This is a genomic window from Streptomyces sp. NPDC091281, assembly GCF_044757425.1.
Taxonomy (GTDB): domain Bacteria; phylum Actinomycetota; class Actinomycetes; order Streptomycetales; family Streptomycetaceae; genus Streptomyces.
Map to the genome: position 1 here is coordinate 1 of NZ_JBIVUY010000011.1, position 227,848 is coordinate 227,848.

The window sequence follows — 227,848 nt, forward strand, 5'->3', positions numbered from 1 at the left end:
TCACTCGACGTCACCACCTCTCCGTCCAGAACAGCAAAGACACGTGACACCCAAACGAGAACTGTCAGTGACACCGAAGTGAGAAGTCGCAGGGATCCAGCGCGAGCCGTTCCGCGAGCTGATCGCCGCCCTGGAGGCGGCCCTCGACCTCACCGCGCACCGGCCGGGCAGCCTGCCCAGGCTGGCGCCCTACCTGCACGAGCGGACCGCCGGACGCATCGGCAGCCTCTCTCGCCTGATCCGCCAGGCCGCCATCGAAGCCATCTGCGACGGCACCGAGCGCATCACCAAGACCCTGCTGGACACCATCGCACTGGACCACCTCGCCGAAGAGCACTACCGGCCCCGCGCCCCCGGCCGCCGTACCCGCCCCGGCCGGTGACCACCCCCACCCGGCCCCGCCCCGCGACCGCGGCGCGGCCCGGCACGATGTGGCCCAGCCCGCCCGGCGCGCTGCGCGTGAGGCCGCTGCCCCGTGAAACGGCAGCCTCCTACCTCACCCGCCTCGCCGCCGCCTACCACCTCTCCCCCGCCCACCTCCTCGACGGGCTGCACATCACCGCCACCGGCACCCCCGCCGCCCACGACCTGCTCTGGCAACGCCTCACCACCCGCTGAACCACCCCCACCCCCCAGCCCTCGCACAACCGACCAGCACCGCTACCTACAGACGCACCAACCACACTGAGCAAAAACCACCACCCCGCCCAGCACACTGAGCAACACCAAACAACCAGCTCAACCCACACACCCCCAGCACCGGACACTCGATTCCGCATGAGCCTCACCGACTGACCAGAACTACCACCCAGTACAACTGAACAACAGCAAGCCACAATCAAGATCAATAAGCACACCAACAGCTACGCCATACCGGCCCCCCGACCTCCCGCCGGGGCAGTGGTCGCGGGAGGCCGTCGAGGCGCTGGACGCCGACGCCGTACGGGCCGCGATGAGCGAGGAGCCGATCTCGGGCCGGGAGGCGGCGGACCGGATCGCCGCCGCGCTCGGCACGCCGAACAAGATGAGCGAGAAGGCGTCGGTCACCTCCTTCGTGGTCCGCCGGTTCATCACCCGCGGCCTGCTGGCCGACCTGTCCAGCAACCCGAAGGGCACCCTGCACCACCCCGGCCAGGTCGCCGAGTTCTGCGCGCGAGGGGACCTGGCCGGGCTCGCCGCCGCGGACACCCCGCTCGGCCCCGACCAGGCCGCCGACCGTCTGCGGGTGAGGAGGGTGGAGTTCGACTGGATGGTCAAGCTGACGTGGCTCCGGCCTGCGGAGTGGGCCGAGGTGGAATACGGCACCTCTCGGGCCGGAGCGGTCCAGGTCCCGCTCTACCGCACCGCCGACGTCGGCGCCCTCTCCGGCGCGCACCCCGAGGTCGACTGGGAGGAGCTCCGCCAGGTCGAGAAGGGCCGGCGCTCGCCGCTCGCCGCACTGCGCCCGAAGGAGAAGTCGGCGTCGGTGTAAAGGCAGATAAAGTAAAGCCCGGATTGCCGGGGTATTGTCGGCGCCGTCAAGCAGGACGTCGGTTACCGACGGCGGGACACGACAATTAGAACCGCCACGACAAAGACCCCGAAGACCAGGGCGATGCCCCAAGTCGGGAGTTCGGCAGCAAAGGATGGCATGATCACTGAGAGTGTCATCGCGTGGACCCTTTACGCAGGAAGTAGAGGCCGCCAACAGCCAGAACTGCACCGATGGCAATGGGCAGCACCGCCCGCGCCTCCCCGTCGCCTGCATCCTTCACGCCGAAATAGAGCAGAGCGACGCCGCAAAGCAGCGCTATAAACGCTGAGCCAATCATGAGGGAAATACGCATTGATAACTCCTGTCCTCCGGGGGGCGGGATACGCATCCCGCCCCCCGGCTTTTGGATCAGCTGTAAGCGGCGGTCGTCGCTCCGGCGGCTCCTGCGGCCACGACGGAGCATCCGGTGAACCCGGCGCCGAGTGAGACGCCAAGGGTGGCGAAGGTTCCTGCCGCGGCCCCAGCCATGCAGAGCCCCTCCACACCGATGCCCGCCAGAATGCCCATCTTGGTGGCGTTGGCACCTTCTGTATCGCCCGTCAAGGTGTCATAAGCGAGACCCGCCCAGTCCCCGATGCCGGTGACGTCTCCGACACTGAAGAGTCCGGTGGGGTCGATGCGGTTGACGGGGTCGCCTTCGGCATACAGGTAGGGGTTGGTTTCCTGGCCGGAGGGGTCGGGCTGGGTGAAGCGGCCGATGTTGGCGTCGTAGTAGCGGGCGGCGAGGTGGTAGAGGCCGGTGGGGTCCTGGTAGCCGCCGGCGAACCGGTAGGGCTGGGCGACCGGTTCGCTGGAACGCGCGAGCAGGCGCACGCCGCGGGGGCTGTAGGTGTAGGTGTTGACTTTGTTGCCGTCGCCGTCGGCCAGGGCGACGACGCTGCCGAGCGCGTCGGTCAGGTAGTAGTAGGACTTGCCCCCGGCCGTCATGGAGTTGAGGGTGCCCCCGGGTTCCCGGTTGAATCCCATGTCGGTGCCGGCGGTCGTCTTCGCCGACAGGCCCAGCGGCCCGTGGTGGAAGAGGGTGTCGCCGAGCTTGATGCGCTCGCTCTGGTCGGTCGAGGCGTACTGACCCGCGTAGGTCTTGCCGCCCACGGTGATCGACTTCAGCTGGGAGTAGTCCGTGTACGACTCCCCCGTGCGGATGTAGTCGTCGGTGGAGGCGCCGGCGGTCTCGTTGCCGGCCTGGTCGTAGGACCAGGTGCCGGTGGTGGAGGACTTGGCGGTGAGTTGCTGGGCGTCGTTGTAGGTGTAGGTGGTGCCGCGGGGGCAGCCGGGATCGGTGCCCTGGCTGGTGAGGTTGCCTGCCTGGTCGTAGCAGTACTGCCAGGAGTCCGCGATCGTGCCGTTCTTCTCGTCCTTGGCGTAGGAGAAGCGGCCGGCGCTGTTGTAGGTGTAGCTGGTCTTGTAGCCGCCGACCGCGTCGGTCTTGGTGCGGATCTTGCCGCCGTCCTTGGTGCCGTTGGCGTAGGAGTAGGTCAGGTCGACCAGGGTGCCTTGCGGCGAGGTCGTCTTGATCTTCTCGGGACGGCTGGACTTGTCCGGGGTGACGCTCTGCACCGTGCCGCCGGGGTAGGTGGTCTTGGTGCGGGTGTCGTTGTTGTCGTACGCGTACTTCGTGACCTTGCCCGCGGGGTCCTTCAGCTCGGTGAGCTTGTTGACCTCGTTGTAGGTGTAGTCGGTGGTGCCGGCCGGGTCGGTGTAGGTGTCGACGTTGCCCGCGGGGGTGTAGGTGAGCTGGGTCTGCGAGCCGTCCTGCAGGGTGCGGACGGTTTCGCGGGAGAGCGGATCGAAAGCGTAGGAGGTGATCCCGGAGCCGTCGGTGCGCCGGACGAGGTTGCCGTCGCCGTCATAGACGTAGACGACCGTGGTGGTGGGGGTGGAGACCTGTACGACGCGGTCGCGGGCGTCGTAGGTGTAGGTGGTCTTGATGCCGCGGCCGTCGGTGACGGTCTCGGGGCGACCGAGCTGGTCGTAGGTGTAGGTGGTGGTGCCCAGCGGGGCGGGCGGGGTGACCTTCGTCAGGTTGCCCTTGGCGTCGTAGGTGAACGAAGTGGACACCGACTTGCTGTCGGACAGTTTGGTCGTGGCCTTGCAGCGCTGGCCCTCGAAGCCGCCGCAGGTGGGGGTGGCCTTGTTGTGCTCGAAGGTCTGCTTGCCACCTCCGGTGCCGGTGATCGCGACGGAGGTGGTGTTGCCGGCCGCGTCGTAGGTGTAGTCGGTCTTCTCGTCGTCCGCCGTCGTCATCGAACCGGGCAGGTCCGCGCCGGCGATGGTCTGATAGCCGGTCATGGCGGCCGTCGCCCCGGTGGGCAGCTTGGTCGAAGTGGGGTTGTTACGCCCGTCCCAGCCATACGCCGTCACGTTCCCGCCGGTGCCGCCCGTACCGGTGCCCATCGCGTCGGTCGCCGTCTGGATGTTGTGGTTGGCGTCGAACGTCTTGGAGCGGGAGTGGGTCAGGGCGTCGGTGGTCTTGGTGACCCGGCCGTCCTTGTCGTGCTCGTACTTGGTGGCGTGGTTCTCCGGGTCCGTGACCGTCGTAGTGCCTGCCGCCTGGGGGTCGGTATTGGAGTAGGCGTAGGTGTAGGTCGGGCCCGTGTGACCGGAGGCGTTGAACCCGGTGGCCCGCAGCATGGAGCGGACCCGGTTGTGGGCGTCGTAGGTGAAGACCGTCACCCGCCCGTCGGGGGTGGTGATCTTCGCGATGCGGCCGTCGGCGTCGTGGGCGTAAAGCGTGGTCTTGCCGGCGGTGTCGGTGGTGCGCGAGAGGTTGCCGTCGCCGTCGAGTTCGTAGGAGGCGGTGCGGCCGGTGTGGTCCTTGGCCGTCAGGTGGTTCTCGTCGGTGTGGGTGAGGTCGATCCAGCGCCCGGAGCGGGTCTCGGTGAGTTTGAAGCCGCCTTCGCGGTGCTCGACGGTGATCGTGCCCTTGTTCCGGTCGGTGACCTTGGTCAGCACGCCGTTGGCGTCGTAGGTGTCCTGGGTCCCGGACTTGCGGTCGGTCAGCGTGAAGGTGTAGTCGGCGTTCTCTTTCAGGTCCTTCGCATAGCCCTTGGGCGTGGTGAAGGAGCCGTCGGACGCCTTGGTGAAGCGCAGGGTGGCGCCGGTGGAGTCGGTGAGGACGACCTCGTTCTCCGAGCGCCAGAAGGAGCGCTCGTACTCCTGCCACCAGCGCGGCGAGACCAGGCCGCCGGCGCCGTCGAAGGAGTTGTAGGTACGAGCCAGTCGCAGCTTCTGCCCCACACCGGCGACCTCGAAGTCCGTCGCAGCCAGCATCAGATTGCCGGTCGACAGATTGATCCGGCCCACCAGCGAGTCGGTGATGCGGAAGTTGGTGATCTGGTGCCACGGAACCGCACCCTGACCCCCGGGCACAGTGACCGGCTCGCCACTGTCGCTCTGCGCGGCAGATGCCGGAGTCGAACGAGCCGACTTCTCGGCGGCCGAAGGGCGGACGCGGCTCTTCCGAGCTTCTTCCCAGGCCCTCTCCCCGGGCGTGTCGGGGGCTTCCGCCTCGTTGGGCACCGGCCGGTTGGAGCCGACCTTGACCGGCGGCACCCCGAGGCGCGGCCCGTCCGTCTTCCCCCACACCGAAACCGGCCCCGGATCGGCAGCACCCGGATCAACGGTGCCCGGATCGGCCAGGGCCGGTACTACCGACGCGGCCAGCGACAGGGCCGCCACCGCGGCAACCAGGCCGTATCGGGACGACCTGCGGGCACGCCGAAGAGACGTGCCCGAAGCACGTGAACGCATGAATTCCCCCCACGGGAAACAACCACCGCGGCCCCAGCGGTCACGTGGCGTGCACACGCTGCCACGAAACCTCCACGCCGGCGGCCGCGCTGCCCTCGAACGCATGATCCACACGGCGCGGAACCAGCCAGACCGTTTCCCGCTTCCACCACTCCGCAAATCTCCCCGCATGGGGCATCTATGGACAAGGGAGATCGTTGCCGGGTGACAAGGTTTCGCATGACGAAAGAACCACACACGTAGGTTGACCTGATCACGCCGGTGCTATTGACCGGCCCGTCCGGGCGTAGTTCGTCGATACAGTCGGATTCGAGCCTCTGCCAGAGAAGGTGCTGCCAGAGCTCGTCGGTGAGACTTCGCCCTACACCAGGTGCGCACCGGATGGTGCACCGCCTTCTGCGCGGCCTGACCGCTGCTTCTCCCGGCGGCGGGTCTCCTTCCCATCGAGTCGACCTTCTCCACCGTCCGCCTCCGCACGAAGGTCATCCGGGGCGCGGGCTCGCGGGCCGCCGCTCTCGCGGTGCTGTTCAAGCTCGTCGAATCGGCCCAGGCCCGCCGGCGCGCGGTCAACGGCGCCCACCTCGTCCCGCTCGTCCGCGCCGAAGCCCGGTTCGAACGCGGTCAGCTGGTCGAGCGTCCCAAGGCGGTGGCCGCGTGAACCGTCCGGCGCACGGTGCCCTGCACCACGTCGAGATCTGGGTGCCCGACCTCGACCGCGCACTCACCTCGCTCGGCTGGCTGATGGAGACCCTCGGCTACACCGTGTCCCAGAGCTGGGACGCCGGCCGCAGCTGGCTGCTCGGGCCGACCTACCTCGTCCTCGAGCAGTCCCCGGACCTCACCGCCAACCGGCACGACCGCCGCCACCCTGGGCTGAACCACCTGGCGTTCCACGTCGAAGACGTCGCTGCCGTCGAGGAGCTCACCGCCCAGGCGACGCAACACGGCTGGCGCCTGATGTTCCCCGATCGGCACCCGCACTCGTATAGGGCGCGGCCGCCGGGCCATCGGCCGAGCTCGGTGGCCAGGGCGGCGCCGTCGTCGACCTCCTCGGTGCGCCAGCCCTGGATGTCCAGCAGGAGACCGTCCAGCGGGTGGGTCTTGCGGGCGGCGATCCGGTTCAGCTTGGTGCGGGCCTGTTCGGAGACGACGGGCCCGCACTTGAGGTTGCCGTCCTCGTCGACGGCGGTGACGTACTCGTGCTCCATGTCCTGGCGACACAGGTCGATCTCCTGGCCGCGCTTCGACATCCAGCCGATCAGCCCGTGCGGCACCCCCGCGATCTCCATGACGGGACGGCGCCCCGGCGTCACCTCGCGCGGCTCCCACGCCCACCCGAGCCGGATGGACACCTCCTCCATGAAGTAGAGGAGGTAGAGGGTGTCGGCCGCGACGATGTGGGCGAGCAGCGAGTCCGCCGACACGTTGCCCCACGTCCCGTCCGGGCGCCGGGCCCGGATCGACACCACGGCGTGATTGTGGAGCAGCGGCTTCGATTCGGCGGCCCAGGACTCGTAGTGCCGGAACACCGCGACGATCAGCCCGTCCTTCACCGTGGCGCGCTGCTTCCCGCCGGCCTTCCAGCGGATCTGCGCGACCGACTCCCCCAGCCACTTCAGCGTCTTGCCCACGGCGGTGTCCTGGCACGACTCCAGCACCAGACGGTGCTCGTCATCCATCAGCGCCCACGCGATGTGGGCCGTCGGCGGCGGCCGGAAGGTGAGGTCCATGCCCAACCAGGGAGTGCGCTCCTTGGCCTTCTCCGTCTTCGCCGACCGGTTGTGCTCGATGGGCCTGCCCAGCACGCTCGCCCGCCGGGCCGTCGCCGGATCGTCGCCCGCCTCCAGGCGCTCCCGCTCGATCCGGTCGGCGTCCGGGTGCCCGGCCTTCCCCCAGGAGCAGCTCGGCCTGCCGCTCGCTCACCATCTCCCCGTCCGTGAGGCCGACCGCGGCCAGGCCCTGACCCCTCCAGATCCCGGGCGGGACACCGGCTTCGTCCTGGGCGGCGCGCAGCGGCGTGCCCGCGGGGCGGTGGCCATCACCGACCATCACGCCGCGGAAGTAGTACCGCCACCCGTCACCGGGACGGACCTCCGATTTGCTGATCACCGGGCCATGGAACACCGGCTTTGACCTGCACAGAAGGCCGATCCGGGGCCGGTCCCGCCGGGCGAGAGGCCATCACCAGATCTTTACCGTGGCGCCCGCCAGGCGGGCCGCCACACCAGCCCGAGACGGTAAGCCGTCAGCCTGTGCACAGTGCGCCGCATGAACCGCGAACTGCTCCACGGAGACCTCTGCCCGCTGTGCGGCCGGCCCCTCACGCTGCGCCCGTCCGTTGTCGTCCGCTCGAACGTGCCTTACTCCCCCAGGACCGACTACCGGCCCCACTGCAACGCCTGCGCCAACGACCTGCCCAACGCGCAGAGGTGGAACGACCTCATGAACGACCGCTACGGCCTCTGACCCCGGCCGTGCGATTACTGCGCCCCGACCACACCGGCATCCGACCCGAGACGACTCCAACGACAACCAGCGCACTCCCCCGCACCACCCTGACCGTCCACCACCGCTGAGCGCATGGCGTCACCGACGCCCTTCACACGACCAACCACCACCGCCCCCGGCCGACTCCGGCCGGGGGCTTCGTGCGTCCTGGAGATCCACCGTGCCCACGTACGAGGCCCTGCCGCGCTTCACCACCGACCACCACCGCCTCACCCCCGAACAGCGCCGCGCCTTCCGCCAGGCGGTCACCGCCTTCGTCGACGACCTCCGCGCCGGACACCCCTTCCGCGCCAGCCTCCGCAGTAAGGGCGTACGCCTCGCACCCGGCGTCTTCGAACTCACCTGGGACGGCAACGGCCGCGCAACCTGGCAGCACGGCCCGGAGATAGTCCACGGCACACCACACGTCATCGGGCGCCGCATCGGCACCCACAGCATCCTCACCGGCCCGTATGTGGCTCAAGCGCGGGGGAAAGTATCTCCGCTACCGCATCCGTTTGGATGGAGTGCGCGCGATCTACAGCACGTGATCTGGCGCTGAATCCGAGCGCGCTGTTCTTGATCACCTCGCTGTGTACCGGCTCCACCTACTGCGGCGAAGACCACGGTTGCCGGGGGCACCCGCGCATGCGGCTACTGTGGCAGCGCTGCGAGAGCGGCATAACCAGGATGCCCGTGCTCTACCGCGCTCAGCCCGTGTTCTCCGCAGCCAGCTGCCGCGCCTTACGGATCGTCTCCTCCGGCGTCATGCCCGTCAGGTTCACGACGGTGGCGAGCAGCCCCAACCCGATCCGCGCGTTCGCCTGAAGCAGCTCCGCCGATTCCTTCAGCGTGGCGTCCCGCGCGGTGACCATCCCCTGGGTGTTGCCGCTGGCCGCCGCAGCCCCAAAGTCGGCATCAGAGCTCTCGAACAAGTCAGCGTAGGCGTCGCGGATTGCAGCGCCCGAATGCCCGCCTCCGCTGCTCACGAGCGGTACATGTTCAGCAGGGCCTGTCCAGCCCGTTCGTTGTAGCCTTGCGTACTCGTCATAAGCCGAGGGTAGTTGGCGGCACTGACAGCAGAGCGCCCCGAACGTGGGGTAAGCATCACGGAAACAGGTGTCGCCGGGGCCGGCCACCTCGATCTCGCCGGAGAAGCGGTGCTCTTTGGTTCAAGGGCTCCTGCTGGGCGGAGATGCTGCCGCCGATCGTCTGCAGAGTGCGAGTTGAGCGCTCCTACGCCTTAGAGTTCCTAACAAAGGCGTTGGACGTGGCGGTGGGTGATCAGGCAGGTGGCGAGGCCGAGGAAGGCTTCGTGGATGTCGTCGCGTCGTTCCCAGCGGATGCGCAGTCGGCGGAAGCCGTGCAGCCAGGCGATCGTCCGCTCGATCACGTAACGGAAGATGCCCAGGCCGGAGCCGTGCGGCTGGCCTCGTTCGGCGATGACGGGGCGGATGCCGCGTTGCCACAGCAGGCGCCGGTACTTGTCGTAGTCGTAGCCGCGGTCTGCGAGGAGCGCGTCGGGCCGGCGTCCGGGCCGACCGACGACGCCGGCCACGGCCGGAACCTTGTCCAGCAAGGACAGCAACTGCGTGACGCCGTTACGGTTCCCGCCGGTCAGCGACACTGCGAGCGGGATGCCCTGTGCGTCGGTGAGGCCGTGGTGCTTGCTGCCCGGCCGTGCGCGGTCGACCGGGCTGGGCCCGCTTCTGGGCCGCGCCGTGCCGCCCGGACGCGGGAGGAGTCGATCACCGCCCGCGACCGGTCCAGCTTCTTCGCCGCCCGCAGCTTCTTCAGCAGCACCACGTGCAGCTTCTCCCAGACCCCGGCCCCGTTCCACGCGGCCGGACGCCGCCAGCACGTCATCCCCGAGCCGAAACCCAGTTCCTGGGGCAGGTACTCCCACTGGATGCCGGTACGCGGGACGAACAGAATCCCGCACGACACCTGTCGGTCCGGCACACACGGCCGGCCCTCCACCAACTTCGATCCCGGCTCCGGCAGCAACGGCCCGATGAGCAACCACAGTTCATCCGACACGATCCACGGCCGCGACCGACGTTTCCCCACGGCCAGGCCAAAGACCACCCACACCGAAAATCACACTGTCTCTCAGCCCACTGTCACAAAACTGAGGGATCGTACCGGCGAAGCAGCCGTCACTCTCGCCTCGCTCCTGACACGGGCACGACATTTCACGACAGAACCTAGACGCCGACCGTGTGGGTGCCTCTCTTCACATCGCCGGTCTCGTCGACCACCAACACCGCATCTTCGTCACCCAGGCACTCCAGCACGTACTCACACATGTCATCACGCACCCGGTCGGCATCGCACTGGGCCCGGCCAAGCAAGTACTGCATGCCGTCTGGACCCGGCCCACCCGGCGGTGCTCCAGCAGTTCTTGCGCGGCAGATCCGACAGCAGCCCGAGCACCAAGTCCCTCACCCGGCGACGGGGTTCAACCCGGCGCAAGCGGCCCGCCATCCGGCTCATCAGTGCCGCGAAGACCTCGTGCCAGCGGGCAGGGTCTGCTCTGTGACCCGCGGCCACCGCACCATTTGCCGTCCTCACACACCGATGATCAGCGACGGCCGCAGCCCACCCGCAGCCGGTCCACACACAAGATCACGGACTACGGCTCGTGCACCAGATCGCGCTGATACCAGATGCCTGGTTCACCGCCGACGTCGGCCGGGTCTGCCGGGCCGACCGGGACGAACCCGGCCTTGGCCAGCACCTTCTGGGACGCGGCGTTGGCATGGGCGGTGGCTGCCCGAAGTGTGCGCAGCCCGTGCCGTGCGGGGGCCAGTCGGCACTGCTTCCGCACCGTCGCGGTCGCTACGCCGCGGCCGGCGACGTGTTGCGCGACCCGGTAACCGAGGTCGGCAGTGCCGTTCTCGAAGTCGTACAGGTTGAACCGGCCCAGCACCGAGCCGTCCTCGGCGACCAGCACGTAGAAGGCGCAGATGCCGGCCGCTTGCTCAGCCAGCAAGGCGCTATGCCGGTCGGAGAACTGATCGAAGAACTCGTCACCCCGGTCGGAGACCGAGGCAGCGAAGTAGGCACGGTTCGCCAGCTCGAAGGCCAGGACCGCCGGGGCATGGCAAGCATCCAACTGCTCCAGCTCGGGCACCGCCCGACTCTACCCAGATGACAAGTTGATGCCACCTGAGTTTCCCCAGCGGCAGACAACCACAAGACCAGAACCCATGACGATCTACGGCTGGAGCACTAGGACCTGTTCGAGGTTCGGATCGTCGTGACGCTCGCTGATGGGTTCGGTTCGGTGGGGCTGGTGGAACTCAGGTGTGGCGCGTTTCGATGTGACGGATGCCGAGTGGGAGTTGGTCGAGGAGTTTCTGCCGGTGGCGGCGACGGGTCCGCTGCCCCGGCGGGTGCGGGACCAGTTCAACGGGGTGTTGTGGCGGTTTCGTACCGGCTGCGGCTGGCGTGACGTCCCGGAGCGTTACGGCTCCTGGTCGACGGTGTACTCGCAGTTCAACGCCTGTTCGAAAGCCGGGGTGTTCCAGGCGCTGATGGATGGCCTGATCGTCGAGGCGGCGATGCGTGGACGGGTCGGCCTGGAACTGGTCAGTGTGGATTCCACGATCGTGCGGGCCCATCACGAGTCGGCCGCACTGGCGGTCGCCGGAGAGACCCTGAATGCCCTCGAACAGGCTGTGACCGAGGAAGGGGGGTTCCGCTCTCGGAGCAGGGACCGGTCTGGAGGGTGCTGCACCGCGGTCCGCATCCGGTGCGGGCACCGAGGAGGAGGCGGGCGGTGACCGTGCTGCGACTCGGCGGCGTCGGCGGGCACGGGCGAAGGCCGCCGGACTGGGCCGGTCCAGAGGCGGGCTGAGCAGCAAGGTCCACACCGCGGTCGATGCGGCGGGGCTGCCGCTGGTGTTTGTCCGGCCCCCGGGCCTGGCGGCGGACTGCCCGCAGTTCCAGGCGGTCCTCGAACGGATCCGGGTCCCCGGCCCCCGCTGCCGTCCGCGCACCCGGCCCGGTGCGGTGGCCGCCGACCGGGCCTACTCCTCCAGGCCAACCGCGCCTACCTGCGCGGACGCGGGATCACCGCAGTCATCCCGGAGAAGACCGACCGGGCCGCGAACCGGCGGAGGCAGGGCTCGGCATGCGGCCGCCCCGTGGCCTTCGACCCGCAGCGGTACCGGCAGCGCAACACCGTCGAGCGCTGCTTCCAGAAGATCAAGATCCGGCGCGGACTCGCCACTCGTTACGACAAATCTCCCGAGAGCTTCGAGGCAGGACTTCACCTCCGAGAATCAATCATGTGGCTGAAGCACATCGCCTCAGCCACATGATCCGAACTTCCAACACGTCCTAGGCGTATTGACCCGCGGCGTTGTTGACGCGGGTGATGACGGCTGCTGCCGCCTATCGTCGAGATGGGCCACTGGATGCGGGTCTACGACGTCGTGCCGGGCTGAACAGGGAGGTGTCGGCGCGGTCGAGGTGGTCGCGTCGAGCGGTCAGCTCCCAACGGCGCAGCGCCGGCGGACGTTTCCCTCCTGCCCAGGCGGCGGTGGAGGTCCCTGAGGTCGACGTCGCTCGGCAAGTGCGCGATCAACTCGTTTATCTGCGACTTCCCGACGTGGTGGCTGAGCGCCCGGCCGGGGTTGCCCGCGTAGAACACCGCCTCCTCCCAGGCGGTCCGGCGGTCCATCAGCACCAGAGGCCGTTCAGAGCCGGGTTGGCCCGTCGCGAGACCTATGTCGACCTCCGCCCGCACAACTCGCAGGCGGAGGAACTCGACGATCGTCAACGCGCTGTGCGGGGCGTCGTCAAACAGCCCTACCGAGATCAGCAAGTCCTCTTGTTGGAAGGCGCAGCCCTCGTTGAGGGCGAGTCCTTTAAGCGAGAGGGCGGTCAGATCGTCGCACACACCGTGCCACGTCAACGGCGCCAGCTGGGCAAGCATCGGGAGACGCACCGGTAGCGCCCCAGGTCCTGTGGATCCCGGAGCCGCCTCCGCTCGGCCAGGAAGCCCCGCATCTCCCGTTCGGCGGCGTCCTGTCGGGCCACCTGTTCAACTGCGTCACCGGAGAGACGGCCGGCGGGAGGTCGCGGTGCCGTGCGCGCAGCACCTTCCCCAGGGTGCCCGTGCGGTCCCACTCCTGGCGTGCCATGTTCCGGATGCGTTCCGGCGGATAGGCGGATAGGCGGATAGGCGGATACGGGAGCAACGGCCACGCGGTGCAGGAGCAGTCCCCAAGTTGTCGGCGTGGGGGTTCTCCTCGAAATCATTCAAAGTGGTGGTGAGCCATCCCCGGTAGGCGGTCAGCGCCCCGGGGCGCGACCTCGGTCGCCTCGGGCAGGCCTCGCAGCCGGGGGCTGAAGGTCGGGGCGAGCGCCCACACGCTTTTGGCCAAATGGTCCTCGACACGGATGCGTCTGCGGACAGCGGACAGCGGACAGCGCGAACGGCTGCGTCTCTTCCCGCCCGCCCTCAAGGTGTCGTGGGCGTCCTACTGCTCCAGGCTCGTCCATGTCCGCCATCACAGCTTCACAGGTTCCGCGCACGGGGGTGTGAGGGACCGCGTGAACCATGCTGCTGCGGCCGGTGGTCGGCGACACTGAGAGGCCACCGCCCAGTGGGGACGATCTCCCGGGGGTGGGGGCGGGGCCACGGGCTCGCCGTCGGCAGCCCGCGCGCCCGCCACTCCCTCTTTCCGCCCTCTTGTCGCAGCGCAGAGCGCCGGTGCCGGAAGTCGGAATCGGCATCGGCGTGCCCGGGCAGCGGCCGGTGCGGGCGGGCGGGGAGCGGGCCTCAGAAGGCCGCGGGTCCGCTGTTGGCGTGGACGGCGTCGCGGGCGGCGTCGGCGAAGGCCCGGACGCGGGCGGTGTACGCCGCGGTGCGCCACACCAATGCCACCTCGGTCAGGGGCGCGTCCTCGATCGGGACGTAGGTGATGCCCGGTCGGCCGTGGTAACGGGTGACGTGCGCGGCCATCGGGGAGACGCCCTGGCCCTGGGCGATCAGGGCGAGGAGTTCTTGGAAGGTGGTGACGTCGCGGCCTCGGGGGACGGGAGTGCCAGAGGGGGTGGAGCGGGGGACGTGGAAGTCCCACCAGTAGTCCGGTGCGACGCCCGCGACGCCGAACACGGTCGTGTGCGCCAGGTCCTCCAGACGTACGGTCTCGCGACGGGCGAGGGCGTGACCGGTGGGAACGGCGAGGACGAAGGGCTCCGACAGCACCACGGGGCCCACCGTCAGGTCGGGTTCCGCCACGGGCAGCCGGTGCAGCAGGACGTCCACCTCGCCGGAGCGCAGCGGCCCCAGCGGGTCCGCGAAATGGATCTCGCGCAGGTCGACCTCGCAGCCGGGGCAGCGGATGCGGAAGGCGTCGACCAACGCCGTGTTGAGCACACCCGCGCCGATGCCGAGGAACCCGACGCGCAGCACGCCTGCCATACCCCGGGCCGTGTCGCTCGCCCTGGCCACGGCTTCGGCGAGGGCCACGCACAGGGGCTCGAGGTCGGCGCGCAGTGCCGCACCGAGGGGCGTGAGGGCCACGCGGCGGCTGGTCCGCTCGAACAGGGGGGCGCCGATGCGCCGCTCCAGCTTCTTGACCGTCTGACTGACCCGGGCCTGGGAGACCAGCAGGCGTTCGGCCGTCCGGCCGAAGTGGAGTTCCTCGGCCAGTACGAGGAACGTCTCCAGTTCGTGCCGCTCGGGCAGACGCATCCCGTCCATAAGTCCAGCTTATCGTTCGTTGCGCCGATCGGCGTTGTTGCAGGTCACTCCCGGCACAAGCATGAAGGAGTCCCCTGAAGAGAACGATCTGGAGTTGAAATACCGATGACGGATGTCATGGACTCCGCGGCAGGCACCGTGCCGCGCGCGTCGGAGCACCACCCGGCGGGGCGGGCCCGGCACCCGTGGTGGACGCTGCTCGTGGTGATGGCCGGCACCTTCATGGCGATCATGGACTCGTTCATCGTCAACGTCGCCGTCCCCTCGATCCGCCAAGAGCTGGCGGCCACCTACGCGCAGACGGAACTCGCGGTCAGCGGCTACGTCCTCGTGTACGGACTGCTGCTGGTCACGGGCGGCCGGCTGGGTGACCTGTTCGGAGTGCGACGCCTGTTCCTGACCGGTACGACGGTCTTCCTGGCCGGTTCGCTCGCGGCCGGGCTCGCGGCCGACCCGGTGACGCTGGTCCTTTTCCGCGCCGTTCAGGCGGCGGGTGCCGCCCTGTTCTACCCGCAAGTCCTCGCCGTCCTGCAGACCGTGTTCACCGGCCGCGCCAGGGCAAGGGCCTTCGCCGTCTTCGGAGCGACCATCGGCCTCGCCTCCATCGCCGGACAGGTGCTGGGCGGGCTGCTCATCCACATGGACCTCTTCGGTCTCGGGTGGCGCAACGTGTTCCTCGTGAATATTCTCGTCGGTCTCGTCACCCTGGCGGGCGCGGCACGACTGCTCCCCCGCTCGGTCGCGCGCACGGCGGACCGGGCCACGCTCGACGTCGTGGGCATCGGCCTGCTCAGCACCGCTCTGCTGCTCCTGCTCGTACCGCTCGTCGAAGGCCCGCAGACCGGATGGCACGCCTGGACCTGGATCGCGCTCGCCGCGTCCGCCCCCGCGCTCACGGCTTTCACGCGCTGGGAGCGGCGTCTGGCCGCGCGCGGCGGCAGCCCGCTGGTGGACCCCGGCCTGTTCCGCCTGCCCGCCTTCGCCTCGGGCAGCGCACTCGCCCTCGCCTTCTTCGCGGGCAACGCTGGACTCTTCTTCGTCCTCACTCTCCAATTGCAGAACGGGATGGGTTACACGCCGTTGGCCGCGGGCCTCACCTTCGTCCCGCTGGCCGTGACCTTCTCGGCGGCGTCCCTCCTGGGGCCGGCGCTGGAGAAGCGGCTCGGCCACCACACCCTCACCGTGGGCTACACGATCAACGTCCTGGGCACCCTGGCCCTCCTCGGTACGGTCTGGGCCACCGGCTCCGCCACCACCGGACCGAGCCTGCTGCCCTCCCTCGCCGTCATCGGCTTCGGCCAGGGACTCGGGGTCAGCCCGCTCATGGGCGCCGTGCTGGGGCGTGTGCGCGCCCAGGACGCGGGCGCGGCCAGCGGCGTCCTGGAGACGGCCATCCAGATCGGCATGTCGCTCGGGATCGTCGTCCTAGGGCTCGTCTTCTCCACCGCCCTGGGCGGCTCCTCGTCCGGACCGGCGTACACCCACGCCTTCACGGTGACCCTGGTCGGCAACCTGGCGCTCGCCGTCCTCACCCTGCTCCTGCTGCCTCCCATGGTGCGGCGTCGGTGAGCGACTCATCCACCCGGCTGCTCCGCCGGGACCACCGCGACGGCCGCGGAGCGGCGGTGTCAGGGGGCGGTCCTGTCAGCGGGGCGGCCGCACAGGCGGGTGGTTGCCCCGGTGTCGGCACCGTCAGGGTCTCTGACTCGACCGCTGATGGAACGTCACGCTCGCGGAGCCGTCAGGACAGGGACGGTCTACGGCCCGCCTGCACGCCCACGTGAGTGACAAATCGGCGGAAAGACGATGCTGCGGACCCCGCCAGTATCCATCAACGATCGCTTATTAATTCCAACGATCGTTGACAGGCGTGTGCCGGGCGGACCAGTATCGCCGGAGAGCGGCTCGCGAACGTCCGTCACGGACGGTCGCGTTGCCGCCCCCAGCCCCCACGCCGAGGAGAGACGCGTATGCAGGCGCCGGTCCTGTTCCAAGCCCACCGCCTGACCGCCGAGGACTTCACCGAGGAGGACATGGCCGAACTGCACCTGCTGATGAGCCGATTACTGACCACGTGCAGCTCGCTGGGCCAGCGCCACGCGCCCGACGGCGAGTGGGCGCCGGCCGGTTCGGGCGCGTGCGATCACATGGCGCAGTCAATGGAACTGTTCGCCGACGTGTCCCGGATTCTCAACAAGACGCGCGCCGGTGTCCGCCGGATCGGCGGCAGGGCACGGATGCGGATGTACCGTCGTACGCACGGCAGGACCACCGCCCCTGTCACACCCGGTTCGCCGGGTGGCCGCGCCGCCCAGGACTGACGGACCGTCCGGACGCGTCTGCCGCCCTCGACGACCGCGCGCACGCTCCCGCACCGCAGGGGTGCTGGACCAGGACCGGTGAGCCGCACGGGCGACGCCGGACCGGTCGCCTACAGCGTGCCGGTGACCTGGGTCAAGGAGCGGTCCAGGATGTCGAGGCCGAGGGCGAGTTCGTCCTCGGTGGCCGTCAGGGGCGGGGCGATGCGCAGGGTGCCGCCCATGCCCGGGAGTTGCACGATGTTCATGTGCAGGCCGAGTTCGAGGCAGCGGCGGGTGACGCGGGCGCCCAGGGCGTCCCCCGCGACGCCGCCCGGGGCCTCCGGGACGAACTCGACGCCCAGGAGCAGTCCCCGGCCGCGTACTTCGCCGATCACGGGGTGGCGGGCGGCGAGGTCGTCCAGGCCCTTGCGCAGGAACTCCCCTCGTACGCGGGCCTGTTCGTCCATGCGGTTCTCTTCGAGGACATCGAGGACGGTGGTGCCGACGGCGGCGACCAGGGGGTCGGAGACGTGGGTGGTGAAGAACAGGAAGCCGCGTTCGTGGGCGCGTTCCTCGATCTGCGCGCTGGTGACCACGGCGGCCAGCGGGAGGCCCGCGCCGAGTGTCTTGGACAGGGTGAGGATGTCGGGGACGACGCCGTCGCGTTCGAAGGCGTACCAGGTGCCCGTGCGGCAGAGCCCCGTCTGCGCCTCGTCGAGGATCAGCAGCATGCCGCGTTCACGGCACTTGGCGTGCAGCGCGGCGAAGTATCCGGCCGGGGGCTCGACGACGCCGCCGGAGCTGAGGATCGGTTCCACCAGGCAGGCGGCGAGGCTGCCGGTGGACTGGGCGTCGATCAGGTCGAAGGCGTCGTCCAACTGCCGCTGCCAGTCGAAGGGTTCGCCGCGACGGCCGAGGCCGGGGTGGGGCACGGGGAGGGCGAAGTTGCCGGGCGCGCCGGGGCCGTAGCCCTTGCGTCCCGCGCTGTACGTCGCCGAGGCGGCGGCCTGGGTCATGCCGTGCCAGGAGCGGGCGAACGAGACGATCTCGTGGCGGCCGGTGACGAGCTTCGCCAGCCGCAGCGCGGCCTCGTTCGACTCGGCGCCCGTGGTCAGCAGCAGCACTTTGTCGAGCGGGTCGGGCAGGGTGGCGGCCAGCCGTCGCGCCAGTTCGACGACCGGGCGGCTGAGCATGCCGCTGTAGAGGTGGTCCAGGCGCGAGATCTGCCGCTGGACGCATTCGACGATGCGGGGGTGGGAGTGGCCGAGGATCGCGCTCATCTGGCCGGAGGTGAAGTCGAGGACGGAGCGGCCGTCGGCGGTGGTGACGAAGCTGCCGCCGGCGCGTTCGATGATCTCGGGGGTGAAGGCGACGCCGTAGCGGAGCAGGTGGCGCCGTGCGTCGTGCCAGAACTGTGCGTCGCGGTCCGTGCCGATCGTGTCGTCTGCCATGGAGAACGACGGTAGGGACCCGGGTCGGTCCGCGTCCATCACATGATTCCGGCTTTCCTGTGCGGCAGAACCGTACAAGAATCGTCGGGGTGATGAACCCGTGGAGGCTGAGGCTGCTCAGCCAGCTGGACACGCTGGGCACCGTGCGCGCCGTGGCGCAGGCCGCCCGTCTCAGCCCGTCGAGCGTGTCCCAGCAGCTCGCCGTTCTGGAGGCCGAGACCGGCACCCGGCTGCTGGAGCGCAGCGGGCGGCGGGTGCGGCTGACGTCCGCAGGACTGATCCTGGCCCGGCGGGCCCGCGCGATCCTCGACCACATGGACAGCGTCGAGAACGAACTGCGCGGCTTCGGCGAGGAACCGTCGGGGCTGGTCCGCCTCGGCGCGTTCCAGAGCGCCGTCCACACCCTGGCGCTCCCGGCGGTCGCCCGGCTCGCCGCGGCCCACCCGCACCTGGACGTGGAGATCCTGGAACTCGAACCCCACGCCAGCATGCCCGCGCTGCGGATGGCCGACGTGGACGTCATCATCACCACGACCGACTTCGACGAGCTTCCCCTCGGTCCCGATCTCGACCTGGTGCCGCTGGCCGAGGACCCGGTCCTGCTGGTCCTGTCCCCCGGGCACCGCGCCGGTCGCGGGCCCGCCGACCTGGCCGCCTTCGCCGACGAGCCCTGGACCTTCGACATGCCGGGGTCCTACATGGCGGGCCTCGCGCTGCGCCTGTGCCGTCAGGCCCGGTTCGAACCCCGTGTCGTGGGCCGGTTCAGCAACTACACGCTCGCGCTCCAGCACGTCGAGGCCGGACACTCGGTCACCCTCCTGCCCGCGCTCGCCGTCGCCCACAGCCGCTACGACGTCACCACCCGCGAACTCACCACGCCTGTCACCCGCACCATCACCGCCGCCGTCCGTCGCGCCGTCCCCACCGCCGGCCCGGCGCGTGCCGCGGTCCGGGCCGTCCTCGACGCCCTGCGGCAGCAGCCCGCGCCACCGCCCCTCACCCCGCCCGGCCGAGCGGTGTAGCCTTGTCCGTGCGACAGGAGATCGCCGCCGGACGGCGGTAGATCCTGATGTACGCCCCCTCTCGCGGGGCGGCAAGAGAAAGTGGTACCGGCGTCGGTGTGCCAGCCCAGGCACCCCCTCAGACGCGTGGGCAGACCCAGTCGAGCAATCCTGGGTTCCCGGTGCTATGGATCTTTCTCCGCAGAATGACGGTTTCCGGGAGCCCCCTCCTCCAGAAACGGAAACCTCATGTCCGACATCGAGCGCAACAAGCAGGTCGTCGTCGACTACTACGAGACCGCCTTCGCCGGGAACCCGCAGAAGGCGGTGGACGATCACTTCGGCGACCGCTACATCCAGCACAACCCCGACGCGGCCGACGGCCCCGAGGCCTTCATCGGCTTCGTGACCTGGCTGCGCGGCGAGTTCCCCGACCTGCGGCTGGACATCAAGCGCGTCATCGCCGAGGGCGACATGGTCGTCACCCACTCCCACCTGGTCCTCAAGCCCGGCGACCCCGGTCGCGCGCTCGCCGACTACTTCCGCCTGGAGAACGGCAAGGTCGTGGAGCACTGGGACGTCATCCAGGACGTGCCGACGCAGTCGGCCAACCCCAACGGGATGTTCTGACGACCGCCCGTCCGAGCGTGTCCGACACGGCCCGGCCGGCCGCCTCGGCGCGCGGATCTGCGGCGTCCGGCACGTCGCGGGCATCCGGTCTGTCGCAGGCACCGGCCGACGTCGTGCGCCGCCAGTACCTGGCCTCCGCGTCCGGGGACCTGGGTCTGTGGCGTACCGCGGTCTCCCCCGACGTGGAGTGGACCGAGGCGGCGGGCTTCCCGCCGGCCGGGATCCACCGCACGCCCGATGGCGTCATCAGCGGCGTGTTCGAGCAGTTGGCGGCCGCCTGGGACGACTGGATCACGCATGACGACACCTACGTCGTCGACGGCGAGCGGGTCGTCGTGCTCGGCCGCTACACCGCCCGGAACAAGGCCACCGGGAAGACGATGAGCGTCCGGGTCGCGCACTGCTTCGTCGTGCGCGGCGGGAAGATCGTGCGCTTCGAGCAGATCGTCGACTCCGCGGTCGTCCGCGCTGCGATGACCGTCTGAGTCCCCCTTCCCGCCGAGGGTGCCGCCGTCGACGACAGTGCGACGGCGGCACCCTCGGCACGCCGGGCGAGGCCGCCGCGGGTCAGGTCCTGGTTCCGGGGGCCCGCGTGCGCAGGCGGTGCAGGAGGTCCTGTTCGGCCTGGCCGGTGGGGGCGGTGTGCCAGTCGTCGATCACGGGGACGGCCCGCAGCACGCGGCCGTCGGGGTCGAGGATCTTCCCGGCGTGCTTGAGCTGCCACAGCGTCAGCGAGCGGTCGTGGACGACGAGTTCGGGGAGGCGGTGGGTGAGGGCCGACTCGAAGGTGCGGAGGTCGCCGACCGTGCGGAGTCCGACCGTGGCCAACAGGTTCTGCGGGCCGGACAGCGAGAGGCACATCCGCGTCTCGCGCATCCCGGCGAGGCGGGCCACGACCCGTGCGGTGTCCTTCGCGGGGGCCGACGCCCACAGTGTGGCGTACACCGGCCAGCCGGACACCGACCGCACCGCCTCGCACCGGTAGGTGATGGCCCGCCCCGCCTCCAGCCGGGCCAGGCGGCGGCGTACGGTCGTCGGGCTCAGCCCGGCGCCGCGGGCGAGTTGCTGCACGCTCTGCCGTACGTCGCGGGCCAGCAGGAAGACCAGGTCGCGGTCGGCCTCGGAGAGTTCGCGCAGCGGGGCGGCCTCCGGCACCGGGAGCTGCTTCGGCGGTGTACGGACCCGGCCGATCCGCCACCGGCTGCCCTCGATGTGCAGCCCGGTCACGACGTGCGTACGGACGGTCGCGACGCCGTCCATGGCCTCCAGCCGGAACGCGACGTAGCGGGCGAGGCGGGCGGGGCTGTGCAGGACCGCCGTGAGGAGCAGTTGGCGTGGGCCGGTCACGTACTCGATCGTGAACAGCGGGCTCTCGTCGACGAGTCGGGCGCACACGTCGTGCAGGCGGCCGGGCACGCAGTCGATCTCGATGACGGCGGTGACGACGTCCCCGGCGACGGAGGGGGCCGGGTGGCAGGAGAGCCACGCCAGGCCCTCCCCGGTGAGCCGGGCCCAGCGGCGCGCGGCGGTCGTCGCGTCCACCCCGACCATGGCGCCCACCTCGCGCCAGTGGGCGCGCGGCGCGTGCTGAAGTGCCGCGATCAGCAGGTAGTCCACCTCGTCGAGTGCGGTGTCCGCGCTCACTTCGTCCTCCTCGTGCGGGGGTGCGCGCCGGGTACGGGCAGGTCGGAGCCCCGGCGGCGCGTGCCGGGCACCACTATCGACGGCCCCGCCGCGATCCGTGCCGTCCGGTGGCGGATCTCTGCGTGCGGCGGTCGTGAAGTGCGTGATCGCGGCAGCGTGGCCGGGATGGGACCGGGACGCCCCCACGATGACCGGCATGTTCCCGCACTCCAGCCCCACCCGTCCCGTCGGCACCGCCTCGCACGCCGGGGAGGTGGCATGAGGACGAGTCCGTTCGCGCCCCGGCACCGGCACGCGCCGTCCGGGGACGCCGACCTGCTGCGCGCGGTCCGCGACGGCGACGGCGCCGCGTTCCGCACGCTCCGGCAGCGCCACCGTGTCGCCGTGCACGCCTACGCCCTGTCCTGCACCCCGCGGCCCGACCTGGCGGTGGCGCTCGTGGAGGGTGCGTTCGGCGGGCTGCACGACCGGATCGTGTCGGCGGGTCCGCTGTACGAGGGGCGGCACGCGGCGTGCGTGCGGCTGCAACTCCTGGAGTCCGTACGGATCGACGCCGTCGCGCGGGCGGTGCGCGCCCCGGCTGCGTTCGGTCCGGGCTTCGTCCGGTGGCTCGACGGGGGCGCCACCTGGCCCCTGACCGCCGAGGGGCACGGACTGGCGGTCGCGTTCGAGCGGCTGCCCCCCGGCTTGCGGTGCCTGGTGTGGCACGGGGTGGTGGAGGGGGACGGACCGGACGTGCTCGGCGGGATCAGCGGGCTGTCGCGCGCCGACGCGCAGACGGCGCTGGCTCTCGCGCAGGCGTCCTTCCGCCGGACGCGGGCCGCAATCGGGGCGGAGCGGGCGGCCGGCCGGGACTGCGCGGCCCTGCGCGAGCAGCTCCTCGCCCCGCAGGGGCCGCTCCGGCCGCGTGTCCCACGGCACCTGTACACGTGCGCGCGCTGCTGGTCCCTGTACGAGGATCTGGGTGACCTGGACCGCCGGACCCGGTTCTCCCTGCCCGCCCGGCTGCTGGGCTGGTGGCCCGCCCCGGAGTACCACCGTCTGAAGGAGCGGGCCGCGCCCCGGCCGGTCGTGCCGCGCCGGGGCGGGGGTGCGGTGGAGCGGGGGGCGTCTTCCCGGCACCGGACTCAGCGCCCGTCCCCGCACTCGCCTCGCCTCCCGTCCCGCTCCGGCGGCTCCCGTCGCAGCCCTGTGGCGCCCCCCGCGGTGTGTTCCGGGGGCGCGGAGCGGGTCGTCGGACCGGTACGGCGCCACGGGGCGCGGCCTGGCGCGCCCGTGCGGAGGTCGCGGGGGCGGGCGGGTGCCGTCTGGCGGCGGACGTACGTCGTCAGGGCGGTGATCGTCGGGCTGCTGGTCGGGGGCGCGCTCGCCGCGGCGCTGGTGGGGCTGCTGGTGGACGAGCGGGACATCGGGTTGCGCGGGGGCGGGTGGGAGACGCTTCTGCCGTAGCGGGCCGGGGTGGCGGCGGGGGCGGGGCGGGTGAGGCCCCCGCTCCCGCCTCGTCGGGCCGCGCGTCGGGCCGCCGCCGCTACTCCGGTGTGGCGGGCGCCGGTTCGGGGGGCGGCTGGTCCGCGGGGGACGCGGAGAGGGTGTTGAGGGCGACCATCAGGCCGACGGTGGGGCTGAGGGCCAGGTGGAAGGAGGTCCGCGGGCCGGTCAGCGCGAGTCGTACGGACTCCAGGACGGGGTGCGGCACGACGAGGCGCTGCGCGTGTCCGGGGAGGGTGAACGCCTCCGCCGTGGCGGCGCGGGCCTTGCCGGGGCCTCGTGCGGCGACGGCGGCGGGGCGCAGGGGGCGGCGCGTGGTGGGGTACAGCGCCGCGTAGAGGCCGTGGAAGGAGACGACGTGGTTGGCGCCCTGGGCGGTCAGTCGGCAGACCGGTACGTCGCCGACGTCGCAGTGCTCGACGAAGTGGGGCGGGAGGACGTCGGCGGGCCGGCCGAGGAGCGCCGTCGGCACCCAGGTGCCCGCGTCGGCGCGGACGGTCGCGTCGACGGTGTAGAGGTCCGCGAGGATCTGCCAGAGGTCCGAGGGCTGCGCGGTGCGGTGGAAGCGCTCCAGGCGCTGGGGTATGAGGCCGAGGTCGCGTTCGTAGACCTCGCTCCAACGGTCCACGGCGTACTGGGCGTTGGCCTGGCGGTCGCGGTCGGGGTCGTAGTCGGCGATGACCCGTTCGCGCAGGGCGCGCACCTGGCTCTGGCGCAGTTCGCCGAGTTCGTGGGTGAGGACGCGTTGCAGGCGTTGCACGGGGCGGCCGTAGGCGGCGGCCAGTTCGGTCAGGTGGGGGTCGTCGGGTGCGGGGCCGCGCCACGGTCCGCGCCGGGGTACGTACAGTTCGGCCAGCGCCACGACCAACTCGTAGGCGCGGGCCTGCCGTCGGCGGACCGCCGGGGTGCGGTCCATGGCCGCCTCGACGGCCGGGCGGCGCATCGCGAGGGCACGGGCGACCTCGTCGACGAACTGGGGGCGCCTGCTGGGGACGATGCCCTCGGTCTCGAAGCGGCGGTAGTTCTTGACGGAGATCCCGAGGATCGCCACGACGTCCTGGGCGCGCAGGCCTTGGGCGCGCCGCCAGTCGGCCAGGGTCCACGCGCGGCCGTCGGTCAGGTCCATGAGCTGCCGGGGCTGGACCTTCAGGGCGTGGGCGAGGGCGCTGATCCGAGGCGGATCCGGCACCCGGTGCCCGTTCTCGTAGGCGAGGATGTGTGACTTCGCGGCGCCGACCAGGCGGGCCAACTCCTCGGCGGTGAGGGACGTCCGGTCGGGGCGTCCGTCGGTGTTCAGCCGTTGGGCCTGGAGCGCGGAGGGGCTGAAGCGGGCTGTTCCCCTTGCCATGTCGCGTGCTCTTTCCGGTCTCCGGGACCACTTCGGTGCACCCTTGAGCGGCCGGGCATCCTGTCGTCGTCGGCGGCGGTGAGCCAACCACCTGGGCTACGATGCCGTTTAGCGGCAGAACCGGTGGATGCTTCACACGAAATGCGCGAAGTTGAATGCCGTGGGCCGCTCGGGTCAGGCTGCGCGGTCCGCGTGTACTGGTGGAAGAGGCCCTGCACCTCCACGGTTCATGAAGCCGTCGTCGGGGGCACAGGGCCTGCGTCTGGGAGCTAGTTCCCGGGAGGCCTCCTGTTGCAGCAGGGGGCCTCTTTCGTTCAGAAGGCCTTGTCGATCAGGTGGCGCAGCAGGGCACCCAGTCCCTGGAGCGTCAGCCAGCCGAGCACCTTCCTCACGGTCTTCCGGTCCTTGCGCTCCCCGCCCTCGGGCGGGTTCTCCATCCGCGGCAACTCCTCTCGTGCTGGGAGCCGATCGGCCCCGCGGGTGTCACCGATCGACACGGTTGCGCACGGGAGAAGCTGCTGTGGCGAGCTTACCGGCTCGGGCCCTCACGATCGGCCCGCGACGGCCTCACGCAGGTCAACTCCCTTGTTAACTGCGACTTTCACGGTCAGTTAACTGGTCCCCCCTGCGAACGGCGGCTGCAATTCCGCTTGTTGGCGCGACCCCCGGAGAGGACATCAGGGGTGGTCACGCTGCGTATGGGCTCAGGGGGGAGCATGGAACCTCGCGGCGGAGCGCGAACGCGCGATCCCCGAAGAGCGGCCACAGATTCCCGGCTGTGACCTGCATCACCTCTCGCACCCCTCAGACGGCGTCAGGCGCATACACGCCCGACACTCCTGACAAATGTCAAGAGGTGTGGCCAAAGGTCTGGGTTCCGGCCGCCTTGGCATCGCTGGGTGGCGTGAGCGGCCCGTCCGACGACCGCCGGTGGAAGGGGTGGCGGAGAGCTGTCGGCGGCGCGTCCGAGGGCCGGGGCCACGGCGGTACCGGTCCCGGCACGGCTCCAGCGGGACGCCGGACCGTCGCTGTACGTAGTTCCGGAGCCGTACGCGCGGGCCGGGTGGGTGGCTGTGCCGCGACCCGGCGGGGCACTCGGTGCCAGGTCTCCCTGTCCGGCTCGATTCCGATTTGCTCATGTCAACGAAAGCGGGGTCGGTCACCGCGCCCCGGCGGAGGTCCGGCGGGGCACGGCGCGTTCGGGGTGGGGAGCGGCGTCAGGGGGTGCAGTCGAGGGTGCCCGTGCGCAGGGCGTGGCCGCCGTCGTTCGCGTCGTCGGACCACAGCACCGGCTTGCGCCCGGAGACGCAGGCGGAGTGCGGGGCTATGGCGAAGCCCTCGTTGTTGTAGTCGGGCATGCCGGTGGGCCGGTCGTGGACGGCGGTGGCCGTGAACGCGCCCTGGGCGTCGATGTCGAGGACCGCGGTCCTGCCCTGGCACGTGTCGTCGCAGGCGGCCCAGAGGTGTCCGCTCGCGGGCTCGAACTCCAGGTCCATCACCGCGGGGAAGCCGCTCGCGAAGGAGGCGACGCGGGTGACGCCGCTGCCGGACAGGGTGAGGGCGTAGACGTGGACGGAGCCGTCCGCCTCGACGCCGGTAAAGAAGAGGCCGCTGCCGTGGCCGGGGTAGGAGGCCGGGTCGTAGGCGGCGCCCGTGCGCTGGTCGCGGAAGCCGTGTGCGGTGAGGAAGGAGTCGGGGACCCAGGAAAGGGCCTCGGGGCCCGCGTTGGCCGGGAGGGAGGGCAGGTCGGGGGTGAGGTTCCACTCGCCGGTGGCGTTGAGGGCGGCGGCGGTGGAGGAGGTGTCGAAGCGGAGGATCTTCGGGGCGCTGGTCGAGCCCTTGGCGTTGTCCCGCTCGGTGACGGCGAACAGCCCGTCCGGGGTGTGGACGACGCCCTCGGCGTCGGGGTCGCCGCCGCCGTTCGCGTAGCGCAAGGTCTTGCCGGAGGCCCAGCCGCCCGCCGGGTCGGGGCGCCAGCCCGTGCCGTCCGGGACCAGCCGGTAGAGCTTGCCGGGACCGTTGTTCACCGCCCAGACGACGCCCGCGCTCTCGTAGGAGAGGCCGCTGAGGTTCTCCCCGAAGACGTCGGCGGCGTCGGCGGTGGTGACGGCGGAGCCGCCGGGCCACGGGCCCTGGGTCGGCCCGCCGCCCCCGCCGGGTGTGCCGCAGGGGTTGGCGGCGCCCTTGGTGGGAGCGGTCGTGGTGGTGAACGGGCCGGTACCGTTCGGGCAGCGGCCGTAGGTGGTGGCCGCGTGGTCGGTCCAGCTGTAGGAGTCGACCAGGGTGGAGCCGTCCGCCTTGAACAGGCGCGCGGAGTCGGCGCCGCCGAGGCCGAACGACGACTCGACGTCCAGGGCGAGGAAGGCGCCCGGCGCCAGCGACGTGTTCTTGGCGATCTTGTACGTGTGGGAGTTCTCGTTGTCCCTGACGACCCACTTGGAGACGTCGACCGCGGTGGTGCCGGTGTTGACGAGTTCGATCCAGTCGCCGGGGCTGCCGCCGCTGGACTCGATCTCGTTGATCCGTACCGTCGGCTGGTCCTGCGCGGAGGCCGGGGCCCCCGACAGGCCGACGGCCAGGACGGTCAGCGCGGCGGAGATGACGATGGCTGGTCTGTGCCGGTTCGTGGGCAACGGCCGGTCCTCGATTCGTACGGTGCCGGGCGAGCGCGCTCGCGCTCCCGGCGCAGCGTGCGGCAGCACGGCGACGGGGGGTTGAACGGGTCACGAACGGGGCGGGTGCGGGACCGGACAAGATCACGGGGCACCGGAGGGCGCCGGACAGGACACGCGTTGCGGACGGGAGTCAGATCCGGGTGCCTCCGGCCGCCGGGCCGCCGGTCGGGCGCAGTGCGCGGGGCGAGAGGTAGACGGCCCAGGTGACGGCCGAGCACACGGCGTACACGGCGAGGAAGGCGGCGTAGGCGGCGTCGCCGCTGGCGGTGATCAGGAAGGACTGGCGGAAGGCGAGGTTGACGAGGACGCCGCCGAACGCGCCGACGGCGCCCGCGAGTCCGATCAGCGCGGAGGAGCGGCGGCGCGCGTCCCTCTCGGCCTGCTCGGGGTCGGTCCCGGCCTCGACGGCGGCCCGTGCCCTGGCCTGGAAGACGGCGGGGATCATCTTGTACGTCGAGCCGTTGCCGACGCCGCTGAGGACGAACAGGGCGGTGAAGCCGAGCAGGAACAGCGGCAGGGAGTGCACGCGCGAGGCGTACAGGACGGTTCCGGTGCCCGCGGCCATCGCGGCGAACGTGGCCAGTGTGACGCGGGCGCCGCCCCAGCGGTCCGCCATCCGGCCCCCGACCGGCCGGACCAGCGAGCCCAGCAGCGGGCCGAGGAAGGTCAGGCCCGCCGCCTTCACCGGGGTGTCGAACTGGTCGTGGAACTGGACCTGGAGGACCTGTCCGAAGGCGAAGCCGAAGCCGATGAAGGAGCCGAAGGTGCCGATGTAGAGGAGGGACATGACCCAGCTGTGGGGTTCGCGGACCACGTCCCGCAGCGCGCCGCGGTCGCCGCGGTGCGCGGGCAGGTTGTCCATCCGCAGGGCGGCTCCGAGCGCGGCCAGCACGATCAGCGGCAGGTAGACGAGGGGCACGAGCCGGGGGTGGGCGGCCCCGGCGGTGGCCAGCACCAGCAGACCGATCAGCTGGACGACGGGGACGCCGAGGTTGCCGCCGCCCGCGTTGACGCCGAGAGCCCAGCCCTTGAGGCGCTGCGGGTAGAAGGCGTTGATGTTGGCCATGGAGGAGGCGAAGTTGCCGCCGCCGACCCCGGCGACGCAGGCCACGGCGAGGAGGGTGCCGTAGGAGACACCGGGGGTGAGGACGATTCCGGCCAGTACGGTCGGCACGAGGAGCAACAGGGCGCTGAACACGGTCCAGTTGCGGCCGCCGAAGCGGGCCACGGCGAACGTGTAGGGCAGCCGCAGGAAGGCGCCGAGCGCCGTGGGCAGCGCGGTCAGGGTGAACTTGCCGGCCGCGTCGATGCCGTACTCGGGGCCGAGGAAGAGGACGAGGACGGACCACAGGCTCCACACGGAGAAGCCGATGTGTTCGGAGAGGACGGAGTGGACCAGGTTGCGGCGGGCGATGCGGGCGCCGCCCGCCGCCCAGAACGCGTCGTCGTCCGGGCGCCAGTCGGCGAGCAGCCGGGCATCGGCGGACGGGTCGGAGGGGGCCGATGCGGAGGGGGCCGGGTGCGGGGCGGCCGGGGTGCCCGCTTCACCGGTGGTGGGGTCGGAGTTGACGGCTGTGCTCATGGTTGTCACCCGCTCGTTCCTGGGGTCGGGTCAGGGGTTCGTGCTGGTCGGTGACGCTACGGACGGCGGGTTTCCGGGGGCGTCCGGGCACCGCTCCGGCGTGCTACGGCTCGCGCACGCCCGCCGGAACGGAGTGTGAGAACACGGGGTCCGTGCGGTCGGCGCGGCCGGTCGCGTGATCGGCGGCGCTGTCCGGGACGGGGGTGGCGGGGCCGCGGCGTACGGGCCAGGTCCGCAGGGTCGCCGGGGTGCCGTCGGGGGCGGTCGGCTCGTCCAGGCAGCGGCCGTCGCGGAGGTCGAAGACCTGCTTGTACATGGGCGAGGCCACGGTGGGGGCGCCGCCGCGGCTGCCGACGATGCCGCGCGCCATGACCTGGGCGCCGCTGAACGGGTCGCGGTTGTCGACGGCGTAGAGCGTGCCCGCGCGGTCGCGGAAGAGGGCGACCTGCGCGCCGTCGGGTGCGAGCACCACCACCCCGCGTCCCGGCGTCAACGCGTCGTAGGGGCAGGCGCGGAGCCAGCGCGTGCCGTCGAACACCTCGACGTGCGCGGCGGGTTGGGCGGCGATCAGGCTGTGGGCGGGGCCGGTGGTGCGGTGCCTGGTCATACGGTGCGTACCTCCAGTCGGTCGCCCGCGATGAGGGCGGGGGCCGGGGTGAGGAGGCGGCCGGGCTCGCCGGGGCGGGCGGGGCGGACCTGGCCGCGCTCGGGGGTGAACGTGACGGTGGGGTCGGGGGTGCCGGGGGCGTTGACGAAGGAGGCGAACCGGCGCAGGCGGTCGGGGTCGTCGAGGACGGCCGCCCATTCGTCGCGGTAGGCGCCGACATGACGCTCCATCAGGGCGTCCAGTTCGGCGCAGATGCCGAGCGCGTCGTCGACGACGACGGCGCGGACGTGGTCGAGGCCTCCCTCGATCCGCTCCAGCCAGACGGAGGTGCGCTCCAGGCGGTCGGCCGTGCGGATGTAGAACATGAGGAACCGGTCGATGGTGCGGACGAGGGTCGCGCGGTCGAGTCCCGCGGCGAGCAGGTCGCCGTGGCGGGGCGTCATGCCGCCGTTGCCGCCGATGTGCAGGTTCCAGCCGTCGGAGGTGGCGATGACGCCGAAGTCCTTGCTCTGGGCCTCCGCGCACTCGCGGGCGCAGCCGGAGACAGCCGACTTGAGCTTGTGCGGGGAGCGCAGGCCCCGGTAGCGCAGCTCCAGTTCGATGGCGAGGCCGACGGAGTCCTGGACGCCGTAGCGGCACCAGGTCTCCCCCACACAGGACTTCACCGTGCGCAGCGACTTGCCGTAGGCGTGACCGGACTCGAAGCCCGCGGCGACCAGGCGCCGCCACACGGCGGGGAGTTGCTCGACGCGGGCGCCGAAGAGGTCGATCCGCTGACCACCGGTGATCTTGGTGTAGAGGCCGAAGTCGCGGGCGATCTCGCCGATGACGATGAGCCCTTCGGGGGTGATCTCGCCGCCCGGGATGCGGGGGACGACCGAATAGGAGCCGTTGCGCTGGATGTTGGCGAGGAAGTGGTCGTTGGTGTCCTGGAGGGAGGCCCGTTCGCCGTCGAGGACGTGGGTGCCGGCGAGGCCGTCGAGGAGGGAGGCCACCACGGGCTTGCAGACGTCGCAGCCCTCGCCGGTGCCGTGCGCGTCGACGAGGTCGGCGAAGGTGGTGAGACCGGTGACGCGGACGATCTCGTACAGCTCGGCGCGGGTGTGGGTGAAGTGTTCGCACAGTCCGCGCTCCACGCCGACGCCGTTCGCCTCCAGTTCCTCGGTGACCAGGCCGGTCAGCAGGCGGACGCAACTGCCGCAGCCGGTACCGGCCTTGGTGCACTTCTTCACCTCGGCGACGGAGGCGCAGCCCTGGTCGCGGACGGCGGCGCGGACGGCGGCGCCGCTGACGTGGTGGCAGGAGCAGGCGATCGCGTCGTCGGGGAGGGCGACGGGGGCGGCGTCGGTGAACCCGGCGGGCAGCACGAGCTGTTCGGGCGCGGTCTCCAGGGGCCGTCCGGCCAGGGCGAGGGGGCGCAGCAGTCCGTAGGCCTCGGTGTCGCCGACGAGGACGCCGCCGAGGAGTTGTCCGTCGCCGCCGATGACGAGTTTCTTGTAGACGCCGGAGCGGCTGTCGCTGTAGAGGACGTCGAGGGCGCCTTCGGTGGCTCCGTGGGCGTCGCCGAAGCTGGCCACGTCGACGCCGAGCAGTTTGAGCTTGGTGGAGGTGTCGGCGCCGGTGAAGCGGGCGGCGGGGTCGGGGTCGGCGGTCAGGGCGCGGGCGGCGGTCTCGGCCATGGCGTAGCCGGGGGCGACGAGTCCGTAGACGCGGCCGTCGGCGGCGAGGGCGCATTCGCCGACGGCCCAGACGTGGGGGTCGGCGGTGCGGCAGCGGTCGTCGACGACGATGCCGCCGCGTTCGCCGACCGCCAGGCCGCAGTCGCGGGCCAGTTGGTCGCGGGGGCGCACTCCGGCGGAGAACACGACGAGGTCGGCGGGGAGTTCGCGGCCGTCGGAGAGACCCATGGCGCGGACCCGGCCGTCCTCGCCGGTCAGCACGGAACGTGTCCCGGCGCCGGTGTGGACGTGGACGCCCAGGTCCTCGATCTTGCGGCGCAGGAGGCGTCCGCCGCCGTCGTCGACCTGGAGGGCCATCAGGCGGGGCGCGAACTCGACGACGTGGGTGTCGAGTCCGAGGGCGGTGAGGGCGCCCGCGGCCTCCAGGCCGAGGAGTCCGCCGCCGACGACGACGCCGGTGCGGGTGCCGGTCCGTGCGGCGTGCGCCCGGATGCCTTCCAGGTCCTCGATGGTGCGGTAGACGTGGCAGCCGTCGGCGTCGTGTCCGGGGACGGGCGGGACGAAGGGGAAGGAGCCGGTGGCGAGGACGAGGGCGTCGTAGCGCAGGGTCCGGCCGGAGGCGGTGGTGACGGTGCGGGCGGGCCGGTCGACGGTGACGGCCGGGTCGCCGAGGAGGAGTTCGATGCCGTGCTCGGCGAGGAACCCGTCGGGGGTGAGGGAGAGGTCCTCGGCGCGGGTGCCGGAGAACCAGGAGGTGAGGTGGACGCGGTCGTAGGCGGGGCGCGGTTCCTCGGCGAGGACGGTGATCCGCCACTCGGCCGCCGCGGGCCGCTCGGTCAGCGCCTCCAGGAAGCGCTGACCGACCATGCCGTGGCCGACCAGCACCAGGTCCTTGACCGGCGGGGTGGAGGGGGTGGTCAGTGGCTGCATCAGGGGGCTCCGTGGGGTGCGGGCGGGACGGTGGACAGCGGTGCGGGCCGAGGGGGTGGAGGCGGTGGGGCCGGAGCGGCGGGCGGGTGAGGCGGGGCGGACCGTGCGGGCGGGACGGACGGCGGCGCGGTGGCCGGGAGGTGCGGCGCGGGCGGGGCGGGCGACGGGCAGGTGGTGGTGCGCGGGACCGGGGAGGCGTACGGGGTGAGGAGGTGGAGGGGCGGGTCGGCGGCGCGGTCGTCACGTGCGCAGGCGAGGGCGAGTTCACCGACGGTGGCGAGGTCGCCGACGAGGAGGGCGCCGACGAGCCGGTCGCCGCGCAGGACGAGCTTCTTGTACGTGCCGCGGGTGGCGTCGGTGAGGCGTACCACGTCGACGCCGGGGCCCTCCTCGGCGTGGGCCTCGCCGAACGCCGCGTACTCCAGCGGCCCGGCGGTGAGCCGGTCCAGGGGGCGCGACCCCCGGTAGCGGGCGTGCGGGTCGGCGCCGGAGAGGCGGGCGGCGAGGACGTCGGCCTGGTCCCAGGCGGGTCCGGCGAGTCCGTGGACGGTGCCGTTGTGCTCGGCGCAGTCGCCGATGGCGTGGACGCCGGGGGCTGAGGCGGCGAGGCGGTCGTCGACGACGACGCCGGTACGGACGCGCACTCCGGCGGTGTGGGCGAGTGCGGTGCGCGGCCGGACCCCGCAGGCCAGGACGGTGAGGTCGGTGGTGAGGTGGTAGCCGCTCGCGAGTTCGACCCGCATGGGGGCGGGGTCGCCGGGGGCGGTGTCGGTGACGCGGCGGGCGCGGTTGCCGAGGTAGGTCTCCACGCCGAGTCGGCGCAGGCCGGTGCGCAGGGCGGTCGCGGCGTGCTCGTCGAGGCGGCGTTCCACGAGGTGCGGGCCCTGGTGGACGATCTCCACGGCGAGTCCGAGGGCGGCGAGCGCGCGGGCGGTGCTGACGCCGAGCACTCCCCCGCCGACGACGACCGCCCGGCGGGCGGCGGCTGCCTCCTCGGCGAGGCGTGCGCAGTCGGCGAGGGTGCGCAGGGCGTGGACGCCGTCGCGCAGGCCGCTGCCGTCCGGGAGCCGCAGGCCTCGGATCGGCGGCAGGACCGGGCTCGCTCCGGTGGCGAGGACCAGGTCGTCCCAGGGTTCGGTGCGTCCGTCGGCCAGGGTCAGGGTGCGGGCGGCCGGGTCGACACCGGTCACCTCGCATCCGGGGCGCGCGGTGGCCGCACCGACCGGCAGGGCGATCGCCGCGCCGTCCAGGCGCCCGGTGAGGACGTCGGCGAGGAGGACCCGGTTGTACGGGGCGCGCGGCTCGGCGCCGTAGAGGGTGACGTCGGCGGTCCCGCCGAGGGCGTGGAACCGCTCGGCGAAACGGGCGGCGGCCATCCCGGCGCCGACGACGGCGATACGGCGGCGGCGCGCCGGGAGCACGGCGGGGGCCGTCGTGGGGGTCGCGGCGGGGCGTGGGGTCATGTGCGCCGCCCCGCGCGGGTGTCGGCGGACGCCGGGGCGGCGGGCCCGGGGGCGACGGCCTCGGGGGCGGCGGGCTTCGGAGCGGAGGACTCCGGGGCGGAGGACTCGGGGGTGGAGGGCCCGAGGGCGACGGCCTCGGGGGCGGCGGGCTTCGGAGCAGCGGGCTTCGGAGCGGAGGACTCGGGGGCGGCGGGCTCGGAGGCAGAGGACTTCGGGGTGGAGGTGTCCGCCGTCGTGGCGGTCTCCGGGTCCTCGGCGGTGCGGGCCGCCGGTTCGACGCGGACCGCGCACACCTTGAACTCCGGCATCCGGGAGACGGGGTCGAGCGCGGGGTTGGTGAGCGTGTTGGCGCGGCCGACGCCGGGCCAGTGGAAGGGCATGAAGACGGTGTCGGCGCGGACGGTGTCGGTGATCCGGGCGGGGGCGACGGCGCGCCCGCGGCGCGAGGTGACCGCGAGCAGGTCGCCCTCGGTGACGCCGAGGCGGTGGGCCAGGAGGGGGTGGAGTTCGACGAAGGGGCCGGGCGCGGCCGTGGTGAGGGCGTCGACCCGGCGGGTCTGGGCGCCGCTCTGGTACTGGGACAGCACCCGGCCGGTGGTGAGGCGGTAGGGGTGGTCGGCGTCCGGTTCCTCGGCGGCGGGCCGGTGCCCGGCCGGGGTGAAACGCGCCCGGCCGTCGGGGGTGGCGAAGGCGTCCAGGAAGAGGCGCGGGGTGCCGGGGTGGTCCGCGGCGGGGCAGGGCCAGAAGACGCCGTCCTCGGCGCGGATGCGGTCGTAGTCGATGCCCGCGTAGTCGGCCTGGCCGCCGGCCGAGGCGCGGCGCAGTTCGTCGAACACCGTCCGCGGGTCGTCGGGGAAGAGGTCCGCCAGGCCGGGGCGGCCGGTCGGGGGGCCGAGGCGGCGGGCGAGTTCGCGCAGCAGCCAGAGGTCGCTGCGGGCGCCCGGGGGCGCGTCGACCGCTTGTTCGCGGAGGATGACCCTGCCTTCCAGGTTGGTGAGGGTGCCGGTCTCCTCGGCCCACTGGAGGCTCGGCAGGACGACGTCGGCGAGGGCGGCGGTCTCGGAGAGGACGAGGTCGCTGGCGACCAGCAGGTCGAGGGCGCGCAGCCGCTCGGTGACGTGGGCGGCGCGCGGTGCGGACACCACGGGGTTGGAGCCCATGAGGAGCAGCCCGCGCACCCCGTCGGGTCCGGGGCGGCCGAGGCTGTCGAGCAGTTCGTAGGCGGAACGGCCCGCGCGGGGCAGGGAGTCGGGGTCCACGCCCCAGACGCCCGCGACGTGGGCGCGGGCGGCCGGGTCCTCGATCGAGCGGTAGCCGGGGAGCTGGTCGGCCTTCTGGCCGTGCTCGCGGCCGCCCTGTCCGTTGCCCTGGCCGGTCAGGCAGCCGTAGCCGGAGTACGGGCGGCCCGCTTTGCCGGACGCGAGACAGAGGTTGATCCAGGCGCCGACGGTGTCCGTGCCCTTGCTCTGCTGTTCGGGGCCGCGGGCCGTCAGCACCATGCCGGTGGCGGCCTGCCCGAACAGCCGTGCCGCCTGGCGCAGTTGCGGGACGGGGACGCCGGTGATGCCCTCGACGCGTTCGGGCCAGTGGGCCGTCGCGGCGGCCCGCGCCGCCTCCCAGCCCGTGGTGCGTGCCTCGACGAACGCGGTGTCGACGGCGCCGTCGGCGATCAGCAGGTGGAGCAGGCCGAGCGCGAGCGCCAGGTCGCCGCCGGGGACGGGCTGGAGGTGGAGGTCGGCGAGGTCGGCGGTGCGGGTGCGCCGCGGGTCGACGACGATCAACGTACCGCCGTTCTCGCGCAGTTCGCGGAAGTAGCGCAGGGCGGGCGGCATGGTCTCGGCGGGGTTGCCGCCGACGAGGATCAGGCAGCCGGTGTGCGGGATGTCGGCGAGCGGGAAGGGCAGGCCGCGGTCGAGGCCGAAGGCGATCCGGTTCGCGGCGGCGGCCGACGACATGCAGAAGCGGCCGTTGTAGTCGATGGTGGCGGTGCCGAGGGCCACGCGGGCGAACTTGCCGAGCTGGTAGGCCTTCTCGTTGGTGAGTCCGCCGCCGCCGAACACGCCGACGGCGTCGGCTCCGTGCGCGGCGCGGATCGCCGTGAAGCCGTCCGCGATCCGGTCGAGGGCTTCAGGCCAGTCGGCCTCGCGCAGGGTTCCGCGGTCCCGCACCAGGGGCACGGTCAGCCGGTGCGGCGAGCCGAGGAGGGCGGCGGCGGAGGCGCCCTTCCCGCACAGCGCACCCCGGTTGACCGGGAACGCGGGCCGTTCCGTCACCACGACCGCGGCGGACGCGGCGCCCGCCTCGGCGGGGACCAGGCGCATGCCGCACTGCAGCGAGCAGTACGGGCAGTGGGTGTCGGTGGCGGTGGTGGTCATGGCCCTCACCGTCGGCGAGGGGCGTTACGCGGCGCGGTCGGTCGCGTTGCGGAGGCGGTACGCGTCCTTCACGGCAGGGGGGCGGTGGTGTGCGGCGGCGGGTACTCCAGCCGTAACACGCGGGACCGGTTGTCTCATCCGCGCGTGACGCGGGGGCAACGCCGTGGAAACGCCGCGGCCCCAGCCTCTCGTCCATGGGCACCTCCTCCGACATGACCACGGCCGCGCCGGGCGGTGCGGCGAACGGGCCGCCGGACGGTCCGCTGACGGGTTTCACCGTCGGCGTGACGGCCGCGCGCCGCCGCGACGAGCTGGTCGCGCTGCTGACCCGGCGGGGCGCCCGGGTCGTCCAGGGCGCGGCGCTGCGCATCGTGCCGCTGGAGGACGACCTCGCCCTGGACCGGGCGACCGAACGCTGTCTCGCGGGGCCGCTGGACTATGTGGTGGCCACCACCGGGATCGGCTGGCGCGGGTGGATGAGCGCGGCCGACGGCTGGGGGCGCGGGGCGGCACTGGCGGCGGCCTGCCGCGGGGCCGAGGTGCTGTCGCGGGGGCCGAAGGCGACCGGGGCGGTGCGCGCCAGCGGGCTGAAGGAGGTGTACTCGCCCGACAGCGAGGCCACCGACGAACTGCTGGCCTGGCTGCTGGCCCGGCCGCTCGCCGGGCGGCGGATCGCGGTGCAGGAGCACGGGCTGCCGCTGACCTCGTTCGCCGCGGCGCTGCGGGAGCGGGGCGCCGAGGTGGTCGCGGTACCGGTGTACCGGTGGGCGCCGCCGGAGGACACCGCCCCGGTGCGCCGTCTGGTCGAGCAGACCGCGCGCCGGGAGGTGCACGCGCTGACGTTCACCAGCGCGCCCGCCATCACGGCGTTCCTGGAGACGGCCGCCGCGGACGGACTGCGCGAACGGGTGCTGGACGCCATGGCGGAGGACGTGCTGCCGGTGTGCGTGGGTCCGCTGTGCGCCCGGCCGCTGCTGGACGCCGGGCTGCCCGCCGTCTGGCCCGCGCGGGGCCGCCTCGGCGCGCTGGTGCGCACGCTCACCGACACGTTGCCGCCGCGGGGGCGCCGGAGGCTGGAGGCGGGCGGCCGGTCCCTGGTGCTCCAGGGCAACGCGCTGCTGGTGGACGGGGTGAGCCACTGGCTGTCCCCGAAGGGCGCGGCCCTGCTGCGGGCGCTCGCCGAGAAGCCCGGCTGGGTGCTGAGCCGGGCGGAACTCCTGCGGCGCGCCTGGCCGGACACGCCCGCCGACGAGCACGCCGTGGAGACGGCGGTCGCCCGGCTGCGCACCGCGCTGGGCCCGCACAGCGGGCTGATCCGTACGGTACCCAAGCGCGGCTACCGGCTGGAGGTGGCGTGACGGCGGCCCCGCGCGTCCCCGCCACCGGCCGACCGTCCGCCGGTCTCCTGCCCGCAGGTGTCCTGCCCGGCGGTGTCCTGCCCGCGGGTGTCCGGTCCGGTGGGCGGTCGGCCGGTGCGTCCGGCGGTTCGGCGCCGCCGCTGGTCGCGGTGGCGCACGGCACCCGGAACGCGGCGGGGGTGGCGGTGACGCGGGCGCTCGCCGCGCGGGTACGGGCCCTGCGTCCCGGCCTGCGGGTGGAGTTGGCCCATCTCGACCTGGTCGAGCCGTCCCTGCCGACGGTGCTGGCAGGGCTGCGGGGGCGGGTGGTCGTGGTGCCGTTGCTGCTGGGCGCGGGGTATCACGTCCGGGCCGACATTCCCGCCGTGCTGGCCGCCGCGCCCCGGGTGACGGCCCGTGTGGCCCGCGCGCTGGGCCCGGACCCGCTGCTCGCCGACGCCCTCGGCGACCATCTCGCGGCGGCGGGGCGGCGGCCCGGCGACGGGCCGGTGGTCCTCGCGGCGGCCGGTTCCACCGACCCGCGCGCCAACGCCGACGCCGCCGCCATGGCCGTACTGCTGCGGGAGCGGCTGCCCGACGGGCCCGAGGTCGTCCCGGCCTATCTCTGCGCCGCCGGGCCCACCCCGGCGGAGGCGGTCGCGGCGCTGCGCGCCGAGGGGCACGCGCGGGTGTCCGTGGCCGGATATCTGCTGAGCCCCGGCTTCTTCGCCGACCGGGCCGCCCGCTCCGGCGGGTCCCTCCTCTCCGCTCCGCTCGGCACCCACGAGGCGGTGGCCCGCCTCGTGCTGCGCCGGTACGACGAGGCGCGGGCGGCCGGCGCCGGGGGTTCCGCCGCCGTACGGGGTGACGCGGATCGGAGCGGGCGGGTGCGGGACGAAGCGGATCGCGGTGGCACCGTACGGGACGCTGTGGCCGTCGATCCGGTGGCCTGACCCGGTCTGCTGCGGGACAGGGCCTGTGCGGCGCGGTGTCAGGGGCCGGCCGCACAGGCGGTCAGGGATGCCGGGGGCGGGTGGGGACCACGGCGGCCGTCAGGCCGGTGCCGGAGTGCGGTGCCGACCAGGTGCTGACCGCGGCGGCAGTCGGTACCGGTGCCGTGGACGCGACGGCTACCGCGGCTGTTCGGCCGGTTCGCGGGGACGCTCGGGCGCGGTCCGCAGGACGCCTGCGGCTGCCGCCGTGACCAGGCAGAAGAGGGCCGGGAGCAGGAACGTGCGGTCGAGCGGGACGAGGTGGGTCAGCCAGCCGATGACGGCGGGGCCCGCGAGCATGCCGAGGTAGCCGAGACCGGCGACGCGGGAGACGTTCGTCCCGGCGGCGGCGGGGTCGGCGTGTCCGGCGGCGCTGAAGAGCTGCGGCACGCAGCCGGAGAGGCCGAGGCCGAACAGCGCCCAGCCGACGAGCGCGGCGCCGACCGACGGGGCGAACGCGACGAGGGTGATGCCGACGGCGGCGACGGCCGAGCCCTGACGCAGCACGGCGACCGGTCCGAACCGCGCGGACACCCGGTCCGCCAGCAGGCGGCCGACGGTCATCGTCGCGGCGAAGGTGCCGTAGGCGAACGCGGCCGTGCTCCCGGAGGCGTCGAGGACGGTCCTGAGGTGCAGGGCGCTCCAGTCGTTGGCGGCGCCCTCGCAGAGCATGATCATGAAGGCGAGGGCGGCGAGGAGCCAGATACGGGCGGGCGCGGCGGCACGCCGGTCCGGAGCCTCCTCTGCCTCGCTGCCGCTGCCGGGGCCGGTCTCGGCGGTCGTCGCCGGGCCGGCCGGGAGCAGACCGCGCGCGGCGGCCAGCGCGATGACCGTGCCGACGGCGGCGGCGACCGCGAGGGTGGCGGGCGGGGAGAACCCGGCCCGCACCGCGCCCGCTCCGGCGAGGGCGGCCAGGACGCCGCCGACGGAGAAGGTGGCGTGGAAGGCGGACATGACGGGGCGGCCGTAGGCCTTCTCGACCTGTACGGCGTGGGCGTTCATGCTCACGTCGAGGCAGCCGTTGCCGAAGCCGAACACCAGCAGGGCGGCGCCCAGGGCCCAGGGGTCGCGGGGCAGGCCGGGCAGGACCAGGGTGGCGGCGCAGAGCGCCCCCGCGGCCGGGACGACGGTCCGGGTGCCGACCCGGTCGACGAGCCGCCCGGCCGCCTGCATCCCGGCGAAGGAGCCCGCGCCCAGCAGGACCAGCAGGCCGCCCAGGGTGGCGTGGCTGATGCCCGTGCGGTCCTCGATCGCCGGGATCTGGACGACCCACATGCCGAGCAGGGTCCCGTTGAGGACGAAGTAGACGAAGGTCACGAGGCGGGCTGACCGCAGCGAACGATCCATGCGCACCACCGTAACGAACATTTTGAATGTTTGAAAGAAGGCCGTACACACAGTTTGAATGTTCGTTGTGGGGAGTGTTTCAATCACGGCATGAGCAACGCAGACCGGCACCGGCTGATCGCCCGCACCGTCGAGGAGTCGGGCAGCGCCACGGTCCCGGAACTCGCCCGGCTGACCGGCGTCACGGAGATGACGGTCCGCAGGGACCTCGACGCGCTCGCCGCGCAGGGTCTCCTCGAACGCGTCCACGGCGGCGCCCGCACCCTCCTGCTCCGCGGTGAGGAGCCGCCGTTCGCCCTGCGGGTCCACGAGGCCTCCGCCGCCAAGCGCCGGATCGCGGAGGAGACGGCCTCGCTGATCGCCGACGGGGAGACCGTCCTCCTCGACAGCGGCACCACCTGCCTGGAGGTGGCCCGGCGGCTGCGCGGCCGGCGGGTGACGGTGATGCCGCTGTCCCTCCAGGCGATCCACCTGCTCGGCGACTCCCCCGGTCCGACCGCGCTGATCGTGCCGGGCGGGCGGCCGCGCGCCACCGAGGGCGCCCTGATCGGGCCGCTGACCCTCGCCTCGCTCGCGGCGCTGCGCTTCGACACCGCCGTGGTCGGCTGCTGCGGGCTCGGCGCGGCCGAGGGGCTCACCGCCTACGACCTCGACGAGGCCGCCGTGAAGCAGGCGGTCGTCGCCTCCTCGCGGCGGGTCGTGGCCGCGACCGACGGCAGCAAGCTCGGGCGGACCGCCCACGCGTACGTGGGTCCCGCCGGTCTGGTGCACACCCTCGTGACGGACACGTCGGCGCCCGAGGCGGAGGTCGCCGCTCTCCGGGACGGCGGCACGCTCGTCCGGACGGTCTGACCGGGCCGGACGACGCTCCGGCCCGGCCGCGCCGGAGCCATGGGGAGCGCGCGGCCGTAGGGAGCGCCGGGCGGCGGGCCGTGCCCGTGCCGGTGTCAGCCCCGGCGCGGCTCGACGGTGATCGCGCCCACCGGGCAGGCGCGGGCGGCCTCGCGGGTCATCGGGTCGGCCGCCACGGCCCCGCCGGGCAGGAGCGTGCTCACCCCGTCGTCGTCCTGGGTGAACACCTTGGGCGCCGCCAGAGCGCACTGGCCCGCTCCGATGCAGCGGTCGGTGTCGATGCCGATGCCGATGTCGTCGACATCGGAGTCGCGGTCGGGGGCGGCGTTGGCGTCGGCGCTTGCGTCTACGCCGGTTGCGTCCACATCGGGATGCCCATCGGGAGTCATCGGATGGCCGCCCGCTACCAGGTGACGGGGAGTTCGAGCATCCCCTGGATGGTGTCGCCCGGTTTGAAGGGGATCTCGTCCGGCGGGGCGGCCAGGCGGAGGGTGGGGAGCCGGGTGAAGAGGGCGCCGAGGGCGATCTCCAGTTCGGCGCGGGCGAGGTTCTGTCCCAGGCACTGGTGGACGCCGAAGCCGAACGCGATGTGGTGGCGGGCGGGCCGGTGCAGGTCGAGGGTGTCCGGGGCCTCGTAGACGTCCTGGTCGCGGTTGATGACCGAGGTGCAGAAGGCGACGCCGTCACCGGCCCGGATGGTGCGCCCGGCGACCTCGATGTCCTCGACGGCCCTGCGCAGCAGGCCGTCGGCGATGGACAGCAGCCGCATCAGTTCCTCGACGGCCGTCGGCAGCAGCGTGGGATCGGCGCGCAGTTCGGCCAGCCGGTCGGGGTCGCGGAGCAGGGTGTAGGTGCCCAGGGAGATCATGTTCGCGGTGGTCTCGTGTCCCGCGACCAGCAGGACGAGCGCGAGGCTCACCAACTCCGCCCGGTCCGGGCGGCCTTCGGCCGCCTGCCGGCGCACCAGGTCGTCGAGCACGCCCTCGCCCGGTGCCTCGCGTTTGCGGTCGACGAGGCCGCCCAGGTACTCCTCCAGTCGTTCGCGCGCGTCCTGGGTGTCGGCGGCGGTCGGACCGCGCAGCAGGCGGCGCGACTGCTCCTCGAAGAACTCGTGGTCGGCGTAGGGGACGCCGAGCAGCGCGCAGATCACCGTGGAGGGGACGGGGAGCGCGAAGGCGGTGACCAGGTCGGCGGACGGGCCCCGCGCGATCATCGCGTCGAGCAGGCCGTCGACGGTGCGCCGGATGCCCGGCCGCAGTTCCGCCACGCGGCGGACGGTGAAGCCGGGGATCACCATGCGGCGCTGGACCTGGTGTTCGGGGTCGTCGACGCCGAGGAGGGCGGCGGTGCGGCCGCGGTCGGCGAAGCGGGGGGTGGTCACGGGGAAGTCGTCGTGGGTGCGGTCGGAGGACAGGCGCCGGTCGGCGAGCAGGGTGCGGGCGAGGGCGTGCCCGGTGACGAGCCAGACCGGGCGGCCGTCGTAGAGCGTGACGCGGGACAGCGGGTGGTCGGCGCGCAGGCTGTCGTAGCCGGGGGGCGGCTGGTGCGGGCAGGCGCGGTCCTGGGGGAAGGCGACGAGGGCGGACGGATCGGTGGTCAGGTCCGGCATGGAGACCTCGCAGACGCGACGGGCGGAGCGGCGGTGGGGCGCCGCTGGACGGTCGGACGGGCGTACCGATCTTCATTAGATGCCTGGGGCACCTATATGGCGACGTGGAGTTCGGCCACTTCCGCCGTTCGGGGAATCTGGCCGGGACGGGGCGGTCGGTTCCGGTCACGGGGAACGCGCGCAGGACGGGTGGTACGCCCTGCGTGCGTCACGCGGGCCCAGGTCGGTCGGTTCCTCCCCGCCTCAGCCGCCGTCCGCGCCGGAAGCGGTCGCGCCGTAGCCCGTGAGCAGGGCGGTGAGGATGTCGGCGAGGCGGGGGGCGACGTCGACCACCGCGTGGGCGAGGTCGGGCTCCGTCTCGTAGAAGGCCCGCAGGCGGGTGCCCGGTGCCGCCATCTGCCAGAGCGCCCCGGCCATGGCCGTGGCGGTGGCGACCACGCTCGTGGCCCGGTCGCCGTCCAGCGCGAGGACCGCGCCGAGGGCCGCGCCGATCGCCGTCACCTCGGCGATCGTGCTCAGTTTGAAGGAGCGGACGGCCTCGAACGAGACGTTGCGTTCGAGGTTGAGCGGGGTGTGGGCGAGGAGGTCGCAGAAGAGCGGGCGGGCCACGAGGGAGTCGGCGAGCAGCACCGCGACGCCCCGGGCCGTGGAGTCGACCGGGATCTCCACAGCGGCGTCGGCGTCGGCGGCCGGTTCGGGGCGCAGCGCGGCCAGCTCCGCGCGGACCGCGCCCGACCACTCCACCCACGCGGCGGCGGAGAGGCGCAGAAAGATCTCCTCGCGTGTCTCGAAGTAGCGCAGCATCGCCGACTTGTGCATCCCGACCTCGGTGGCGATGTCGGTCAGTGTCACGTCGCGTACGCCGTGGGCGCGCGCCAGGCGGGCCGCCGCGTCGAGGATCGCGGCTTCCCGGGCCTTCTTGGCCTGCGGGCTGCGGGCCCGCTCGAACTCAGGTCTGCTCACGCACCCAGGCTAGCGCAACGACGTTGCACTATTAGCACAACAGTGTTTCACTAAATGTATGAGTGAGATCGAGAACGAGAACACCGGCGGCCGACAGGACGGGACGAGCGGGCGGACGTGGTTCGTCACGGGGTCCTCCCGGGGACTGGGGCGTGCCGTCACCGTCGCCGCCCTGCGCGCCGGGGACCGGGTCGCGGCCACGGCCCGCAGGCCGGAGCAACTGGCCGACCTGGCCGAGGAGTACGGGGAGCGGATCCTCCCCCTGACGCTGGACGTGACCGACGGCGCGGCGGCGGAGGCGGCGCTGCGGGCGGCCCGTGAGCGCTTCGGCCGGGTGGACGTGGTCGTGAACAACGCGGGGTACGCCAACCTCTCCCCCGTCGAGACCACCCCCGAGGAAGACTTCCGCCGCCAGTTCGAGACCAACTTCTGGGGTGTCTACCACGTGTCCAGGGCGGCGCTGCCGCTGCTGCGGGAGCAGGGTGGCGGCACCGTCGTGCAGATCTCGTCGATCGGCGGACGGGTGGGCGGCACACCGGGCCTGGGGTCGTACCAGGCGGCGAAGTTCGCCGTCGACGGCCTGACCCGGGTCCTGGCGACCGAGGCGGCGCCGTTCGGCGTCCGCCATGTCGTGGTCGAGCCCAGCGGGTTCGCCACCGACTGGGCGGGCGCGTCGATGGAGATCCCGGACGTCCCCGAGGCCTACGCGCCGACCGTGGGCGCGATGGTGGCGCTGCTGCGGGGCCCCGGGTCACCGGCGGGCGACCCCGAGTGCGCGGCCGAGATCCTTGTGCGCGTCATCGGGAGCGACACCCCGCCGACCCACCTCCTCCTCGGCAAGGACGCGGCCGACATGGCGCTCCACCACGCCCACGGGCAGATCGCGGAGGCGGAGGCGTGGCGGGAGGTCTCCGTCTCGGCGGACTTCGGGACGGACGGCCCGGTCGCACTGCCCGGGAACACCGCCTGACCGACCGGCGCCCGACAGCAGCCCCTCGCGGGTGATGCTGGTCACATTTACCGCGGCAGGCCAGGGCCGCGACACGCGACCGGCCCATCGATCGCCCCGTCAACTCAAGCCGCACAGAACACTTCTGACACTCCCTCGCACATACGGCGCCCGCCGACCGCCACCTCCGGCCGGTCGACGGGCGCCGTCACGCATGTATCTTCCTCACATGAAAACCATTTCCATTAGAGCGCTCTTCGGGGCGCTCCTCCTCGTCCCCGGGCTCGCGGCCTGCGGGACGGGTGGCGCGGACGCCCCGCGGAGCGGCGCCGACGGCGCACGGGCGACCGGGGCCGTCGTGACGAGCTGCGGCACGAAGGTCGAGGTCGCCGCGCCGCCCCGGCACGCCGTCGCCCTGGAGCAGAACGCGACGGAGATCATGCTCAGCCTGGGGCTGGCGGACCGGATGGCGGGCACCTCGTACCAGACCGACCCCGTCCTGCCCTCCCTGGCGTCGGCGTACGCGAAGGTCCCCGTGCTGGCGAAGCAGTACCCGAGCCACGAGGCCACCCTCGCCGTCGAGCCCGACTTCCTCTACTCCACCCTCGCCTCCGCGTACGCCGACGAGGCCGCGGGTCCCCGCGCGGGCTGGAAGAAGCTCGGCGTACCGGCCTACCTCTCCGCGCACGACTGCGAGGACCCGGGCAAGACCCCCGACGAGGTGCGCTTCGACGCCGTCTTCGACGAGATCGAGGACATCGCGGCCGTCTTCGGCGTCCAGGAGCGCGGCGAGAAGGTCGTCCAGGGGCTGCGGACCCGGCTGGACCGGGCCGTGGCGAAGACGCCGAAGGACCTCGCCGCCGGTACGGACGTCATGTGGTACTACTCCGGCACCTCCACGCCCTACATCGCAGGTCACGGCGGCCTGCCCTCCACGGTGAGCGCGCTGACCGGGGTCGACAACGCGTTCGACGACATCGACCAGAAGTGGCCCGAGGGCAACTGGGAGGAGATCGCCAAGCGCGACCCGGACGTCATCGTCCTGGCCGACCTCACCCGCGGCGGGGACGGCGACAGCGCCGAGGCGAAGAAGAAGTTCCTGCGCGCCAACCCCGTCACCTCGAAGCTCGCCGCGGTGCGCGCCGACCGCTTCGTCGTGGTGCCCGGCTCCGCCATGGACCCCTCCGTACGCGCCGTCGGCCTCGTGGAGGACTTCAGCGCGGGCCTGGCCCGCGTCTACGGCTGATCCACGGAGCCAGGTCCTCGGCCGATCCCTGGGACCGGCCCCCCTGCCTGGTCCACGGACCCTTCTCACCCGTCTCCGCTCCCCGAAGGACCCTCCATGCCCGACACATCGACCACCGCGCTGCCTCCGCAGGCCCTTCTCGACCGCTGGGACGCGCAGCAGTCCGCCTACATCGCCCACCGGGAGTCGCGGTTCGAGGTGATGCTGGACGTGCTCCGTCTGCACCTGCCCGAGCGGTTCCACGCGCTCGACCTGGCCTGCGGGCCGGGCTCCCTGGCCGCCCGCGTGCTGCGCGCCTTCCCCGGGGCGCGGGTCACGGCCGTCGACCACGACCCCCTCCTGCTGCGCATAGCCGACGGCGTGCTCGGCGCGTACGGAGAGCGGGCCGCCGTACGCGACACCGACCTGGTGCGCGCCGACTGGGCGGCGCCGCTGGCCGGGGAGCGGATCGACGCGGTCGTCTCCTCGACGGCGCTGCACTGGCTCTCCCCCGCCCAACTCCTCGCCGTCTACACGGAACTCGCCGCACTCCTGCCGCCCGGGGCGGTGTTCCTCAACGCCGACCACCTGCGGTTCGCGCCGGCCGAGGAGACGCTGACGGCGCTGTCGGAGCGGCACGACGCCGAGGTGCAGCGGACGGCGTTCGCCGCCGGGGCGGACACCTGGGACGAGTGGTTCGCGCTCGCGGCGGCCCAGCCCGGCATGGCGCCCCTCGCGGACGAGCGGGAGCGCCGATTCGCCGACCGGCCCCCGCAGCCGCTCGCCCCGCTGCACTTCCACCTGTCGGCGCTGCGCACCGCGGGGTTCAGCGAGGTCGGGACGGTGTGGCAGTACCTCGACGACTACGTGGTCCTCGCCCGGCGATGACCCCGACCGCTCTCCGAACGGCAGGGTCCGCCCGCGGCACACTCGTCCTGGCGTGCTGCGGCGTGCTGCTCCCGCTGTCGGTGCTGCTCGCCGTCGGTACGGGCAGTGCCGACATCCCGCCGCTGGAGGTGGCCCGGACGCTGGGCGCCCATCTCGGGCTGCCGTGGGCGCCGCTGCCGCCGCTGCGCGACAGCATCGTGTGGGACCTGCGGCTGCCGCGCGTCCTGCTGGCCGCCCTGGTGGGAGCGGGCCTGGCGGTGTGCGGGACGGTGCTCCAGGCCCTGACCCGCAACCCCCTCGCCGACCCCTACCTGCTCGGTGTCTCCGCCGGGGCGTCCACCGGGGCGGTGTCGGTGCTGGTGCTCGGCCTGGGGACGCTCGGGCTGCCCGCCGGGGCGTTCGCGGGCGCGATGGCGGCCTTCGGCTGCGTCCTGCTCCTGCTGGGCCGCACCCCGGGCACCGCGACGCGGGTCGTGCTGTCCGGTGTGGTCGCCTCCCAGTTGTTCAGCGCGCTGACCAGCCTCGTCGTCGTGTACTCGGGCGACGCCGAGCGCACCCGGGCGGTGACCTTCTGGCTGCTCGGCTCCCTCGCGGCGGCCGACTGGACCTCGGTGGGGATCTGCGCGGCGACCGTGGCGGCCGGTCTGCCGCTCTGCCTGCTGTACGCCACGCATCTCGACGCGCTGGCCTTCGGCCGGGAGACCGCCGCGACGCTGGGCTTCTCCCCGCGCCGCGTCGAGACGACCCTGTTCGCCGTGACCGCCGTCGTCACCGGCGCCCTCGTCGCGGCGAGCGGCGCCATCGGCTTCGTGGGCCTGCTGGTCCCGCACGCCGCGCGCATCCTCACGCGGGCCTCGCACCGTCTGCTGCTGCCGTGCGCGGCCGCCCTCGGGGCGCTCTTCCTCGTGTGGGCGGACACGGCCGCCCGGACCCTGTTCGGGCCGCGTGACCTGCCGGTCGGTGTCCTCACCGCGCTGCTCGGCGTACCGGCGTTCGCGCTGCTGCTGCGCCGCCGGACCGGTGCGCCGTGACCGGGCCGGGCGCCGCCCACGCGGCGAGCGGACTGTGCTGGACGGCGGGGGGCCGGGTGGTCGTCGACGGTGTCTCCTTCACCGTGCCGCCGGGCTCGTTCACCGGTCTCGTCGGGCCGAACGGCTCCGGCAAGTCCACCGTGCTGCGCCTCCTCGCCGGACTGCGCCGGCCCGCGTCGGGGAGCGCGCTGCTGGACGGGCGGACGATCAGCGCGACGAAGCGGCGCGAGGTCGCGCGGCGGCTGGCGTTCGTCGCCCAGGAGACGTCCGCCGACGTCGAGGCGAGCGTGCGCGACGTCGTCCTCCTCGGCCGCGCCCCGCACCGGGGCCGCTCCGCCACGACCGGCGAGGACGCCCGCGCGGTGCAGCGGGCCATGGCGGCGATGGACGTGTCGGCGCTCGCCGACCGCTCCTGGAGCAGCCTCTCCGGCGGTGAGCGGCAGCGCGTGAACATCGCGCGGGCGCTCGCCCAGGACACCGCCTCGCTGCTGCTCGACGAACCGACGAACCACCTCGACATCAGCCATCGCCTCGACCTGATGGAGCTGCTGGCGGGGTCGGCGGTCACGGTCGTCGCCGCGCTCCACGAGCTGGACCTGGCGGCCCGCTACTGCGACCACCTCGTGCTGCTGGACGCGGGCCGGGTGGCGGCCTCGGGGCCGCCCGCCGAGGTGCTCACGCCGGAGCTGCTGCGGCGGGTCTACCGGGTCCGCGCCACCGTGCGCGACGGCCCGGACGGCAGGCCCGACCTCCGCCTGGAGCCCCTGCGCGGGCGGGGAGCCGCCGGGGCGGCCTCGGGAAGGGGGACGGAGCCGACCGGCGTGTGACACCGCGCGGGATACTGGCGGTGCCGGGTCGCCGTGCCCCGCCCCGGCACCGCCACGGGGCGGCGCGACGCCCCGGGACCTGCATGGGAGCGGGAGACCCGATGATCCGTATCCATCTGGACGAGGTCACCCTGTCGCGCACCCGGATGGCCGTCAGCCCGGCCGCCGAGGTGATCGCGGCGGTGGAGATCCTGCACCGCGGCGCCGGGCGCGCCCCCTGGCCGTACACGGCCTGGGCCGAGCGGGCGGCGACGGTGCTGGCGTCGGTGCCGGAGACCGCACCGCTGCGCCTCTACCGGCAGCTGTACGGCGTGGGCCACCCCCGGCGCACCCCGGACCTGTTCGAACCGTGCGTGCCGGAGCCCGCCCCCGCTCTCGACGCCGAACTGGCGGTGCTGCGGGCCACCTCGGCGGAGCTGGTGGAGCACCAGTTCACCCGGAACTACCCGGAGGGCGTCCCCGACTTCCTGGTGCCCTACCGGGACGACCGGGAGCGGGCGTTCGGGCGGCTCGCCGACGCCTTCGCCGCGTTCTGGCGGGAGGCGATCGCACCGTACTGGCCGCTGATGCGCACGGTGCTGGAGGAGGAGATCCTGCTGCGGGCGCGCTCGCTGGCCGGGGACGGCCCGGACGCCGTGCTGGCCGGGCTCGGCGGACCCGGCCGGTGGGAGCCGCCGGTGCTGTCGCTGCCCAAGGCCAAGGAGTCGCGGCTGGAGGCGAGCGGGCAGCGGCTGCTGCTGGTGCCGCTGGTGTTCGCCCAGGGCCGGATGGGCTGCTCGACCGACCACCCGGACCTGCTGCGGGTGACGTACCAGGCGCGGGGCGCGGCCGTGCTGGCGGGCGGCGCGGCGGCGGGCCCGGTGCTCGGGGACCGGCTCGTCGCGCTGCTGGGGGCGCGCCGGGCCGCCGTCCTGCGGGCCCTCACGCTCCCGGCGACGACCTCGGCGCTCGCACGGCTGCTGGGGCTCGCGCCGAGCACCGTGTCGGAGCAGCTGACCGCGCTGCGGGCGGCGGGCGTGGTGCACCGGCGGCGGGCCGGGCGACGCGTGTACTACGGGCTGGAACCGGCCGGGGAGGAACTGCTCGGTCTGTTCGGGGCGGCCGCGCAGGGGGTGCTCGGGGACGGGGGCCCGCCTGCCGTGACCGGCGCCTCCGGGGCCGACGGCGGGCTTGCGGCCGGGCTCGATCGCGGGAACGACGAGGGGCCCAGGGAGTCGTGAGCGGGCTCGGAGGGTCGTAAGGGGCCCGGCCGCCGGGTGCCCGGCACGGGTAGGTCGGGGCTGGCGGGTGGGGCGGGCGGGCGAGGCCGACGGACGGGGTGGTCATTCGGGGCGGTCGTTCGGGGTGGTCGTTCGGGTGGTCGGGCACGATTCGCCGTTGCCGAATCCTTGGTGCGGGTCGCGGGCGTCGGCCTAGCGTCGCGTCGTCTCCGGCAGGGGACGTCGACCGCGACGAAAGGCTCCCCGCATGTCAGGCAAGGTCGGACGCGTGCCGCGTCCGCTCCGGCGTCCGCGCGACCGCGCGCCGCGCGCCGTTCTCACCGGGGTGCTGCGGCGGCGCCGTCGCGCACTCGCCGTCGGTTGTGTGGCGTCGACGGTGCACCAGGTGTGCGAAGCGCTCGTGCCGCTGGCGATCGGTCTCACGGTGGAGCGGGCGGTGGCGGGCGGCGGCACGGGCGACGTGGGCGTCGCGGTCGGGCTGATCCTGGTGCTGTTCGCCGTCCTCGCCACCGGCGGCGGAGTCTCGTACTGGGTGCTCACCAGGGCGGTGCAGGAGGAGGCGCACCGGATGCGGGTCGCGGCCGTGGGGCGGGTCCTGGCCGAGCCGGGAGCGGCGGCGGGGCGCACACCGGGTGAGCTGCTGTCGGTGGTGACCTCGGACGCGGCGGCCACCGCGCGGGTGCTGTCGCTGCTGACGCGCGTGCTGTCGTCGGTGGCCGGGCTGGCGGTGACCGCGGTCGTGCTGCTGCGTATCGACGTCGTGCTGGGGCTGTGCGTCGTGCTGGCGGTGCCGCCGCTCGTCGTGGGCATCGACGCGGTGGGTCCCCGGTTGGAGGTCCGGCTGCGGGAGCGGCAGCGGGCGGCGGGGCTCACCGCGGCGCTGGCCGCCGAACTGGTGCGTGCCCTGCGGGTGTTGCGGGGCTTCGGCGGTCAGTCGGAGGCGGCCCGGCGCTACCGGGCGCTCAGCCACGACTCCCTGGGCGCGGACGTCGCCGCCGCGCGGGCCTCCGCGCTCGTGCTGGGCGGGACGCTGGCGGCGACGGCGGCCGTGACGACGGCGGTGGCCGCGCTGGCGGGCGTCATGGCGTTCTCCGGCCGGATCGGGGTTGCCGAGTTCGTGACGGTCGCGGCGACGGCGCCGTTCGTCGCCGATCCGGTCGCCGGGGCGACGGCGGCGGTGCAGCAGTGGGCCGCGGCCCGCGCGAGCGCGTCCCGCATCGGGCCGCTGCTGCACGACGCGCCGCGTCTGCCCCACCAGGCGGGGGCCCCGGCGCCGGACGGCGGGCTGCGGCTGCGCGCGGTGGGCGTGGGCGGTCTCGCGCCGTTCAGCGTGGACCTGGCGCCGGGTGACGCGCTCGGGGTGGTGGCCGTGGACGCGGCGGTGGCGTCGGCCTTCGTCGAAGTGCTGGCAGGGGACCGGCCGCCCCGGACGGGCGCGGTGCACACGGGCACGGGCGCGGTCCACACGGCCACCGGCCCGGTGCGCGCGGCCGGTGCGCCGTCCGCCGAGGCGCACCCCCGGCGGCTCCGCCGCCACGTGCTGGCCGCGCCGCATGCCGTGCACCTGTTCGGCCGCACCCCGCGTGAGATGCTGGACAGCGGGCGGGGCCACGACCCGGAACGGGAGCAACGCGCGCTGGACGTGGCCGGGTTGGGTGACGTGACCGCCGTACGGGGCGGCGCGGTCGCCGAACTCGCGGACGGGGCCGCCGATCTGTCCGGTGGGCAGCGTCAACGGCTCGCGCTGGCGCGGGCCGTGGCGGCCGCCGCGCCCGTCCTGGTCCTGCACGATCCGCTCACCGCGGTGGACGCCGTCACCGAGGACGAGGTCGCCGGACGGCTCTTCGCGACGCGGCGCGCGGAGGGCGGGGTGACGGTGGTCGTGACCTCCTCGCCGCCGCTGCTGGCGCGCTGCGACCGGGTCGTGTTCGTCGGCCGCGACGGCGTCCCCGTCCTCGCCGCGCACCCCGCCCTGCTCGACTCCCCCGACTACGCCGAGGCGGTGCTCCGATGACGACAGCCATGACGGCGACGGCCCTCCCCGTGGCCTCCGGCCGCGCCACGCTCGCCCACCTGGCCCGCACCGCGCGCCGACACCCGCGGGACTGCGCCGCCGCCCTCGGGTGGACGGTGGCGGCCGGGGTGTGCGGGGTGCTGGTGCCGCTGCTGCTGGGCCGTCTCGTGGACGCCGTACGCGACGGCCGGCACGCGGATCTGGCCGGGCTGCTGGTCCTCACCGCGCTCGCCGCGCTCGTGGGGGCGGGGTGCACGGCCGCGGCGCAGCGGGCCACGGTGGTGCTCGGCGCGCGGATCGCGGCCCTGCTCCGCGAGGACGTCGTCGCGCGGGTGCTGGCCCTCGACCCGCGGACGGCGGAGGCGGCCGGGGGCGGCGAGGTGACCTCCCGCGTCACCGAGGACATGGAGAACTTCACCACCGCCGTGCCGCTGCTCGCCGAGGTCGTCACCGCGGGCGGCACGGTCGCCGTGTCGCTCGCCGCGTTCGGCTCCCTCGACTGGCGGCTCGCCCTGGCCTTCCTGACGGTCGTGCCGGTGTACGTCCTCGGCCTGCACGCCCATCTGCCGCGGGCGGCCCGGCGGTACGCCGAGGAGCGGGCCGCGGCGGCGGAGCGCGGGCGGGTGGTGCTGGAGTCCCTGCACGGGGCGCGCACCGTCGACGCGTACGACATGGCCGCGCTCCAGACCGGCCGGGTCGACGCCGCCTCCGGGCGGGCGCTGACGGCGGGGCTGCGCGCGACCTGGCTGTCGCTGTGGCTGGCGAAGTCGATGAACGCGGCCGAGGCCGTCGGCCTGTGCGCGATCCTGCTGACCGGGTCGCTGCTGGTGGACGGCGGGGAGGTGACCGTGGGCGCGGTCGCGGCGGCCGGGCTGCTCTTCCACCGGCTGTTCGACCCGCTGGGCACCCTGCTGACCTCGTTCGACCAGGTCCAGCGGGCCGGTGCGGCCCTCGCCCGGATCGTCGGCGTCGCCGCGCTGCCCGCCCCGGCGCCCGTCCCGGTCCGGCGGCCCTCCGGCCCGGTCGCCGTCGAGGCGCGCGGCCTGCGCTTCTCGTACGGCCCCGGGCACGGTGACGTGCTGCACGGCGTCGACCTCGTCGTGCCGCCCGGCACCTCGCTGGCCGTGGTCGGTGCGAGCGGCGCCGGGAAGACCACCCTCGCGCACCTCGTCGCCGGGCTGCTCGCCCCGTCCCGGGGGCGCGCGGTGTTCACGGACCGGGTCGGCCCGGTGGACGTGCGGGAGGTGGGCGACGAGGACCGTCCGGCCTGGACCGGGGTCATCGCGCAGGAGCCGCACGTCTTCACCGGCACCCTCCGCGACGACCTCACCCTCGCCGCGCCCGGCGCCGACGACGCGGCCGTCCACGCCGCGCTGGACGCGGTGGGCGCCCGCTGGGCGGCGGCCCTGCCCGACGGTCTGGACACCCGGATCGGTGTCGGCGGCCATCCGCTGGACGCCGCGCAGGCGCAGCAACTGGCCCTCGCGCGGATCGCGTTGGCCGATCCGCCGGTCGTCGTCCTCGACGAGGCGACGGCCGAGGCGGGGAGCGCGCACGCCCGCGTCCTGGAGGACGCCGCCCACGCCCTCGTCCGCGGCAGGACGGCGCTCGTCGTCGCCCACCGCCTCTCGCAGGCCCGCCGCTGCGACCGGATCGCCGTCCTCGCCGACGGCCGCGTCGCGGAACTCGGCACGCACACCGGCCTCCTGGCCCTGCGCGGACGGTACGCGGCCCTGTGGTCGGCGTGGACGGAGCACGGCGCCCCGGAGCGGGGGCCCGTCGGAGCGTCCGAAGGGTGACCGCGGCGCGCTGCGCGGTGCCGGGCGGAACGGGGTGGAACGGGGCGGACGTTCCCGCGACACCGACCTCGGCGCAGGGCCGGAACCGGACTCCGCCATGGCCGGTGGGCGGGTGCGGCGAGTGGACGGAACGGGGCTGTCCCGGACGTCACGAGATCGCAACGACCTCGCCACGTGTTCCTCCGGGGCTGGCCGGAAATCGGCCCCGCCCGCCACCATCGTGCGGACACGATCACTCCGCGCCCCGGGGCACCCGCCGGGGGCGGATCGGCAAAGGGGGGCCCGGCATGACACGGACGAGAACGACGGACCGGCACAGACCGCGCGCGCTGCGGACGGCTGTCACGACCGTGTGCGCCGTGGGCGCGCTGGTGCTCGGCCTGACGGCCTGCAACGGTGACGACGGAGCGGCGGCGGGTACGCCGGGCGCGGGCCAGCCCGCGGCGACCGCCTCCGCGAGCGGCGCGGGCGCCTCGCCCTCGGCGGGCAAGGGCACGGATGCGGGCGGCGGACAGGACGGGAACGGCTCCGGCGGGGGCGGGAAGTCCTCGGGGGCTCCGGCGAAGCCCGCCGCGTCGGTGTCCGCGTCGTCGGGTGCTTCGGCCTCCTCCGGCGGGAAGGGCGGCGGGGGCGGTGTCGCCGGGGAGGGCGACGACTGCGACCACAAGATGCCCATCTCCCCCGACGAGTTCGCCGTCTACGGCTACACGCCCGAGGGCGGCCAGCTCGGGCTCATCGTCAAGTACGGCAACTGGGGCTGCCCGACACCGGATTCGGACGGCCCGCCCTTCGAGCCGGTCGGCAAGGAGATCTACCAGCAGCTCGACCAGGCGGCCGACATCACGGTCACCGACCCGATCGTGGCGAGCACCGACAACCAGCCCATCGGCGTCCAGGAGTTCATCGACTGGCTGGACGCCCACCCCGACAGCGGGCTGGTGTTCAAGTACCACCTGGGCGCCGACGGCGTGATCGACCGGCTGGACCAGATCTTCGTCCCGTGAGACGAGCGGAGGCGGGCGGCTCCGAGGGCTTCCCGCCTCCGCCCCGGCTCTTCCTTCCTCTCCGCCCCTCCTTGGGCCCGGTGGAGCCCTCGGGGTTGCGCCCGTCCCGCGACAACCCGCGACGACTGTCGATCTCGCATCTCCGCACCGGCACCTGACGCGCGAAGAAGGGGCGCGGCAGCGTTATGCCTGTGCCGACCAGGGCACTGGGAGGGGGCCGGAACGTGCACAAAATGCCCCACGCGTGATGCGCAGTCCCCGGTCCTGCTCCACCCCGCCGCGGCCTGACCGAGGCCGCGGCGCCACCCCACGCGGGGCGGAGGGGCGGAGGCGCGAAGAGCACGGAGCAGGACGGGCCGCCCGGCGCGGTCACGGCCCCCGTGGCGGCCACGCTCTGCCTCTGGCCGGCTTCGCCTTCTCCCAGGACGTGAACGACGCAGGTGTCCCTGGATGTGCTCGGGGAAAAGGGAGGCATGGACGACTTCGAGGTGGACGAGGTGGTGCAGCGGGCGCTGGACCGGCTGACCCTGCTCGCGGAGGCCACGACGGCCCTGTCCAGCACCCTCGACACACGCAAGGGGCTGGAGCGGGTGTGCCGTACGGTCGTGCCCCAGCTCGCCGACTGGTGCGCGGTGGAACTGCTGGACGACGAGGGCCGGGCCCACCGCGTCCACGCGCGTCACCGCGATCCGGGTCTGCTGCCCGTGGGCGGGCCCACCGGACCGCTGCCGCCGCTGCCCGAGGACTCCCGCAGCCCGCTCGCCCGCGTGCTGCGGGGCGCCGGCCCCCTCCTGCTGACCCACGCGGACATCTCCGGGCCCGGCTGGAGCGACGACCCGTGGCACACCCGGGAAGGGAGCCTGTTCGACCAGTTCGACGCCGGGACCGCCGTCGTCGCCCCGCTGCGCTCGCGGCGGCAGGTTCTCGGCGCGCTGACGATGGCACGCGGCGCCGACCGGCCGCCGCTGACCGACGGGGACCTCGCCCTGGTGGAGGATCTGGCGCACCGGATCGCCCTGGCGATGGACAACGCCCGACTGCACCGGGAGACCCAGCGCATCGCCGAACGCCTCCAGCGCTCCCTGCTGCCCACCCTGCCCGAGACCGGCCCCCTCCAGTTGGCGGCCCGCTACACGCCCGCCGCCGCCAACGCCGAGGTCGGCGGGGACTGGTACGACAGCTTCGTCCTCCCCACCGGCGACACCACGATGATCATCGGTGATGTCACCGGCCACGACCTGCGCGCCGCGGTCACCATGAGCCAGCTGCGCAACATGCTCCGCGGCATCGGCGTCGACCGGACGGAACCTCCGGGCAGGATTCTGCACCGCCTCGACCTGGCGCATCACACCCTCTACCCGTACTCCACGGCCACCTGTGTCTACGCCCTCGTCAGCCAGAGCGAGGACGGCGCGTACGTGCTGAAGTACGCCAGCGCCGGACACGTGCCCCCACTTCTGGTGACCCGTGAAGGAGACACCCACTTCCTCGACGGCGGTCGGGGCATGCTCCTGGGCGTCGTCCCGGACGTGCCGCGCACCCACGCCGACCGGACCCTGCCCCCTCACTCCACCCTCCTGCTCTACACCGACGGGCTCGTCGAACGGCGCGGGGAACCGATCGACGTCGGACTGACCCGGCTGCGCCAGCACGCGGCGGCCCTGTCCCGTGAACCACTCGACGTCTTCTGCGACGAACTCCTCTCAGGTATGGCCACCGACCACGAGGACGACATCGCCGTCCTCGCCGCCCGCCTCCCCGCCACCTGACCCCCGACGGCGGCCGTGACCTGGGACACGCGGGCGACCCGGTAGGCACGCTCCTGTCCGGTGGGGGTACCCGGCGCGCTGACGGAGTCCTTCCCGCCGTCGGCCCCCACACGCAGCGGAGCACCCCATGTCGCTCACCGACCTTCAGCTGTCCACCACTGAACGCTCCGGCGGCCGCGTCGTGGTCGCCGCGGCGGGCGCCCTGGACCTGCACACCGCAGGCGGCCTCTACACGCGGGCCGAGCGGCTGCTCGCCGGGCATCCTCTCGTCGTCGTGGACCTGTCCGGGATCGAATTCTGCGACTCGACCGGCTACAACGCGCTTTTGCGGCTGCGCCGTCGGGCGCTGGAGGCGGACGCGCGGTTCGTCCTGGCGGCGGCCCCGCCCGTGGTGGGGCGTCTCCTGGCCCTGACGGGCGCGGACATGGTGTTCGAGGTCCACGAGACGCTCGCCGCCGCCCTCGCCGCGCATCCGGCCGGCGGCGAAGGCTGAGTCGCTCCGTCGGCAGGCCGGGGGTGCGTCAAGGGCGCGCGGGCCTGCGGGCACGTTTCAGTGGCGGGGGCGCTCGGTCGACGGCGACGGGTCCGGCTCGGCCAGGGCCTCGGCGCGTATGTCGGCGCAACTGCGGCTGATGAGGCGGGAGACGTGCATCTGCGAGAGACCGAGTTCCTCGGCGATACTGCTCTGGGTGCGGTGCTCGAAGAAGCGCATGTACAGGATGGTGCGTTCCCGCTCGGGCAGCCTGCGCAGCCCCTCCCTGGCGGCCTCCCGGTCGACCACGGTCGCGTACGACGGGTCGTCGGCGCCGAGGGTCTCGGCGAGGCTGTGCCTGCCGTCGGCCCGGGTCAGGTCGGCGTCGAGGGAGAGGGTGCTGAAGCTGTCCAGCGCCTCGATGCCCGTCGCGACCTCGCGGACGGTGAGGCCGGTGACAGCGGAGACGGCTTCCGGAGTGGGCTCGGGGCTGCCCGGCCGCTGGGTCAGCTCGCGCCGGGCCACTCGGACCTGGTTGCGCAGGTCCTGCACCCGGCGCGGCACGTGCAGCGCCCAGGTCCGGTCACGGAAATGGCGTTTGACCTCGCCGGTGACGGTGGGCACGGCGTAGCTCTCGAAGGCGCCGCGGGACGGGTCGAAGCGGTCGACGGCCTTGACCAGGCCGAGAGCGGCGACCTGGCGCAGGTCGTCGACGGCTTCGCCGCGGTCGCGGAACCGCCCGGCTATGCGGTGGGCCATGGGCAGCCAGGCGACGACGATCTCGTCGCGCAGACGGTCCCGTTCCGGGCCGGGATCCATGCGGGCCAGACGGTGGAAGAGAGCGACCGTGTCGGGGGCGTCTTCGTGGGTGTGTCGCAGCGCTCCACGCGCGGCGGGCGGCACGCCGGGGCGTACGGCAGTCGGGTCGGTCGGCATGGGAGTCGCTCCTGAGCTGGGACTCCGGGTCACGCGCGGTAGAAACCGCCCGGACCTGGAGGGGGCGTTCAGAGTCGCCGCAGCGGGAGCGTTCACCGACTGTGCGCCGAGGGGACGGACGTCGCCGGCCGCGGGAAACCGCTGGGCCTGCGCCTCCGGTCCGAAGCACCGTTGTTCGAGTGCCCCCTGATGCCACCGGTAAACCCGGCCCGTCCGGTAACGCGTCCTGGGGCGTGGCCTCGCCGTGCGTGCAGCGTGGACACCGCACGGGGCGTTCCGCGGCGGCGACAGCGCAACGGGCCGCGCGAGTCGTCGTTCAGCGGTGCCGACCGGCTGCGCGGTCCGGCCCTCGGCTCGGTCCTCGCGGCCGTGAGCGCGCCGCACGTCGACGTCTTCCGCGCGGTGGGGAGGGTTCCTCACGGCGGGCCGACCTGACGGCGCCGCCCGTACTCCTCGCCTGCACCCTTCACCGCGGGGACCGGAGGCGCGTCCACCCATCCGACCTGATCGTCCGTCACCCGGCGCGCCTGCGCGACGGCCCGGCCCGGCGCGCCCCTCTGTGTGTAGCAGCCCGAGGAGGGGGGGACCCACCCTGACAAGCCGGACCGGCGGCGGTCCTCATGAGGGCCGGTTCGGCCCAGGTTCCCCTGGTCCGAACCGTGTGCCAGGGGGGCCGCCCGGTCCGGGTCGTCCCCAGGTGGACCCCGTCGGCCGGGGCGCCGTGGAGCCGCAGGTCAGGTGAGGCCGCCTTTCTCGCACACCTGCCGGGCGACCTCGCGCAGCTTGATGTTCTTGTCCTGGGAGTACCGTCGAAGGACGTCGAAGGCCTGTGCCTCGGTGAGCTTGTGGCCGCCCATGAGGATGCCCATGGCCTCGCCGATGATGTGCCGGGTGGCGACGGCCTCCTCCATCTGGGCGTGGGAGCGGGCGCTGGCGAGGGCGACCGCCGCGTGGGAGGCGAGCAGCCAGCCCGCGGTCTCACTGGTGTCGTTGAAGGCGCCGGTGCGGCGGGAGTAGAGGTTGAGCGCGCCGAAGTCCTCGTCGTCGGTGAAGAGCAGGAAGCCCATCATGCTGCCGAGCCCGAGGGCGCGGGCCGGGGGTGCGTAGCCGGGCCAGCGCTGTTCCTCGGCGGTGAAGTCGGCCAGCCGGAAGACGCGTTCGCCGCTCTTGGTGCGCGCGGCGTCGAAGCAGGGGCCCTCCTGGAGACGTTCCTGAAGCCGGTCGCTCTCGATGACGACGTGACTGGTGGGGGCCAGGCTCTGCACCCGTCGCCCGCGCAGGATCAGCACGCCCGCGTCGTCACACCCTTCGACCAGTTCGGTCGCGGACGCGGTGATCCGCTCCAGGGTCGCGTCCACCGAGTCCTGGGCCAGCAGGTCGCGGGCCATGCCCGCCATCTGCCGGGCGAACTCCTGCCAGTCCATGCCGCCTCCGCCGTCTCGTGCGCTCCAGCGGTCGCCTACCCGTTTTCCCGCCGGGGTGAGCACCCGGAGCGGTGAACCGTCCGCCCGGGGGACCGCTTCGGCGCCGGTCGCGCGAACGGCCCGCGCACGTCCGCGCACCGTCGCTGTGCCGGGGTGGCTTCGAGTCGCCCGCCGGGTCCACCCGTCCCATACTGACCGCATGGCGCAGAAAACGGCGGGTACGCACGAGCCGTCCACGCTCACGGTCAAGGGGCGGGACGTGCGGCTGCGGACGATCGGCTTCCTCGTGCTGGCGGCGCTGGCCGTCTGGTTCATCGCCGCCAACACCGGCTCGGTCACCATCCGCCTCTGGGTCTCCGACGTCACGCTGCCGCTGTGGACCGTCCTCACGCTGACCCTGCTGGTCGGCCTCGTCCTCGGTCTGCTCATCGCCCGTCGGCGCGCCCGCCGCTGAGCCCGCCGTCCCGGACCCGGCCGTGAGGTGCCCGGGTCAGAGTCGCCGGGCGCGGAAGACGACCAGTTCCTCCTTGTCCTGGTCCGCGCTCATCAGGCCGCGTTCGCGCAGCCACGGCAGGCGCGAGCGCAGCACCGGCCCAAGGGGGACGAGTTCCCGGTCGACGACCTCCGTGTCGTATCCCGCGCGGATCAGTGTGCCGAGGGTGGCGTCGACGCGTGCCAGGTCGCGTCGACGCACCGTGACGCGGCGGGCGTGAAGGGCGGAGTTGAGGCGGGCGCAGAGGACGGCTCTGCGGGACACGTCGACGGCGGTGACCCTGGCTCCGGCTCCGGCGGCGTGGACGGCGAGGCGCCGCTGCCGGTCTCCCGTTCGAGCACGCGGGTGCCCGGCGCGACGCCTTCGCGGTCCGGCGTCCGCATCAGGAGGTACGTGTCGTGCTGAATCAGGAGGTACGTGTCGTGCTGAGGGGCGTAGACGCCCGGCAGGGTGAGGGTCCGCACCGAACCGGCCGGAACGGGTCCGCACGGGTCACGGGGGTGTTGGCGGTGACCGTGGCCTCGGCTTCTCCAGCCCTTGGTCGGCTCCCCCGGCTCGTCGTCCGCTCCCGCCGGGGTGCGGGCGGTGGGGGCGGTCACGCGGGCGCTCCCGTGGGGGCGAGCACACGGGTCGCGGCGGCCAGGCGCAGCCGCTCCAGTACGTCGGCCTGCCGGTCGGCGCGTTCCAGGAGGGTGTCGAGGGTCTCCGCGGAGAGCCTCGGGTCGGTGTCGGCCAGGGCGCGCAGGGTGCGCCAGCACGCCGCCTTGCCGCGGACGCCGACGAGCATGGCTTCCAGTTCGAGCACGTCGCTGAGGGGCGAGCGGGAGACGAGGCGACCGTTGGTCTTGAGGCGGCCGACGCGTTCGGCGAGGCGGCCGAGGGTGACCCTGGCGCGGTGGACGGTGATGTCGAGGCCGGTCATGATCCGGGCGAGCGCGTCGCGGTCCCGGCCCACCTGACGGGCGAGGTCGGCCAGCGCCGCCCCGTCGTCGCGGCCCTCGTGGGCCCGTGCCGCCCGGCGGAAGAGGTCGAGGCCCCCCGCCGCGCCCGTCAGGTGGTCGTTGAGGTAGATCGCGAGCAGGCGGTCCGCCTCCTCGTCGGCGCCCGCGCGCATCTCCTGTTCCACCGCATCGCCGAGTTCGGACCAGCTCGCCTCGAACTTGGCCAGGCCCTCACGTTCGAGGGTGTCGGTGACGTCGGCGAAGTCGACGCCGGCCCGCTCGAGCGCGGCGAAGTGCTCGGTGGCCTCGGCGGCGGTGTCGCGGGCGGCGTCGGGTTCGGGCAGTCGGCCGTGGTCGGCGTAGGCGGCCAGGGTGGTGCCGGGCATGGTGTCGACGGTGCCGGGGAGGGCGAGTTCCGCCACGTAGAGCGTGTCGGGGCAGGCCGGGTCCTTGACGCCGGTGGAGGCCCACAGGGGCCGCTGGGGGCGGGCGCCCGCCGACGCGAGGGCCTGCCAGCGGGGGCTCGCCAGAAGCTCCTGGTGGGCCCGGTAGGCGAGGCGGGCGTTGGCGATCGCGGTCCTGCCCTTGAGCGCCAGGGCTTCCGGGGTGCCCAGGGCGTCCAGGCGGGCGTCGGTCTCGGTGTCGACGCGGGAGACGAAGAACGAGGCGACCGAGTGGATGCCGGTGAGGTCGCGGCCCGCGTCCCGGGCCTGCTCCAGGCCGTCGAGGTAGGCGTCCATGACGGCGCGGTAGCGGTCCAGGGAGAAGATCAGGGTGACGTTGACGCTGATGCCGCGGGCGACGAGGGCGGTGATCGCGGTCAGTCCTTCGCGGGTGGCGGGGACCTTGACGAGGAGGTTCGGGCGGTCGACCGCCGTCCAGAGCCTGCGGGCGTGGGCGATCGTGGCGTCCGCGTCGCGGGCGAGCCGGGGATCGACCTCGATGGAGACCCGCCCGTCGGCCCCTCCGGTCCGCCGGTGCACGGGGCGCAGGACGTCACAGCCGTCGCGTACGTCGTCGGTGGTGAGGGCGAGGACGGCGTCGTCCACGGAGGTGCGGTCGACGCCGAGCCGTCGCAGTTGCCCGGTGTAGCGGTCCCCCTGGGTGAGGGCGGAGGCGAAGATCGTGGGGTTGGTGGTCACGCCGACGACGTGGCGGTCCGCGATGAGCCGCTTCAGCTCTCCGCTCCCGAGCAGTTCGCGGGAGAGGTCGTCCAGCCAGACGGACACGCCCGCGGCGGAGAGGTCGGCGAGCGGATCGGATGCGACGGGGAGTGACATCGGGACCTCCGGTGGGGGTGCGTCGCCCGCGGGGGCGCGGGCGTGCGCACGGCGTGTTTCCAGAGACGGGCGACCCATGCACCCCGGTCCCGACGCACCGGCTCCACTTCGCGAAAAGCGGCGAAAAAGCAGTGAGTAGCAATGAAACTGATCAAAGGGGTACTTCGGAAAGAGAGGGCGTACGGAGCACGGACCCGCGAACAGGAGAGCGGCATGGCGAAGCACAGGAAAATCGGCCGGGGTGACCGCGTGAGCTGGCGCAGCCACGGGAGCACGGCGATCGGCACCGTGAAGCGGAAGCTCACCCGGCGTGGGCGCGCCGCCGGGCGGACGGTCGACGCCTCGCCAGAGGAACCGCAGTACGAGGTGCGGAGCGAGAAGTCCGGCGGGACGGCCGTCCACAAGCCCGAGGCGCTCCGCAAGGAACCGAAGGGTAAGAGCGGGGACCGGTGAACAGGTGGGGCAGTGCGAGGACGGGGGCGGAGCGGACGGGCCGCCGCGCCTGCGGGCGGCGCCGATGAACCGGGGAACCACGGCCCGCCGACCCCGGGGCGCGGCGGCCGGGGTCAGCGGGTGAGGTGGCGTTCCAGCCAGTCCGCCGCGGTACGGCGGAACAGGCGGCGGCTGTCCGCGCGGAGGAAGTCGTGGCCCTCGTCGCGCAGGGTGAGCAGTTCGGCGGGGACGCCGCGCTCGCGGGCCGCGCGGACGAACTGCTCCGACTCCCCCGGCGGCACGTTGGTGTCGTGTTCGCCGTGGACGGCCAGCACGGGCACGCGCAGGGCGTCGATCCGGGTCATCGGGGACAGCGCGCGCAGCAGGTCCCGGTCGCGGTCGGGGTGGCCGTACTTGTGGGCCGCCGACTCCGCGAGCCAGGGCTCCGTACCGGCGAAGAACGTCAGCAGGTCGGACATGCCGCACACGGCGACCCCGGTGCGGAACAGGTCCGGGTGCCACACCACGGACGCGAAGGTGAGGTAGCCGCCGTAGGAGTGGCCCATGACCGCGAGGCGGGTGGGGTCGGCGGGGCCCGCGGCGACGGCCTGCGCGGCGCAGTCGGCGACGTCGTTCAGGGCGCCGAAGCGTCCAGCGCCGAGGTCGGCGTCGACGAAGGAGCGGCCGTGTCCGCCGGAGCCGCGCACGTCGGGGGCGAAGACGTCCAGGCCGCGCGCGGTCAGCTCGTGGTAGAGGGAGTTGTGGACGGGGCGTTCCTGTTCCTCGGGGCCGCCGTGGAGGTGCACGACGCAGGGCGCGGGGTCGCGCGGCCCCCGGCCGGGGGCGCGGTGGTACCAGCCGGTGAGGGGCAGGCCGTCGCGGGCCGTGAACCGTACGGGGACGGGGCGGACCGGGGGGCGGCCGGGGACGGTGTCCTCGGCGCGGGCGGTCCACGGGGTGCGCAGGAGGGAGACGCCCTGGTGGAGCCACCACACGCCGGGGCGGCGGCGGGAGCCGGACAGGGCGAGCAGGAGCCGGCCGGGTCCGGCGGGGGCGACGCGGGTGACGACCTCGTGCGGGAGGTCGACGGCGCGCCGTACGTCGTCGGCGGGGGCGGTGAGGACGGTCGCGGGCCGGGGGGCGTAGCCGGCCGGGTCGGCGGGGTGGAGGTCGGCGAGTTCGAGGGCGCTGGCGCCCTGTTCGTTCCAGACCAGGGCGGCCGTGCGGTCGTCGTGGGCGAGGGTGAGGAGGTCGAGGGCGGAGCCGGGGCGTTCGGCGGCCACCGAGACGCCCGTCAGGGTGCCGTCGGGGGCGAGGGCCGCGGCGAGGAGGGCGGCGTGTTCGCGGCCCGCGTCGCTGCGCAGCCACAGGGTGCGCGCGTCCGGTGCGAAGCGGCCGATCCAGGGGTCGCCGTCGGCGACCGGGACGACGCAGGCCTCCGTGCCGTCGGCGGTGCGCCGGACGACGGCCTCGCGGCGTCCGCGCGGGCCCCGGCGGAGTAGGACGAGCCGCCCGTCGCGGCTGAGGTCGCACACGCGCAAGGTCGCCGCGTGCGTCTCGGTGGCGAGCAGGGCGGGCGAGGCGAGCCCGTCGGGGTCGAGGAGGTACGCGGAGAGGGTGCCGCCGTCGGCCGTGCCCGCACTGTCGGCGGGGCCGCCGCCGGGGGCGAGGAGGCCGCCGGGGCGGACGCCGCCGGGGGGCGCGGCGACGGTGACGGCGAGGGCCGCGCCGTCGTGCGTCCAGCAGCCGAGGTGGGCGGAGCTGCCCCGGTCGGTCCCGGCGAGGACGCGCCGCCCGGTGCCGTCGGGGCGGACGCACAGCACGCGCGTGAGGCCCCGGCCGCCGGGGGCGGTGGTGTACGCGATCCAGCGGCCGTCGGGCGACCAGGAGACCTCCTTGACCGGGTCGTCGGTGGCGTCCAGCAGGTGGGTGCCGTCGCGGTCGACGGGTCCGGCCCACAGTTGCGGCACGCCGCCCCGGTCGCACAAGTACGCGGCCTCGGTGCCGTCCGGTGCGGCGGAGGGGTACCAGCAGCCGTGCGCGCGCAGCGGGGTGGTCGCGTCGCGAGGGCCGCTCGCGTCGGGGAGCGCGCGCAGGGAGGGCGCGGCGGCCGGGAGCGGGCGGGGGGCGGGGGCGGCGACCGGGACCGGCGGCGTCCGGCGCCGCGGTCCGTCGGGCGACGTGCCGCTCGGCGCCGCGCGGTGGGGTGCGGGGGCGCCGGGCGGGTCGGGGGCGGGCCGGTCGCCGGTCGTGGTGCCCGTGCCGCCGCTCACGCGACCCCGTGGGTCTGGAGCCAGATCTCCAGCAGCGCCACCTGCCAGAGCGCGTTCGCGCCGCGCCGCGTGCGGTGCCCGTCGGGGTCCGCGAGCAGCGTGTCGACGTAGTCCTGGCGGAACAGGCCGCGGCGCTTCGCCTCGGGGGCTCGGAGCGCGTCACGGACGCGGTGCAGGACGGGGCCCGCCATGTGGGTGATCGCGGGCACGGGGAAGTAGCCCTTGGGGCGGTCGACGACCTCGCGGGGCAGGATCCGGCGTCCGGCGGCCTTGAGGACGCCCTTGCCGCCGTCGGCGAGTTTGAGGTCGGGCGGGCAGGCCGCGGCCAGTTCGACCAGTTCGTGGTCGAGGAACGGCACCCGCGCCTCCAGCCCCCAGGCCATGGTCATGTTGTCGACGCGCTTGACCGGGTCGTCGGGCAGCATCACGTGCGTGTCGAGGCGGAGCGCCGCGTCGAGGGCGGTCTCGGCGCCGGGGACCGCCATGTGGTCGGCGACGAAGCGGGACGACACGTCGTGGTCGGCCAGCATGCCGGGCTGGAGGACGGCGGCGAGGTCGGCGTGCGAGCGGTCGAAATAGACGCGGGCGTACTGCTCGGGTTCCCGGTCGCGGGGGACGTCGGCGAGCGCCGGGTACCAGTGGTAGCCCGCGAGGACCTCGTCGGCGCCCTGACCGCTCTGGACGACCTTGACCTCCTTGGAAACCTGCTCCGACAGCAGGTGGAAGGCGACAGTGTCGTGGCTGATCATGGGTTCGCTCATCGCCTCGACGGCGCCCTCCAGCGCGGTCGACACCCGGTCGGAGGGGACGAGCAGGCGGCGGTGGACGGTGTCGTACTCACGGGCCACCAGGTCGGAGTAGTGGAACTCGTCGCCGTCCTGACCGCCCTCGGCCTCGAAGCCGACGCTGAACGTCATCAGGTCGCGCTGCCCCTGCTCGGCGAGGAGCGCCACGATCAGGCTGGAGTCGAGCCCCCCGGAGAGCAGGACGCCGACCTGCACGTCGGACACCATGCGCCGACGGACCGCGGTGCGCAGCGCGTCCAGCAGCGCGTCCCGCCAGTCGTCGGCGTCCATCCCGGCGTGCTCGGGGCGGCGGGTGTACGACGGCTGCCAGTAGACGTGGTCGCGGTGGGTGCCGTCGGGTTCGACGACCCGGACGGTGGCGGGCGGGAGCTTGCGGACGCCGGTGAGGACGGTGCGCGGGGCGGCGACGGTGGCGTGCCAGCTCAGGTACTGGTGGACGGCGACCGGGTCGAGCGAGGTGTCGACGTCGCCCGCGGCGAGGAGGGCGGGCAGCGTGGACGCGAACCGCAGGCGGCCCGGCGCGGACGCGAGGTAGAGCGGCTTGACGCCGAGGCGGTCGCGGCCCAGGACGAGGCGGCCGGTGCGGTGTTCGACGAGGGCGAAGGCGAACATGCCGTAGAAGTGGTCGACGCAGTCGGTGCCCCACTGCCGGTACGCCTTGAGCACGACCTCGGTGTCGGAGGTGGACGTGAAGCGGTGGCCGAGGCGGGTCAGCTCCGCGCGCAGTTCGCGGTAGTTGTAGACGCAGCCGTTGAACACGCCGGTGAGTCCGCCCTGTTCGTCGGTCATCGGCTGGGCGCCGTGGTCCGACAGGTCGATGATCTTCAGCCGCCGGTGGGCGAGCGCGGCCGCGCCGCGGGTCCAGGTGCCGCGCCCGTCGGGCCCGCGGTCGGCGAGCCGGTCGGCCATCCGCTCCACGGCCGCGAGGTCGGGACGGCGGCCGTCGAACCGTATCTCTCCGCTCAGACCGCACATGGGGCGACGGCTCCCTCCGGTCCGGTGCCGACGCGGGGCCGCGCCGGTTCGAGGGGCCCGCGTTCAGGTTCGGGTTCGGCGCCCGGTCCGCGCCGGTGCGTGGGCGCGGAGTCGGTGGGGACCGTGGTGCTGAGCATGACGAGCTGTCCTTTCGGGGACGTGCGGGGGGGCGTGCCGCTGGGCGCCGTCGGCGGGGACGGGCGGCGTGGCTCAGTGCGGGAGGGCCTGCCGTGCCGCGACGGGAACGCCGGGCGTCGGGGCGCCCGCGCCGGGGGCGGCGGCCGTACGGGCGGACAGGGCCGGTCGGGAGGCGGTGCGGTGACCGGGCCCGGCGGGCGCACGGCGACGTGGCGGCCGTCGTTCGCCGCGGGTCTCGGCGATCAGGGTGTCGACGCACGCGAGGAGGTCCTCCTCCTCGGCGACCCGGCGCAGCCGCCGTGCCGCGCTGCCCTCGGCGAGGGTCGCGGCGAGGAGGGCGCGAGTGGTGTCCCAGTCGCCGTGGGCCTCCAGCGCGGGACGCAGCCGCTCCAGCAGCCGGGTGAGGACCTCGGCGGCGGGCCTCTCGCGGCGGGTGTCCGGGTCGACGAGGGTGCCTTCGAGACCGGCGCGGGCCGCCCGCCAGGTCGCGCCGCGCAGCCACTCGTGCCGTCCCGGGCAGGCGCTGCCGCCCGCGGTGCGCAGCCGCTCCTGGGCGTCGGTCACCAGGGCGCGGAAGAGCGCGGCGGTCAGCACGACCGTCTCGGCGCGGGGGCAGGCGTCGCTGATGCGCAGTTCCAGGGTGCCCTGGTGGGCGGAGGGACGGACGTCGTGGTAGATCATCCCGGCGTCGCTGATGACCCCGGCCCGGACCAGGTCGCGGACGGCGGTGTCGTACTCGTCGGCGGAGGCGTAGCACCCGGCGGGGCCGGAGGTGGGCCAGCGCTGCCAGAGCAGGGTGCGCCAGCTGGCGTAGCCGGTGTCGGCGCCCTGCCAGAAGGGGGAGCTGGCGGAGAGGGCCAGGAGGGCGGGCAGCCAGGGCGAGACGACGCACATGACGCGGACCGCGGTGTCGCGGTCGGGCACGTCCACGTGGACCTGGGCGCCGCAGATGAGCTGTTCCTCGGCGACCTGGCGGTACTCCTCGACCATGCGGTGGTAGCGGGCGCCGTCGGAGGGGCGGCCGGAGACCGGCGGGGCGAGCGGCGCGGTGCCCGCGGCGAGCACCGCGAGCCCGAGGGAGGAGGCGGCGGAGTCCAGCTGCCGCCGGGTGTGCGCGAGGTCGGCGTGCAGGTCGTCGAGGGTGCTGTGCACGGCGCTGTTGGACTCGACGGTGGAGCGGTGCAGTTCGGACGTGAAGGTGTCCGGGGGGAGCCGTCGCAGGAGCGGGGCGGCGCGCGGGACGAGCAGCCCGCTCTCCACCTCCACGATGTGGAATTCCTCTTCCACTCCGATGCGGACGTTCACTGTGTCTCCTGGTGGACGTGGCCTTCACCGCCCGGGGAATCGGTTCCCCCGGGCGCGCGGGGCGCCGGATGGTGCCCACCGAGTTGCCGAAAATCTTCGGAATAAGCGCGGGAACCGGCGCCGGTACCGGTTGCGGGCGGGCCGCGGCTGTGGCAGCGCGAGGGCTGCGGCCGGGCGGCGGGAGGCGGGAGCGGGGCGGCGGAACCGGCACGGCGGGCCGGGGCGGTGTCCGGGGTGACGGTCCGGGGCGGTGTCCGGGGTGGCGGTCCGGTCCGGCCGGGTGAACGGGATGGCCGCGGCGGTGAAGGCCGCCCGGCCGTGCCGCTCCTAGGCTCGGTCGCACCGTTCTGGAGGACCGCATGCCTGTGATCTCGCGTATCGAGCTGTACCACGTCGCCGTTCCGCTGCCGACGCCGTTCCGGCCCGCCTGGATACCCGGCTATCCGCAGACCCACAACCGGTTCGACCTGCTGCGGCTGGTCACCGACGACGGGGTCGAGGGCTGGTCGGCGGGGCCCGCCATGGGGCGGGAGCGGGCCGGGATCGGCGACCTCCTCGGGCCCTATCTGCTGGGCACCGACCCGACCGACATCGAGACGGTGCAGCAGCGGCTGCGGGAGATGGCGTACCTGGGGCTGCGGAACGCGTGGATCGAACCGGCGTTCTGGGACATCAAGGCCAAGCTCGCGGGCGTCCCCCTGTACCGGCTGCTCGGCGGGGAGGAGCGGCCCGTGCGGCTCTACGCCTCCACGGGGGAGCTGCGCGGGCCCGCCGAGCGGGTCGAGGAGGTGGCGCGGCACGTCGACGCGGGCTTCGAGAGCGTCAAGCTCCGGGTCCACGCGGCCACCGTGGAGGAGGACGTCGCGCAGGTGGCGGCGGTGGCGGAGGCGTTCGGGGACCGGATCAGGATCGGCGTGGACGCCAACCAGGGGTGGCGGGTGTCCGCGATGGCCGAGGCCCCGCTGTGGGACCTCGCGCGGGCCCGGCGCTTCGCGGACGCCTGCGCGGACCTGGGCCTCGCCTGGCTGGAGGAGCCGCTCCCGATGGACGACTACGACGCCCTCGCCGAGCTGACCGCGAAGGCGCGGCTGCCCGTCGCGGGCGGCGAGCTGCACACCGGGGGCTGGCCGGAGCTGCGCATGATGATCCACCGGCGCTGCTACGACGTCCTCCAGCCCGACGCCATGTTCACCGGCGGCGTGGCCCAGACCCTCAAGGTCGCCGAGGAGTGCCGCGCGCGGGGGCTCGGCTACACACCGCACACCTGGACCAACGGCATCGGTTTCGCCGTGAACCTGCACCTCATGGCGGCGGCCGGGGACGCCGACGCGTTCCTGGAGTACCCGATCGACCGGGCGTGGACTCCCCCGCTGCGCGACGCCGTCCTCACCCGGCCCTTCACGCATCGGCGCGGCACCCTCGACCTGCCCACCGCGCCCGGTCTCGGCTTCGAGGTCGACCGGGCGGCGCTGCGTCGGTGGGGCCGCCGCTTCAGCACCGTGACGGGCGGGCGGCTCGCCCTGCGGACCTTGCGCGACAAGGGGCTGCGCGGCACGGTGACCCTGGCGCGCGCCCGGCGCGACCGTACTCCGGCGAGGAGCCACCCGTGATCCTGTTCCTGCTGCCCACGCACGACTACGACCCCACGGAGGCGGCCGTACCGTGGGCGGCGCTCACCGCCGCCGGGCACGAGGTGCGCTTCGCGACGCCCGAGGGGCACGTCGCGCCCGCCGACGAGCGGCTGACCGACACCGGTTTCTCGTGGCTGTCGCCGTGGCTGATGACCCGCCGGGCCGATCTCGCGACGTACCGGCGGCTCACCGAGGACCCGCGTTTCCGGGCCCCGCTCCCCTACCGGGAGGTGGACCCCGCCGCGGTGTCCGCGCTGTTCGTGCCCGGGGGTCACGCGCCGGGGGTGCGGTCGCTGCTGGAGGACGCGACCGCGCAGGGGATCGTGGCGGACGCGTTCGCCCGCGGGATTCCGGTCGGGGCGGTCTGCCACGGGGTCCTCCTCCTGGCGCGGACGAAGGACCCGCTCACCGGGCGTTCGATGCTGCACGGGCGGCGCACCACCGCCCTCACCTCACTGCTGGAACTGACCGCCTGGAACCTCACCCGGCGCACCCTCGGCCGCTACTACCGGACCTATCCGACGACCGTGCAGCAGGAGGTCACCGCCGCTCTGGCGGACCCCCGGCACTTCGCCGCCGGGCCCGTCCTGCCCGTGCGGGACACGGCAGCGAGGCCGGGCCGGGGGTTCACCGTCACCGACGGCTCCTACGTCTCCGCCCGCTGGCCCGGCGACTGCCACCGGCTGGCGGCCGACTACCTCGCTCTCGTGGAGGCCCGCGTCCCGCCGTCGCGGGACACCGGCAGGTGACTGCCGTGGAGCACGTCTTCCTCCAGGACGGCCGGAGACGGTCGGCCCGGGTGGTCGCTGCTGAGCACGGCGGCGGGAACGGGCCCTCGCCGGTCGCGGTGCTGGTCCTGCACGGGCCGTACCAGACCGGCGCCAAGGTCCGTGCGGCGTGCGGCCGTTGCTTCGAGCGGTGCGGCACCGGCGGCGCGCCGCCCGTCGTGGCGTACCCGGACGCCTACCGGGGCCTGTGGAACGACGGCCGCGCCGGGACGCGGTCACCGGCCCGCACCGGGGGCGTCGACGACGTCGCCTTCCTGGAGCGGGTGTGCGGGCGGCTGCGCGACGGAGGGGCCCGGTACGTCGCCGTCGTGGGGTACGCCAGCGGCGGGCACATGGCGGTGCGCCTCGCCCACGAGGCGCCGTCCGCGCTCGACGGTCTGGTGCTGATCGGCACCGGCACGGGTCAGCCCGCTCCGGGCGCCTTCCGCGCGTTCCTCGCGGCGGACCGCTGCCGTCCCCTGCCGGTGGTCACCGTGCACGGCACGGCGGACCCCGTCGCGCCCTACGAAGGCGGCGTCACGAGCCTGTCCGGGTTCCGGCCGCGCGGCCACACCCTGTCGGCGCGGGCGACCGCGGCCTCCTACGCCCGGCGCAACGGCATCACCGCCCCGCCGGGCGTGCGGCGGCTGCCCGGCCGGGCGGGCTCCGGCCGGACGCGGGTGACGGTCACCTGGTACGAGCAGGGCGGACGGCACTCGGTCACCCTCTACACCGTCCACGGCGGCGGCCACGTCATCCCCCACGCGACCCGGCCCGCCCGGCGCCTCCCCGACCGCACCACCCGCGACAGCGACGCGGGCGACCTGGTCGCACGGCTGGCGGCGGCGCTCGCCGGCGGCCCGTCCGGGCCGGGGTGACGTGGCGCACGAGCTGCTCTGCCTACGGAACCGCGGGCATCTCAAGGTGGGCCGCGGCTACGGGATGTCCGGCTCGGGGTGCTCCCCCGGGCCGTCCGTGCGGGCGGTGAGCGGGGTCGGCGACAGGGCCGTGTCCTCCTCGCCCGGCTCCAGCAGGGTCGCGGCGGCGCCGACGATCAGGGGATCGGGGGTGCCGACGACCTCCGGGTCCTTGGCCGCGTAGTCGACGCGGTGCAGCAGGCTGCGCATGGCCTCCAGGCGGGCGCGGCGCTTGTCGTTGCTCTTCACCACCGTCCACGGGGCGTGCTCGGTGTCCGTCGCGCGGAACATCTCGACCTTGGCCTCGGTGTAGTCGTCCCAGCGGTCCAGGGAGTGCAGGTCGGTCGGCGAGAGCTTCCACTGGCGGACCGGGTCGACCTGCCGGATCGCGAAGCGCGTGCGCTGCTCCGACCGGGAGACGGAGAACCAGAACTTGACCAGGAGGATGCCGTCCTCGACGAGCATCTCCTCGAACACCGGGCACTGCTTCAGGAACAGCCGGTGCTCCTGCGGGGTGCAGAAGCCCATCACCCGCTCGACACCGGCCCGGTTGTACCAGGAGCGGTCGAAGAAGGTGATCTCCCCGGGGCCGGGGAGGTGGTCGACGTAGCGCTGGAAGTACCACTGGCCGCGCTCGCGTTCCGTGGGCTTGTCGAGGGCGACCGTGGCGGCGCCGCGGGGGTTGAGGCGTTCGGTGAAACGCTGGATGGTGCCGCCCTTGCCCGCGGCGTCGCGGCCCTCGCAGACCACGACCAGCCGTCCGCCGGTCTCCTTGATCCAGCGCTGGAGCTTGAGCAGTTCGATCTGGAGGAGCCGTTTGCGCCGGTCGTACTCTCTTCGGCGCACTTTGCGGTCGTAGGGGTGGTTCTCGCGCCAGGTGGTGATCGGTTCGCGGGTGCCGTCGAGAAGGATCGGCTGCTCGGGACGGCGGTCGTCGACCGTCAGCCCCTTCAGCAGGCGGGCCTCGGCCTCGTTCGGGTCCATGGGGCGTCTCCGGGGGATGCGGCGGGCTGCACGGGGCGGGTTCCGTGACGGCGCCTTCCCGAAACCCGGCCTCTCACCCCCGGCGAACGGCATCCCGTGGCGCCGAGCCGCGCCGCTCTACTTGCGTGCCACGCCCACGTACACGGCGACGTCGTCCCGGTCGTCCGGCCCGGCGGCGCTGTCGGGGGTCTCGGGGTGCCAGCGGGTGGCGACCTGGACGCCCGGCGCGACGAGGTCGAGGCCGTCGAAGAAGGTGGCGAACTCGGCGCGGGAGCGGACCTGCGCGGGGACGTTGCTGCGGCGGTATATCTCGACGGCCTTGGCCCAGCCCTCGGGGTCGAAGTCTCCGGTCACGTGGGACAGCATCAGATGGCTGCCCGCGGGCAGCGGGTCGAGCAACTGCCGTACGAGGTCGTGGGGTCGGTACTCGTCGGAGATGAAGTGCAGGAGCGCCACGAGGGAGAGGCCGACCGGCCGGGTGAAGTCCAGGACGGCGGAGGCCTCCTGGAGGATCTTCTCCGGCTCGCGGACGTCGGCCTGGATGTAGTGGGTACGGCCCTGCGGGGTGCTCCGCAGGAGGGCTTCCGCGTGCCGCAGCACGATCGGGTCGTAGTCGACGTAGACGACGCGGGCGGCCGGGTTCACGGCCTGGACGACCTGGTGGAGGTTGGGTTCGGTGGGGATGCCGGTGCCGATGTCGAGGAACTGGTCGACACCGCGCTCCGCGAGGAGCCGGGAGGCCCGGTGCATGAAGTCACGGTTGGCGCGGGCCACGCCGACGATGTCCGGGACGAGGGTGATGACGTGCTTCGCCGCGTCCTCGTCGACGGGGTAGTGGTCCTTCCCGCCGAGGTAGTAGTCGTACATGCGTGCCGGGTGGGGACGGCCGGTGTCGAATTCGCGGGTCATGCTGTCCTCTCCGATCGGTCCCGTCGTTCCCGGCGGTCCGATCACGCCGATCGGCGGCCGGGCCGGTGCGGGCACCGTGCCTGACACATCACCAGAATGCACCACTCATTCTGCACGTTACAGAGTGCCGCCCACCAACTACCGCGCACGGAGCGAACGTTGCCGAGTGATCATGATCACGCGGACGACCGGGACCGGCCGGGTGGGGAGCCGTGGGCGGCCGGATGTCCCGCCGCGTTCCGCAGGGCGGCACATGTGGCCCGTATGCTGCGGAATCCGATGCACCATGAGCACGGCAGAGCGGACGGCAGAGAGCGGGTGACATGGCGCAGGACGCCCATCGAGGCGGCGAGGGCGACGACGGCGGACGGGTGGTCGATCCGGAACGCCACATCGCGTACACGCTGGCCCGGGTCGCCCACGTGATGGACCGGATGACCGACGCGGCGCTGGCGGGCGAGGGGCTGTCGCTGCGGATGTTCGGCGCGCTGTCCCACCTGTCGGGGCATCCCGGCCGGTCCTCGGCCGAACTGGCGCGGCTGCTGCTGGTCACGCCGCAGAGCATGGGGGTGCTCGTGCGGCGGCTGGAGGCGATGACGTACGTACGGCGCGCGGAGCCCGCGGTGAAGGGGTTCGCGGTGCGGCTGGAGATCACCCCGGAGGGCGAGGCGGCGCTGGCCAGGGCGGCCGAGCTGGCCATCGGGGCCGAGGGGCGGGGGCTGCGGTCGCTCAGCGAGGCGGAGCGGACGACCCTGCACGCGCTGCTGCGGCGGCTGCTGACGGACCTGGCCGGGCAGGACGGCTGCTGAGCCCCAGGGAGGCGGCGGGGTCGGTCAGCGCTGGAGGCGGGCCCCGGTGAGGGTGGCCGCCTCGTGGAGGGGGCCGCTCAGGGCGGCCGGGGAGAAGCGTTCGGCGGGCACGCTCACCGACATGGCGCCGATGACCTTGCGGGTGGAGCGCTGGAAGACCGGGCGGGCCAGACAGCACAGGCCCCGGCGGGCCTCCTCCCGGTCGAAGGCGAACCAGCCGCCGTGCCGGACGGAGTCCAGTTCGGCCCGCAGCCGGCGCGGTTCGCGGATGGTGGCGGGCGTGAAGCCGGGCAGGACGGAGCCGAGGAGTTCCCGGACGACCTCGTCGTCGGCCCCGGCAAGCAGGACCTTGCCCAGCGCCGAGGCGTGCGCCGACTGGGTGCCGCCGACGCTGGTGACGACGGCGGCCCCGCTCTCGGCGCGCACCTTGGCCAGATAGAGGACCTGATGCCGGTCGAGGACGGCCAGGTGGACCGTCTCGCCCGTCATCGCGTGCAGCCGGGCGAGGTGCGGCATGGCCGTCTCGCGCAGCTGGTTGGGGGCACAGTCAGGGACGCGGTTGCCGACCTGGAAGACCGGTCGGCCGAGCGTCCAGCGGTTGCCGGTCCGCACCACCCAGCCGCTGCGCCCCAGGTCCGTGAGGAGCCGTTGCGCGGTGGACTTGGGGAGGCCGACGCGTTCGGCGAGTTCCGAGACGCCCCAGCTCTCCTGTGTCGCCTCGAAGGCTTCGAGGAGACGGGTGGTGCGGCTGACCACGCTCTCCTTGTGCCGTTCCTCGGTGTCGAGGGAAGCAACGGGTTCGAATCCGGCCATGGCAGCCTCCAAACCAGTGGTATAAGTCAACTTATACCCCGGTGATCAGCGGCTGTCCATGGAACGGCAACTTCCGTTGTCCCCGGACGACGGGGTCCGGGCGCGGATCACGAGCTGAGGAACAGGCCGACCAGGGTCGAGGCGGCGATGGCGCCGACGCCGCGGCAGGTCTGCATCAGACCGCCCGCCGTGCCCGCCCGGTCGGGTGTCACGACCTCCAGGACGCGCGCCTGGGACACCAGGACCACCAGGCCGCTGGAGAGCCCGAGCATCGTCGTGCCGGTGAGCAGCAGGACCAGGCCGCCGCCCCCGGTGTTCCAGACGAGCAGCAGGGCGGCGCCCGCCGCGGTGGAGCCGAGGACGGCCGCCATCGCCGTGCGGTAGCCCCAGCGGCGCACCAGCGCGGTTCCCCCGGACACGCCGATCACACTGGCGAGGCTGAGGGGCAGCATCAGGACGGCCAGTTCGCCGGGCGAGCGCGAACCGTCCTCCTCCAGCCACAGCGGCGTCCCGTAGAAGGCCACGTAGAAGACGACGTGGACCAGGGTGAACACGCCGTACCAGAGGCGGAGCACCGGACCGACGAGCAGGACCGGGTCGAAGAAGGGGTCGGCGCGCCGTCTGCTCCACCACCAGAGGAGACCGGCGCCCACGGCGACGCCGCACAGGGCGAGGTAGGGCGGGTTGTCGCGGGCGTTCTGGAGGGCGCCGACCAGAGCCACCAGGGTGCCGGTGTAGATCAGCCCGCCGGTCAGGTCCAGGGAGCGGACGACGGCGAGGACGCCCCGCATGCCGCCGGGGTGCGGCGGCCCGTCCTTCGAGGCGTCCGGCAGCGGGGCGGCGCGGCCGTGGGCGAGCCCGCGGGCCAGCCACAGGGCGACCGCCACGAACGGCAGGTTGACCAGCATGACGACCTGCCAGCCATACAGGGCGACCAGCACCCCGCCGAGCAGCGGACCCGCCGCCGAGCTGACGTTGGCGGCCACCCCCAGGATGGCGAGGGAGCGCACGGGGGGCTCGGTGGCGGACTGCTTGAGGTGGGCGATGGCGGCCGGATAGGCCACCGACGCCCCCGCCGCCATGGCCGCGCGCAGCGCGACCAGGACGCCGATGTTCCCGGCGAAGGGTCCGGCCGCGCCGCAGATCCCGACGACCGCGATGCCGCCGACGAACACCGACCGCGGGCCGAAGACGTCCACGAGCCGGCCGGCCAGCGGCTGGGCCACGATGCCGGCGAGGTAATAGAGCGACACGACGAGCAGCGCGTCGGCCACGGACACGTCGAAGTGGTTCTCGATCGCGGGCAGCGCGACCGCGATCGTCGAGGAGTTGAGCGGATTGAGGATGACACCCAGGGAGAGTGCCGTCAGTTCGGCCCGGCCGCGCGTTCCCGCGGACCGGCCCTGCTGCGGAGAGCGCCTGTGCGTACGGGAGCCCGGAGCCTCGTCCCCGGGTCCCGCGACAGGACGCCCTACGCCATCCAGAACTGCTCCGTAGCGATCCGGTCCCCTTCGAGACCGGCGCGCAGCAGCACCCGGCGGACGAGGTCCACGCTGGTGGGGTTGCCGCACAGATGGGCGCTGGCCCCGGCGCCGCGGACGAAGTCCCCGGCGTCGGTGTGCTTGCGCAGGATGTCCTCGACCCGGCCGAACTCGCCGGGCCAGCCCGCGTCCTCGGCCCGGCGGCTGACCACCGGGACGTACGTCAGCCACTCGTGCCGCCGGTCCAGCGCGGCGAGTTCCTCGGCGTAGCCGAGGCGGGCGGAGCGGCGGGCGCCGTGCAGGAGCAGCACGCGCCCGGTGGGGCCGACCGGGATGTCGCCGCGGGCGGCGGCCCGGACGAAGCTGACGAAGGGCGCGATGCCCGTCGCCGTCGCCACGAAGGTCCGGGGCGCGCCGAGGTCGCAGCCGTTGAGCAGCAGCCCCTTGCACCGTTCGCGCAGCGCGACGGTGCCGCCGGGCCGCAGGTCGCACAGCGGCTCGCTGGCCTGTCCGCCCGCCACCCGTTCGACGAAGAGTTCGAGGATCGGGGAGGAGGGCGAGGAGACGAGGGAGTAGGGGCGTTCGACGGACGTGCCGTCGGCGGTGGTGACGCCGACGGTCACGTACTGGCCGGGTGAGAAGGACAGGGGCCGTTCCGGGGCGAGCCGGAGGATGCACAGGTCGTCGTCGATCGGGCTGTGGTCGACGACGACCGCGCGACTGCGCGGGACGGTCCGTCCGCGGTCCGCGAGGCGCCGCGCGCCCCCCGCGGTCCCGGTGGGTCCACCGGTCACGGTGCCTCCCCCACGTGGGACGCCACTTCCGCTCGCGCGGCGTCCGGGTCTTCGTACCAGAGGTCGTTGATGGCGGCGAACGGCTCCTCGCCGCCTTCCAGGGTCCCCCGGCTCTTCGGGGCGTCGACCGGGCAGGACACCAGGCAGGAGCCGCAGTCGATGCACAGCTCCGCGTCGATGTAGACCATCCGGTCGCCGTCGGTGGTGTCGATGCAGTCCACCGGGCAGGCCGCGATGCAGGACCGGTCCTTTCGGTCCACGCAACTGGCGGTGATCACGTACGACATGGCGTCACCCGCCTTCCGTCGCGTGGGCGGGGCCGGGCAGCAGGGCCAGGATCTCGGCGGGGCCGGAGACGAGGCGCCGGTGGCCCCAGAGGCTGGACCGGTCGTGGCGGACGACGTCGCAGTCGTCGGGATCGACGGCCAGGCCGCCCCAGCCGTACTCGATCTCGAACCCGTCGGGCGCCTTCAGGTAGAAGGACACCATGTGGTCGTTGGCGTGCCGGCCGAGCGACAGCGACACGGGCACGTCGTGGCTGTCGCACAGGTCGAGCGCGGCGCCCACGTCGTCGAGTTCGTCGACCTCCAGCATCAGGTGCTGGAGCCCGTAGGTGGGATCGGGCAACTCCATGACGGCCAGGCTGTGCTGACGGGAGTTCAGGTAGAGGAAGCGGGCCCGGATGTCGAGCGGGCCGCCCGGGGTGGGCAGGCGCAGCTCCAGGACGTCGCTGAGCCGGGCGCCGAGGGTGCGGCCGTAGAAGGCGGCGGCCTCGGCGGCGTCGGGCACGGCGAGGACGACGTGGCCGAGGCCCTGCTCGCCGGTGCGGAAGCCGGACATCGGGCGGCCCGGCTCGAAGCTGCCGCGGGAGACGGTCGGGCCGTAGAAGATCTCGTGCCGCAGGCCCAGCGGGTCGGTGAAGTGGCTCATGCCGATCACCGCGCGGTCGTGGAGTTCGTCGGGTTTCGCCGGGGTGACGGTCAGTCCGGCGGACTCCAGCCGGTCGGTGGTCTCCTGGAGCTGCTCCGCTCCGCGCACCTGCCAGCCGAGGTACTCCAGACCGCTCTGGGGTCCGGAGCGGACCGAGAGGCGGTGGTGCCAGCTGTCGGCGCGCAGCAGCAGCCGCTCCGCCTGCGGGTCCCGCACGTCCTCCCGCGTGTGGAGGCCGAGGACCAGCGGCGCGAAGGCGCGCCACTGGTCGATCCGGTCCGTGACGAGGCCGAGGTAGCCGAGACCGTTGACGGTCATCGCGCGGCCTCGTCGTGCAGGAGGAACTCGCGGATGGCGGTGTCGTGCTCCTCCGGCTTCTCCCACATGGGCCAGTGCCCGGCGCCCTTCATGCAGTAGAACCGGGCGCCCGGGATGAGGGAGGCGAGGTGCTCGCCGACCTCGGGGCCGTGGCCGGGGTTGTTCTCCGTCCAGAAGACGAGGGTGGGGACCGTGACGTCGGCGACGGCGCTCTCCGGGAAGCGGTGGTTGGCGCCTTCCCCGAGGCCCAAGCCGTGGCGGACTACCTTCTGGAGGCTCTCGCGGGTCTGGGGCCGCTGGAGGATGTCGTAGCGGGTGCGGACCAGTTCGTCGGTGACGTGCTCGGCGGCCATCAGCCACTCCAGCCGGGCCCGGACGGACTCCAGGGTGGCCTCGGCGACGGAGGCGGTACTGCGCTGCACGAACAGCTTCATGTCCTCGGGGGACATGTCGAGGTCGGTGCGGTAGGCGACGCCCGCCGTGGTGTTGAGGATGATCTTGTTGACGCGGTCGGGGTGGCGCAGGGCGGTGGCCAGCGCGACCCAGCCGCCGAGCGACTCGCCCTCGATGGAGGCCTTCTCGACGCCGAGGACGTCCATCAGGTCGATCATCTGGTCGACGAAGCGCAGCGGGTAGTCCTGCGGGTCGAACTCGGGGCAGCTGGAGAAGCCGTGCCAGAGCAGGTCGGGCGCGATGACCCGGAAGTGCTCGGACAGGCGCAGGATGTTGCGGGCGTAGGTCTCCGCGTGCCCGGTGCCGCCGTGCAGGAGGATCAGCAGGTCCCCGGTGCCGGCCTCCAGCACGCGGGTGCGGTACTTGCCCTCGTAGTACTTGGTCTCCGCGCCGAGCAGGTCGAGCCATATGGTCATGTGGTGCTCCTTGAGGGTTTTCGCGTTCGCTGGTGATGCGGGAGGTGGGGGGGAGGGGCTGTTCAGAGGGGGGAGGTGTGCGGGGGGGGGTGAGTCAGAGCAGGTCGGTGAAGTCGCCCGGCAGGACGTCGTTCTGGACGACGACGTGGTGGCGCCGCAGCCGCAGCGCGCCGTTCTCGGCGCGGACGAGGTCGTCGGTGAACCGGCCGCAGGTGTGCACGGAGGTGACGCCGTTGTCGTCGGTGCGGAAGACGACGAACTTCCCGGTGCAGCGCACCGTGGCGGCCCCGGCCTCCTCGACGACGAGGTTGGTGAGCAGCCGCAGGGTGCGGGCGCGGGGGGCCTGCCAGTAGCCGAGGACGAACGCGATCCGCTCGCGCAGCGCGTCGAGGCCCTCGTCGTACAGCAGGTACAGGCCCTCGCCCGCCTCGTTCTCGGCGGTGATGACGGCGTACTCGCCGTCCTGGGTGAACAGTTCGGTCCAGTCGTGGAAGAGCTGGTCGTCCAGGACCTGCTGGTAGCGGTGGTAGAACTCCTGGACCTCCACGCGGACGGCGCGCAGGTCCTCCTGGGACTCGGGGAGGGTGGTCATGATCCTTTTCCTGTTCCTGGTCGGCCCTCGGTCAGTCGGTGAGCAGGTAGCGGCGCCAGGCGTCGTAGAAGCCGCGGACGCCGTGGTCCTCGATGGCGAGGCCGTCCTGGGCGCCGACCGGGCCGCGCGCCATGTCGTTGTAGGGGACCGCGTCGGCCCCGATGCCGGTCCAGCAGCGCTCGATGGCCTCGTTGTCGTCGGCCGCGACCTTCCCGGAGGAGCTCTGGGTGCCGCCGGAGCGGGCCAGCCGCCACTGCCGCTTCTCCGCGGACTCGCCGATCTCGCCGAAGAAGACGGCCTCGACGATCGTCCGGTCCGGGGCGATGGGGTGCAGCACCTCGATCTCGGGGGTGACGAGGGCGGCGATCTGGACGTCCATCGTGGGGAAGATGGCGTAGATGCGGTTCCAGTCGCCGGGCTGGATCGGCGGGAAGCCGTGCTCGGGGTTGCGCTGGGACTGGGTCTCCAGGCCGGTGGTGGCGGCCAGGCCGGTGTTGTAGCGGTCGAAGGCGGGCGCCCCGAACCCCCAGTCGAGGAAGGAGTGGCCCTCGGAGATGTGCCGGCCGACGCCCTGCTTGGGCTGGGTCAGTTCGCGGATCCAGCGGTGTGTGAACAGGGGGTGGTAGCCGTCGGAGAAGTTCTCGTGCCACTGCTTCCAGTTGCCGCGGTAGACGTTGCGGATACGGCCGATCACCTCCATCCCGGTGAAGTCCTTGACGAGGAAGTCCCCGATCTCGCCCAGGAATTCGGTCAGGGTCGGCACCAGCGGGTCGAGGGCGACGAACACCATCCCGGCGTGCGCGTCGACCCGCACCTGCGGGATGTCGAAGGTCGCGCGGTCGAAGTCCTCGCCGTACGACTCGGCGTAGGGGATGCCGACGCACTTGCCGACGAGGTCGAACGACCAGCCGTGGTACATGCACTTGAAGGAGTTGCCCGCGGAGCCCCGTTCGGTGGGGGCGAGCAAAGCCCCTCGGTGGGTGCAGGAGTTGTAGAACGCGGACAGTGAACCGTCCTTCGTCCGCGTCACGATGATCGGCTTTCCGGCGACGAGACGGGCCCGGTAGTCGCCCGGCCGGGCGAGTTCCGACTCGTGGGCGACGTACTGCCAGGCGCGGCCGAACAGGCGCTTCTGTTCCAGCGCGAAGACCTCCGGGTCCGTGTAGATCCTGCGATCGATGCGTGTTCCGGCGGTGGCCCGGACGGCGTCGAACTCCGCCCCTTCCGGCCCCGCCGACTGTGCTGAGGTGGTCATGGCCGCAGTGAAGCCGGGCGCCGAGGGGCGGATCAAAGGCTGTGCCGCAGAGCGGCACGCGGGTCCGGCGGCCCCTCGGGAGGCGCGGAACGTGTGCCGCAGAGCGGCACGGGAGCGGTGCGGCGCGGGGGTGCAGGGTCACCCTCCCGACCAGGAGAGCGGCCGGGGGGCCGGTCGGTCGCCGGTCGGGACGGCCGGGGACCGGGCGTGGACGGCCGCTCTCCGGACGCCGGCCCCCGGACTCTGGCCTCCGGGGGCCGGCGGCACAGGTCACGGCTGCGGGCGGCGCGCCTCGCGCGGCCCGGCGGCGGACGCACACCTCGCGGAAGGCACCGCACCATGAAAAGACTCAACGGCAAGGTCGCGCTCATCACCGGTACGGCCGGTGCCCAGGGCCGGGCCGCGGCCCGGCTCTTCGCGGCGGAGGGCGCGCACGTCTTCGGCGTCGACCTCGACGGCCCGGCCGACAAGGAGACCGCGGCGCTCGTCACGGCGGACGGCGGCACCATGACGTCGCTGTCCCCCGTCGAACTCACCGACGAGGCGCAGGTCCGGGACGTCGTGGAGCAGGTCGTCCGGCTCGGCGGGCGGCTCGACATCCTCTACAACAACGCGAGCGCGGCCAGGATGGCGCCGTTCGCGGACATGACCGGCGAGGACTGGCACTTCACCCTGCGCAACGAACTCGACCTGGTGTACTACGCCTGTCGCAGCGCCTGGCCGCATCTGGCACGGGCACGGGCCGGGTCGGTGGTCAACACCGGTTCCACGCTGGGCTCGACGGGCATGGTGGGGCTCGGCGCGAGCGCGCACTGCGCGGCGAAGGCGGCCGTCATCGGCCTGACCCGTCAACTGGCCGTCGAAGGGGGCCCGTTGGGTATCCGGGCCAACACGGTCTCGCCCTCGCTGCTGCCGTCGCGGGGCACCGCCGACCTGTTCACGGTGCCCGGGTCGATGGCGGCGGTCGGCGGGATGTCGCTGCTCGGCACGGTCGCCTCCCCGGACGACGTGGCGCGGGCGGCCCTGTATCTCGCCTCCGACGAAGCCCGGTTCGTGACCGGGATCGACCTGCTCGTCGACGGCGGCACGACCGCCCACCTCAAGAGCCCGCTCGCCGGACGGCCCGCAGGGGACGCGCGATGACCGGCGGCGCGGCGGCGAACGGCGCGGGCGGGAGCGGCGCGGCGGCGGGCGATGCGGGCGGCCCCGCGGCGGGCGATTCTCGCGCGGGCGCGGGCCGGGTGGCGCTGGTGACCGGGGGCGACCGCGGGATCGGTTTCGAGGTGGCGCGCAGGATGGTGGAGCGCGGCGACCAGGTGATCATCGCCGCGCCGGACGCGGTACGGCTGTGCCGGGCCGCGACCGAACTGGGGCCGCTGGCCCACGCGGTGGTCCTGGACGTGACCGACGACGACTCCGTGGCGGCGATGTGGGCGGAGGTCACCGGGCACTGGCCCCGCGTGGACGTCCTGGTCAGTTGCGCGGGCGTCAACGTGGAGCAGGGCGGCAGCGAGCTGGAGGGACGGCTGGCGCCGCTCCAGTCGACGGTGCCGCGCACTCCCCCGGGCGCGGGCGTGAGTGTGCTGTCGGTGCCCCCGGCGCTGGTCGCGGCGACCGTCGACACCAACACGCTGGGCACGTTGCGGCTGGCCCGGCTGATGGTGCCGCCGATGCTGGAGCGCGGCTACGGGCGGGTCGTCACGGTGTCGTCGGAGCGCGGCTCGTTCGCTCTCATGACGGTGACCGGGGACGCGGGCGCGCCCGGCTACCAGCTCTCCAAGGCGGCCCTCAACGCGCTCACGGTGATGCTGGCGGGCGCGGTCTCCGGGGATGTGCTGGTCAACGCCGTCTGTCCCGGCTGGGTCCGTACCGACATGGGCGGCCCGCACGCGGACCGGGACGTCGCGCAGGCCGCCGAGGGCATCCTGTGGGCGGTCGACCTGCCTGAGGGCGGGCCGAACGGCGGGTTCTTCCGGGACGGGGCGGCACTGAGCTGGTGAGATGCCGCGCCGCCGGGTCTCACGGGCTCCGGCGGCGCGGGCCGGCGGGAAGGGCAGGGAGGAAAGGGGCGGGGCGGAAAGGGGCGGGGCGCTTCCGGGATCGGAGGCGCCCCGATGCCGTTGAGGCCCTCGCCCGTCCAGCCCGTGGCGCGCCTCATCGGCGGTGGCGGCGGAGTCGGTGGCGATGGCTGCGGCGGCGGTGGTTGCGGCGGCGGAGTCGGACCCGTACGACGTATCTGTGGCCGACCGGGCTCTCCCTCTCTGCGCGGCCGAGGGGCCGCCGGTGTGCTGGGTCATGGGGTGGGCTCATGGGCTCATGGGCTCATGGCGTTATGTGCGGCTCCTCAGGCACGTCACGCGTGGGCTCTCGTGCCGGTCGCGTGAGGCGCGCGCGGGGCGGCCGTCGGGGCGCGGCGCGGCGGGGTCGGTGAGCCGATGAAGCTCTGGATGGCGGTGGCGGCGGCGCCGCGCGCCCACTCCTCGAAGGGCAGCGGGCGGGTCAGGACGTCGCAGCGCGCGGCGGAGCCGAAGGCGTAGCGAGCGAAGGTGTCGCGGATCTGTTCGGCGAACAGGTCGTAGGCGGCCAGGCCCTCCCCGGAGATGATCACCCGCTGGGGGCCGAACAGGTTGGCGACGGTGGCGATGCCGCGGCCAATGGCCGTCCCGGCGTCGGCGTAGACCTGCCGGGCGCCGGGGTGGCCGCCGTGGGCGAGGGCAAGGGCCTCGGCGGTGTCGGCGACGGGGGTGCCCGTCGCGGCGCGGACGCGGTCGAGGACGGCGCTCTCCCCGGCGATGGCCTCGACGCAGCCGCGGTTGCCGCAGCGGCAGAGCGGCCCGGCCGGGTCGATGGCGACGTGCCCGATCTCACCGGCCACGCCGTGCGCGCCCGCGACGACCCGGCCGTGCACGACGAGTCCGCAGCCGATGCCCGCGCCGACGGTGACCAGGGCGAAGTCGGAGAGTCCGGCCCCGGCGCCGAACCATTGCTCGGCGACGGTGAGGGCGCGGACGTCGTTGTCGACGGTGACGGGCAGGCCGGTCGTCGTCGCGGCGAGTTCGGCCAGGGCGACGTCCCGCCAGCGGAGGAAGGGCGAGTAGCGGACGACGCCCTCGGCGCGGTCGACGTCGCCGGAGACGGCGAGGCCCACGCCCAGCACGGGCGCGCCGAACTCCGTGGCCTCGGTGAGCAGTTCGCCGACCAGTTCGGCGAGGGCGGCGAGGACCGCGCCGGGTGCGGGGTCGGTGAGCGGCAGGTGGCGGGCGACCCGGATGCGGCAGCACAGGTCGGTGAGGACGCCGATGAGTTCGTCGCCGGTGGCCTTGACGCCGATGAAGAAGGCGCGCCCGGCGTCGACCCGCACCGGGTTGGCCGGCCGGCCCAGGGCGCGGGGAGCGTCGTCGGTGTCCTCCACGAGGTACCCGGCCTCGATGAGCGGCCGGACCGCCTTCGTCACCGCGGCGGCGGACAGGCCCGTGCGGTCGGCGACGTCGGAGCGGGTGAGCGGGCCGTGCGAGAGCACCGTGGTGAAGATCTGCGCGACGGCCGGGGTCTGGGCCGGGAACGCCTCGGGAGGGGAGGTCGATTGCATGGCCGGGAACCTAGGGTGGTTATTTTCCGCTGTCAATGAAAGAACCAGGATTCGCCGAAACCATGACGGCAAACCGCTCTCGACCAGCAATGCACTGCCCTGTCCGGCCCGTTGACAGGTGATCGAAGGTCGCGTTCCCTAGGGGCAGCATCTGCCCCGTCCGGATCGTGAGGCCCCATGCCGCTGATCACCCACTCCCCCGACACCGGGGTCTGGCTGCTCACCACCCCGCGCACCTCGTACGCGCTACGCGTCGACGCCACCGGCGCGCCGGTGCACGTCGCGTGGGGGCCCCGGCTGTCCCCGGCGGCGGCCGCGGACCTCGCCGTGCCGCCCGGCGAGCCGCACAGCAGCTTCGAGGGCGCGCGGGCGGTGGGCGAGGAGCTGCCCGCCGACGACGGCGTGCACTACGGGCCGCCGTCGCTCCAGGTCCGGTTCGCGGACGGCACCCGCGGCTTCACCTGGCGGGCCACCGGCCACGAGGTGCTGCGTCCCGCGCCGGGCGCGGAGGAACTGGTGCTGCGCTTCCGCGACACCCGCTCTCCGCTGGAGGTGGAGCTGCGCTACCGGGTACGGGAGGACACCGACGTCGTCGAGCGCCGGACGGTGCTGCGCAACGCCGGGGGCGAACGGCTGGAGGTGCTGCGCGCGGACGCCGCCGCCTGGACGCTGCCGCCGCTGCCCGCGTACCGGCTGAGCCATGTCACGGGCCAGTGGTCGGCCGAGACCCAACTGCGCCGTGAGCCGCTGCCGTTCGGCGAGACCACGCTGACCAGCCGCCGCGGGCTGACGAGCCATCACGCCAACCCGTGGCTGATGGTCGACGCGGGCGACGCGGGCGAGGAGCACGGACGGGTGTGGAGCGCGGTGCTGGCGTGGAGCGGGAGTTGGCGGATCACCGCGCAGCGGACCCCCGACGGCCTCGCCGGGTTCACCGGCGGCGCCGGTCACGAGGGCGTCCGTGTCCTGCTGGCGCCGGGTGAGGAGTTCACCACGCCGGTGTTCGCGGGGCTGTTCACCGAGGGCGGCTTCGGCGCGGCCAGCCGCGCCTGGCACGCCTACGTCCGCACCCACGTCCTGCCCCGCGCCGACGAGACCGCGCCCGTGCTGTACAACTCGTGGGAGGCGACCGGCTGGGACGTCGACGAGACCGGCCAGAAGGCCCTGGCCCAGCGGGCCGCGGACCTCGGCGCGGAGCTGTACGTGGTGGACGACGGCTGGTTCGGCGCGCGCCGCGACGACCGCGCCGGACTGGGCGACTGGTCGCCCTCCCCGGACGGTTTCCCCAACGGCCTCGGCCCGCTCGCCGACACGGTGCACGGTCTCGGCATGCGGTTCGGGATCTGGGTGGAGCCGGAGAACGTCAACCCCGACAGCGACCTCTACCGGGCCCACCCCGACTGGGTGTTGCACGTGCCGGGCCGCGCGCGCACGGAGATGCGCCACCAACTGGTCCTGAATTTCGCCCGCGACGACGTGGCCGAGTGGGCGTACGGCTGGCTGACCCGGCTGGTCGGTGACCACGGCGTGGACTTCCTGAAGTGGGACATGAACCGTGCCTTCGGCGAGGCCGGTTGGCCCGGCGAACCGGACGGCGCGGACCGGCTGTGGACGCGGTACGTGACGAACCTGTACGCCGTGCTGGACCGGCTGCGCGCCGACCACCCGGCGCTGCGCGTGGAGGCGTGCGCGGGCGGCGGCGGCCGGGTGGACCTCGGGGTGCTGGCCCGCACGGACCAGGCCTGGACGTCGGACAACACGGACGCGGAGGACCGGCTGTCGATCCAGCACGGTTTCACCCAGGTCTATCCGGCGCGGGTGATGTCGGCGTGGGTGACGGACGTGCCGAACCAGCTCACCGGCCGCTCGGTGCCGCTGTCGTTCCGCTTCCACACGGCGATGGCCGGTCTGCTCTCGCTCGGTGGCGACCTCACCCGGTGGTCGGAGCCCGAACTCGCCGAGGCCGCGGCCCTGGTGGCGTTCTACAAGGAGGTCCGCCACCTGGTGCAGCGCGGCGACCTGTACCGGCTGAGCGGTCCGGCCGCGGAGGGCCCCACCGCGGTGCAGTACGTCTCCGGGGACGCCGCCGAGACGCTGGTGCTGGCCTGGCGGCGCGGCCCGCGGCACGGCGCCCCGCGCACCCCGGTACGGCTGCGGGCCCTCACCCCGGGCGCCCGCTACCGCGACGCGGTGACCGGCCGGGTCCATCACGCGACGGTCCTCACCGAGTACGGCCTCGACCTGGACCTGTCCCCCGGCGACTGGGCGAGCACGGCCCTGCGGCTGCGGCGGACGGAGTGAACCGGCGGGGCAACGAGTCCGTTGCGGCGCGCGGCCCGGAGCCGGTCCCGCGGACGGGAGTGAACGGAGAGCCGTCGCGGGCGCCTGCGGGCCTGCGGCGGCTCTCCGGCCGGACGCTAGTTCCAGGGGTCGAACGGGATGCCCGACGGCTTGGAGGCGTTCAGGAGGTTCCTGAACCGGTCGTCCTTGTCGGTGGTCTTGATGGTGGCCGAGCCGAAGTCGGCGTTGTTGAGGCGGTCGCGGAGCGCGATGCTCGGCCAGCCGTTCCAGTCCACGATGGGGGGCTGGCGCCAGTTGTGGTAGTGGTTCTCCGGCGGCTCGTCGTTGTTGTTGGCGAGGCGGTAGAAGTGCGTGCTGAGACCGTCCTTGTGGTAGACGATCTTGGGGTGGGCGCCTTCGAAGCGCACCTGCGAGCGCGGGTACGTCTTCTGGCTGGAGTGCTGGGTGGTGGTGACGAACTCGACCTGGTTGGAGCCCTGATTGATCCAGGAGATGACGTGCTCGAAGTCGTGGCGGTGGCCGCCGAGCCCGCTGCCCGCGACGGCCTGGTCCTTCTCGAAGTATCCGGCGTACACCACCGCGCACCAGCCGTTGTTGCACTTCGAGCGGGCGTACGTCTGGGTCCGGTCGAGGTCGGACTGGTCGCGGCAGCTGCCGTTGACGGCGCCCGACGTCTTCAGTCCGGGGTTGAGCGTGCCGTCGGGGGCGATGGCGGCGACCTGGTAGCAGCCGTCCCCGTCGTAGTCGAACACCGGGGAGAAGCTCAGCTCGTAACCGCCCGCGTTCTGGGGGAGGTTGGGGAGGTTGTCGGCATGCGCGGTCGAGGAGGAGACCGCGAGCGTGAGCAGGGTCGCCCCGAGGAGGACCCCGGCGCGGGACCGCTTGCGCCCCGGCTGTCCGTGAGCCGTCTCACCGGCTGCCGGCGATGGCAGGTTTCTCATGTGCGCTCTCTTCCCTGTCGGTTGGCCGCGGCCGGTGTCCTGGCACGACGCGTCCGCGGCCTTCAGCAAAGGCCGCGCTCATGTCCTCCAGGTGACGTGAATCTGTAATGTACAGACCAAAGATCGGAAGGGGTAGCCACCTGCGTTCCCCGCCTCAACTCCCCTTGCGGGCAAGGGTTTCGGCGGACTTTGAACTGATGGCTGACAAAGTATGGACGCGTACGGCAGAAGCGCCCTAGCGTGACGACGCATCTCTAGGCGTACTGCCAGTGCAGCGCCTCGCGCACCCGCTTGTGAACCCGCGCCGCTCGACCGGAGTGCAATCCGGCGGCCTCCGGTCCCGTCCTGGAGGACCGATGCCCCTACGGCTGTTCCCGCGCGCCCGCCGACACCTCACCGCCCTGCTCGCCGGAGGATTTCTGGCCGGGGGTGTGTGGGCCGCGCCCCCGTCCGTCGCCGTCCCCGACGACATCCCCCCGCAGGAACCGGGGGTGACCCTGCGCGTCTTCGACATCCAGACCCCGCTGAGCAGGCTCTGCACCCTGAAGCCGGGCCAGACCCCCAACCACGACAAGCTGATGTCCACCGTCGACTGGTCGACCGTCGCCGACTTCGGCGGCTTCGCCGACAACTTCGCCGTCGAGGCGTCCGGTTATCTGGTGGCGCCCGCCGACGGGACGTACACCTTCCGTCTGACCAGTGACGACGGCTCCCGGCTGTCCGTGGACGGCCGTGAGGTCATCGACCACGACGGTCTGCACGGCGCCGAACCGAAGGACGGCACCGTCGACCTCACCGCCGGTTCGCACCCGTTCCGCATCGACCACTTCGAGCGCGGCGGGGAACAGCGGCTCACCCTGGCCTGGAAGCCGCCGGGCGCGGACGGTTTCACCGTCGTGCCGCGCGAGTCGCTCAGCACCGACGCCGGGGTGGTCCGGGTCACCGCGCCCGGCCGCAAGGAGTGCGAGGAGGGCGGCGACAGTCCGGGCGACGGACTGCCGCTCACCTCCGTACGGCCCGACCTGGACCTCACCGACCTGCGCCCGGACGGCTTCGAACCGCAGGTCACCGGCATGGCGTGGCTCCCCGACGGGCGGCTCGCGCTGTCGACCTGGGGCGGCTCGCAGAGCAGCGCCGGGGAGGTGTACCTCCTGGACCACGTCACGGGTGACACCCGCCGCGAGGACGTCACCGTCCGGCGGGTCGCGGGCGGGCTGCGCGAGCCGATGGGCATCGCGTACGTCGACGGTTCGCTCTACGTGTCGCAGAAGCACGAGCTGACCCGGCTCGTCGACTCCGACGGCGACGACGTCACCGACATGTACCGGACCGTCGCGACCTGGCCGTACGGCGGCAACTTCCACGAGTTCGCCTTCGGGCTGCTCTACCGCGACGGCTCCTTCTACGTGAACCTGTCCGTGGCGATCGACTACGGCGGGGCGACGACCACACCGCAGCCGGCGCCCGGCCGCGGCACCACGTACCGGATCGACAAGGACACCGGGCGGGTCCAGCCCGTGGCGGGCGGTCTGCGCACCCCGAACGGGATCGGCTGGGGGCCGGACGGCAGCGTCTTCACCACCGACAACCAGGGCGGCTGGCTGCCCGCGTCGAAGCTCGTGCAGATCGCCCCGGACCGCTTCTTCAACCACTACACGCAGCCCGCGGGCCCCTTCGACGACCGCCCGGTGACCCGGCCGGTGCTGTGGCTGCCGCAGAACGAGATCGCCAACTCCCCCAGTACGCCGCTGCTTCTGGACCGGGGCGTCTTCGCGGGGCAGATGCTCATCGGCGACGTCACCTACGGCGGGCTCCAGCGCGCCTACCTGGAGAAGGTGAAGGGCCAGTACCAGGGCGCCGTGTTCCGCTACACGCAGGGGCTGGAGGCCGGGGTCAACCGGATCAGCCAGGGCCCCGACGGCGCGCTCTACGCGGGCGGGCTCGGCGCCGACGGCAACTGGGGCCAGCCGGGCAAACTCCGTTTCGGGCTCCAGAAGCTGACCCCGAACGGCGGCAACACCTTCGACGTCAAGGAGATGCGGGCCGTCCCCGGCGGCTTCGACCTGGAGTACACCCAGCCGCTCTCCCCCGCCACGGCCGAGCAGCTCGCGACGCGCTACCGGGCCGAGCAGTGGCGGTACACGCCGACCGCCGACTACGGCGGTCCGAAGATCGCCGAGGAGACCCTCGCCGTACGGTCGGCGACGCTCGCCGACGACGGGCGGACGGTCCGGCTGCGCCTCGACGGGCTGAAGGCGGACCGGGTGGTCCACGTCCGCTCGCCGCGCCCCTTCGCCGCCGCGTCCGGTGAGACGCTGTGGAGCGCGGAGGCCTGGTACACGCTGAACGCGCTGCCGGGCGAGGAGCCGCCGCCCGCCGCCCTGTACGAGGCGGAGGACGCGCAGCTCACCGGCACCGCCGGGGTCAACACCGACCACCCCGGCTACTCCGGCAGCGGGTTCGTCGACCGCTACCACACCGAGGGCCGGGCGGCGACGACCTTCGACGTGACCGTGCCCGAGGCGGGCGACTACGCCGTCAACCTCCGCTACTCCAACGGCCCGAACCCCTACCAGGGCACCAAGTCCCTCTCCCTGTACGCCAACGGGGAGCGGCTGCGGCAGACGAGCCTTCCCTCGACCGGCACATGGGACGCCTGGTCGACGAAGACCGAGCGGGTCACCCTGCGCGCCGGGCACAACACCGTCGCCTACCGCTTCGACGCGGGCGACGCGGGCCACGTCAACCTCGACCTGATCACCGTCCGTCCGCACGGCGCCGAGGTCGCGCTCTTCGACGGCACCGCCGCCTCCCAGGCTGCCTGGCAGCACCCGGACGGGCGGCGCGCCCAGTGGCCGCTGACCGCCGAGGAGTCCATGGAGGTCTGCTGCGGCGACCTCCGCACCCTCGACTCCTATCAGGACTTCCGGCTGCACCTGGAGTTCCGGGTGCCCCTCCTCCCCGACGACGTGACGGGCCAGGACCGGGGCAACAGCGGCGTCTACCTCCAGGACCGCTACGAGGTGCAGATCCTCGACTCGTACGGTGACACGACCCCGGCGACGAACGAGGCCGGGGCGATCTACCTCCAGAAGGCGCCCGACGTCAACGCGGCTACGGCGCCCGAGAGTTGGCAGACGTACGACATCACGTTCCGCGCGGCCCGGTACGACGACGCGGGGCGCCGCACCGCCGCCGCGCGGGTGTCGGTGGTGTGGAACGGCCGTACCGTCCACGACGACGTGGCGCTCACCGGTCCGACGGGCGGCGGCGCCGCCGAGGGGCCGTCGGCGGGGCCGGTCCGGCTCCAGGACCACGGGAACAAGGTGCGGTTCCGGAACGTGCGGGTGACGCCGCTGGGCTGACCCCGGGGGCGGGAGGGCGGTTCAGCCCTCCCGCCGTACCGCTTCCGCGATCCGCTCCACCAGGTCGGCCGTGGCCGGGGTGGCGATGCCGCGGGCGGCGCCCGCGCGGAGCACGGCGCCGCCGATCGCGTCGAGTTCCAGGGGCCGCCCGGCCTCGGCGTCGCGCTGCATGGAGGACCGCATGCCCACGGGCGCCCCGTCGAGGAACGCCAGCACGGAGGCGGTGGTCACCCCGGCTCCGGCGGACCGGGCGACGGCGGTGACCTCGTCGAGGACGGCGGTCAGTTCGGCGCGCCGCTCGGTGCGCAGGGTCGCCGCGTCGGTGCGGTGGCGGGTGGTGAGGAGGGCGAACGGGGCGAGGAACGCGAGCTTGTCCCAGAGCATCGCCGCCTCGTCGTCGCGGACGGTCACCGCGAGCCCGGCCCGCTCCAGCAGATCGGTGAACCCCGCGGGCGGGGAGGCGAGTTCGAGTGCGGCGAAGGGGCTCGTGTGGGCGATGCGGCCGGGGGCGGTCCTGGTCGTCTCGACCCGGACGGTCCCGGCGACGACGCGGCCCGCCGGGTGGTGCGCGCGCAGCGCGGCCAGGTGCTCGACGCCGTTGAGCAGCGGGACGACGACGGCGTCCCCGAGGACGTCGGCCGGTGTCCGCTCCAGGGCGGCGCCGAGCGAGGTCTGCTTCACCGTCACGAACAGGGCGTCCACGGGCTCACCGAGCCGGGTCCGCGCCTCGACGGCGACCGTGAAGTCGCCGTACCGCGCGCTCTCGACGCGGAGCCCGTCCCGGCGCAGCACGGCCGCGGTGTCGTCCCCGGCCAGGCAGATCACGCGGTGCCCGTCGCGGGCGAGCAGGCCGCCGAGCAGTCCGCCGACCCCACCGGGCCCGAGGACGGCCACGGTGCGAGGGGTGCTGGTCATGGGGGGCTCCTGTCCGCCGAACGCTCCCGCGATGATCATCCACGGCGGGAACCCCGTCAATCCCCGGGTCTCCCCGCACGGGCTGGGCCGCCGGGGTCGCGGGCGACAACTCGACATAGTTGTGAGGGTGTTCCCGACACCGCGCGCTAGTGTCCATCTCGTTGTCCCCGGCCGGACTCTCCCGCACTGATCAGGGATTGAGGACGGCCGCCCTTCCCACGGGACATCGTCTGCCATGACCCCGCACATGGAACGAGGAAGACAATGGGCGATCGACGCCTCCCCCGGAAGAAACTCACCTCGGGCATAGCCCTGCTCGGTCTGCTGGGCGGGCTGGGCATCGCGCTCCAGTCCGTCGGGACCGCCTCCGCCGCCGGCACGTCGTTCTACGTCAACCCCGACACCCAGGCCGCGCGTTGGGTGGCGCAGAACCCCGGCGACCCGAAGACCGCGACCATCAGGACGAAGGTGGCGGAGGTCCCGGCGGCGACCTGGTTCGCCACGTACGACGCGAACACCTCGGCGGTGACCGCGTCGGTCCGGGCGGTGACCGGTCCGGCGGCGACCCAGAACCGGACGGCCGTGGTCGTGCCGTACATGATCCCCAACCGGGACTGCGGTTCCCACTCGGCGGGCGGCGCACCGGACTTCACGGCCTACGACACCTGGATGAAGGCGTTCGCCGCCGGACTCGGCGACCGCGAGGTGTACGTGATGCTGGAGCCGGACTCGATCGCCCAGGCGGCCAGCTGCAACTCCACCGACAAGACGGCGCGGTTGACCGCCCTGTCCAAGGCGGGCGCCACCATCCACGCGGCCAACCCCAAGGCCCGTGTGTACTACGACGCGGGACACAGCGGCTGGAAGGTCGCGGCCGCCGACCTGCGCAACGCGGGCGTGCTCACCAACGGCGACGGCATCGTCAGCAACGTCTCCAACTACCGCACCACCGAGGACGAAGTCGCCTACGGCAAGGCTCTGTTGACCGAGCTGGGCGCGCCCGCCGATCTGGGCGTCGTGGTCGACACCAGCAGGAACGGCAACGGGCCGACGGCCGACGCCGCCTGGTGCGACCCGGCGGGCCGGGCGCTGGGCAGGACGCCGACGACCGAGACCGGGGACCCGAGGGTGGACGCCTTCCTGTGGGTGAAGCTGCCGGGCGAGGCGGACGGCTGCCTCGCGGGCGCCGGTCAGTTCGTCGCGCAGCGTGCCTACGACCTGGCCGTCGCCGCGCCCGGCGGGCCCGGCACACCGACGACGCCGGCACCGTCGCCGTCCACGTCGGCCCCCGGCACCCCCACGCCCCAGCCCAGCACCGGTGCCTGCACGGTGACCTACCGGGTGACGGACTCCTGGACCGGCGGCTACCGCGCCGACGTCGTCCTGAAGAACGGGCCGACCGCGCTCACGTCCTGGACCCTCGGCTGGACGCTGTCCGGCGGCCAGCGCCTGTCCAGCGCTTGGAACGTGGTCGCCACGCAGGACGGGACGGCGGTCCGGGCCGCCAACGCCGCCTACAACGGGGCGCTCGCCGCGAACGGTTCGGTGAGTCTCGGCTTCGTGGCCGAGGGCCAGCCGGGCTCGGCACCGGCGTTCACCCTGAACGGCACGGCCTGCTCGGCGGGCTGACCTCCACACCGTGGGGCCGGTGGGGACGGGTGGCGACGCCCGTCCCCACCGGCATGCCCGGCACCGGGCGCACGACGACCGGTCCGGATCAATGGCCCGCAACTCCCCTCCTCACCAGCGCACATGCGGACCCGTGACCTCCGCCCCCTCCCGTATCCGCGCCCCACCCCCTACCTTTACGGGAGGGCCGCTCCCGAACTGTGGGAGCGCTCCCACAGTGGTTTCGGGCGGTGCGGCCCGTCGCCGGGCCGTGCCCGGACGTCCGGTCCGTCACCGCGTCCGGCCGCACCGCACGGCCCGCCGCCTCGTCCGAGTGTTGGGAAAGCCATGGAGAACCTACGGAGCGACATCCTCGTGACGTCCGCGTGCCCGCCGGACGCCTGCGTCCTGGCGGCCGGGATCGACGCGGCCTTCTGCCACGCCGTGCGCGGCGGCGACCGGATCACCGTCGAGTCGCTGCACGTGCTGACCGGGGACGGGCGCGTGGCGACCTGGCCGGGAGGCCGGGGCGACGGGCTGGACTGTCTGCGGGCGTGGTTCGGGCAGTGGCTGCGCGGCCCGGAGCGGTGGCGGACCGGGACGACGCTGACCGTGCGGGCGCCCTGCGCGCCGGGGTCCGTCCTGCGCCTGACCCTGGAGCGGTCCGCCCCGGACCGGGTGACCGCGGTCCTGGCCCGCCGGACACCGGACGCCGTGCCCCCGGCGCCGGTCCCCGGCGCCGTGCCGGTCACCGGGGCGGTGCCGGTCCCCGACCCTGATACGGCCGCCGCCTCCGCTCCTGCCCCCGCCGACGCGGGTGCCCGTGCGGTGCTCGGCGCGGACCCCTGCCGGGATCTCACACCACGGGCGCGGGCGCTCGTCCAGGCCCTGGCGGTGCTCGGCGGGGACGTGGCGCTGCCCCGGCTCGGCACGCTCGTGGGAGGCGTGGACTCGCTGATGACGCCGCTTCAGAGCGCCGTCGACGCGGGGCTGGTCTCCTGGCGGGCCGATCGCGGCTGCGCCCGCGTCACGGACGGCGTGCGCGCGGCGGTGACCGCCGGGATGACCCCGTCGGAGACCCGCGCCGCGCACGCGTGGGCGGCCGAATGGTCCCAGGGGCCCACCTCGCTGCTGCACCGCGCCGCCGCCGCGGAGGCACCGGACGACGGTCTCGCCGGGCGGCTGGAGAGCGAGGCGGAACGGCTCGGCGCGGCCGGGCACAGCGCCCGCGCCGTGGAGCTGTTCCAGCGGGCCGCGTCCTTGTCGTCCCAGGTGGAGGACTCCGTACGACGGCATGTGCGGGCCGCGGAGTTCGCCACCCGCGCGCACCTCACCGGCCCGGCCCGCCGGTCGCTGGACGCCGTACGGCAGCACCCGCCGTCCCCCGTCGACCTGATGCTCTCCGGCCGGATCAGTGTCCTGGAGGGCGATCTGCGCACCGGGCTGGCCCAGCTCGGCGAGGCTTACGGGGCGCTGCGGCGGGACGCGGCCGACGGGCGTCGCCCGGAGCGGGACACCGCGGCCACCTGGCTCGCCCACGCGACCTGGCTGGCGGGCGGGCCCAGCCGGGAGGTGCGGCGGCTGCTGGGCGGCAGCGCGGTCCCCTCGGCCGACCCGTACTGGTCCGCGGCGCGCCGCCAGTTGGAGGGGCTGCTGCTCGCGCGGGTGGAGGGCCCGCGGGCGGCGCTCGGGCAGTTGCGGCGCAGCGACGCCGTAGTCCGTTCGGCGCCCCCGTCGGTGCGGCGGCAGGCGGAGGTGCTGAGCGCGTGGCTGAGTCTGGAGTCGGGCCTGCTCGGTCCCGCGGAGGAGGCGGTCCGCTCGGCGCTGGAGCTGGACCACCTGGCGGAGGGCGACTTCGCCGGGGTCACCGCGCTCGTGCTGCGGAGTCATCTGCTGTGGTTGCGGGGCGACTGGGAGGGCGCGGAGCGGGGCGCGCGGGCGGTGGCGGTCTGCGGACTGCCGCTCTGGGAGCCGGTGGGGGCGTGGCTGCTGCGCCTGGTCCACGTGGCGCGCGGCACGCCCCCGACGGCCGACGTGCCGCCGCCGTTGAGCGACTCGGTGCTGGAGAGCTGGCCGTACCTGTTCTGCCGGGTGGTGGCGGGCGTCGAGTCGGGCGACCGGCGCGCCGTACGAGAGCTGCTCGCCGCGCCGGAGTGCGCGCGGGGGCTGGAGCTGCTGCACAGCGCCCTGCTGCCGTGGCGCAAGCTGGAGATCGTCCGGGCCGCGTTGCTGGCCGGTGAGCCGGAGCTGGCCGGGCGGTTCCGGGCGGCGCTGCGGGACAACGCCCGGTCGGGGACGGTGTGGGTGCGGAGTTTCGCGTCCTGGGCGGACGCCTGTGTCGCGGCGCACGAGGGCCGCCGCGGGGACGCGGAGCGCCATTACGCCGAGGCGGAGCAGGGGATGGCGGGGCTGCGGCGGTCGGCGCCCTGGTACCACGCCCGTTTCCTCGCCGACCACGCCGAGTTCGCCGCGGCGGCCGGGCGCCGCCGGGACGCGCTCGACCGGTTCCACGCCGCCCGGGAGACCGCCCGCGAGCTGGGCGCGGCCCCGCTGGTGAAGCGCTGCTCGGAGGGTCTGAACCGGCTGCGCCTGCCCCGGCCGCGCGGCGGGTTCGGGCTGACCGAACGGGAGCGTGACGTCGCCCAGTTGGTGAGCACCGGCCTGACCAACAAGGAGGCCGCGGCGCGGCTGTTCGTCACCCCGGCCTCCATCGCGTTCCACCTCAGCAACATCTACGTGAAGATCGGCGTCCGCACACGCTACGAGCTGCGGCAGTGGTGGACCCAGGAGGCCGGGGCGGGCGGGGCAGGCGGGACGGCCGGTCCTGACGGGCCCAACGGGCCCAACGGGCAGCGCGGGCCGTACGGGCCGTACGGCTTCGGCGCGGTCCCTGGGTGACCACCGGGAAGCCGGTGCGGTCCCCGGGGCCCCCGGAAGCCGGTGCGGTCCGGGGGCCGGTGTCTATGAGGTCGATGTCCCGGTGCGGTAGGTGGCCTCGACGGCGGTGGTGGGGCAGCCGGCGCGGCACTGGGCGGGCAGGTCGAAGGTGTAGGTGCGTCCCCCGGCGAGGAGACGGTCCGCGGCGTCGACGACCCGGAGGGTGAAGGTGGTGCCGCTGGGCGTGGTCGGCTGGGGGATGAACGACTGGCCCATGTCGCTGTTCATGGGGGCGTCCTTCCACGTCCCGGCGCTCAGGTACTGCACGCCGTGGATGCCGTTGGGCAGGCGGGAGACGGACAGGGCGGGCCAGTAGGGCTGGGCGTCCTTCATGAAGGTGATGCGGATGTCGCCGGAGTAGCCCGGCGCCTCGACGTACCGCCACTCGATCTTGCGGTTGCCCCAGTGGGCGGGGTACAGGTCGGCGACCGGCGCACCGCCCTTGACGAAGCTGTTCAGCGAGCCGGTGGAGAGGTCGAGGTGGTGGGGGTCGTTGCGGCACCAGCCGTTGGGGTCGCCGCAGCTGTCCGCGACGAGCAGGTTGAGGGTGGCGCCGTTGTAGCGGTCCGTCACCCAGCGCCCGCCCTGGCAGAAGGCGCGGTCGATCGCGCCGTCGTTCACCCCTTCGCAGAAGTCGCCGATCTTCACCTCGACCCAGCGGCCGCAGTTGTGTCCGTTGTTCCACTCGCCGATCCGCGCGCTCTGACCGGCCGGGGCGGGCCGGGGAGTCGGTTCGGGGGTGGCGTCGCCGGGGGTGTTCCACACGTTCAGGGCGACGAAGTGCGCGCTCTCCAGCCGCTCCTGGGGGATGCCGCACCCTCCGTAAGGGGCGCCCATGGAGTCGAAGTGGGTGCCCTGACCGGTGCGCGTGCCGTCGGCGGCGGCGGCCTTCTCGGCGGCGGCTCGCACGGTGGTGGCGTCGGTGCCCATGAGCGGACCGGTGCGGGGTGCGGTCTCAGCGCCGAGAGCGAGGCGGTCGACGCTCATGGCGAGCAGGAGGGCCGCGGTGGTCGTGAGGGCCAGGGTCCAGCGCCGTCGTCGACGGGGGTGCCGCCGGTCGCCTCGCTCCGGTCGTCGGCTGTACGCGCTCATGGTGGGGGCCTTCCGGTCGTGGGGGGGCGCGAGCCTCGTCACGGCGCGCGGCACACCCATGATCCGGTTCAGGGAGGCGGAACGGACCGTTCCCACTTGCCAGTTACCAGCCGGTAGTCGCGGCGGGGCTCCCGGCGGTGAGGCAGGCCGCGAGGGGGAAGGGCGGCCTCCGGGCGCGGGCGCGCCGTCGCCGCGGGCGGCTCAGCCGCGTGGCCCCGCACCGTGCAGGAGGGTGTCGATCACGAGGGTGGACAGCACGTCCGGATCACGGTCGGCCTCGTCCCCGTCGGCCTCGGCCCGGTCGAGCGCCTGGCCGACCAAGGCGTAGTACACCTGCCGCGCCCAGTCGAGATCCGCGTCCGCGGCGAGCAGCCCCTCCCCCTGCGCCCGCTTGAGCATCGCGAGGCTGCGGGCGTCGATCTCGACCCAGAGGGCGGTCGCCGCGTCGGAGCGTCGCGTGGCGTGTGTGATGGCGAAGCGCCAGGTGCTCTTGACCCGCAGCACGCTCCCGGTGACCCGGTAGAAGGCGACGAGCGCGGGACCGATGTCGGGGCGGGCCTCCTCGATGGCGTCGAGGAGTTGCCGGGCGGCCGAGACGGCGAGCGCGTCGAGGAGTGCCTGCCGGTTGGCGAAGCGCCGGTGGACGGTGATCCGCGTCAGCCCCGCCGCCTCCGCGATCTGTTCCATCGACGCGCTCGGGTCCCGGCCGAGGACCCGCTCCGCCGCCTCCAGAATCGCGCGCACACTGCGCTCGGCATCGGCACGCAGCGCTCGGGCCATGTCCGTCTCCTGTCTCACCGTCGAGGCTCGATCTTTCTAGAGGATACGCGAGCGCTACGGGTCAGCATTTAATTGATGCTCGCATGTTGCATATATGACTGGATCGGATACGGTGATGAAGCTATTGGGGAAGGGAGAGCCACTAGTGACCCTCTTGGGCGTCACTGTCCCTCGCGGCACGGAACGTGACCGCCCCCGCTTCCTCCCCCTCCCTCTCCCCGCCCCGCCCCTGTCCGCCTCCCTCGCCCCCGTGATCGAGAGGTGTCCCGTGAACGGCGCAGACCAGTTCCTCGGCGAGTTCCTGCGCGCCCGAAGGGCGGGTGTCACGCCCACCCGGGCCGGGCTTCCCGACACGGGACCGCGCCGTTCCCCGGGGCTGCGGCGCGAAGAAGTCGCCGGGCTGGCGGGCCTGAGCAAGGGCTACTACGCGCGCCTCGAACAAGGCCGCGAGAAGTACCCCTCGGACCGCGTGCTCAACGCCCTCACCCGTGTCCTGGGCCTCGACCGGGACGCCGAGGAACACCTGCACCGCCTGGCACGGCCCACGTCCCTGCCCCGGGTCGGGCCCTGCGACGAGGTGCGCCCGCCTCTGCGGCGCATGCTCGACGGCTGCGGGGACACACCGGCCGTGGTGTACAACTCCCGGCTCGACCTGCTGGCCGGCAACGCCATGGGCAGAGCGCTCCTCGCCGAGACGACGCGGGACCGGAACCTGGTGAGGTTCGTCTTCGTCCGTCCCGAGGCGCGCAGCTTCTTCCGGGACTGGGAGGACATCGCGCGCGTCGGCGTCGCACAGCTCCGGGCGACCGCCGGTGCGGATCAGGACGACGCGGCGTTGGCGGCCCTCGTCGACGGCCTGTCCCGGGCGAGCCCGGAGTTCCGCCGTCTGTGGGAGCGGTACGACCTTCGGGGCACGGCGAAGGAGGTCCTGCGTCTGCGGCACGCGGAGGTCGGTGACCTCACGTTGATCCACCAGTCCTTCGACATCACCGGCACCCGCGGGCAGCAGTTGGCCGCGTTCACGGCGGAACCCGGTTCCGCCGACGAGGAAGGCCTCGCCCGCCTGCGTTCGCTTCTCGCCGACCGGGAGGGCTCTTCGGCAGGCCGGGAATGAGCGGCGTGGCCGTCACCATGGTGCCGGGGCGGTCCGGGGGCCGCGACGGGCGTCACCGCGGGGGTGCGGTCAGCCGTCGCAGCACTCTCACCGGCAGCAACGGCCCGCGCGGGGACCAGACCTCGCGATCCGCGTACTCCCAGACGTACACCGGGTTGCCCTCACGCACCAGATCCACGAGCCGGGGGATGCCGATCTCCCGCGCGGACCATTCGTAGAGCGGCTGGAGCCTCGGCCGGATGACGCCGTAGTCGATCACCCGGGCGATGCGGTGTTCGTCGGCGAGGTGGAATTCGAGGTCCTTCCCGGAGGGGTAGCGGTCGGGCAGGACCCGGCCGAGGGACAGGAAGACACCGGTCATGCCGAGGCGCGGATCGCCGAGCGGTCCGCCGAGGAAGGAGAACCTGCCGAGGGCGAGCCGGGGAGCGGCGACGAGCGCGTGCGCGTACAGCACGCGGAGCAGGGTGACGTTGAGGAAGAACCGTTCCGTTCGCGATTCCTCCGCCGCGAGATCGCGGTGTTCCAGGTATCCGGAGACGATGCTCGCGTTGTGCGCGCGGTACCAGGTGCGGGACGTGGGGTTCCGGACGAATTCGGACCAGAGCGCGGCGGAAGGTGAGGACGGCGCGCCGGGCAGCCCGCCGGAACGGGCCACGGCCTCACAGCCGTCGAGCAGGAGCCGGTCGTTGACGGCCCGCCACCACGGGCTGCCGGGAGAACCCGACTCCAGGGGGTTGAGCACCCCGCGACCGGCCTGCCAGCGCATGAACGACATGGCCGCCCGCCGGAACGGCAGGTGTCGCGGAGCCCGCCCGAGCGGACCGCCGTACGTCCGCGACAGCAGCGCGATGCGCCCCAGCGGGTCGTCGTGCACCGCGGCGAGCTGAGCCGCGGCCCACGCCGCAGAAGTCTGTTCCACCGGCCGTCTCTCCCTTGTGCCTTTTTCGCAGGGTATCGCCGGTTTCCGTGACCCGGGAGCGGCGGTGGGCACGCCCTGGGCACCCCACCACCGGCGTTCGCCGCCCCCGTCGATCGCCACACGATGACGAACGATCAGGCCCGTCACAAGGGGTTCCCGGTGCAAGCGTGTACGGGTGTACGTGCCACGTCCTGGCACGGTGCGCGTCACGGCGCGATACTGCGAGGGTGTGACCGCCCCCGCGGCACTCCGCGAGACGCTCGAGGGGAACGCATCCCGATGACGCCGACCAGGACGTCGCTCCGCACCGCGGCACCTCGTCCCGCCGCCCCGGACCCGTGCCGGCGGTCGCCTTCCTGAGGCGGGTCATGAAGGCTCGGCGGGGACCCCTCGGGCCGCGACCGGGGCTGATGAGGCTCACGATCGCGGCGAGTGTCCTGCTCGGGCTGCTGATCGGGCTCGCGTTCGCGGTCCTGCTGTGGGCAGTCGCCGACGCCAACAGCGCCACCTCGGCGCGGCGCGCGTCCCGGACCGCCCTGGTCGAGGCGGGGACCATGCAGCAGCTGGTGAGTGACCTCGAAACGGGTGAGCGCGGATTCCTGATCACCGGGCGTGAGGAGTTTCTCCGCCCCTGGCAGACGGCACGCGCGGCGTTCCCCGCGGAGGCACGACGGTTCACCGACACCGCCACCTCGCCCGGACAGCGGCGCAGTGCCCGGCAGATCACTCAGGACATCCGCGCCCTGCTCACCGACTACTCGATTCCCCTGGTCGAGGCGGCCCGGCGCGGTGATCCCAGCGCGTCGAGCCTGGCGACGGCCGCGGAGGGGGAACGACGCGTCGACGCCCTGCGAGACCGGTTCGAGCGGTACACGGTGACGGAACGCGCCAAGCTCGCGGCGCGCGAGGACGCCGCGGGGACCAACGGGCGGCGCGCGGTGATCGCGGCGGGAGTGGGCGTGGCCGCGTCCACCGTGCTGGTGGCGGCGTTCACGCTGTTCCAGCACCGTGCCGTCGTACGGCCGGTGCGGGAGGCGGCGACGGCGGCGGGACGGCTCGCGGACGGAGACCTGGGGGTGCGGATCACCCCCAGCAGGGTGGCGGAGATCGGCACGCTCGGCACGTCCTTCAACACCATGGCCGCCTCGCTGCGCGACAGCCGCCGACGCGTCCTGGAGAGCGTGGAGGCGGTCCACCGGCGGACGGCCCGCGACCTGCACGACGGGGCGCAGCAGCGGCTGGTAGGCCTGATGATCGGGCTCCGCCTCGCACGGGAGGAGATCTCCGACGAAGAGTCGTGCGTGGCCGAACTGCTGGACCGGTCCATCGCCGAGGCGCAGACCGCGATCGACGAACTGAGGGAACTGGCCTCGGGGATCTACCCGTTCGTGCTGACGTCGAAGGGGCTGACGGCCGCGGTACGGGACCTGGCGGACCGGTGTCCGGTACCCGCCGCCGTCACGGGGAGCTGCGAGCGGAGGATTCCCTCCGCGGTGGAGTCGAACGCGTACTTCATCGTGGCCGAGGCCGTGACGAACGCCGTCAAGCACGCCCGGGCGACCCGGATCGACATCTCCCTGGACCTCGACGAGGACCTGCGCATCAGCGTCGTCGACGACGGAGTCGGCGGCGTCGGGGAGCACGCGCCCGGCCATGGTCTGACCGGACTGGCCGACCGGGTCGCCGCTTTCGGCGGCAGCCTGGTCATCGAGTCCCCGCCCGGCCGCGGCACGACGGTACTGGTCCGCATCCCGATACCGGCCTGACCGGCACAGGCGTCGTACGCGGCACGGGCAGCGGCGGCGGACGCGGCGCCCGTTCCGTGGGGTCAGCCCCACATCCTTCCCTGGAGCGGGCACCATGCCGGGCGCTGGAGGCTGCTCGACAGATTCCCCGAGGCCTCTCGGCAAGGATGGCCAGCACACAGGGCCGGAGCTCGCGCGGGGGCCGCAGTACCCCCGGCGGAGGCGGGTCGTGGATTCGAGAAGGCGCCGCCCCCGCACGCTGTCCGGATCAGCCACGCAAGAATGCGAGTGCGGATATGTCCCACCACCTCGACTCCCCCATCGCCCGCCAGGACCCCCGCCTGGACATCACCGACTTCTATCTCTTCCGCGGCGAACGCGGGACGGTGTTCGTCCTGAACGTCTCCCACTCGCTCGCCGGCGAGGAGATCCCCCGGGGCTTCCATCCCGAGGGGCGCTACGAATTCAAGATCGACACCGACGGTGACGCCGTGGAGGAGGTGACCTACCGCTTCTCCTTCGGCGACGCGCGGCCGGACGGGGCCCAGCCGTACGCGCTGCGCCGTCTGACGGGCGCCCGCGCCGAGGACCCGTACGCGACCGGCGAGGTGCTCGCGCAGGGGGTCACCGGCGTCACCACCGTCCTGGAGGGCGGGGCACGGGCCTGGGCGGGCCGGGCGGGTGACCCGTTCTGGATCGAGCCGGACGTCCTGCACGCGGTCGGCAGGGCGGTCAAGGAGGGGACCCGGCTGGACCTCGGCGCGTGGAGCCCGTCGCGGGCCGTCAACCTGTTCGCCGGTCACACGGTGTTCTCGCTCGTCCTGGAGGTGCCCGACAACGAGCTGGTGGAGGTCTCGGGCAGCCGGAGCATCGGGGCGTGGGCGCTGTCCAGCCTGGCCACCGACGCCGGTGGCTGGCGGCAGATCAACCGGGCGGGCCTGCCCATGATCCACCCGCTGTTCGCCCAGCTCGACGAGGACCTGGGCGACCGTCTCAACACCGGCCGCCCCGCCGACGACCCCGCCGTGTTCGGCGCCGCGGCGGCCGGGATGATCGCGGGAACCGTCCGCGCCCACGGTACGGCGGAGGACCCCGAGGCCTACGGGCGCACGGTCGCGGCGCGGCTCTTCCCCAACGTGCTGCCGTACACCGTCGGCACCCCGGCCGTGTACGGCTTCGCGGAGTGGAACGGGCGCTCCCTCACGGACAACGCCCCGGACGTGATGTTCTCCCTCGCGACGAACACTCCTGTCGCGCTCGGCATCACCAAGGACTCGATCACGTCCAAGCCGTCCCAGGACTTCCCGTACGTTCCGACGGACTGACGCCCTGACGCCCTGACGTGCGCACCGGCGCCTCCCCCGCGCCGGTGCGCACAGCCCTGCCCTGCCGCATCTCGCCACCTTCAAACAGATACTACAAAGTAACCATTTGCAGTCCAATTGCTTCTTTACTGTTTCTGTTAATGTGTGATCTGATACTCCAATGAAACCAATCAAGGGTGTGGGGTGGCCCGTCCGACCTCCCCGCCCGGGGAGCGGGACACCATGACCGAGGCGGGCGTCCTGATCTGCGACGACCAGGAACTGACGCGGGCCGGACTGCGCGGGGTGGTCGACAGCCAGACGGACCTCACGGTCCTCGGCGAGGCGGAGGACGGCGAGACCGCCGTGGCGCAGGCCCGCGCACTGAGCCCCGACCTCGTCCTGATGGAGGCTCGACTCCCCTGCCTGGACGGCATATCGGCGACCGCGCGGCTGCGTACCGAACTCCCCGGGACACCGGTAGTGGTCCTCACCTCCTGCGACCGCGACGAGTACGCCTACGCCGCACTGCGTGCCGGTGCGAGGGGCTTTCTCGTCAAGGACGCGTCGGCCGCCGAGATCCTGGTCGCCGTGCGCGGCGTCCTGCGCGGCGACACCGTGATCGCCCCGTCGGTGGCACGGCGGCTCGTCGACCGGTACGTCACGGGAACCGCCGCCCCCCTCCCCGACACCCGCCTCGACCTCCTGACCGACCGCGAGCGGGAGGTGCTGGAACTGGTCGGCCGCGGACTGACCAACGCGGAGATCGCCGGGAGGCTGTTCCTCGGCGAGACCACGGTCAAGACCCACGTGAGCCGCATCCGCACCAAACTCGACATCCGCGACCGCATACAGGCCGTCGTCATGGCCTACGAGAGCGGACTCGTTCGTCCTGGCGGATGAACCGGCCGGGCGCCCGGGAGGACGCCCGGCCACCCGGCCGGACCCTAGCGTCGGGACATGTCGATCATGCGGGAATTCCTGCGCCGCCCCCGGCTCACCGGCGCCGTCGCCCCCAGCTCCCCCACACTCGCGCGGGCGATGACCGCCGGCCTGGACCTGGACCGCGCCGAGGTCGTGGTGGAACTCGGCCCCGGCACCGGCGCGATCACCGGGGAGATCCTGCGCCACCTGGCCCCGGGCGCGCGGCTGATCACGGTCGAGCTCAACCCGGTGCTCGCCCGTCGGCTCGCGGAACGCCACGCGAGCAGCACCGTCGAGGTGGTCCAGGGTTCCGCGGAGGACCTGGCGGCCCTCGTCCCGCGGCCGGTCGACGTGATCGTGTCCGGGCTGCCGTGGACCGTCATGCCGCACCGGCGGCAGCGCCGCATCCTCGACGCGGCCGTCGACGTGCTCGGCGCCGACGGCCGGTTCAGCACCTTCGCCTACGTGCACGCGGCATGGACACCGCCGGCCCGCCGCTTCACCGCCGAACTGGCCGCGCGCTTCGGCGTCGTGGAGCGCGGCGGGGTGGTGTGGCCCAACGTCCCGCCCGCCCACGTGCACCGCGCGGCCCGGCCCGTCCACGGGGCACCGCCGAGGACGACCCCGGCCGCCGGACCGGCGACGGGCCCCGATCCAGGGTCCCGCCCGGTGACCGCGCCGTCCTCCTCCCCTACCGGCCGCCCCGTCGAGGAGGCTCGATGACCACGGACCCCGCCCGCACAGGGCGCCCGGTCGCGACCGCCGCGTCCGGGCCGACGTCGGTCGCCCGGAGCGTCGAGACGCTGACGCTAGTGGCGATGTGCCTGGGCGTGATGATGACGTTCCTGCTCGTCACCGCCAACATCTCGGCTCTGTCGGCGATCCGGGACGACCTGGACATCGGCCCGGGCACCCTCCTCTGGATACCCAGCGCGTACACGCTGGCCGTCGCCGCCCTGGTGCTGCCGGCCGGCACGCTGGGCAACCTGTACGGCCGCAAGCGGATGTTCTGCGTGGGCGCCGTCGTCATGATCGGGGGCGGTCTGCTGGCCGCGTCCGCCACCACCACCGCCGCGCTCATCTCCGCCCAGCTGGTCTCGGGCGCCGGCGGTGCGCTGATCCTGCCCAACAGCCTGGCGATCCTGGGCGCGACCTACGCCGATCCGCACCGGCGGACCGAAGTGATCACCGTGTGGGCGGCGTCCTCCGGCATCGGTCTGGCCGTCGGGCCCCTCCTCGCCGGTGTCCTGCTCGAACACGTGGGCTGGCACACGGTGTTCGTGCCGAACGCCGTCCTCGGCGTGCTCACCCTGCTGGTCGTGGTCCCGTTCGCCGCGGAGTCACTGCTCCCCGGCGAACGCCTCGACCTGCCCGGCGCGTTGCTGGGCACCGTCACGATCGCGAGCCTCGTCTACGCGCTCATCCAGGGCGGGGAGGACGGCTACACCGCCGCGCCCGTCCTCGCCGCCTGGGCGGCGTCCTCCGTCGCCGCGGTCGCGTTCGTGGCCGTCGAGCTGCGCGCGGCGGCGCCGATGCTCGACGTGCGGTTGTTCCGGTCGCGGTCGTTCAGCGCCGTCATGGTCGTCGCCGCGGTGGCGCTGTTCGGCTTCACGGGGGTGGCCATCCTCGCCGTGATGTTCTACGACCATGTGCAGCACCGGGACGCGCTGGACACGAGTCGGCGCATGCTGCCCCTGTTCGCCGCCTACGTCGTCTCGGCGTACTTCGCCGGCCGGCTGATCCGCCGTACGGGCTTCAAGGGACCGCTGACGGTCGGCCTCCTGCTCGGCGCGCTCGCCGTGCTGGGGCTCACCACGGTCGGACCGGCCACCTCCTACGACCGGGTGTGGCCCCTGTTCGTCCTGTTCGGCGCCGCCTGCGGCCTGGTCGTCGCCCCCAGTACGGCCGCCGCGCTGGCCGGCGTGGCACCCGAGCGGGCGGGCATGGCCTCCGGCGCCGTCAACACCGCCCGGCAGGTCGGAGCGGTCCTGGGCACCGCGCTGCTCGGCTCGCTGCTGACCGGCCGGGTCGCCGCGGACCTGCCCCACCAGCTCGCCGCGCACGGCGTCCCCCTCGCCGCCCGGACGTCCGTCGAGGCGGCCGTGGCCTCCGGGAGCGCCGGGGGCCGGGCCCTGTCCGCGGGAGGACGGGCCGCCGTCGAGGGCGCCTTCGTCTCCGGGATAGACGCCGGACTGGCCGCCACCGCCTGCGTGTTCCTCGCCACCGCCCTCATGGCCCTCACCGCCGTCCGCAACCGCCCCCGGGAACCCCTCCGACCGGACGGGGGAAGGTGAGCGGCCCGCCCCGCCCGCCGGACGGGTGCGGGAACAACCCCGCAGGCACCCTCCGCCTCGGGTACACCCAATACGTACACCTAAGGAGAGCGCTTTCTGTGCGGCTTCTTCTTCCAGTAGCGTGACGCGTATGCACAGCGTCAATCCGCTCGGCGATTTCATTCGCGCCCGCAGGGCGGCCACGAAACCGGACCAGGTCGGCCTGCCGGACGGTCGGCCCCGGCGGACGGCGGGACTCCGTCGCGAAGAAGTCGCGCTATTGGCGGGAGTCAGTGAGGGCTATTACGCCCGCCTTGAACAGGGCCGTGAGAAACGGCCCTCCGATCAGGTGCTGAACGCGCTCATCCGGGTATTCCGGCTCGACACGGACGACGCGGAGTACCTGCACCGGCTCGCCCGGCGCGGCACGCGCACCCACGGCCGGAGCTTCCCCGACACGGTCGACGAGGCCTCCCCGGACGTGCTGCGCCTCATCGCGGGCTGGAGCGTACCGGCCCTGGTCCTGGGGCCGCGCCTCGACGTCCTCGGAGCCAACCGACCCGGCCACGCCCTGTTTCCCGCACTGCCGCCGCGGACCAACGCGGCCCGATATCTCTTCCTCGATCCCGCGTCACGGACCTTTTGTCTCGACTGGGAGGAGATGGCGGAAAGCGCGGTCGCCGCATTGCGTTCCCACGCCGACCAGGTTCCCGACGACCGGCGCCTCACCCACCTCATCGGCGAATTGTCCGAGAAAAGCGAAGAATTCCGCGCACTGTGGGACCGCTACATAGTTTCCCCAAGGGCGTACCAGTGCCGACGATTCCACCACCCCGAAGCGGGGGAACTGAGACTGGCATTCCAGAATTTCACCGTCAACGACGCACCGGGCCAGCAATTGGTCACGTTCCAGGCGGAGGCGGGCTCCGCGAGCGAGAAGGCGCTCGCACGTCTCCTGGCGGCCGCCGGGCGGTACGATCCGTCGGGTGGGACCCCGTCGCGGAGCGTTCCGGAGGACGAGGCATGAAGGCTGCGATCCGGGTCGTCCTGGGCGACGACCAACCCATCATCCGCGAGGGTGTGACGACGATCCTCACCCGGGCCGGAATCGACGTCGTCCGCGTCGTCGACAACGCCGTCGACCTGGTGCGGGCCGCCGCGGAGGACCGTCCGGACGTGGTGATCACGGACATCGTGATGCCGCCCGGCGACACGGACGCCGGTCTGCGGGCCGCCCTGGCCGTCCGGGCCGCCCACCCCGGGACCGGCGTCATCGTGCTGTCGCAGTTCCTGGAGGCGGGCTACGCCCTCGACCTCGTCGGCGACGACCCGCGCGGCGTCGGGTACCTCCTCAAGGAGAAGGTCGCCGAGCCAGAGACCCTCAGTGACGCGGTGCACCGTGTGGCCGAAGGCGGTTCGGCGCTCGACTCGGACGTGATCGCCAGCCTGGTGGGCCGCAAACGCGCGGCGGGCCCGTTCGACCGGCTGACGCCCAAGGAACGCGAGGTCCTCGCGCTCATGGCGGAGGGCCACTCGAACTCCGGCATCGCGGCGAGACTCGTCGTGACCGTGCCCGCGATCGAACGGCACGTCACCGGCATCTTCCTCAAACTCGGGCTGCACCCCACGGAGTCGACACAGCACCGACGCGTGGTCGCGGTCCTGGAGTACCTCAAGAGCTGAGCAGCGCGGCCAGGTCGGTGTCGTAGAGCAGGTCCTTCGTCACGAAGGCCACGACCCCCGCAGCGGCCAGCTCCTCCGCCGACCACGGTGACCTGTCCGTCGACGTCAGCACCACCCGCGGCGGACACTGGCCCGCCCCGAGCGCTCTGGCGACGGACATCCCGTCCTGGTCCGGCAGATGGACGTCGAGCAGCACACCGTCCGGCCGGTGCGCCCGCGCCGCGGCGATCGCGGAGGCGCCGTCGGCGGACTCGGCGACGACCCGCATGCCCCGCGCCCTCAGAAGCGCCTCGGCCATGCGCCGGAAGCCGGGATCGTCGTCGACGAGCAGAACGTTCACCGCCACATACGCCAGGTTGAGGCACTCGCGGCCACAAAGCCATGGGGACAACCCCACGCCGGACGGGGCAGGGCCGGGTGTACGTGACACGTCCTGGCGGGCCGGGTGGCGGCGCGCGACACTGGACGGGCGTGACGCCCCCGGCACATCGAACCCCGCCGGGACGCGTCATCGGGGCAGCGGACCCACCGGCACCGGCCGGAACCGCTCCGCGGATCCCCGACCGAGTGTCGCATTCCCGCCGATCGGACGGGATGCCGTTCCTGGCCCCGGACGTGCCGCGAGCGCGGCACCGCGGGACCCGCGGTGACGGCCGCGCACCGGAGCCGGGGCCGGAGCCACGGACGACCGTCGCTCACGTCGGCCGTACCCCGGCGGAGGTTCCGACACCCGGAGCGCCTGTCGCCACAGGCGGACGGCGGCCCCGACAGCACGCACCCTCGAACGAGCCACGCGCGAACCGGAGGAACGACACGGTGGAGATCGAGCTGAGGATCAACGGGTCCGCCCGGCGGCTGGACGTCCCACCGCAGGTGAGCCTGCTCGACGCGCTGCGCGAGTACCTGGGGCTGACCGGGACGAAGAAGGGATGCGACCAGGGCGCGTGCGGCGCCTGCACCGTGCTCGCCGACGGGCGGCGGATCAACGCGTGCCTCGCGCTGGCCGTGCAGTACGAGGGCCGTGAGATCACGACCATCGAGGGCGTCGACCACCCGCTCCAGCGGGCGTTCGTGCGGACCGACGGGTTCCAGTGCGGCTACTGCACACCGGGGCAGATCTGCTCGGCGATCGGCATGCTCGCCGAGCACAAGGAGGGCGCGCCCAGCGCGGCCACCGAACACCTCGGCGTCACGGGCGGAGAACTCGACGACGCCGAGATCCGGGAACGGATGAGCGGCAACCTGTGCCGCTGCGGCGCCTACAACGGCATCGTCTCGGCGATCAAGGAGGTCGCGGAATGAAGACGTTCTCCTACGTCAGCGCGCCGGACACGGACACGGCACTGCGCGCGCTCGCGGACGGCGCCGACGTCAAGCTCCTCGCCGGGGGGACGAACCTCGTCGACCTCATGCGGGAGGGCGTCGAACGTCCCGCGACGGTCGTGGACATCACCCGCCTGCCGCTGGACGGGATCGACGAACTGCCCGGTGGCGGACTCCGCGTCGGCGCCCTGGTGACCAACAGCCGGCTCGCCGCGCACCCCCTCGTCAGGACCCGCTGTCCCGTCCTGGCGCAGGCGATCCTGCTCGGCGCCTCGGCGCAGCTGCGGAACATGGCGACCGTCGGCGGGAACCTCCTCCAGCGCACCCGCTGCATGTACTTCTACGACGAGGTGTCCGCGTGCAACAAGCGCGCTCCGGGAAGCGGCTGTGACGCGCTGGGCGGGTTCTCCCGCTGCGCCGCCGTGCTCGGGGTGAGCGATCACTGCGTCGCGACCCATCCCTCGGACATGGCGGTGGCGTTGGTGGCGCTCGACGCGGTCGTCGAGGTGGAGAGCGTGCGCGGCGTCCGGCGCGTACCGGTCACCGAGTTCCATCGCCCGCCCGGCGACACCCCGCACATCGACACGGTCCTGGCCGCCGACGAGCTGATCACGGCCGTCGAGATCCCGTGGACCGCGGTCGCGGCGCACTCGCGCTACCGGAAGGTGCGCGACCGCGCCTCCTACGCCTTCGCCCTGGTCTCGGTCGCGGCGGCGCTCGCCGTCGAGGACGGGCGGGTCACCGAGGCGCGGCTCGCGCTCGGCGGGGTCGGCACCAGGCCCTGGCGGGCCGCCGCGGCCGAACGGGTGCTGGTCGGTGGACCGGCGACCGAGGAGGCCTTCCGGCGGGCGGCGGAGGCCGAACTCGCGGCCGCTCGGAGCGGACCGCAGAACGCCTTCAAGGTCGAACTCGCGTGCCGCACGGTCGTCGCGACCCTCAGGCAGCTGGTGACCGAAGGAGGCGCCGTCTGATGCCTAGGGCGAAGGCGGGAGCAGGGGCGGGGAGCAGCGCTCCCGACCGGTCGGCGGGGTCCGCGCGCGACGGGCGCGCGGGCGGTACGGAGAAGGGCAGGACGGCATGAGGACGATCGGACAGCCACGCGACCGTGTCGACGGCGGGGTGAAGACGACCGGTGCGGCCAGGTTCGCGGCAGAGCACTTCCCGCCCGGCCTCGCGCACGCCGTCCTCGTGCACGCCACGATCGCCCGGGGCCGGATCACCGCGCTGCACACCGGCGAGGCGAGCGCGGTGCCGGGTGTGGTCGCCGTCCTCACCCACCGCAACGCGCCCCCGCTCAGACCGCCGTCCAGGCCGAACCTGTTCAACGTGGCGATGCTGTACTCCGGGACCCTGGTGAACTACCTCCAGAGCGACGAGGTGCACTGGGAGGGGCAGCCGATCGCGGTGGTCGTCGCGGAGAGTTCCGCCGTCGCCCGGGAGGCCGCGGCGCTGGTCCGGGCCGAGTACAGCGCGGCGGAGTCCGTCGTGGACTTCGAGGCCGCCGAGAAGGACGCGCGGCCGCAGCCGAACAACCCGTTCTTCCCCCGAGGGGCCACGAGCGGTGACGCGGAGGCCGCGCTCGCCGCGGCGCCGGTCGCCCTGGACCTGCGCTACACGACCCCCCAGCAGAACCACAACGCGCTGGAGCTGCACGCCGCCACAGCGGTCTGGGACGGTGACCGGCTCACGATCCACGACACCGCCCAGTCCATCGACTGGGTCCGCACCCACCTCGCGAGGCGCTTCGGGGTGCCCATGACGAACGTGCGCGTGCTGGCACCGTTCGTCGGCGGCGGCTTCGGCGGCAAGTCCGCGCTCTGGCCCGGCACCGTTCTGGCGGCCCTGGCGGCCAGGGCGACGCGCCGCCCCATACGGCTGGTGCTCTCGCGGGAGTCGGTCTACCGCACGGTGGGCGGCCGTACCCCGTCGATCCAGCGGCTCGCCCTCGGCGCCGAGCGCGACGGCCGGCTGACCGCGCTGGTGCACACGAGTGTGACCCGCTCCAGCCGTATCGGCGGGCCGTTCGAGCAGGTCACGTCCGTCTCCCAGCACCTGTACGCCGCCGGGAACATCCTGGCCCGGCACGACCTCACCCGCGTCGACCTGCTGCCGAACACCTTCATGCGGGCCCCGGGCGAGGCGATCGGCTCGTTCGCCCTGGAGTCCGCCATGGACGAACTGGCGTACGAGCTGGGGATCGATCCGATCGAGCTGCGTCTGCGCAACGAGACGGACGCCGATCCGCTCGACGCCAAGCGGAAGTGGTCGCACCGGAGGCTGCCGGAGCTGTACGCGCTCGGCGCGGAGCGGTTCGGCTGGTACGACCGCGATCCCGCACCCCGCTCGACGCGCGACGGCCGGTGGCTGGTCGGGACTGGCATGGCCACCGCGTTCCATCCGGCGCTGACGCTGCCCGCCCATGTCACGGTCCGGCTGTCGGACGACGGCGGGGTGCTGGTGCGCTGCGGCTTCCAGGAGATGGGCATGGGCGGCGCCACCGCCCAGGCGCAGATCACGGCCGACGCGCTGGGGGTGCCGTTCGAGGCCGTCCGCGTGGAGTACGGCGACTCGGCCCTGCCGGTGTCGCCGCCCGCGGGCGGTTCCCCGCAGACCGCGAGCATCGCGGCCGCTGTGGTGCGGGCGTGCGAGGAGCTGAAGGGCAGGCTCGACGCCATGGCGCGCAGGACGGGCGGCGGTACCGAGGCGGAGATCCTCCGGCGGGCGGGGAAGCCATACATCGAGGCCGCCGTGGGATCGAACACCCGGCTCGGCAAGATCGCCGGGCGGGCCCGCTTCCTTCCGTCCTTCCTGCTGGGGCACCAGCGGCTGATCAAGGCCGCGACGGGCGCGCAGTTCTGCGAGGTGCGGGTCGACGCCGAGACGGGCGAGACCCGGGTCACCCGCTGGGTCGGCGTGTTCGACATCGGCACGGTGGTCAACGCGAAGACCGCGGCCAGCCAGGTGCGCGGGGGCATCGTGATGGGCCTGGGACTGGCGACGGCCGAGGAGACGCTGACCGACCCGCGCACGGGGCGGATCATGAACCCGAGCCTGTCCGAGTACCACGTGCCCGTGCACGCCGACGTCCCGCCGATCGACGTGTCCTTTCTCGACGAGCCGGACCCCCACACCCCGCTCGGCATCCTCGGCGCGGGCGAGGTCGGGATCACCGGCGTCGGCGCGGCCGTCGCCAACGCCGTGCACCACGCCACCGGCAAGCGGGTGCGGGACCTGCCGATCACGCTGGACAAGCTGCTGTGAGACCGCGGACAACGGGGCGCCGTCGTCGTGGGCGGTCGCTCCGGAGCGGGCCGTGCGACGCCGCCCCGAGGCGCTGCACCCATGGAGAACCGACCCGAAGGACCTACGCATGTTCGACATCGCCGACGAGCTGAACCCGTGGCTGGAGGAGGGCAGGAGCTTCGCCGCCGGCACGGTCGTGGCCGTCGGCGGCAGCGCGCCGCGCGGTCCGGGCGCCACCCTCGCCGTCGACGCCGGCGGCACGGCCGTCGGCTCGGTGTCGGGGGGCTGTGTGGAGGGCGCGGTCTACGAGCTGTGCGCGCAGGCCCTCCGGCACGGCGAGGCGGTGCGTGAACGGTTCGCCCACAGCGACGAGGACGCCTTCGCCGCCGGCCTGACGTGCGGTGGTGTCCTCGACGTGCTGGTCGCGCCGGTCCCCGAGCACGGGCCGGGCCGGAGGGCGTTCCGGACGGCCATGTCGGCCGCCGCCCGCGGTGAGGCGGTGGCACTCGCCCGTGTGGTGCGGGGCCCGGGAGGGCTGCTCGGGCGGGCGCTGGCCGTGCACGCCGACGGATCGACCGAAGGCGGGCTGGGCGCGGGCCCCGGCCTGGAGCGTGCGGCCGTGCGCGAGATCCGATCGCTGCTGGGCGCGGGCCGGACGGGCTGCTTCGACATCGCCGAGGACGGGACCCGCTGCGCGCCGGGCCTCACCCTGTTCGTCGAGTCGAGTCTGCCGCCGCCCCGCATGCTCGTCTTCGGTGCCATCGACTTCGCGGCGGCGCTGGTGCGCATGGGCAGGATTCTCGGCTACCGGGTCACGGTGTGCGACGCCCGGCCGGTCTTCGCGAACCGGACGCGCTTCCCCGACGCCGACGAGGTCGTGGTCGACTGGCCGCACCGCTATCTGAGCCGCACCGAGACCGACGCGCGCACGGTGGTGTGCGTGCTCACGCACGACGCCAAGTTCGACGTGCCCCTGCTGGACGTGGCCCTGCGGCTGCCGCTCGCCTACGTGGGCGCGATGGGCTCGCGGCGCACCCACGAGGACCGCCGTCGCAGGCTCCTGGAGACCGACCTCACCGAGGCCCAGCTCGCCCGGCTCCGTTCGCCCATCGGCCTGGATCTCGGCGCCCGGACACCCCAGGAGACGGCCCTGTCCATCGCGGCCGAGATCGTCGCCACCCGCGAGGGCGGCCTGGGCCTGCCGCTGAGCGCGACGCGGACGCCGATCCACCACGACACCGGGACGGGCCGCTCCGGCGGCGCCTCGGCTCCGTCCCGCATGGCCGATTTCCTCCGGGGCGGGGATCCTGCCTATAGGGCCGGACACCGCGACGCCTCGCACAGGTGATCATCGTCGGAGGGGAATCGGCGGGGACGCGGAGGGCGAGGGGCGCGGTGCCGTGGCCGCTGCCCGCCGGGGACGCCGCGCTTCCGCAGCCGACGGCACCGCCGAGCCTGACGGGCGCGACCCCCAGACGAAGGAGCGGCGGATGCCACCGGAACAAGCCCTGGACACCCAGCGGCGAATTCTCACCGCGGCGGGCGCCCTGTTCGCGCAGTACGGCTACGAAGGCGTCTCCCTGTCGGACGTGCTGCACAGCGCGTGCGTCTCTCGCCGTGTGCTGCACCACCACTACCCCGACAAGGCGGCCCTGGCGCGTGCGGTGCTCAGCCACCAGCACACCGCGCTGGTGGCGCCGGACTACCCCGTCCGGCTCCAGGCGCTGATCACGCTCACCCACAGTTATGCCTCGGCGCTGCGGCACGATCCGATCCTGCGGGGCGCCGTGGGCCTGTCGACGGAACCGGGCCCCTACCTGACGCAGGCGCCCTACCAGGGGCCGATCAACTCCGTGGCGGCGCTGCTCAGCGAGGCGAGCGTGCGGGGCGAGCTGCTGCCCGGCGTGGACCCGGCGCGTTCCGCGCGGTTCATCGTGGCCTCGTACACCGGCACCCAGCTGCTCTCCCAGGCGGCGACCGGCCGGGACGACCTGCACGAGCAGATCTCCGTCATGTGGCAGCACCTGCTGCCCGCGCTGGCCGACCCCGGACTGCTGCCCACGCTCCACACCGGGCCCCCGTCCGAGGCGGGCCGCCAGGCCGCCTGAGCCGGATCACCCGCGGCGGCCGGTTCGGTTTGCGTGAAAGCTTTCAATCGCGCCGACGGCCATGAAGCTAGGCCTCTCCCACAGCCCGGGTCAAGGGGTCGGACGCGGCGCGACGGGGCACGGCAGGTTTTCCCTCTTCTCCGCCACAGGTGAGGAGACGGGCGTGCCCGCACCCCTTGACACCCCTCCCTCCCCCTCCTACCTTCCTCCGCAATGAAACGATTCACACTCTCACCCTCGCCGCCTTGACAGTCTCCCGACCACCCACCCCCTGATCGCCCACCTGTCACCCCCTGCGACGCATTACGGAGCCGCGAGTGATCAGCAGAAGACGACTGCTCGGCACCACCGCCACCACGTTGGGCACCGGTCTCGCCGTCGGCGGCCTGCCGTCCGCCGCACAGGCCGCCGGGCCGGCGCGGGCCGCCGCCGCGCGGGTCCTGGAGCCCACCGTCGAGTACGTGCGCAACCCCCTCGGGCTGGACGTCGCCCGCCCCCGCCTGAGCTGGCCGCTCGCCCCGACCGGCGGGGAGCTGCGGCAGACCGCCTATCAGGTCCGGGTGGCGACCCGCGCGGACCTGCTGGCGTCCGCGCCCGACGTGTGGGACAGCGGCCGGGTCGTGTCGGAGCGGTCCACGCTCGTCCCGTACGGCGGGCCCCGGCTCCGGCCGCGGACCCGGTACTTCTGGACGGTGCGGGTCTGGGACGGCGCAGGGCAGGCGTCCGCGTGGAGCGCCGCGTCCTGGTGGGAGACCGGGCTGGTGGAGGCCGCCGCGTGGCAGGCGCGGTGGATCAGCGCCCCGGCCGCGCTCACCGCCGCGCCGAAGCCGGACGGCGCCTCCTGGATCTGGTTCCCGGAGGGCGATCCGGCGTCGAACGCGCCCGCCGCCACCCGCTGGTTCCGGGGCCGGACCGCGCTCCCGCAGGGCCTCACGCGGGCCCGGCTGCTCCTCACGGCGGACGACGGCTACACGGCGTACGTCAACGGGGTGCGGGTCGGTCACGCCGACGCGGTCACCCCCGCCGACAGCTGGCGCCGCCCGGCCGTCATCGACGTGACGCCCCACCTCACCGCCGGGGGCGCGGCCGTGGTCGCCGTGTCCGCGACCAACGCCTCCCCCGGCCCGACCGGACTGCTCGCGGTGCTGGAGCTGACCACCGCCGACGGGGTCCGCACCGTCGTCAGCGACGGGAGCTGGAAGGCCGTCGACCGGGAACCCGCGGGCGACTGGACCGCTCCCGGCCATGACGACGGCGCCTGGCAGCGGGCGAAGGTGCTCGCGGCGTGGGGCGGCGGGCCGTGGGGACGGGTCCAGCCGTTCCACGTGCCCGCGACCCAACTCCGCCGCGAGTTCCGGGTGCCGGGCAAGCGGGTGGCCCGCGCCCGGCTCTACGCGACGGCGCTCGGCCTGTACGAGGCGCGCCTCAACGGCCGCCGGATCGGCACCGACCGGCTCGCACCCGGCTGGACGGACTACCGAAAACGCGTCCAGTACCAGACCTACGACGTCACCGAGCACGTCCGGTCCGGCGCCAACGCGCTCGCCGTCACCCTGGCGCCCGGCTGGTACGCGGGCACGATCGCCTGGTTCGGCACCCGCCAGTACGGCGAACAGCCCGCCCTCCTGGCCCAGTTGGAGATCACGTACACCGACGGCACGACCGAGACGGTCGCCTCGGGTGCCGACTGGCGGGCCGCCGCGAGCCCGGTCACCACGGCCGACCTGGTGCACGGCGAGGAGTACGACGCCCGCCGGGAGACGGCGGGTTGGGACCGCGCCGGGTTCGACGACGCGACCTGGCCGACGTGCGAGCCGACCGCCGGGGTCACCGCCGAGGTCGTCGCCCAGGTCGACGGCGCGATCCGCGTCGCCCAGGAACTCACGGCCCGTACGGTCACGGAGCCGAAGCCGGGCGTGTACGTGTACGACCTGGGGCAGAACATGGTCGGCACGGTCCGCCTGCGGGTGCGCGGCCCGGCCGGGACCACGGTCACCCTGCGGCACGCCGAGGTGCTCAACCCCGACGGGACGCTCTACACCGCCAACCTGCGGACCGCGCGGGCCACCGACCGGTACACGCTCAAGGGCGGCGGCACCGAGACCTACGAACCCCGGTTCACCTTCCACGGGTTCCGCTACGTCGAGGTCACCGGCCATCCCGGCGTGCCCGCCAGGGACGCGGTGACGGGGCTGGTGCAGCACACGGACGCCCCGTTCACCCTGGAGTTCGCCACCGGCGTCGGCATGCTCGACCAACTGCACTCCAACATCACGTGGGGGCAGCGGGGGAACTTCCTGTCGGTGCCCACCGACACCCCGGCCCGCGACGAACGGCTCGGCTGGACCGGCGACATCAACGTCTTCGCGCCCACCGCCGCCTACGTCATGGAGTCGGCCCGCTTCCTGTCCAAGTGGCTGCGCGACCTGCGCGACGACCAGTCCGCCGACGGCGCGTTCCCCGACGTGGCGCCGTTCATCGGGGTCGGCCGGGGCGTCGCGGGCTGGGGCGACGCGGGCGTCACGGTGCCGTGGGCGCTGTACCAGGCGTACGGCGACACGCGGGTCCTGGAGGAGTCCTGGGACTCGATGGTCAAGTGGCTCGGCTACCTGGAGGCGCACAGCAGCGGGCACCTGCGTCCGGCCGAGGGGTACGGCGACTGGCTCAACGTCGGCGACGAGACCCCCAAGGACGTGATCGGCACGGCCTACTACGCGCACGCCGCCGACCTCGTCGCGCGGACCGCGACCGCCCTCGGCAAGGACCCGGCGCCCTACCGGCGCCTGTTCGCGGCCGTGCGGGACGCGTTCCGGGCCGCGTACGTGACCGGCGGCGGCCGGGTGAAGGGCGACACGCAGACCGCGTACGTGCTGGCCCTCTCCATGGACCTGCTCGCCGACGCCGACCGGGCGCCCGCCGCGAACCGGCTCGTGGAGCTGATCCGGGCGCGGGACTGGCACCTGTCGACCGGCTTCCTCGGCACCCCCCGGTTGCTGCCGGTGCTGACCGCGACCGGGCACACCGACATCGCCTACCGGCTGCTGCACCAGCGGACGTTCCCCGGCTGGGGGTACCAGATCGACCGGGGCGCGACGACGATGTGGGAGCGCTGGGACTCGATCCGGCCGGACGGGAGCTTCCAGGACGCCGGGATGAACTCGTTCAATCACTACGCCTACGGTTCGGTCGGGCAGTGGATGTACGAGAACGTCGCCGGGATCGCCGCGGGCGCGCCGGGCTTCCGGCATGTCGTGATCCGGCCCCGGCCGGGCGGCGAGGTGACCTCGTGCCGGGCGCGGCTGCGGACCCTGTACGGGCCCGTCGCCACCCGGTGGACGTCCGCGGGCGGCTTCCGGCTCACCACCGAGATCCCCCCGAACACGACCGCCGAGGTGTGGATACCGGCGGCGAAGGCGTCCGACGTCCGGCACGACGGCGCCCGGTTCGCGCGGATGGAGGACGGCTGCGCGGTGTTCACGGTGGGCGCGGGCACCCACCGATTCACCTGACCGGGAGGCGTGCGGGGGCCGGGCGTCGGCGGTGGGTCAGCCGGCGCCCGGCGTGTCGTCGTCGGGGTCCTCGGTGGCGTAGAAGGAGGGGCCGAGGCGTCTCGACAGGACGTCACCGGGGGCGATGGTCTCGGTGACGGAGCCGTCGGAGGCCACCGTCAGCACGGCGTAGTAGCCGATCGCCCGCCAGTCGCTGGGTTCGTGGTACCAGAACTCCGGTTCCTCGCCGGGAAGTTCGGTGCGCAACTGGGGGATCAGCCGCTCCAGGGTGGCGCCGCCCACCAGTCCGCTGAGCACGACGACCACGGGCGCGGGGGCGGCGGTGCCGGTCGTGCGCCACACACGGACGTGGGCCCAGCCCACCCGTCCGTCGACGTCGTGCCGGTACTGCTCGTCACGGACCAGTTCGGGGTATACGCGGTCTGCGGTCACGGGGGTCCCTTCCCACTCGGGTCTCGCTCCGGTTCTCGCTCCGGGCCCGAACACGCGCTCGCGTGACGGGACTTCACGGTACTCGCCCGGCCCCGGAGGCCGGGGTGTGCTCGCCGCGGTCGGGGCGGACGAGTCCGCTCTCGTAGGCGAAGACGACGGCCTGGACCCGGTCGCGGAGGTCGAGTTTGCGCAGGATGCGGCCGAGGTGGGACTTGACCGTGGCCTCCGCGAGCGAGAGGGCGGACGCGACCTCGGTGTTGGTGAGGCCGCCCGCGATCCGGGTGAGGACCTGGCGTTCGCGTGCGGTGAGGCGGTCCAGCAGCGCGGCGTGCGGGGCCTTTTCGGTGGTGGGCAGGTGGGTGGCGAGGTGGTCCAGGAGGCGGCGGGTGAAGCGGGGCGAGACCGCCGCGTCGCCCGCGGCGACCGCGCGGACGGCGGAGAGCAGGTCGCCGGGGCGGGTGTTCTTCGCGAGGAAGCCGGAGGCCCCGGCACGCAGCGCGGCGAAGGCGTGGGCGTCGAGGTCGAAGGTGGTGAGGATGAGGACCCGGCTGCCGGGGACGTCGCGTACGACGTCCCGGGTGGCCTCGATGCCGTCGGTGCCCGGCATCCGGACGTCCATGAGGACCACGTCGGGGCGCAGGGCGCGGGTGAGGCGCACGGCCTCGGCGCCGTCGGCGGCCTCGCCGACGGTCCGGATGTCGGGCTGGGAGTCGAGGACGGTGGCGAAGGCCGCGCGCAGCAGCGCCTCGTCGTCGGCGATCAGGACCCGGATCGTCATCCGGCCCGCCCGGTGGCGGGGGCGACACGACCGCGGGCGGTGCCGACGGTCCCGGTGCCGCGGGTGGCGGGGGTCTCGCGCTCCTCGGCGGAGCCCAGGTCGAGGCGGGTGCGGACGCGCCAGCCGCCGCCCTCGCGGGGCCCGGCGGTCAGGGTGCCGCCGTACGCGGCGGCGCGTTCCCGCAGGCCGGGCAGTCCGTGGCCGGTGGACGCGGGGGCGGACGGGCGGGCGGCGGGGCCGTCGTCGGTGACGTCCACGGTGACGGTGCGGGCCGTGCAGTGGACGGTGACGCGGGCCTCGGTGCCGGGCGGGGCGTGCTTGAGGGTGTTGGTGAGGGCTTCCTGGACGATCCGGTGGACGGTGAGCTGCGCGGTGGCGGGGACGTGGGCGTGGTCGCCGCGCACGTCGAGCGTCACGGGCAGTCCGGCGGCGCGGGTGCGGTCGGCGAGCGGGGCCAGGCCCGTGATGCCGGGCGGCGGGCGACGGTCCTCGCCGGTTTTCGCGTCGTGCTGTGCGCCGTCGGGCTGGAGCACGTCGAGGACGCGCCGCATGTCGGTGAGGGCCTGGCGTCCGGTCTCGGCGATCCGGCTCATCGTGACCGTCGCGGGGTCGGCGGGCCGGGGCGCGGTGAAGGCGGCGGCGTCGGCGAGGGCGACCATGACGGAGAGGTTGTGGGTGACGATGTCGTGCATCTCGCGGGTGATGTGGGCGCGTTCCTCGGCCGCCGCGAGCCGCGCCCGCTGGTCCCGCTCGCGCTCCATCCGTACCGCGCGCTCGCGTTGGGCGCGCACGTTCAGGCCGACGGCGGCGGCGGTGGCGGCGAGCGCGGTGAGGGCGACGGTGGTGCCGAGGAGGCGGCCGTCGGTGGCCCAGCGCAGCGCGGCGAGGACGATGCCGCCTTCGAGGACGGCCGCCGCGACCACCAGGGCGCGCGGGGAGGCGTACACGGCGACCGAGTACAGCGCGACCAACAAGGCGACGTCGGCCGGTAGTTGAAGGTCCAGGAGCCACTGGGCGAACGCGGCGGCGGCGACCGCGCCGAACACCGCCAGCGGGGCCCGGCGGCGGGCTGCCAGGGGCAGCAGCAGGGCGGCGCTCGACGCTACGGCGACCGTGCGGCCCGCCACCGCGGCTGTCGTCAGCGGCAGGAGGACCGCCACCAGGAGCGCGTCCGCCGCCGCGGGCGGCAACCCGGCACGGACGCGGGGCGCCCACTCCGCCGCGCGCGCCGTCCACGTCGCCTGGGGAGAACTCATCGCACACGTTCCTCGCCGACCGGGGCCTTTTCAGGGGGGTTTCACGGTACGTCGCGCGCCGCGGCGGGGGCATGCGTCCCTCGGCGGAGCCCCGGCCGCCCGGCTGCGACCCCAGAAGGACCCGGTCTCCTCCCCCGGTTGCAACGGCGCGTCCGCGGCGACGGTGCGCCGTCCGACCGGAGTGGGGTACGGGTGGCGCCGGATGCCGACCGGGAGGCGATGTGCGGGCGGGCAGCGGCGGCCTACGGTGCGGCGACCGGCGGCAAAGTCCCGTCGACCCCAAGGCATTTCAGCAAGGAGATCTCGTGATGCGTGCACGTACCGTGACGGCCACCGCCGCCGCGCTGACGGCGGTGGTCCTCGCGGGCCCGGCCTGCTCGCCCCCGGTGCCCCCGCCGGGCAGCCGGGCGGCGGCCCACGCCCCGGAGCGGTTCGCGGGGCAGGCCATCGCCTGGCACGCCTGCCGCACCGGCCCCGACGACACCGAGGGGGAGGAACTCGACGCGGCGGGCGCGCGCTGCGGGGAGGTCACCGTGCCGCTCGACCACCGGCACCCCGAGGGCGCGACCCTGGACGTGGCGGTGTCGCGCCTCCCCGCGACCGACCCCGCCCGGCGGCGCGGCGCGCTCCTCTACAACCCGGGCGGTCCCGGTGTCCCCGCCCGGTATCTCAGCCTGCTGCTGCGCCGGGCCGAACCGGAGGTCGCCGCCCGCTACGACCTGATCGGCATGGACCCCCGGTTCGTGGGCCGCAGCGCGCCCCTGGACTGCGGCTGGCCCACCGTGTCCGTCGGCGCCGCCGGGCCGGACCGCGCGGGCTTCGAGAAGAACGTCCGGCTGGCCCGTGAGCTGGCGTCGCTCTGTGCCGGGCGGCGGTCGGTGCTGCCGCACGCCTCGACGCGCAACACCGCGCGCGACATGGACGTGGTGCGGTCCGCGCTCGGCGAGCGCCGCGTGTCGTACCTGGGCTCCTCCTACGGCACCTACCTGGGGGAGGTCTACCTCCAGCTCTTCCCCGGCCGGGTCGACCGGGCGGTCCTCGACAGCCCGCTGGACCCGGACCTGTTCGGCCCGGACCTCACCCGGACCGCCGGACCGGCCGTCGAGCGGGCGCTGCGGCGGTGGGCGGGGTGGGCGGCGCGCCACGACGACCGCTACCACCTCGGCGCGACCGGCGCGCGGGTGCGGGAGACGGTGGGGCGGCTGACGGCGGCCGTGGAGCGGCGGCCGGTCCGGATCGGCGGCCACGCCGTCGACAGCCGCGTCCTGCCGCAGCTGCTGTGGGGCGTCACCGCGGGCGACGACGCGGAGGCGTACGGGGGGTTCGCCGCCGACGTGGGGGCGCTGGTCGCCGCCGCGCGCGGGGACGACGGGGTGGAGGTCCCGTCCGGGCTCGCGGCCACGCTGGAGGGGCTGGCCTCGGCGGACGGGGACGGCACGTTCAGCGCGCAGACCGCGATCCAGTGCGCGGACCGGGCCGTCTCGCGCGACCCGGAGACCTCCTACCGCGACATCGAGGCGCACCGCGCGGACGAGCCCGTGTTCGGGCCGCTCACCCGGACGGTGACCCCGTGCTCGTTCTGGCCCGTCGCCCCGGCGGAGCCGCCCACGCGGGTGCGCAACGACGTGCCCGTGCTGCTGGTGGGGGCCTCCGGCGACCCGGCGGCCGTCCGCGCGGGACAGCTCTCGGCGCACCGGGCGCTGACCGGCTCCCGGCTGGTCACCCTGCCCGGCGCCTTCCGGCACACCGTCTACGCCGGGCTCTTCGCGGCCCGCGACGCCTGCGTGGAACGCGCGGTGAACACCTACCTGGTGGACGGCGTGCTGCCCGACCGGGACGTCACCTGCCCCCGGCCCGCGCCCGTACCGTGAACCGCGGCCCGTCGCAAGGGAGTTCGGTCCACGCCCCGTCGCAGGGGAGTTCAGTCCACCGGGAAGGTCGCTCCGATGCCCATGCCGGTGATCCACTCGGGGACCCGCTCGTAGTGCGTCCAGAGCAGGGGCAGTCCGACGGCCGCGTGCCCGATCAGCCAGCAGCGGATCTCGTGGCCGCCGCTGCCCGCCCCGGCCTCCAGCCCGTCGTGCCCGAGGGCGAGGACGGGGTCGAGGTCGGGGACGGCGAGCTGCTTGAGGAACCAGTCGTCCCACTCGGCGTTCACCCGTGCCGTCGGGTCGCCGCCCATGGCCCGTACGCGCGGCTCGCGGGCGGCGGCGAAGGCGCGGGTGTCGCCGCGGCCGTGGATGAGCGCGGCGCGCTTCTCGCCCACCACGGTGGGGTCGCGCGGGTCGTTGGAGGGCAGCCAGTGCGACAGTCCGCCGCTGGCCAGCACGAGGACCCGGCCGGGGAACGCCGAGGCGCGGATCGCCGCCCCGAGGGCGCGTCCGAGCGCGGCGCAGCGCTCCAGGCCGGGCAGCGGCGGCGCCGCCGTGTTGACGACGACGGGCACGAGCGGGATCTCGGTGCCGCCGGTGGCCATCTCGTAGCTCTGCACGATGCCGTGGTCGACGGTGAGGGCGTACGACAGGGAGAGGTCGAAGCCCGCCGCGTCCAGGCCCTCGCGGAGGTCCCAGGCGAGGTCGGCGCGGACCGGGAGGGGGCCGGGGGTGCTGCCGTAGTCGCCGAAGCCCTCGGCGGCGTCGACGCCGATCACGAACGGGGGCATGACGTCGTAGAAGTTGGCGTGGAAGTGGTCCGGTCCGACGACCACGACCGCGTCGGGGGCGAGGTCGGCGACGGCGCGCCGGACGCGGGCCACGCCGGTGAGGAACGACGCGCCGGGGTCGTCGGGGCCGACGGGCGGGAGGAGGGTGGCGAACGGCGAGTGGGACATGCCCAGGAAGCCGATGATCTCGCTCATGCCGGGTCCTTCCGGGCGAGCAGGAACGTGTGGTGGGCGGCGAGGAACTCGGCGGGCTTCTCCCACTGCGGCCAGTGCCCGGCGTCGGTGACGACGTGCAGCCGGGCGTCGGGCAGCCAGCCCAGCAGGAGGGCGGCCTCGTCGAGTCCGCCGGTCGGGTCGTGGTCGGTCCACAGCAGCAGGGTGGGCGCGGCGATCCGGCCGACCCACACGGGGTCCCAGGCGAAGTCCTTGCGGATCTCGGGGTCCTGGAGGACGAGGATGCGTTCGACGGCCTCGGTGAAGCCGGGCCGGGTGTACACCGCGCGGCGCAGGCCGACGAGTTCGTCGGTGACCATGTCCTTGTGGTGGAAGAGGAACGCGACCCGGCGACGGACGGTCTCCTCGTCGGGGCTGCGGACCGCGGCGAGGGTGCTCGCGCGCAGTTTCTCCATCACCTCGGGCTTGTTGGCGATGTTCCCCGGCGTGTTGAGGACCAGCCGGTTCACGCGGTCGGGGTGGTGGGCGGCGGTCCAGGCGGCGACCCAGCCGCCGAGCGACTCCCCCGACAGATGGGCCCGTCCGATGCCGAGCGCGTCCATCAGCCCGAGCAGGTGCGCGGTGAGCACGTCGATGGTGTACGGCGTGTCGGGCAGCCCGGACCAGCCGTGGCCGACCATGTCGTAGGCGGTGACGCGGAAGTCGGCGGCCAGCCCGGCCAGGTCGCGGGCGTAGGCCTCCAGGTGGCCGCCGGTGCCGTGCAGGAGGACGAGGTCGGGTCCGGTCCCGGCGCGCAGGACACGGGTGCGGACGGTGTGGCCGCCCACGGGCACGTCGATGTGGCTCAGTTCGTGGTCGAGGTCGGCCAACTCGTCCCAGATGCTCAGGTGTTCGCGTCCGGCCGGGGGCGCGGGAGGGGCGGGCGGGGCGTGGGTCTCGGATGTCACTGGTCCTCCTCCTGGGAGAAACGGGCGCGCGCCTCGTCGACGGTGACCAGGCCCGCGCTCTGGCGGCGGCCGACCCCGAGCAGGTTGAGCAGCCGGGAGTTCTCGATGGTCAGGAACTCCACCGGGGCGTCGGCGGAGTCGTTGTAGTGGCGGTGCCAGGTCCACGGCGGGGTGTAGACGAAGTCGCCGGTGGACCAGGCGACGGTCTCGTCCTCGACCTCGCTGTGCCCGGTGCCGGAGATGACGTAGTGGACGGTCTCGTGGTGGTGGCGCTGCATGTCGGAACTCGCCCCGGCCGGGATGGTCTGGCGGAACAGTTCGAAGGTGGCGGTGGGCAGCCGTCCGGCGACGGACAGCAGGGTGGGGTTGTGGATCTGGTCCGTGGGAAGTTCCTCCAGCTCGTCCGCGCGCACCACGATCGGGCGCAGCGGGCTCGCGGGCACCGTGGCGGACACGGTGCCGAGGAAGTCCTTCATGGTGAAGTCCGGGCCGGAACTGCTCATCAGATGGTCTCCGTTCGTCCGCCGTCGACAGTCAGGACGGTCCCGTTGATGTAACTCGCCGCGGGCGAGGCGAGGAAGGTCACCGCGGCCGCGATCTCGGCGGGGCGGGCCGGGCGGGCGGCGGGCACGGCGGCGGTGTCCTCGGCGACCAGGTCCTCGTAGGGCCGTCCCGCGGCCAGGGCGCGCGAGGTGAGGACCTGGGTGCGGCGCTCGGTGGCGGTGGCGCCGGGGGCGACGCAGTTGACGGTGACGCCGTCGGCGGCGTACTCGCGGGACAGCAGTTTCGCGGCGGCCGTGACCGCCGAGCGCAGTACGACGGAGGCGGCGAGGTCGGGCTGGGGCTGGCGTACGGCGGTGGAGGTCACGACGACGACCCGGCCGAAGCCGCGCTGCGCCATGGCGGGCAGCGCCAGCCGGGCCAGCCGCAGCGGGCCGAGGAGGAGCAGTTCGAACGCGGACCGCCACTGGTCGTCGCCGAGGTCGAACACCGACCCCGGCGGCGGGCCGCCCGCGTTCAGCACCAGCACGTCCAGCGGGCCGTGCTCCTCCCCGATCCGCGCGAGCAGGCCGGCCGCCGCCCCCGTGTCGGCCATGTCGCCGACCATCGGATGCACGGGGGCGCCGGTCTCCGCGCTCAGCTCGCGCGCGGCCTGCTCCAGGGCGGCGGGGCGGCGGCCGGTGACGACGACGCGGTGCCCGGCCCGCGCCAGGTCCTCCGCGACCGCCCGGCCGATCCCGGCGGCTCCCCCTCCGACCAGCGCGGTGCGTCTCACGGTGACTGCCTTTCCGTAGTCCGGGCGGGTGCCTGCGCCCCGGTGGCACGGGGCGGGCGTCTGCGGGCGGTCCCGGCGGCGGGACGGGCCGCGCGGTTGACCGGGTCCCACGGGGTGGGTCTAGCGTGGGCCACGTGAAGGCGAGGAACCAGGGATGAGTCCCACCAGGCAGGACACCCGGCCCGACGACACGCCGGACGAGCGACCGGACGGCGGACCGGGCGGACCGGACGACGGCGCACCGGGCGGCGCTGTGGACGCGCCCTCGGCCGTGACGGCGTCGCGGTCGGGCGCGCTGGACCGGGCCGCCGCGATCCTGGGCGCGTTCGACGCCGCCCACCGGGAGCTGACGCTCGGCGCGCTGGTGCGCCGCTGCGGGCTGCCCCGGTCGACCACCCACCGCACCGCCGAGACGATGATCAGACTGGGCTGGCTGGACAAGCCGGGCGAGCGCTACCGCATCGGCAACCGGCTGTTCGAACTGTCCGGCCTGGCGCCCGTCCGGCACGAGCTGCGCGAGGCGGTGCTGCCCTTCCTCCAGGACCTGTACGGCGCCACCCGGACGACGGTGCAGCTCGGCGTCCTGGACGGCACCCGCGTGCTGATCGTCGAGAAGATCACCGGGCACCGTCCGATGCCGATGCTCTCGCAGGTCGGCGGGTTCATCCCGGCGTACTGCTCGGGGCTGGGGCGCGCGATCCTCGCCTATTCGGCGCCCGAGGTGATCGACGCCGTCGTCGCGGCCGGGCTGGAGCCGCGCACGTCCCGCACGGTGACCACGCCGACGGGACTGCGGCGGGAGCTGGCGGCCATCCCGCACCGGGGCTGGGCGGCCGACCGGGAGGAAGGCAACATCGGCGTCAGCTGCGTCGCCGCCCCGATCTTCGGACCGGAAGGGCAGGTCGTGGCCGCGCTGTCGGTCACCGGCCCCACGGCGCTGGTACGCGCGGACCGGGCCGGGCCCGCCGTACGGCTCGCCGCCGCGGCCGCGACGCGCGCCTACTCCACCCGGCGCTGACCACCGCCGCCCCGACCCCACCGACCTGCACGGCCCGACCCACCTGCACGGCCTCCCCCACCTTGCCCGCCCCGCCCGGCCCCGCCCTGCGCCGACGGAGCGCCCGCCGGCCTGAATCCGGGTCCCGGCCAGTGGGACGACGTCCTGCCGGGGCGGCCCGCCCGGCCCCATACTGACGCCACGTCGGGCCGATGCGCGGACCGGACGGTCCGGCGCAGGCCGGGCACGGTGCCCCGCCCCACCCGGCGGCGGGACCGCGCGGACGCACCCTCGGGTACGCGGCCCGGGGCACCGCGCGCATCGGCCGGGAGCAGCAGCCGCGAACCGCAGGCCGCCAGGCGGCCGGTGAAGGAGTGTCGGTCATGGACCTCGAACAGCAGCAGGCCCCCGCACCATCCCCGTCCCCCCGGCACACCGTCCTCGCCCCCGGCGACGGCGACGACGTGGGCGCGATCGGCCTGGGCATCTTCGTCAAGCTCACGGGTGAGGACACCAAGGGCGCGTACTCGCTGTTCGAGTACGTCGTCCCGCCGGGCCTCGGCGGCCCGCCCACCCACATCCACAGCCGCGAGGACGAGCTGTTCGTCTGTACGGCCGGGGTGGCCACCGTCGAGCTGGGCGGCGAGGTGCACCGCCTCCGGCCGGGGGCGGCGCTGCTGATGCCGCGCGGGGTGCCGCACATGTTCTACAACGAGGGCGAGACCGAGACCCGGATCGTCGCCGTGGTCTCCCCGCCCGGCCTGGAGAACTACTACCGGGACCTGAGCGCGCTCCCGCCCGGCCCGCGCGACATGACCAAGGTCGCCGAGATCATGGACCGCCACGGCCTGTCCCTCGTGAAGAAGAGCGGGGAGCAGCGGTGACCGGCACGGCCGCCGCGGGCCTGGAGGCGGACGCCCAGGAGGCCGCGGAGCGGATGGTGCGCGACCTGTGCGAGGCGGTCGACGCCCATGACTTCGACCGCTTCGGCGCGTACTTCACCGACACGGCATCCTACCGCTTCGGCAACGCCGAGCCGCTGCGGGGCCGCGCCGCGATCGTCGCGGCCACCGCGGGGGCCGTCGCGGCCATCCCGCCCGTACGGCACCGGGTCGACCAGGTGGTGCGCCACGGGGACCAGCTGTTCTGCCGCTTCACCATCGAGGTGGCGGCCCCCGCCGGGACGGTCGCGATGCCGTGCGTGACAGTGGTCGAGCTGGCGCCGGGCCGCCCCGCCGGGGAGGACGCCGTGATCGTCGACTACCGGGTGCACATGGACATCGCACCGGCCCTGGAAGCCGCCGAGGCCGCACGAGTCTGACGGGCCCGCACCGTGCCGGGTCCCCGGACGCCCGGGGACCCGTGTCCCGCCGATCCCCCCTGTTTCCCTGATCACCCGCTGTCCCCCCGTCCCGCAGAGCCGCAGAGCCGCAGGAACCGCAGAACCTCAGAGCCGCCAGAGGAGAGTCACGTGAGAATCGGGATCATCGGCGCGGGAGTCGCCGGGCTGAGCACGGCCAAGGTGCTGAAACAGGCCGGTCACGACGTGGTCGTGTTCGACCGGACCCCGGACGTGGGCGGGGTGTGGAGCCGCACCCGCCGCTACCCGGGCGTCTCCACCCAGAGCCCGAAGGCGCAGTACTCCCTCTCGGACTTCCCGATGCCGTCGGACTACCCGGAGTGGCCGAGCGGCGAGCAGGTGCAGCGCTACTTCGCCGCCTACGCCACGGCCTTCGGCCTCGACCCCCATCTGCGGCTCGACACCGAAGTGATCACGGCCGAGGCCGCGGACGGCGGGTGGGCCCTCACCGCCCGCGCGGCCGGGGCGGGACCGGAGGCCGGGACGGTCACCGAGGTGTTCGACCGGCTGGTGGTCGCCAACGGCGTCTTCTGCGAACCGGCGATGCCCGCCTTCCCGGGGGTGGACGAGTTCACGGCCGCGGGCGGCCGGCTCTGCGCGGGGTCGGAGTTCCACGACGTGGAGGAGGCCCGTGACCGGCACGTCCTGGTGGTCGGCTACGGCAAGTCCGCCTGCGACGTCGCGGTGGCGATCAGCCGGGTGGCGGCGGGAACCGACGTCATCGCCCGGCAGATGCTGTGGAAAGTGCCGCGCAGGATCGCCGGGGTCGTCAACTTCAAGCTGCTGCTGCTCACCCGGATGGGCGAGGCCCTGTTCCGCTACCGCGTGCTGCGGGGCGTGGAGAAGTTCCTGCACGGCCCCGCGAACGGTCTGCGCCGCCGCATGCTCAACTCCATCGGTTCGGTGTCGGTCCGCCAGTACGGGCTCAAGCAGGCCGGGCTCGTACCGCGCGGCGGCATGGAGGACATCGTCAAGGGCGCCATCGGCCTGGGCACGGAGGGCTTCTACGAGGGGGTCGCCGACGGGTCGATCACCGTCCACCGCGACGTGACGATCGCGCGGCTGTCCGCCGAGGACGGCCGTCCGCACGCCGAACTCAGGGACGGCACGGTCCTCCCCGCCGACCTGGTCGTCTGTGCCACCGGATTCACCCAGGGGGTGCCGTTCCTCGGGCCCGACGTGGAGCGGCGGCTGCTGGACGAGCGCGGCAACTTCATGCTCTACCGGCAGATCCTCCCGCTCGGCGTGCCCGGCCTGTACTTCAACGGCTACAACTCGTCCTTCTTCAGCCCGCTCAACGCGGAGATGGCGGCGCTGTGGATCGCGGCGGACCTCGCCGGGGCGGTCACGCTGCCGCCGGCGAGGGAGCGCAGGGAGGCCGTGGTCGCGCAGCTCGCCTTCATGGACACCGCGACGGACACCCACCACTGCCGGGGAACGAAGATCATCCCGTTCTCGATGCACAACGTGGACGAGGTCCTCTCCGACCTGGACCTCAACGTCTCCGCCGCCGTCCGGGCGTCCCACTGGCTCAACCCGGTCGACCCGGCCGCGTACCGCCGCATCACGCCCCGTCTCCTCGCCCGCCTGCCCGGAGTCCCCGGCACGTCGGCCACGGCTCCCCCGTCGGCAGCGGCTCCTGCGCCGTCGGCTCCTGCGTCGGCGACGGCCCAGCCGCCGGTCACGGCCACGGCGGCGGAACGGGCTCCTGAGGCGAGCTGACGACCGGCCGACGCCGTAGTGCGCGGGGCCGTGCCGCGCGGGCGGCCGAGAAGGGGTCGTCGGGTCAGAGCCGGACCACGACCAGGGCGGTGTCGTCGGTGGTGCCGGACGGGGGGAGAAGTTCATCCAGGAGCAGGTCGGCCAGGTCCTCGGGGGCGCTGTCCCGGTGGCGGGTGAGGGAGTCGGCGAGGCGGGCGAGGCCGGTGTCGATGTCCTCGGTGCGGCGCTCGATGAGGCCGTCGGTGTAGAGGACGAGGGTGGCGCCCTCGGTGAACCCGACGTGGGCCTGCGGGCGCGGCACGTGGGCCGGGCGGGCGGCGAGCGGCGGGTCGGTGGCCTGGTCGAGGAAGGTGACGGTGCCGTCCGGGTGGAGCAGCGCGGGCGGCGGGTGACCGGCGCAGCTGTAGGAGACGGTGTGCCGGTCCCGGTCGACGAAGGCGGTCACGACGGTGGTCGACTCGGCGCCGTCGACGGACCGGGCGTACAGCCCGAGGACCTCCAGTGCGCGGGCGGGTCCTTCCGCGACGCGGCAGGCGGCGCTCAGCGCGCTGCGCAGCTGGCCCATGACGCCCGCCGCCGCCAGACCGTGACCGACGACGTCCCCCACGGTGATCGCGAGGTTCCCGCCGGGGAGGTCGACGAGGTCGTACCAGTCGCCGCACACGTTGAGGGCGCCGACGGCGGGCTGGTAGCGAACGGCGGCGCCGTGCAGCCCGGCGGGCGTCGGGGCGGGCAGCATGGCCGCCTGGAGGGCAAGGGCGATCTCGCGCTCCCTGGCGTGCGCCTGCCGCAGCCGGTCGTTGATCTCCTGCAGCTCACGGGCGCGTGTGTACAGCTCCGCCTCCAGCGCGCTCGACGAGGGGTCGCCGCCGGGGCCGCCGCGGGCGCGGATGAGCTGGGTGACCTCCTCCACGCGGTGCGCGATGAGGCGGACGTGGCCGTCCGGGTCGAGGACGGGGGCGTTGACGGGGCTCCAGTAGTGCTCCCGCCAGCGTCCGTTGCGGGACGGGTCCTGGATGTCGTAGCGCAGCAGGGCCATGGTGTCGCGCTCGCCCGTCTCGACCACGCGGATCATCGAGGCCTGCGTCTCCGCCCGTCCGGCGGCGGCCGGGTCGTGGGGGTTCTCGGGGAAGACGTCGAAGATGTACCGGCCGAGGAGTTCTTCGCGGCTGCGGCCCGCCAGCCGGAGGAAGTCCTCGTTGGCGTCGGCGTACACGAGGTCCGGGGTGAGCAGCGCCACCATTCCGGGCAGGGCGCGGAAGACCGCCTCGTAGTCGATCCGCGGTTCCGTCATGTGCTGCCTGCCTCGGCGCCGAGCGTGTCTGTGCCGCACCAGGATAGGAGGGGAACCGCTCCGCCGCCGGACACCGCACCGGACGGAGCAACGGGGCGGGACGGGGGGACGGTGGGGGCGGGCCGACGGGGGCGGGCTCAGATCTCGACGGCCGGGTAGACCTCCGTGTAGTTGTCGCCGTCGGCGCCGTGGTAGGTGCAGGTGCGGGCGGCGAGGTCGACGTCGTAGCTGACGACGCCCGCCTCCCAGCAGCCGCGGACGAACTCCGGGTAGGTGGTCCCGCCCGCCTGGCTGGCCCGCAGGGACGCGACGAAGCGCGCCTCGTCGTACGGCGGGACGTCGGCGGTGCCGGTGATCAGCGGGTCGCCGAGGACGGTGACCGCGCCGTCGGGGGACGCGTAGACGGTGGTCATCGACGGGACGGTCACCCGGTAGCCCGTGACGCGTGCCTGGCGGAGCGCCTCGGCGAGGTAGGGGAAGCCGCCGACGGGCGGGCGGACGGCGGCGGCGCGCTCGTAGGCGGCGCGCAGGTTCAGGATCGCGGTGCTCATGGTCGTGCTCCGGGAGGGAAGAGGCTGCGTCGGGGCGCCCGGACGGGACGCCCCGACGGTAGGATGACAACACATTCACAGACTGACAACGTGTTGTCAATCGCGGATCTCCGGAGGACCTGGCATGGAGGACACGGCATGGCCGACGAACTCGCCCTGCTGATCGCCGACGTCTACGAGGCGGCGGGGGCGCTGCGCCGGTCCGGCGAGGCGATCGCCTCGTCGCGGGGGCAGACCCAGGCGCGGTGGCAGGTGCTCAGTGTCGTCTCGGACACCCCGCAGACCGTGGCGGGCGCGGCACGGCGGCTCGGGGTGGCCCGGCAGGGGGTGCAGCGTCTCGCGAACGACCTGGTCGGCGAGGGGCTTGCCGCCTTCCGCACCAACCCGGACCACCGGGGGTCACCGCTGCTGGCGCTGACGCCGGACGGGGAGCGCGTCCTGCGGGAGATCACCGCGCTGGCCGCCGAGGCGCACCGGTCGCTGGCGGTCGGTCTCCCGGAGGCGGACATCGCGGCGGCGCGCACCCTCCTGCGGCGCCTCGTCGAGGAGGTGCGCCGACGGGAGGCGGAGACACCCGGGGGGTGAGGCCCGCACGGGAGTGGGGCCCGCTCTCGGGTGCGGCGCCCCCCGGTCGCCGGTCACAGCAGGCGGCGGATGTCACCGCGGACGCGGTAGAAGCCGCCCGCGGCCGGGTGCAGGGCGTCCACGACGTAGCGTGCTCCGGGTTCGCGGATGGCGCGGGGGAACTGGACCTTCCAGGACCGCTCGTAGCCCTCGCTGACCACGTGGACGCGGACGCGGCCGGCCTCCTGGACGCACTCGACGACGATGGTGCCCGCGGGGGCCTGGGCGATGGTGGTGACGGCCTCGACGGCGGTCGCGGGCTGGTGCACGGGCAGGGCGGCGGCGAGCTTGATGTCGCGGGCCACCGGGACCGTGCCCTGCTGGGCCGCGGCCACGGCCGCCTCGCTCGCGTCCACGCAGACCAGCGAGCCGTCCGTGGTCACCAGGTACAGCCGCTCGTCGTGGTACTGCATCGACAGGGCCGATCCGCCGCCCGTGCCGAGCTTCCACAGCCGGGTGCCGTCCCGGTCGAAGCAGTAGACGGAGGAGGAGGCGTCCCCGGCGAAGACGTAGCGGCCGCCGGGCGAGGTGGCGCAGGAGTAGACCGCGCTGTCGCAGCCGTAGGTGGCCTCGATGGCGCCGGTCGCCTTCGCGAGGCGCTGCACGACGCGGTGCGCGGTGCCCGCGTACACGGCGTCGGCCTCCTGCCAGCCGAAGAGGACGCCGCCGCGGGTGGCGGTGTGCCACAGTTCGGCGCCGCCGTCGGGGGCGTAGGCGGTGACGCCCTTGTGGTGGCCGTGGTAGACGGCGCGGTCGTCGGCGCGGACCATCCAGGCGTGGTCGCCCTGGCTGCGGCGGGCCCACTGGTGCTCGTCCTCGTGGTCGATGACGGTGAGGCGGCCGCCCGCGTCGGACACGTCGAGGACGCCCTCGTGGATGTCCAGCCAGAAGATGTCGACGTCGGCGGCGATGTCGTAGGCGGCGAAGGGGAGCTTGGAGGAGAGGTCGTAGACCTTGCCGTCGTCGCAGCCCGCGTAGATCCAGAAGTCGTCGGCGACGAGGCACTTCACGCCGTCGGGGAGGCTGAACTGGGCGAGGGCGGTGCCCTCGTGGTCGAGGGTGTAGACGTCGCCCGCCTGGTTGCCCACCCAGCAGTGGCGGTCGTCGACGTGGATGCCGAAGGCGGAGGAGCCGGTGCGGAACCGCCACAGCACCGGGGCGACGGCCTTCGCGGTGGACGGGGCCGAGGTCACCTGACGGCGGGTCACGGGGCGCGGGGCGCGCCCGCCGCGCACGGCCGGGGCGTATCCCTTGCGGACCTTCTCCCCCACCTTCTTCGCGGCGGCGGCCTGGGCCTTCTGCGGAGTGGCGAACGAGGAGACCTGCGTCTGCCCGTCGGCGCCTATCCGGCCGTAACGGACCGTCACGACGAGGCCGTCGACGGTCACCTCGTAGAACTTGTGCGCCCCACCGGTCTCCTGGGACAGCTCCAGATACGTCGTCGACACAGCGGTTCCCTCGGCACCCGCGGACATGGCGCACCCCTCCTCACGGACGGACCCGCGGCCGTTCCGGCGGGTCCAACTGTCTGAACCGTAGAGGAGGCCACTGACAACGCACCCGGTGGTCCGGTCGCGGACGTCCGAGGTCAGGGCCGGATGTCGGGCGCACTCGGGGGCCCGCCGTTCGTTGATGATGTCGGTGGCGGCCGGACGGGCGCGTCACCCGGTCCCCGAGCCGGCACCAGAGAGGCAGTTCCGCGATGAACCACCAGTCCGTGCGCGACGTCATGAGCAACGCGGTCGTCACCGTCCAGGCGGGCACGCCGTTCAAGGAGATCGCGCATCTGCTGCTGGAGTACGACATCACGGCGGTGCCTGTCGTGGACGCCGCGAACCGGCCGGTGGGCGTGGTGTCGGAGGCGGACCTCCTCCAGAAGATGTGGGGCCGTCAGGAGAGCGAGACCGGGGAGACGGGCACGGGCGGGACGGGCACGGGCGGGACGGGCGGGGAAGGCCCGGGTGCGGACTCCCCCGGTCCGGGCCCGGTGGCGCGCCCCGCGAAGACCTGGGCGACCGACGCGGCGGGGCTGATGACGTCCCCCGCGGTGTCGGCGCGCGAGGACTGGAGCGTGGTGGACGCCGCCCGGGTGATGGCCCGGCACGGGGTGAAGCGGCTGCTCGTCGTGGACGAGGCGGAACGGCTGATCGGCGTGGTGAGCCGGAGCGACCTGCTGCGCATCTTCGTCCGCTCGGACCAGGCGATCCGTACCGAGATCGTGGAGGAGGTGCTGGTGCGGACGCTGGGCGAGGCGCCCTCAGCACTTCAGGTCGACGTGACGCACGGCCAGGTCGTCCTCAGCGGACGCCTGTCGTCAGGCGCGTCGGTCGAGGCGCTGGAGGAGCTGTGCCGGAGCGTCGACGGGGTGGTGGCCGTGGAGTTCCGTCCGGTGCGGGAGGCGGGGGCGGACGTGACCGGGGTGGACGTGTCACGGGCGGACGGGCCGCAGGCGCCCGCGCCGAGAGCGGTCGACGAGCCCGAGCGCGACTGACCGGGCCGTCGTACGTCGTTCACGCGTCCTCGGTGGGCAGCGTGCGCTGCGCCTCGGCCGCCGACTCGCCGACCTTCGCGGCGAGTTGCTTGACCTTCGGGCCGGTTCCGGTGCCGGCGACGGCGGTCGCCATGTTCTGTGCCTGGACGAGGTGTTCGCGCATCGCGGCGCGCAGGAGGGTGTCGAAGGCCTTGCCGCGGGCCTTCTCCAGGTCCTGGAGTTCGGTCGTGCTGACCATGCCGGGCATGTCGTGGCCCTTGTGCGGGTTGTCGTCGCGGACGCCCGCGTCGGCGAGCATGCCGCGCAGCGCGGTGAGGTCGGTGCGGTGCCGGGCGGCCAGGCCGGTCGCCCAGGTGCCGAGCCGGGCGTCGGCGCCCTGGGCGGGGGCCAGTTCGAGCAGGTGCCGGGCCTGGTCGTCCATGGCGATCATCAGCTGGAGCCAGCCGATCGCGGTGGTGTCGAGACCGCCCTGGACGGCCGCGCCCGCGCCGCCCGCGCTCCCGGCCGGGGCGGCGGCGGGCGGTGCGGCCGCCCGGCCGGTGTCCTGCGGTGACGCCGAGCACCCCGACACGGCGAGGGCGCAGAGCGTGGCCGCCACGACGAGTGCCGACCGTGCGGTGTACGCCGTCGCTGCCATGTCGTTCCCTCTTCTCGCGGTGGTGTCACGGGGTGCTGTGCGGGGTGCCCGGCGTGTCTCACGGGGCGTCGGTCAGGACGGGTTGCCGTCCGCGCCGCACTTGACGATCACGTTGATGCAGTTGGTGACGCGGCGGGCCAGTTCGTTCTCCGGCCAGGCGTTGAAGAAGTCGCCGTGCATCGTGTAGCCGGGTCCGGACGCCAGCCGCAGGGCACCGGTGGCACCGGAGACCGGGTAGCGCAGGACCTGGCGGAGCTTGGGCACCGGCACCGGGTGGCTGGCCGGGCAGCCGCCGTTGACCGGGTAGGACATGTGGCTCTTGTGGTCGGCGGAGTCGAGGTCGCGTCCGTTCCAGCACTGCGGGAAGTCGAGGTACGACTCCAGCATCGAACCGGCCGGGCAGGACACGAAGTCCTTGGAGGGGTTGACCTCCCCGTGGTGCAGGCAGGACCAGCGGGCCACGGAGCTGGGGTCGTTGACCCCGGTGGCCTTGGCGTTGCCGGCCACGATCCGCAGGCCCTGCGGGAACGGCCGGATGCGCTGGATGACGTCGTCGCGGACGCCCTCGCCCAGGTAGTAGAAGGTGGTCCCGGTCGGTTCGACGGGCTGGTCGTTGCGGTACAGCGTCGGCACCCAGTACGACGAGGTGTCGACGGCCGGGCTGCACGTCGAGGACGAGCCGAGCAGGTCGGTGACGTTCGTACGGGCGTTGGTCACCCGGCTCCCGAAGAAGCTGTGCATGTGGGAGGCGCCGGGCAGGCCCGGGAAGACGATCGGGTCGTCGGGCAGGCGGTGGCTGTAGGGACACTCGGCGAGGAACTCCGCGACCCGGACCACCTGGGCGGCCTGGGGGGCGGCGTCGATCGTGGTGCCCGCGCGGTCCGTGCCGGAGGGGACGGAACCCGCGTACAGGGTGGCGAGCAGGAGCCCCAGGGCCGCGAGCGCGGTGGCCCAGGGGCGGCGGACGCGCGAGCGCGCCGGGGGTGGAGTCGGGGGGGTGTTCGGCACGGCACTCCTTCAGGGGAAGTGGTGGGGGCTGCCTCTCCGGAGCCGGTCCCCCGCGACCACGGGTGCCGCGGGGGCCGGGACCGGAACCGCTTCGGTGGAAACCACGTGCTGGAACCGCTTTCCGCAACCGGTACCGGAACCGGTTCCGGCTGTGCCCCGGAGTGAACCCACATGTCATGCCATCGTCAATACCTCTCGTAAGGATTGGTACCGTCCGGGCCCGTTCCGCCTTCAAGAGGTGACGTCGGCCGGCGCCCGCGGGACCGGCCGCCGGGTGCTGTTGACGACGTCCTGACCGGGCTGTTTGACTCGGTCGTCGCCCCGGAGGCGGCGCCGGGACCCGGCCGGGGCGCCGGGGCGGTTCCTGATCCCGGCCGAGGCGCCGGTTCTCGCGAGTCGGAGGGTGCGATGCCTGTCACCATCGCGGACGTGGCCCGAGCGGCCGGGGTCAGCAAGACGACGGTGTCCCGGGTGCTCAACACCCGGGCCGAGGTGGACCGTTCGACCGCCGAACGGGTGCGGGACGTCATCGACCGGCTGGGCTACGTGCCGAGTTCGGGCGCGGTGGGGCTGGCGCGCGGGCAGAGCCGCACCGTCGGCATGCTGGTCCCGTCGCTGACCTGGCCGTGGATGGGCGAGGTGATGCAGGGCGTCGTCGACACCGTCGAGGCCGCCGGGTTCGGGCTGCTGCTCTTCACCTGCAACCGGGGCGCCGACTCGGTCGAGCGGTTCACCAGCCAGGTGTCGGCCCGCGCCTTCGACGGCCTGCTCGTGGTGGAGCCGGAGAACACCCTCGGCATGCTGACCGCCCTGCACCGCAAGGGACTTCCGGTGGTCCTGATCGACGACCGGGGCCATCACCCGGAATTCCCCTACGTCACCGCCACCAACCGGGACGGCGGCGCCGAGGCGGCCCGGCATCTGCTGGCGGCCGGACGGCACCGGCCGCTGGTGCTCACCGGTCCGGCGCGGTTCGGCTGTGTCCGCGACCGGCACGCCGGTTTCCGGGACGCCTACGCCGAGGCCGGGCATCCGCTCGGTCCCGGGCAGGTCGTCGAGAGCGACTTCACCGAGGCGCACGGCCGCGCCGTGGTGGGCGAACGGCTCGCGGCCGGGCGGGACTTCGACGCGGTGTTCGCCCACAACGACCTGGGCGCGGTGGGCGCGATGGCCGCCGTCCACGCGGCGGGGCTGCGGGTGCCGCAGGACGTCGCCGTGGTGGGCTTCGACGACATCCCGATGGCGGCCCTGACCCGGCCGCCGCTCACCACCGTCCGCCAGCCGATGCGGCGGATGGGTGAGACGGCGGCCGGGCTGCTGCTCGCCCGGCTCACGGGCGAGGCACTGCCCGCCTCGCCCGTGGTGCTGCCGACCTCGCTCGTGGCCCGCGGGTCCACGCCCGAGCCCTGACCGGGGCCGGTCCGGGCTCCGGCCGGGGTCAGCCGGTGTACTGGGCGAACACCCGCGTGTAGTCCCAGTTCCCCTGGCTCACGCCGGAGCAGCTGTCGGCCACGCCGCCGGTGCAGGGCCGGTCGCGGTTCACGGACCAGAACGTGAGCCGGGCGAGGTGGTGCTGCTGGGCGTAGGCGAGGATGGTGCGGAAGTCAGCCACGGTGACGGTCTCGTTGACGTCGGTGATGCCGTTCATCGAGGAGATGCCCATGCCGCGGTAGGCCTGGTCGTCGCTGTAGCCGTAGGCGTTGCGCAGCGCCGTCTTGAGGCCCTCCGCCGCGCGCACGGTGAGCGTGCCCATGTTCTGCCCGGCGCCGCCGAAGTCGAACGGCATGATGGTCCAGCTGTCCACGCTCAGACCGGAGTTGGCGGCCCGGTTGATGAGGCTGGTGTCGGGGCCGGACTGGCCGGTGCCGATCGTGACGTAGATCTTCAGGCCCGGGTTGTTGGCCTTGACCGTCTTGAGGGCGTCCACCGTGCGCTGCTGGACGGTGCCGCTGCTGTAGGCGGCGGCTTCGAGGTCGATGTCGATCGCCTTGAGGCCGTAGGCGTTGATCACCTTCTGGTAGGCGCCGGCGAGTTCGCCCGCGCTGGAGCAGGAACTCTCCAGCTTGTTGCCGCTGTAGCCGCCGAAGGACGGGATGACGTCGCCGCCGTTGGCGCGGACGGTGTTGATGGTCTGCTGGTCGACACCGCCGGTGAGCGGCCGTCCGCCGTCCCACTGCGGGTTGCAGTAGCCGTTGCTGAGCACGAAGGCCAGGGTGAACCACTTCACGCCGGTGGCGTTCATGACGGTGACCGGGTTGGGCGGGCTGCCCCAGCCGTTGTAGAGGTACGGCGCCACGGCCATCGGGGAGGAGGGCGCGGGGCCGCCCGAACCCGGCGCGGTCCACTTCTGGTTGGCGGCCCCGGTGCAGCTCCACAGCTGGATCGGGGTGGCGTCGGCGGAGGTGTTGCCGGTGACGTCGGCGCACTTGTTCGCCTGCGGGTTGACCAGGTCGCGGGCGGCGGTGACCGTCCACTTCTGGTTGGCCGCGCCGGTGCAGTCCCACAGCTGGAGCCGGGCGCCGTTGGCGGTGGAGCCGCCGACCACGTCGAGGCACTTGCCGAGGGCGCGGACGGTGCCGTCGGTGCCGACCGTCCACTGCTGGGCGGCGGTGCCGTTGCAGGAGTAGAGCTGGACGGCCGTGCCGTTGGCGGAACTCGCCCCGGCGACGTCGAGACACTTGCCCGCCAGCCCCGTCACGGTGCCGGTGGCGGCGGAGGCGGTGACGGGCGCGGCGAGGGAGGCGGTGAAGAGGGCGGCCGTCAGGGACAGGGTGTACGCCAGGGAGGTGCGCAGAGGCCTGGTCACGGGGTGGGGCCTTTCGTGGGGGGCCGGGGAGACGGAGCGGTGGTCCGCGTCCGAGGGCGGTGGCGGGACACGGTGCTCTCGGACAGCGTTCGGGGAGGCGGTCGGGGACGGTGCAGAGCGGACGCCGCCGTTCATGGGTGTGAACGGCGGTCGCATGTGTGGGGTGCGTCTGACCGATGAAGCTAAAGGTATGGACCACATCCGTCAAGGCGTGAAGTAAGAGGTGGGGAAAGCGCGTTCATCGCCTCCCCGGCCACGGGGCCGCGCCCGCGGTCAGACGAAGGCGCTCTCCCCGGTGATCGCCTTGCCGACGATCAGGGTGTTCATCTCGCGGGTGCCCTCGAAGGAGTAGATGGCCTCCGCGTCCGCGAAGAAGCGGGCGACGTCGTACTCCAGGACGATGCCGTTGCCCCCGAAGATCTCCCGCGCCCAGGCGACGACCTCACGCATCCGGGCGGTGACATGGGCCTTGGCGAGGGAGGAGTGCTCGTCGCGGAAGACTCCCGCGTCCTGGAGCCGCGCGAGCTGGAGCAGCATGCCCCAGCTCGACGTGATGTTGCCCAGGCTCTTCACCAGCAGGTCCTGCACGAGCTGGAAGCCCGCCAGGGGGCGCCCGAACTGCTGCCGCTCGGCGGCGTACTCCAGGGCGAGTTCGTAGGCGCCGGTCATCACGCCGAGGGCCTGCCAGGCGACCCCGCTGCGGGTGGCGCGCAGCACCTCCGCCACGTCCCGGAACGACGACACGTTCTGGAGCCGGTCGGCCTCCGGCACCCGCACGCCCTCCAGGGTGAGGTCGGCGTTCTCGACGATGCGCAGCGACGTCTTGTGGACGATCTTCTCGGCCTTGAAGCCCGGCGCGTCCTGGCCCACGACGAACCCCTTCACCTGGTCGTCCTCGACGTCGCGGGCCCAGACGACGATGTGGTCGGCGAAGGTGGCGTTGCCGATCCAGCGCTTGGCGCCGTCGAGTATCCAGGTGTCGCCGTCCCGGCGCGCCGTGGTGCGCATGCCGGCCGCGATGTCGGAGCCGTCGAGCGGCTCGGTCAGCGCGAACGCGCCGATGGTGTCCATCCGGGCCATGGCGGGCAGCCAGCGGTCGCGCTGCTCCTGGTCGCCGCCCGCGTGGATCGAGTACATCGCGAGGCCGTTGTGGACGCCGAAGAAGGTGGCGACGGACGCGTCGACGCGGCTCATCTCCATCGCCATCATCCCGGTCAGCAGATGACTCGCGCCCGGACCGTCCTCGCCGTAGCCGGGGTACGCCAGCCCGGACAGGCCGCTCGCGCGGAAGCGGGCGATCAGCTCCCTCGGGAAGGTGCCCTCGGCCCACTGGTCGGCGACCAGGGGCCGCACCTCCTCCCGCATGAAGGTCCGGGTCCGGTGCAGCACCTCGCGTTCCTCGTCGGTGAGGGTGGACTCGACGTCGTAGAAGTCGGCGGGGTTCTGCTGGTGCGTGTGAGTCGTCATGGGGCCCTTCTTCCACGCCTGCGCGCGGCGATGCCCACCGACTTCGCCCGGAACGGCCGCGTTCGTGAACGTCCCGGCTCCGCCCGGGGCTCCGGCTCCCCCTACGGCTGCGGCTTCGCCTTCCGTTCCGCCTTCCGTTCCGCCTTCGGCTCCGGTTCCGGCTCCGGCATCGCCGCCTCGGCCACGGCGCTCGCCCGGCCGACCATCGCCCGGTCCTCCAGGCCGTCCTCGTCGGTCCGCAGGGCGTGGGCACAGCCGTGGCCGGTGTGCTGGAGGGAGACGCCGGCCCAGGGGAACGGCGACCACCAGGGGGACGCGTCGCCGCCCGCCGGGTCGGACAGGACCCAGAAGGTGACCACTTCGCGGTCACTCTCGGTCAGCCGGTCGAAGACACCGGTGTGGGCCAGGGGCCTGCGGTTCTCGGCCATCAGGACGTCCCCGTCCTCACATGTGAACAGGCGGCGGCCCGACGGCCGGTGGCCCTCCTCGGTCTCGACCCGGTCGGCGCGGGCGACGATCACGTCGACGGTCGCCCTCAGCAGGTCGAACCCGTCCCGCGGGCCCTGCACCCTGAGTGTCGTCCGGTAGGTCTCGTCGGGGCCGATCCACGCGTTGTCATCGCCGACCGATCCGACCTGGATCTGCTGCGGGGTGCCGTAGGCGGCGTAGGAGTTCACCCGGCCCGCGGCGCCGTAGTCGCCGCCGAAGATCCCGTCGTACGACTGTGCCGGGTCCCCGGCGGGCAGCGGCCGGTCGGCGACCCGGACGGGGGTGGCGGTGACCTCGTAGAGCGAGGTGAGCATGCGGACGGCCGTGCTCCCCTTGTTCTCGATCTCGACCTCCAGTGTGAGTTCCATGTGGTCGTCGACCACTTCGATGTCGTCGAGGGTGGTGCCGACCGACACGATCGGCGGTGCGGTGGAGGGGGCGTAGCGCGCCGTGTACCAGAACTGCGGGAGTGCCAGGGCGGCGGCGAGCAGGGTGGCCGCGGCGCCGACGGCGGCGGCGAGCACCCCCGCCCTCGCGGAGGGGCCCTCGGCCGTGGCGGCGTCCAGGACCGGCGGGCGGGGACCGGGGACCGGACCGGCCGCGGGCGCGGTCGCCGCCGGAGCCGGTCCGGCGGCGACCCACGGGGGCGACCGGTGGTCCTCCCACGCCAGGAACACGGCGAGGGCGAGCAGCACCAGCACGAAGGCGGACGTGGCGGCCAGCACCGGCTGGAGGACGATGTTCGACAGCAGTCGGTTCCCCGTCCAGGCGCCCACCCCGAAGGCGGTGACGTCCGCGCCGAGTCGCGCCCACCACCGCAGCGCCCTTCCCGTGGCGCGGTGCAGGTCCGTCGCGTGGCAACCGGCCAGGATCAGGGCCGCGACCAGGAGCAGGGCGCCGTCCGAGCGGGCTTCCATGCCGACGCCGCCGTAGACGTCCAGGAAGCCGACGAAGCCGAAGACGCCACCGCAGCACAGGAGGGCGACACGGGCCCGCCCGCGCCATCTCCGCGACGGACGCGGGGTGTTCACCGACGGGGAGGGCGGTGGGGACGGCGGCCCGGACGCAGGTGCGGCGCCCGGCCGTGGGCCCCCGTCTGCGGCTCCGGCGCGCGTGCCGTCGTCCGTGTCACCCATGGTTCCCCCTCGTTCCCCGGTGGCCGGTCGCCGTTGCCTACCCAGGCGGACGCCCCGTCAAAGGGCCCCGCCACGGGGTGTGGCGTCCGGCGTAGGCTGTGGCCCGCACGGACACGGCGGGGGGAGTACGGATGAGTACCGAGGACGTGCCGCGTTGGGGGTCCGCCCTCGACTCGGTGGTGGTGTACGCGCGCGGCGCGGTCTGCCGTCGGCTGGCCCGGGGCAGCGTGCCGCCGGACGGCCGGGTCCGCGTGACCGGTCTGCCCCGGTCGCTGGGGCCGGGGTCGCTGCGCGCCCGCGTCGTCGGCACGCCGGGGCTGCGGGTGGTCGAGGCGCGGACGGAGGTCGACGCCGCGCCCGTCGGCTCCGGGCCGGTCGACGAACTCCGGGCCGAGGCGCGGCGGCTGGCCGACGCGCTCGACGCGGTCCGCGCCCGCCGCGACCGCCAGGTGGAGCGGATCGGTGAGGTGGGCGCGCTGCGGCCGACGCCGCCCTCCCGCAAGCGTGACGACCCGCACCGCCGTACCCCGGTGGCCGCCTGGCTGGAACTCGCGGACTTCGCCGAACAGCGCCTCACCGCCCTGCACTCCCGGCTCGGCGAGCTGGAACAGGACGTGCGTGAGGCGGAGCACGCGCTGGACGTCGCCGAGGACCGGCTTCGGCGTGCCTCCACCGACGCGCCGTCCGCGCACGTCGAGACGTCGGTCGTCGCGGTCCTCACCCTGGACGGCACGGACGGGCCCGGCATGGAGCGCCACGACCGGTCCGCCGACGTCGAGGTGGAGTTGGAGTACGGCGTGCCCGGCGCCGTATGGGTGCCCGCGTACCGGCTGCTGTACCGGCAGGGCGACGACGGCGGGCGGCTGGTGCTGCGGGCCTCGGTCGCGCAGCGCACCGGGGAGGACTGGACCGGCGTACGGGTCGCGCTGTCCACCGCCGACCTCCGGCGCCGTACGGATCTGCCGAAGCTGCGGTCCGTCCGGGTCGGACGCCGTCAGGAGGCGCCCGCGCCCTCCGGCTGGCGCGAGCCGCCGTCGGGACTCGCCGACCTGTTCGGCGGGTACGACGCGGCGGCCGCCCCCGCGCCGCGAGGGGCCGCGGCCCGGTCGGGCGCCGCCGTGGGCGGCGCCCCCCGGCCCGTCCCGCCGCCGCCTCCCGCCCCGGTCGTGGCCGGGTACGGCGGCGCCGCCCCGGACGCGGACGCCTTCTACGGCGGCGCCCGGGAGGCCGGTCCCGGCGCCGACCTGTCCGCGCCGCCGCCGTTCCCCGTGACGCCCCCCATGGCCGCCCCGCCGCCACCGGGGGCGCGGCCGGGTGCCGCTCCCCGCGCCCGCCGCGGCGCCCCCGCCCCCGGTGGCGCGGGGTTCACGGCGCCCGCGTTCTCCGCCGCGCCGCCCCCGCCGCCCGCCGCGCCGCAGGCGCCCCCGCCGGGGCCGCCGCGGCCGAGCGAAGCGGACCTGGACTACGCGGGACTGGTGCTCAGCGGCCCCGAAGAGCCCGCCGGACGCCGGGGTCTGCTCTTCCCCGAGGCCGCCTCCGACGCGGTGGCGAGCGAGTACCGGCGGCGCGCCGAGTCCGTGGCCGCGCTGCCGCTGCCCGGACACGCCGTACGCCCGAGGGAGTCGGCCGGGTCGTTCGACCACCGCTACGACGCGGCCGCCCGCGCGGACATCCCCTCCGACGGGACCTGGCACACCGTCACCGTCACGGAGATCCCCGTCGGGCTGCGCACCGAGTACCTCTGCGTGCCGTCCGTCGAGGAGACGGTGTACGCGACGCTGGTGCTGTCCAACGCCACCGACCAGGCGCTGCTGGCCGGGCCGGTGGAGGTCACGGCCGACGACGAGTTCCTGGTGACCGCCGCCCTGCCGACGCTCGCGCCCGGCGGTGTGCGCCGGGTGGGCCTCGGGCCCGCCGAGGGCATTCGTGTCGTCCGCCGCACGACGCTGCGGGAGTCGACGTCGGGCCTGCGCAACAACACGACCGTGCTGGACCACCACGTCCGGGTGGAGCTGGCGAACCGGCTGGCGCGGCCGGTCTCCGTCGAGGTCCGCGAACGGGTGCCCGTCACCTCCGAACCGGACGTCCGCGTCGAGGAACGGGCCGACTGGACCGCGCCCGAGGCGGGGACCGGGCCGGACGCGCACGCCCCGGGCACCCGCGTGTGGCGGGTGGACCTGCCCGCCGGGGGCGACACCGCCCTCGACGGCGGCTACGAGATCCGAGTTCCGGCGGGCAAGGCCCTCGTCGGCGGCAACCGCAGGAGCTGACCCGACATGCCGCACACCGACCCGCACACCCCGGACGACCGCTCCCCCGACGGCCGCGCACCGGACGACCGCACCGCCGCCGACCACGCCGCCTCCGACCACACCGAGGAGCCCCGTTCCAGCGGTCCGGCGGCCCTCCTCCCCCTGCCCGTCACCGCCGTCACCTGTCTGGAGGACCGCGCCCACGTCGAGCGGACCACCGTGCTCGACCTGGCGGCGGGCGTGCGGCGGCTGCGGCTCGGCCCGGTCGCCGCGACCGCCGTCGACCGGACCCTCCACGCCGAACTCACCCCCGTACCGCCCACGCCCACGGCGGCCGGGCCCGGCGACGGACCGGGCTCCCCCGCCGACCCGCCCGCCACGCCCGCGCAGAGCGCGCCGCCCGCGCACACGGTGCTGGACGTGCGGATCGTGCGGTCCTGGACGCCGCGTGCCCCGCGCCCGCCCGCCGAGGAGGACTCGGCGCTCCGGCACCGGCTGCACGAACTGGAGCGGGAGCGGACGGAGCTGGAGCAGCGGGGGGACCGGCTGCGGGCCCGCCTCGACCTCCTCGCCCGGCTCGCCAGCGACCTGCTGCGGGACATCGCCGAGGGCGCCGGGGCCGGGGAGCCGGAGGCGCCGCGCTGGGCGCGGGAGCTGGACCGGGTAGACGGCGAACGCGACACGCACGCCGACCTGCTGCGTTCCACGGAGGCCCGGCTCGTCGTCGTCACGGAGGAACTCCACGCGGCGCAGGCGGCCCTGGACCTGGCGGAGACGGAGCCGGACGCACTGCTCGCGTGGGTCGACCTGACGGTGGACGCGCCGGTCGCGGGACCGGTCGGGCTGCGGCTGACCCACCTCACCCCCTGCGCCCTGTGGCGGCCCGTCTACCGTGCCGCGCTGGACGGCGACACGCTCACCCTGGAGACCGAGGCGACGGTGTGGCAGCGCACCGGGGAGGACTGGACGGACGTACGGCTGACGCTGTCCACGGCGCGTTCCGCGGCGGCCACGGAGCCGCCGGGGCTCACCGAGGACCGGCTCACGCTGCGCGAACGGGCCGCCGCCGAGCGGCGCACGGTCGACGTCGAGTGGCGGGAAGAGGCCATCGGGGACCTCGGGGAACCCGCCGCCGTCGTGGGGCTGCCGGGCGTGGCGGACGGCGGCGAGGCACGGATCCTGCGTTCTCCCGCGCCGGTGTCGGTGCCCTCGGACGGGCGCGCCCACCGTGTGCCCGTGTCGTCCTTCACCACGGCGGCGCGCCGCGCCGACGTGTGCGCCCCCGAACTGTCCCCGCTGGTGACCCGGTTGGCGCGGTTCGACAACCGGTCCGGGCACGCGCTGCTCGCGGGACCGGTGGACCTGGTGCGCGGCGGCGGGTTCGTCGGGCGCGCCACGCTCGACTTCACCGCGCCCGGCGCCCCCGCGTCACTGTCCTTCGGCTCCCACGACGACTACCGGGTGGAGCGGCACACCGAGGAGTCACGGGCCTCCACCGCGCTGAGCGGACGCACGGTGACGACCCGTACGGTCCGGCTGCACCTGTCCCGCTTCTCGGCGCCGTCCGAGCGGGACGAGCGGACCGTGGCGCTGCGGGAGCGCGTCCCCGTCTCCGAGATCTCGGCGGTCCGGGTCCGGGTCCGCGAGGAGGAGTGCTCCCCCGCGCCGGACGGCGTCGACGCCGACGGGGTGGTCCGCTGGGACGTCGTCCTGCCGCCCGGCGGGCGGCGCACCGTCACCCTCGTGTACGAGGTGTCGGCGGACGGGAAGGTCGCCGGACTCTGAACCGGCGGCCCCGGCGGGTGTCCCGGCTCAGGCGGGCCGGTCCTCGTCGAGGATCTTGAGCAGGTGCTCGACGGTGGCGGGCATCTGGAGCTGGAGTCCGGTCAGGTCCAGGCCCTCGTCGCCGAGGACGGTGAGCAGGGCGCGGTCGCCGACGGCCTGGATGAGGATGTGGCGTCCGGCGCAGCGGGTCGTGACGTCGCGCAGGGCGCCGCCGTCGGCCTCGTGGGCGAGACGCTGACCGAGGCTGAGGGTGGCGGCGGAGAGCGCCGCGACGGACTCGGGGTGGACGGTGTCCGCGTCCGCGGCGACCAGCAGGCCGTCGGCGGTGGACAGGACGGAGTCGTGCACGCCGACGACGCGCTCACGGAGCGAGGTCAGGACCTCGACGAGAGGGTCCGGGCGTGTGGTGCCGGGCATGGTGCTCCTGGGAGGGTGAGGGGGGTTCGCCCGGTAGGGCGCCTGACGGTCCGTCGCGGTCGGTGAGGTGGGCGTGCACCCGGCGCAGCAGATGCACGTCGGGTCGGTGGGCGTCCAGGTCGTCCGGCGGCCTGCGGGGTGACTGGCCGGGACGGCGGACCGGGAGCGCGGCGACGGGTGGGGCCGGCTCGGCCGCGGGCTGCGGCGGCTTGCGGCGGCAGCTCCTCAAGGTGCGGGCCAGGGCCAGGTTGCGGCGCTTGGCGCGGCTGCGTCTGCGTGGGTTCACGGTCGGTCCGTTCCGCGGAGGGGGTGCGTTCCGGGCGTACGGCGGGGCAGCAGGCTCGCGTCCACCGGCGGCGGGGCCTCGCCCGCGGGCACGGGGAGCCGCAGCGCGGTGCTGGGTCTGCCGGACGGGACGGGCACCTCGTCGCGGAGGAGTCCGAGGGCGCGCATCCGGCACAGGTCGAGCATCACCGCGTACGTGCCGCGTCCCAGCGCGAACGCCGCGTCCCTGGGCGTACGGCGGCCGTTGAGGGTGCCCAGCAGAGCGGCGTACCGGGGCGGGACGCGGGCGGGGAGTTCCGCGGCGGGGCGGACGCGGGTCGCGGCGAGGGTGCTGGGCGGGCCCCACAGTTCGGTGATCACGCCGAGGCGGTGGGTCGTCTCGGCGGCGACGCGCCGGGGCGTGAACGCCGGTCCGGCGACGGAGACCGGGACGGGGTCGGTGACCTGCCAGTCGCCCGGGGCGCCGAGGGCGAGCGCGAAGGCGCCGTCGAACAGGGCGGCCGTGCAGGCGACCTCGAAGGCGTGGACGGTGAGCAGGCCGCGCTCCGCGAGGGTGTCCGCGAGCCGCCCCTCGGTGTCGCGCACGGCGGCCAGGACGGAGGTCCAGGCGGTGTCGTCGACCGCTCCCGACTTGAGCAGGATCGATTCAGCGCCGGGGGCGCCGGGGGTGTCGACGGCGACGATGAGTCCGCCGCGTACGTGGATACGGCCGCCGGGTGCGCCGGAGACGGTCACGGTGCCGTCGTCACCCGCGTCGTGGAGGGCGTTGAGGACGGCGGAGACGTTGCGCGGTCCCTCGGTACGGCCGTTCACGCGCTCTCCCGCTCCGGATAGAGGCCCAGGTGGTGCAGGACCAGGGCGAGGTTGGACTGCTGCCGTTCGAGCGCGACGGTGAGGAGGAGGTTGTCGCCGTGTCCGGGCAGGGCGCGCAGCACCAGTTGGCGGCGTGCGCCGGTGATGACGATGCTCTCGAGTTCGCCGTCCGCCCCGGCCCGGTGGAGCCGGTCGCCGACGAGTCCGGCCAGGCGGCTGCAGTCGCCCGCGTCGAAGCTCTCGCCCCCGGACTCCCCGTACGTCAGCCCGGTGACCGCGTCGACCAGTGCCACCCCGGTCACACCCGGCAGTTTCAGCAGGCGGTCCAGAGAGTTTTCGACTGCGGACACCATTGAACCTTCCCAGACGCTTCACCAATCGACAGAAAGCACAGTAGTTTAAGCCGAAAGCTCCAGAACAGGGCTCCGTAATGTCTTTTTATGACATGGCGTCACAGAGTCGATCGTGATCGGAAGGCAGTGCAATGAGCATAGAGACCGCACTCAAGGAAGCGATGGCGATCGACGGGGCCATCGGCGTCGCGCTGGTCGACTACGAGAGCGGCATGTCCCTGGGCGCGCTGGGCGGCGGCCCCGGACTCGACCTGGAGATCGCCGCGGCGGGCAACACCGAGGTCGTCCGCGCCAAGATCCGCACGCTGGCCACGCTGGGCATGGAGGACAACGTCGAGGACATCCTCATCACGCTCGGCCAGCAGTACCACCTCATCCGCCCGCTCACGAGCAGCAGCGGCAGCCTGTTCCTCTACCTGGCGCTCGACCGGGGCCGCAGCAACCTGGCGCTGGCCCGGCACGGTCTGAAGCGCATCGAGGCGACGCTGGAGATCTGAGGCCGTCGGGCGGGGCCCTGTTCCGCCGACGCGCCCCGTAAGCGGTCCGCCGGTCGCGCGTCGGGGCTCAGCCCGTCACTGGCGGCCGACGGCGCGGTTCACGGCACGGCCGACGGCGCGGGTGACGCCCGCGAGGACCGTGGTCGCCAGCAGCGAGGCCATGACGAGCAGCCCGAGCGGGAGCCGCTCCCATCCCGCCGCCCGGCGGACGGGCGACGGCGGGCAGGACACCGGCGCCATGGGCGCGGCCTCCACCCTCGGAGCGGGGGGCGGACCGGCCATGGAGAGTGCCGCGACCGGCCGGGCCTGGTGGAGGCAGGAGACGGCGACCACGAACGGCCACAGCGACTGCATCGCCGTCACGACCCGCTCGGCCGCGCCGCCGGGGCCCTGCCGGTTGACCTCGACGAGGAACCAGAGCGCGCCCAGCAGCATGGCGGAGGTCGCGAAGGCCGCCGGTCCGCGCCGCAGCGCCCACGGGACCGCGGCCCCGGAGCCGGGGCGGCCGCGTCCGACGGCCAGGACCGGCCAGGCGGCCAGCAGGGTGAAGCCGACCGCGGCGACCGCGCCGTGCCGCAGCGAGCCGCCGCTGTCCGGCGCCGGGACCAGGACCACGCCGAACGCCGCGAGTCCGCCCCCGGCCAGCGCCAGCCGCCCGGCCGCGGCGACCGGGCGCAGCCCCCACGCGCTGAGCAGATGGCACACCCCGGTCGCCAGCAGGGCGGCGGTCATCACCCAGTACCCGGCGGCACCGTAGGAGGCCAGGACGCTGATCGTCTGGTCGGCCGGGTCGTAGACGGGCCCCTCGATCGCGCCCGCGACCACCCAGCCCGTGATCAGCAGGACCGGGGCACAGCCGGACGGAACGAGGACCCAGCGGGGAACAGAGCGCACCGAGTGAGGATATAAGCCGCGATACGGACATGCTGTGCGGGGGCGTACGCCGCGGCACCGCGCGTCAGGCGGACGGGACGCCGCGGGTCAGGACGGCGGGAGTCCGCGCGTCAGGAGGGGCGGGGCCAGTCGTCGGGTTCCGCCGCGGAGGCCACTCCGCTCGCCGTGACCCGGCTGTAGGCGGCGCGGGCGTGCACGAGGCGGGCGAGGATCGTGCCAAGCAGGGTCGCGCCGCAGAGGCAGGTGAGCCAGAAGGTGTCCCGGTGACCGGCCCAGCTGAGGGTGCCCTCGGGCGGGATGGCGAAACCGTTGAGGAACAGCCAGCACAGGACGGCGGTTCCGGGGGCGGCGGTGAAGCGGGAGCACAGGCCGAGCAGGCCCGCGAGGAGCGACAGGGCGACGAGTGCGAAGCCGGGCCGGTCGGGGCCCAGGAGCAGATGTTGCAGGGCGACCAGGACCAGGGCCCCTCCGACGGCCGTGGCCCAGACGACCGGTGTGGCCACGGGCCGTGGCACGGGACTGGTGCCGGCTTTCAGGGACACCCACTCGATCATGTTCCACGTCTCCTTCCGGCCCTCCCCCGCTGCCCTCGGCACTCCGGACGCCACGACGGTGTGGACCCTTGGACGGAAATTCTCCCACCCGCCGGAGCACCGCACAGCCGTTCCCCCGGTCCCGCCCCCGGCCCCGCCCCTGGCCACGGTCCCGGCCAGGGGCGGGGGCGCGGTCGTCCGGCTAGGAGGTGGTCTCGGCGGGCAGCAGGGGGCGGGCGGGCCAGTCGAGCAGGCGGGCGCCGAGCACGGCGGTGTGGAGGGTGTAGCGGTCGGCGGGGTCCGTGGGGTCGACGCCGGTGAGGGAGTGGACGCGCTCCAGCCGGTAGGTGAGGGCGCGGACGCTGAGCGAGAGCTGCCGGGCCGCCGCAGCGGACACACAGCCGGTGTCGAAGTACGCGGTGAGGGTGTCGAGCAGGGGGCGGGCGCCGCCCCGCGCGTTCTCCAGCGGTCCGAGCGTGCTGTCCACCAGGTCGACGAGTGCCTGCCGGTCCCGGGCGAGCACGGGGAAGACCAGCAGGTCGGCGGCGCGCAGCAGCGGTTCGTCGAAGCCCATCCGCTGGGCGACGTCCAGGGCGTTGAGGGCCTCCTCGTAGCTCTGGCCGATGCCCAGCGCGCCGGGGCGGGGGCGGCCGATGGCGACCTGGGCGCTGCCGGTGGTCGCGTAGGCGTGCTTGGCGAAGTGGGTGAGGATCTCGCTCTGGTCGGCCGGTGCGACGCACACCATCCGGCCGTCCTTGGTGGTGAAGAGAATCCGCCGGTTCTCGAAGCGGCCGAACAGTTCGTCCGCGACCTGCCGGGGCACGGCGTCGGTCTCGTCGTACGGTTCCGGTCCCTCGGCGACGGCGACCGCGTGGGCGCGGGACAGGCGCAGCCCGAACCGCTCGCAGCGGGCGGCCAGGCGGCCGGAGTCGCCGACGCCGTGCAGCAGGTCGTCGATGAACTCGCGGCGGGCCGCTTCCTCCTTGCGGATGGTGAGCCGCTGGGCCTGCTCGTAGCCGTCCGCGAAGGCGTCCACCGCCTGTTCGACGACGCGGAGCGCGTCGCGCGGGTCGGCGGCGCGCGGCCAGTGGTCGCGTCCGGCGGCGAGGTGGGCGCGGACGAGGCCGCGCCAGCCCTGCCCGGCCGCGGCGGCCCGCGCGCCGAGGGCCCGGCGGGACTCGATCTCGTCGCGGGTCAGCCGCCGGCCGGTGGTGGCGGCGTCCACGAGGATGCGCTCGAAGCCGTCGAGGTACGGATCGGTGGCGGCGGGCGCGGCAGTCGGAGCCGGTGCCGGAGCCGGGGGGAGGGTGGTGGGGGCGGGGAGCGCCGCATGTGTCCGCGCGGTGGTGGCGGCGGCGGTGGTGACGGTGGTGGTCTGGACGGTCATGGTGTCCCCCTTGGTCGTCCGGGCGGTCCGGAGGGTGCGCGTGGGTTCAGCGGCCCGCACCCAGGGCCTCCGCGGGTCGGGTGGGTCCGGTGGTCTCGCGCTCCTGCGCCGACGCCGCGGCGTTGAGGTCGGCGGTGGGAGGGGTGGTGAGGTCGCTGGGCATCTCGGTGGTGACGTGGGTGGGGATCTCCGCCGTGGCGGGTGTCGTGCCGCGGGCGGGCCGGGTCGGGAGGCGGGCGGTGACGAGGGTCGCGACGGGCTCGGTCCAGCGGGCGGCGAGGGGGCCGAGGACGACCAGGATCAGGACGTAGGCGGTGGCCAGCGGGCCGATGCGGGGTTCGACGCCGACGGCGAGCCCGGCGATGACGATGGAGAACTCGCCGCGCGCGACGAGGGTGCCGCCCGCCCGCCAGCGGCCCTTCGCGGAGATCCCGGCGCGGCGGGCGGCCCAGTGGCCGGTGGCGATCTTGGTGAGGGTGGTGACGGCGGCCAGCGCGAGCGCGGGCAGCAGGACGGGCGGGATGGCGGCGGGGTCGGTGTGGAGGCCGAAGAAGACGAAGAAGACGGCGGCGAAGAGGTCACGCAGCGGGGTGAGGAGGCTGCTGGCGCCCTCGGCGACCTCGCCGGACAGGGCGATGCCGACGAGGAAGGCGCCGACGGCGGCCGAGACCTGGAGCTGCTGGGCCACCCCGGCGACGACGAGGGTGAGTCCGAAGACGACGAGGAGGAGCATCTCGGCGCTGTCCGAGGAGACGATTCTGCTGATCAGGCGGCCGTGCCGGAGAGCCGCCCAGAGGACGGTGCCGACCGCGGCCAGCGCGATGAGGACGGTGACGCTGCCTCCAGCGAGGCCGACCCCGGCGACGAGGGCGGTGAGGACCGGCAGGTAGACGGCCATGGCGAGGTCCTCCAGGACCAGGATGCCGAGGACGACCGGTGTCTCCCGGTTGCCGAGGCGGCGCAGGTCGCCGAGGACCTTGGCGATGACGCCGGAGGAGGAGATCCAGGTGACGCCGGCGAGGGCGACGGCGGCGACGGGTCCCCAGCCGAGGAGCAGCGCCATGGCGGCGCCGGGGGCGGCGTTGAGGACGAAGTCGACGGCGCCGGAGGGGTACTGGGTCCGGAGGTTGGTGACGAGTTCGGAGGCGCTGTACTCCAGTCCGAGCAGGAGCAGCAGCAGGATGACGCCGATCTCGGCGCCGGTGGCGACGAACTCCTCGCTGGCCTGCAGGGGCAGCAGGCCGCCCTGTCCGAAGGCGAGTCCGGCGAGGAGGTAGAGCGGGATGGGCGAGAAGCCGACCCGCCCGGCGAGGCGGCCGAGCAGGCCGAGGGCCAGGATGACGGCCCCCAGTTCGATGAGCATGGCGGTGGTGTCGTGCACGGGCGTCTGTCCTCCGTGGTCGGGTGGCGGGCGTCAGTGCCTTGCGGGTGCCGTCGGGGCGCCCGCCGCCGTCCGCGCGGGGCGGGGGCGGGGAGCGCGCGGTGCGTGGGGCGCAGAGGGGTGGTGCGCGCGGTGCGCGGGTGTTGGGATGGCGGTCCCGGCTCACCGGGTCCCGGGGGCAGGGCGGATGCCGTGCGGGGCCCGGGGCGGGACGGGGAGAGGGGTGCGTGGCGGGATGCCGTGCGGCGCGGGCGGTGCCGTGCGCGGTGGACGGGCGTCAGCGCGGGGAGGCGTCGCTCCGGGCGGGGCCGTCGGTATCAGGAACGCTGTCGCGGGCGGTGTTGTCCAGGCGCGGGGGAACGATCCGGTGCATGTTCCGCCCTCCCCCGTCGACCGCGCGGTGTCGTTGCCGCGTTCCCGTGTCCGTCCGTCCCCGCGTGCGTACTGCCGGCCGTGGGCGGCCGACTGCCTCTGGAAGGACGGCTGTTCGCCGGACGGCAGAACGCCCGACGGAGCGTAAGCGCTCGATAAGGAATCGTAGCGCACCGCAAAATGCGAATATCCGGTTTACCCGGTGATTACGGCCGAACCGGCACGCGATCAAGAAGCGTGACGGTGCGTCAGGTCGCGGTGGCGAAGACCCAGCGGTTGGCGGCGAGGGCGTCGTCGGGTTCCGGGCGGGGGCCGCGGCCGTGGAGCGCGGTGAAGTCGTACGGGGTGCGGACCGTCACCGTCCAGCCCAGGGCGGCGAGTTCGGCGGCCGAGTCGGGGCGGGGGCCGGTGTCGAAGAGGGCGAGCAGGTCGATGCCGATCCGCTCACGGGCCGCGACGTAGACCGGACCGGCGCGGACGGCGTCGGGCTCGGTGATCTCCTTGACCTCGTAGGCGAGGGTGCTGCCGGGCGCGCTGAGGCGGTCCACCGTGGCGATCAGGCGGCGCTCGGCGTCCGCGGGGAGGTAGAGCAGCAAGCCCTCGGCGAGCCAGGCGGTCGGCACGGTGGGGTCGAAGCCGTCGGCGAGGAGGGCCGCGGCCCAGTCGTCGCGCAGGTCGGCCGCGAGCGGGCGCCGCCGGGCGCGGGGCGTGGCGCCGCTCCGGTCGAGGACGGCCTGTTTGAAGGCCAGGACCTCGCCGGTGTCGATCTCATGGACGGCAGTGTCACGGGGCCAGGGCAGCCGGACGGCGCGGGCGTCCAACCCGGCGCCCAGCAGCACCACTTGGCGGGTTCCGGTGTCCGTGGCGCGCAGCAGGTGGTCGTCGAGGACGCGGGTGCGGAGGCCGAAGTAGCGGCCGAGTCGGCCCCAGAGGGGGTCGGCGAGTCCGTCGGGGACCTGGTCGGGGTGGACCGGCCAGTCGGCGGAGGCGGGGGCGGCGCGGACGAAGCGGGCGGCGAGCGGGTCGCGGGCGAGGGCGTCGGGGCGGTGGGTCTCGATGGCGCGGGCGGCGGCCACGAGCAGGGCGGTGCGGCCGACGCCCGCCGCGACCCCGCTGGTCAGCGCGGCACGGGCGGGCACGGCTCCTCCTTCCCGGCGGGGACGTCGGCGGACGCTTCACGGGACGCGGCGGCGGGCTCGTCGCCGGTCCCGTCGTGCGGGGTCCCGTCGTGCGGGGTCCCGTCGGACGGGGGCGCGGTCCAGACGGCCGGGTCGTCGGCGGGGGTGGTGCGGGCGCCGTACACCGTGCGCATGAAGTGCAGGACGGTGTCGTACGGCAGGTGCAGGGCGGTGGTGCAGTCGGTGAGGACGGTGACGTGGAAGCCTTTCTGGAAGGCGGTGCGGGCGGTGGAGTCGACGCAGACGTCGGCGTAGAGCCCGGCGAGGACCAGGTGGCCGATGCCGCGGGCGTGGAGGTGGTCCTCGAAGCCCTCGCCGAGGAAGGCGTCGAAGCGGGCGCGTTTGGTGAACACGGCCTCGCCGGGCGCGGGGGTCACGCCGTGGAACTCCGCGCCCCAGGAGCCCTCCAGGCACTTGGGCCGTTTGCCGAGGGCGAGGTCGCGGTGCCGCCAGGCGGCTCCCTGGTCGCGGGGGTCGCCGGTGAAGCGGACGAAGACGACGTCGACGCCGCGGCGGCGGGCCTCGGCCGTGGCGCGGACGCTCCCGGCGACGGCCGCGTCCAGCCGGGCGGGGTCGCCGCCGAAGCGGGCCCTGGCCGTGGGACCGGCGCAGAAGTCGTTCTGGAGGTCCACGACGACCAGGGCGGTGCGCGTACGGCCGGTCATGACGGGCCGTCGGGGTCGCGCGGGGGCGGGGCGGTCATGTCCCGCCGACCAGGACGCCGTCGCGCGGGACGCCCTCGCCGGGCCGGTCGAGCGCGTCGAGGAAGGCGTCGACGACGGCGGTGGTGGAGTGCCGTCCGCCGAGGTCGGGGGTGCGCACGTGCTCCTCGTAGAGGAGGGCGAGGGCGGCCTCGGTGGCGCGGACGGCGCCCGCGCGGCCGGTGTGCCGTTCGGCGACCCGCGCCGCCGCGCGGATCGTCGCCACCGGGTTGACCAGGTCGCGTCCGGCGAGGTCGTCGGCCGAGCCGTGCACGGTCTGGTACTCGACGAGGCCGTCGGGGCCCGCGTCGAGGAGGACGTTCTCCGTGCAGCGGTTCTCCTGCCGGTCCGAGCCGAACCGGTCGAGGAGGACGACGTGCATGATGTCCGCCCACTCGTTGCCCGCGATCAGCAGGGTGCGGTCCGGCAGGCCGTGGGTGATGAGGTCGCGGTTGACGGTGTCCGGCTGGAACAGCTCGATCGGCACGCCGAGCCGCTGCGCGAGGTCGGCGACCCAGGCGTCGAAGGCGCCGTCGAGGAGATGGAACTTGTACGCCATGACGACGCGTCCGATCCGGCCGTCGGGCCAGGCGGCGAGGGCGCGTTCCAGAGCGTGGCGGACGACGGCCTCGGTGATGTCCCGGCTGAAGGTGAGGGTGCGGGTGATCTCGCCGGGGGTGTGCCGGTTCTCGCCGGTGTAGAAGCCCTGCGCCTGGTCCCGGACCAGCATCAGCTGCCGGTCCCCCGCGCCGAGCAGGTCGACCTTGACCGCGCGCAGGCGGCGGCGGACGAGGTAGAGGGACTGGGCGTTGATCGCCGTGCGGAACACGGCCCGGGTGCCGCGGGCGGCCATGTCGCGGCAGTAGGCCTCGTAGTGGTCGGCGTCCTCGGCGGTGAGGGCGCGGATGCGGTCCACGTCCCGTTCCCCGCGCAGGGAGACGTACGAGTGGTAGAGCCGGTCGGCGCGGGCGACACGCACCCCGGTCGGGTGACCGGCGGTGAGCGATTCCAGTACCCGTTCGAAGACGGCGGCGAGTTCGGGACCGGTGCCCCGGCCGACGGCGAGCCCGACGACGGGCTCGGCACCGGCCGGTAACCCTCCGGCGGGGTCCCGCCGGGCGGCGGGGCTCACTGGGCGGTGGCCGCGGTGAGGTGGTCGCCGGGGATGCCGGCCTTGTCGGGGCGGTAGTAGTCGCGGATGCCGTCCGCCCAGACGGCGACGGCGACCCGGCCGCTGCCGACGGGGTCGAAGGCGTCGAACAGGGCGTCGATGTTGGGCCGTTCGAAGCCGATGGCGGTCATCAGGGCGACGAAGTCGGGCCGTTCGACGAAGCCGTCCCCGTCGGGGTCGCCGATCCCGGCGAGGGCGTCGGCGAACTCGGCGACGGTGGCGTCGAAGCGGCCCGGGTCGAGGACGACGGCGGTGAACTCCTCCGGGCTGATCCGCCCGTCGCCGTCGGTGTCGAGGGCGGCGAGGAGGGTGTGCCCGTAGCCGTGGAAGGCGGCGAGGAGGCGCTGCCGGGCGGGGTCACCGGCCTTGGGGGCCGCCTCGACGACGCGGCTGCCCATCAGTTCGAAGTCGGCGGGTTCGATGAAGCCGTTGCCGTCGGCGTCGAAGAGGGAGAAGACCAGTCGGACGCGGTCGGTCGCCTCGGTGGTGGGCATGACGATGTACCTCCGGAATCGGGTGGGTCGGGCCGGGGTCCGTGCCCCGGCGACTGATCCACTATCCGGTCGGCCCCGTGGTGCCGACGGGCGAAAACGGCCGCCTGCACACGATCGGGGGGAATCCGCCGGTCGGCGCATGAATCGCCGCGCCGGTGGAGAAAGGGCGCACGCCCGTCATCCGCTCCCGGCCCGCCCGCGGCACGGCACGGCGGCGGCAGGGCGCGGCCCGCGGCGCGGCGGCGGCACGGGCGGGCCGGGAGGCGGTCGCGGTCAGGCCGGGAGGCGGTGGTGGGAGGAGCGGCGGGCGGCGGTGAGGAGGGCGTGGATCTGGGGTCCGGCCTGGTCGAGGTCGGTCACCGGGGTGGGGAACGGCAGCCGGACGTCGCGGTGGGCGTCGGCGCGTTCCAGCCGCAGGGTCAGGCCGTAGCGGTCGAGGGTGAGCGGCATGGCGCGGACGAGGGCGCGCTTGGCGCGCGGTTCGACCAGCCGGAGCAGGAGGGTGACAAGTTCGGGGTGGTCGTCGAGGAGGTGGTTCAGCATCTCGCCCTCGCAGCCGGCCATCGGGTCGACGGCCGCGTCCTGGAGTTCCTCCAGCGTGACGTACGTACGGTCCGTGGCGTCCTCGATCACGGCCTGGCCGAACTCGACGCAGGTGCTGTCGGCGGAGTCGGCGCTGTACCCGGTCGCCACCAGGCCGGACAGGGTGACGCGGGCGCGCAGCCGGTCGCGTACCGGGGTGGGCGCGATGTCGGTGAACTCCAGCCGGATCGGCACGCGCCGGGCGTCCTGGTGGGAGGCGAAGGCCTCGGACGGGTCGTGGAAGTGGATGTGGCCCAGCGGGCTCGCCCCGTCGGCGCGGAACACCTCGTGGTGGCGCCCGTCGGTGACGACGGTCATGGAGTGGGCCGCCGTGAGGATCGAGCGCATGCGCTCGGCGGGGGCCGGCTCGGTGGCACGGGCGCGGGGGCTGAGGGGGCGCATGGCGTTCTCCAGGAGGGCGGCGCGGACGCCCGAGCGCCCACTTAGGTTTGCCTAACCTAACCCATCGCCGGGGGTGAGGGAACTCCGTTCTCCGGCGCGTGTCGGCGACGGGAGGGACGGCGCAAGGAGAGACCGGGGCGGCGGCGCGCGGTGGGGGCCGGACGGAGTTCCGGGTTGAGAAACCCGCGGCGGGATGAAACCGGGCGGGCGGGGTCGGCGGTATGCGTACCCACAGAACCGAACGCACGCCGAACGAAGGGGAAGATCACCATGATCTCACGCACAGCCGCCGCCGTGGTGGCCGCGGGCACCGGCGTCCTGGTCTCCGTCTCGGGCGTCTCCTCCGCCGTGGCCCAGCCGCGGGCCGCCGCGGCCGACGAGGCCACCGTCACGGTGCTGCACGCGGTACCCGGTCTGACGGTCGACGTGTACGCGGGCGACGACGAGCTGATCCCCGACTTCAAGCCGGGCACGCTCACCGACCCCATGAAACTGGCCCCCGGCAGCTACGACATCCGGATCTTCGCGGACGGGGAGGGCCCCGACGGCACCCCCGCCATCGAGAAGAAGGTCGACGTGCCCGCCGACGCGAACGCCACCCTCGTGGCCCATCTGACCGCCGACGGCAAGCCCACCCTGGACGCCTTCGTCAACGACACCTCCCAAGTCCCCGCAGGGCAGGCTCGCTTGACGGTACGTCATGTGGCGGCGGCGCCCGCCGTCGACGTACGCGCGGGAGGCACGCCCCTGTTCAAGGACCTGGTGAACCCGAAGGAGGCGAGCGGCGAGGTGCCCGCGGGCACCGTGTCGGCCGACGTGACCCTCGCGGGCACCGACACCGTCGCCATCGGCCCCGCCGACCTGAACCTGGCCGAGGGCACCAGCACCGTCGTCTACGCGTGGGGCAGCGCCGCCGACAAGAACCTCGCGCTCAAGACGCAGACCCTCACCGGGATGCACTCGGCGCCCAAGGGCGTCCCCGCGGGCGAGAGCGGAGCGGCCGCCGCGCGGCACAACGCGCAACTGCCCACCGCCGCACTCGGCATGGGCGCCCTGTCGCTGCTGAGCGTCGGCGGACTGACGTTCTGGCTGCGCCGGACGCGCGCCTGAGGCACGTCCCCCCGGTGGTGTGCCGCCCTCCCGCGGCGCACCGCCGTCCCACCGGTCGGCGAGAAGGGTGCACCGTGTGAGAACCAGGCCCCCGCGGCGGGCGAGGTCCGGGCCGTCCCGGCGTACGGGAGGCGGGCCGTCGCGGCGCGCGCTGCGCGCGGCCCTGGCGCTCGCCGTGGCCGCCGCCGTCGTCTCGGCGGTCGTGCTGGTGCGGGCGTGGACGGACGCGGGCCGCGCGCCGCAGGACTTCGGCGGCGGCCCCGCCTCCCCCGCCGCGACGGCGCCCTCGACCGGCGCGTCTCCGGCTCCCCGGGCTCCCGTGGCTCCCGCCGCGCCCTCCGGGAGCGGCACGACCGGTCCGGCGGAACCGGCGCGCACGGCCCGCCCCGTGTCGCTCGCGCTGCCGCGGCTCGGGGTGCGGGCCCCCGTCGACCCGGTCGGGGTGGCCCCGGACGGGCAGATGCAGGTGCCGGGCGATCCCCGCCGGGTGGGCTGGTACCGGTTCTCGCCGCCCGCGGGCGCCACCGCGGGCTCGACCGTCCTGGTCGGCCACGTGGACGCCCGCGACGGCAGCCTCGGGGTCCTCGTCGCGCTCGCCGACGTACGGCGGGGCGACACGGTGCGGGTGGGGCGGGCGGACGGGACGAGCGTGGCGTTCGAGGTCGTCTCGCGCCGTACGGTCGCCAAGGAGGCGCTAGCCGCGACGGACGTGTTCCGCAGGGACGGGCCCGGCGTGCTGCGCCTCGTCACCTGTACGGGCCCCTACGTCAGGGCCGAGGGCGGCTACCGGGACAACCTGGTCGTGACGGCCGAGGAGGCCGGGCGGTGACCGCGCTGTGGGGCGGATCGAAGGTCCTGGCGGCTACTGTGGGCGGCGTGACCGGCGCTTCCGACGACGATCTCGGCCACGGCTTCGCCAAGGGCGACGAGGCCTGCCTCGCCGAGGCCTACCGCCGCTGGGGGGCGCTCGTCTTCACCGTCGTCCGGCAGGCCGTCGGGGACGCGGAGGAGGCCAAGGACGTCACCCAGCAGGTGTTCGTGGGCGCGTGGCGCGGCCGGGAGGGCTACGACCCCCGGCGCGGTTCGCTCAAGACCTGGCTCATGGGCATCACCCGCCGGAAGATCGCGGACGCGCTGACCCGGCGCTCCCGGCATCTCAGGGACGTCGAGGCCGCCGCCGGGGCCGCGTCGGGCGGCGAGGAGACGCGGACCCCGCTGGCCGACACCGTGGTGGACAGCGTGCTGCTCCACGACGAGCTGGAGCGGCTGCCCGATCCGCAGCGGGTTGTGCTGAGGCTGGCGTTCTTCGAGGATCTGACCCAGGCACAGATCGCCGAGCGGTCGGGACTTCCGCTCGGCACGGTGAAGAGTTGCACGCGGCGCGGCCTGATCCGCCTGAGGCGCAGACTGGAGGTGGACGGTGGAGCATCTGACGGATGACGACCTGACCCGGCTGGCGCTGGGTGAGGAGCCGACGCCCCCGGCCGCCGGGCATCTGCGTCACTGCGACCGGTGCGCGCGCGAACTGGCGGCGCTGCGCCACGTCGTGGTGGCGGTTAGGGCACCGGAACCGGACGAAGGCGCGCTGCTGACGCCGCCGGACGGCCTGTGGGAGTCGATCGCGGCCGAGCTGGACGTCGACCCCCGGGTGGGGCGGCCGGGCGACGACGGCTCCGGGACGCACACGCGCGGCGGGGCGGTCGACGCGCCCCGCGACGAGCCCGCGCCGAACGACGAGCCCGCGCCGACCGGAGGACGGCGGCGTCCGGACGTCAAGCGTCGCCGGCTGAGCCGTCTCGCGGTGGCCCTCGCCGCCTGTGCCGCGCTGTTCGGCGCGGCCGCGGGCAGCGGGGTGACCTGGTGGGTCACCCACGACGCCGGGACCACCAGCAGCGCCCCCGGCGGTGAGGGGGCCCGGCTCGACTCGCTGCGCCCGCAGTCGGCGGGGTACGCGCGGCTCGACGGCAGCGGCGACCACCGCACCCTCGACATCACCGTGAAGGGGCTGCCGAAGACCTCGGGGTACTTCGAGGTGTGGCTGATGGACCGGACGCACCAGAAGCTGATCTCCATGGGTTCCCTCGGCCCGGACGGGCACGCCGTGCTGCCGGTGCCGTCCACCGTCGACCTGGGCGAGTACGCGGTGGTGGACGTGTCGGTCCAGCCGTACAACGGCAAGCCGGACCACTCCGGCGACAGCATCGTCCGCGGGCCGTACGCGGGCTGAGGCGGCCCCGGCCACCGACGCACGGCCCCTCGCCTGAACGGGACCCGGCCTCGGCCGCCCGCCGCCGGGGGACCGGCGCTCAGAAGCCCCAGATCCGGGCGACGAAGAACGCGGCGAAGAGCACGGCGCCCACCGCGATCAGCCCCAGCCAGAGTCCGGGGTGCTCCCACACGCCGCCGTCGGCGCGTTCCTGGTGGGCCTCGGCGACGGAGCCCTCGACCGGCGGGGTCTCCGTGGGCGGCACGAGGGGTTCGACCGGTCCCGCCGGATACGGGCGGGGGTCGTGCCCGGCCGGGGTCGAGCGCGGGTGCGGTTCGTGTGCGGTCACATGCCCTCCTCGGAAGGTTCCCCGAGCACGGAGGACGGCCGTCGCGGCCGACGCCGTCCACTGTCACTTCTCCCCCGGCGGCCGTGACGGATGCGGCGGGCGCGACCTTCAGCATCTACGCTGCTCCGGGAGGTGCGGGAGACGGCCGGCACCTCACGGGGTCGACGGGAGCGGACAGTGGCAGGCGACCAGCAGGCCCCGCCGGACACTCCGGGCGCGCCGGGACGGCTGCCGCCCGGACAGCGGCTCGTGCCGGGCTGGCCGGTCTCCCACTACGGGCCCGTCCCCCGCTTCCGTCCTGAACGCTGGAACCTGCGGGTCTTCGGCGCGACCGCGTCGGGCGGCGTCCACGAGTGGACCTTCGAGGAGCTGACCGCGCTCCCCCGCACCACGGTCGTCGCCGACCTGCACTGCGCGACGGGTCCCACCTCCACCGGGCACGAGTGGTACGGCGTCCCCGCCACCGCCGTCCTGGACGCGGTCCCGCCCGCCCCGGAGGTCACGCACGTCATGGCCTGGGCGGAGTACGGCTACTCCGCGAACCTCCGGCTGAGCGACTTCGTGTCCGCCGCGACGCTGATGGCGACGCACCACAACGGCGAGACCCTCACCGCCGAACACGGTTTCCCGCTCCGCCTGGTGGTGCCCCACCTGTTCGGCTACAAGGGGCCCAAGTGGCTGCGCGGCATCGAGTACATGACGGCGGACCGGCGCGGCTTCTGGGAGGAACGCGGCTACCACAACGTCGGCGAGGTCCGGCGGGAGCAGCGCTACTCCTACCAGGAGGCCGACGCCGACGGAACGGACGGGTGAGCGCGGGGGCCACCGCGCGATCGGCGCGGGCCTCTGTCGGTGGGGGCCCTGTCGGTGGGGGCCTCTAGAGTGCTCGCGATGCCGCCGCTCCGTCCGGAACGGCCCCGCCCCATCCGCCTGTTGGAGCCCCGCCATGACCGACACCACGCCCGCCGCCGACGACTGGGAGGCGTCGCTGATCCAGGCGTTCGGCGTGCTCCTCGGCCGCCCCCTCACCGAGTACGACCACGGTCCCGGCGTGCGCTACGGGACGTTCTACGGGGGCAACTTCCTGGACGAGTCCGAGCTGGACCGCGACCCCGCCTGGCTGACCTCCGCCGGGCTCCGCGGCGAGGAGACGGTCACCGTCGGCGGGCTCGTCCTCCTGGACGAGGAAGGCGTGCCGGAGCTGCGGTTCGACCCCGGCCGGTCCTACTTCACCGTCGATGCGAAGGGGCTCCCCGACGCCCTGGCGCGGGACCTGGACGCGCTCGACGCGGAGAACGGCATCCGGGGCGACGCCCTCGCCGGGCTGCTGGAGCGCCACACCTTCGACCTCACCGGCCCGGACGCGCCGTCCGGCGCGTGGCGGATCAGCAAGGCACGCATAGCCTCCGACGGCACCCTCCTGGGCGCCCTGAAGGCCGCCACCGCGCTCGGTGACAGCCCGGCCGACCTCGTCCCGTACACGCCGCCCGAGGTGCTGACGGGCACGGAGGACGACGGGGACGAGGTGGTCGCGCCCGTCGCCCATGACGGGCTCCGCTCGCATCTGCGCGCGTTCGCCGAGCCGGGCTCGGACATCCTCGACTTCCAGGCGGACGACACCTGGAACCGTTCGTGGGAGGGGTGGCAGGCCGACCAGTGGGACGGGCTGGGATCACTGGTGACCCAGTGGCTGGGCGCCGTCGACCAGTACGAGGTCTCGGTGGTGCGCCTCACGGAGCGCGCCGGGGACGGGCCGACGACGGCCTGACCGGACGGGGCCGGGAGCGGTGGCGGGGGCGGCGGGGTCGAGGGCGTCGCGCGTCGGGACGCGGTGTCACCGGGCTCCGGCGGAGGGAGAGGGCGGCGGCGTCCGGTGTGGGGTCAGCTCGGCGTGGACGTCTCCCGTGTCGTGGTGTGCGACGAGCGTGGCGCCGTTGCGGCGCAGGGCGCCGAGTGCCTGCGCGTTGTGGGTCGTGGTGTCGGCGACCACGGCCCGCGCACCGGCCCGCGCGGCCTCGTCGAGGAGGACGCGGAGGGTGGCGGTGCCGATCCCGCGTCCCCGGTGGGAGCGGCCGAGCCACACGCCCGTCTCGAGGACGTCGTGGCTGGCGCGGCGGGCGAGGCGGGCCGACCCCACGACGTCTCCGTCGTGGGTGATCGCGAAGGTGGACTCGCGGAGCGGGCCGGTGAGACCGGGGCGTCGGGCGCGGTGCCAGTCCCGGAACGCCTGCTGCCGCTCCGCCGTCCACCCCGGAGGGCCGTCCACGGGAGGCATGACGTCGTCGGGCTCCGCGTCCTCGACCGCGACCATGAGAAGTCCTTCGAGCACTTCCTCGTCCAGTCGCCGTAGCTCCACCCGACCGACCATCACGGTTCCTCTCCCCCACCTGTCGAGCACCGGAGACCGATTCTCACGACCCGCGGGCTGTCGCACCAACGAATTCGCGCGGCGCCGGGGAACGCCCCCCGCCGCCCGCCCCGGCGGCCGGGGCGCGGGAGGGGCGTGCATCATGTGACCGTGACGCAGCCGACGACGAACACGCCCGCGGTCGACGGACCGGACCTCGAACCGAGGCTCACCCCCTACCAGAGGACGATCAGGGAGCGGCTGCTGGCCGCGCCCGTGGTGGCGGCGCCCGCCCCGTGGGAGCGGGTGGCCGTGGTCGCCGTGGGCGGGCTGCTCGGCATCGGGTTCGCCTCGCTCCCCGAGGACGGGCGCGACCTGGTGATGGTCGTGTCGACCACGGGGCACGGCCTCCTCGACGCCGTGACGGGCGAGCGGATCGCCCGCGACCGGGAACCCGATCCCGACGAGGAGACACCCGACACGGCACCGGACCTCACCTGCCCCGGACTCGGACCGGTCGCCGGACAGCGCGTCCACATCGCGGGCCTCCACGGCGGCGGGCTGCACAGCGGCACCGCCGACGGCTGGTCCCTGGACGTCGTGACCCCGGCCTGGCCGCACGAACGGGTGCTGCTCTCGCACGGCGGCGCGCCCTACGCGGGGCCGCACGGCGACGGATGGTGGCACGTCTTCCACTCCGGCCACTCCGAGTTCCGGGCGGCGGGCTTCTCCCCGTCCGGCCGGACCGTCGCCGTGGCCACCAGCAGCGACGTCACGCTCTGGACGCGCGCCACCGCGCCCGGCCCCACCGATGACGGGGAGGGACAGGCGTGAACGAGGACGACAGCCTGGAGCGGTACGGACTGCGCCCCGAGGGCGACGACCTGGAGGAGGTCCGCCGACTGCTCCGGGCGCACACGGAACGGGAGCGGCGGGCGCAGGGCGACGGCGACACGCTGCTGATGCGGCTGTGCTGCGTGCAGCTCTTCAACGCCGGGCACCTGGACGACGTGCTGCTCGTCTGGGGCGCGAAGACCGCCAGCATGGACGCCTTCTGCTCGATCGATGTCCAACTGCTGTGCGGGGCGGGCCTGTCCGAGACCCGGGCGCATCTGGCGGCACAGGACGGGCCGGAGGCCGCGGCGGCCCTGAGCCGCGTCGACGAGTGCGACGAGGCGGGCGACTTCGAGTCGTTCACCGCCGAGGAGTGGTCGGCCCGGTACGCGGAGCACTACGCGTGACGGGCCGGGCGTGACTCTTACGGAGTGGTGACGTGGCGGCCCGGCGCGCCGGGGCGGGGGCTACGGCGGGCCTAGCGTGGCCGTATGCGTGTACTGGTCACCGGCGGTGCCGGGTTCATCGGGTCCCATGTCGTGGATGTGCTGCGGGAGCACGGGCACGAGCCCGTGGTGTTCGACGTGCGGGAACGGGCGGCGGACGACGTGCGGGACGTGGTCGCGGTCGCGCGGGCCCTCGACGGGGTCGACGCCGTCTGCCACCAGGCGGCGATGGTCGGCCTCGGCAACGGCGTCGACGACGCGGCGGAGTACGTGTCGCGCAACGACCTCGGGACGGCCGTCCTCCTCTCCGCCATGGCGCGGGCGGGCGTCGGACGGCTGGTCCTGGCCGGGTCGATGGTCGTGTACGGCGAAGGGCGGTACGCGTGCCCCCGGCACGGCGACGTGCGGCCGGGGCCGCGGGCCGTCGACGACCTGGACGGCGGCCGGTTCGAGCCGCCCTGCCCGCACTGCGGGGCGGACCTCGCGCCGGGACTGGTCGGCGAGGACGCGCCGGGCGACCCGCGGAACGTGTACGCCGCCACCAAGCTCGCCCAGGAACACCTGGCCGCCGCCTGGGCCCGCTCGGCGGGCGGTGCGGCGGTCTCGCTGCGCTACCACAACGTCTACGGGCCGCGGATGCCCCGCGACACCCCGTACGCCGGGGTGGCCTCCTTCTTCCGGTCCGCGCTGGCCCGCGGCGAGGCGCCCCGCGTCTTCGAGGACGGGCGGCAGCGGCGGGACTTCGTGCACGTGCGGGACGTGGCCGCCGCCAACCTCGCCGCGCTGGAGGCCCGCCCGGCGCCGGGCACGCTGACCGCGTACAACACCGGCAGCGGCGATCCGCACACCGTGGGCGAGATGGCGACGGCGCTGGCCGAGGCGTACGGCGGGCCCGCGCCCGTGGTCACCGGCGAGTACCGGCTCGGCGACGTCCGGCACATCACCGCGGACTCCTCGCGGCTCCGCGCCGACCTGGGCTGGAAGCCGGAGGTCGGGTTCGACGAGGGCATGTCCGAGTTCGCCCGCGCGGGACTGCGCGCGCTCTAGGAGGTGCCCGCGCGCTACGGCGCCACGGGCAGGGTCACCTCGAAGCGGCAGCCGCCCTGGATGTTGCGTACGGTGGCCCGGCCCTGGTGGGCCTCGACGATGCCGCGGACGATGGCGAGACCGAGCCCCGCCCCGGCCGGGGGCGTCCGGGCGTGGGTGCCGCGCCAGCCGGTGTCGAAGACGCGGGGCAGGTCCTCCTCGGGGATGCCGCCGCAGCCGTCCGACACGGACACCACGACCGCGCCGTCCGGGGAGCGTTCCGCGGCGACGGCGACCGTGCCGTCGGCGGGGGTCCGCCGGATCGCGTTGACGAGGAGATTGCCGAGGACACGGCTCATCTCCTTGCCGTCGACCTCCACCGGCACCGGCTCGACACGGGTGCCGACCAGGCGGACCCCGTGGCTGCGGGCGAGGGGGTCCGCGCCCGCGAGAGCGTCACCGATCAGGTCGTACAGGGAGACCCGGGCCGGGGCCAGGGGGAGGGTGCCGGCGTGGATGCGGGAGAGTTCGAAGAGGTCGCCGACCATCACGTTGAGGCGCTCCACCTCGGTGCGGATCTGCCGCAGGTAGCGGCCTGGGTCGGCGGCGACGCCGTCCTCCAGCGCCTCGGACATGGCGCGCAGCCCGGCGAGGGGGGTGCGCAGGTCGTGGGAGATCCAGGCGACCAGTTCGCGGCGGGAGGTCTCCAGGGCGCGCTCACGGTCGCGGGACTCGGCGAGCCGGGCGCTGGTGGCGGCCAACTCGCGGCTGACGGCGTCCAGTTCGGCGGTGGTCGGCCCGGCGGGCACGGCGAAGTCGCCGCCGTCGCCGAACGAGCGGGCCGCGACGGCGAGGGCGCGGCTGCGGGCGACGACCCAGCGGCCGAGGAGCAGCGCGGTCGCCAGGGACACGACGGCGGCCATCGCGACGACGGTGGTCACCACGGTGAGGTCGTGCGACGAGAGGAACATCGCCCGCGCGACGGCGAGGGTGCCCGCCAGCATGGCGACGACCCCGACGGCGGCGACCACGGCGAGCGAGGCGGTGAGCGAGCGGCTGCGGATGAGGCGCAGCAGCACGGCCCCGGCGAGGCCGGTCGCGGCGGCCCCGGCGAAGGCGTAGACGGCGATGAGGAGGGTGTCGTTCACGGTCGGTCGTCCTTCTGGCCCCGGGGGTCGAAGCGGTAGCCGACGCCCCACACGGTCTGGATCAGACAGGGCCGGGCCGGGTCCTGTTCGACCTTGCCGCGCAGTCGGCGGACATGGACGGTGACGGTGGACAGGTCGCCGAAGTCCCAGCCCCACACCTCCCGCATCAGGTCCTCCCGCCCGAACACCCGTCCGGGGTGCCGGAGGAAGAAGGCGAGCAGGTCGAACTCGCGGAGGGTGAGGGCGAGTTCGACGCCGTCGCGGGTGGCGCGGCGGGCGGCGGGGTCGACGGTGAGGCCCGCCGCGCCGAGCGGTCGGGCCGCGTCGGCGGGGCGGGCCCGGCGGAGCACGGACTCGACGCGCAGGACGAGTTCGCGCGGACTGAACGGCTTGGTGACGTAGTCGTCGGCGCCGACCTCCAGGCCGAGGATGCGGTCGTCCTCGTCGCCGCGCGCGGTGAGCATGATGACCGGGACGGGTCCGTGCCCGCGCAGTCTGCGGCAGACCTCCAGGCCGTCCATGCCGGGCAGCATGAGGTCGAGGACGACGAGGTCGGGGCGGTGGGCGGCGGCGCGCGCGAGGGCGGTCGGCCCGTCGTCGGCGCGGTCGACGACGTGCCCGGCCCGGTCGAGGTAGCCCGCGACGACCTCGGCCACGGTGGGGTCGTCGTCGACGACCAGGATGCGGGCGGACCCGCCGGGCCGCTCCCCGGGGGCGGGTCCCGGCTGGGGTGGCTCGGACGGCTGGTGCGTGGGCTGCATGGCCCCAGCGTCGCACCACGGGCGGAGGCGTGGGGTCCGGGAGGGCGGGCGCGGGGGCCGACGTCCGCGTTTCGTAAGGAGCGGGTGACCGGTATGTCCGGTTCCTGTTCGTAGGGTGAAGGCCGTGACCAACCCAACCTCCGCGCCTGTGCACGGCGCCGCCGCCTCCGATGCCGTCGGCCCGGTCGACGTCGTCCTTCCCTGTCTCGACGAGGCCGAGGCCCTTCCCTGGGTCCTGGCCCGCATCCCGGAGGGCTGGCGGGCCCTCGTCGTCGACAACGGGTCCACCGACGGCTCCCCGGAGATCGCCCGCGCGCTCGGCGCGACGGTCGTCGAGGAGCCCCGGCGGGGCTTCGGCTCGGCCTGCGACGCCGGGCTGCGCGCCGCCACCGCCGACATCGTGTGCTTCTGCGACTGCGACGCCTCGCTCGATCCGGGCCTGCTGGTGCCGTTCGTGGCGGAGGTCCGCGCGGGCCGCTCCGACCTGGTGCTGGGCCGCAGGCGTCCGGCCGGGCGGGGCGCGTGGCCCGCGCACGCCCGCGCCGGGAACCTGGCCCTCGCGCGGCTGCTGCGGCGCCGTACCGGGCTGCGGCTGCACGACCTCGGCCCGCTGCGCGCGGCCCGGCGCACCGATCTGCTGGGGCTCGCTCTCACCGACCGGCGCAGCGGCTACCCGCTGGAGATGGTGGTGCGGGCAGCCGACGCGGGCTGGCGGGTCGCCGAGCACGACGTGCCGTACCTGCCGCGCAGCGGCGCCTCGAAGGTGACGGGCACCTGGCGGGGCACCTGGCACGCGGTCCGCGACATGAGCCGGGTGCTCCGCGAGGAGCCCGCGGCGGCGGACGCGGTGCAGGCGGGGGCCGCCCGATGAGCGCGGCGCGCCCCGCGGGCGCGGGGTCGCCGGTCACGCTGCTGGTGATCGCGAAGGAGCCGGTGCCGGGCCGGGTGAAGACGCGGCTCACGCCGCCGTTCGCGCCGTGGGAGGCGGCGGCGCTGGCGGAGGCGTCCCTCGCGGACACCCTCGCCGCCGTGGCCGCCGCGCCCGCCGCCCGGCGGGTCCTGGTGCTGGACGGGCGGCCGGGCCCGTGGCTGCCGCCCGGCTTCGACGTCGTGCCGCAGTGCGCCGGCGGCCTCGACGAACGGCTCGCGGACGCCTTCGCGCGCTCGGCCGGGCCCGCGCTGCTGATCGGCATGGACACCCCGCAGGTGACGCCGGAGCTGCTCACGGTGGACTTCGCGGACTGCGACGCGTACTTCGGCGCGGCGGAGGACGGCGGGTTCTGGGCGCTCGGCCTCGCCGCGCCCGACCCGGCACTGCTGCGCGGGGTCCCCATGTCGACGGCAAAGACCGGCGCGGTGCAGCGGGCGCGGCTGGTGGCCGCCGGGCTGCGGGTGCGGGAGCTGCCGCCGCTGCGGGACGTGGACCACGCCGCGGACGCCCGCGCGGTCGCCGCGCTGGCGCCGGGCGGCCGGTTCGCGGCCCGGCTCGCGCAGGCGGAGCACGCGGCGGTACGCCGATGAGGACGCGGGAGGCCGCCGCCGCGCCGTGGGCGGCGGCCGACCCCTACGCGAGCGCGCTGCGCGCCGGGCGGGGGCCGCTGTTCCTGCGGCGCGCCGACGGCTGGCTGCTGCCGCTGGAGGTGGAGCGCTGGTGCGCGCGCGCCGACGGCGTCGACCTGGGTGTGCTGGACCGGTGCGAGGGCGCCGTCCTGGACGTGGGCTGCGGGCCGGGGCGGCTGGTCGCCGAGCTGGCCGCGCGGGGCCGGGCCGCGCTCGGCGTCGACGTCAGCGAGGCCGCCGTCGAGCACACCGCGGGCCTCGGCGGGCAGGCGCTGCGCCGGTCGGTGTTCGAGCCGCTGCCCGGCGAGGGGCGGTGGGGCACGGTGCTGCTGATGGACGGCAACGTCGGCATCGGCGGCGATCCGCACGCCCTGCTGTCCCGCGCGGCACGGCTGCTGGCCCCCGGCGGCCTGCTCATCGCCGAGACCCTCCCGGTCGACGTCGACGAACGCGCCGAGGTGCAGGTCGTCGACGTCACCGGGGTCCCGGACCCGACCGGCGGGACGCTGTTCCCGTGGGCGCGCCTCGGCACCCCGGCCCTGCTGCGGTACGCGGACCGGCAGGGCTGGGGTGCCGCCGATCAGTGGGCGGCGGGCGGGCGGTGCTTCGTCGCCCTGCGCAGCCGCAGCGCCAGCAGCAGGGCCGAGCCGCCGAAGAGCACGGCGGTGATCAGCAGCCAGCGGCTGAGGAAGCCGTCGGCCGGGAGGCCGGTCGCCAGCCGGTAGCGGCGCTCCACCGACCCGCTGATCAGCGGGAACCAGACCAGCAGGAGCAGCCCGGACAGCACGGCCGGGACCCGGACGTACAGCGTCCATCCGGGTCGCCCGGCCGCGCGCAGTCCGCCGACGAGGGCCCGGTCCAGTGCGGCGTACAGCGGCAGCAGGACCAGGTCGTGCAGCAGCGCCGCGCCGACGATCCACAGCGTCACGCCGAGCCAGTCGCCGTCCAGGAGGCGCACGCCCGCGTATCCCGCGAGGGCGAACGAGCAGGCCAGCAGCAGGAGTTCCAGGGGGCTGCCGAGCGGGGGCCGGCGCGGGAGGCGGAGCGTGGGCCGGGCGAGGGCGACACGGTCGCGGAGGGGCTTCATCACAGGTCTCCGAAGGTCAGGCGGGCCACCCACTTGGTGTTCAGCACGCCGGGCGCGGCGGGGACGATGATCCGCGCCGGATGCCCGTGGTCGGGGGAGAGCACGGCGCCGTTGACGTGCAGGGCGAGCAGCGAGCGCGGGTCGGCGACCTGGTTGGCGCGCAGGGCGGCGTGGCGGAAGGCGCCGTGCCGCTGGAGGGACTCCACGAACACGTCCGGCGGCGCGTCGCCGTCCCCGACGAGGGCGGCTAGGTCGCGCAGCCGTACGCCGCGCCAGAGCTGGTCGGAGGTGGACCAGCCCTCGACGCACGCGATGGGGAGCGCCGCGCTGTGCTGCGGGAGCCGCAGCAGGTCGGCGCGGGAGAGGCGGACGGTGCCGGTGCGGCCGGTGACGACGAGCCGCCAGGCGTCCTCGCCGGTCTCCACCGGTCGGATGCCGGCGTAGGCGGCCGTCTTGTTGATCTGGAACGCGTTGCCGCCGCTGCCCGGTTCGGGGCCGCCGTGCGGGGCGAGCAGGGCGGTGCGGCGCAGCAGTCCGTCGGCGCCGCGTCCGGCGGTGGTGACGAACAGCAGCAGCGAGCTGCCGCCGACGAACCAGAGCGCGCCGCGCCGGGTGACGGTCGGCGGGGCGGGACGCGGGGAGATCAGGTCCGCGCCGTCGGTGCCGTGCGGGGCGGCGCCGGCCGTCGCGCGCGGCCCCCCGTCGGGCGTCACGTCGGGTGCCTCGTCCTGCCCGGCGCGCATGCGGCGCAGGTTGCGCAGGGCGGCGGGGGTCTTGAGGGCGGCGTGGGCGAGGAAGGCGGCGAAGAAGACCCAGGCGCCGTAGAAGTGCAGGGGGTAGAAGGACCCCGGGAAGATGTAGTCGAGCTGGACGTTGAGGACGCCGGTCGCGAACACGAAGAGGCCGCCGCCGACGAGGAGCAGCAGGGAGAGCCGCTCCAGGGCGTGGGCGAGCGAGCGGGCGGGCGGCAGCGCGAACAGCTTGGGCACCACCGACCAGAGCTTGGCCAGCAGGACGGGGACGAGCGTGATGCCGAGGGTGACGTGGACGCCCTGGGTGAAGCGGTACAGCCAGTGCGGGTTCGTCGGCCAGTCGAACAGGTAGAAGCCGAGGAGGCCCTTGTCCGGGGTCTTGTCGTTCACGGAGGCCAGGTCCGGGTTGTAGGCCGCGTACGACAGCAGCCCGGTGACGAACAGCACCGTGATCCCGACGAGCAGGACGAGTCCGAGGACCGAGGTGAACCGGGGTCCGCGCACGGGGCTGCGCCAGAAGCCGGGTGAGGAGGGAAGTCGTGGGTGGTCGCGCATGTCCCGACCGTAGGACCGGACACCCCCGGTTTCGGGTACGCGAACCATGACGAAACGCTGACGTCCGGCCCGGCCCGCGCTCCGGCGGACGTCCCGGCGCCTAGCGTGCCGGTGTGACTCGCACCCGACGCCCCGCGCCACCGACCGTCCCGCCCCGTGAGACCCCGCCGCCCTCCGCGCCCGCGCCGGTGCGCGGTGTCCGCGCCGATCTCTGCGCCGCCCTGGCCGCCGTCCTGCTGGTGGTGGCGGCCGTGGTCGTCGGCCGCCGGATCGAGGACGCGGACGGCACGCTCTTCGTGGACTGGCCGCCGCTGCTGGCGTCCTGGGGCCCGCACCTGGGCCCCGGCACCCCGGCCGCGCTGCTGGTGGCGGTGGCGGTGGTGGCGTACGGGCCGTCCGTCGCGGCCCGGCTGCCCTGGCGGGGGCTGCTCGCGGCGGCCTGGGCCACGTCCGCGGCGTGGACGGTGTCGCTCGCGCTGATCGACGGCTGGCAGCGGGGCGTCGCCGGACGCCTCACCACACGCTACGAGTACCTGCGCGCCGTCGACCGCTTCGCCGACGTCCCGGCCACGCTCCGCGACTTCACCGGGCACATCCTGCTCGGCACCCCGGACCACTGGCCCGCCCACGTGGCCGGGCACCCCCCGGCCGCCACCCTCACCTTCGTGCTGCTGGACCGGGTCGGTCTCGGGGGCGGCGGCTGGGCGGGCGTCTGGTGCCTCGCCGTCGGCGCGACCGCCGCGACGGCCGTCCTCGTGACGGTGCGCGCGCTGGCCGACGAACGGCTCGCCCGGCGGGCGGCGCCGTTCCTGGTGCTGGCCCCGGCGGCCGTGTGGATGGGCACGTCCGCCGACGCCTACTTCGCGGCCGTCGCCGCCTGGACGGTGGCGCTGCTGGCGCTCGCCGTCACCCGCCGCTCCCCCGGTCACGCGGCGGGCGCCGGGCTGCTGTTCGGCTTCACCTGCTATCTGTCGTACGGCCTGACCCTCGTCGCGGTCATCGGCGGGGCGGTGCTGTGGCTGGGCCGCGCGCGGGTGCGGGAGCGGCCTGTGCTGCCGGCCGCGCTGCTCGGGGGTGTCGTGGTGGTGCCGACCGTGTTCACGCTCGCCGGGTTCGACTGGTGGGAGGCCTATCACCTGCTGGTGACGCGCTACTACCAGGGCGCGGGCGGCACCCGCCCGTACGGCTACTGGGTGTGGGCGAACCTTGCCTGCACCGTCCTGATCGTGGGCCTGGCGACGGTGGCGGGGCTGCGGCGGTCGGGGGTGGTCCTGCTGCGGGACCGGGGCGCGCTGCTGTCCCGGCTGCCGGAGAGCACGCCGACGCCCCCTGCGGTGGGCGCGGAGGCGGGGGACGCGCCGGGGGTGCGGCGGCGCGGGGGCTGGGCGCGGCCCGCGTGGGCGAGGGGCGTCCGCCCGTCGGGGGCGGAGGCGCGGCTCGCCCTGCTCTGCGCGGGCGCCGCGCTCGCGCTGCTCGTCGCCGACCTGTCCGGCATGAGCAAGGCCGAGACCGAGCGGATCTGGCTGCCGTTCGCGGTGTGGCTGCTCCCGGCGTGCGCCACGCTGACCCGCCCGCGCGGCTGGCTGCTCGCGCAGGCGGTGCTGGCGCTGCTGATCAACCACCTGCTGCGGACGGGCTGGTGACCGGGCGGGCGGCGGGCGGGCGGCCGGTTCAGGCCTGGGCGAACACCGGGTCGTAGGGACCGGACCGCTCGCGGCCCGCCATGAAGGAGAGGAAGTCCCGGACGAACGCCGCGCGGGAGTACGTGCCGTCGGCCGAGGGGAGGTCGCGCCGGAACCCGGTGCGGAACAGGGCGCGGTACTCGTCGGCGTCGATGACGCCGTTGCCGTCGGCGTCCGTGACGTCGAAGAGGACCTCGGCGACCCTGATCAGCGCGGGCCCGGCGAGAGCGGGCACGGCCGCCGCGTACTCCGCGGCACTGATCCGGCCGTCGCCGTCGGTGTCGAGGGCGGCCTGGAGTTCGCGCCACCAGTCGGCGAACGCGTCGTAGAGCCGGTTCTCCTGCGGCGCGTCGAGGTCGAGGCGGCCGCAGAGTTCGCGGGCCATCGCGGCGAGGTCGGGCCACTCCACGAAGCCGTCGCCGGTCTGGTCGAGGACCTCGCGGAAGAACTCCTCGGCGCCGCGCGGGCGTACGGCGGCGTCGGGCGGGCCGGGCTGCTCGGGCAGCGGGCTGAGCAGCCGGAAGAGGGCCCCGGCGCGCTTGACGCCGTCACGGACGGCGCCGACGGTGCGGGCGGCGGGGTCGTCGCCGTCCGGGGAGGCCGTGAGCAGGTTCGCCAGGGCGTCCGTGCGCAGCCAGCCCTCGGGCAGGAACCGGGCCAGCCCGACGGCCAGATAGGCGGTCTGGGTGAGGGTCTCGGCGCCGGGGATGTCGGGCAGCCCGGCCCGGCGGCGGAACGACTCGGGCAGCGAGGCGACGGTGACGGCGCCGACGAGCGGGCCCGCGAAGGCCCGGCCGGTCGCCCAGAGGGTCGGCAGGCCGTCCAGGGCCGGGGGTGCGGGCAGGTGGTCGAAGAGCTTGTAGAGGATGATCCGCAGCGCCTCGGTGTTCTCCAGGTCCTCCTCGACGACCCGGTCGAAGTAGCGCCAGAACTCGGAGAGCGTGAGCGGAAGACGGTCGGCGTCACCGTCCATCACCGCGAGATACGCCCGGAACTCCTCGTAGAGGCGCTCCATGACGGCCTGTTCCAGGGGCTGTCCGCCGAGGCGGCACATGGTGACGGTGCTCTCGAAGAGGGTCGCCACCACCCAGGCGCGGACCGCCGGGTCCATCGCGTCGTACGGCCGCCGCTGCCCGTCGGTGCCGCTGATCCGGGTGTGCAGCCGCCGGAGCCGGTCCGCCTCCCGGTGCCGTACGGCGTCGTCGGCGCCGAACATGCGCTGGAGGCTGAGGAAGGTGTTGCGCAGCCGCCGCCAGGGGTGGGTGACGAAGGTGGAGTTGTCGAGGAGGGCGGCGCCGATCTGCGGGTGGGCGGCCTCCAGGACGGTCGCCCGGACCATCGCCAGGGCCCAGCGCGGATCGTGGAAGAACGCGTGGAACTCCGAGCCGGGGCCGAACAGCGGGCGCTCTTCCGCGGATTCCGTCGGCCCGCCCGCGCTGTCGGGGGCGGGTGCCGTCGGGTCCGGCGTTCCGGGGCGGCTGTCGGTGCTGTCTGTCACGGTCGGGAGACTCCGTTCGGATGCGGGTTCGGCTGGGGATGCGGGTGAGGGGGGCCGTGGGGCGCGGGACGCGGGCCGACGCCGCCGAAGCGGCGGTCGCGCTGCTGGTAGTGGTGCAGGCACTCGGCGAAGTCGGCCGCGCGGAAGTCGGGCCACAGGACGGGCGGGAACATCCACTCGGCGTAGGCGACCTGCCAGAGCATGAAGTTGGAGATGCGCTGCTCGCCCGAGGTGCGGATGACGAGGTCCACGTCCGGGGTGTCGGGGAAGGGCAGGTGGGCGGCGAAGCTCTCCTCGGTCACGGCGTCCTCGGCCACCCCGGCGCGGATCAGCGACCGGGCCGCCTCGACGAGGTCGCCGCGACCGCCGTGGTTGAAGGCCACGTTGAGCGTCATGCCACGGTTGGCGCCGGTCAGGGTCACCAGGTCGTCGAAGTCCCGCGCCAGCGGGGCAGGGACGCGGCCGTCCCGGACGCCGAAGAAGCGGCAGCGGATGCCCCGCGCGTGCAGCAGCGGAGCGTGTTTGCGCAGCACCCGCCGGACGAGGTGCATGAGGAAGTCGACCTCGCTGTCGGGGCGTTGCCAGTTCTCCGTGGAGAAGGCGTACAGCGTCAGCCAGCGCACCCCGGCCGACCGGGCCGCCTCGATGACGTCGATCACCGTGGTCTCGGCCGCGAGGTGACCGGACGTACGCGGCATCGAACGGCGGGACGCCCAGCGGCCGTTGCCGTCCATCACGCAGGCGACGTGACGGGGGACGTCCCTGACCCGGGGCTCGTCGGCGGGGGCGGACCGGCGGCCCTGCGGAGGAACCGGGCCCGCACCGCACGGATCACCCGGATCGCCCGGACCGCCGTGATCGGACCGATCGGTCACACCGGCCCCGCCGACCGCACCACCCTCGCCTCGCACCGAACGCCCCTCACTCACTGCCCCTGCCCGGTCGCCACCGACGGCGCCGACCGGGTCGACCTGGATCGACAGGGAGCAGCCTGGCCGGTCGTGTCTCCGCGGGCGGGCCAGTCGCCCGCTCATTCACTCCTACGGGTTCGGGGAGCGCTCTCCCGGCGCGGCGCCCCTCGTGCGGGCGACACGCGCACGAGGCCGGAACTCCCCGCAGCGGACAGGAGACGCCTCTCGGCCGCCTGACGGACCGACAATTCTTCTTGCGTCGGGCGATCTTGCAGGTAGCACACCTGACCTGCCCCAATGGTCAGCCACCGTCCGCCGCGCGCCGTGCCCGCCTCCGAGCGCCCTCGGGCGATCCCGTGCGCACCCCCTTGACACCTCACCCCGCCGCCCCAACACTCCCCCACGGGAGAGCGCTCTCCAAGAGTCGTCTCACGTTCAGGAGTTTCCATGGCAAGGAGATCGAAGATCTGGTCGGGTGCCCTCGTGGCGGGTGCCCTGCTGTTCACCTCGCTCGGGGTCGGCGGCATCGCGACCACCACGGGTGCGGCCGCCCCGGACAAGGAGCAGACGGTCTCGCTCTCGGGGGCCGCGCACGCCGGGCACAAGATGGCCGCCTCGACGGCCGCGTCCGGCGACGACCAGGACGGGGACGGGTACATCCCCGCCAACCCGCCGGTCACCGGGGTGACCCCGTCCACCGCCGAGCCGCCGCACCGCTACTTCCACGAGTTCCAGGCCAACTGCTACGTCAGCCACACCAAGCCGGACGACCCCATCGTCTATCCGCAGCAGCCGGGGAAGTCCCACGACCACACGTTCATGGGCAACACCACGACCAACGCGGGCTCCACCACCGCCTCGCTCGACGCCGGTTCCACCCGCTGTCTGGCACCCGGCGACCGGTCGGCGTACTGGATGCCGACCCTGTACAAGGGCAACACCTCCGTCCTGCCGGTCGGCCCGCAGGTCATCTACTACAAGGCGGGGGTCACCGACTACACGAGCGTGCGGCCCTTCCCCAAGGGGCTGCGGTTCGTCGTCGGGAGCCCGACGCAGTCCGTCTCCGAGTTCCGCAACCACAAGGGCTTCGTCGAGGGCTGGGAGTGCGGGGACAGCTTCTTCAACAGCGACTTCCCGACCAACTGCCCCTCACGGCCCGACGTCCAGCTCAACCTGCGGTTCCAGGCGCCCAGTTGCTGGGACGGCCGCTACCTGGACACGCCCGACCACAAGAGCCACATGGCGTATCCGGTGGTCAACCCCGGGACCAACAACAACATCTGCCCGGCCAGTCACCCGGTCGCGCTGCCGATGATCGAGTTCAAGATGGCCTGGCCCGTCAACGGTGACCTGTCCCAGGTCCGGCTGGCGAGCGGTCCCGCGTGGTCGTTCCACTACGACTTCTTCAACGCGTGGGACGACCGCACCCTGCGGACGATGGTGGAGCACTGCCTCGTCGGCGGACTCCAGTGCGACGCGCGCGGGTACGACCAGAACCACCCCGAGGCCGGGGCGGCGCTGAACGCGCGCTACGAACTGCCCTGACCCACGGGCCGGTCCCAGACCTGATCCCGGGGCCTGATCGCAAGGCCCAGTGCCTGGGCCCGGGTCAGGGCCCGGCCCCTCCGGACCGGGGCGGCCCGGACCGCGCGACCCCCGCGGCCGTGAGCATCGGCACGGCCGGGGCGGACCCCGCGGCCGGGCCGTCCCACCTGCACCACCCCATGCCCCGCCCGCACCACCCGCTTCATCTCTTCGCCTCCCGCACCCACCCCACCCGCACCCGCACCCCGAAGGCGACGAACCATGATCAGACTCCCCCACCCGGGGCGCCGTATCGCCGCGCCCCTCACCGCAGGCCTCCTGGCCGCCGGTGTCCTCACCCTGCCCGCACCGGCGGCGCACGCCGCGGGCAGCGTCGTGAAGGTCACCGGCGGTCAGGGGAACTGGCAACTCACCGTCGACGGCGCCCCGTTCCAGGTCAAGGGACTGACCTGGGGCCCCTCCCCCGCCGACGCGGACCGCTACCTCCCCGACGTCCGCTCGATGGGCGTCAACACCATCCGCACCTGGGGCACCGACGCCTCCAGCCGCCCGCTCCTGGACTCGGCCGCCGCCCACGGCATCAAGGTCATCGCCGGGTTCTGGCTCCAGCCCGGCGGCGGTCCGGGCAGCGGCGGCTGTGTGAACTACGTGACCGACACGACCTACAAGAACCAGATGCTGGCCGAGTTCCCGCGCTGGGTGCAGGAGTACAAGGACCATCCCGGCGTGCTGATGTGGAACGTCGGCAACGAGTCCGTGCTCGGTCTCCAGAACTGTTACGGCGGAGCCGAGTTGGAGCGGCAGCGCGACGCCTACACAACGTTCGTCAACGAGGTCGCCCGGAAGATCCACGCCGTCGACGCCAACCACCCCGTCACCTCCACGGACGCCTGGGTGGGCGCCTGGCCGTACTACAAGCGCAACGCCCCCGACCTCGACCTGTACGCCGTCAACGCCTACGACGCCGTGTGCGGGATCAGGTCGGCCTGGGAGCAGGGCGGTTACAACAAGCCGTACATCGTGACCGAGACCGGTCCGGCGGGTGAGTGGGAGGTGCCGGACGACGCCAACGGGGTGCCGCTGGAGCCCACCGACCAGGCCAAGGCGGCCGGTTACACACGTGCCTGGGACTGCATCACCGGCCACCGGGGCGTCGCCCTGGGCGCGACGATGTTCCACTACGGCACCGAGTACGACTTCGGCGGCATCTGGTTCAACCTGCTGCCCGCGGGCCAGAAGCGGCTGTCGTACTACACGGTGAAGCGGGCCTACGGCGGCGACACCTCGCGCGACAACACCCCGCCGGTCGTCTCCGACCTCACCGTGGAGGGCGGCGCGGGCGCGGTCCAGGGGGGCCGGGACCTGGTGCTCGCGACGCGGGCGACGGACCCGGACGGCGACGCGCTCTCGTACGAGGTGCTGGACAGCAGCGTCTACGTCGACGGCAACCGGCAGCTCACCTCCCGGAGTTTCACGAACCTCGGGGGCGGGCGGCTGCGGTTCACGGCGCCCGACCGGCCGGGCGTGTGGAAGGTGTACGTCAAGGTGAGCGACGGCCGCGGCAACGTGGGCGTGGAGACCCGCTCGATCCGGGTGGTGCCGCCCACCGTGCCCGGTACCAACCTCGCGCGCGGCGCGGCGGCCACGGCGTCCTCGTCCCAGCAGGGCGGCGGCGACTGCCCGTGCACGGCCGCGAAGGCGGTGGACGGCAACGCGACCACGCGCTGGGCGAGTGACTGGTCCGACCCGCAGTGGCTCCAGGTCGACCTGGGCGCCCGCCGGGACTTCCGGCACGTGCAGCTGGTGTGGGAGACCTCCTATGCCCGCGACTACACCATCCAGACCTCGGACAACGGGACCGACTGGCGGACGGTGCACACGGTGACCGGCGGGAACGGCGGCGTCGACGACTTCGACGTCTCCGCCGCGGGCCGCTATGTGCGGGTGCACGGCACGGCGCGCGGCACCGGCTGGGGCTATTCGCTCTACGAGTTCGGCGTCTACAACTGACCGGCGCCGACGGCGTCCGGGAGCGGGGCCGCCCGACCGGCGGCCCCGCTCCCGGCTTCTTGGGAAAGGACGGCGGGTGCCGATGACGGAGGAAGAGCTGGAGCGGCTCCTCGACAAGCTGACGCCGCGCGAACGGGTGCGGCTGCTGACCGGCGCGACGACCTGGCGCACCCACGCCGAACCGGCGATCGGGTTGCGTGAGGTGGTGATGTCGGACGGCCCGGCGGGGGTGCGCGGCGAGTCCTGGGACGAGCGGCACACGGCGCTGCTGCTGCCGTCGGCGTCGGCGCTGGCGGCCACCTGGGACGAGGACCTGGTCGAGGAGGCCGGGGCGCTGCTCGCCGCGGAGGCGCTGCGCAAGGGTGTCCGGGTGGTCCTCGCGCCCAATCTGAACCTGCACCGCAGTCCGCTGGGCGGGCGGCACTTCGAGTGCTTCTCGGAGGACCCGGCGCTCACCGGGCGGATGGGCGCGGCCCTGGTCCGGGGCGTGCAGTCGCGCGGGGTGGCCGCCGCCGCCAAGCACCTCGTCGCCAACGACAGCGAGACGGACCGGCTGACGGTGGACGTCCGGATGGACGAACGGACGCTGCGGGAGGTGGCGTTGGCGCCGTTCGAGGCGGCGGTGGCGGCCGGGGTGCGGCTGGTGATGGCGGGCTACAACGGTGTCGGCGGGACCACGATGACCGCGCATCCGCTGCTCACCGAGCCGTTGAAGGGGGAATGGGGTTTCGACGGGGTGGTGCTGTCGGACTGGGGGGCCGTGCGCACGACCGAGGACACCGCGCGGTCGGGGCTGGACCTGGTGATGCCGGGTCCGGACGGGGTGTGGGGCGAGGAGCTGGTGCGGGCGCTGGAGGAGGGCCGGGTGCCGGAGGCGGCCGTCGCCGACAAGGTGCGGCGGCTGCTGCGGCTCGCCGCGCGGCTGGGGGCCCTGGGCGGTCCGCGTCCGCTGGCGCCGCCCGCCACGCCGCCGCGCCGGGGGCGGGCGTCGGCGCGGCGGGCGGTCGCCGCCGGTGCCGTGCTGCTCGCCAACCGGGGGGTGCTGCCGCTCGATCCGGACCGGCTCCGGGTGGTCGCCGTGGTCGGGGCGCACGCGGCGCACACCCGGGTGCAGGGCGGCGGCAGCGCGGGGGTGTTCCCGCAGCAGGTGGTGTCGGTGCTGGACGGGGTCAGGGCGACGCTGCGCGGCCGGGCGCGGGTCGTGCACGCGCCTGGCCCGGTGCCCGACGGGCCGCCCCCGCCGCTGTCGCCGACGGACTGCGTCGACCCGCGGACCGGCCGCCCCGGAGTGCTGTTGCGGGTCCTGGACGCGGCCGGGCGGGAACTCTCCGCCGAACACCGCTGGGGCGGACGGCAGTTGGAGCCGCGTCTGGTGCCGGGCGCGCACACGGTGGAGATCAGCGCCCGGCTGCGGCCGACGGTGTCCGGCCGCTGGACGCTCGGGATCGCCGGGTGGGGGCGGATGCGTCTCGCCGTCGACGGACGGACGCTGCTGGACGGTGACTTCCCCGCGGACACCGACGATCCGGCGGTCGTGCACGTCGGCCCGCCGGTCCGTACGGTGTGCGCGGAGCTGACGGCCGGTGACCCGGTCCTGGTGGTGGCGCGGCGGGGGCTGGCGGCCGGGACGGGCCGGGCGACGGTGGTGTGCGCGGCGCCGCCCGCCCCGGACCCGGCCGAGGCGGTGGCCGAGGCGGCCCGCGCGGCCCGGGACGCGGACGCGGTCGTCGTGGTGGTCGGCACCACCGAGCACGACGAGTCGGAGGGCCGCGACCGGACCGCTCTGGCGCTGAGCGGCGCGCAGGACGCGCTCGTCGATGCCGTGGCGGCGGCGAACCCGCGCACGGTGGCCGTGGTGAACAGCGGCGGCCCGGTCGAGATGCCGTGGCGGGACGAGGTCGGCGCGCTGCTGCTGGCCTGGTTCCCCGGTCAGGAGGGCGGCGGCGGGCTGGCCGACGTGCTGTTCGGGCGGGCCGAGCCCGGCGGGCGGCTCCCCACGACGTGGCCGGCCGTCCTGGCCGACGCGCCGGTCACCGACACCCGGCCGCGCGGGGGCCGCCTCGCCTACTCGGAGGGGGTGCACGTCGGCCACCGGGGCTGGCTGCGCTCCGGCCGGACCCCCGCGTTCTGGTTCGGGCACGGCCTCGGCTACACGACGTGGGCCTACGAGGAGGCCGTCGCGCCCGCCGGGGTGACGGCCGGGGAGGCGTTCGAGGTCCGGGTGCGGGTGCGCAACACGGGGGCGCGGGCGGGCCGGGAGGTGGTCCAGGTGTATCTGGCGCGGCCGGACGGGACGGCCGTGGAGTACCCGGTGCGGTGGCTCGCCGGGTTCGGCGCGGCGCGGGCCGAGCCGGGCGGGTCGGTCACCGTGGCCGTACGGGTGCCGGGGACGGCCCTGCGGCACTGGTCGGAGGCGGAGGGCGGCTGGCGGACCGAGCCGGGGCCGTGCCGGGTGCTCGTGGGCCGGTCGGCCGGGGATCTTCCGCTGGCCCTGACGGTGGAGGTGAGGCCGGGACCCGCCGGGTGAGGGCGCGGGGCGGGGCGGGCGGGGAGCCGGGAGCGGACGCGTGGGCGGGGGGTGGGGCGCGCGGGGGCCGGGAGAGCGCTCTATGCCCTGGCGTGGGCGGCCGGTTACAGTGCCAGGCATGAGCAGACAGGCGCCGACGCTGGAGGACGTGGCGCGGGAGGCGGGCGTGTCCCGGGCGACCGTGTCACGGGTGGTCAACGGCGTGCGCAACGTGGACCCCGCGATCCAGGAGCTGGTGCGCCGGGCGATCGAGCGGACCGGCTACGCCCCCAACAAGGCGGCCCGTTCGCTGGTGACGCGGCGCACGGGGACGGTGGCGCTCGTGGTGTCCGGGGCGGGCGACGGTTCCGGTACCGAGGAGGCGGCGGACACCGGCGAGCACACCGCATTCGTGGCGCGGGTCTTCGCCGACCCCTTCTTCGGCCGGGTGGTGAGCGGTGTCGTGGGGCATCTGCGGCCGCGCGCCATGCATCCGGTGCTGATGTTCGCGGAGACGCCGCAGGCCCGCCAGGACGTGATCACGTATCTGCGGCAGGGCAGCGCGGACGGTGCGCTCGTCGTGTCGACGCACGCCGACGACCCGCTGCCCGCGCTGCTGGCCGGGGCGGGACTGCCGGCCGTGCTGTTCGCCCGCCCGTCGCGGCCGGTGGCGCTCAGCTACGTCGACCTCGCGCACCGGGACGGCGGTCGGCTGGCGGCGGAGCACCTGCTGGCGCGGGGCCGCCGCAGGCTCGTCACGGTGGCGGGGCCGCTCGGGGTCACGGCGAGCCAGGAGCGTCTGGCGGGGTTCCGGGACACGATGGCCCGGCACGGGCATCCCTATGTCCCGGTCGCCGAGGGCGGGTTCACGCTCGACAGCGGCATGGCGGCGATGGGCGAGCTGCTGGACGCCCACCCGGACCTCGACGGGGTGTTCACGGCCAACGACCTCATGGCGCAGGGCGCTTGCCAGGTCCTGCGGGAGCGCGGGCGGCGGGTCCCGGAGGACGTGGCCGTCGTCGGGTTCGACGACTCCAGTGTCGCGGTCACCTGCCGTCCCCCGCTGACCACGGTCCGGCAGCCGGTGGAGGACATGACGGCGACGATGGCCCGCCTGCTGGACGAGCAGATCCGGGGCGAGCGGCCCGAGCCGGTGTCGGTGGTCTTCGACCCGGTGCTGGTGGTCCGCGACTCGACGTGACGCGCGGGCAGGACACGGACTCGGCGTGCTCGGGTACGGCGACCGCCCGTGCCGTAGGGGGAGTTCCCCGTGGCACGGGCGGTCGCTGTCGGTCGGGGGTCAGGGCGCCCAGGGTGCCTCGACGGCCCAGGTGGTGTCCTCCGTGAAGAGGGCGGGTGTGTCGTAGGCGTGTGTGCCGCCGGGGGTGGCGAGCCACAGCTCGGCGTTGTAGTGCCGCAGATACTGTCCGGGGAAGTTGTACGCGGACAGCCGGACCGCGCCGTTCGCCCCGCGGACGGGGCAGAAGGTGGCGTCGGCGCGGTAGAGGTCGCCGCTGCCCGCCTCCTTGTAGACGCGGAACTCGCGGTGGCGCAGGTACTGGCCGGGGTAGTTGCGGGACTCGAAGGAGTAGCAGGAGCCGTCGGCGAGGCCGGGCACGACGCGCCAGGTGGCGTCGTTCTTCAGCAGGTCGCCGCTGGAGGCGTTGACGACGTCGGTGAAGGCCGCGCCGTCCCGGTGGCGCAGGTAGCGGTCGGTGTACCCGGCGGTGGTGACGCGCAGGGAGCGGGTGCCGGTGGGGAGGGTGACGGGGGCGGTGGACGTGCGGGAGGCGTCGATGAGGGCCCGGTTGGCGGCGCGGACGCGGGCCTCGTCGACCTTGACCACCTGGCGGTCGTAGGTGAGGAGGCCGTTGGCCTCGTTCTCGACGTCGGTGATCTCGGTGTAGACGGCCGCGGAGAGGCCCCGTGGGAGGCGGACCTCGCGCAGGGCGTCGAGGAGGCCGACGAACCGGTTGTTCAGGTGGGCGGGGTCGGGCTGGTCCTCGTAGCTGAAGCCGCCGCCGGGGTACCACTCGTGGCCGGGGACCTTGAGGCCGAGGCCGCCGTACTCGCCGAGGACGGCGGCGCGGGTGGCGTCGGGGACGGTGGTGCCGGGTCCGACGTAGACGTGGTGGTCGACGACGTCGCCGTTGCCGCCGTCGACGGAGCCGCAGCAGTTGACGCCGCTCATGTTGTTCACGAGGCGGGACGGGTCGTAGGCCTTGACCTCGTCGGCGATGCGGGCCTGGTCGTACTGGCCCCAGCCCTCGTTCTGGTCGACCCACATGACGAGCGAGGGCGAGCTGCGGTGCTGGTCGATGACGCGGTCGTACTCGGCCTCCCACTGGACGCGGGCCGCCGCGTCGGGGGTGCGGGTGTCCATGGCGGGCATGTCCTGCCAGACGAGGAGGCCGAGCCGGTCGGCCCAGTAGAACCAGCGCTGCGGTTCGACCTTGATGTGTTTGCGGACCATGTTGAAGCCGAGGTCCTTGTGCTTCTGGAGGTCGTACCGGAGGGCGGCGTCGGTGGGCGCGGTGTAGATGCCGTCCGGCCAGTAGCCCTGGTCGAGGGTGCCGGTCTGGAAGACGAACTGGCCGTTGAGGACGGGCCGCAGGACGCCGTCGACGCGGGCGGTCCCGATGGAGCGCATGCCGGTGTAGCTGCCGACGGAGTCGACGGTGGTGGTGCCGGAGAGGAGGTCGGCGCGGACGTCGTAGAGGAACGGGTCGTCCGGGGACCAGCGGTGGGCGTTCGGCACGGGGACGGTGAACTCGGTGCCGACCGGGCCGGTGGCCGTGCCGACGACGGTGCCGCCCGTGGAGACGGTGACACGGGCCTGGTGGCCGCTGGTGCCCGCGCCCCGCACGGTGACCTTGAGGCGGTTGCCCGGCAGGTCGGGGACGAGGTCGAGGCGGGCGACGTGCGCGGCGGAGACGGGTTCGAGCCACACCGTCTGCCAGAGGCCGGAGGCGGCGGTGTAGAAGATGCCGCCGCCGGGGTGCGGGGTGACGTCGTTGATGCGCTGCTTGCCGACGGCCTGCCCGCCGGTCTGGGTGGGATCCCAGACGGAGACGACGACCGTGTTGGTGCCGCCGTTCAGGAGGTCGGTGATGTCGTACGAGAAGGCGTCGTAGCCGCCGTCGTGGACGGCCCCGGCCTGCCGGCCGTTGACCCAGACCGTCGTACGCCAGTCACTGGCACCGAAGTTGAGCTGGACGCGGCGCCCGTTCCAGCCCGCGGGGACGGTGAACGTGCGCTTGTACCAGAGCTTGTCGTTCTGGGTGATGCGGCGCTGGATGCCGGAGAGCGCGGACTCGGCGACGAACGGGACGCGGATCTGCTCGGTGAACGTCGCGGGCTGCCCGGCGGAGGCCGAGGTGACGGCGAAGTCCCAGATGCCGTTCAGGTTGGCCCAGTCGGCGCGGGTGAGCTGGGGGCGCGGGTACTCGGGCAGCGGCGGGGAGGTGACGGGGACCTGGTCGGTCCACGGGGTGGTCATCGGGGCCGGTTTGGGGGTCCAGGCCTGTGGCGCGGCCTGCGCGGTGCCGGTGACCGTGAGGGCGGTGCCGCCGAGGAGGGCCAGGGCGGCGAGGGCGGTGACCGCCCGCCGGGCCCGCCGCCCGAGCCGGGCCAGGGGCGAGGGGCGTAAGGGGCGTGCGGGGGCCGACGGGGGTGGGGACGCCCGGTCGGGCGAGGGCGTGGGTGCGGGTGCTCTACGCATCGTGCCTCCTTGAGGAGTGGGGTGGGGCTACGTGCGTGTGCGAGGACGGCCGGGACGCGGGGGGCACCGCGGCCCGGCCGCCCGGTGGTGCGCCCGGGGAGCGGGGCTCTGCGGGCCGGGTGGGGCCGGACGCGGCGGCCGGAGGTGGAGAGGCACGGCCGCCGCGTCCGGGGTTCACAGGACGTTGCGTCTGCGGCCCAGCCAGGTCTGGGCGATGACGACGACCGCGAGGAACGCGCCGCTGACGACCTGCTGGTAGGAGGAGTCCAGGGAGCCGATCTGGTTGATGACGTTCTGGATCACCTTCAGCAGCAGCACCCCGACGAGGGAACCGCTGACGAAGCCGAGACCGCCGGTGAGGAGGGTGCCGCCGATGACGACGGCCGAGATGGCCTCGAGCTCCATGCCGTTGCCGAGGATGGTGACGCCGGACGCGAGCCAGGCGGCGTTCAGGGCGCCCGCGAGCCCGGCCAGGACCGCGGACAGGGTGTAGACGAGGATCTTGGTGCGGGCGACGGGGGCGCCCATGAGGGCGGCGGCGTCCTCGTTGCCGCCGACGGCGTACACGTGCTGGCCGAAGCGGGTGCGGCGCAGGACGACGGCGCCCGCGACGAACAGGCCGAGGGTGATCCACACCGGGTTGCCGAGGCCGAGGGTGCTGCCCTGGCCGAGTTCGGCGAGGACCGAGCCCTTGCCGATGAGGTAGGTGTCGGCGCCCTCGTCGGTGAGGGCGAGCATCAGTCCGCGCGCGCCGAGCATGGCGGCGAGGGTCACGATGAACGGGGCGAGCCGCGAACGGGCCACGAGCAGGCCGTTGACGACGCCGATCGCCCCGCACACCACGAGCGGCAGCAGCAGCGCGACGAGGGTGCCGTGCCGGGAGCCCCAGGCCGCCAGCACACCGCCGAGCGCGAACAGGGAGCCGACCGACAGGTCGATGCCGCCGGTGATGATGACGAAGGTCATGCCGAGCGCGACGATCGCGAGGAACGCCGAACTGGTCGCCATGTTGGAGACGTTGTCGCCGGTGGCGAACGAGTCGAAGCTGAACGACGCGACGATGGACACGACGACGAGGACGGCGAGCGCGCCGTGCTGCTGGACCAGGGCGCTCAGCCGCTCCGAACGGCCGCTCCCCACCGGTCCGTCGGTCTCCTTGGGCGGCTCGCCCGCGGCTGTCACGGGCGCGTCCGTCTTCACGGCGGTCATCGCCTCCCCCGTCCCCGTGCGGCGTAGACCGCGCACACGATCACTATGGCCTGGGCGATCTGGGTCCACGAGGGCGGCAGATCGTGCTTGATGAGCGTGGCGGTGAGGAGCTGGATGAGGACGGCACCCGCCACGGTGCCCGCGATGTTGACGCGCCCGCCGGTGAGCGGGGTGCCGCCGACCACGACGGCGGTGATGGCGGACAGCTCCATCAGGTTGCCGAGCGACGTCGGGTCGCTGGCCTGGAGCCGTGCGGTGGCCAGGACGCCCGCCACGGCCGCGAGCAGCGCGCAGACGACGTACACGATGATCAGGACCCGGCGGACGGGGAGTCCGGCGAGCTGGGCGGCGGGGCGGCTGTCGCCGATGGCGAGGAGCTGCCGGCCGAAGGTGGTGCGGCGCACCACGAACGCGATCAGGACGGCGAGGGCGGCGGCGATGAGGATCAGGTAGGGGAAGCCGAGGACGTCGCCGGAGCCGAGGGAGGCCAGGGTGGGGTTGCGCAGGTCCTCCAGCTGGGGCAGGAGGACCAGGGCGAGACCGCGCCCGCCGACCATGAGGGCCAGGGTGGCGACGATCGGCTGGACGCCCACGAAGGCGACCAGCGCCCCGTTGGCGGCGCCGACCGCGGCGGCGAACAGCGCGACGACCAGGAACGCGGGGAGGAGGCCGTAGCCGAGGTAGAGGGCGGTGACGGAGGCGGCCAGCGCCATGACGGCGCCGACCGACAGGTCCACGCCCTCGGTGCCGATGACGAGGGCCATGCCGAGCGCGACGATGATGACGGGCGCGACCTGGACGGCCTGGGTGCGGAAGTTCTCGACGGAGACGAAGTGCGGGGTGATGACGGTGTTGACGATCAGCAGGACCGCGACACCGACGTAGACGCCGTAGGTCTGGAGCCAGCCGAGGAGGCGGGCCTTGTCGAGCGGGACGGTGCGGACGGCGGCCTCAGCCATCGACGGCCACCTCCCCCTGCGGGCGGGCGTCCTTGCCGCGATCCGGGCGGTCGCCGTCGGCGGCGGGGCGGCCGGTGGCCGGGGGGACGTCCCCGGCGATGGTCCGCATCAGCTTGTCCTCGGTGACGTCGTCGCCGGTGAGTTCGCCGACGACGGCGCCGTCCTTCAGTACGACCACCCGGTCCGACCCTTCGATCAGTTCCTCCAGGTCGGAGGAGATGAGCAGGACGCCCAGGCCGTCGGCGGCGAGTTCGTCCACGAGTTTCTGCACCTCGGCCTTGGCCCCGACGTCGATGCCGCGGGTGGGCTCGTCGAGGAGCAGCACGCGGGGGTTCATCGCGAGCCAGCGGGCGAGGAGCACCTTCTGCTGGTTGCCGCCGGAGAGTTCGCCGACCTTCTGGTGCGGCGAGGACGCCTTGATCCGCAGCCGCTTCATGAAGGTGTCCACGACGGAGTCGACGCGGGCCTCGGAGACCAGTCCGAAGCGGGACAGCTGCGGCAGCACCGCGAGCGCGATGTTCTCGCGGACCGACAGGCCGGGGACGATGCCCTCGCTCTTGCGGTCCTCGGGGAGCAGGCTGATGCCCGCCCGGATCGCGGCGGGCGTCGAACCGCCGCGCAGCGGGACCCCGGCCACCGTGACCTTGCCCGAACTCAGCGCCAGCGCGCCGGAGATGGCCTTCGCGGTCTCGGTGCGGCCGGAGCCGAGCAGTCCGCCGAGGCCGACGACCTCGCCGGGCCGGACGGCCACCGAGACGCCGTGCAGGCGGTGTTCGACGGTGAGTTCCTCGGCGCGCAGCACCGGCTCGGAGTCGGTGGTGTGGTCGCCGGTGAACTTGGTGAGGCCCTCGCGGCGGACCTCGCCGAGTTCACGGCCGAGCATGGTCGACACCAGGGCGAGGCGGTCGAGTTCGGCGAGGCTGCCGTGGTGGACGCGGCGGCCGTCGCGCAGCACGGTGACCGTGTCGCACACGGCGTACAGCTCGTCGAGGCGGTGGCTGACGTAGACGACCGCGATGCCGTCGTCGCGCAGGCGGCGGATGACGGCGAACAGGGTCTCCACCTCGCGCGGTTCGAGGGAGGAGGTCGGCTCGTCCATGATGACGATCCGGGCCTCGGTCGCGACCGCGCGGGCGAGGGCGACCATCTGCTGGGCGCCGACGCCGAGGGTGCGCAGCGGCTGCCGGACGTCGACGCGGACGCCGAACGTCCGCAGGGTCTGCTCGGCCTCGCGGTGCATGCGGGCGAAGTCCAGCAGGCCGAACCGGTTGCGCGGCTCGCGGCCGAGGAACAGGTTGCGGGCGACGCTGAGCAGCGGGATGAGGTTGACCTCTTGGTAGATGGTCGAGATCCCGGCCTTCTGCGCTTCCAGCGGGGTGCCGAAGGCGACCTGGCGGCCCTGGAAGGTGATGTCGCCCGCGTCGGGCCGGTAGACGCCGGTGAGGAGCTTGATGAGGGTCGACTTGCCGGCGCCGTTCTCGCCGATCAGGGCGTGGACCTCACCGGCGTGCAGGGTGAGGTCGACGTCGTCCAGGGCCCGGACGCCGGGGAAGGTCTTGCTCAGTCCACGGACGGCGAGGACTTCGGCGGGGGGTGCCACCTGTGCCTCCAGGATTACGGAATGCGGAATGCGGAACAGACGAACGAGGAGAACTGCGAAGGGGGTTGCGAAGGGAGTTGCGAGGAGAGGTGTGGTGGAGTGACGGAGGAAGGGCCGGGCGACGGGTGCGGGGAAGCGGGGCGCGTCGGCGCCGACGGTGGCCGGGGGCCCGGTCGGTGGCCGGGCCCCCGGTGGCCGTCAGTACGCCTTGCCGATGTCGCCCTTGGCGTTGGCCGCGTCGTAGGCGCCGTCCTGGATGATGATGTCCTGCGCGACTTCCTTGCCCTGGGTGAAGGTGTCCAGGGTCTGGAAGGCGAGCGGGCCGAAGCGGGGGTTGGACTCGATGACGCCGCTGATCCAGCCGTCCACGATGCCCTGGACGGCGTTGCGGGTGCCGTCCACGGTCACGATCTTGACGTCGCCCGCCTTCTTGCCGGCGCCCTTGAGGGCGGCGACCGCGCCGAGGCCCATCTCGTCGTTCTCCGCGTAGATGCCCTTGATGCCGGGCTTCGACTGGATGAGCTGCTCGGTGACCTGCTGGCCCTTCTCGCGGGCGAAGTCGCCGGTCTGCTCGAAGACGACCTTCAGGTTCGGGGCCTTCTCCGCGACGCGGTCCTTGAAGCCCTTGGTGCGCTCGGTGGTGACGTTGTTGCCGGCCGAGCCGAGGAGGATGGCGACCTCGCCCTCGCCGCCGGTGGCCTCGATCATCTGGTCGGCGGCGCGCTTGCCCTGCTCGACGAAGTCCGAGGCGATGAAGGACACGTAGTCCTTGCAGGCGGTGGCGTTGATCTTGCGGTCGATCGTGACGATCGGGACCTTCTTGGCGGCGGCGGCCTGGAGCACCGGGTCCCAGCCGTCGGAGTTCAGCGGGGCGATGACGAGCAGGTCGGCGCCCTTGGCCAGCAGGTCCTGGACGTCGCTGATCTGCTTGGAGAACTGCGACTGGGCGTTGGCCGTCAGCAGTTTGACCCCCCGTGAGGCCGCCTCGTCCTTGATGGACTGCGTCTCCGCGATCCGGAAGGGGTTGGCCTCCTTCTCCGACTGCGAGAAGCCGACCGTCGCGCCCTTGAGGTCGAGCTTCTTCCCGCCGTACGTGTCGACGGTGCAGGTCTTGCCACCGGGCTCCGGGGTGACGACCTTCTGGCCCGCGTCGGCCGCGGACGAGGACTCCTTGGTCCCCGAGGCGTCGTCCTCCGATTTGGCGCAGGCGGTCGCCGTCAGGGTGAGCGCGGCGACCAGGGCCACCGCCGCGGGTCGGGCGAGAGAACGGGAACGGTTGACGGTGCGCTGCATGGTTACCCCGATCCGGGTGACGCTGAAAAAAGGGAATGCGGGAAGCCGGACGACGCGAGGAAATCGCTCCGCTCCCCGGTGTGAGCCGTTGTGAGCCGATGTCCGGTTCGCTGCAAAGAGGTTTTTACATCGTTGGAAGAAGGCTGTAAACCCCCTGCGCGCCAGGTGGGATACAGCGGGTGCGGAGCCGCCCGGCGCGGCTGCCGTCAGTGACAACGCGCCGGTGACGACGGCCCGGAGGGCCGCCGCGGCGCGTACACCACTGCTGGGCAGGCGGTTTGGCGATCGGGAAATGGGCGCGGTCGCCCGGGGAGCCCGCGGAACGGGACGGACGGGCAATTCGAGAAAGCGCTTGAGCGGTACGGGAAGAGGAGGCGGCGAGGCGCGGAGCACGGGGCCGTGGCGTGGCTGCGACGCGGGTACGGGGGCACGCTTCGGCGTGGCGGCACGCTTCGGCGCGGGTGGGCGTGTGGGCGCGGGCGGGTGCGTGGGCGCGGGGGTCGGTGCGCACTCACGTACAGGCGGGCCGGTGGTCGGTGGGCGGGCGGTCGACGGACCCTCGGTGGGCGGGCGTCGGCCGGTCCGCGGGTCAGGGGGCACCGTCGCCCCGCCCCGCGGCCGTGTCGCTCCGCCCGGGGGTCGCGCTCTCCCTCTCGGGCGGCGACGTGCCGTCCCTGCCGGGCGCGGCGCCCTCGTGGACGAGGGTCGCCGCTCCAGGGGCGAGGGAGACTCGCGCGCGGGCCGCAGCCGTGTCTCCTCGGGCGAGGGCCGCGGCCTCCCGTCCCAGGGTGCTCTCCCGGGCGGCGAGGCGGTACTCGGTGCGCACCCGGCGGGGTTCGGGCGCCTGGCCGTCCAGGCGGGCGAGGACGGACTCGACGGCGAGGCGGCCGATGGCCTCCTTGTCCGGGGAGACCGAGGTGAGGGACACCGCGCCGAACCGGCCCTCCACCACGTCGTCGAAGCCGACCACGGCCACGTCCTCCGGAACCCTCAGTCCCCGCGCGTGCAGGACACGCATCGCGCCGATCGCCATCAGGTCGTTGTAGGCGAACACCGCGTCCGGACGGCGGCCCGACTCCAGCAGCCGGGTCATCGCCTCGGCGCCGTCCGCGTGCCCCCACCCGTCGGTCGCCGCGACCAGCGCGTCGTCGGCCGCGAGACCGGCACCGGTCAACTCCTCGCGCCAGCCCCGCACCCGGAGATGGGCGGGTTCGCTGCGGCCGCGCCGGGCGCCGATGAACGCCACCTCGCGCCTCCCCAGCCCGACCAGATGGCCGACGGCGGCGCGGGCGGCGGCGACGTTGTCGATGGCGATGTGGTCGTACGGCACGTCGTAGTCCCGCTCCCCCAGCAGCACCAGCGGCACGTCCTCGGCCCTGTCCCGCAGATCCTCCGCCTCCAGTTCGATCGGACTGAGGATCAGGCCGTCGATGACGCGGGCCCGGAAGCCCTGGCTGACCAGGATCTCCTGCTCGCGGCGGCCCCCGGTGTGGTCGAGGAGGACGATGTGGTCGTGCTCGGCCGCCGCGTCGATCACCGCGGCGGCCAGTTCCGCGAAGTACGGGTTGCCCAGCTCCGGCAGAGCCAGCGCGATGATGCCCGTACGCCCCTTTCTCAGGTGCCGGGCGGTGAGGTTGGGGCGGTAGCCCAACGCGTCGATCGACCGCTGCACACGCGCGCGCATGGCAGGAGTGACGTGCTGATAGTTGTTCACCACGTTGGAGACGGTCTTGATGGAGACCCCCGCGTGCGCGGCGACGTCCTTCAGGCTGACCCGCACGACATTCCCTTCGTGAGCGGCCCGGCGCGGACGGCCGGTGCGGGCGCCCCGTAGCCGTCATGTGCCGTGCGCCGGACCACTGCGCTCGCCAATTTTACAACGTTATACAGGCGGGTTCGGGCGGCTGACAAGGCATCGAACAAAGTCGGTGCGGGCGCGGGAGAGGGAGCCGCGGGAGGCGGCGGGGGCGGCGCGGGGGCCGTGGTCAGGACGTCCCTCCGGGCGGTGGGGAGGACCGCATCCGGGCGGAGCGGAGACCGCCGCCGGACTGGTCTCAGTCGTCCAGGAGGTCGAGCCGCTCGGCGGCCCGGCGCCATTCATGGGCGACCGCCTGTGCGCGCACCCGCAGTTCCGCGGCTGCCCGGTCCAGTCCGGCGACCGGGACCGCTCGGAGGAGGGCGAGGTCCTCGTACTGCCGCCGGGTCTCGGCGCCCGGCCCCGGCTGTCCGGGCCCGTCCCCGGAGATCGCCATGGCGGTGGTCTGGAGGCAGCGGAAGGCGCCGTCCCAGGGGCCGCCGGCACAGGCCGACGCGGCTTCGGACAGGGCGGTCAGCGCGTCGACGTGCAGCATCACGGCACCCGCCAACTCGGCCTCTTCCAGCGCTTCTTCCAGGGCTTCATCGAAGGCCCCGTCGAGAGACTCAGCGAAGGTCTCCCCCGAAGTGCCGCCCGCGTGAGCGTCCGGGCCCTCGGTGGTGCCGTACTGCTCGGTCAGGGTGCGCCTGACGTACGCACCGGTCCGGTCGGCCAGCTGGTCGGCGAGTACGTGGAGCCGGGCGCGCGAGGCGTCGTCGCCCGCGAGGATGCCGGTCCAGCACAGGTCGAGGAGGCGCCTGGCCGTCTCCGCCGCCGCGTCGCCGTGGCGCCGGAAGCGCGCGTCGCCGAGGGCCCCGGAGATGCGCTCGGCCGCCGCCAGGCCCACCAGCGCGGCGGCTCGGGGGTCGACCGCGCCCAGCGCGACCCGCCACTCGTCGAAGTCCCACGACCGCATGCCTGTCCCCCGCACCGTCCGTCCGCCTGTCTGTCTGCCTGTTTGCCTGTCGGCGCCATCCTGCCGCCCAGGCCCGTACGGCGGTCGGGCGGGGGCGGGTCGGGGGCCGAGCGGGTGGGCGACCGACCGGGGCGCCGCTCAGGACGTCGGGGTCGTCTCCAGTTCCCGCTTGAGGTTGCGCAGCGTGGCGTCGATGTTGCGGACCTGGAACTCGGCGAAGGTGCGGCCGCCGGTCACCGCCCGGTCGAAGAGGTGGGCCAGGGCGTCGGGCCAGGAACGGCGGTCGTCGGTCCACGACTCGGTGACGCGGGTGCCGTCGCCCTCGGGCGTGAAGCGGTACTCCCAGGTGGCGATCGGCCCGCGCAGCCGGGGCCGCCGTACGCCGATGGCGTGGACGCGGAAGGCGAACCTGCGGCCGGGTTCGGCCGCCGTGACGGTGCATCGGGTGACCCAGCGGAACCGGCCCCGCTTGTTCAGTCCCTCGAAGCGTGTGCCCTCGACGGCCTCGCCGACGGGGGTGCGCGGGGAGGTCCCGAGGTTCTCGGGGCTCCACCGGCCCATGTCCGCCGGTCGGCTGATCGCGTCGTAGGCCGCGGCGGGCGGGACGTCGACGACGATGCTGCGGGTCACGGTGAAGACGCGGCGCGCCACGGTGCCTCCCTCGGGAACACGGGCACATTACCCGCGAGTAAGTCGATCGTACGACGCCCGCTGCGGCGCGGGGTGGCCGGTGGGTGTCAGCGGAGGTGGGCGGCGATGGCGCGGGCGCAGGCGAGGGACTCGGCGCGGGTGGTGTCGACCTCCAGGTCGTAGCGGACGCCGCGGTGCACCGCCTCGGCCTGGGCGGCGGCCATGCCGGGGACGCGGTCGCCGCGCGCGGTCTCGCGGCCCGCGGCGACCTCGCTGTCGCAGCGGACGCCGACCCAGAGCGCGGGCAGGTCGCCGAGCGCGTCGCGCCAGCGGGCCTGGGAGGCGGCTCCACCGAGGAACACGTCGTCGACGACGACCCTGGCACCGGCCCGCACCGTCGCCACGACGCCCTGCGTCCACGCGGCCTCCAGTTCCCGGAAGTCCCCGCCGACGCTCACCCCGCCGTCGGCGGCGAAGACGATCCCGTCGTCCGAGGCCCGCATCCGCGCGGGCAGCGCGTCGACGAACGCGTCGCAGCCGAAGGCGAGCCAGGGGTCGGGCAGCACGGCCTGGAGGCATCGCACGATGCCCGACTTGCCGGAGCTGGAGCCGCCGTTGAGGATGATCGTCCGTGTCGTCACCGGGACACGGTAGGACGGCGGGCCGGGCCCGTGGAAACAGGTTTCGGTCCGGGAGGGCCGGGTGCCGTCCGCGCGCGGTCACGCGTGCCGTCCCCGTCCGTCCCGCCCCGCCGGGCCCCACCTGTCATCCCGCCCCCGTCAGTCCGCCCCCGTCGGCAGGGGGCCGGTGAGGGCGGCGGCGGTGCGCAGGTGGCCGGGGCGGTGCGGGTCCGGTACGGCGCGTACGGCGGCGTAGGGGGCGGGCGGGCCGCCGAGGTGGGGCACGCGGCGCAGGACGACGTGGTCGCCGGGGCGGAGGAGGCCGTCCAGGACGGCCTCGACGAGGACGTGGTTGAGGTGGACCAGGGCGGCGGAGTAGGTGCAGTCGGCCGTGGCCAGGTGGAGGTGGTGGACGCGCCCCGAGGACGCGGGGGCGTCGGTGGGCCGGGGGTGGTCCGGTGGGGCGGGGACGTCGAAGGAGGTGTCCGGGCCCGTGGGGACGGGGGCGGTGGCCTGGAGGAGCTTCAGGAGGCGCCGCAGGGGGGCGCTGGCCATCGGGGGGCCGGGGGCGGTCCAGGCGGCCGAGCCGTCGGGGGCGGTGCGGGCCGGTGGGAAGCGGGCGGCGAGGTGCGCGGGGTTGCCCGCCACGAACACGGTACGGGTCAGGGAGCGCCGCCACACGTGCGCGGGGCCGGGTTCCAGGCCGAGGGCGTAGGCGCAGGTCTGCCGGGCCCAGGCGGTGAGGTCGAGGTCGCGGATCACGACCGCGACGAGCGTGCCGTCGCCCTGCTCGGTCTCCGTGTCCGTCTCCGCGGCGATCTCGGCGCCCGCGGCGGCGAGGCCGTCGTAGGTGGTGAGGTCGTGGCGGTCGGCCAGGTCGGGGCGGGCCCGGCGCAGCCGGTCGGCGACGGTGGCCCGCAGGTCCCGCTGGACGGCCTCGCCCGCCTCGATGTGCGCGGTGGTGGTGGTCACAGGAACACCCCCGTCAGGAGGTCGGTGGCGGGGGTGCGGCGGTGGCGGCCCAGGAGGGAGGTCGTCAACCGGTAGGGGTCGATGTGGAGTCGGGTCCGGCGGTGGCGGGTGAGTTGTTCGGCGAGCGGCGGTTGTCCGTCGTCGCGGGCCGCCGCGAGGAGGCGGGCGGCGCGGCCGAGACACTGGTGGAGGAGGTCGGGGCGGAACGACTCGGCCTGGCCGGGGCCCAGGACGGCGATGAAGTACAGCCGCAGGCCGAGCCGTACGGCCCGCGGGTCGTGTCCGGAGCGGGTGGCGGCGAGGAGGGTGCCGGCGTGGTGGTCGCGCCAGCCGCCCTCGCGGGCGGAGCGGATCGCGCCGTCGATGGGCACGCGGCCGATCGGGACGCGGGAGACGGCCGGGCCGAGGGCGGCCACGACGCGGGCCAGGCGCTGGTAGTCGGGGTCGAGCTGGCTGTCGTAGAGGAGGACGACCTCGTCGTGTTCCGGTGCCAGGGCGAGGAGTTCGCGCAGTGCGCAGGCGAGGTAGTTGGGGCGGCCGTCGGGGGCGATCAGGGTCCGCAGGGGGACGCCGTGCCGGGTGAGGTCGAGGAGGACGGGGCCGCCGAGGGGCCGCTGGTCGAGACACATGCCGAGCGTGCCGAGCCGGTCGATCATCGCCTCGGTGCTGAGGCCGGGCGGCTGGTGGGCGCGCAGTCCCGGGTCGTGCAGGCCGAGTTCGGCGTACTGCGCGGTCCAGATGTCGAGGACGCGGGCGGCGGCGGGGTGGGTCCAGCCGTGCTCGACGGCGTCCGCGTACGGGCGGAGCGCGGCGGCCGGGACCCGTTCGCCCGCGGAGCGGAACGCGACGTAGAGCGCGCCGAGTTCGAGTTCGTCGAGCGTCGACGGGTCGAGGTCGGGGTGGTGGCGGTCGAGGAACTCCCAGAAGCCGAGGGTCTGTTCGGTGGGGTGGTAGGTGGTGTGGCTGTAGCGGAGGGTGACGTCGGCGACGTGGGCGGTGGCCCGGTACATCACGTCGGTCCAGAGCAGGCCCTTGAGGTGGCTCGGGGTGAGGGGTTTGGAGGGGGTGACGGTGACGGGGGCCAGCAGGACCCGGGGGCGGCCGGGCGGGGCGGCCGTGGGGCGCAGGGCGGGCGTGTCGGCGGTCCGGGGGCGGGTGCCGTCGCCCGCACGGGGGCCCGGCACCGTCGGTCTGGCGGCGTCGGTGGCCGCCTCCGCCGCCGGTGCGGCCCCGTGTCCGGTGGTGCCGCCCCTCACGAGGCGGTCCGGCCGTGCACGAAGAACACGCGGCGGGCGCCGGTCTCGGTGCGCGGCGGCACGGGGTCGGGCCAGCGGCCGAAGTGGGCGCCGTCCTCGCCCGGTTGGAGCGCGCGCACGGTCCAGCCGCACGCGGCGAGAAGGTCCTCGGGTTCGTCGACGCCGAAGATCCAGGGCGCGCCCCACTCCGCGAACACGTCGAGCAGCGGCTTCATGTGCGGGAGGGTGAGGGCGGTGGTGTTGACGAGGTCGGCGGCGACGGCGCTGCCGGGGGCGGTGAACGCGGCGATCCGGGTGAGCAGGCCGCGCACCTCCGCCTCGGGGAGGTAGTAGAGGAGCCCTTCGAGGACCCACACCGAGGGCAGGGCGGGGTCGTAGCCCGCCGCGGTCAGGGCGTCCTCCCAGCCGGGGGCGAGGAGGTCCGCGGGGACGGAGCGGTGGTCGGCGCGGGGTACGGCGTCGCCGAGGCGGTCGTGCTTGTGGGCGAGGACGGCGGGCCGGTCGATCTCGAACCAGCGGGTGCCGTCGGGCCAGTCGAGGCGCCAGGCGCGGGTGTCGAGTCCGGCGGGCGCCAGGACGACCTGGCGGATGCCGTCGCGGGTGGTGAGGTCGCGGAGGTGGTCGTCGAGGAAGCGGGTGCGGATGGCGTTGAAGTCAGGGGTGCTGGGCACCTCCTGGCCGTCGGTGGGGCGGGCTCCGGCCGCGGCGACCTCGGCGAGCAGGGCGGGGCCGGTGGTCCCGGCGAGGACGGCGGCGTAGGGGTCGCTGTAGAGGCGGTCGGGGCGTCCGGTCTCGGCGGCCCGCAGCGCGGCGGTGAGCAGCGCGGTCCGCTCCAGCGGCCCCAGCCCGTCGGCGTCGGCGGCCCCGGGGTTTCCGGCCCCGGTGGTGGTGTCCTCGGGCCCGGTCGTGGGGTCCTCGGTCCGGGGGGCGTCGTGGTGCGTGGTCATGCGGGGTCCTCCGTGGGCCGTGGGTCCGGTGCGGTCGCGGTGGGGCCGACCAGGCGTTCCCACTGGGCGGGGTCCTGCCGGAAGAGCCGGTCCTTGACCTGGGTGGGCCGTACGCCGCCCGCGACGGTGTCCTGCCAGTCGCGCAGGAAGGCGTCGCCGGGCAGCCTGAGCGTGGTGGGGGCGGCGAGGCGGGCCGCGGCGCGGGCGGCGCCGTAGCCGGCGGACTCGCGGGCGAGTCCCTCGTCGAGGCGGGCGGCGAACGCGTCGGCCTCCTCGTCGTGCCAGGGGGTGGTGGGGGCGACGGCGAACACGTACCGTCCGGGGCCGTCGGTGCCCGGCGCGGGCTCCACCCGGCAGGCGGCGTTGCGCAGTTCGAGTCCGGTGGCGGCGAGGGCGTCGGCCAGGGCGCGGGTCACCTGGGCCTCCCGCAGCCGCTCCCCCGCCTGGTCGCTGCGGCCCGCGCGGCCCGCGTAGGCGAGGCGGGGCACGCCGTGGGTGCGGTCGGTGACGCGGACGACGTCGCCGACGGCGTAGCGGTAGAGGCCTCCGACGTGGCTGAACACGACGTGGTAGTCGCGGCCGGGTTCGAGGTCCTGGAGGGTCAGGGTGTCGGCGTCGGGGGTGAGGTCGGCGTCGGCGTCGACGAACTCGTAGACGGAGGCGGTGACGACGGGGCTGCCCGCGCTGCCGTGCCGGTCCAGGGCGACGCCGACGGGCCCCTCGGAGGCGGCGACGGGGGCGGGCAGGACGGTGACGCCCGCGCCGAACTCCTCGCGCAGCCGCGGCAGGTAGAGGGTGGCGAGGCCGGTCGTCCAGCAGAAGATCGCGCGCATCCGGGGCCACACGTGGGCGGGCCGGACGGTGCCGAACCGGTCGGCGAGGGACTCCAGTTCGGCGGCGCGGGCCGGGTCGGGGCTGCCGTGCGGGAGGCCGCCGAGGGTGCCGTCGCGGATCTCCTTCACGATGCGCGGCCACCACTGGCGGAGCTGGTGCGGGACGGCGGCGACCATGGCGGGGTTGATGCCGATGACGCAGCGGACGTCGCCGGTGACGGCGAGCCGCAGCCGCAGGTAGGCCTTCTCCAGGTGGTCCTGCGCGGCGACCGGGACGGGCAGCGCGCCCCAGGGGGCGTCGGTGCCGGGTTCGGCGGAGAGCGGTTCGCCGAAGGTGGTGCCGAAGTCGACCTGGCTGGCGCCGACATGGGGCTTGCCGGAGCTGGTGGTGGGCGGCGCGGTCAGCGGGTCGTGCTTGAGGTTGAGGACCGCGTCGGGGCGGGCGAGGACCTCGGGGAAGTGGGAGACGAGGGGCGCCCAGGCCGCGTAGTAGAACGGGAAGAACGTGGTGCGCATGAAGCGCGGGGTAACCGGGATCTTCTTGTGGGCGCCGGTGCTGCCGCTGCTGGTGAAGAAGACGGCCGGGCGGTCGGCGGTGAGCACGTTCGTCTCCCCGGCGGCGCTGCGCTCGATCCACGGTTCGAGGTCGGCGTACGTCTGGACGGGGACGGCCCGGCGGAACTCGTCGAGGGTGCGGATCCGGCCGAAGCCGTGCGCGGTGCCGTAGTCGGTGCCCGCGTTGAACTCCAGCAGGTCGGTGAGGACGCGCTGTTGCTGCGCGGCGGGGTCGGCGAGGGCGGCGAGCAGGCCCGCCCGTTCCGCGAGGACGCGCGCCGTGTAGCGGGACGCGCGGTCCTGTTCCCCTTGCGGGTCAACCGAGTTCATGGGCGATCAGCTCCCGTACGGTGGCCGCGGTCCGCGCGGCGTCGGCCTGTTCGGCGAGGACGGTCACGGGCAGGTCCCGGATCTCCTCGCGGACCAGCCGGTCGAGGTCGGTCTGGTAGCGCCGGAATCCGTACGGCTCGGGGCTCGGGCCGTAGTACTCCAGGCAGTTGAGGTCGGCGCCGTCGCGGGAGCGGCGCCAGGCGCTCTCGGGGGCGACGTCGAGGTAGATGACCCGGTCGGGCCGGGGGAAGGAGCGCCACCAGGTCAGCAGGGGGTCGTCGGGCACCCCGGCGAGGCGGCACTTGGCGAGGAACTTGTAGTAGTACGAGTCGACGACGACCGGTGTCCACGGGTCGCCGCCCACGATCTGGTCGCGGAGGTGGACGACGGCCGTGTGGACCATCGCGGCGAGGAAGTCCGGGGACCAGCGGGCGGTGTGCGGCGCCACGTCCTTGACGACGTCGCGGCGCAGCCGCCCGATGAGGGCGTGTTCGGGGGCGAGGAAGGTGTCGTCGACGGAGACCAGCCGCCAGGGTGCGTCGGTGCGCCGCAGTTCGGCGAGCACGGAGGACTTCCCGGCGTAGTCGGGCCCGAGGAGGACGCAGAACGGCGGTACGGCGCGAGGCGCGGATTCCGTTTCGGGTGCTTCCGCGTGGCGCCGCGAAAGGCGTTCGTGCGGGCCGGCGGAATACGCGTCGGCCGGACCGCGCGAAAGGGGCCGGTACGGCGATAACTCGCTGCGGCCGGACAGCATGGCGCGTTTCCCTCCCCTGCCGGAATTCCCGGAGTTGTCGCTGCTGGTGCCGACTCCGCACGGGTGGAACGGCCGCACCGGTACGGAGATCAGCTTGGTCAGCGGCGTGGGGCCGGTCAACAGCCTTTCGCTAAGTGGGAGCGAAGTTTTCGCTAAGGCACGGCAAGACTAGGCGGAACATTAGATTCTCTTTTCCGCATTCCCGGCCGCGGCGCCGAGCGCGGTCAGGAGGCCCTCCGCGAGCGCGGTCACGGGTGTCTGCCGGGGCTCTCCCGGCACGCCGGGGGCGGGTGCGGCGGAGGCGGGTACGGCGGAGGCGGCGGTGGCCCGCAGGACGGCGCGCAGGTGGGCGTCCGGCCAGGAGTCGGCATACCGCTGGGCGCAGTCGGTGGCGTAGGCGTGGGCGAGGGCCCGTCCGACGGCCTCGGCGTGGGCGTCGGCGGTGTCGCGGGCGCCCGCCTCGGTGCTGAGGCGGGCGTACGCGTGGCCGTAGGCGTCGGCCTCGGCCGGGTCGTGTCCGGCGGCGACGGCGTAGGCGCGCGCGTTGCGGTGGGCCTCGGCGTAGGCGCCCGACCGGTCGTAGGCCGCGTCGAACAGGTGCCGCAGGGCGGGCTCCAGCGCGGCACGCCAGGTGTCCGGGGCGGCGGGGGTGCCGCGGGCCGCCTCACGGTGCAGCGTCCCGAGCGTCGCGAGGGCGGCCCGGTCGGCGGGCGGGGTGTGCGCGGCGAGGAGGGGCAGGACCGTCGTCCCCTGCCAGAGGTGGGCCGCCCGCAGGCCGGGCGGGTACGGGACGGCGGCGAGGCGGACCGCCCAGCCGTCGGCGGAGTCCGGCGGCAGGGCGGCGTGCAGGACGCGGGCGAGCCGCCACAGCCAGGCGGGCGGGGGCGCCCCACCCGTGCTCCCGCCGGTCCTCACGCCGTTGCTCCCGCCGGTCCTCGCGGCGGTGCTCGTGGCGGGCGGCGGGTCCGGGTCGGCGGCCTTCAGTGCCGCGAGGAACGCGTGCGCGCCGTCGGGGGTCGTCGTCATGGTGGGGCGCCTCGGCTTCCGTCCGTTCCGTGGGCTCAGGCGTGGAGGGGGCTGCCGTCGACGGCGATACGGCGGCCCTCGCGGGTGTGCGGGAAGTAGTCCCACACGGCGTGGTGCTGCACGCTGCGGTTGTCCCAGAGGACCAGGGTGCGCGCCTGCCAGCGGACCCGGCAGTGCAGCAGCGGGGTGCGCGCGATGTGCGCGTAGAGCATCGCCAGCAGGGCGTCGCTCTCGGGCTTGGCGAGCTGGGTGATGTGCGAGGTGTAGGGCGCGTTGACGAACAGCAGCTTGCGGTCGGTCTCGGGGTGGCGGACCACGACGGGGTGCTCGGTGCGCGGCACGTCGTACTCGGGCGGCGGCGTCATCCCGGCGGCCGTCCAGGGCAGCGCGCCGTCGTGCAGGGCGGTCAGGCCGCCGAGGAAGGTACGCATCGCGGGCGAGAGCAGTTCGTGGGCGAGGTGCATGTTGGCGAAGAGGGTGTCGCCGCCGCTGCCGCCCTCCGGGACGGTCGTGATGTACAGCATCGAGCCGAGGGAGGGTTCGGCGTCGGCGGTGCCGTCGGCGTGCCAGCCGTTGCCCGCGACGTTGCGGGACTCCTTGTCCGCCTTGATGTCGAGGATGTACGGGTCGGACCCCTCCGCCGCGAGCGCGACGGGGTGCAGCTCGCCGAAGAGGCGCGCGAACCGCTTGTGCTCCTCGGGGGTGATGTCCTGGTCACGGAAGACGAGGACGTGGTGGGTGCGGAACGCCCGCATCAGCTCCTTCTCCTGAGTGGGCGTCAGCTCGCGGGAGAGGTCGAGGCCGGAGACCTCCGCGCCGAGCAGCGGGGTGATCGGCTCGACGGAAAGGGTCTCGTACGGTTCGGCGGTGCGGGTGGTGAGCCGTTCGACGGCCTGGAGCGCGTAGTCCTCCACGAGGACCTCCTTGGGGTGATGCGGGAACTCCGGTGCGGAGTCTGGGGGGTGGATGGTTCAGAGGCCGCGGTCGAGGAGTGCGCGGACGACGAGGCGGCCGAAGGCGAGGTTGCCGTGGATCGGGTCGTCCGCCTGGCTGAAGGCGCGGCGCTGGAGGCCGGAAGCGTCGGTGACGCGGGCCCGCAGGTCGACGATCTCCACACCGCGCGCGGCGCGAGTTCGGTACGGACGACCTCCTGAGCGGCGGTGAAGACCCGCGCGTCGGACATGGGCGGGACGCGCTGCGGGGGCAGCGGCGCCAGCACGCGCAGCCCGAGGGCGAGCGCCCGGTCGTAGAAGGCGAGCGCGCCGCGTACGTACGCGGTGACCAGGGCCGCGAAGAGCGGGCCGCGCAGGAACGCCTCGGGCAGGTCGCCGCCCGGATCGCGGTGGACGTCCCAGTTCTGGCGGGTGGCCACGGTGTGCAGGCTCAGCCCGAACGTGCACACCAGGGGCACGGACAGCGCGCCGAGCGCCCGCACGTCCAGCGCGTCCAGCGCCTCCCGGTACAGCCGGTCCGCCTCGGCGTCCTTGAAGGTGACGTCGGTGCCGTCGGCGCCGCCCGGCGCGCAGAACGGGCCGAGGAAGTCCCGCCCGGACCCGATCGGGCCGCCCGCGAAGGGCAGATCGGCCGCGCGCGCCGCCCGCCCCACGCATCCGGCGTGCGAGTCACCCAGCAGGAGGAACCTCGCCGGAGACGGAGCCTCGGCCCCGACCCCGGTCGCTGTCGCTGTCGCTGTCGGGGCGGTAGTAGTCGAGCACGGCGTCGTCACACCAGGGGTCCTCTCCACCGGAGACGGGAGCGGGAACGGGGGCGGGGGCGGAGGCGGGGGCGGGGTGGTGGCCGGGCCCGGCGGGCGGAGCGGTGGGGCGGTCGGGGGCCGTGGGGCCGCCGACGTCGAGGGCGGTGAAGAAGTGCCGCATCACGAAGGCGACGCCGTCGGGGGTGACCGTGCGCAGGTTGGGCGCGTAGAAGGCGGCGCGGTAGGGGTGTCCGGTGACGATCTCGTACGACGGGAAGTAGTCGACGTCCGGGGACTCGTCGGCGAGTTGCCCGGCGGCGGCCCGCAGCACGGACTTGGAGTGGGTGGTCGCGACGAGCACGTGGCGGTCGGTGGCGGTGGCCGTCAGCGGCACCGGGGACACGGTGAGGATCGTCCTGAGCGCCGGGTTCACCGTGTGCGCCAGTGCGAGCGTGTCGGTCAGGTCCCGGTGCACCTGGGCCACTGTGTGGTTGCGCAGCACATGGCGGGCGGGGTCGAAGGTGCCGCGGACGGTGCCGGGGCACATGGGCAGGACGGTGCCGGTGACGGTGTCGTGCCAGGCCTCGGTCAGGCCGAGCGTGAAGACGAGGACGTCGGCCTTGAGCAGGGCGCGACGCAGGGCGGCCAGCGTGACCGCGCGGGAGGCGGCCAGGGCCTCGGGCGTGGCGAACCCGTCCGGTTCCAGACTGGGCCGGTAGGGGTCGTGGAACCTGCCGTCCTCCTCCCAGTACTCCTGGGGCGGCTGCTCGGCGTCCAGCGCCCAGGCCACCCACTGGCGGAGCGCGGCGGCCGTGTAGACGTTGCCGGTGCGGAAGGAGAAGCGGCCGTAGCCGCGGTCCTCGCGTGCGGCGGCGGTCAGGCCGGGCGGGGGCGGTTCGGCGTCGTACCAGTGCATGCCCTCGTCTAGGAGGGCGCGGCCGATGTGCCGGGCGAAGCAGGAGCCCGCGGTGATCACCGGGTCGTCCGGTCCGATGGTGAACTTCGGCGTCCAGAGTGCGGTGATGTCCGCCGGTTCCGGTTCGGCGACGGCGGTACGCCAGAAGGCGCGCGCGGGTTGGCGCGTGTAGGGGTTGGGTGACGCGGGGGTGGTCGTCGGCACGGGAAGGCTCTCCTCAGGACTGCTGCCGGGCGGGCGGACGCGGTGCGCCGGGGGCGTCGGCCGGTGTGCCGGACTCTGGTGCGGCGGACGCGATGACGTCGGCGATCGCCTCGACGTGCGGGGCGGCGACGAGTTGGTAGTGGTCCGCGTCGATGTGGTGGGTGCGCAGGACGGGGAGGTGGGCGTTCCAGGCGCCGGGGGCGGTCGGTTCGGGGGCGAGGACCGGCACCGGGGCGGGCGTCACCTCGGATGCGGCGGTGGCGTCCGGGGTGGTGACGGCGCGGTCGGCCAGCCAGAGGACGGCCGGGGTGCGGGTCAGGTGGGGGAGGCGGTGGTCGGCCATGGCGGCGAGGTTGGCGCGGCAGCAGCGGGCCAGGCCCTCTGCGTAGGCGCGGCCGGTCGGGGTGAGCCGGTGGGCGGCGTTGCCGCTCAGTTCGCGGGCGAACACGGCGTCCACCTGCCGGTCGTCGTAGGCGGCGAGGCGGGCCCCGGCTCCGGGCGGCGGCGGGTCGATCAGGTACAACTCGGCGGCGGGCCGGACCGGTTGGCCGGGGCTGGCGTCGCGTTCGGCGAGGGCCGCCATGGAGAGCGCCGCCCACGCGCCGAACGACCAGCCCGCGAGGTGGAGTCGGTGGTCGGGTGCCGGGAACTCGGCGCGTACGGCGTGGAGATACGACGCGGCGCGTGCGGTCAGGGACCGCGCCGAGGGGCGGGGGTCGCGCAGGGCGGGGTCCGCGATCAGGCAGACCGTGAGGGTGTCGGGCAGCGCGGACACCAGGGGCCGGTAGGCCTGGATGTCGCCGCCGACCGGGTGCACCAGGCAGAGCACGTCGCGGCCCGTCCCGCGCTGCCAGACCTCGATGTCCGGCAGGGCGCCGGGGCCGCCGGTGGCGCGGTGGGCGGCGGTGTCGAGGTGGCCGAGGATCTCGGTGAGGGTGACCCGGTGGCTGAGCCCGGAGAGGCTGACGTCGGTGCCGTAGCGGCGTTTGATCTCGTCGATCAGTTCCAGGAGGGTGAGGGAGTCGGCGCCGAGGTCGTAGAGCGGGGCGGCCGGGTCGACGGTGTCCACGCCCAGCAACTCGGCGAGGAGGTCGGCGAGATCGGCGGCCGGGTCGGGTCCGGCGGTCCCGTCGGCGGACGGCTCGACCGGGGTGGACGGCCGGTGCGCTCCCGGCAGGACATCGGTGTCGGGGGACGCCGACGTACCAGGGCGGGCGGCGAGGTGACGGTCGCCGGGCCCGGGACCGTAGAAGGCGCGGGCCCTGTCCCACTCCACCGTGCTGACCAGCAGATGGGGCAGTCGCAGGTCCAGGGCCTGCTCGAAGACGGCGGTGCCGTCCTCGGGGGTGAGCGCCACCGCCAGGTGGGCCCGGTGGCGGGCGTCGCCGGTGCGGGCGGTGTCCGCCGCCATGCCGACCTCGCGCCAGGCGTCCCAGCCGACGCTCACCCGGACGGTTGCGGCCTCGGCGTCGGGGGTGTGCGCGCAGGCGTCGAGGTAGGCGTTGGCGGCCGCGTAGTCGAACTGGCCGACGCCGCCGTGCAGGGCGGCGGCCGAGGAGCAGTACACGACGAGGTCCGGGGCGTGGGAGGCGATGAGCCGTTCGACGAGCAGGGCGGCGCGCAGCTTGGCCACGGTGGCGTGGCGGGCGACGGCGGGGTCGCGGCGGGCGAGGAGGCCGCCCGCGGCCGTGCCGACGGCGTGGACGACGCCGGTGAGGCCGTCGAGGTGCGGGGCGAGCCGCTGGGCGACCGTGTCGGGGTCCTCGGTGGCGAGGTCGGCCCGTACGACGGTGACCCGGTCTCCGTACGGGCGGGTCGCGGCGGGGGCCGTGCCGTGCCGGGAGACCAGGACCGTACGGGTGCCGGGGTGGGCGAGGAGGCGGGCGGCGAGGGTGCCGCCGATGCCGCCGGTCCCGCCGAGGACGAGGTACGTGCCGGGCGCGGCGGAGGTGTCGGCGGCGGGGGCCGGGCGGGGCGCCGGGACCGGCTGGGTGGACCGGTGCCACCAGAAGCCGTCGCGGAGGGCGAGGACGGGTACGGCGTGGGCGTCGGCCGTGCCGGTCGCGGCGGGGGTGGGCAGGTCGGGCAGGAGGTGGGCCCAGGCGGCGGGGCGGTCGTCGGGGAGGTCCAACCACCTGAGGGTGACGCCCAGTTCCTGGCGCGGGGTCTCGACCGCCGGGGCGAGCAGTGCCGCCGCGGGGACGCGGACGGTGCCGTCGACGGGCTGGGCCCGCCGCGACAGCAGCCAGACACGGGGCCGGGTCTGCGGGGGTGTCTCGGAGAGGGCGCGGGCGAGGGCGGCGACCGTGTCGAGGCAGGCCCACTGGGCCGTCTCCAGGCCGGCCGGGTCGCCGGGGCCCTCGCCGAGGGCGAGCGGCAGCGCGTGCAGCCAGTCCCAGGCCGGGGCGGGGGCGTCGGGGCGCGCGGGGTCGGTGGTGCGGGTGAGGAGAGTGAGGAGGGCGGTGAGGTGGGTGGTGTCGGCGGGGTCGACGGCGTAGTGGTCGTCGTCGTGGCGGGTGAAGGGCGTGCCCGGCGCGGCGGTCTCGACGAGGACCACCCGTGCGTAGTGGTCGGTCAGGCACCGCCATGCGGCGGGGTCCGTGCCGGGGGCGACGACCACCACGGCGGCGCGTGCGGCCCGGTCGGTGTGCGGGCGCGCGCGGCGCAGCCGGGTCCACTGGAGTTGGTGCAGCCACCGGTCGGCGGGCAGCCGGTCCGGTCCGGTGGACGCGGGCGGCGTGCTCTCCGCGGCCACGCGGGGGAAGTCGTGGTCGGTGGTGTCGAGGGCGGGCGGCGGGAAGTCCCAGGGCGCGGGGGCCGGGCCGGGCGGCAGGTCGACGGGGTGCCCGGCGGCCCAGGCCGCGGCGAGGGCGTACGGGTCGGTGGGGTCCGTGCTCTCCGACGGGGCGGGGCGGGACCGGGTGTCCTCGGGTGAGCGGAGCCAGGTGACGGCGGAGGCGGCGTCGGGGCAGACGGCCGCCGCCCGGTGGCCGAGGACGGGTCGGCCGGAGCGGAGGTGCCGCAGGACCCGCGGGTAGGTCTCGGGGTGGGCGGCGAGGTAGTCGGCGACACGGTGCCGGTCCGCGCGGAGGGCCGCGGCGGAGGCGGCGGACAGCAGCAGGAGCGGCGGCGCGGCGGACGGGTCGGGGGACGGCTCGCGGGACGCCGCCGTACGGCCCTCCTCGGGGCGTTCCAGCAGCAGGTGGGCGTTGGTGCCGCCGATGCCGAAGCTGCTGACGGCGGCCACGCGGGGCCGGTCCGCGGGCCAGGGCTCGGCCGTGACGGGGACGCGGAACGGCCCGTCCTCGATGGCGGGGTTGAGACGGTCGAAGTCGGCGGTGGGCGGGACGACGCCGTGGTGGACGGCGAGGACGGCGCGCACCAGGCCGACGACGCCCGCGGCGGCGCCGAGGTGGCCGATCTGGCTCTTCACCGAGGACAGCGCCAGGCGCGCGTCGGCGGTGAGGCCGTACGCCTCGCGCAGCGCGGCCGTCTCCACGGGGTCGCCGAGGGGGGTGCCGGTGCCGTGCGCCTCGACGTAGCCGAGGTCGGCCCCGGTACGGCCGCTGCGGTGCAGGGCGGTACGGATCGCGGCGCGCTGCCCGGCCTGGGCGGGGGCGCTGTAACTCAGCTTGTCGGAGCCGTCGTTGGTGATGCCGGAGCCGGTGATGACGGCGTACACGGTGTCGCCGTCGCGGCGGGCGGCGCTGAGGGGTTTCAGGACGATCATGCCGGTGCCGCTGGCGCCGACGGTGCCCGCGGCGTCGGCGCTGAAGGGCCGGCAGTGGCCGTCGGGCGAGAAGATGTGCTGCGGCCGGTAGGTGTAGCCGTCGGTGAGGCCGGTGTCGACGAGGACGCCGCCGACGAGCATGACGTCGGCGTCGCCCTGGCGGAGCAGTCCGGCGGCGACGTGCACGCCGACGAGGGAGCTGGAGCACGCCGACTGGACGGTGAAGGCGGGGCCGGTGAGGCCGAGGTGGTAGGCGGCCTTGGTGGCGAGGAAGTCCTTCTCGTGGTGCAGGGCGAGGCGGAAGGCGTCGGGGAGCGCCGCGGGGTCGCCGGTGCGGAGCATGTCCTGGAAGTACGTGTTCTCGCCGCAGGCCGCGACGAGTCCCACGCGGGCGGCGGCGGGGTCGCCGATCCCGGCGTGGGCGAGGGCCTCGACGGCGGTCATCAGCAGGTGCCGCTGCTGCGGGTCCATCAGCCGGGCCTCGGCGGGGCTGAGGGTGAACCGGCCGGGGTCGAAGGCGAGGAGCCCGTCCATCTGGCTGCGGGCGCCGACCCGGCCGTCCGGCGCGGAGAAGTGCTCGATGCCGCGGCGTCCGGAGGTGACCAGGTCCCAGAAGGCGGCCAGGTCGGGGGCGCCGGGCAGCCGTACGGCCATGCCGACGACGGCGACGGGGTCGTCGCCGGGGACGCGGGCGTCGCCGGTGGCGGAAGCGGCGTCGGGAGCGAGGGCGGCGTCGGTGGCACGGAAGTGCTCCGCGGCGCGGGCGTCGTCGGGGGCGCTGAAGTCCTGCGGGGCGCGGGCGGGTTCGCCGACCGTGGCGGCGTTCCGGGGCGTGGCGCGGTGCTCGATGAGCCGGGCCAGGGCGCGTACGGTGACGTGCTCGAAGAGGTCCGGGACGGTGAAGGCGAGCGTGCCGTCGGGTTCCCCGGCGCAGCGGAGCTGGAAGCGCATGAGGTCGAGGCTGGTGGCGCCCGCGTCGAAGAAGCGCTCCCCCGGCCCGACCGGGCGGCCGGTGACCGTCTCGAACAGCTCGGTGAGTCTGCTCTCCAGCGGGGACAGGGCGGTGGCGCGGGTCCCGGAGGGGCGCAGGTCGTGGCCCTCGGCGGTGAGGGCGGCGCGCCGGTCGAGCTTGCCGCTGGGGGTGCGGGGCAGCCGGGTGAGGCGGCGGAAGCGGGCGACGCGGGCGTGCGGCGGGAGCAGTCCGGCGAGGTGGGCGGCGAGTGCGGCCGGGTCGGGGTCGTCACCGCGGCACTGGAGGGCGGCGACGAGCTGCCCGTCGTGGACGGTGGCGAGCGCGTTGACGACGTCGGGGTACTGGAGCAACGCCGCCTCGACCTGGCCGAGTTCGAGGCGGTGCCCGGCCAGTTTGACCTGGCTGTCGGCGCGGCCCGCGTAGTGCAGCAGGCCGTCCTGGTCGAAGCGGGCGAGGTCGCCGGTGCGGTAGAGGACGCCGTCGCGCGGGTCGTCGGGGTCGGGGGCGAACCGGTCGGCGTGGGCGGCGGGGTCGCCGAGGTAGCAGCGGTGGGCCATGAGGCCGCCGATGAGTAGTTCGCCGGTGACTCCGGGCGGTACGGGGCCGCCGTGCTCGTCGACGACGCGCAGCACGGCGCCCGCGACGGGGCGGCCGATGGCGGGGCGCAGCGGCCAGTCGGCGGGGTTGCCGGAGAGGCGCAGCCCGCTGACGACGTGGGTCTCGGTGGGGCCGTAGTGGTTGAACAGGCGGGCGTCCGGCAGTCCGGCGAACCAGCGGCGGACGGCGTCGGTGCACACCAACTGCTCCCCCGCGGTCACGACTTCACGGAGCCGGGAGGGGAACCGGCCGGTGCGGACACCGTGTTCGGCGAGGAGTTGCAGGGCGACGTAGGGCAGGAAGAGGCGTTCCGCTCCCCCGGTCTCCAGCTGGTCGAGGAGGGCGGGCACGTCGTGCCGCCAGGCGGGGTCGATGAGGCGGAGCAGACCGCCGGAGCAGAGGGTGGTGAAGATCTCCTGGAAGGAGACGTCGAAGGAGAGCATGGAGAACTGCTGGGTGACGGCGGGGCGTTCGAGCCCGCCGTCGGTGCGCTGCCAGTGCAGCAGGTTGCACAGGGTGAGGTCGGGGACCTGGACGCCCTTGGGGGTTCCGGTCGACCCGGAGGTGAAGAGGGTGTAGAGCGGGCGCTGTCCCCGGTGGTCGTGGGCGACGGGGGCCGCCGCGGGGGCTGCGGCGAGGACGACGGGGTGGCGCGGCAGCGACGCGGGGGCGATCGCGTCGAGGGACGCGGCGGCGGAGGGCGACGGGTCGCCGGATGCGGTGCCGGGTGACGGGGCGTCGGGTGTGGGCGCGTCGTCGGGGGCCGTGAGCACGCACAGGGGTGCGGCTTGGGCCAGGACGTGCCGCAGGAGGGCGGGTGGGTAGGCCGGGTCGAGGGGGACGACGGTGAGGTTGAGGCGGGCGGCGGCCAGGAGGGCGACGACGTGTTCGGCGGAGGGCGGCAGGTGCAGCGCGACGGCCGCCGGCGCGGCCGGATCGGCGGGCAGCGGGTGCCGGTCCAGCAGGGAGGCCGCCAACTCGTTGGCCTGGGCGTCGAGTTCGGCGTACGTGAGGGTCTGCGTGCCGTCGGTGACGGCCGGGGCGTCGGGGGTGCGGGCGCGCTGCCGGGCGAACCCCTCGGCGATCGTGGTGAAGTCGGGCCGGCGGAGCGGTCCGCGGCCGAGGTCGGGCAGCGCGTGCCGGTAGGGGCCGACCAGGTCGCGCAGGGGGGTGTCCGGGTCGCCCGCGTGTCCGGTGAGGTGGTCGAGTGCCTGGCGGAAGAGGCGCCCGGCGGCCTCCGCGCGGTCGGCGCCGAAGTCGTCGCGGTACTCCCACAGGCAGTCGAACCCGGCGTCGTGCTCCACCACCGACAGGGTGAGCGCACACTTGGCGCCCAGTGGCTGCGGCCACTCGGGGCGGACCTCGCAGCCGTCGAGGCGCAGCGCGGAGAACTCGGTGTTCTCCAGCACGAAGAGGTGGTCGAAGAGCGGGTCGCGGGGACGCAGCGCCGGGGCGGTGAGGACGTCGGCGAGCGCGACGTCCTGGTCCGCGAGGACGGCCCGGACCCGGTCGGCGTGCCCGGCGAGGAGGTCACCGAGCGACGCGCGGGGCGGTGTGGGGAGGTCGAGGAGGACGGTGTTGGCGAACATGCCGACGGCGCCCGCGAACTCGGGGCGGGGCCGTCCCGCGACCGGGGTGGCGATGAGCGGTCGGGTCTGCCCGGAGACGCCGTACACGCTCGCCGCGAACGCCGAGACCAGCAACTGGAAGCGGGTGAGGCCGAGTGCGGCGGCCCGGCGGTCGAGTGCGGCGCGCCGCACCAGGTCGAGGGAGGTGCGCAGCAGCCCGGCCCCGGGGCCGTCCGGACCGCCGGGAGGGGAGGCGGGGGCGGGCAGGGCGGGTGAGGGGTCGCCGTCGTGGCCGTAGCGGGCGCGCAGCCGGGTCCGGCGGTCCGCGTAGGCGGGGGTGGCGTGCCAGGCGCGCTGCCAGCGGGCGAGGTCGAGCGGGGTGACGGGAGGGGGGTCCTCGGCCGTGTGCTCCGGGCCGTCGGGCCGTCCCGCGCGGTGGGCGTCGTAGTCGGCGGTCAGGTCGTGGAACAGCAGGCCGAGGGACCAGCCGTCCACGGCGGCGTGGTGGAGGTGCAGGACGAGGACGCCGCCGTCGGGCCGCTCCAGCCAGGTGGCGCGCAGCATCCGGGGGTCGGTGAGGTCGAAGGGGCGGGCGAAGAACCGGTCGGCGCCGGCCTGCCACGCCTCCCCGGGCGGGACCGCGCAGGGGGTGTACGGGTCGTAGGGGTCCTCGGTGCGCTGGGTCAGGCCCTGGGGTCCGGGGACGAGGCGGGTGCGGAGGGCCGGGTGGCGTTCGACCGAGCGGCGCAGGGCGTGGCGCAGGGCCTCGTGGTCGACGGCGCCCCGGACGCGGAAGGCGAGCGGCACGTCGTAGGAGCGGTCGCCGGGGTCGCGCTGGTGGAGGAGCCAGAGGCGTTCCTGCTCGCCGGTGGCGGGCGCGGTGCGCGGATCGCCGTCGGCGGCGGGGAGCGGCGGATGCTCGCCCGCGGAGGGTTCGGCGGCGTGCACGGCGGCGGCCAGGGTGGCGAAATCGGCGGTGAGGACGAGGTCCTGCGGGAGGTCGACACCGTGGCGGGCCATGATCGCGAAGCGGAAGCGGAGGGCCTTCAGGGAGTCGCCGCCGTGGGGAATCCAACGGTCGCCGGGCCGCAGCCCGTCGACGGCGAGGATCGTCTCGGCGAGGTCCAGGACCGGACGCTGCGCGGCGGTCACCGGGGCGGCCGCCGGGTCGTCGGCCCGCCAGGGCGTGCCGGGGTCGCGCAGCAGGGCCTCCCGGTCGACCTTGCCGTTGGCGTTCAGCGGCAGCGCGGGCACCAGGTGGGTGCGGTGCGGCCTCATGTACGGGGGCAGGGCGGCGGCGAGGTGGCGGTCGTAGGCGTCGAAGGAGAGGTCGGGGGACGGGCCGTCGGCGGGATCTTCCGGCCGGGTTCCGGTGGGCAACGCTCCGTCGGGCCGGGTTCCGGCGGGCTGGGCGGCGGTGGGGTTCGTCGCGGCGGTCCGCGTTGCGGCGGGCTGTTCCCCGCTGTCGTCGAGGACGAGGAAGGCGAGGAGTTCGTTGCGGTCCTCGGCGTCGCGGCGGGTGCACACGTACGCCTGACCGACAGCCGGATGGGCGAGGAGGGCGCGCTCCACCTCGCCGGGTTCGATGCGGAAGCCGCGTACCTTGACCTGGCGGTCCGCGCGGCCGACGTAGGTGACGCGGCCCTCGGTGTCGTGGCGGACGAGGTCGCCGGTGCGGTACCAGCGGCGGGTGCCGCCGTCCTCGTGGCGGAGGTCTACGAAGGCGGCGCGGGTCTGTTCGGGCAGGTTGCGGTAGCCGCGCGCCAACGCGGTTCCGGACAGCAGGAGTTCGGCGACCTCGCCGGGTTCGGCGGTGCGGCCGTCGGGGGTGCGGAGCAGGAGGCCGGTGCCGGGGAGGGCGGTGCCGATGGGGATCGTGTCGCCGTCGAAGTCGCGGGGAATCGGGTGGCACAGGGCGAACGTCGTGGCCTCGGTGGGGCCGTAGACGTTGTGCAGGACCGTGCGGGACGCCGGGGCGGCGGCGTAACTGCGGCGGATGAGGCGGGCGTTGAGCTGTTCGCCGCCGACGAGGACCTGGCCGGTGGTGGCGAAGCAGTCGGGGACCTGTTCCACGATCGCGTTGAACAGGGCGACGGTGAGGAACACCGTGTCGACACGGCGTTCCCGCAGCGCGGCGGTGAAGGCGTGCGGGCTCTGTGCCGTGGCGTCGTCGAGGACCACGCAGACGCCGCCCGTCAGCAGCGGCGCCCACACCTCGAAACTCAGCGCGTCGAAGGCGGGGTTGGCGAGGCAGGCGTACCGGGCGCCGGACGGCAGGTCGATGTAGCCGGGCCGGGCCAGGCGCAGGACGCCCTCGTCGGTGACCTCGACGCCCTTGGGCCGGCCGGTGCTGCCCGAGGTGTAGAAGACGAAGGCGGTGCCGTCGTCCTCGGGGGAAGATGCCGGGAGCGGCAACGCCTCTGCCTGGGCCTGCACTTGGTCGTCCAGGAGGAGGGTGAGGTCCAGGATCGTCGTCTCCGCCTCCGGGCCGTCGGACGGGCCCGAGGGGTCCGAGAGATCGGCCACCACGGCGACGGCGCGGGAGTCGTGCAGGATGTGCCGTCGGCGGTCGGGCGGGCTGAGCCGGTCCAGGGGGACGACGGTGGCCCCGGCGCGGCGGATGCCGAGCAGGACGCAGACCAGGTGCCAGGAGCGGGGCAGGCGGACCGCGACCGCGTGTCCGGGGCGCACCCCTCGGGCGCGCAGCCGGTCGGCCACCCGGCCGCTGAGGGAGTCGAGTTCGGCGTAGGTGAGCGTCCGGGAGCCGTCCTCGACGGCGGAGGCGTCGGGCGTACGGCGGGCGTGATCGAGGATGGCGGCCGCGAGGAGGGAAGCCGTGTCGGTGGAGGAGGAGTTCGGTTCGGCGAAGGCGGAACGCGTACCGCAGGAGCGGGAGTTCCCTTCGGCGGAGGGGGAGGTCATCGGGTCTCCCCCGTCCTGCGGGTGTCGGCCACGGAGCCGAGCGACTGAGGGGGCGCGGGTGGCGCCGCCGGGTCGGCGGATCGTGCCTCGACGTGCGCGAGTTCGGCCGTCAGGAGGGCACCGACGTGGGCGGCGTGCTCGCCCTCCAGGATCTCCCAGTGGTCGCACTTGAGCGTCTCGACCCGGAACTCGCCCTCGGCGCGCCGCTCCCAGAAGGCGCGGACCTCCGCGTGGAAGGAGCTGTCGGTGCCGTCCGTGACGGCTTCCGCGAGGGTGAGCCGGGTGGGCGACGGGGCGGGGAGGTGGTCGCGGGCGGTGAGCCGGTTGTGGTTGTAGATGCGGAAGTAGCGCTCGACCTGGGCGTCGTCGATGCCGGGATACATCCCGTTGAACCTCACGAGTTTGTCGCGGAACTCCTGCGCGTCGACAGGGGTGATGGCGGCGCGCGCCTCGGCGTCGTCGGTGGCCTGGGTGTCGAGGAGGACGACGCTGACGTCCCGGCGTCCGGTACGGCCGAGGCGGCGCCCCATCTCGTGGGCGACGAGGCCGCCGTAGGAGAGGCCGGTGAGGACGAGGGGGCCGGGGCCCAGGGGTTCGAGGAGGCGGAGGTAGTGCGCGGCCATGGTCTCGACGGTGGGCTGGAGCGCCTCGCCGGGGTTCACACCGGGCGACTGGATGCCGTACAGCCCGGCCTGTTCGGGGAGGTGGGCGGCGAGCGGCAGATAGCAGAAGGCGGTGCCGCCCGCGGGGTGGACACAGACCACGCGGGGGCCGGTGCCCGGCCGGAACTCGATGAGGCTGCCCGGCGGGGTGTCGGGCCCGTCCGCGCGCAGGTGGGCGCCCAGCTGCTCGATGGTCGGGCGGGCGACGACCTCGGCGACCGGCAGGGTCCGGCCGAGGGCCTCGCCGACCTCGTGGGCCATCTTGATGGCGGAGAGGGACGTGCCGCCGATGTCGAAGAAGTTGTCGCGGACGCCGATCTCCGGGTGGAGCAGGACGCGTTGCCAGATCCGGTAGAGGGCGTGCTCGACGTGGTCGCGCGGGCTGGCGGTGTTGACCTGGTCGGTGGCCTGCGCGCGGGCGAGGTCGAGCAGGGCCCGCCGGTCGACCTTGCCGCTGCGGTTGAGGGGCAGGGCGTCGAGGTCGACGAAGGCGCCGGGGATCATGTAGTCGGGGAGGCGGGGGGCGAGCGCGGCCCGCCAGTCCCCGGCGGAGCGGGCGGGGCCGGTGCCCCGGCCGACGCCCGCGACGAGGCGGGGGCCGCCGGGCGCGTCGCGGTCGAGGAGGACGACGGCCTCGCGGACGCCGGGCAGCGCGGTGAGGGCGGCCTCGATCTCGGCGGGCTCGATGCGGAATCCGCGCAGTTTCACCTGGTCGTCGGCGCGGCCCGCGTAGTGGGCGACGCCGTCGGGGTCCCGGCGGGCCAGGTCCCCGGTGCGGTAGATCCGCGCGCCGGGCACGTACGGGTCGGGCAGGAAGCGTTCGTCGGTGAGGTCGGGGCGGCCGAGGTAGCCGCGGGCCAGCGAGGCGCCACCGAGGTACACCTCGCCGACGACGCCGGGCGGGACGGGGCGCAGGAGGGCGTCGAGGACGTAGAGGCGGGTGCCGGGCAGGGGGCGGCCGATCGGGCAGGGCCGCTCCAGCGGGCGGACGTCGTGGTGGGCGGTGCTGTAGAGGGTGGCCTCGGTGGGTCCGTAGCCGAAGCAGATCCGCAGGCCGGGCAGGTGCTCGGTCATCCGGTGCAGGGCGGCCTCGGTGAGGGACTCGACGCCGGTGAGGAGCCTGCGCAGCGGCAGGTCGCGGAGGCGTTCGGCGGGGTCCTCGTCGATCCACTTGACGTAGGCGGGCGGCAGGAACGCCTGGGTGACGGCGTGTTCGCGCATCCAGGCCAGGAACGCGGCCGGATCGCCGCGCAGTTGATCCGGGACGAGATGCAGTACGCCGCCCGTGGTGAGCGGGAGGAGCAGTTCGTGGATCGAGGCGTCGAAGCCGATGCTGGACCAGGCCGAGCCGTGTTCACCGGGCGCGGTGCCCATCCGGTCGTGCCAGGTCGCGAACAGGTTGAGGACGCTGCGGTGCTCGACGGCGACGCCCTTGGGGCGGCCGGTGGAGCCCGACGTGAAGATGACGTACGCCAGTTGGTCGGGCGCGCGGTGGACGCCCTGCGGCGGGGTGTCCCCGGTGGTCCCCTCGGCTTCGACGGCGGTCAGGTCGAGCCAGGCGGCGGGGCGGTCGGCGGGGGCGTGGTCGGTGAGGACCAGCGGGCACACGGCGTCCTCGACCATGCCGGTCAGCCGGTCGTGGGGCTGGCCGGGGTCGAGGGGCAGGTAGACGGCGCCCGCCTTCAGGATGCCCAGCAGGCCCACGAGCAGGTCGCGGGTGCGTCCCGCGTGCAGTCCGACGACGTCACCGGGGCGGACGGAGCGGGCGACGAGGGCGTGGGCGAGGCGGTTGGCACGGCGGTCGAGGCCCGCGTAGTCCAGGCCGCCGTCGGCGTCGACGACCGCCTGCCCCTCGGGACGGGCCCTGACCTGCGCCTCGACGAGGTCGACGAGGCCGGTGGCGGAACGGAGGGCGGCGGCGAGGGGGTCCTCGCCGGGAGCGGAAGGATCGTCGGCGGAAGGGGGCGCGGCGGTGGGCTCCGCGTCGACGTCGGGCTCCCCGTCCGCAGCGGACACCGCCCGTACGCCCTGCGGCCCGTCCTCGACGGACACCGCCCGTACGTCGCGGGGCCCGTCCCCGGGGGCCGCCGTTCCGGCGTCGGGGCGGGCGGCGTCGCCCAGGAGGATCAGCCTGCGGCTCTCCGCCTCGTCCATCAACTCCAGTTCGGTGACCGGGCGTTCGGGGTGGCGGGCCATGCCGGTCAGGAGTCGGACCAGGTGGTCGGTCCAGCGTTCGGCGGTGGCGTGGTCCAGGAGGGCGGTCGCGTAGTCGAGTTCGCCGGTGACGCGTCCCTCGGACTCGGTGGCGGCCACGGCCAGGTCGAACTTGGCCGGGGCGTCCGCGATGGGCAGCGGCCGGGTCTCGACCCCGGCTATGTCCAGCAGGTCCCGCCGGTCCGGCACCCAGGCCAGCATCGTCTGGAACAGCGGCGTGTACGCGGCGCTGCGCGGCGGGTTGACGCGCTCGACGACCCGCTCGAACGGCAGGTCCTGGTGGGCGAGGGCGTCCCGCACGACGGCGCGGACCCGCGTCACGGCCTCGGCGACGGTCGGGGAGGCGGAGAGGTCGACGCGGATCGGGAGGGAGTTGACGAGGAAGCCGATCAGTCCGGACGCCTCCGCGCCGCGCCGGTTGGCCACGGGGGTGCCGACAACGATGTCCTCCTGCCCGGAGAGCCGGGCCAGCAGCAGCGCCCAGCCGGTCAGCACCACCACGAACGGGGTCGCCCCGCAGGACCGGGCGAGGACCCGCAGCGCGGCGGTGACGTCCGCGTCGAGACGGAACTCGACCCGGCCGCCGTCGAAGGACTGCTCGGCCGGGCGGGGGCGGTCGGTGGGCAGTTCGAGGAGGGTGGGCGCGTCGGCGAGCGTACGGACCCAGTACTCCTCCTGCACGGCGAGGGCACCGCCGAGGACGGCCTCCCGCTGGCGGTGCGCGTGGTCGGCGTACTGGGCCGGGAGATCCGGGAGCGGGTGGGCCCGTCCGGCGGCCAACGCTTCGTACACCGGGCCGAGTTCGCGCATCATCACGTTCAGGGAGGCGCCGTCGTAGACGCTGTGGTGGAACGTGAGCAGCAGGACGTGGCGGTCGGGGCGCACGGCGAGGAGGCGCCCGCGTCCCAGGGGGCCGTGCTCCAGGTCGAAGGCCGTGGCCGCCTCCTCGCGCTGGCGTGCGGCGACGCGGGCGTCCGCGTCGGGCGCCCCGGCAAGGTCCTCGAAGGCGAGCGGGAAGCCGCCGCCGGGCGGGTCGATGTGCTGGACCACTCCCCCGGCCTCGGCGACCAGCCGCGTCCGCAATGTCTCGTGACGGTCCGTCAGCACGTCGAAGGCGGCGGCGAGGAGCTGTCGGTCGAGCGGGCCGGTGAGGGTGAAGGCGAGGGTCTCGTTGTACGCGGTGCCGCCGCCCCGCAACTGGGAGAGGAACCACAGCCGTTGCTGGGCGAACGAGGCGGGCCGGACCCGGGTGCGCCGGTCGTCGGCGACACCGTCCGGATCACGGTTGGGGGCGGCGGGGGCGGTGCTGGAGGCAGCGGAAACCGGATGGGGGGTGGTCGGCACCGGTACTACCTGGCCTTACTGGTCGGTCGGACTGGGCTGGCGGACTCGGCCGGGCCGGGGTCACCGGACATCCGACGGTCGGGGGCGTTCCGCCCGGCGGCGGGGGCCGCGCGAATGCGGGGTCGGGTCGATGAACGGAATCCTGGTAAATCATTCGGAAAATCTCGCGTTCGCGGCGAATGGAGTTCTCCGCGGAACGCCTGCACAGCCGTGATCATCAGCCACGGCGCGAAATCCTGTCAACACTTGACTTCTGTCCCCCACTCACCTAACACCGCTTGTATGCAACAGAGTTGTCGCAGGTCGGAGCGGTGATCAGGGCGCCCGGACCAGGCCGCGGCGGACGGCTCGGCGCGGGCCCCGGACTGTCCGCGGAAGGGCCGGAAAGTGAATAGGGAAATGCGGGCCGGGCAGGCGGTGGAATGCGCGGGGCGCGCGGTATGCCCTTTCTGACCAGGGCCCGGCCGGAACACTCCGCGTGCGGTCCGGCACCGTCTGCGAAACTGCCTCCGTGCTCATCGAAACCTCCCGCCTCACCCTGCGCCGCTTCCGGCCCGACGACGCCCCGGCCCTCGCCGCCTACCGATCCGACCCGGAGGTCGCCCGCTACCAGGGCTGGACCGCCCCCGTGTCACGGCGGGACGCGGCCGAGCTGGTGCGGGAGTTCGCCGCGGGCGACCCCGCACGGCCCGGCTGGTTCCAGTACGCGGTGGAGCTGACGGCGGAGGGGTCACTCGTCGGTGATGTCGGGGTGCGGCTCCACGAGAACGGCATGCAGGCCGAGTTGGGCTTCACCCTGGCGCCCGCGCGGCAGGGGAGCGGTTACGCGTCCGAGGCGGTGCGCGCGGTGCTCGGTGACCTGTTCGACGGGCGCGGTCTGCACCGGGTGTCGGCCGAGTGCGACGCCCGCAACACCGCCTCCGCGCGGCTGCTGGAGCGCGTGGGCTTCCGACGGGAGGGCGAGCGGCCCGAGTTCACCTGGATCAAGGGCGAATGGACCGACGACCTCCTCTACGGCCTGCTGGCACGGCGGTGGGAGGACCTGCGGCGGTCTTCCGACACATGAGGCGGGGGCGCGGCAGGCGAACGGCGGGGCCGGGGACGCGAACGCCCGGCCGGGGGACGTGAACACCCGGCCGGGCTCGATTCGGTGCCGGGCCGGGAGGGCCCGGCGGCGCCGAGGGCGCGGTCGGCCTAGTCGGCGGGCGGGCGTCGCCCCCAGGCCGAGATCAGCAGGGTCGTCATGTCCAGTCCCCGGGGTGTGCCGAGGGCGTCGATGAAGTCGGCGAGCTGCTCGGCGGTGACCAGGCCGTTCTCCACCAGGGTGTGCCCTTCCTGGCGCATCCGGGTGCCGATGAGTTCGTCGTCGGCCGGTGACTGTCCGGGGCCCGCCGGGGTGACCCGCGAGCCGATGCCGACGAGTCCGACGCCGCCGAGGGTGCGGGGCAGGGCGCGGGCCCACCGCATGTCGGCGCCCTGGGCCTCCATGCGCCGTACGTAGGCGCCGACGAGGGCCCGCCCCACCGGGGTCGGGGCGTGCTCGGCCGGGAGGTAGTAGAAGTCCTCCACCACCAGCCAGCCCCCCGGCGCCAGCCAGCGGACGATGCGGGCGAGGGCCTCCTCGGGGTCCGCGACGTGCTCCAGGACGGCGCGGGCGAGGACGAGGTCGAAGGAGCCGTCGGGGAACTCGGCCTTCGTCAGGTCCTCCTGGCGCACCGTCAGGTTGGGGGCGCGGTCCGCCTCCAGATAGCCGGTGTCGGTGTCGAGCGCGAGCACCGACCCCTCGCCGACCCGCTCGGCCAGCCAGTACGCCATCGAGCCCGCGCCCGCCCCGAGGTCCAGGCAGCGCCAGGCCGGGTCGAGGGGCAGCCCGTCGAGGATGCCGGTGGTCACGGCGTCGTACTTCTTCTCGAACAGCCGGACCTGGTCGAGCGGGGAGAGCTGCCCCTTGGTCAGCGATCCGGTGCTCTTCGCGTCCGTCGCAGTGGCGGCCGTCCCGGCGGTCGCGTCTGCCGGGTCAGGCGTGTCGGTCGTGTCGGTCGTGTCTGTCGCGTCCGTGGTCATCGGGGTCGGTCCCTTCCTCTCAGCCGGTCGCGACGGTCTCGGAGACCAGCGTGCACAGGACGATGTCCGGCGGCGCGACCTCCAGGGCGCCGATGTCCGGCTGTCCGGCGGCGTTGCGCTCGTCCGCCATGTACGCCTCGAAGGCCTCACGGTCCAGCCACTGCGGGTAGTTGACGTACGTCCTGCCGTCGGGGCTGATGTACGGCGTCGCCGAGACGAACCCGGGGAAGTGCCGCTTCCAGGTGCCGCTGCCGCGCAGCAGGTCGGCCATCGCGGCGGCGCCCTCGTAGCCGGAGACGTAGCGGACCGCGACGCACAGCAGGCCGGGCGGCCGGTCGGCGTCGGGGCCGAGCACCCCGGCCGACGGGGTGCCGCCGACCAGGTCCGTGCGCAGGGCGGCGGCGCTGCCGAGCCGGTCGACGACGGCCGCCGCGAGTCCGGCGGGGTAGGTGTTGCGGGCGCTCAGCTCGTCCCGCCAGGCGACGGAGTGCACGACGGCCGTGCCGTCGAGGGCGAGATGGACGCGGGAGGAGAGGAAACCGTCCAGGTCGCGTATCCAGGCGTCGACCTCGGCCTCGACCACCGCGACGGCCTCCGCCGAGGCCTTCGGCCCCTCGGTGCGCAGGGTCAGGAAGGTGCGGAAGCCCTCCCCGGTGCGGTGGGGCGCGGCGGACGGCGCGTGCGCGGCCCGGTCCGCGGCGGGCGTCCCCCCGTCCGCCGGCGCGACGGGGGGTACGGGCCGGTCAGCGGAAGTCATCGGCGAACTCCACGGCCCACTCGCGGAAGGTCCGCGGCGGCCGTCCGATGACCTCCTCGACGGTGCCGGTGATCAGCTCCGGCTCCTTGGTCAGCATGCCGAAGTAGTCCAGCGCGCCGTGGGCGTACGCGGGCGGCCAGCCGGCCCCGACCATGGCGTTGAGCGCGGCCTCGGCGGGGACGTCCTGCCAGGTCAGTTCGCGGCCGATGATCTCGCCGATGATCTCCACCTGCTCGATCTGGGTGAGGACCTCGGGGCCGGTGATGACGAGGCGGCGGCCCGCGAGGTCGCTGCCGGTGAGGGCGCGGACGGCGACGGCGGCGACGTCCTCCTCGTGGATCGAGGAGCGGGCGGCGGTGCCGTAGGGGGAGCGCACCACGTCGGACTTCTTGATCTGCTGGGCGAAGGAGAGGCGGGCGTTGGCGGTGAAGCCGGTGGTCTGGAGGAAGGTCCACTCCAGGCCGGTCTTCTCGATGAGGCCCTCCAGGTAGGCGTGGCAGTTGTTGTCGGCGTGCTCGTAGCCGATGTGGACGCCGATGGAGGAGACGAACGCGACACGGCGGGCGTGGCGTTCGATGCGCTCCAGGACGGCCGGGGCGGTGTCGACGTTGAGGGTGAAGAAGGGCCACATGAGCAGCACCGACTCGACGCCGTCGAGGGCCGGGAGGAGGCTGTCGGGGTCGGCCAGGTCGCCGTGGAAGATCTCGACGCCCTCGCTGGGCAGGCGGCCCGCCTTGGGGTCGTCCGCGAGCAGCAGGGCGCGGGTGGTGACGCCTTCGCCGATCAGCTGACGGACGACGTTGGGGCCGACGTTCCCGGTGGCCCCGATGACCAGGACCACGTTCTCTGCGCCCATGACCGTTTCCTTTCCGTTGGCTCTGCTGGATTCCCGCGACGGACCCCGAAAGGACCCCTCGATTTCCCGTCCGCGACCCGGACCGGGCGAATTGCGGTGCGCGTCTCCACGAAAGCGTGTGACGCCGTGGCGAATTCCGATGCGGTGACAGGGATCGGGAATTCGGGTTACAGCTTCACAGTCCGGGAAACCGAGGGGCAAGGAACTTTCTCTAAGATTCCGCGAAGTTTCCGGCCGTCGCCGGGAGTGCGGTCAGCCGCGGACCGCGACCACGTCGAGGTCGAGGGTGAGGTGCCGCCCCATGGAGCCCTTGGCCTTGGTGACGCCGAAGGCGTAGCGGTCGACGGTGGCGACGGCGTGGCACACCAGGCGGGTCTCGTCGCCGGAGAGGGCGTCGATGGTGAGGGCGACGGGCTTGGTGATCCCGCGCACGGTCAGGCGGCCGTGCAGCAGGTGTCCGGCGTCGCCGGCCTCGACGCGTTCGCCGCGGAAGTGCATCTCGGGGTGGGTGGCGACGTCCAGGAACCCGGCCTCACGCACGTGCTCGTCGCGCTTGGTGTTGCCGGTGTCGATCCCGGCGGCGGAGAGGACGGCCTCAACGGTGGAGGACGAGGTCGGCTCGGTCACGACGACCTCGCCGCGGATGACGGGGAAGGTGCCGCGGACGACGGCCAGTCCGAAGAAGTTCCGCATGCGGAACCGGACGGTGGACTGGGCGGGATCAATGGCGTAGGTGCCGGTTTCGGGCGTGTACTGGACGGCATTGCCGAAAACGGTCATGGTGCGCTCCTCAGCGATTTCGGGAAAAGGAACCGGAACCCTCGTGTGCGTGGCCCGATCCGGGGTCGTCCCGCGTCCGGTACGCGCCGCCGGTTTCCCGGGGACGGGCCGCGGGAGCCGGGGGCGGGCGGGGCGGGAGGAATGGCGGGGCCGGTCAGGCCGTGACGGGGTCGGGGGTGGTCGCGCCGGGCTTCTGCCGTATCCGGCCCGTCTCGCGGGGGACCAGCGCGGCGGCGAGCGCGGCGAGGGCGACGGCGCCGGTCCCGGCCCACAGGGCGGGGGTGATCCCGTCGACGAAGGCGTTCGCGGAGGTGTAGCCGCCCTGCGCCGAGAAGATCGCCGACATGACGGCGACGCCGAGGGCGCCGCCGACCTCGCGGAGCGCGTTGTTGGAGCCGGAGGCGATGCCCTGTTCCTCGGGGCGGACGCTGCTCATGACCAGGTTGGCGGTGGGGGCGAAGAAGAAGCCCATGCCGATGCCGCTGAGGACGAGCGAGGGCACCATCTCGCCGTAGGTGACGTCGGGTGCGACCACGAGGGCGAGCAGGGCGAGGCCGGTGCCCTGGAGGACGAGGCCGGTCACGACGACGGGCTGGCCGCCGAAGCGGTCGGAGAGGGCTCCGGCGACGGGCGCGGCGATCATCGGCATGGCGGTCCAGGGCAGCATCCGCACGCCCGCCTCCATGGGCGAGTAGCCGCCGACGTCCTGGAGGAACTGGCTGAGCAGGAAGATGGAGCCGAACATGCCGACGAACATCAGCAGGCTAGCGGCGTTGACGGAGCTGAAGGCGCGGCTGCGGAAGAGCCGCATGGGCAGCATCGGGTGGGCGGTCCGTGTCTCGTGGGCGACGAACACGGCGAGCAGGACGGCGCCGCCGACGAGGCCCGCGAGGACCGCTGCGCTGGTCCAGCCGTCGCCGTTGCCGCGGATCAGGCCGTAGACGATGCCGAAGAGGCCCGCGCTGGCGAGGGCGGTGCCCGGCAGGTCGAGGCGGGGGGCGGGGCCGCGGCTCTCGTCGAGGCGGAGCAGGGCGAGCGGGATGAGGACGACGCCGAGCGGCACGTTCACCCAGAAGATCCACTGCCAGGAGAGGTGTTCGGTGAGGGTGCCGCCGACGAGGGGTCCGGCGGCGACGGCCAGGCCGTTGACCGCGCCCCAGACGCCGAAGGCGAGGCCGCGCCGCTCGGGCGGGACGGCCGCCGAGAGGAGGGTGAGGGTGAGGGGCATCATGATGGCGGCGCCGACGCCCTGGACGGCGCGGGCGGCGATGAGTTCGGGCATGCCGGGTGCGAGCGCGGCGCCCGCGGAGGCGGCGGTGAAGATACCGAGGCCGATGGTGAAGAGCAGGCGGCGGCCGAAGCGGTCACCGAGGGCGGCGCCCAGCATGAGCAGGACGGCGAAGGTGAGCGTGTAGGCGCTCACCGTCCACTCCAGGTCGCCGAGTCCGCCACCCAGGTCCTCCCTGATGGAGGGCAGGGCGGTGGTGACGACAAGGTTGTCGAGCGCGGCCATGAACCCGGCCGCGCTGGCGATGATCAGCGTCCATAACGCGGTGTCGCGACGGGCGGGTGCTCGCTGCTGCATGACGCTCCTCTGGATCGGTGGTCGGTCGCGGTGCGGGCGCGTCGTACGAGGGGGTGGGGTGACGGGCGGCGGGGAGGCGGGGGTGGGCCGGTCGGACCGGTCGGACCGGGCGGGCTGGGTGCTCCCCCACTCGCCGGTGTGCGGCCGGTGGCTCCGCCGCCCTGTCGCTTTGTCGCCCTGTCGCTTCGTCGCGCGGCGACTGCCGCGTCCGTGCGGCGCTGCCGCTGAGCCGGTACGTCGTCGTAGCGGCACGTCGTGGTACCGGCACGCCGTTGTGCCGAGGAGTCGTTGTGCCGAGGAGTCGTTGGGTCGAGGAGTCGTTGGGTCGAGGAGTCGTTGGGTCGATACGTCGTCGTACCGACCCGCCGGCTCGCCACCCCGCCGGTTCCCGTCGCTCCGCCGTGGACGGTGGCGTCGTACGGCCGGGTGTTTCCCCCGTGGTGAACGGCGTGGGCGCCGGGACGACACGGGTTCCGGCGCGCACGGCTCGCGACCGGGCGTGCGGGACCTGCCGTGCTCCGGGCGCGGCACGGTCCCGGAGCCGTGCGCCCGTCGGGCCCACGTTCCGCTGTGGAGAGCCGTGTTCGGCAGGACGGCGCGGAACGCGGGCCCCGTGCGTGACGCCACCGTGCCGCCCCGGCCGGTGTCCCGCCCGTCGGTGTGCGCACCGGCGGGCGGGGGCGGTCACGCGGGTGGGGCGGGGTCAGCCGCCGACGGCGTGCAGTCCGCCGTCGACGTGGACGACCTCGCCGGTGGTCTTGGGGAACCAGTCCGACAGCAGGCCGACGACGCCGCGCGCGGCGGGCTCGGGGTCGTTGATGTCCCACTCCATCGGGGAACGCTGGTCCCAGACCGCGACCAGTTGGGCGAAGCCGGGGATGGACCGGGCGGCGACGGTCTTGATGGGGCCCGCGGAGACCAGGTTGACGCGTACGTTGCGGTCGGCCAGGTCGCGGGCGAGATAGCGGGAGGTCGACTCCAGGGCGGCCTTGGCGACGCCCATCCAGTCGTACATGGGCCAGGTGACCGCGGAGTCCAGGCTCAGGCCCACCACCGAGCCGCCGCGCCGCTCCAGGAGGGGCAGCAGGGCGGTGGTGAGGGACTTGAGGGAGAACGCCGAGATCTCGACGGCCGTGGCGACCGACTCCCAGGGCGTGTTCAGGAAGTTGCCGCCCAGGGCGTCCTGCGGACTGAACCCGATGGAGTGCACGACGCCGTCGAGGTCGACGCCCTCACCGAGGTGTTCGGCCACCCGGGCGGCGAGGGTGTCGAGGTGTTCCTGGTTCTGTACGTCGAGTTCGATGATGGGGGCCGGTTTCGGCAGCCGCCGGGCGGCCCGCTCGACGGCCGAGAGCCGGCCGAAGCCGGTCAGAACGACCTCGGCGCCTTCCTCCTGGGCGAGACGTGCCACGTGGAAGGCGATGGAGAAGTCGGTGAGGACGCCGGTGACCAGGATGCGCTTGCCTGCGAGGATTCCACTCATGGTGCTCGGTGACCCATGCCCAATCCGCCGCTCCGGTGGTCGGGACGGCTCCGGTGGTAGTGGTGTGCGGCTGCTGCTCACGAGGGCGTGCGGCATCCACCGCCCCGCCCTGTGAAAACTATACTTTACCGATGGGGCGCGGGGGCCCACAACGAGGGCGCGCGCCACAACGGGAAAAGGGATCGACCGGAACGACGCCGCACGGCACCCCCCGGCGAGTACGCGACCCCCGACGACCGTACTCAGAACGGGACTTCGGCGCAGCAGAACACCAACACTGCCGTTTCGTCGGCCGGTTCGACGCGAAAAAGGCCAACCGCCGCCTGGATCAGGTGCGTTCGGCGGCGGGGGGAACGGCCTGTTCGTCGAGGGCGTCGAGCATCTGGAGCAGTTGGCGGCGCATCGCGGGGGTCATCTCGCCCGCGCGCATGGCGATGGTGCGCACCTGCCGGTCGGCGAGCTTGCGCTCCAGCTCCTCCTGCTCCTCGACGTCCTCCACGCCGAGGAGATGCGCGGCCGTGATCGGCGGCATGCCCGGCACCCGGCGCTCGTCGAAGAACTTGGCGATGGCCCTGACGACCGCGATGGTCGGGTTGGTGTTGCGCCCGGAGCGCAGGGCGGCCAGGTAGACACGTGACACCGTCGTGTCGTGAGAGGGGTCCTCGGTGATCTTCTTGGCGACGTACGGCGTGGAGTACGACCGCTGACGGCCGGTCTCGTCCTCGTACGTCACGGACGCGAAGAGTCCGTTCAGGCACTGGGTGAAGTCACCGGCGGGCCGAGGCCAGCCCATGGCCCCGCTGTCGCCAGCTACCACGGAATGCTCCCTTCCGCCCCCAGGTGCAGTGAAATCGCTTTCCCATTTTACAGGAGGAAGCCCCGGCTCCGCACCGCGCCCCGTCCCCCCGTGACGGGGACCCGTCCATGGCGACCGGGTGGGTCACCCGGTCTGACCGGCGGGGCTCCCGGTGGGGAGGGGCGCCGGGCCGCCGGAGCGCGGCGGACACCGGACGCGTGCGGAAACGATTGTCCGTCACCTCCCCGCACACAAACGGAACTTCGGGATCATCCCCGTTGCCCTCTTCGGTCGGGGGCCGGGACCGCGCGCCCCCGTCCGCTCTGCGCCGCATGCCCACCGCTTCCTCCCTGAGCGGCCGGCGGCCAACTCGGCCTGCGGGTCGCGGTGTCGGTCTCGCGTCCGGACGCGGCCGTGGAGGTCCGCGCCGACTGGTCGGGCGGGCGTGGCACCGGGCCACGCTCACGCCGTCACCCGCCGACCCGTCCGGGAGTACGGGCGGGTGGGGCCGGGTTCGCAGGGACCATGCCCGAACCCTGAATCGTTGTCAACGCCCTGGACAGACTCACCAGCCAGCGCGCGTCCGAGTCCAGGTCGTGGCCGCCGCCCTCCGGAACGGCGCAGCGCTGCTCGGCGGGCTCGTCACGGGCCCTGCGGTCGAGGGCGGCGGCCACGACGGCGGCCGCGGTGTGAATGTCGCGTTCCTTTCCGTCGAGACCGCGCTCCGTCGCGGCGGCCCGTGCCTCCCGTTCGGCGCCGAGGGCGTAGTAGGGCGCGAGGCGGACCAGTCCGTCGCGTATCTCGATCACCCGCCGGTAGTAGGCGCGGGCGCGCCACGGCCAGACGTAGGGGACGCGGGTCCAGAACCACTCCGAGGAGCGGGGCATGGTGAGTTCGGGGAAGGCGTCGTGCAACGCCGCCCACAGGGGCCCGAGTTCGCGGTAGAGGGCGCGGCGGGCGAACACGGCGGTGAGACCGGCGAGGAGTTCCGCGGTGACCGGGTGGGTGACCCCGGCGACCAGCATCCACACGCCGAACAGGCTGAGCACGTACCAGACGGTGTTGGCGACGGCCGTGACGCCGGGGTCGACGGGGAACGCCAACTGGGCCAGCGTGAAAAGGACTTTGAAGGCGCAGGCGCAGACCTCGGCGACGAGGGCGACGGCAAGGATGCGCAGCGCGGTGCGCAGGTTCCGGCGCACGGTGACGGTGGAGTACACCAGGGACCAGCGCAGGGCGGTGGCGGAGACCCCGCCGATGTAGGCGGCGACGACCGCGACGAAGACGGCCGCGGTGCCGTGGCTGCTGTTGACCCACTCCGAGGGTGCGGCGCGCAGGGACTCGGGGGAGGCCGCCCACACCCCGGTCGCGGCGGCGAGGAAGAGCAACAGGCAGCAGACGGCGGGGGCGTTGGACCGGTCGCCCTCGGGGCCGACGGCCGAGAGGTGGAAGAAGTCCAGCAGCCAGTAGGCGGCGGCCATGCAGACGACGCACGCGGCCAGCACGTTGAAGCCCCGGGTCGCGGTCAGCAGCCAGGCGTAGACCGACGGGTGGAAGAGCACCAGCGCGGCGGCGATGCA

The 227,848-nt window shown here is 74.1% G+C and carries 183 protein-coding genes and 10 pseudogenes (1 of these 193 cut by a window edge); 84 read left to right on the forward strand and 109 right to left on the reverse strand.

What is annotated here, in order from left to right; translation table 11 throughout:
* Positions 1–103: 103 nt before the first annotated feature.
* The 3 genes and pseudogenes from ACIQPQ_RS26060 to ACIQPQ_RS26070 all read left to right on the forward strand — a co-directional run.
* Positions 104–382: pseudogene (locus tag ACIQPQ_RS26060) on the forward strand (ATP/GTP-binding protein); the annotation flags it as partial.
* On the forward strand, positions 379–618 hold the full coding sequence (locus ACIQPQ_RS26065; protein ID WP_401307956.1) for a TniQ family protein: 240 nt from the start codon (positions 379–381) through the stop codon (positions 616–618). The pseudogene ACIQPQ_RS26060 and the gene ACIQPQ_RS26065, both read left to right, overlap by 4 nt.
* Positions 619–952: 334 nt before the next feature.
* Entirely contained in the window at positions 953–1,471 is a 519-nt protein-coding gene (locus tag ACIQPQ_RS26070) for a hypothetical protein (RefSeq protein WP_401307959.1), read from the forward strand.
* A gap of 175 nt (positions 1,472–1,646) precedes the next feature.
* Here ACIQPQ_RS26070 and ACIQPQ_RS26075 read toward each other — a convergent pair whose 3' ends face one another.
* Positions 1,647–1,826: a sodium:neurotransmitter symporter gene (locus tag ACIQPQ_RS26075; protein WP_401307962.1), complete on the reverse strand. Its 180-nt coding sequence runs from the start codon at positions 1,824–1,826 to the stop codon at positions 1,647–1,649.
* Between the two features lie 56 nt (positions 1,827–1,882).
* Positions 1,883–4,903: an RHS repeat-associated core domain-containing protein gene (locus tag ACIQPQ_RS26080; protein ID WP_401307965.1), complete on the reverse strand. Its 3,021-nt coding sequence runs from the start codon at positions 4,901–4,903 to the stop codon at positions 1,883–1,885.
* Between the two features lie 820 nt (positions 4,904–5,723).
* On the opposite strand from ACIQPQ_RS26080, the pseudogene ACIQPQ_RS26085 reads away from it, so the two are divergent.
* Both ACIQPQ_RS26085 and ACIQPQ_RS26090 read left to right on the forward strand, forming a co-directional pair.
* Positions 5,724–5,942, forward strand: a pseudogene (locus ACIQPQ_RS26085) (IS256 family transposase); the annotation flags it as partial.
* Positions 5,939–6,268 (forward strand): annotated as a pseudogene (locus ACIQPQ_RS26090) (VOC family protein); the annotation flags it as partial. The pseudogenes ACIQPQ_RS26085 and ACIQPQ_RS26090, both read left to right, overlap by 4 nt.
* 173 nt (positions 6,269–6,441) lie before the next feature.
* On the opposite strand, the pseudogene mobF reads toward ACIQPQ_RS26090, so the two are convergent.
* Positions 6,442–7,333, reverse strand: a pseudogene (mobF, locus tag ACIQPQ_RS26095) (MobF family relaxase); the annotation flags it as partial.
* Positions 7,334–7,552: 219 nt separating this feature from the next.
* Here mobF and ACIQPQ_RS26100 point away from each other — a divergent pair.
* Positions 7,553–7,750, forward strand: a complete 198-nt coding sequence (locus ACIQPQ_RS26100; protein ID WP_401307967.1) for a hypothetical protein — start codon at positions 7,553–7,555, stop codon at positions 7,748–7,750.
* Between the two features lie 202 nt (positions 7,751–7,952).
* Positions 7,953–8,333 (forward strand): hypothetical protein, encoded by a 381-nt coding sequence (locus ACIQPQ_RS26105; protein WP_401307970.1) that lies wholly within the window; start codon positions 7,953–7,955, stop codon positions 8,331–8,333.
* A 148-nt stretch (positions 8,334–8,481) separates the two neighbouring features.
* Here the strand turns inward: ACIQPQ_RS26105 and ACIQPQ_RS26110 are convergent, their stop codons facing one another.
* From ACIQPQ_RS26110 to ACIQPQ_RS26125, 4 genes and pseudogenes are all read right to left on the reverse strand, one after another.
* Positions 8,482–8,760, reverse strand: coding sequence for a hypothetical protein (locus tag ACIQPQ_RS26110; RefSeq protein WP_401307973.1), 279 nt, complete (start codon positions 8,758–8,760; stop codon positions 8,482–8,484).
* A 263-nt stretch (positions 8,761–9,023) separates the two neighbouring features.
* A protein-coding gene (locus ACIQPQ_RS26115) for an IS5 family transposase (protein ID WP_401308626.1) occupies positions 9,024–9,841 on the reverse strand; the annotation gives its coding sequence in 2 pieces (ribosomal slippage) (positions 9,024–9,478 and positions 9,478–9,841; 819 coding nt in all).
* Positions 9,842–9,981: 140 nt separating this feature from the next.
* Positions 9,982–10,267, reverse strand: a pseudogene (locus ACIQPQ_RS26120) (transposase); the annotation flags it as partial.
* A gap of 139 nt (positions 10,268–10,406) precedes the next feature.
* Positions 10,407–10,907 (reverse strand): GNAT family N-acetyltransferase, encoded by a 501-nt coding sequence (locus ACIQPQ_RS26125; RefSeq protein ID WP_401307976.1) that lies wholly within the window; start codon positions 10,905–10,907, stop codon positions 10,407–10,409.
* Positions 10,908–11,082: 175 nt separating this feature from the next.
* Between ACIQPQ_RS26125 and ACIQPQ_RS26130 the strand changes: the two are divergent.
* Positions 11,083–12,099, forward strand: a pseudogene (locus ACIQPQ_RS26130) (IS5 family transposase).
* A 104-nt stretch (positions 12,100–12,203) separates the two neighbouring features.
* On the opposite strand, the gene ACIQPQ_RS26135 reads toward ACIQPQ_RS26130, so the two are convergent.
* On the reverse strand, positions 12,204–12,716 hold the full coding sequence (locus ACIQPQ_RS26135) for a hypothetical protein (RefSeq protein WP_401307979.1): 513 nt from the start codon (positions 12,714–12,716) through the stop codon (positions 12,204–12,206).
* An 849-nt stretch (positions 12,717–13,565) separates the two neighbouring features.
* Positions 13,566–14,492, reverse strand: coding sequence for a LysR family transcriptional regulator (locus ACIQPQ_RS26140; protein WP_401307981.1), 927 nt, complete (start codon positions 14,490–14,492; stop codon positions 13,566–13,568).
* 117 nt (positions 14,493–14,609) lie between these two features.
* Here ACIQPQ_RS26140 and ACIQPQ_RS26145 point away from each other — a divergent pair, with 117 nt between their 5' ends.
* Positions 14,610–16,061 carry an MFS transporter gene (locus ACIQPQ_RS26145; RefSeq protein WP_401307984.1) on the forward strand — a complete coding sequence of 484 codons (1,452 nt, stop codon included), beginning with the start codon at positions 14,610–14,612 and terminating at the stop codon, positions 16,059–16,061.
* Positions 16,062–16,462: 401 nt separating this feature from the next.
* Complete coding sequence (locus ACIQPQ_RS26150) at positions 16,463–16,813, forward strand: hypothetical protein (protein WP_401307987.1); 351 nt, start codon at positions 16,463–16,465, stop codon at positions 16,811–16,813.
* A gap of 110 nt (positions 16,814–16,923) precedes the next feature.
* Here the strand turns inward: ACIQPQ_RS26150 and ACIQPQ_RS26155 are convergent, their stop codons facing one another.
* Positions 16,924–18,243 carry an aspartate aminotransferase family protein gene (locus ACIQPQ_RS26155; RefSeq protein WP_401307990.1) on the reverse strand — a complete coding sequence of 440 codons (1,320 nt, stop codon included), beginning with the start codon at positions 18,241–18,243 and terminating at the stop codon, positions 16,924–16,926.
* 92 nt (positions 18,244–18,335) lie between these two features.
* Here ACIQPQ_RS26155 and ACIQPQ_RS26160 point away from each other — a divergent pair, with 92 nt between their 5' ends.
* From ACIQPQ_RS26160 to ACIQPQ_RS26170, 3 genes are all read left to right on the forward strand, one after another.
* A complete protein-coding gene (locus ACIQPQ_RS26160; RefSeq protein ID WP_401307993.1) occupies positions 18,336–19,265 on the forward strand; it encodes a LysR family transcriptional regulator in 930 nt (309 codons plus the stop codon).
* A gap of 228 nt (positions 19,266–19,493) precedes the next feature.
* On the forward strand, positions 19,494–19,874 hold the full coding sequence (locus ACIQPQ_RS26165) for an ester cyclase (protein WP_401307996.1): 381 nt from the start codon (positions 19,494–19,496) through the stop codon (positions 19,872–19,874).
* A gap of 89 nt (positions 19,875–19,963) precedes the next feature.
* On the forward strand, positions 19,964–20,359 hold the full coding sequence (locus ACIQPQ_RS26170) for a nuclear transport factor 2 family protein (protein WP_401308628.1): 396 nt from the start codon (positions 19,964–19,966) through the stop codon (positions 20,357–20,359).
* Positions 20,360–20,441: 82 nt separating this feature from the next.
* Here ACIQPQ_RS26170 and ACIQPQ_RS26175 read toward each other — a convergent pair whose 3' ends face one another.
* Complete coding sequence (locus ACIQPQ_RS26175) at positions 20,442–21,518, reverse strand: Lrp/AsnC family transcriptional regulator (RefSeq protein ID WP_401307999.1); 1,077 nt, start codon at positions 21,516–21,518, stop codon at positions 20,442–20,444.
* 258 nt (positions 21,519–21,776) lie between these two features.
* On the opposite strand from ACIQPQ_RS26175, the gene ACIQPQ_RS26180 reads away from it, so the two are divergent.
* Entirely contained in the window at positions 21,777–22,967 is a 1,191-nt protein-coding gene (locus tag ACIQPQ_RS26180) for a hypothetical protein (protein WP_401308002.1), read from the forward strand.
* Between the two features lie 79 nt (positions 22,968–23,046).
* On the opposite strand, the gene ACIQPQ_RS26185 is transcribed toward ACIQPQ_RS26180, so the two are convergent.
* The 8 genes and pseudogenes from ACIQPQ_RS26185 to ACIQPQ_RS26220 form a co-directional block, all read right to left on the reverse strand.
* Positions 23,047–24,354: a helix-turn-helix domain-containing protein gene (locus tag ACIQPQ_RS26185; protein ID WP_401308005.1), complete on the reverse strand. Its 1,308-nt coding sequence runs from the start codon at positions 24,352–24,354 to the stop codon at positions 23,047–23,049.
* 314 nt (positions 24,355–24,668) lie between these two features.
* Complete coding sequence (locus ACIQPQ_RS26190) at positions 24,669–24,791, reverse strand: hypothetical protein (protein ID WP_401308007.1); 123 nt, start codon at positions 24,789–24,791, stop codon at positions 24,669–24,671.
* Positions 24,792–25,571: 780 nt separating this feature from the next.
* Complete coding sequence (locus ACIQPQ_RS26195; RefSeq protein WP_401308010.1) at positions 25,572–26,987, reverse strand: lamin tail domain-containing protein; 1,416 nt, start codon at positions 26,985–26,987, stop codon at positions 25,572–25,574.
* A gap of 172 nt (positions 26,988–27,159) precedes the next feature.
* Positions 27,160–28,611 (reverse strand): MFS transporter, encoded by a 1,452-nt coding sequence (locus ACIQPQ_RS26200; RefSeq protein WP_401308013.1) that lies wholly within the window; start codon positions 28,609–28,611, stop codon positions 27,160–27,162.
* A 217-nt stretch (positions 28,612–28,828) separates the two neighbouring features.
* A pseudogene (nirD, locus tag ACIQPQ_RS26205) lies at positions 28,829–29,218 on the reverse strand (nitrite reductase small subunit NirD); the annotation flags it as partial.
* Complete coding sequence (gene nirB / locus ACIQPQ_RS26210) at positions 29,215–31,827, reverse strand: nitrite reductase large subunit NirB (protein WP_401308016.1); 2,613 nt, start codon at positions 31,825–31,827, stop codon at positions 29,215–29,217. The pseudogene nirD and the gene nirB, both read right to left, overlap by 4 nt.
* Positions 31,827–33,290, reverse strand: a complete 1,464-nt coding sequence (locus tag ACIQPQ_RS26215) for an NAD(P)/FAD-dependent oxidoreductase (protein ID WP_401308019.1) — start codon at positions 33,288–33,290, stop codon at positions 31,827–31,829. The genes nirB and ACIQPQ_RS26215 overlap by 1 nt, the downstream gene beginning before the upstream one ends.
* Positions 33,287–35,665, reverse strand: coding sequence for a molybdopterin oxidoreductase family protein (locus ACIQPQ_RS26220; protein ID WP_401308022.1), 2,379 nt, complete (start codon positions 35,663–35,665; stop codon positions 33,287–33,289). The genes ACIQPQ_RS26215 and ACIQPQ_RS26220 overlap by 4 nt, the downstream gene beginning before the upstream one ends.
* Before the next feature lie 194 nt (positions 35,666–35,859).
* Here ACIQPQ_RS26220 and ACIQPQ_RS26225 point away from each other — a divergent pair, with 194 nt between their 5' ends.
* Together ACIQPQ_RS26225 and ACIQPQ_RS26230 are read left to right on the forward strand one after the other, a co-directional pair.
* Positions 35,860–37,023: a uroporphyrinogen-III synthase gene (locus ACIQPQ_RS26225; RefSeq protein ID WP_401308025.1), complete on the forward strand. Its 1,164-nt coding sequence runs from the start codon at positions 35,860–35,862 to the stop codon at positions 37,021–37,023.
* On the forward strand, positions 37,020–37,955 hold the full coding sequence (locus ACIQPQ_RS26230; protein WP_401308028.1) for a sirohydrochlorin chelatase: 936 nt from the start codon (positions 37,020–37,022) through the stop codon (positions 37,953–37,955). The genes ACIQPQ_RS26225 and ACIQPQ_RS26230 overlap by 4 nt, the downstream gene beginning before the upstream one ends.
* A gap of 177 nt (positions 37,956–38,132) precedes the next feature.
* Here ACIQPQ_RS26230 and ACIQPQ_RS26235 read toward each other — a convergent pair whose 3' ends face one another.
* The gene (locus ACIQPQ_RS26235; protein WP_401308031.1) at positions 38,133–39,341 is read right to left on the reverse strand and encodes an MFS transporter; all 1,209 of its coding nucleotides are present in this window, start codon (positions 39,339–39,341) and stop codon (positions 38,133–38,135) included.
* A 90-nt stretch (positions 39,342–39,431) separates the two neighbouring features.
* Here ACIQPQ_RS26235 and ACIQPQ_RS26240 point away from each other — a divergent pair, with 90 nt between their 5' ends.
* Positions 39,432–40,193 (forward strand): DeoR/GlpR family DNA-binding transcription regulator, encoded by a 762-nt coding sequence (locus tag ACIQPQ_RS26240; RefSeq protein ID WP_401308034.1) that lies wholly within the window; start codon positions 39,432–39,434, stop codon positions 40,191–40,193.
* 95 nt (positions 40,194–40,288) lie between these two features.
* Here the strand turns inward: ACIQPQ_RS26240 and ACIQPQ_RS26245 are convergent, their stop codons facing one another.
* The 3 genes from ACIQPQ_RS26245 to ACIQPQ_RS26255 form a co-directional block, all read right to left on the reverse strand.
* Positions 40,289–40,486 (reverse strand): ferredoxin, encoded by a 198-nt coding sequence (locus ACIQPQ_RS26245; RefSeq protein ID WP_401308631.1) that lies wholly within the window; start codon positions 40,484–40,486, stop codon positions 40,289–40,291.
* Between the two features lie 110 nt (positions 40,487–40,596).
* Positions 40,597–41,802, reverse strand: coding sequence for a cytochrome P450 (locus tag ACIQPQ_RS26250; protein WP_401308037.1), 1,206 nt, complete (start codon positions 41,800–41,802; stop codon positions 40,597–40,599).
* A 243-nt stretch (positions 41,803–42,045) separates the two neighbouring features.
* A complete protein-coding gene (locus ACIQPQ_RS26255; protein WP_401308039.1) occupies positions 42,046–42,765 on the reverse strand; it encodes a TetR/AcrR family transcriptional regulator in 720 nt (239 codons plus the stop codon).
* 58 nt (positions 42,766–42,823) lie between these two features.
* Here ACIQPQ_RS26255 and ACIQPQ_RS26260 point away from each other — a divergent pair, with 58 nt between their 5' ends.
* From ACIQPQ_RS26260 to ACIQPQ_RS26310, 11 genes are all read left to right on the forward strand, one after another.
* A complete protein-coding gene (locus ACIQPQ_RS26260; RefSeq protein ID WP_401308042.1) occupies positions 42,824–43,735 on the forward strand; it encodes an SDR family NAD(P)-dependent oxidoreductase in 912 nt (303 codons plus the stop codon).
* Positions 43,736–43,943: 208 nt separating this feature from the next.
* Positions 43,944–44,960 (forward strand): ABC transporter substrate-binding protein, encoded by a 1,017-nt coding sequence (locus tag ACIQPQ_RS26265; RefSeq protein WP_401308044.1) that lies wholly within the window; start codon positions 43,944–43,946, stop codon positions 44,958–44,960.
* 96 nt (positions 44,961–45,056) lie between these two features.
* Positions 45,057–45,827 carry a class I SAM-dependent methyltransferase gene (locus ACIQPQ_RS26270; RefSeq protein ID WP_401308046.1) on the forward strand — a complete coding sequence of 257 codons (771 nt, stop codon included), beginning with the start codon at positions 45,057–45,059 and terminating at the stop codon, positions 45,825–45,827.
* The gene (locus tag ACIQPQ_RS26275) at positions 45,824–46,858 is read left to right on the forward strand and encodes a FecCD family ABC transporter permease (protein WP_401308049.1); all 1,035 of its coding nucleotides are present in this window, start codon (positions 45,824–45,826) and stop codon (positions 46,856–46,858) included. The genes ACIQPQ_RS26270 and ACIQPQ_RS26275 overlap by 4 nt, the downstream gene beginning before the upstream one ends.
* Positions 46,855–47,685, forward strand: a complete 831-nt coding sequence (locus ACIQPQ_RS26280) for an ABC transporter ATP-binding protein (RefSeq protein WP_401308051.1) — start codon at positions 46,855–46,857, stop codon at positions 47,683–47,685. The genes ACIQPQ_RS26275 and ACIQPQ_RS26280 overlap by 4 nt, the downstream gene beginning before the upstream one ends.
* Positions 47,686–47,786: 101 nt before the next feature.
* Positions 47,787–48,905 (forward strand): ArsR/SmtB family transcription factor, encoded by a 1,119-nt coding sequence (locus ACIQPQ_RS26285; RefSeq protein ID WP_401308054.1) that lies wholly within the window; start codon positions 47,787–47,789, stop codon positions 48,903–48,905.
* Between the two features lie 247 nt (positions 48,906–49,152).
* A complete protein-coding gene (locus ACIQPQ_RS26290; protein ID WP_401308057.1) occupies positions 49,153–50,919 on the forward strand; it encodes an ABC transporter transmembrane domain-containing protein in 1,767 nt (588 codons plus the stop codon).
* On the forward strand, positions 50,916–52,718 hold the full coding sequence (locus ACIQPQ_RS26295) for an ABC transporter ATP-binding protein (protein ID WP_401308060.1): 1,803 nt from the start codon (positions 50,916–50,918) through the stop codon (positions 52,716–52,718). The genes ACIQPQ_RS26290 and ACIQPQ_RS26295 overlap by 4 nt, the downstream gene beginning before the upstream one ends.
* A 287-nt stretch (positions 52,719–53,005) precedes the next feature.
* The gene (locus tag ACIQPQ_RS26300) at positions 53,006–53,722 is read left to right on the forward strand and encodes a hypothetical protein (RefSeq protein WP_401308062.1); all 717 of its coding nucleotides are present in this window, start codon (positions 53,006–53,008) and stop codon (positions 53,720–53,722) included.
* A 473-nt stretch (positions 53,723–54,195) separates the two neighbouring features.
* Positions 54,196–55,491 carry a PP2C family protein-serine/threonine phosphatase gene (locus ACIQPQ_RS26305; protein ID WP_401308065.1) on the forward strand — a complete coding sequence of 432 codons (1,296 nt, stop codon included), beginning with the start codon at positions 54,196–54,198 and terminating at the stop codon, positions 55,489–55,491.
* Positions 55,492–55,618: 127 nt separating this feature from the next.
* Complete coding sequence (locus ACIQPQ_RS26310; RefSeq protein WP_401308068.1) at positions 55,619–55,984, forward strand: STAS domain-containing protein; 366 nt, start codon at positions 55,619–55,621, stop codon at positions 55,982–55,984.
* Positions 55,985–56,041: 57 nt separating this feature from the next.
* Here ACIQPQ_RS26310 and ACIQPQ_RS26315 read toward each other — a convergent pair whose 3' ends face one another.
* Positions 56,042–56,899 carry a SigB/SigF/SigG family RNA polymerase sigma factor gene (locus ACIQPQ_RS26315; RefSeq protein WP_401308071.1) on the reverse strand — a complete coding sequence of 286 codons (858 nt, stop codon included), beginning with the start codon at positions 56,897–56,899 and terminating at the stop codon, positions 56,042–56,044.
* A gap of 255 nt (positions 56,900–57,154) precedes the next feature.
* On the opposite strand from ACIQPQ_RS26315, the gene ACIQPQ_RS26320 reads away from it, so the two are divergent.
* On the forward strand, positions 57,155–57,334 hold the full coding sequence (locus ACIQPQ_RS26320; RefSeq protein WP_401308073.1) for a hypothetical protein: 180 nt from the start codon (positions 57,155–57,157) through the stop codon (positions 57,332–57,334).
* A gap of 299 nt (positions 57,335–57,633) precedes the next feature.
* Here the strand turns inward: ACIQPQ_RS26320 and ACIQPQ_RS26325 are convergent, their stop codons facing one another.
* A complete protein-coding gene (locus ACIQPQ_RS26325) occupies positions 57,634–58,323 on the reverse strand; it encodes a GAF and ANTAR domain-containing protein (RefSeq protein ID WP_401308076.1) in 690 nt (229 codons plus the stop codon).
* Positions 58,324–58,522: 199 nt separating this feature from the next.
* Between ACIQPQ_RS26325 and ACIQPQ_RS26330 the strand changes: the two genes are divergently transcribed.
* Positions 58,523–58,777: a lipopolysaccharide assembly protein LapA domain-containing protein gene (locus ACIQPQ_RS26330; RefSeq protein ID WP_383773395.1), complete on the forward strand. Its 255-nt coding sequence runs from the start codon at positions 58,523–58,525 to the stop codon at positions 58,775–58,777.
* A 36-nt stretch (positions 58,778–58,813) separates the two neighbouring features.
* On the opposite strand, the gene ACIQPQ_RS26335 is transcribed toward ACIQPQ_RS26330, so the two are convergent.
* Positions 58,814–59,080, reverse strand: a complete 267-nt coding sequence (locus tag ACIQPQ_RS26335) for a hypothetical protein (RefSeq protein WP_401308079.1) — start codon at positions 59,078–59,080, stop codon at positions 58,814–58,816.
* An 826-nt stretch (positions 59,081–59,906) separates the two neighbouring features.
* Positions 59,907–61,037, reverse strand: a pseudogene (gene tal, locus ACIQPQ_RS26340) (transaldolase); the annotation flags it as partial.
* A gap of 213 nt (positions 61,038–61,250) precedes the next feature.
* On the opposite strand from tal, the gene ACIQPQ_RS26345 reads away from it, so the two are divergent.
* On the forward strand, positions 61,251–61,490 hold the full coding sequence (locus ACIQPQ_RS26345; RefSeq protein ID WP_401308082.1) for a DUF2945 domain-containing protein: 240 nt from the start codon (positions 61,251–61,253) through the stop codon (positions 61,488–61,490).
* A gap of 113 nt (positions 61,491–61,603) precedes the next feature.
* On the opposite strand, the gene ACIQPQ_RS26350 is transcribed toward ACIQPQ_RS26345, so the two are convergent.
* The 3 genes from ACIQPQ_RS26350 to ACIQPQ_RS26360 all read right to left on the reverse strand — a co-directional run bounded on the left by ACIQPQ_RS26350 (position 61,604) and on the right by ACIQPQ_RS26360 (position 66,966).
* On the reverse strand, positions 61,604–63,742 hold the full coding sequence (locus ACIQPQ_RS26350) for a S9 family peptidase (protein ID WP_401308085.1): 2,139 nt from the start codon (positions 63,740–63,742) through the stop codon (positions 61,604–61,606).
* Entirely contained in the window at positions 63,739–65,523 is a 1,785-nt protein-coding gene (locus ACIQPQ_RS26355; RefSeq protein ID WP_401308088.1) for an N-acetylglutaminylglutamine amidotransferase, read from the reverse strand. The genes ACIQPQ_RS26350 and ACIQPQ_RS26355 overlap by 4 nt, the downstream gene beginning before the upstream one ends.
* 210 nt (positions 65,524–65,733) lie before the next feature.
* Complete coding sequence (locus tag ACIQPQ_RS26360; protein ID WP_401308091.1) at positions 65,734–66,966, reverse strand: glutamate--cysteine ligase; 1,233 nt, start codon at positions 66,964–66,966, stop codon at positions 65,734–65,736.
* Between the two features lie 359 nt (positions 66,967–67,325).
* Here ACIQPQ_RS26360 and ACIQPQ_RS26365 point away from each other — a divergent pair, with 359 nt between their 5' ends.
* Genes ACIQPQ_RS26365 through ACIQPQ_RS26375 form a run of 3 tightly spaced genes read left to right on the forward strand, consistent with a single transcriptional unit; the run spans position 67,326 to position 70,242 of the window.
* Positions 67,326–68,576, forward strand: a complete 1,251-nt coding sequence (locus ACIQPQ_RS26365; RefSeq protein ID WP_401308094.1) for a mandelate racemase/muconate lactonizing enzyme family protein — start codon at positions 67,326–67,328, stop codon at positions 68,574–68,576.
* A complete protein-coding gene (locus tag ACIQPQ_RS26370) occupies positions 68,573–69,346 on the forward strand; it encodes a type 1 glutamine amidotransferase domain-containing protein (RefSeq protein WP_401308096.1) in 774 nt (257 codons plus the stop codon). The genes ACIQPQ_RS26365 and ACIQPQ_RS26370 overlap by 4 nt, the downstream gene beginning before the upstream one ends.
* Positions 69,347–69,351: 5 nt before the next feature.
* Positions 69,352–70,242, forward strand: a complete 891-nt coding sequence (locus ACIQPQ_RS26375) for an alpha/beta hydrolase family esterase (protein WP_401308099.1) — start codon at positions 69,352–69,354, stop codon at positions 70,240–70,242.
* Between the two features lie 57 nt (positions 70,243–70,299).
* On the opposite strand, the gene ppk2 is transcribed toward ACIQPQ_RS26375, so the two are convergent.
* The gene (gene ppk2, locus ACIQPQ_RS26380) at positions 70,300–71,265 is read right to left on the reverse strand and encodes a polyphosphate kinase 2 (protein ID WP_401308102.1); all 966 of its coding nucleotides are present in this window, start codon (positions 71,263–71,265) and stop codon (positions 70,300–70,302) included.
* A gap of 117 nt (positions 71,266–71,382) precedes the next feature.
* On the reverse strand, positions 71,383–72,174 hold the full coding sequence (locus ACIQPQ_RS26385) for an SAM-dependent methyltransferase (RefSeq protein ID WP_401308104.1): 792 nt from the start codon (positions 72,172–72,174) through the stop codon (positions 71,383–71,385).
* Between the two features lie 323 nt (positions 72,175–72,497).
* On the opposite strand from ACIQPQ_RS26385, the gene ACIQPQ_RS26390 reads away from it, so the two are divergent.
* A complete protein-coding gene (locus tag ACIQPQ_RS26390; RefSeq protein ID WP_383773367.1) occupies positions 72,498–72,983 on the forward strand; it encodes a MarR family winged helix-turn-helix transcriptional regulator in 486 nt (161 codons plus the stop codon).
* A 24-nt stretch (positions 72,984–73,007) separates the two neighbouring features.
* On the opposite strand, the gene ACIQPQ_RS26395 is transcribed toward ACIQPQ_RS26390, so the two are convergent.
* From ACIQPQ_RS26395 to ACIQPQ_RS26430, 8 genes are all read right to left on the reverse strand, one after another.
* A complete protein-coding gene (locus ACIQPQ_RS26395) occupies positions 73,008–73,796 on the reverse strand; it encodes an IclR family transcriptional regulator (RefSeq protein WP_383773365.1) in 789 nt (262 codons plus the stop codon).
* Positions 73,797–73,903: 107 nt separating this feature from the next.
* Complete coding sequence (locus ACIQPQ_RS26400) at positions 73,904–75,367, reverse strand: MFS transporter (protein ID WP_401308108.1); 1,464 nt, start codon at positions 75,365–75,367, stop codon at positions 73,904–73,906.
* Positions 75,268–76,071, reverse strand: coding sequence for an FAD-binding oxidoreductase (locus ACIQPQ_RS26405; RefSeq protein WP_401308110.1), 804 nt, complete (start codon positions 76,069–76,071; stop codon positions 75,268–75,270). Before ACIQPQ_RS26405 ends, ACIQPQ_RS26400 begins: the two co-directional genes overlap by 100 nt.
* Entirely contained in the window at positions 76,068–76,358 is a 291-nt protein-coding gene (locus ACIQPQ_RS26410) for an indolepyruvate ferredoxin oxidoreductase subunit alpha (protein ID WP_401308113.1), read from the reverse strand. The genes ACIQPQ_RS26405 and ACIQPQ_RS26410 overlap by 4 nt, the downstream gene beginning before the upstream one ends.
* Positions 76,359–76,362: 4 nt before the next feature.
* Positions 76,363–77,319: a VOC family protein gene (locus ACIQPQ_RS26415; RefSeq protein WP_401308115.1), complete on the reverse strand. Its 957-nt coding sequence runs from the start codon at positions 77,317–77,319 to the stop codon at positions 76,363–76,365.
* Positions 77,316–78,188 carry an alpha/beta fold hydrolase gene (locus ACIQPQ_RS26420; RefSeq protein ID WP_401308118.1) on the reverse strand — a complete coding sequence of 291 codons (873 nt, stop codon included), beginning with the start codon at positions 78,186–78,188 and terminating at the stop codon, positions 77,316–77,318. Before ACIQPQ_RS26420 ends, ACIQPQ_RS26415 begins: the two co-directional genes overlap by 4 nt.
* A gap of 94 nt (positions 78,189–78,282) precedes the next feature.
* Positions 78,283–78,780: an aromatic-ring-hydroxylating dioxygenase subunit beta gene (locus ACIQPQ_RS26425; protein WP_401308120.1), complete on the reverse strand. Its 498-nt coding sequence runs from the start codon at positions 78,778–78,780 to the stop codon at positions 78,283–78,285.
* Positions 78,781–78,811: 31 nt separating this feature from the next.
* The gene (locus ACIQPQ_RS26430; protein WP_401308123.1) at positions 78,812–80,035 is read right to left on the reverse strand and encodes an aromatic ring-hydroxylating dioxygenase subunit alpha; all 1,224 of its coding nucleotides are present in this window, start codon (positions 80,033–80,035) and stop codon (positions 78,812–78,814) included.
* Between the two features lie 339 nt (positions 80,036–80,374).
* On the opposite strand from ACIQPQ_RS26430, the gene ACIQPQ_RS26435 reads away from it, so the two are divergent.
* Positions 80,375–81,178, forward strand: coding sequence for an SDR family NAD(P)-dependent oxidoreductase (locus tag ACIQPQ_RS26435; RefSeq protein ID WP_401308125.1), 804 nt, complete (start codon positions 80,375–80,377; stop codon positions 81,176–81,178).
* Positions 81,175–82,035: an SDR family NAD(P)-dependent oxidoreductase gene (locus tag ACIQPQ_RS26440; protein WP_401308127.1), complete on the forward strand. Its 861-nt coding sequence runs from the start codon at positions 81,175–81,177 to the stop codon at positions 82,033–82,035. The genes ACIQPQ_RS26435 and ACIQPQ_RS26440 overlap by 4 nt, the downstream gene beginning before the upstream one ends.
* 353 nt (positions 82,036–82,388) lie before the next feature.
* Here the strand turns inward: ACIQPQ_RS26440 and ACIQPQ_RS26445 are convergent, their stop codons facing one another.
* The gene (locus ACIQPQ_RS26445; RefSeq protein WP_401308130.1) at positions 82,389–83,624 is read right to left on the reverse strand and encodes an ROK family protein; all 1,236 of its coding nucleotides are present in this window, start codon (positions 83,622–83,624) and stop codon (positions 82,389–82,391) included.
* Between the two features lie 177 nt (positions 83,625–83,801).
* On the opposite strand from ACIQPQ_RS26445, the gene ACIQPQ_RS26450 reads away from it, so the two are divergent.
* Complete coding sequence (locus ACIQPQ_RS26450) at positions 83,802–85,925, forward strand: alpha-galactosidase (protein WP_401308133.1); 2,124 nt, start codon at positions 83,802–83,804, stop codon at positions 85,923–85,925.
* A 116-nt stretch (positions 85,926–86,041) separates the two neighbouring features.
* Here ACIQPQ_RS26450 and ACIQPQ_RS26455 read toward each other — a convergent pair whose 3' ends face one another.
* Positions 86,042–86,866, reverse strand: coding sequence for an NPP1 family protein (locus ACIQPQ_RS26455; protein ID WP_401308136.1), 825 nt, complete (start codon positions 86,864–86,866; stop codon positions 86,042–86,044).
* 356 nt (positions 86,867–87,222) lie between these two features.
* Here ACIQPQ_RS26455 and ACIQPQ_RS26460 point away from each other — a divergent pair, with 356 nt between their 5' ends.
* Positions 87,223–90,231, forward strand: a complete 3,009-nt coding sequence (locus ACIQPQ_RS26460; protein WP_401308139.1) for a family 16 glycoside hydrolase — start codon at positions 87,223–87,225, stop codon at positions 90,229–90,231.
* A gap of 21 nt (positions 90,232–90,252) precedes the next feature.
* Here the strand turns inward: ACIQPQ_RS26460 and ACIQPQ_RS26465 are convergent, their stop codons facing one another.
* A complete protein-coding gene (locus tag ACIQPQ_RS26465) occupies positions 90,253–91,146 on the reverse strand; it encodes a ketopantoate reductase family protein (RefSeq protein ID WP_401308142.1) in 894 nt (297 codons plus the stop codon).
* A 264-nt stretch (positions 91,147–91,410) separates the two neighbouring features.
* On the opposite strand from ACIQPQ_RS26465, the gene ACIQPQ_RS26470 reads away from it, so the two are divergent.
* On the forward strand, positions 91,411–92,775 hold the full coding sequence (locus ACIQPQ_RS26470; RefSeq protein WP_401308145.1) for a glycoside hydrolase family 6 protein: 1,365 nt from the start codon (positions 91,411–91,413) through the stop codon (positions 92,773–92,775).
* Positions 92,776–93,102: 327 nt separating this feature from the next.
* Positions 93,103–95,652: a LuxR C-terminal-related transcriptional regulator gene (locus ACIQPQ_RS26475; RefSeq protein ID WP_401308148.1), complete on the forward strand. Its 2,550-nt coding sequence runs from the start codon at positions 93,103–93,105 to the stop codon at positions 95,650–95,652.
* A 63-nt stretch (positions 95,653–95,715) separates the two neighbouring features.
* On the opposite strand, the gene ACIQPQ_RS26480 is transcribed toward ACIQPQ_RS26475, so the two are convergent.
* Positions 95,716–96,783: a hypothetical protein gene (locus ACIQPQ_RS26480; protein ID WP_401308151.1), complete on the reverse strand. Its 1,068-nt coding sequence runs from the start codon at positions 96,781–96,783 to the stop codon at positions 95,716–95,718.
* A gap of 201 nt (positions 96,784–96,984) precedes the next feature.
* Positions 96,985–97,563, reverse strand: a complete 579-nt coding sequence (locus tag ACIQPQ_RS26485) for a TetR/AcrR family transcriptional regulator (protein WP_401308154.1) — start codon at positions 97,561–97,563, stop codon at positions 96,985–96,987.
* Positions 97,564–97,831: 268 nt separating this feature from the next.
* Here ACIQPQ_RS26485 and ACIQPQ_RS26490 point away from each other — a divergent pair, with 268 nt between their 5' ends.
* Complete coding sequence (locus ACIQPQ_RS26490; RefSeq protein WP_401308157.1) at positions 97,832–98,677, forward strand: helix-turn-helix domain-containing protein; 846 nt, start codon at positions 97,832–97,834, stop codon at positions 98,675–98,677.
* Between the two features lie 52 nt (positions 98,678–98,729).
* Here the strand turns inward: ACIQPQ_RS26490 and ACIQPQ_RS26495 are convergent, their stop codons facing one another.
* Entirely contained in the window at positions 98,730–99,596 is an 867-nt protein-coding gene (locus ACIQPQ_RS26495; protein ID WP_401308160.1) for a hypothetical protein, read from the reverse strand.
* A gap of 410 nt (positions 99,597–100,006) precedes the next feature.
* On the opposite strand from ACIQPQ_RS26495, the gene ACIQPQ_RS26500 reads away from it, so the two are divergent.
* The 7 genes from ACIQPQ_RS26500 (at position 100,007) to ACIQPQ_RS26530 (ending at position 107,525) form a co-directional block, all read left to right on the forward strand.
* Positions 100,007–101,362 carry a CHASE3 domain-containing protein gene (locus ACIQPQ_RS26500; protein WP_401308163.1) on the forward strand — a complete coding sequence of 452 codons (1,356 nt, stop codon included), beginning with the start codon at positions 100,007–100,009 and terminating at the stop codon, positions 101,360–101,362.
* Between the two features lie 275 nt (positions 101,363–101,637).
* Entirely contained in the window at positions 101,638–102,666 is a 1,029-nt protein-coding gene (locus tag ACIQPQ_RS26505) for a DUF4331 family protein (RefSeq protein ID WP_401308166.1), read from the forward strand.
* A gap of 222 nt (positions 102,667–102,888) precedes the next feature.
* A complete protein-coding gene (locus ACIQPQ_RS26510; RefSeq protein WP_401308634.1) occupies positions 102,889–103,548 on the forward strand; it encodes a response regulator in 660 nt (219 codons plus the stop codon).
* A 57-nt stretch (positions 103,549–103,605) separates the two neighbouring features.
* Complete coding sequence (locus ACIQPQ_RS26515; protein ID WP_401308169.1) at positions 103,606–104,292, forward strand: class I SAM-dependent methyltransferase; 687 nt, start codon at positions 103,606–103,608, stop codon at positions 104,290–104,292.
* A complete protein-coding gene (locus ACIQPQ_RS26520; RefSeq protein WP_401308171.1) occupies positions 104,289–105,863 on the forward strand; it encodes an MFS transporter in 1,575 nt (524 codons plus the stop codon). The genes ACIQPQ_RS26515 and ACIQPQ_RS26520 overlap by 4 nt, the downstream gene beginning before the upstream one ends.
* Positions 105,864–105,993: 130 nt before the next feature.
* Positions 105,994–106,869, forward strand: a complete 876-nt coding sequence (locus ACIQPQ_RS26525) for a helix-turn-helix domain-containing protein (protein ID WP_401308173.1) — start codon at positions 105,994–105,996, stop codon at positions 106,867–106,869.
* A complete protein-coding gene (locus ACIQPQ_RS26530; protein WP_401308175.1) occupies positions 106,866–107,525 on the forward strand; it encodes a response regulator in 660 nt (219 codons plus the stop codon). Before ACIQPQ_RS26525 ends, ACIQPQ_RS26530 begins: the two co-directional genes overlap by 4 nt.
* Here ACIQPQ_RS26530 and ACIQPQ_RS26535 read toward each other — a convergent pair.
* Positions 107,515–107,871 (reverse strand): response regulator, encoded by a 357-nt coding sequence (locus ACIQPQ_RS26535; protein WP_401308177.1) that lies wholly within the window; start codon positions 107,869–107,871, stop codon positions 107,515–107,517. The genes ACIQPQ_RS26530 and ACIQPQ_RS26535 overlap by 11 nt on opposite strands.
* A 470-nt stretch (positions 107,872–108,341) precedes the next feature.
* Between ACIQPQ_RS26535 and ACIQPQ_RS26540 the strand changes: the two genes are divergently transcribed.
* The 6 genes from ACIQPQ_RS26540 to ACIQPQ_RS26565 all read left to right on the forward strand — a co-directional run bounded on the left by ACIQPQ_RS26540 (position 108,342) and on the right by ACIQPQ_RS26565 (position 117,708).
* Positions 108,342–108,827, forward strand: a complete 486-nt coding sequence (locus tag ACIQPQ_RS26540) for a (2Fe-2S)-binding protein (RefSeq protein ID WP_401308180.1) — start codon at positions 108,342–108,344, stop codon at positions 108,825–108,827.
* A complete protein-coding gene (locus tag ACIQPQ_RS26545) occupies positions 108,824–109,819 on the forward strand; it encodes an FAD binding domain-containing protein (protein ID WP_401308183.1) in 996 nt (331 codons plus the stop codon). The genes ACIQPQ_RS26540 and ACIQPQ_RS26545 overlap by 4 nt, the downstream gene beginning before the upstream one ends.
* 106 nt (positions 109,820–109,925) lie before the next feature.
* On the forward strand, positions 109,926–112,109 hold the full coding sequence (locus ACIQPQ_RS26550) for a xanthine dehydrogenase family protein molybdopterin-binding subunit (protein ID WP_401308186.1): 2,184 nt from the start codon (positions 109,926–109,928) through the stop codon (positions 112,107–112,109).
* Positions 112,110–112,218: 109 nt separating this feature from the next.
* On the forward strand, positions 112,219–113,439 hold the full coding sequence (locus ACIQPQ_RS26555) for an XdhC family protein (RefSeq protein ID WP_401308190.1): 1,221 nt from the start codon (positions 112,219–112,221) through the stop codon (positions 113,437–113,439).
* 142 nt (positions 113,440–113,581) lie between these two features.
* The gene (locus tag ACIQPQ_RS26560; RefSeq protein ID WP_383773317.1) at positions 113,582–114,199 is read left to right on the forward strand and encodes a ScbR family autoregulator-binding transcription factor; all 618 of its coding nucleotides are present in this window, start codon (positions 113,582–113,584) and stop codon (positions 114,197–114,199) included.
* 317 nt (positions 114,200–114,516) lie between these two features.
* Positions 114,517–117,708: an alpha-L-rhamnosidase gene (locus ACIQPQ_RS26565; protein WP_401308194.1), complete on the forward strand. Its 3,192-nt coding sequence runs from the start codon at positions 114,517–114,519 to the stop codon at positions 117,706–117,708.
* A 36-nt stretch (positions 117,709–117,744) separates the two neighbouring features.
* Here ACIQPQ_RS26565 and ACIQPQ_RS26570 read toward each other — a convergent pair whose 3' ends face one another.
* The 3 genes from ACIQPQ_RS26570 to ACIQPQ_RS26580 all read right to left on the reverse strand — a co-directional run bounded on the left by ACIQPQ_RS26570 (position 117,745) and on the right by ACIQPQ_RS26580 (position 120,174).
* Positions 117,745–118,140, reverse strand: coding sequence for a hypothetical protein (locus ACIQPQ_RS26570; protein ID WP_401308197.1), 396 nt, complete (start codon positions 118,138–118,140; stop codon positions 117,745–117,747).
* 73 nt (positions 118,141–118,213) lie between these two features.
* Positions 118,214–118,918, reverse strand: coding sequence for a response regulator (locus tag ACIQPQ_RS26575; protein WP_401308200.1), 705 nt, complete (start codon positions 118,916–118,918; stop codon positions 118,214–118,216).
* Positions 118,915–120,174 carry a sensor histidine kinase gene (locus tag ACIQPQ_RS26580; protein WP_401308203.1) on the reverse strand — a complete coding sequence of 420 codons (1,260 nt, stop codon included), beginning with the start codon at positions 120,172–120,174 and terminating at the stop codon, positions 118,915–118,917. The genes ACIQPQ_RS26575 and ACIQPQ_RS26580 overlap by 4 nt, the downstream gene beginning before the upstream one ends.
* 308 nt (positions 120,175–120,482) lie before the next feature.
* Here ACIQPQ_RS26580 and ACIQPQ_RS26585 point away from each other — a divergent pair, with 308 nt between their 5' ends.
* Positions 120,483–122,045: an alpha/beta hydrolase gene (locus tag ACIQPQ_RS26585; RefSeq protein ID WP_401308205.1), complete on the forward strand. Its 1,563-nt coding sequence runs from the start codon at positions 120,483–120,485 to the stop codon at positions 122,043–122,045.
* Positions 122,046–122,095: 50 nt separating this feature from the next.
* Here ACIQPQ_RS26585 and ACIQPQ_RS26590 read toward each other — a convergent pair whose 3' ends face one another.
* The 4 genes from ACIQPQ_RS26590 to ACIQPQ_RS26605 are packed head-to-tail and all read right to left on the reverse strand — an operon-like array spanning position 122,096 to position 125,233.
* Complete coding sequence (locus ACIQPQ_RS26590) at positions 122,096–123,031, reverse strand: 2,3-dihydroxyphenylpropionate 1,2-dioxygenase (RefSeq protein ID WP_401308208.1); 936 nt, start codon at positions 123,029–123,031, stop codon at positions 122,096–122,098.
* On the reverse strand, positions 123,028–123,957 hold the full coding sequence (locus tag ACIQPQ_RS26595) for an alpha/beta fold hydrolase (RefSeq protein WP_401308211.1): 930 nt from the start codon (positions 123,955–123,957) through the stop codon (positions 123,028–123,030). Before ACIQPQ_RS26595 ends, ACIQPQ_RS26590 begins: the two co-directional genes overlap by 4 nt.
* Positions 123,954–124,460, reverse strand: coding sequence for a cupin domain-containing protein (locus tag ACIQPQ_RS26600; RefSeq protein ID WP_401308214.1), 507 nt, complete (start codon positions 124,458–124,460; stop codon positions 123,954–123,956). The genes ACIQPQ_RS26595 and ACIQPQ_RS26600 overlap by 4 nt, the downstream gene beginning before the upstream one ends.
* Complete coding sequence (locus ACIQPQ_RS26605) at positions 124,460–125,233, reverse strand: SDR family oxidoreductase (protein WP_401308216.1); 774 nt, start codon at positions 125,231–125,233, stop codon at positions 124,460–124,462. The genes ACIQPQ_RS26600 and ACIQPQ_RS26605 overlap by 1 nt, the downstream gene beginning before the upstream one ends.
* 154 nt (positions 125,234–125,387) lie before the next feature.
* Here ACIQPQ_RS26605 and ACIQPQ_RS26610 point away from each other — a divergent pair, with 154 nt between their 5' ends.
* From ACIQPQ_RS26610 to ACIQPQ_RS26625, 4 genes are all read left to right on the forward strand, one after another.
* Entirely contained in the window at positions 125,388–126,251 is an 864-nt protein-coding gene (locus ACIQPQ_RS26610) for an IclR family transcriptional regulator (protein ID WP_401308219.1), read from the forward strand.
* A gap of 362 nt (positions 126,252–126,613) precedes the next feature.
* On the forward strand, positions 126,614–127,114 hold the full coding sequence (locus tag ACIQPQ_RS26615) for a cupin domain-containing protein (RefSeq protein ID WP_401308222.1): 501 nt from the start codon (positions 126,614–126,616) through the stop codon (positions 127,112–127,114).
* Entirely contained in the window at positions 127,111–127,551 is a 441-nt protein-coding gene (locus ACIQPQ_RS26620) for a nuclear transport factor 2 family protein (RefSeq protein WP_401308224.1), read from the forward strand. Before ACIQPQ_RS26615 ends, ACIQPQ_RS26620 begins: the two co-directional genes overlap by 4 nt.
* A 150-nt stretch (positions 127,552–127,701) precedes the next feature.
* On the forward strand, positions 127,702–129,312 hold the full coding sequence (locus tag ACIQPQ_RS26625) for a flavin-containing monooxygenase (protein ID WP_401308228.1): 1,611 nt from the start codon (positions 127,702–127,704) through the stop codon (positions 129,310–129,312).
* Between the two features lie 64 nt (positions 129,313–129,376).
* Here the strand turns inward: ACIQPQ_RS26625 and ACIQPQ_RS26630 are convergent, their stop codons facing one another.
* The gene (locus tag ACIQPQ_RS26630; RefSeq protein WP_401308231.1) at positions 129,377–130,606 is read right to left on the reverse strand and encodes a PP2C family protein-serine/threonine phosphatase; all 1,230 of its coding nucleotides are present in this window, start codon (positions 130,604–130,606) and stop codon (positions 129,377–129,379) included.
* Between the two features lie 137 nt (positions 130,607–130,743).
* Positions 130,744–131,157, reverse strand: a complete 414-nt coding sequence (locus ACIQPQ_RS26635; protein ID WP_401308234.1) for a DUF1398 family protein — start codon at positions 131,155–131,157, stop codon at positions 130,744–130,746.
* Positions 131,158–131,295: 138 nt separating this feature from the next.
* On the opposite strand from ACIQPQ_RS26635, the gene ACIQPQ_RS26640 reads away from it, so the two are divergent.
* Positions 131,296–131,742, forward strand: a complete 447-nt coding sequence (locus tag ACIQPQ_RS26640; protein WP_401308237.1) for a MarR family winged helix-turn-helix transcriptional regulator — start codon at positions 131,296–131,298, stop codon at positions 131,740–131,742.
* A gap of 53 nt (positions 131,743–131,795) precedes the next feature.
* Here the strand turns inward: ACIQPQ_RS26640 and ACIQPQ_RS26645 are convergent, their stop codons facing one another.
* Positions 131,796–133,256, reverse strand: a complete 1,461-nt coding sequence (locus ACIQPQ_RS26645; RefSeq protein ID WP_401308239.1) for a WGR domain-containing protein — start codon at positions 133,254–133,256, stop codon at positions 131,796–131,798.
* A 227-nt stretch (positions 133,257–133,483) separates the two neighbouring features.
* Here ACIQPQ_RS26645 and ACIQPQ_RS26650 point away from each other — a divergent pair, with 227 nt between their 5' ends.
* Positions 133,484–134,272 carry a CBS domain-containing protein gene (locus ACIQPQ_RS26650; RefSeq protein ID WP_401308242.1) on the forward strand — a complete coding sequence of 263 codons (789 nt, stop codon included), beginning with the start codon at positions 133,484–133,486 and terminating at the stop codon, positions 134,270–134,272.
* A 19-nt stretch (positions 134,273–134,291) separates the two neighbouring features.
* Here the strand turns inward: ACIQPQ_RS26650 and ACIQPQ_RS26655 are convergent, their stop codons facing one another.
* A complete protein-coding gene (locus tag ACIQPQ_RS26655) occupies positions 134,292–134,909 on the reverse strand; it encodes a DUF305 domain-containing protein (protein WP_401308245.1) in 618 nt (205 codons plus the stop codon).
* A gap of 72 nt (positions 134,910–134,981) precedes the next feature.
* The gene (locus ACIQPQ_RS26660) at positions 134,982–135,917 is read right to left on the reverse strand and encodes a DUF1996 domain-containing protein (RefSeq protein ID WP_401308248.1); all 936 of its coding nucleotides are present in this window, start codon (positions 135,915–135,917) and stop codon (positions 134,982–134,984) included.
* Positions 135,918–136,325: 408 nt separating this feature from the next.
* On the opposite strand from ACIQPQ_RS26660, the gene ACIQPQ_RS26665 reads away from it, so the two are divergent.
* Entirely contained in the window at positions 136,326–137,327 is a 1,002-nt protein-coding gene (locus tag ACIQPQ_RS26665) for a LacI family DNA-binding transcriptional regulator (RefSeq protein ID WP_401308250.1), read from the forward strand.
* 28 nt (positions 137,328–137,355) lie between these two features.
* Here the strand turns inward: ACIQPQ_RS26665 and ACIQPQ_RS26670 are convergent, their stop codons facing one another.
* From ACIQPQ_RS26670 to ACIQPQ_RS26680, 3 genes are all read right to left on the reverse strand, one after another.
* Positions 137,356–138,699, reverse strand: coding sequence for a ricin-type beta-trefoil lectin domain protein (locus tag ACIQPQ_RS26670; protein ID WP_401308637.1), 1,344 nt, complete (start codon positions 138,697–138,699; stop codon positions 137,356–137,358).
* Positions 138,700–138,996: 297 nt separating this feature from the next.
* Positions 138,997–140,190, reverse strand: a complete 1,194-nt coding sequence (locus ACIQPQ_RS26675) for an acyl-CoA dehydrogenase family protein (protein WP_401308253.1) — start codon at positions 140,188–140,190, stop codon at positions 138,997–138,999.
* 101 nt (positions 140,191–140,291) lie between these two features.
* Positions 140,292–141,710 (reverse strand): hypothetical protein, encoded by a 1,419-nt coding sequence (locus ACIQPQ_RS26680; RefSeq protein WP_401308256.1) that lies wholly within the window; start codon positions 141,708–141,710, stop codon positions 140,292–140,294.
* Between the two features lie 236 nt (positions 141,711–141,946).
* Between ACIQPQ_RS26680 and ACIQPQ_RS26685 the strand changes: the two genes are divergently transcribed.
* Both ACIQPQ_RS26685 and ACIQPQ_RS26690 read left to right on the forward strand, forming a co-directional pair.
* On the forward strand, positions 141,947–144,085 hold the full coding sequence (locus ACIQPQ_RS26685) for a DUF4139 domain-containing protein (RefSeq protein ID WP_401308259.1): 2,139 nt from the start codon (positions 141,947–141,949) through the stop codon (positions 144,083–144,085).
* 6 nt (positions 144,086–144,091) lie between these two features.
* Complete coding sequence (locus tag ACIQPQ_RS26690; protein ID WP_401308262.1) at positions 144,092–145,852, forward strand: mucoidy inhibitor MuiA family protein; 1,761 nt, start codon at positions 144,092–144,094, stop codon at positions 145,850–145,852.
* A gap of 27 nt (positions 145,853–145,879) precedes the next feature.
* On the opposite strand, the gene ACIQPQ_RS26695 is transcribed toward ACIQPQ_RS26690, so the two are convergent.
* The 3 genes from ACIQPQ_RS26695 to ACIQPQ_RS26705 form a co-directional block, all read right to left on the reverse strand.
* Complete coding sequence (locus ACIQPQ_RS26695; RefSeq protein WP_401308265.1) at positions 145,880–146,269, reverse strand: roadblock/LC7 domain-containing protein; 390 nt, start codon at positions 146,267–146,269, stop codon at positions 145,880–145,882.
* A 282-nt stretch (positions 146,270–146,551) separates the two neighbouring features.
* Entirely contained in the window at positions 146,552–147,367 is an 816-nt protein-coding gene (locus ACIQPQ_RS26700; protein ID WP_401308268.1) for a hypothetical protein, read from the reverse strand.
* Positions 147,364–147,720: a hypothetical protein gene (locus tag ACIQPQ_RS26705; RefSeq protein WP_383876411.1), complete on the reverse strand. Its 357-nt coding sequence runs from the start codon at positions 147,718–147,720 to the stop codon at positions 147,364–147,366. Before ACIQPQ_RS26705 ends, ACIQPQ_RS26700 begins: the two co-directional genes overlap by 4 nt.
* Before the next feature lie 131 nt (positions 147,721–147,851).
* Between ACIQPQ_RS26705 and ACIQPQ_RS26710 the strand changes: the two genes are divergently transcribed.
* Complete coding sequence (locus ACIQPQ_RS26710; protein WP_401308272.1) at positions 147,852–148,217, forward strand: hypothetical protein; 366 nt, start codon at positions 147,852–147,854, stop codon at positions 148,215–148,217.
* Positions 148,218–148,520: 303 nt separating this feature from the next.
* Here ACIQPQ_RS26710 and ACIQPQ_RS26715 read toward each other — a convergent pair.
* The 9 genes and pseudogenes from ACIQPQ_RS26715 to ACIQPQ_RS26755 all read right to left on the reverse strand — a co-directional run.
* Positions 148,521–149,111 (reverse strand): annotated as a pseudogene (locus ACIQPQ_RS26715) (DUF998 domain-containing protein); the annotation flags it as partial.
* A 110-nt stretch (positions 149,112–149,221) separates the two neighbouring features.
* A complete protein-coding gene (locus ACIQPQ_RS26720; protein WP_401308275.1) occupies positions 149,222–149,665 on the reverse strand; it encodes a hypothetical protein in 444 nt (147 codons plus the stop codon).
* A 181-nt stretch (positions 149,666–149,846) separates the two neighbouring features.
* Positions 149,847–151,031, reverse strand: coding sequence for a PucR family transcriptional regulator (locus ACIQPQ_RS26725; RefSeq protein WP_401308277.1), 1,185 nt, complete (start codon positions 151,029–151,031; stop codon positions 149,847–149,849).
* Positions 151,032–151,077: 46 nt separating this feature from the next.
* Positions 151,078–152,412: a cation:proton antiporter gene (locus ACIQPQ_RS26730; protein WP_401308280.1), complete on the reverse strand. Its 1,335-nt coding sequence runs from the start codon at positions 152,410–152,412 to the stop codon at positions 151,078–151,080.
* Between the two features lie 620 nt (positions 152,413–153,032).
* Entirely contained in the window at positions 153,033–153,923 is an 891-nt protein-coding gene (locus ACIQPQ_RS26735) for an SAM-dependent methyltransferase (RefSeq protein ID WP_401308283.1), read from the reverse strand.
* Positions 153,902–154,627 carry a cysteine hydrolase family protein gene (locus ACIQPQ_RS26740; protein WP_401308286.1) on the reverse strand — a complete coding sequence of 242 codons (726 nt, stop codon included), beginning with the start codon at positions 154,625–154,627 and terminating at the stop codon, positions 153,902–153,904. Before ACIQPQ_RS26740 ends, ACIQPQ_RS26735 begins: the two co-directional genes overlap by 22 nt.
* Positions 154,628–154,661: 34 nt before the next feature.
* On the reverse strand, positions 154,662–155,795 hold the full coding sequence (locus ACIQPQ_RS26745) for an isocitrate/isopropylmalate family dehydrogenase (protein WP_401308290.1): 1,134 nt from the start codon (positions 155,793–155,795) through the stop codon (positions 154,662–154,664).
* Positions 155,792–156,328: an EF-hand domain-containing protein gene (locus tag ACIQPQ_RS26750; RefSeq protein ID WP_383779998.1), complete on the reverse strand. Its 537-nt coding sequence runs from the start codon at positions 156,326–156,328 to the stop codon at positions 155,792–155,794. Before ACIQPQ_RS26750 ends, ACIQPQ_RS26745 begins: the two co-directional genes overlap by 4 nt.
* Positions 156,329–156,601: 273 nt before the next feature.
* On the reverse strand, positions 156,602–157,312 hold the full coding sequence (locus ACIQPQ_RS26755) for a DUF2470 domain-containing protein (RefSeq protein WP_401308293.1): 711 nt from the start codon (positions 157,310–157,312) through the stop codon (positions 156,602–156,604).
* A 270-nt stretch (positions 157,313–157,582) separates the two neighbouring features.
* Between ACIQPQ_RS26755 and ACIQPQ_RS26760 the strand changes: the two genes are divergently transcribed.
* From ACIQPQ_RS26760 to ACIQPQ_RS26775, 4 genes are all read left to right on the forward strand, one after another.
* Complete coding sequence (locus ACIQPQ_RS26760; RefSeq protein ID WP_401308296.1) at positions 157,583–158,422, forward strand: DUF4397 domain-containing protein; 840 nt, start codon at positions 157,583–157,585, stop codon at positions 158,420–158,422.
* A gap of 76 nt (positions 158,423–158,498) precedes the next feature.
* Positions 158,499–159,251, forward strand: a complete 753-nt coding sequence (locus ACIQPQ_RS26765; RefSeq protein WP_401308299.1) for a class F sortase — start codon at positions 158,499–158,501, stop codon at positions 159,249–159,251.
* 47 nt (positions 159,252–159,298) lie between these two features.
* Positions 159,299–159,862, forward strand: a complete 564-nt coding sequence (locus ACIQPQ_RS26770; protein WP_401308302.1) for a sigma-70 family RNA polymerase sigma factor — start codon at positions 159,299–159,301, stop codon at positions 159,860–159,862.
* Positions 159,843–160,649 carry an anti-sigma factor gene (locus ACIQPQ_RS26775; RefSeq protein ID WP_401308305.1) on the forward strand — a complete coding sequence of 269 codons (807 nt, stop codon included), beginning with the start codon at positions 159,843–159,845 and terminating at the stop codon, positions 160,647–160,649. The genes ACIQPQ_RS26770 and ACIQPQ_RS26775 overlap by 20 nt, the downstream gene beginning before the upstream one ends.
* Positions 160,650–160,728: 79 nt before the next feature.
* Here ACIQPQ_RS26775 and ACIQPQ_RS26780 read toward each other — a convergent pair whose 3' ends face one another.
* The gene (locus ACIQPQ_RS26780; RefSeq protein WP_401308307.1) at positions 160,729–160,977 is read right to left on the reverse strand and encodes a DUF6480 family protein; all 249 of its coding nucleotides are present in this window, start codon (positions 160,975–160,977) and stop codon (positions 160,729–160,731) included.
* A gap of 177 nt (positions 160,978–161,154) precedes the next feature.
* Here ACIQPQ_RS26780 and ACIQPQ_RS26785 point away from each other — a divergent pair, with 177 nt between their 5' ends.
* Both ACIQPQ_RS26785 and ACIQPQ_RS26790 read left to right on the forward strand, forming a co-directional pair.
* Positions 161,155–161,790: a molybdopterin-dependent oxidoreductase gene (locus ACIQPQ_RS26785; protein ID WP_401308310.1), complete on the forward strand. Its 636-nt coding sequence runs from the start codon at positions 161,155–161,157 to the stop codon at positions 161,788–161,790.
* Positions 161,791–161,923: 133 nt separating this feature from the next.
* Complete coding sequence (locus ACIQPQ_RS26790; protein WP_401308313.1) at positions 161,924–162,745, forward strand: hypothetical protein; 822 nt, start codon at positions 161,924–161,926, stop codon at positions 162,743–162,745.
* A gap of 66 nt (positions 162,746–162,811) precedes the next feature.
* Here the strand turns inward: ACIQPQ_RS26790 and ACIQPQ_RS26795 are convergent, their stop codons facing one another.
* Positions 162,812–163,333, reverse strand: a complete 522-nt coding sequence (locus tag ACIQPQ_RS26795; RefSeq protein WP_401308316.1) for a GNAT family N-acetyltransferase — start codon at positions 163,331–163,333, stop codon at positions 162,812–162,814.
* A 162-nt stretch (positions 163,334–163,495) separates the two neighbouring features.
* Between ACIQPQ_RS26795 and ACIQPQ_RS26800 the strand changes: the two genes are divergently transcribed.
* The 3 genes from ACIQPQ_RS26800 (at position 163,496) to ACIQPQ_RS26810 (ending at position 165,651) form a co-directional block, all read left to right on the forward strand.
* Entirely contained in the window at positions 163,496–164,158 is a 663-nt protein-coding gene (locus ACIQPQ_RS26800) for a hypothetical protein (RefSeq protein WP_401308319.1), read from the forward strand.
* Positions 164,155–164,565 carry a hypothetical protein gene (locus tag ACIQPQ_RS26805; protein ID WP_401308321.1) on the forward strand — a complete coding sequence of 137 codons (411 nt, stop codon included), beginning with the start codon at positions 164,155–164,157 and terminating at the stop codon, positions 164,563–164,565. Before ACIQPQ_RS26800 ends, ACIQPQ_RS26805 begins: the two co-directional genes overlap by 4 nt.
* An 84-nt stretch (positions 164,566–164,649) precedes the next feature.
* Positions 164,650–165,651 (forward strand): NAD-dependent epimerase/dehydratase family protein, encoded by a 1,002-nt coding sequence (locus tag ACIQPQ_RS26810; RefSeq protein WP_401308324.1) that lies wholly within the window; start codon positions 164,650–164,652, stop codon positions 165,649–165,651.
* A 14-nt stretch (positions 165,652–165,665) separates the two neighbouring features.
* Here the strand turns inward: ACIQPQ_RS26810 and ACIQPQ_RS26815 are convergent, their stop codons facing one another.
* Together ACIQPQ_RS26815 and ACIQPQ_RS26820 are read right to left on the reverse strand one after the other, a co-directional pair.
* Complete coding sequence (locus ACIQPQ_RS26815) at positions 165,666–166,778, reverse strand: sensor histidine kinase (protein ID WP_383780028.1); 1,113 nt, start codon at positions 166,776–166,778, stop codon at positions 165,666–165,668.
* Positions 166,775–167,539: a response regulator transcription factor gene (locus tag ACIQPQ_RS26820; RefSeq protein ID WP_401308328.1), complete on the reverse strand. Its 765-nt coding sequence runs from the start codon at positions 167,537–167,539 to the stop codon at positions 166,775–166,777. Before ACIQPQ_RS26820 ends, ACIQPQ_RS26815 begins: the two co-directional genes overlap by 4 nt.
* Positions 167,540–167,663: 124 nt before the next feature.
* On the opposite strand from ACIQPQ_RS26820, the gene ACIQPQ_RS26825 reads away from it, so the two are divergent.
* Genes ACIQPQ_RS26825 through ACIQPQ_RS26835 form a run of 3 tightly spaced genes read left to right on the forward strand, consistent with a single transcriptional unit; the run spans position 167,664 to position 169,824 of the window.
* Entirely contained in the window at positions 167,664–168,410 is a 747-nt protein-coding gene (locus ACIQPQ_RS26825) for a glycosyltransferase family 2 protein (protein WP_401308331.1), read from the forward strand.
* Positions 168,407–169,060 carry a DUF2064 domain-containing protein gene (locus ACIQPQ_RS26830; RefSeq protein WP_401308334.1) on the forward strand — a complete coding sequence of 218 codons (654 nt, stop codon included), beginning with the start codon at positions 168,407–168,409 and terminating at the stop codon, positions 169,058–169,060. The genes ACIQPQ_RS26825 and ACIQPQ_RS26830 overlap by 4 nt, the downstream gene beginning before the upstream one ends.
* On the forward strand, positions 169,057–169,824 hold the full coding sequence (locus ACIQPQ_RS26835; RefSeq protein ID WP_401308337.1) for a class I SAM-dependent methyltransferase: 768 nt from the start codon (positions 169,057–169,059) through the stop codon (positions 169,822–169,824). Before ACIQPQ_RS26830 ends, ACIQPQ_RS26835 begins: the two co-directional genes overlap by 4 nt.
* Before the next feature lie 361 nt (positions 169,825–170,185).
* Here the strand turns inward: ACIQPQ_RS26835 and ACIQPQ_RS26840 are convergent, their stop codons facing one another.
* On the reverse strand, positions 170,186–171,493 hold the full coding sequence (locus ACIQPQ_RS26840; RefSeq protein ID WP_401308340.1) for a molybdopterin-dependent oxidoreductase: 1,308 nt from the start codon (positions 171,491–171,493) through the stop codon (positions 170,186–170,188).
* A 188-nt stretch (positions 171,494–171,681) separates the two neighbouring features.
* Here ACIQPQ_RS26840 and ACIQPQ_RS26845 point away from each other — a divergent pair, with 188 nt between their 5' ends.
* Positions 171,682–173,136 (forward strand): hypothetical protein, encoded by a 1,455-nt coding sequence (locus ACIQPQ_RS26845; protein ID WP_401308640.1) that lies wholly within the window; start codon positions 171,682–171,684, stop codon positions 173,134–173,136.
* A 28-nt stretch (positions 173,137–173,164) separates the two neighbouring features.
* Here the strand turns inward: ACIQPQ_RS26845 and ACIQPQ_RS26850 are convergent, their stop codons facing one another.
* Positions 173,165–174,574, reverse strand: a complete 1,410-nt coding sequence (locus ACIQPQ_RS26850; RefSeq protein WP_401308642.1) for an oxygenase MpaB family protein — start codon at positions 174,572–174,574, stop codon at positions 173,165–173,167.
* Positions 174,575–174,669: 95 nt separating this feature from the next.
* Positions 174,670–175,548, reverse strand: coding sequence for a polyprenyl diphosphate synthase (uppS, locus tag ACIQPQ_RS26855; RefSeq protein WP_401308343.1), 879 nt, complete (start codon positions 175,546–175,548; stop codon positions 174,670–174,672).
* 483 nt (positions 175,549–176,031) lie between these two features.
* Between uppS and ACIQPQ_RS26860 the strand changes: the two genes are divergently transcribed.
* The 4 genes from ACIQPQ_RS26860 to ACIQPQ_RS26875 all read left to right on the forward strand — a co-directional run bounded on the left by ACIQPQ_RS26860 (position 176,032) and on the right by ACIQPQ_RS26875 (position 182,846).
* The gene (locus ACIQPQ_RS26860; RefSeq protein ID WP_401308346.1) at positions 176,032–177,129 is read left to right on the forward strand and encodes a DUF1996 domain-containing protein; all 1,098 of its coding nucleotides are present in this window, start codon (positions 176,032–176,034) and stop codon (positions 177,127–177,129) included.
* A gap of 261 nt (positions 177,130–177,390) precedes the next feature.
* Positions 177,391–179,139: a discoidin domain-containing protein gene (locus ACIQPQ_RS26865; protein ID WP_401308349.1), complete on the forward strand. Its 1,749-nt coding sequence runs from the start codon at positions 177,391–177,393 to the stop codon at positions 179,137–179,139.
* An 82-nt stretch (positions 179,140–179,221) separates the two neighbouring features.
* A complete protein-coding gene (locus ACIQPQ_RS26870) occupies positions 179,222–181,666 on the forward strand; it encodes a glycoside hydrolase family 3 C-terminal domain-containing protein (RefSeq protein ID WP_401308352.1) in 2,445 nt (814 codons plus the stop codon).
* A gap of 118 nt (positions 181,667–181,784) precedes the next feature.
* Positions 181,785–182,846 carry a LacI family DNA-binding transcriptional regulator gene (locus ACIQPQ_RS26875; RefSeq protein WP_383782542.1) on the forward strand — a complete coding sequence of 354 codons (1,062 nt, stop codon included), beginning with the start codon at positions 181,785–181,787 and terminating at the stop codon, positions 182,844–182,846.
* A 99-nt stretch (positions 182,847–182,945) separates the two neighbouring features.
* On the opposite strand, the gene ACIQPQ_RS26880 is transcribed toward ACIQPQ_RS26875, so the two are convergent.
* From ACIQPQ_RS26880 to ACIQPQ_RS26975, 20 genes and pseudogenes are all read right to left on the reverse strand, one after another.
* Positions 182,946–185,366, reverse strand: a complete 2,421-nt coding sequence (locus ACIQPQ_RS26880) for an AbfB domain-containing protein (RefSeq protein WP_401308355.1) — start codon at positions 185,364–185,366, stop codon at positions 182,946–182,948.
* A gap of 174 nt (positions 185,367–185,540) precedes the next feature.
* Complete coding sequence (locus ACIQPQ_RS26885) at positions 185,541–186,575, reverse strand: ABC transporter permease (protein WP_401308358.1); 1,035 nt, start codon at positions 186,573–186,575, stop codon at positions 185,541–185,543.
* A complete protein-coding gene (locus tag ACIQPQ_RS26890) occupies positions 186,572–187,534 on the reverse strand; it encodes an ABC transporter permease (protein WP_401308361.1) in 963 nt (320 codons plus the stop codon). The genes ACIQPQ_RS26885 and ACIQPQ_RS26890 overlap by 4 nt, the downstream gene beginning before the upstream one ends.
* A complete protein-coding gene (locus tag ACIQPQ_RS26895) occupies positions 187,527–189,134 on the reverse strand; it encodes a sugar ABC transporter ATP-binding protein (RefSeq protein WP_401308364.1) in 1,608 nt (535 codons plus the stop codon). Before ACIQPQ_RS26895 ends, ACIQPQ_RS26890 begins: the two co-directional genes overlap by 8 nt.
* Positions 189,135–189,332: 198 nt before the next feature.
* On the reverse strand, positions 189,333–190,427 hold the full coding sequence (locus ACIQPQ_RS26900) for an ABC transporter substrate-binding protein (RefSeq protein WP_383777937.1): 1,095 nt from the start codon (positions 190,425–190,427) through the stop codon (positions 189,333–189,335).
* 769 nt (positions 190,428–191,196) lie between these two features.
* Positions 191,197–192,207: pseudogene (locus ACIQPQ_RS26905) on the reverse strand (LacI family DNA-binding transcriptional regulator); the annotation flags it as partial.
* A gap of 274 nt (positions 192,208–192,481) precedes the next feature.
* On the reverse strand, positions 192,482–193,198 hold the full coding sequence (locus tag ACIQPQ_RS26910; protein ID WP_401308367.1) for a hypothetical protein: 717 nt from the start codon (positions 193,196–193,198) through the stop codon (positions 192,482–192,484).
* A gap of 138 nt (positions 193,199–193,336) precedes the next feature.
* The gene (locus ACIQPQ_RS26915) at positions 193,337–193,849 is read right to left on the reverse strand and encodes an SRPBCC family protein (RefSeq protein ID WP_401308370.1); all 513 of its coding nucleotides are present in this window, start codon (positions 193,847–193,849) and stop codon (positions 193,337–193,339) included.
* An 86-nt stretch (positions 193,850–193,935) separates the two neighbouring features.
* Positions 193,936–194,469, reverse strand: a complete 534-nt coding sequence (gene cpt, locus ACIQPQ_RS26920; protein WP_401308372.1) for a chloramphenicol phosphotransferase CPT — start codon at positions 194,467–194,469, stop codon at positions 193,936–193,938.
* A 138-nt stretch (positions 194,470–194,607) separates the two neighbouring features.
* Positions 194,608–195,420: a DUF6182 family protein gene (locus ACIQPQ_RS26925; RefSeq protein WP_401308375.1), complete on the reverse strand. Its 813-nt coding sequence runs from the start codon at positions 195,418–195,420 to the stop codon at positions 194,608–194,610.
* Positions 195,417–196,676, reverse strand: coding sequence for a hypothetical protein (locus ACIQPQ_RS26930; protein ID WP_401308378.1), 1,260 nt, complete (start codon positions 196,674–196,676; stop codon positions 195,417–195,419). Before ACIQPQ_RS26930 ends, ACIQPQ_RS26925 begins: the two co-directional genes overlap by 4 nt.
* Entirely contained in the window at positions 196,673–197,623 is a 951-nt protein-coding gene (locus ACIQPQ_RS26935; protein WP_401308381.1) for a class I SAM-dependent methyltransferase, read from the reverse strand. Before ACIQPQ_RS26935 ends, ACIQPQ_RS26930 begins: the two co-directional genes overlap by 4 nt.
* A complete protein-coding gene (locus ACIQPQ_RS26940) occupies positions 197,620–199,341 on the reverse strand; it encodes a GH3 auxin-responsive promoter family protein (RefSeq protein ID WP_401308384.1) in 1,722 nt (573 codons plus the stop codon). Before ACIQPQ_RS26940 ends, ACIQPQ_RS26935 begins: the two co-directional genes overlap by 4 nt.
* On the reverse strand, positions 199,328–200,215 hold the full coding sequence (locus ACIQPQ_RS26945; protein WP_383777927.1) for a hypothetical protein: 888 nt from the start codon (positions 200,213–200,215) through the stop codon (positions 199,328–199,330). The genes ACIQPQ_RS26940 and ACIQPQ_RS26945 overlap by 14 nt, the downstream gene beginning before the upstream one ends.
* A 60-nt stretch (positions 200,216–200,275) precedes the next feature.
* On the reverse strand, positions 200,276–201,121 hold the full coding sequence (locus tag ACIQPQ_RS26950) for a hypothetical protein (protein WP_401308386.1): 846 nt from the start codon (positions 201,119–201,121) through the stop codon (positions 200,276–200,278).
* 35 nt (positions 201,122–201,156) lie between these two features.
* Positions 201,157–202,035, reverse strand: a complete 879-nt coding sequence (locus tag ACIQPQ_RS26955; RefSeq protein WP_401308389.1) for a TauD/TfdA dioxygenase family protein — start codon at positions 202,033–202,035, stop codon at positions 201,157–201,159.
* Positions 202,036–202,092: 57 nt separating this feature from the next.
* Positions 202,093–202,236: a hypothetical protein gene (locus ACIQPQ_RS26960; protein WP_401308391.1), complete on the reverse strand. Its 144-nt coding sequence runs from the start codon at positions 202,234–202,236 to the stop codon at positions 202,093–202,095.
* 507 nt (positions 202,237–202,743) lie between these two features.
* On the reverse strand, positions 202,744–203,937 hold the full coding sequence (locus ACIQPQ_RS26965; protein WP_401308394.1) for a GSCFA domain-containing protein: 1,194 nt from the start codon (positions 203,935–203,937) through the stop codon (positions 202,744–202,746).
* A 13-nt stretch (positions 203,938–203,950) separates the two neighbouring features.
* Positions 203,951–213,727, reverse strand: a complete 9,777-nt coding sequence (locus tag ACIQPQ_RS26970) for an amino acid adenylation domain-containing protein (protein WP_401308397.1) — start codon at positions 213,725–213,727, stop codon at positions 203,951–203,953.
* On the reverse strand, positions 213,724–217,947 hold the full coding sequence (locus ACIQPQ_RS26975) for an amino acid adenylation domain-containing protein (RefSeq protein ID WP_401308400.1): 4,224 nt from the start codon (positions 217,945–217,947) through the stop codon (positions 213,724–213,726). The genes ACIQPQ_RS26970 and ACIQPQ_RS26975 overlap by 4 nt, the downstream gene beginning before the upstream one ends.
* A 511-nt stretch (positions 217,948–218,458) precedes the next feature.
* Here ACIQPQ_RS26975 and ACIQPQ_RS26980 point away from each other — a divergent pair.
* On the forward strand, positions 218,459–219,013 hold the full coding sequence (locus tag ACIQPQ_RS26980; RefSeq protein ID WP_401308403.1) for a GNAT family N-acetyltransferase: 555 nt from the start codon (positions 218,459–218,461) through the stop codon (positions 219,011–219,013).
* Positions 219,014–219,141: 128 nt separating this feature from the next.
* Here the strand turns inward: ACIQPQ_RS26980 and ACIQPQ_RS26985 are convergent, their stop codons facing one another.
* The 8 genes from ACIQPQ_RS26985 to ACIQPQ_RS27020 form a co-directional block, all read right to left on the reverse strand.
* A complete protein-coding gene (locus ACIQPQ_RS26985) occupies positions 219,142–220,011 on the reverse strand; it encodes a class I SAM-dependent methyltransferase (RefSeq protein WP_401308406.1) in 870 nt (289 codons plus the stop codon).
* Positions 220,012–220,030: 19 nt separating this feature from the next.
* Positions 220,031–220,768 (reverse strand): putative quinol monooxygenase, encoded by a 738-nt coding sequence (locus tag ACIQPQ_RS26990; protein WP_401308408.1) that lies wholly within the window; start codon positions 220,766–220,768, stop codon positions 220,031–220,033.
* The gene (locus tag ACIQPQ_RS26995) at positions 220,755–221,624 is read right to left on the reverse strand and encodes an NAD(P)H-binding protein (protein ID WP_383777913.1); all 870 of its coding nucleotides are present in this window, start codon (positions 221,622–221,624) and stop codon (positions 220,755–220,757) included. The genes ACIQPQ_RS26990 and ACIQPQ_RS26995 overlap by 14 nt, the downstream gene beginning before the upstream one ends.
* Before the next feature lie 252 nt (positions 221,625–221,876).
* Complete coding sequence (locus ACIQPQ_RS27000; RefSeq protein ID WP_401308412.1) at positions 221,877–222,404, reverse strand: YceI family protein; 528 nt, start codon at positions 222,402–222,404, stop codon at positions 221,877–221,879.
* 154 nt (positions 222,405–222,558) lie between these two features.
* Positions 222,559–223,989 (reverse strand): DHA2 family efflux MFS transporter permease subunit, encoded by a 1,431-nt coding sequence (locus ACIQPQ_RS27005; protein ID WP_401308415.1) that lies wholly within the window; start codon positions 223,987–223,989, stop codon positions 222,559–222,561.
* 703 nt (positions 223,990–224,692) lie between these two features.
* Positions 224,693–225,472, reverse strand: coding sequence for an enoyl-ACP reductase FabI (gene fabI / locus ACIQPQ_RS27010; protein WP_401308418.1), 780 nt, complete (start codon positions 225,470–225,472; stop codon positions 224,693–224,695).
* 328 nt (positions 225,473–225,800) lie between these two features.
* Positions 225,801–226,289 carry a hypothetical protein gene (locus ACIQPQ_RS27015; protein ID WP_383777905.1) on the reverse strand — a complete coding sequence of 163 codons (489 nt, stop codon included), beginning with the start codon at positions 226,287–226,289 and terminating at the stop codon, positions 225,801–225,803.
* 449 nt (positions 226,290–226,738) lie between these two features.
* Positions 226,739–227,848: the 3' portion of an MAB_1171c family putative transporter gene (locus tag ACIQPQ_RS27020; RefSeq protein ID WP_401308421.1), read on the reverse strand. 129 nt of this gene lie beyond the right edge of the window; the window shows 1,110 of its 1,239 coding nt (coding positions 130–1,239); its start codon lies beyond the right edge, outside the window — the gene reads right to left on this strand; the stop codon is at positions 226,739–226,741.

Bases quoted from the DNA above. Each gene is read 5' to 3' on its own strand.
- ACIQPQ_RS26070 (WP_401307959.1), top strand. From the start codon at position 953: ATGAGCGAGGAGCCGATCTCGGGCCGGGAGGCGGCGGACCGGATCGCC.
- ACIQPQ_RS26075 (WP_401307962.1), bottom strand. From the start codon at position 1,826: ATGCGTATTTCCCTCATGATTGGCTCAGCGTTTATAGCGCTGCTTTGC.
- ACIQPQ_RS26100 (WP_401307967.1), top strand. From the start codon at position 7,553: ATGAACCGCGAACTGCTCCACGGAGACCTCTGCCCGCTGTGCGGCCGG.
- ACIQPQ_RS26135 (WP_401307979.1), bottom strand. From the start codon at position 12,716: ATGCTTGCCCAGCTGGCGCCGTTGACGTGGCACGGTGTGTGCGACGAT.
- ACIQPQ_RS26140 (WP_401307981.1), bottom strand. From the start codon at position 14,492: ATGGACGGGATGCGTCTGCCCGAGCGGCACGAACTGGAGACGTTCCTC.
- ACIQPQ_RS26145 (WP_401307984.1), top strand. From the start codon at position 14,610: ATGGACTCCGCGGCAGGCACCGTGCCGCGCGCGTCGGAGCACCACCCG.
- ACIQPQ_RS26150 (WP_401307987.1), top strand. From the start codon at position 16,463: ATGCAGGCGCCGGTCCTGTTCCAAGCCCACCGCCTGACCGCCGAGGAC.
- ACIQPQ_RS26155 (WP_401307990.1), bottom strand. From the start codon at position 18,243: ATGGCAGACGACACGATCGGCACGGACCGCGACGCACAGTTCTGGCAC.
- ACIQPQ_RS26160 (WP_401307993.1), top strand. From the start codon at position 18,336: ATGAACCCGTGGAGGCTGAGGCTGCTCAGCCAGCTGGACACGCTGGGC.
- ACIQPQ_RS26165 (WP_401307996.1), top strand. From the start codon at position 19,494: ATGTCCGACATCGAGCGCAACAAGCAGGTCGTCGTCGACTACTACGAG.
- ACIQPQ_RS26180 (WP_401308002.1), top strand. From the start codon at position 21,777: ATGAGGACGAGTCCGTTCGCGCCCCGGCACCGGCACGCGCCGTCCGGG.
- ACIQPQ_RS26185 (WP_401308005.1), bottom strand. From the start codon at position 24,354: ATGGCAAGGGGAACAGCCCGCTTCAGCCCCTCCGCGCTCCAGGCCCAA.
- ACIQPQ_RS26190 (WP_401308007.1), bottom strand. From the start codon at position 24,791: ATGGAGAACCCGCCCGAGGGCGGGGAGCGCAAGGACCGGAAGACCGTG.
- ACIQPQ_RS26200 (WP_401308013.1), bottom strand. From the start codon at position 28,611: ATGAGCACAGCCGTCAACTCCGACCCCACCACCGGTGAAGCGGGCACC.
- nirB (WP_401308016.1), bottom strand. From the start codon at position 31,827: ATGCAGCCACTGACCACCCCCTCCACCCCGCCGGTCAAGGACCTGGTG.
- ACIQPQ_RS26215 (WP_401308019.1), bottom strand. From the start codon at position 33,290: ATGACCCCACGCCCCGCCGCGACCCCCACGACGGCCCCCGCCGTGCTC.
- ACIQPQ_RS26220 (WP_401308022.1), bottom strand. From the start codon at position 35,665: ATGACCACCACCGCCACCGACACCCACTGCCCGTACTGCTCGCTGCAG.
- ACIQPQ_RS26225 (WP_401308025.1), top strand. From the start codon at position 35,860: ATGGGCACCTCCTCCGACATGACCACGGCCGCGCCGGGCGGTGCGGCG.
- ACIQPQ_RS26235 (WP_401308031.1), bottom strand. From the start codon at position 39,341: ATGGATCGTTCGCTGCGGTCAGCCCGCCTCGTGACCTTCGTCTACTTC.
- ACIQPQ_RS26240 (WP_401308034.1), top strand. From the start codon at position 39,432: ATGAGCAACGCAGACCGGCACCGGCTGATCGCCCGCACCGTCGAGGAG.
- ACIQPQ_RS26250 (WP_401308037.1), bottom strand. From the start codon at position 41,802: ATGCCGGACCTGACCACCGATCCGTCCGCCCTCGTCGCCTTCCCCCAG.
- ACIQPQ_RS26260 (WP_401308042.1), top strand. From the start codon at position 42,824: ATGAGTGAGATCGAGAACGAGAACACCGGCGGCCGACAGGACGGGACG.
- ACIQPQ_RS26265 (WP_401308044.1), top strand. From the start codon at position 43,944: ATGAAAACCATTTCCATTAGAGCGCTCTTCGGGGCGCTCCTCCTCGTC.
- ACIQPQ_RS26270 (WP_401308046.1), top strand. From the start codon at position 45,057: ATGCCCGACACATCGACCACCGCGCTGCCTCCGCAGGCCCTTCTCGAC.
- ACIQPQ_RS26275 (WP_401308049.1), top strand. From the start codon at position 45,824: ATGACCCCGACCGCTCTCCGAACGGCAGGGTCCGCCCGCGGCACACTC.
- ACIQPQ_RS26285 (WP_401308054.1), top strand. From the start codon at position 47,787: ATGATCCGTATCCATCTGGACGAGGTCACCCTGTCGCGCACCCGGATG.
- ACIQPQ_RS26290 (WP_401308057.1), top strand. From the start codon at position 49,153: ATGTCAGGCAAGGTCGGACGCGTGCCGCGTCCGCTCCGGCGTCCGCGC.
- ACIQPQ_RS26295 (WP_401308060.1), top strand. From the start codon at position 50,916: ATGACGACAGCCATGACGGCGACGGCCCTCCCCGTGGCCTCCGGCCGC.
- ACIQPQ_RS26300 (WP_401308062.1), top strand. From the start codon at position 53,006: ATGACACGGACGAGAACGACGGACCGGCACAGACCGCGCGCGCTGCGG.
- ACIQPQ_RS26305 (WP_401308065.1), top strand. From the start codon at position 54,196: ATGGACGACTTCGAGGTGGACGAGGTGGTGCAGCGGGCGCTGGACCGG.
- ACIQPQ_RS26310 (WP_401308068.1), top strand. From the start codon at position 55,619: ATGTCGCTCACCGACCTTCAGCTGTCCACCACTGAACGCTCCGGCGGC.
- ACIQPQ_RS26315 (WP_401308071.1), bottom strand. From the start codon at position 56,899: ATGCCGACCGACCCGACTGCCGTACGCCCCGGCGTGCCGCCCGCCGCG.
- ACIQPQ_RS26325 (WP_401308076.1), bottom strand. From the start codon at position 58,323: ATGGACTGGCAGGAGTTCGCCCGGCAGATGGCGGGCATGGCCCGCGAC.
- ACIQPQ_RS26330 (WP_383773395.1), top strand. From the start codon at position 58,523: ATGGCGCAGAAAACGGCGGGTACGCACGAGCCGTCCACGCTCACGGTC.
- ACIQPQ_RS26345 (WP_401308082.1), top strand. From the start codon at position 61,251: ATGGCGAAGCACAGGAAAATCGGCCGGGGTGACCGCGTGAGCTGGCGC.
- ACIQPQ_RS26355 (WP_401308088.1), bottom strand. From the start codon at position 65,523: ATGTGCGGTCTGAGCGGAGAGATACGGTTCGACGGCCGCCGTCCCGAC.
- ACIQPQ_RS26365 (WP_401308094.1), top strand. From the start codon at position 67,326: ATGCCTGTGATCTCGCGTATCGAGCTGTACCACGTCGCCGTTCCGCTG.
- ppk2 (WP_401308102.1), bottom strand. From the start codon at position 71,265: ATGGACCCGAACGAGGCCGAGGCCCGCCTGCTGAAGGGGCTGACGGTC.
- ACIQPQ_RS26385 (WP_401308104.1), bottom strand. From the start codon at position 72,174: ATGACCCGCGAATTCGACACCGGCCGTCCCCACCCGGCACGCATGTAC.
- ACIQPQ_RS26390 (WP_383773367.1), top strand. From the start codon at position 72,498: ATGGCGCAGGACGCCCATCGAGGCGGCGAGGGCGACGACGGCGGACGG.
- ACIQPQ_RS26395 (WP_383773365.1), bottom strand. From the start codon at position 73,796: ATGGCCGGATTCGAACCCGTTGCTTCCCTCGACACCGAGGAACGGCAC.
- ACIQPQ_RS26410 (WP_401308113.1), bottom strand. From the start codon at position 76,358: ATGTCGTACGTGATCACCGCCAGTTGCGTGGACCGAAAGGACCGGTCC.
- ACIQPQ_RS26415 (WP_401308115.1), bottom strand. From the start codon at position 77,319: ATGACCGTCAACGGTCTCGGCTACCTCGGCCTCGTCACGGACCGGATC.
- ACIQPQ_RS26420 (WP_401308118.1), bottom strand. From the start codon at position 78,188: ATGACCATATGGCTCGACCTGCTCGGCGCGGAGACCAAGTACTACGAG.
- ACIQPQ_RS26425 (WP_401308120.1), bottom strand. From the start codon at position 78,780: ATGACCACCCTCCCCGAGTCCCAGGAGGACCTGCGCGCCGTCCGCGTG.
- ACIQPQ_RS26430 (WP_401308123.1), bottom strand. From the start codon at position 80,035: ATGACCACCTCAGCACAGTCGGCGGGGCCGGAAGGGGCGGAGTTCGAC.
- ACIQPQ_RS26435 (WP_401308125.1), top strand. From the start codon at position 80,375: ATGAAAAGACTCAACGGCAAGGTCGCGCTCATCACCGGTACGGCCGGT.
- ACIQPQ_RS26440 (WP_401308127.1), top strand. From the start codon at position 81,175: ATGACCGGCGGCGCGGCGGCGAACGGCGCGGGCGGGAGCGGCGCGGCG.
- ACIQPQ_RS26445 (WP_401308130.1), bottom strand. From the start codon at position 83,624: ATGCAATCGACCTCCCCTCCCGAGGCGTTCCCGGCCCAGACCCCGGCC.
- ACIQPQ_RS26450 (WP_401308133.1), top strand. From the start codon at position 83,802: ATGCCGCTGATCACCCACTCCCCCGACACCGGGGTCTGGCTGCTCACC.
- ACIQPQ_RS26455 (WP_401308136.1), bottom strand. From the start codon at position 86,866: ATGAGAAACCTGCCATCGCCGGCAGCCGGTGAGACGGCTCACGGACAG.
- ACIQPQ_RS26460 (WP_401308139.1), top strand. From the start codon at position 87,223: ATGCCCCTACGGCTGTTCCCGCGCGCCCGCCGACACCTCACCGCCCTG.
- ACIQPQ_RS26465 (WP_401308142.1), bottom strand. From the start codon at position 91,146: ATGACCAGCACCCCTCGCACCGTGGCCGTCCTCGGGCCCGGTGGGGTC.
- ACIQPQ_RS26470 (WP_401308145.1), top strand. From the start codon at position 91,411: ATGGGCGATCGACGCCTCCCCCGGAAGAAACTCACCTCGGGCATAGCC.
- ACIQPQ_RS26475 (WP_401308148.1), top strand. From the start codon at position 93,103: ATGGAGAACCTACGGAGCGACATCCTCGTGACGTCCGCGTGCCCGCCG.
- ACIQPQ_RS26480 (WP_401308151.1), bottom strand. From the start codon at position 96,783: ATGAGCGCGTACAGCCGACGACCGGAGCGAGGCGACCGGCGGCACCCC.
- ACIQPQ_RS26485 (WP_401308154.1), bottom strand. From the start codon at position 97,563: ATGGCCCGAGCGCTGCGTGCCGATGCCGAGCGCAGTGTGCGCGCGATT.
- ACIQPQ_RS26500 (WP_401308163.1), top strand. From the start codon at position 100,007: ATGAGGCTCACGATCGCGGCGAGTGTCCTGCTCGGGCTGCTGATCGGG.
- ACIQPQ_RS26505 (WP_401308166.1), top strand. From the start codon at position 101,638: ATGTCCCACCACCTCGACTCCCCCATCGCCCGCCAGGACCCCCGCCTG.
- ACIQPQ_RS26510 (WP_401308634.1), top strand. From the start codon at position 102,889: ATGACCGAGGCGGGCGTCCTGATCTGCGACGACCAGGAACTGACGCGG.
- ACIQPQ_RS26515 (WP_401308169.1), top strand. From the start codon at position 103,606: ATGTCGATCATGCGGGAATTCCTGCGCCGCCCCCGGCTCACCGGCGCC.
- ACIQPQ_RS26520 (WP_401308171.1), top strand. From the start codon at position 104,289: ATGACCACGGACCCCGCCCGCACAGGGCGCCCGGTCGCGACCGCCGCG.
- ACIQPQ_RS26525 (WP_401308173.1), top strand. From the start codon at position 105,994: ATGCACAGCGTCAATCCGCTCGGCGATTTCATTCGCGCCCGCAGGGCG.
- ACIQPQ_RS26530 (WP_401308175.1), top strand. From the start codon at position 106,866: ATGAAGGCTGCGATCCGGGTCGTCCTGGGCGACGACCAACCCATCATC.
- ACIQPQ_RS26545 (WP_401308183.1), top strand. From the start codon at position 108,824: ATGAAGACGTTCTCCTACGTCAGCGCGCCGGACACGGACACGGCACTG.
- ACIQPQ_RS26550 (WP_401308186.1), top strand. From the start codon at position 109,926: ATGAGGACGATCGGACAGCCACGCGACCGTGTCGACGGCGGGGTGAAG.
- ACIQPQ_RS26555 (WP_401308190.1), top strand. From the start codon at position 112,219: ATGTTCGACATCGCCGACGAGCTGAACCCGTGGCTGGAGGAGGGCAGG.
- ACIQPQ_RS26560 (WP_383773317.1), top strand. From the start codon at position 113,582: ATGCCACCGGAACAAGCCCTGGACACCCAGCGGCGAATTCTCACCGCG.
- ACIQPQ_RS26575 (WP_401308200.1), bottom strand. From the start codon at position 118,918: ATGACGATCCGGGTCCTGATCGCCGACGACGAGGCGCTGCTGCGCGCG.
- ACIQPQ_RS26580 (WP_401308203.1), bottom strand. From the start codon at position 120,174: ATGAGTTCTCCCCAGGCGACGTGGACGGCGCGCGCGGCGGAGTGGGCG.
- ACIQPQ_RS26585 (WP_401308205.1), top strand. From the start codon at position 120,483: ATGCGTGCACGTACCGTGACGGCCACCGCCGCCGCGCTGACGGCGGTG.
- ACIQPQ_RS26590 (WP_401308208.1), bottom strand. From the start codon at position 123,031: ATGAGCGAGATCATCGGCTTCCTGGGCATGTCCCACTCGCCGTTCGCC.
- ACIQPQ_RS26600 (WP_401308214.1), bottom strand. From the start codon at position 124,460: ATGAGCAGTTCCGGCCCGGACTTCACCATGAAGGACTTCCTCGGCACC.
- ACIQPQ_RS26610 (WP_401308219.1), top strand. From the start codon at position 125,388: ATGAGTCCCACCAGGCAGGACACCCGGCCCGACGACACGCCGGACGAG.
- ACIQPQ_RS26615 (WP_401308222.1), top strand. From the start codon at position 126,614: ATGGACCTCGAACAGCAGCAGGCCCCCGCACCATCCCCGTCCCCCCGG.
- ACIQPQ_RS26630 (WP_401308231.1), bottom strand. From the start codon at position 130,606: ATGACGGAACCGCGGATCGACTACGAGGCGGTCTTCCGCGCCCTGCCC.
- ACIQPQ_RS26635 (WP_401308234.1), bottom strand. From the start codon at position 131,157: ATGAGCACCGCGATCCTGAACCTGCGCGCCGCCTACGAGCGCGCCGCC.
- ACIQPQ_RS26640 (WP_401308237.1), top strand. From the start codon at position 131,296: ATGGCCGACGAACTCGCCCTGCTGATCGCCGACGTCTACGAGGCGGCG.
- ACIQPQ_RS26645 (WP_401308239.1), bottom strand. From the start codon at position 133,256: ATGTCCGCGGGTGCCGAGGGAACCGCTGTGTCGACGACGTATCTGGAG.
- ACIQPQ_RS26650 (WP_401308242.1), top strand. From the start codon at position 133,484: ATGAACCACCAGTCCGTGCGCGACGTCATGAGCAACGCGGTCGTCACC.
- ACIQPQ_RS26655 (WP_401308245.1), bottom strand. From the start codon at position 134,909: ATGGCAGCGACGGCGTACACCGCACGGTCGGCACTCGTCGTGGCGGCC.
- ACIQPQ_RS26665 (WP_401308250.1), top strand. From the start codon at position 136,326: ATGCCTGTCACCATCGCGGACGTGGCCCGAGCGGCCGGGGTCAGCAAG.
- ACIQPQ_RS26675 (WP_401308253.1), bottom strand. From the start codon at position 140,190: ATGACGACTCACACGCACCAGCAGAACCCCGCCGACTTCTACGACGTC.
- ACIQPQ_RS26685 (WP_401308259.1), top strand. From the start codon at position 141,947: ATGAGTACCGAGGACGTGCCGCGTTGGGGGTCCGCCCTCGACTCGGTG.
- ACIQPQ_RS26690 (WP_401308262.1), top strand. From the start codon at position 144,092: ATGCCGCACACCGACCCGCACACCCCGGACGACCGCTCCCCCGACGGC.
- ACIQPQ_RS26695 (WP_401308265.1), bottom strand. From the start codon at position 146,269: ATGCCCGGCACCACACGCCCGGACCCTCTCGTCGAGGTCCTGACCTCG.
- ACIQPQ_RS26705 (WP_383876411.1), bottom strand. From the start codon at position 147,720: ATGGTGTCCGCAGTCGAAAACTCTCTGGACCGCCTGCTGAAACTGCCG.
- ACIQPQ_RS26710 (WP_401308272.1), top strand. From the start codon at position 147,852: ATGAGCATAGAGACCGCACTCAAGGAAGCGATGGCGATCGACGGGGCC.
- ACIQPQ_RS26720 (WP_401308275.1), bottom strand. From the start codon at position 149,665: ATGATCGAGTGGGTGTCCCTGAAAGCCGGCACCAGTCCCGTGCCACGG.
- ACIQPQ_RS26725 (WP_401308277.1), bottom strand. From the start codon at position 151,031: ATGACCGTCCAGACCACCACCGTCACCACCGCCGCCGCCACCACCGCG.
- ACIQPQ_RS26740 (WP_401308286.1), bottom strand. From the start codon at position 154,627: ATGACCGGCCGTACGCGCACCGCCCTGGTCGTCGTGGACCTCCAGAAC.
- ACIQPQ_RS26750 (WP_383779998.1), bottom strand. From the start codon at position 156,328: ATGCCCACCACCGAGGCGACCGACCGCGTCCGACTGGTCTTCTCCCTC.
- ACIQPQ_RS26755 (WP_401308293.1), bottom strand. From the start codon at position 157,312: ATGCGCCCCCTCAGCCCCCGCGCCCGTGCCACCGAGCCGGCCCCCGCC.
- ACIQPQ_RS26760 (WP_401308296.1), top strand. From the start codon at position 157,583: ATGATCTCACGCACAGCCGCCGCCGTGGTGGCCGCGGGCACCGGCGTC.
- ACIQPQ_RS26790 (WP_401308313.1), top strand. From the start codon at position 161,924: ATGACCGACACCACGCCCGCCGCCGACGACTGGGAGGCGTCGCTGATC.
- ACIQPQ_RS26810 (WP_401308324.1), top strand. From the start codon at position 164,650: ATGCGTGTACTGGTCACCGGCGGTGCCGGGTTCATCGGGTCCCATGTC.
- ACIQPQ_RS26820 (WP_401308328.1), bottom strand. From the start codon at position 167,539: ATGCAGCCCACGCACCAGCCGTCCGAGCCACCCCAGCCGGGACCCGCC.
- ACIQPQ_RS26830 (WP_401308334.1), top strand. From the start codon at position 168,407: ATGAGCGCGGCGCGCCCCGCGGGCGCGGGGTCGCCGGTCACGCTGCTG.
- ACIQPQ_RS26835 (WP_401308337.1), top strand. From the start codon at position 169,057: ATGAGGACGCGGGAGGCCGCCGCCGCGCCGTGGGCGGCGGCCGACCCC.
- ACIQPQ_RS26840 (WP_401308340.1), bottom strand. From the start codon at position 171,493: ATGCGCGACCACCCACGACTTCCCTCCTCACCCGGCTTCTGGCGCAGC.
- ACIQPQ_RS26860 (WP_401308346.1), top strand. From the start codon at position 176,032: ATGGCAAGGAGATCGAAGATCTGGTCGGGTGCCCTCGTGGCGGGTGCC.
- ACIQPQ_RS26865 (WP_401308349.1), top strand. From the start codon at position 177,391: ATGATCAGACTCCCCCACCCGGGGCGCCGTATCGCCGCGCCCCTCACC.
- ACIQPQ_RS26870 (WP_401308352.1), top strand. From the start codon at position 179,222: ATGACGGAGGAAGAGCTGGAGCGGCTCCTCGACAAGCTGACGCCGCGC.
- ACIQPQ_RS26875 (WP_383782542.1), top strand. From the start codon at position 181,785: ATGAGCAGACAGGCGCCGACGCTGGAGGACGTGGCGCGGGAGGCGGGC.
- ACIQPQ_RS26880 (WP_401308355.1), bottom strand. From the start codon at position 185,366: ATGCGTAGAGCACCCGCACCCACGCCCTCGCCCGACCGGGCGTCCCCA.
- ACIQPQ_RS26885 (WP_401308358.1), bottom strand. From the start codon at position 186,575: ATGACCGCCGTGAAGACGGACGCGCCCGTGACAGCCGCGGGCGAGCCG.
- ACIQPQ_RS26890 (WP_401308361.1), bottom strand. From the start codon at position 187,534: ATGGCTGAGGCCGCCGTCCGCACCGTCCCGCTCGACAAGGCCCGCCTC.
- ACIQPQ_RS26900 (WP_383777937.1), bottom strand. From the start codon at position 190,427: ATGCAGCGCACCGTCAACCGTTCCCGTTCTCTCGCCCGACCCGCGGCG.
- ACIQPQ_RS26910 (WP_401308367.1), bottom strand. From the start codon at position 193,198: ATGCGGTCGTGGGACTTCGACGAGTGGCGGGTCGCGCTGGGCGCGGTC.
- ACIQPQ_RS26935 (WP_401308381.1), bottom strand. From the start codon at position 197,623: ATGACCACGCACCACGACGCCCCCCGGACCGAGGACCCCACGACCGGG.
- ACIQPQ_RS26940 (WP_401308384.1), bottom strand. From the start codon at position 199,341: ATGAACTCGGTTGACCCGCAAGGGGAACAGGACCGCGCGTCCCGCTAC.
- ACIQPQ_RS26950 (WP_401308386.1), bottom strand. From the start codon at position 201,121: ATGACGACGACCCCCGACGGCGCGCACGCGTTCCTCGCGGCACTGAAG.
- ACIQPQ_RS26970 (WP_401308397.1), bottom strand. From the start codon at position 213,727: ATGACCTCCCCCTCCGCCGAAGGGAACTCCCGCTCCTGCGGTACGCGT.
- ACIQPQ_RS26985 (WP_401308406.1), bottom strand. From the start codon at position 220,011: ATGACCACGGACGCGACAGACACGACCGACACGACCGACACGCCTGAC.
- ACIQPQ_RS26990 (WP_401308408.1), bottom strand. From the start codon at position 220,768: ATGACTTCCGCTGACCGGCCCGTACCCCCCGTCGCGCCGGCGGACGGG.
- ACIQPQ_RS26995 (WP_383777913.1), bottom strand. From the start codon at position 221,624: ATGGGCGCAGAGAACGTGGTCCTGGTCATCGGGGCCACCGGGAACGTC.
- ACIQPQ_RS27000 (WP_401308412.1), bottom strand. From the start codon at position 222,404: ATGACCGTTTTCGGCAATGCCGTCCAGTACACGCCCGAAACCGGCACC.
- ACIQPQ_RS27005 (WP_401308415.1), bottom strand. From the start codon at position 223,989: ATGCAGCAGCGAGCACCCGCCCGTCGCGACACCGCGTTATGGACGCTG.
- fabI (WP_401308418.1), bottom strand. From the start codon at position 225,472: ATGAGTGGAATCCTCGCAGGCAAGCGCATCCTGGTCACCGGCGTCCTC.